Below are 230,686 nucleotides of genomic sequence, written 5' to 3'. Positions count from 1 at the left end.
GGACATCCCGGTCAGCCTCGAGGAGGCGGCGATGCTGGACGGATGCAGCGTGTGGGACCGCTTCCGCGCCGTCGTGCTGCCGTTGGTGCTGCCGGGTCTGTCGGTGGCGGTGACGCTGAGCTTCATCTTCTCGTGGAACTACTTCCTGTTCGCGCTGGCGCTGGCGAACAACGACACGCTCCCGCTGCCGGTCATCGCGTTCAACTTCATCGGCCAGGGTGCGAGTGACTACGGCGGGTTGATGGCGGCGAGCGCGCTGATCTCGCTGCCGGCTCTGATTCTGACGATCTTCGCCCAGCGCTGGCTGGTGCGGGGCATCACCGGAGGTGCGGTCAAGTGAACACGGCAACCATCACCAACACCGGCGCCCGTTTCCTCGGTGAGGGCCGCGTCGAGTTCCGGACCACCGAGATGGGACCGGTGGCTGCCGGCGAGGTCCGGCTGCGGGTCGACGTGTGCGCGCTGTGCGGGTCGGACAAACGGCTGCTGGCGCAGGGTTCCTCCGTCGTGCCCGGACACGAGATCGCCGGGACGGTGGCCGCCGCGGGCGCGGACGCCGCGGTGGCGCCGGACACCCGTGGGATCGTGTACATCCCGGTCTACTGCGGGGCCTGCCCGGCGTGTCACAGCGGTCTGACCAACCGGTGCACGCGCTACACCGACCTGATCGGGTGGCAACGCGACGGCGGGTTCGCGCACTACGTCGACGTGCCGGCCAGGTGCCTGATCGAGGCACCCGAGGATGTTCCGCTCGACGTCGCCGTGCTCGGCCTCGACACCGTGGGCACGGCCGCGCACGGGCTGCGGCTCGCGCTGCGGACCCAGCAGGAGACACCGCGCCGGTTGCTCGTCGTCGGGTGCGGTCCGCTGGGCCTCGGCGTCGTCGCGGTCGCCCGCGCCATGGGTGTCGAGCAGGTCGACGCGTACGACCCGCATCCCGGGCGGCTCGCGCTGGCGGTGAAGCTCGGCGCGGCCGAAGCGCGTGACCTCGACAGCCAGAACCAGTACGACGTGACGGTCGAGGTGAGCGGTGCCCAGGCGGGGCGGGCGGCGGCCCAGCGGGTGATCGTCCCCGGCGGCGCGGTCGTGGTGCTCGGCGAGTCCGGCGAGCCGTACACCATGCCGGCCGATCCACGGTGGCGGCGGACGGACTGCTTCACCGTCCGCTCGTTCTACTTCCCGCTGACCGAGGTCGCCGAGAACTGGGAGCTGTTGCGCGGGTTCGGTGCCGAGCTGCGCGACGTGCTGGCCGAACGGCTGACCCTGCCCGAACTGGAGGCGGCCTTCGACGCGTTCGTCGCCGGTGATCTCCTCAAGCCCTACATCGTCTCCGGAGCCGACTCGTGAATCCTGCCGATCTGCTGATGCTCGCCGTCGACCAGCGGCCGTGGCTCACCCACGCGCTCTACGGGCACACCCGACGGGCCGCGCCGGACGAGCGAGCGGCCATCTGCCGCGGCAAGCACATGGTGTTGGACGGGCTGCTGGCCGCTGTCGACGGCGGCGTCGACTCCGGTGTCGCGTCCGAGTCCGCGGCGATCCTCGTCGACGACGCGCTCGGACCCGGAGTCGCCGAACGGGCTCGCGACCACGGCGTCACCCTGAGCATGCCGCTGGAGCGCGGCGGGCTCGACGTGTACGAGGACGAACCCGACGACGTCGCCGCCTATCTCGCGCACCACCGGCCCGACCTGGCGAAGGTGCTGGTGCGCTACAACCCGGACGGTGACCCGGAGGTGAACGCCCTGCAACGGCGCAGACTGGCCGCCACCGAGCGCGCGGCGCACGAGGCCGGCTGCCGGTTCCTGTTCGAGCTGCTGGTGCCGCCGACACCCGCGCAGCTGGAATCCGCCGGAGACCGCGCGACGTTCGACGAGCAGCTGCGGCCCGCGCTGATCCTGCGCGGCATGGAGGAACTCGGCCGGGCGATGGCCGTCGACGTCTGGAAGCTCGAGCAGCTGGGTGCGGAGCCTAACTACGCCGACGCCGTCGAGCTCGCCGCCAGCACCGGAGGCGAGTGCATCCTGCTCGGCGCCGGCGCCACGGCGGAACAGGTCGACACATGGTTGACAGCGGCCGGCCGGCAGGGCTTCGGTGGCTTCGCGATTGGTCGCAGCGTGTGGTGGGAGGCCATGCGCGGACTGCTGGCCGGCGAGGTGGATCATGAGACGGCGACGGCACGGGTCGCCGCCGGCTACACCCGGTTCGTCGCGACGTTCCGGAACAGTTCCACGAGTCCGGGCACCGAGCCGGTGCCCGGCGTCGTGTAGGCATCGAGGGGGCCGAGTCGGGTGAGCGACGCGCTGATGGAACCGGGCGAGCGGGTGGGTGAGCGGGTGTACCGGACGCTGCGCCGACGTATCCTCACCGGCGAGTTCCCGCCGGGCACCCGGCTGTCGGTGCCCGCGATCGCCCGCGAGCTGGGAGTGAGTCGCAGCCCGGTCCGCGACGCGGTCCTCCAACTGGGTAACGAGGGCCTCGCCCAGGAGACCTTCAACCGCGGCGCCATCGTCCCGCAGATCGACCACGACCAGCTGGTCAGCCTGTACGAGGCGCGTGAGGCGCTGGAAGGGATGACGGCGCGGCTGGCCACCGTCAACTTCGGACCGGGGGTGCGGCGCCGGCTGCTGGGCATCCTGGACGAACACGACGAGGTCGTCGCGGCGGGCGACTTCACCCGGCACATCGACGTCGACGCGGCGTTCCACCGCGAGATCCGCACCGCGGCGTGCAGCCCGGTGGTCGCGCGGATGCTCGAGGAGATCCAGGGCCAGGTCATGATCGCGATGCGTTCCACCAGCGTCAGCGGCGGCATGGCGCACGCCGTCGAGGACCACCGGAAGATCTTCGAGGCGCTCGCCTCGGGCGACCCGGACGCCGGAGAGGCCGCCGCACGCCAGCACATCTCCCGGCTCACGAGCCTGCTGCGGACCCATGTCTGACGGCGGCTCCGGGACGGTCCGGTCGTTGCGGTTCCGCGGCCCCGGCGTGGTCGAGCCGGTCACGTCGGTGCCCGCCGGCCTTGGCGCCGAGGACGTCCGCATCGCTCCGTCGGCGGTGGGCGTGTGCGGGACCGACGCCCACATCGTCGCGGGGAGTTTCCCCGCCGAGGTCGGCGTCGTCCTCGGCCACGAGGTGTGCGGTCGGGTGATCGAGCGCGGCTCCACCGTCGGCGACCTCCCCGGTGCCCCCGAGGTGGGCGATCTGGTCACCGTGGAGCCGCATCGGTACTGCACCGCGTGCCGGTACTGCCGCGCCGGGCAGGAGCACCTGTGCGCCGGCAAGCGCGGCTACGGTGTCCGGCTCGACGGCGGGATGACCGACCAGATGGTGGTGCCGGCGCGGATCGCCTACCGGCTGCCGGAGCGGACTGTGCCCTGGGTCGGCGCGATGTGCGAGCCGGTGTCGTGTGCCATCCACGGCATGGACCGCCTCCGGGTCGTGTCCGGGGAGGCGTTGCTGATCTACGGCTGCGGCCCGGCCGGAGCAATCCTGGTAGCACTGGCGAGGCTGCTCGGCGCGAACCCGGTCGTGGTGATGGAGCCGAACCCGGCACGCCGCGACCTCGCGCACAGCATGGGCGCCGATCTCACCTTCGACGCTGCGGACCCGGACGCGGACGCCGAGGCCCGCGCGGTCACCGGCGGTGACGGTTTCGCGGCCGTGATCGACGCGGTCGGTTCGGCGTCGGTGCTGGAACGGGCGGTGTCGATGGCCGCGCGCGGCGGGCGGGTGCTGGAGTTCGGGGTGGCCGCGCCCGACGACACCGCGGCGGTGCGTCCACACGAGCTGTTCAGTCGCGAACTCACACTGCTGGGCTCGGTGATCAACCCGTACACGCACCAGCGGGCCGTGAGCGTGCTGCCCCGCCTCGGGCTCGAGCGACTGACTCCGGCCTTCTTCGAGCTCTCCGAGTTCGAGAACGCGCTGCGCGGGCAGCGCGAGGGCGTCGCGGACAAGGTCTTCGTCGCACCGCGAGGCGTCGACGTCGCCCGCGGCGTCACGCGGTAGTGAAAGGTGGGCAGTCAGGTGTAGGCGGACGTGTCGGCGTCCGCGACGGGCCGATCCGCGTCCTCGTCGGTTCGGGGTCGCGGGACCGGCGCCGGCTGTTCCGGTTCCGCGCCGGTGACCGGCTGCTCGTCGCCGCTGGCCAGCGCTTCGTTACCGGCGGCCCGTGCCTCGTTGCCGCTGGCGCGCTCGAGGAAGCGCAGCAGTTCGACCGGGAACGGCAGGACGACCGTCGAGTTCTTCTCGGCCGCCACTTCGACGATCGTCTCCATCAGCCGCAGTTGTAGCGCGGACGGGGTCTCGGCCATGGTGGACGCGGCTGAAGCCAGCTTCTTCGACGCCCGGAACTCGCCGTCGGCGGTGATGATGCGCGAGCGCCGTTCCCGTTCGGCCTCGGCCTGACGTGACATCGAGCGTTTCATCGCCTCCGGCAGCGCGACGTCCTTGATCTCGACCCGGTCGATCTCGATGCCCCAGCCGACGGCCGGGCTGTCGATCATCAGCGCCAGGCCCCTGTTCAGCTCCTCACGGTTGGACAACAGGTCGTCGAGCTCGCTCTTGCCGATGATCGAGCGCAGGGACGTCTGGGCGACCTGCGAGACGGCGAAGTCGTAGTCCTGCACCTCGACGGTGGCGTCGATCGGGTCGTGGACACGGAAATAGACGACGGCGTCGACGCGGACGGTGACGTTGTCGCGGGTGATGCCGTCCTGCCCCGGGACGGGCATCGTGACGATCTGCGTGCTGACCTTGTGCATCTGGTCCACGAACGGGATGATCCAGTTGAATCCCGGAGTCCGCGGCGGTCCGGCGACCCGGCCGAGCCGGAACACGACACCGCGTTCGAACTGCCGGACGATCCTGGCGCTCGCGCCGAGAACGACGAGGGCGATGAGCAAGACCGCGAGGACGATTCCCAGCGCCTCCATGCTGACCTCCCTGCCAGCAGTGCCCTTGCCTCGATCGTAGGACGCCGATGTGACGTGGGCCACAGTTCTGGGCCGGACAAAAAACATGTTGTGAGTGAGTTCTCACTCATTTAAGCTCGCTTCCGTGATGTCCCCAAGTGCACGACGGACGAGAGCGGCGCCGATGTCGCCCGAGCAGCGCCGGGACGCGATCGTCGCGGCGACGATCCCGCTGGTGCGCGAGCACGGATTCGACGTGAGTACCCGGCAGATCGCGGAGGCGGCCGGCGTCGCGGAAGGCACCCTGTTCCGGGTCTTCGACGACAAGGACTCGCTGTTGCGGTGCGCCGTGCGCGCCGCGCTCGATCCTTCGGAGGCCGAGTCGCAGCTGACCAGCATCGACATGACTGCGCCGCTGGCCGCACGGGTCGAGCAGGCGGCGGTGGTGCTGCAGCAGCGCATGTTCGACGTACTGCAGCTGGCCGCGGCCGTCGGTCTGGCCAACGTTCCGCAGCCCGAGTCCGGGCGCGAGCACATTCAGTTCGAGCGCATGAACGAGCTGCTGACGGCGATCTTCGAGCCCGACCGGGACACGCTGAGCCGCGATCCGGCCGACGCCGCCCGGTTGCTACGGATCATCGCCTTCGGCGGCTCGCACGCGCGGCTGACCGAAGGACCTGTCATGACGCCGGCGGAGGTTACCGACCTGCTCCTGCACGGCATCGTCCGCGACACCACCGACTGAGTCCCCGTGAGCGCAACCGCGGGGACGCACCTCCCGCCACGCCACCACTGAGCCACCTCGACACCCGGAGCTCGTCCATGCTCATCCGCTTGCTGCGGACCCACCTGCGCCCGTACCACGGCAGGCTGCTGGCCGTCGTGGTCCTGCAACTGCTCGGCACCCTGGCCGCGCTGTACCTGCCCACCCTGAACGCGGACATCATCGACCACGGCATCGCCCGGGGGGACACCGGTTACATCCTCACCACCGGGGTGTGGATGCTCGCGGTCACGCTGATGCAGGTCGTGACGATGATCGCCGCCGTCTACCACGGCGCCTACGTGGCGATGGCCGTCGGCCGTGACCTCCGTGCCGCGATCTTCCACCAGGTCGGCACCTTCTCCGCACGCGAGATCGGGCACTTCGGTGCCCCCTCGCTGATCACCCGGAACACCAACGACGTCCAGCAGGTCCAGATGCTGGTCGTGATGACGGCCACGATGGTCGTGATGGCGCCGATCATGGCGGTGGGCGGCGTCACCATGGCGCTGCGTCAGGACGTCGGCCTGTCCTGGCTGATGGCGGTGTCCGTCCCGGTGCTCGCCGCCGGCGTGCTGACCATCGCCCGGCGGATGGTGCCGCAGTTCCGCGCCATGCAGGAACGCATCGACGCGGTCAACCGGGTGCTGCGTGAGCAGATCACCGGCATCCGGGTGGTGCGTGCCTTCGTGCGCGAGCCGTACGAATGGCGGCGATTCGCGGAGGCGAACGAGAACCTCACCGACACCGCGCTGCGCGTGGGCCGGCTGATGGCGCTGATGTTCCCGTTCGTGATGCTCGTGCTCAACGCGTCCAACGTGGCGGTGCTGTGGTTCGGCGGGATGCGCGTGGACGACGGCGCCATGCAGATAGGGGCGCTGACCGCGTTCCTGACCTATCTCATGCAGATCCTGATGTCGGTCATGATGGCGATGTTCATGGTCATGATGGTGCCTCGCGCCGCCGTCGCGGCCGAGCGGATCACCGAGGTGCTCGACACGACGTCCTCGGTGGTCACGCCCGCGGCTCCGGTGACCGAGTTCGCCCGGCCCGCGACCGTCGAGCTGCGCGGCGCGGGGTTCACCTACCCGGGTGCGGAGAAGCCGGTGCTGCGTGACGTGTCGGTGCGCACCGAGCCGGGCGAGACCACGGCCGTCATCGGCAGCACGGGCGCCGGCAAGAGCACGCTGCTCAGCCTGGTGCCGCGGCTCATGGACGCGACCGACGGCGCGGTCCTGGTCGGCGGCGTCGACGTGCGCGATGCCGACCCGGACGAGCTGCGACGGCGCATCGGCTTCGTCCCGCAGCGGCCGTACCTGTTCTCCGGCACCGTCGCGAGCAACCTGCGCTACGGCAGACCGGAGGCCACCGACGACGAGCTGTGGCAGGCGCTCGAGATCGCGCAGGCGAGGGACTTCGTCGAGGAGATGCCCGAGCGGCTGGAGGCGCCGATCGCCCAGGGCGGCACCGACGTCTCCGGCGGGCAGCGCCAGCGTCTCGCGATCGCGCGTGCGCTGGTCCGGCGCCCGGACGTGTACCTGTTCGACGACTCCTTCTCCGCGCTGGACCTCACGACCGACGCGCGGCTGCGCTCCGCGCTACGCCCGCACACCGTCGACGCCGCCGTCGTGATCGTCGCCCAGCGGGTGTCCAGCGTCCGCGACGCCGACCGCATCGTCGTCCTCGAGGACGGCGACGTCGTCGGCGTCGGCCGGCACGACGAGCTGATCACGACCTGCCCGACGTACGCGGAGATCGTCGAGTCCCAGCTCAGCGCGGAGGAGGCGGCATGAGCCAGCAGATGGCACCACCGCAGAAGCCGATGAGCTTCGGGCCGTCGGTCCGGCGGTTGCTGGCCCGGCTGCGCCCGGAACGCCGCGGCGTCGTCCTGGTCGTCGTCCTCGGTGTGGTGGGCGTGGGGCTCAACGTGCTCGGCCCGCGGCTGCTGGGGCACGGCACGGACCTGATCTTCCGCGGCGTCATCGGGCGGCAGCTGCCGGAGGGCGCCAGCAAGGAGCAGGCGGTCGAGCGGCTGCGCGACAGCGGCGAGAACACCTTCGCCGACATGGTCGCGGGCATGGACGTGACGCCGGGACAGGGTGTCGACTTCACCGCGCTGGGCTGGGTGCTGCTGGGCGTGCTCGCGCTGTATCTCGGCGCGGCGCTGTTCACGTGGCTGCAGGCGTACCTGCTCAACGAGGTCGTGCAGCGGACCATGCTGCGGCTGCGCTCGGACGTCGAGAACAAGGTCCACCGGCTGCCGCTGCGCTACTTCGACACGCACGCCCGAGGCGACGTGCTCAGCCGGGTCACCAACGACATCGACAACATCTCGCAGAGCGTCTCGCAGACGATGAGCCAGCTGCTGACGTCGGTGCTCACGGTGCTCGGCGTGCTGACCATGATGGTGGTGATCTCGCCGCTGCTGGCGCTGATCGCGCTGGTCACCATCCCGTTGTCGATCCTGCTGACCGCACGGATCGCGAAGCGCTCGCAGCGCGAGTTCGTCGCCCAGTGGCAGCACACCGGCGCGCTGAACGCCCACGTCGAGGAGACGCACACCGGGCACGCGCTGGTGACGGTGTTCGGCCGGCAGGACGAGGCCGAGCGCGAGTTCGCGGAGAAGAACGAGCAGCTGTTCAGGGCGAGCTTCACCGCGCAGTTCGTCTCCGGCATCATCCGCCCGGCGATGATGTTCGTCGGCAGCCTGAACTACGTGGCCATCGCCGTCGTCGGCGGGCTGCGGGTGGCGTCCGGGACGATGAGCCTCGGCGAGGTGCAGGCGTTCATCCAGTACTCGCAGCAGTTCACCCAGCCGCTGTCGCAGCTGGCGTCGATGGTGAACCTGCTGCAGTCGGGTGTGGCGTCCGCCGAGCGGGTGTTCGAGTTCCTGGACGAGCCGGAGGAGTCGGCCGAGCTGCCGGTGACGGCCGTGACCGGGCGTCACCCGGATGTCGACGGCCGGGTGGTCTTCGAGCAGGTGTCGTTCAGCTACGACCCCGAGGAGCCGCTGATCGAGAACCTGTCCCTGGTCGCCGAGCCGGGCACGACGGTGGCGATCGTCGGCCCCACCGGCGCCGGAAAGACGACGCTGGTGAACCTGATCATGCGGTTCTACGAGCTGGACGGCGGCCGCATCACCGTCGACGGACGCGACGTCGCCGAGATGCGCCGCGACGAGCTGCGCTCGAAGTTCGGCATGGTGCTGCAGGACGCGTGGCTGTTCGGCGGGACCATCCGGGACAACATCGCCTACGGCGACCCGGAGGCGACCGACGAGCAGATCCACGCCGCGGCGGAGGCCACCTACGCCGACCGGTTCGTGCACTCGCTGCCCGACGGCTACGACACCGTCATCGACGAGGAGGGCGACAACGTCAGCGCGGGGGAGAAGCAGCTGCTGACGATCGCGCGGGCGTTCCTGGCCAACCCGGACATCCTGATCCTCGACGAGGCCACCAGCTCGGTCGACACCCGCACCGAGCTGCTGGTGCAGCAGGCGATGGCGGCGCTGCGCAGCGACCGGACGAGCTTCGTCATCGCGCACCGGCTGTCGACCATCCGCGACGCCGACCTGATCCTGGTCATGCGCGACGGCGGGATCGTCGAGCAGGGCACCCACACCGAGCTGCTGGAACGGCGTGGCGCCTACTACGAGCTGTACAACAGCCAGTTCACCGCGCCCGAGGTCGAGGAGGTGTAGGGGGCGTCCGACGTGTCTCTCGAGCGGCGGGTATCCGGCCCGGTAGCTCGGCGCGGCTTCACCGTCCGGACCGGGGACGTTCATCCTGGCGGTGTCCGGCACTCGTCCGCGGGCCGTACGGTCCTGGGCACGTGCCCACGGATGCCGAAAGGGTTCAGCGATGACGACACCGTCCATCCAGCGCGGGTCGCTGCGGTTCGCCGTCGTGACGGACACACACGCCAATCCGGACAAGCCGGTCCGGCTCGAGCTGCTGCCGCGGATCTTCGCCTCGATCGAGCGGCACGACCCGGCGTTCGTGCTCAACTGCGGCGACATCACCGACTACGGTGACCGCTCCGAGTACGACGCCTACCTGTCGACGGTTCCGCAGTCACTGCGCGAACGGGTCTGGCACGTGCCCGGCAACCACGAGGTGCGCTGGGACGTCAACGCTGCCCAGTTGTACCGGGAGCTGTTCGGCCCGGCCCCGTACCGGATGGACCGGGCCGGGTTGCAGGTGGTCGGTCTCGACCCGACGCAGCTGTTGCAGGAGCCGGGGCACTTCGGCGCCGAGCAGCTGCGCTGGCTGGCCGGCAACCTGCGTGCCGCCACGCCCGGCGTGCTGTTCCTGCACTTCCCGCTCGGCGCCGACCACTACCACCTGAACGACCAGGACGCGTTCTTCGAGACGGTCGCCGGGCTGCCGGTACGCGCGGTGTTCGCCGGGCACGTCCATCGCGAGACCGTGTACCGCTTCAACGGGTTCACCCAGGTCACCGCGGCGGCAGCGAAGAACGACGCGGTCTACTACTGGGTCGAGCGGCATGTCGACGGCGGACATCCCGTGCTCGCAGTGACGACGGTGCGGGTGGCCGCCGACGGGTCGGAGTCGCGGCAGGAACTGACCACCATCCCGCTGAGCGGGAACGGGTCCGGGCGGCTGCTCGAGCCGGGCAGGGTGATCATCGACGGTGCGCGTGACGGGACGGCGCGGGTCCGCGTCGAGGCCGGCCGCGACGGCGCCGCTGCCGGGGTGCGGGCACAGGTCTACCCGCAGCACGTGTTCGGCGCCCGGGCGGCGGGCAGCTGGGTGGAGCTGGAGGCGACCGGGCGGAGCCGGTGGTTCTCCGGGGACGTGGACGTCGCCGACCTGCCGCCGGGACGCCACCGGATGCAGCTGCGGGTTTCCAGCGACGGCGCGACGCACGAGTCCACCCGGGCGTTCGAGGTCCCGGCCGGCCCGGGCGCGCTGCGAGAGCGGTGGACGGCGACGCTCGCCGGGAGCGTGCAGGGCGCACTGGCCGAACGCGACGGTGTCGTCGTCGCCGGGTCGACCGGGGGAGAGGTTGCCGCGTTCGACGCCGCCGACGGACGGGAACGGTGGCGGCGCGAACTCGGGCCGGTGTACCGGGGTGCCGCGTACACCGCCGACGGCGCGGTGCTGGTCGTGCCGTCGGCCGATCACCGGCTGACGGCGCTGGACGCGGTGACCGGCGAGCCGGTGTGGGACCGCGACCTCGGGGCGCCGGTGCTGTCCACGCCCCTGGTCACCACGCTCGGCTCGACCGCCGCCGTCGTCGTCTCCGCCGGCCGGACGTTGTCCGCGCTGGCCGCCGCCGACGGCGGGGAGCTGTGGTCGGCGGACCTCGGCGGGTTCTTCGCCGGGCGGGCCGCGTGCGACGGTGAGCGCGTCTACGCCGGCAGCGGCGACGGCTACGCGTACGCGTTCGACGCGGGCACCGGCGAGCGGGCGTGGGCGTTCAACACGACCGCGCGGGCGTTCCCGTACGGCCGGCTGCTGTACGGCCCGTGGGACGACACCGTCGAGCTGCTGCCCGGCGGGCTCGTGCTGTTCGCGACGGTCGCCCGAAGTTACGCCGTCGACCGTGCGAGCGGCGCCGTGCGCTGGGACATCGCCGCCGGATGCATGTATCCGCCCACGAGAGCCACCGACGACGGGCTGCTCCTGCTCGACGAGTGGGGTCGGCTACAGCTGGTCGACCCGGCGAGCGGCACCACGACATGGCGTACCGAGCTCGGCGTGCGCACGCTCAACGCCGGACCGGTGGTCGCCGGCGGCACCGCCTGGGTGATCGCGACGACCGGCCTGCTGGCCGGCGTCGACCCGGGGTCGGGCGAGGTGGGGCACCGTCGGCAGATCGGGCCCGCGAACACGTTCAGCACCCCGGCGGTGACCGGCTCGACGCTCGTCGTCGCTGACCAGGACGGCACCGTGCGCGGCCTCACGCTGCCGCAATAGCTGGTGGTGGGGGCGGGGCGGTTGGGAGTCCGCGTCCTCGCCCGCGGCTCGCTCGTTCCTCGCTCGCCGATGCCCGTCGGCACCATGGACGCGGATCTCCCAACCGCCCTGCGCTGCTCGTCCACGTCTGCCGCGTCGGCGGTCCCCGGTCGCGACCCGGCGCATCCTCGTGCGTCACAGCGCTAGGGCCGTTCACACGCACGTGGATCACCCGATACGCGACCCCTCGACGTCGTCAGGCGGCGTCGAACCGTCTCGGCGGGTCACACCGTCGTGTCTGCCGGCGGGCCGGACTCGGCGAAGGGCCCCTGCTCGGGCCGCAGCGAATAGAGCACCTCGTACACCTCTGGGCGGACCTCGACCGCGTCGTAGGCGGTAGGGATGGTGCGGGCCAACTCGGTCTCCCGGAACGCGTCGAGCGCCCGCCGGCTCTCGAAGAAGTAGATGCCGCACACGTCGCCGTTGGAGCTGTCGCGGCCGTAGACCTTCTGCAGGAGACCGGGCACGTCACGGAAGCGGGGCCGCCGTTCCAGGAGACGCCGCTCGAACTCCTGTGCGTCGAGTCCGGACGTGATCCGGACGAAGAGGATGGCGGACATGGAGTCACCTCGATCCTCGGAAACCCCTGAGCAGAGTCTAGTGGTCACCTCTGAAGATCACGACCGGCAGCCGGAGCACGGTCCCCGGGCACGTCAGTCGCTGGCGTCGGCGGCCTCGGCCAGCTGCGGGACGTAGTCGTCGAGCATCCACGGGATCGACAGCACGGTCGGCGCGGAGCTGGCCATCACGTACGACTCGCCGACGATCGGCGCGAACGCTCCGCGGGCGATCGCGGGGTTCTGCGAGAACAGCGGGTCGGAGGCGAAGTCGTCGGCGGTGGCCTCGTCGTCGAACCAGGCGACCATGATGTCGCTCTCGATGTCGGCGGCGAGCTCACCGCTGACGTAGTAGTAGAACGAGTCGCCGGTCGCGTTCTCGTCGACGTACGGCGCCACCTCCAGCCCGAGGTCGGTCAGCAGGGACACCCGGACGTCGTCGGAGGTGTAGACCCCGAGCTGGCCGTCGTCCTCAGTGGCGTAGACGAACGTCTTGCCGTCCAGCTGGGGGTACTGCGCCGCCTTCTCGTCGAGGTACGCCTCGGTGTCGGCGACGAGCTTCTCCGCCTGCGCGGTCCGGCCCAGCGCCTCGCCCGCCAGCCGGGCCTGATCCTGCCACGAGGTTGACCAGGTCTTCTCCGGGTAGGCCACCGTCGGGGCGATCTGGCTGAGCGTCTCGTACTCCGTGGAGTCGAGCCCGGAGTTCAGTGCGAGGATCAGGTCCGGATCGGCCTCGGCGATGGCCTCGTACGGGATCTCCTGGCCGTTGGACGGCAGGATGGTCGGCGTCTCGTTGTCGCCCAGCGCCTCGCGGGTCCAGGGCAGCACTCCCTCGTCGTCGCCGCCGTACTCGAAGGCGGGCATCGCGACCGGGACGACGCCGAGGGCGAGCGCGGCGTCCTGGCTGGACCACCCCCAGGTGACGACGCGCTGCGGCTCGGAGTCGATGGTGGTCTCGCCGAGCGCGTGCTCGACCGTGACCGGGAAGGCGTCGCCGGCGGCCGGAGCGGATGCGGGGTCCGACGCCGGGCCGTCCGCCGATGCGGTGGTGTCGTCGGCCGGGCCACAGGCGCCGGTCACGAGCACCCCCAGCGTCAGCGCGGCGAGCAGACGGACACGACGGCGTCGGGTGAGGGCGTGCACGGCGGCCTTCCTGAAGCGTGGACGAACCGGATGACGCCCAAGTTAGCTTAGGTATACCTAATGTCGCATCTCCGCCGATGTGGTCCGCGTCACCGCGGCTCGACCGTGCCGGTGAGTCCGCAGGCCGCGACCCAGCGCGGATCGTCGTGGTGGACGGCCGTGTGCCCGCGGTCGACGAAGGCGCGCGCGTCCTCGATGGCGCCGGCCAGCACGTCGTGCAGAACCTGGTCCGGGTCGGGGATGCACGCCTGCGCGATGCCCTCGACGGACGTGCGCACGGCGGTCGGGGCGGCGTAACGCTGGAAGCCCTTCACCGTGGTCGGCTCTTCGGCGGCGAACCCGCGAGCCCACCTGGCGGCATCCGGCGCCTTGGCCATCGCGACGATGCTGCGGTCGGTCATGCGCTGGTCCGTGCGGTGGTCGAGCTGCTTGAGCACCCGCTCGGCCGCCAGCACTGCGACCGCCAGCACGCGCTGGCGCTCGGCGGAGGCCACCGGCAGTGCGGTCGTCGCCGCGCGCAGTGCCACCCGTGCGTCCAGCCGTGGGTCGTCGGAGTTCAGGCCGATGACGCTGGGAATCATCGGCGCGAGCCGTGGCCGGTAGTCGTCCGAGACGGTGTCGTTGACCAGCCGGGCGACGGCGGCGAGCAGCGGGTGGGTGCACGACGGGTGGTCGCTCCATCGCTCGCCGGCCAGGTAGGACGCGAACTCCATGAAGCATGCGCCCTTGCGGGCCGAGCGGTGCTTGCCCCGCGACAGCACGGGTAGTGCGACAGGGGCGTCGGTGCGGAAGCCAGACATGGTGGGCACCCCGGAAGTATCGGCGAGACCTGTCGGTCCCAGTCTGCTCCGAACGTGGGCCGGATTCCACCGAATTTCGGCCCTGTTCGGCCCGTGGGTCAGAAGCCCCGCACGCGATCGATGCGCACTCGCAGCGGCACCGAGTAGGTGCGGCCGAACGCTTCCTGGCTGCCGCTGATGTGTGTCATCGCGTCGCCGTACTTGGCGACGTACTCGGGTAGCTCGTGCGCACTCGGAGTCTGCTCGTCGATTTCCGCGCGTCCGGTGAGGACGATGACGTTGCCGCCGGAGTCGTCGCTGTTGAGGTGCAGAGACACCGGTGGGTGTTGTCGGAGGGCGGGCACGCGACGTGCGGAGTGGTAGTTGTAGATCACCACGGCGTCGCCGGTCCAGAGGAACCAGACGGGGTTCGGTCGCGGCGTCCCGCTGCTGCCGACGGTCGTCAGCCAGATCACTTGCTCGTCGCGCAGACGTTCACGGACTCGGCGGCCGAATGCGGTCTCGGCGTCGGGAAACACGTCACTCATGGGGACACCGTAGACCCGGATGGCGTCAACTGGGATTGACATCTACCGCGTGTCACCTTACGTTGACAGTATGTCCGAGACAGAGGCACGAGAGGCGGTCGATGCCGCGTCCGCCGCGATGAACGGCGACCCGCAGGTCGGCCTGCGCGCGGTCGCCGCGCTCCGGCGGCTGGTCGAGCGGCTCGAGGCGCTGCAGGTACGGGCCGCGCGGCAGCAGGGCTGGGCGTGGGAAGAGATCGGCGCGGCGCTCGGGGTCAGCAGGCAGGCCGTGCACAAGAAGTACGCCAGGAGGTAGGGCGATGTTCAACCGGTTCACCGACCAAGCCAAGAACGCGGTGATCGAGGCACAGCGTGAGGCACGCGAGCTGCGAAACCCCTGGATCGGCACCGAGCACCTGCTGCTCGCGCTGCTCAGGGAACCCGAGGCGCCGGGTGCGGCGACGCTGAGCAGGCTCGGCGTCACGGCCGACTCCTGCCGCGAGACGATCGCGACGTTGCCGGGCACGGGCGGCGAGGTGCTGGACGAGCAGGACGGCGAGGCCCTGCGTGCGTTCGGGATCGACCTCGACGAGGTGCGCCGACGCACCGAGGAGACCTTCGGTCCGGGCGCGCTCGACGCGGCGCCCGCGGACCCGGATGATCACGAGACACGGCGGCTGGGGCGCCGGCGGCGGCGTTCGGGGGAGCGCCCACGAGGACACATCCCGTTCACGCGGGCGGCGAAGAAGGCACTGGAGCTCTCGTTGCGCGAGGCGGTCGCGTTGAAGGACCGGGACGTGGGCAGCGAGCACATCCTCCTCGGAGTCCTCCGCAGCGACGACGACACGACCGCCGCGCTGCTCCAGAAGCTCGACCTGGCGCGCGACGACGTGCGGTCGGCGGTCATGGCCGACCGGCGCGACGCCGCGTAGGGAGGTGCCGTCGTGGCCGCGTCGCGAGCCGCGAGCCGTGAGCCGTCGCCGAGTTCGACGTCGCCTCCTCACCGGTGCACCGCGAGCCCGGCGACGACGAGGAGCACTCCGGCGACCTCGGGGGCACTGGGGACCTGGCGGAGCACCAGCAGCCCGATGAGCACGGCGGTCACGGGCAGCAGCGAGAGCATCAGGGCGAACGTCGCCCGGGGCAGCCGGGCCATGGCGAGCTGGTCGCAGATGTACGGGACGACCGACGAACAGATGCCTACACCGGCGGCAGCGGCGAGCACGACCGGCTCCGTGGCCGCGGCTGCCGCGTCCGCGACGCCCACGGGGGCCACGACGACCGTCGCCACCAGCATCGCCGCGCCGAGCCGGTCGATGCCCGCCGCGCCCCCGTCGCGGGCGATGCGGTGCCCGAGCACCACGTACAGCAGGAACAGGGCACTGTTGCCGAACGCGAAGGCCAGCCCCCACGGCTCGGCCACCAGGTGTACGTCCGTCAGCAGGCCGACACCGGCGACCACCAGCACGAGAGCGGCCGCGTTACGGCGCGAGCGCACCGCGACGGTCGCGAGCAGCACGGGGCCGAGAAACTCGACGGCTCCGACGGTGCCCAGCGGCAGGCGCTGCAGAGCCAGGTAGAACAGGCTGTTCATCACGCCCAGCACCACGCCCATGGCCAGGAGCAACCGCCGCTGCCGGGCTCCTGCGGACCGCACGGCACGCCACGGCCGGCGCCAGGCGGCGAACACGGCCGCCGCCGTCGCGACACGCAGCCACGCGACGCCGAGCGGCTCGACCCGCGCGAACAGCAGCACGGCGAACGCGGGGCCCAGGTAGTGGAAGACCGCGCTGGTGACGAAGTACGCCGCAGGCGGGACCCGCTCCGCGGCGCCCCGGACGCTCGTCGCCGTTCCGGGCATCCTCATGAGCTTGATGATCACAAAGACGAACCGGCGCCAACATGACGAAACAGGAGGCGAGTACCGTGAATGTTTTCAGCTTCAACGTGTTGGGCCGGGCTATCATGACGATGCAGAAAATGGATCCACAGGACCGCGCGATCGTCGCCGAACTGGCCGGTGACCCGCGAATGGCGACGGCCGAACTGGCCCGCCGGGTCGGCCTGTCGGTGCCCACGGTCCGCGACCGGGTGCGGCGACTCGGTGACTCCGGGGTGATCCGCGGATACCGGCTGGACGTCGACCCCGCCGCGCTCGGATACCCGGTGGCCGCGTTCGTGCGGGTGCGCCCGGGCCCTGGTCAACTACCGCGGATCGTCGAACTGGCCGAGCAACTTCCGCAGGTCTCCGAATGCCACCGCATCACCGGTGAGGACTGTTTCCTGATCAAGGTCCACGCCACCGGCGTCGACGCGTTCGAGGAGGTCCTCGACAGGTTCCTGCTGCACGGGCAGACCACGACGTCGATCATCCAGTCGACGCCGGTGCCGCCGCGCATCCCGGGCCTGGACGGCGACGACGGCCCCGCCGGCGGCGCGGCGACGACGGTGTGAGGCAGGTGTCGCCATGACGACACCATCGACGCACCGAGCTGGCGGTCACAGGGGATAGGGTGGCAGACGTACCGATCGGCCGGGGTGCCCGTACCGTGGGGCTGAGATCACACCCGCCGAACCTGATCCGGGTCGTGCCGGCGCAGGGAGCCGAAGGCGGTCGCGACGGTGGGCCGAGCGTCCATCACGTCCGGGACCGGTGACTGCTCCCTCCCGGTTGGAGAGGAGCTTGTGACACCCATGCCGACACCAGCGGTCATCTCGGTGGCCGGGTCGGACCCGTCCGGTGGAGCCGGGATCCAGGCCGACCTCAAGACGTTCTCCGCGCTCGGCGTGTACGGCGGCGCCGTGATCACCGCGCTGACAGCGCAGAACACGCGCGGCGTCACGGGGGTGCACCCCGTGCCGGCGTCGTTCGTGACCGAACAGCTCGACGCGCTGTTCGACGACCTCGACGTCCGGGCGGTCAAGACCGGCATGCTCGGAGGTCCGGACGTGGTCCGCGCCGTGGCCGAGGCGGTCGTGCGCCACGACGTGACCAACCTCGTCGTCGACCCGGTCATGGTGGCGACGTCGGGGGATCAGCTGATCTCCGACGAGACCGCCGAGGTGATCCGGGACGAGCTCGTTCCGCTCGCGACCGTCCTGACGCCGAACCTCGCGGAGGCGGGGGTGCTGCTGGGGCTTCCTAACGTCGACGCCGAGCACGCGCCGGGCGCGGCCGCGGCGCTGCACAAGCACGGACCCGCGGTGGTCGTGAAGGGCGGGCACGACGACGGCCCGGACGCCGTGGACGTGCTCGTCGACGACGACGGCGCCATCGAGCTGCGGATCGCCCGCGTCGACACCCGCAACACGCACGGCACAGGATGCACGTTCTCGTCGGCCATCGCGGCTGGGCTGGCCGAGGGCCGGCCGCTGCGCGAGGCGGTCGACGGCGCGAAGACGTACGTCACCGAAGCCCTGCGCGCCGCCGACCTGCTGGACGTCGGCTCCGGGCACGGTCCGGTGCACCACTTCCACGCGTGGTGGAAGCTGGCCGGCGTCGAGGAGGGTCGATGACCTTCTCCGCCGAGGCGTGGGAACGCGCCGCGCCGTGGTACGACGCCATCCTGGCGCACCCGTTCGTCCGCGAGCTGGGTGCGGGGACGCTCGACCGCGGGATCTTCCTGCGCTACATCGTCGACGACGCGCACTACCTGTCCCGCTACTCGCGGGCGCTGGCCACCACCGCGGCACGCTGGCCGGACCCGGCCGGCTCCGCGGTCATCGCCCGGTTCGCGGCCGGGGCCGTCGAGGCAGAGCGCGAGCTGCACAAGACGCTGCTCGACGACGCGGGCCGGGACGTCGACGACCTGGCCGCCGAGCCGACGCCGACCTGCCTCGCCTACGTGAACACGCTGCAGTCCGACGCCTCGCTGGCGCCGGTGGCGGTGTCGCTGGCCGGGCTGCTGCCGTGCTTCCGGATCTACAACGAGGTCGGACAGCAGCTCGCGGGTGTGCTCGCCGAGCAGCCGGAGCATCCGTACGCGGCCTGGTTGAGCATGTACGGCGACCCGGCCTTCGCCGAGGACACCCGCCGTGCCGAGACGTTGGCCGACGAGCACCTCGACGCCGACCCGGGTGCGCACGCGGCGATGCACGACGCGTACGCACGCGCGGTGCGCTTCGAGTGGATGTTCTGGGACGCGTCCTGGCGAGGGGAATCCTGGCCGGATGCGGCCGGTGCGGCGTGACGGCACCGGGTGCGAGGATGCGGACCGGTTCACATGGGCGTTACACTCAATGCCGACCGCCGGGCCCAGTGTCGCGCTCGCAGGAACGCTCGCACGACACCTGCCGGAGGTTGGATTCCACGTGAGCAAACCCGTCGTACTCATCGCTGAACAGCTGTCGCCCGCCACGGTCGACGCGCTCGGCCCGGACTTCGAGATCCGCTCGGTCGACGGCGCCGACCGGGACGCGCTGCTGCCGGCCATCGCCGACGTCGACGCCATCCTGGTCCGTAGCGCCACCAAGGTCGACGCCGAGGCCATCGAGGCAGCGAAGAACCTCAAGGTCATCGCGCGCGCCGGCGTCGGCCTCGACAACGTCGACGTCAAGGCCGCCACCCAGGCCGGCGTCATGGTCGTCAACGCGCCGACCTCCAACATCACCAGCGCCGCGGAGCTGGCCATCGGCCTGCTGCTGGCGACGGCCCGCAACATCGCCCCGGCCAACCAGGCCCTCAAGGACGGGGAGTGGAAGCGCAGCAAGTACGCCGGCGAGGAGCTGTTCGAGAAGACGGTCGGCGTCGTGGGCCTCGGCCGCATCGGCGTGCTGGTCGCGCAGCGGCTCGCGGCGTTCGGCATGGACGTCATCGCCTACGACCCGTTCGTGCCGGCCGCGCGCGCCGCGCAGCTCGGTGTGCGCAGCGTGTCCCTGGACGAGCTGCTGGCCGAGAGCGACTTCATCACCGTCCACCTGCCCAAGACGCCGGAGACCGTCGGCCTCATCGGTGACCAGGCGCTGCGCAAGGTCAAGCCGTCGGTGCGGGTCATCAACGCCGCCCGCGGCGGCATCGTCGACGAGCACGCGCTCGCGGTGGCCCTGAAGGAGGGCCGCGTCGCCGGCGCCGGCATCGACGTGTTCGCTTCCGAGCCGTGCACCGAGTCGCCGCTGTTCGACTTCGAGTCCGTCGTGGTCACGCCGCACCTCGGTGCGTCGACGGCCGAGGCGCAGGAGAAGGCGGGCATCTCGGTGGCCAAGTCGGTCCGGCTGGCGCTCGCCGGCGAGCTGGTGCCGGACGCGGTGAACGTCAAGGGCGGCGCCATCGCCGAGGAGGTCCGCCCGGGCATCCCGCTGGCGGAGAAGCTGGGCCGGATCTTCACCGCCCTGGCCGGTGGCGTCGCCACGCAGCTGGACGTCGAGGTACGCGGCGAGATCACCGCGCACGACGTGAAGATCCTCGAGCTGGCCGCGCTGAAGGGCGTGTTCGCCGAGGTCGTCGAGGACCCGGTGTCCTACGTCAACGCCCCGGTGATCGCCGGTGACCGCGGCGTCGAGGTGCGGCTGGTGACCCACGAGGACTCGCCGGACTACCGCAACCTGGTGACCGTGCGCGGTGTGCTGGCCGACGGCCGTTCGGTGTCGGTGTCGGGCACCCTGTCGGGCGTCAAGCAGGTGGAGAAGATCGTCGAGGTGCTCGGCTACGACCTCGAGGCGTTCCCGTCCGAGCACATGGCGTTCTTCCGGTACAACGACCGTCCGGGCGCGGTCGGCGCCGTCGGCCGGGTGCTCGGCGAGGCGGACGTGAACATCGCCGGCATGCAGGTCAGCCGGGACACCAAGGGCGGACACGCGCTGGTGGCCATGACCGTCGACCAGGCGCTGCCGGGCCAGGTGCTCGACGACGTCGTCGCGGCCATCGGCGCCGAGTGGGGCCGCACGGTCGACCTCGAGGACTGATCGGTCCCGCGAACCACCGAACGTCCGTGGGCCCGGCGCATTCGGCGCCGGGCCCACGGACGTTTCACGGTTGCGACGCGGTGTCGACCGGTCTGGGTGAGGCGGGAGTCGTGGCGCTGCTGATCGCTTCTTGATTGGTGAGACAAAGAGCCAAAAGGCGAGACACTGCTGACGTGGTTGCGCTAGCGTGGCCCGCATCATGTCGTGGACGGTACGAATTCTTCGCTGCCGCGACGGGGCCCGCTAAGGTCGGCACCTCGTCGCGGAGTCCGGCATGTCCGCCGACCGCACCGTTGCACTTTCGCACGAGTGGCAACCCGACGGTCCGCGACCCGGTCGCCGTCGGCCGCGATCGCACACCTCGTCCACGAGACCGGACGTGCCGGCCGCGGCAGGGCAGGGTTCGACCACGCGGTGATCCCGCGCACGGCCGAGCATGCCGCTGCTCGTCGAGATCCGACAGCGTAGCGATACGCAGAGCACGAGTTGATCATGAAGGACGAAAAGAAGCACCACGGCGAGCAGCCCACGCAGAACGCGGTGCAGGAGGCGATGGATCGCCGCGACAACGGCGGCGAGACCTCCCGCTGACGCGCGGCTTCCGGTGATCATCAGGGGTCCGCTGTCGCCCTGGCCGTAGCGGATCCCTGACGATCACGCCGGGTGGCGCCGTCGTGTCCGTATCGCGGGACGCAGCAGCCGTATGGTGGACGTCGGTCGTACCGTGTGCGCATGTCGCGCAGCATCAACCTGGCAGTGATTCCCGGTGACGGCATCGGCCCCGAGGTCGTCACCGAAGGCCTGAAAGTGCTGGACGCCGCACTGGACGGCACCGACGTCAAGGTCGACACGACCACGTACGACCTCGGCGCCCGGCGCTGGCACGACACCGGCGAGACGCTCCCGGACTCCACGCTGGTCGAGCTCCGCGAGCACGACGCGATCGTACTGGGTGCGGTCGGCGATCCGGGCGTACCCAGCGGTGTGCTGGAGCGCGGTCTGCTGCTGCGGCTGCGATTCGAGCTGGACCATTACGTCAACCTGCGGCCGTCGCGGCTGTTCCCCGGCGTCTCGTCGCCACTGAGCGAACCGGGCGAGGTGGACTTCGTCGTCGTCCGCGAGGGGACCGAGGGCCCGTACGTCGGCAACGGGGGAGCGCTGCGGGTCGACACCCCGCACGAGGTCGCGAACGAGGTCAGCGTGAACACGGCGTTCGGCGTCGAGCGCGTGGTCCGCGACGCGTTCGCCCGCGCCCAGGCGCGCCCGCGCCGCAAGCTCACCTACGTGCACAAGCACAACGTGCTGGTGCACGCGGGGCACCTGTGGCGGCGCACCGTCGAGCGGGTGGCACAGGAGTACCCGGACGTCGCCGTCGACTACCTGCACGTGGACGCGGCGACGATCTTCCTCGTCACCGACCCGGCCCGGTTCGACGTCATCGTGACCGACAACCTGTTCGGCGACATCATCACCGACCTCGCGGCGGCGATCACCGGCGGCATCGGTCTCGCGGCCAGCGGGAACGTCAACCCGGACCGGTCCGCGCCGTCGATGTTCGAGCCGGTGCACGGCTCGGCGCCGGACATCGCCGGGCAGGGCGTGGCCGACCCCACCGCCACCGCGGTGTCGGTGGCCCTGCTGCTGGACCACCTGGGCCTGCCGGAGCGTTCCGAGCGGGTGCTCGAGGCCGTCGGTGCCGACCTGGGCGCGCGCGGTTCGGCGCCGCGGTCGACGAGCGAGGTCGGCGACGCACTGGCCGCCCGCGTCACTCCATGATCATCGGCACTTTCCGGCTCTCCTGGCGGCAAAGTGCCGATGATCATCGGAGATGGCGCGCAGTTGCTGCGGCGATGAACCCTGCGTGAAGCCTGCCGAGTGAGCCGCTCGGGCCGTCGATCTCGGCCGCTCGCCCTGGCACCGTGGTGCTCGTGCGCGCGGCTCGCTACGGCACCGGACCCGACCTGCTGGCGATCGCCCATCGCGGCGGCGCCGGCCTCGCACCCGAGAACACCCTCGCGGCGTTCGAGCGCTCGTACGCGCTCGGCCTGCGCTACCTGGAGACCGACGTCCGTGTCACCGCCGACGGCGTCTGCCTGGCCTTCCATGACGCGACGCTGGGCCGGGTGACCGATGGGCGCGGGCAGGTGCGCCGCCGTTCCTGGGACGAGGTCGGCGCGCTGACCGTCGGCGGAACGGCGCACCGGGTCGCGCGCCTGGACGAGGTGCTGACGACCTGGCCGGACGCCTGCTTCGTCATCGACGTCAAGGACGAGGCTGCCATCGGCCCGCTCACCGAGGTTCTGCGCCGCACCCGGGCCGTCGACCGGGTCTGTGTGGCCGGAGCCTGGGACGGCTGGCTGGCACGGCTGCGGGACGAGCTCGGCCCGCAGCTGTCGTGGGCGCTGGGCTGGCGGTCGCTGACCTCGTGGCTGATGCGGTCGCACGCACGGATCGGCCCGCCGCGGGCGCTGCCGCCGGGGGCGTTCGTGCACGTCCCGATGCGGTGGGGTAGGCTTCCGGTATTCATCGACCGTCTGGTCGAAGGCGCCCATGACCTGGGACTTCGCCTCATCGTATGGACGGTCGACGACCCGGATTCGATGCACCGGCTGATCAGCGCAGGCGTCGACGGGATCATCACCGACCGGCCGGACGTGCTGCGCGAGGTGCTGATCGCCGAGGGTCGTTGGCCACGCACCGTTTACGCCGACTGCGACGATCGGTAGCGTTCGGTAGGACGTCCAACTATCAACCCGGCTACCACGACTTTCCGACAAGGGGACCGCACGCCATGACTGCGACCACACCGGCACTGGAATTCTCGACGACGTACTCGTCGACGCCGGTACCGGCGCAGCGACGTGCGCAGATCCTCGCCGACCCGGGCTTCGGGTCGACGTTCACCGACCACATGATCACCGCGACGTGGACGCCCGAAGGCTGGCACGACGCCGGCCTGCGCCCGTACGCGCCGCTGTCGCTCGACCCCGCCACCGCGGTGCTGCACTACGCACAGTCCGTGTTCGAAGGGCTCAAGGCCTACCGGCACGACGACGGCTCGGTCTGGGCGTTCCGTCCCGAGGCGAACGGCTCCCGCATGCTGAAGAGCACGGCACGCATGGCGCTGCCGTCGCTGCCGGCCGAGTCCTTCGTCGAGGCGGTCGACCTGCTGGTGCGTACCGACGCCGAGTGGGTGCCGTCCGGCGGCGAGGCCAGCCTGTACGTGCGGCCGTTCATGTTCGCCTCCGAGGTCTTCCTCGGGGTGCGCCCGGCCCAGCACGTCACCTTCTGCGTCGTCGCGTCGCCCGCCGGGCCGTACTTCTCCTCCGGCGTCAAGCCGGTCGACATCTGGCTGTCGTCGGAGTACACGCGGGCGGCGCCCGGCGGGACCGGCGCGGCGAAGTGCGCCGGCAACTACGCGGCGAGCCTGGTCGCGCAGCAGGAGGCCATCGAGCACGGCTGCGGGCAGGTGTGCTTCCTGGACGCGGTGGAGGGCCGCTGGGTCGAGGAGCTCGGCGGCATGAACCTGTACTTCGTGCGCGCCGACGGCTCGATCGTCACGCCGGAGCTCACCGGGACGATCCTCGAGGGCGTCACCCGCGACTCGATCATCACGCTGGCCGGCGACCGCGGCTACAAGGTCGAGGAGCGGCGCATCTCGATCGACGAGTGGCGCGACGGCGTCGAGTCCGGCGACATCACCGAGGTCTTCGCCTGCGGCACGGCCGCGGTCGTCACCCCGCTGGGCCGGCTGGTCTGGGACGGCGGCGAGGTGTCCACCGGCGACGAGCCGGGCCCGGTCACCCAGGAGATCCGCCAGGCGCTGCTCGACGTCCAGTACGGCCGCGCCGCCGACGCACACGGCTGGATGCACCGCGTCGTCTGACGCCCGGCCGCGGCTCAGCCCGATGTTGCGGTCACCTGATCGTTCTCTCGAGTGTGATCAGGTGACGGATCGGCGACGGAGACGGCGCTGGTGTCACCTGATCGTTTTCGCGTCTGTGGGACCGAAGATGATCAGGTGACACTTGGCCGTTCGGACGCCGCGGCGTGTCACCTGATCATCGTGTGTCCGCATGGTGGAGATGATCAGGTGACACAGGAGCCGGCGTCCGGGAGGCGGTCGCTGTCGGTCGTTCCCGGACACGATTGGGCGTCCGTACCCACAAGGGCCCGGTTCGTGTGGCATACTGCGTAGCAATGACTCTGTTCGCCATCATTATGTGAGCGCGCCGGCACCAGCACCACGCCAGGCGCGCAGACCCTTCGCATCGTGCGAAGGGTTTTTTGTTTGTTGCCCCCGGACCCCCACCACGACAGTGAGGATCGATCGTGACCAGCGCAGGTGACCCAGCAAGTACCGTGAACCCGGAGCGGTTCCACGTCTACGACACGACGCTGCGCGACGGCGCCCAGCAGGAGGGGCTGTCGCTGTCCGTGCACGACAAGCTCGCGATCGCGGGCCACTTGGACGAGCTCGGCGTGGGGTTCATCGAAGGGGGCTGGCCCGGTGCCGTGCCGAAGGACACCGAGTTCTTCCGGCGTGCCCGCACCGAGCTCGATCTCAGCAGCGCGACGCTGGCGGCGTTCGGCTCCACCCGCCGGGCCGGGGTCAGGGCCGTCGACGACGAGCAGGTGCGCGCCCTGCTCGACGCCGAGACGCCCGTCGTCACGCTGGTGGCCAAGAGCCACGCGGGTCACGTGGAGCGTGCGCTGCGGACCACGCTCGACGAGAACCTGGCGATGATCGGCGACACCGTGTCGTTCCTGGTCGGCGAGGGGCGCCGGGTGTTCGTCGACGCCGAGCACTTCTTCGACGGGCACCGGTTGAACCCGGAGTACGCCGTCGGGGCCGTCCGTGCCGCGGCGCAGGCCGGAGCCGAGGTCGTCGTGCTGTGCGACACCAACGGCGGGATGCTGCCGGACGACGTCCGCTCCGTGGTCGAGGCCGTGGCCGCCGCCGACGGCGTCCGGCTGGGCATGCACGCCCACAACGACACCGGATGCGCGGTGGCGAACTCGCTGGCCGCCGTCGACGCCGGAGCGACCCACGTGCAGGGTACCGTCAACGGCACCGGCGAGCGCACCGGCAACGCCGACCTCATCACCGTGATCGCGAACCTGCAGCTCAAGCGCGGCCGCCGGGTGGTGCCGGACGAGGCGTTGCCCGAGTCCACCCGGATCGCGCACGCCGTCTCCGAGGTCACGAACATCGTGCCGTACTCCCGCCAGCCCTACGTCGGCGCCAGTGCGTTCGCGCACAAGGCGGGACTGCACGCCAGCGCCATCAAGGTCGACCCGGACCTCTACCAGCACACGGACCCGGCACTGGTCGGCAACGACATGCGGCTGCTGGTCTCGGACATGGCCGGGCGCGCCAGCGTGGAGCTCAAGAGCCGTGAGCTGGGCTACGACGTCTCGGGCGACCGGGAGCTGGTGACGCGGCTGACCCAGCGGGTCAAGGAGCGTGAGGCGGCGGGCTACACGTTCGAGGCCGCCGACGCCTCGTTCGAGCTGCTGCTCCGCGCCGAGCTGGACGGCAGTCCGGTCACGTTCTTCGACGTGGAGTCGTGGCGGGTCATCACCGAGTCGCGGCCCGGCGGTGACGCGGTCAGCGAGGCCACCGTCAAACTACGAGCCGGCGGTGAGCGCGCCGTCGTCACGGGCGAGGGCAACGGGCCGGTGAACGCGCTCGACCACGCGCTGCGTACGGCCATCGGGGCGCTCTACCCGGAGATCTCCAAGCTGGAGCTGATCGACTTCCGGGTGCGCATCCTGGACGCCGCACACGGGACCGACGCCACGACGCGGGTGCTGGTCGAGATGACCGACGGCGTCACGTCGTGGGAGACGGTGGGCGTCGGCGCGAACGTCATCGAGGCGTCGTGGGAGGCGCTGGTCGACGCGGTCAGTTACGGACTGCTGCGTCAGGGTGCCAACGGTGTGGAGCCGGTCGCGAGCTGACCGGCTCGACCCGTCCACGTGGGCCCGGTCGGGAAGCCCGGCCCTCCGGCGCCGGGCAATGATCGGGCGTGTTCACGTTGGCTCCCGGTGAGGCGGCTCCACTTCGATGTCGACCTGGAACAGGCCCGCGAGAACCTCGCAACCCGCGCCGTACGCCCATGACGTGTCATCCGCGGTGACGATCTCGATTTCGGGCGGCGGCCGATTGTCGTTTCCGTAGGCTCGGGAGTAAGCGCCGTCGACATGCTCGACCAGGTGCCGGGAGCGAAGGTTGGAGGCGAACGCGATCAGCACTTGGTGCGGCCCGAACATCTTCGCCGCGTTCGCCACCGCGCGTCCCAGAACCGAGCCGGCGTGGGCCAGTGCGGCGCGCAGGTCTGGATCGTCGCCGTCGGCGGCGAGCGACTCGGGCCCGACGACGGAGCCACGCCGCGCCAGTTCGCTCTCGATTCCCCACTGGCTGGCCACGGTCTCGACGCAACCGCTGTTGCCGCAGTGGCATGCTCGACCGTCCTCGCCGGTCAGGTCGACCCGCGTGTGCGCGAGACCACCGGCGGTACCGTCGGCGCCCCGGTAGATCCTCCCACCGACCACGAGCGACATCCCGACGCTCGCGCCAACGTTGACGAGGAGTACGTCGCGCAAGCTGGCTCGCTGGTTGAAGAGGAGAAGGCCGAGAGCGTAGGCGTTCACGTAGTTGTCGATCTCCACCGGGACGCCGAGCCGTTCCGTGAGAATCTCTCGGAGCGGTACGTTCTCCCAGTTGAGAGATCCACTATGGGTGACGAATCCGGTCGAGTGGTTGACGATGCCGGAGACGGCGACCCCGACGCCGATGAACTGCTCGCCGCCGGAGACCCTCGAACGCAGGTCATCGATCGCGTTCTCGATCGCCGCGGCCGCGTCGTCCGGGGATCGACCCTGCCACGGTTGCGTGTGCGTCATGACCACCTCGCCGTTGAGGTTGAGCGCCACCACGTCGACCACGTTCACCGAGAGCCGGACGCCGATGGCTCGCACGCCGCCTTTGCTCAGCATGAGCATCTGTGACGGGCGCCCAGCCGACGTCCGCAACGCGCCCGACTCCTCCAGGTAGCCGGCGAGCATGAGCTTGCCGGTGATGCCCGTCACGGTCGCCGGGCTCAGCCCGGTCGCTTGGGAGATGTTCGCGCGTGACACCGTCCCGTGTCGCCGGACCGTGTCCATGACGAGGGCTTCGTTGATCTCACGAATCAATTGCTTACTGCCCGGCCTTGGCGGCATCGTCGCCTCGCTTCCCTCTTGCGGACGTGCCCCTACGTCACGCGTCCTCGGCTGCATGAGCACGATACTCGTCCGCATCGCGTCGCCCCGTCGTAGCGATCGATCGCGGCGGGGCCCTCCAATGATACTTACTTCGGTCATTGACAAAAATCTCGCGTTCTGACTACCGTCGCCCTCACCTGGCGCGGAGCGCTGGGATGCATCTCGCCGAGACACAGATCGAATCTGGAGCGGCCGTGCAACGAAGCGACGAGATCTCGCCCAGCCAGGGCTGGTCGGCCGTCCTGTGCGTCGCGGAACCCGAACGCGGCGCATTCTTCCCAGCCAGCACGTTGCAGCGCCTCGAGGCACGATGCGATGTGCGCATCGTGGACCGGCAGGTGCTGGACAGCGCTCACGGGTTCGCGCAGTCGTTCGATGGTGTGCAGATCGCGATCACGAGCTGGGGGTTCCCATCGCTGTCCGCGGAACGCCTCGTGCTCGCACCGCAGCTACGCCTGGTCACGCACACTGGCTCGTCGGTAAAGTTCCTGGTCACGGACGAGTTCTGGACGTCCGGCGTGCGGATCTCGCAAGCCGGAGCTGCCATGGCGGCCTCGGTAGCGGAGCTCTCGCTGGCGTTCACGTTGGCGTTGCTCCGACGAATCCCGGAACAGGATCACGCGCTTCACGACGGATCCGAGTGGCAGGTTGCCAGGACGGCGAGACGTGGCGTGGAGATCGCAGGCGCCCGGGTCGGCGTCGTTGGCGCGTCGCGCACCGGACGCAGCTACGTCGAAAGGTGCCAGGCGCTCGGTGCCGACGTGCTCGTCCACGATCCCTACCTGCGCCACGACGACCCGCTGAGCGATCGGTCCGCGACGCTCGAGTCACTGCTGGCCTCGTGCGACGTGGTCGCGATCCATGCCCCGCTGACCGAGGAGTCGAAAGGCATGCTCGGCCGGGGTCAACTGGCATCGATCCGCGACGGCGGCGTCGTCGTCAACACGGCGCGGTCGCCATTGGTCGACATGGACGCTCTCTACGACGAGGCCGCGTCCGGCCGACTCGACGTTGCCCTGGACGTCTTCGACGTCGAACCCCTCCCGCCCGACGATCGCTGGCGGGCCTTGCCGAACGTGCTTCTCACCCCACACCTCGGCGGAGCATCGGTGCAGTCGAGACTCCGCGCCGGACAGATCGTCGTCTCCGAGATCGAGCGCTTCATCTCCGGACGGGCTCTGGAACACGAGGTTCATCGTCCCGCGCTGGAGAGGATCGGATGAGTCGGCCACACGTCACAGGACCGTTCAACGTCCTTCTGATCAACTGTCACGACCTGGGAAGGTTCATCGGACCGTACGGGATATCCACGGTTCACACGCCGAACCTCGACCGGCTCGCCGGGCAGAGTGTCGTGTTCGAGCGGGCCTTCGCGGCTGCCCCGCAATGCAGTCCGTCCAGGGCGGCGCTGTTCACTGGCCGGTACCCGCAGCAGAACGGCGTCCTCGGGCTCACGCACGCGCCTTTCAGCTGGGACCTCCGCGATCCGATGGATCACGTGGCCCATCACCTCGGGAGCGCCGGTTACCACACGGCGTTGGTCGGCGTGCAGCACGAATCACGAGTGCTGGCAGACGACACGGTGGCCCGGCGGCTCGGCTTCGACAGCGTGCGGACCGGCGGCATGGGCGACGTCGTGGCCGACCGCGCTATCGCCGCGCTGTCCGAGTGCGCCGAGTCCGGACAGCCGTTCTACCTGCAGGTCGGCTTCTACGAACCACATCGCATTCCCTCCCGGCGCGACGAGCCGGGCGTGATGGGATTCCTCGGGGACCACATCGACCCGGACGCGTCCCTCGGCGTGACCGTGCCGGACTACCTGTACGACGACGAGACGGCACGCGGGGAAATGGCCGAGCTGCAGGGTGCGGTCCGTTTCATGGACCACCAGGTCGGACGGGTCCTCGACGCCCTCGACACCGCAGGGCTGCGGGAGTCGACGGTGGTCGTCTTCACCACCGACCACGGCCTGGCGTTGCCCCGGGCCAAGTGTGCGCTGTACGACCCAGGGCTCGAGGTTGCTCTCCTGGTACGTGCTCCGTTCCGAGCCGCATGGTCCGGCGTTCGCGTCGATGGCCTGGTGAGTCACGTCGACGTCCGGCCCACCATCCTGGAGCTGCTGGAGTTCCCGCCCGAGACCGGGACGCACGGCAACAGCCTGGTGCCGCTGGTCGAGCAGGGCGCGACCGCCTCCGAACACAGTTACGGCCAGATGACCTACCACAACTACTACGACCCGAAACGATCAGTGCGTTCCGAGACGCACAAGCTCATCGTCAACTTCTCCAACGCGCCGCAGCCGATGGATCCGACACAGTCATGGGCGCGGCGAACGACACCGCGCGAGGTCCGGCGCGACGGCGTCCGCACCTGCCCGCCCGTCGAGCTCTACGACCTCACCTCCGATCCGGGTGAGACGGTCAACCTGGCCGAGAAACATGGACATGCCCATGTCACCGCAGCGCTCGGCGACGCGCTCATGACGTGGATGCGAGAGATGGAAGATCCGCTGATCCACGGGGCTGTGACGTCACCTCAGCACGCTCAGGTACTCGCGACCCTGAAGGAAGTGGTCAAGCCGACGAACGCGCGAACCACGGGACCTCGTGCGGTGCCGCCCGCGACATCCGACGAGCCGGTCCATTGAGCCCCCGTTTCGAGAACGGGCCGAGACCTGTGAGGAGAGAGAGTCAATGAGGATTCGAACGTTTTCGACCGGTCTGCTCGTCGCGACCGTTATGGTCATCCCCGCAGCGTGCGGCTCGTCGGACCCGGAGGCGGGCTCTGGATCAGGCGGTGAGGTGACGCTGTGGATGTATCCCGTCATCAGTGATGATGCGGCAAGCCAGAAGTACTGGAAAGGCGTCGAAAGCGACTTCGAGGCCGAACATCCGGAAATCGACCTGAGCATCGAGTTGCAAACCTTCGAACAACGCGACGCGCAGATCTCGGCGGCGCTGGCCGCCGGCTCCGGACCGGACCTGGTGATGATCACTCCCGACCAGCTGGCCACCTACCGCAGCATCGATGGGTTGGCGCCGGTCACCGAAGCGATCGCGGACGAACGTGACGTATTCACCCAGGCGGCGTTGGACGTCGCGACATACGAGAGCGAGCTGTACGGCGTTCCGATGTTCCAGAACATCTCGACGACCGCGTACAACGTCGAGATCTTCGAACAGGCCGGCATCGACGAGCTTCCGACCACGTGGGAACAGGTCCGGGAGTATGCGCCCATCCTGGCCGACCAGGGGTTCGCGATCATGGACTACGCCGGCAACCCCGAAGTCACCCTGAACGTGTCGTTCTATCCCATTCTGTGGCAGGGAGGTGGCCGGATCTTCAGTGAGGACGGGACCGACGTCGCCTTCGATTCGCCGAAGGCCGTCGCCGCGCTGGAGTTCCTCGTCGAACTCCAGCAGGCCGGCGGCCTGGTGCCGGAGGCGGCGACGAAGAGCAATGCCGTCGAAGGGTCGCCGCTGGCCGAAGGCGAGGTCGCGATGCGGTACATGACGTCGATGGCGCAGCTCGATCAGATGAAAGCGGCGCTGGGCGAGGAGAACGTCGAACTCGGCCCTCCGCTCACGGGTGAGAAGCAGGTGACGTTCGGCAACCCGGGCATGCTCTCCCTCACGTCGATCAGTGACGAGTCGAACCGGCAGGCCGCCTACGAGGTCATCTCGTACCTGACGTCGGCCGAGGTCCAGACCTCGCTGTGTGAGGCCGCCGACAAGTTCCCCACCCGATCCGACGTCCCCGCGCCTGGTGACGGCACCGACTACGAGGTCATGACCAAGGCGTTGGAGTACGCGACCCCGGGTGAGCCGCACCCGCAGGCCCGCCCGGTGATGGCCATCCTGGCGCCATACGTGCAGTCCGCTCTTCAGGGCGACATGACCGCGGAGGAAGCCCTCACCGCCGCGGCCGAGGAGGCTCGCGAGTTGCTCGCGCGCTCGTGACCACGGCGAGGCAGAGCGGTACGTACCGCCGTGACCCGTTCGATCCGGATCCATCCGAGGAGTCCACGTGACCGTCCTGGCGACCAAGCCCTCGCGGCCGCACGCCACTCAGGACCGGCCGCGAAGGCGGCGGACCCCACTGGAGCGGCGAGAGGCGTTCGCCGGTGTCGTCTTCGTCCTGCCGGTGCTGATCATTTTCCTCATGTTCCGGTTCCTGCCCATCGCCGGCGCCGGTGGCATGAGCCTGACCGAGTACGCCATCAACGGCGAGGCGACGTTCCTCGGCGCCGAGAATTACCAGCGGCTACTGAACGACGACGTGTTCTGGCACAGCCTCGGCGTCACGGTGCTGTACGTCGCGGTATTCGTGCCGATGATCCTCGTGGTCGCGATGGTGGCCGCTCTGCTGCTCGAGTCGATCGTGAAACTGAACGGCCTCTTCCGGTCATTGCTGTTCCTGCCCTACGTGACGTCGTTCGTCATGGCCGGAATCATCTGGACGTGGATCTACTCGAGCGACGGCCCGATCAACTCGGTGCTCAGCGCGATCGACCTGCCGGCGATCGGTTTCATCACCGGCGACCAGATCCTGGTGCTCGCGTCGCTGGCCCTGGTTTCGGTGTGGAAGGGCTTCGGATACGCGATGCTCATCCTGCTCGCCGGCTTGAAGGCCCAGTCGGGGGACATCCGTGAGGCAGCCAGGATCGACGGTGCCAATGGATGGCAGACCTTCTGGCTCGTCACGTTGCCGATGCTGAAGCCGGTGGTGTTCTTCGTCCTCGTGATCGAAACGATCTTCTCCTTCAAGGTGTTCGACACCATGTACGTCATGACCGGGGGCGGACCGTCTCGGGCCAGCTACACGCTCATCTACATGCTCTACGACCAGGGCTTCAGGTTCTTCGACTTCGGCTACGCCGCGGCGATCGGGATGGCACTGTTCGTCGTCGTGCTCGCCCTGTCACTCGTGCAGCGCCGAATCTTCGAGCGGAAGGAGGCGTGATGAGCGTCGACACCGTCGAGCCTGGCCCGACCGCCAGGTACGCGCCATCCCGCCGGCGCGGTCAAGGCCGGCTGATGGTCGGCATCCTGCTCCTGTGCTTCTTCACTGTCACGCCGTTCCTCGCGGTGGTCGTCCTGGCGCTCACGCCCGAAGGCGTCCTCACGATTCCGCACGCCTGGCCCAGCGACCTCACGCTGGACAACATCACCCAGATCCTGCAGGTGGGCGACTTCCCGAGGTGGTTCGCGAACTCCTTCATCTATGCGGCCGTGTCCGTCGTCATCATCCTGCTGACCGCGGCGATGGCCGGGTACGCGCTGGCTCGCAAGCGGTTCCCGGGCCGCAACGTCATCTTGTGGTCGATCATCGCCACCCTGATGGTGCCGCTCGAGGCGACCCTGATCCCGCTGTTCATCCTGGTCAAGGAGTTGGGCGGCATCGACACGCTGTGGGGTCTGATCCTGCCGACGCTGGCGAACGCGCAAGCGGTGTTCCTCATGCGGCAGTTCATCATGGGCTTGCCGGACGAGCTCTTCGACGCAGCGCGCATCGACGGCGCCGGAGAGTGGCGCATGTTCACCCGGATCGTGCTGCCGCTGATCCGTCCGATCGTGGCGACGCTCGGGATCTTCATCTTCCTGTGGCATTGGAACGATCTGTTGTGGCCGCTCATCGTGGGCCAGTCGGATGAGGCGAGGACGTTGACGGTCGGGCTGGCCACCCTGAACACCGAAGACGTGTCCACCACGAACATCATGGCGGCCGCACTGGTCAGTGTCGTTCCGTGCCTCGTCGTGTATGCCGTGCTGCAGCGGTACATCGTCGACAGCATCGTGGCCACCGGGATCAAGGGATGACCCGTGCCGGGAACGGCCGACCGGTGCGGTTCGGTCTGGTCGGGCTCGACTCCCCGCACGCCCCGGCGTTCACCAGGCTGCTCAACGGCGACGGCGAGGCGCCCGGTGTGGTGCCGGGCGGGCGGGTGGTGTCCGCGTGGCCGGGAACCGCCTCGGAGGACTTCCCGCTCAGCCGGGACCGGCTGGAGGGGTTCACCGAGTCGGTGCGCTCGCTCGAGGTGCCCGTCGAGCCGGCATTGGACGATGTCGCCGACCGCAGTGACGCGCTGCTCATCCTGGCCGTCGACGCCCGGACGCACCCGGACTACTTTCTCCGATGCGCGCGCTTCGGCAAGCCCGTCTACGTCGACACGCGCTTCGCGCTTTCCGTCGCCGAAGCGCGGGCGATGCTCGACGAGGCGCAGCGGTACGGCGCCATCCCGCTGGCGGGATCTCCCAAGCGGTTCAGCGACGCCTTCCTGCACGCGGTCGACGGGGACCGGGCGGACGGCATCGACGTCTCCGGTCCGTTGCCGATGCAGCCCACCCATCCGGGGCTGTTCTGGTATGGGGTGCACATGGTCGACGTCGTCGTCGCGGCGATGGGGACCGGCTGTGCCGAGGTGCGCACCTTCGCCGCCGGCCCGGACGAACTCTACGTCGCCACCTGGGCCGATGGCCGCACGGCGACGATCCGCGGGCGCAAGGCGTGGCTGCCGCATACTCGGGGGGTCGTGCACCGTGGCACCGAATCAACGACGTTCTCGATCCAGGCGAACGACCTCATGTTCACCGGCCTGCTCAGGGCGATCATCGAGGCGTGCCGGTCAGGGACGCCGACCGTCGCCCCTGAGGAGATCGAGCACACCGTCGCGGTCACCGCAGCGGCGAATCGCAGCCGAGCACTGTGCGAACCGGTGCCGCTCGACGGTGCCCACTGAGCTCCCGTCAGTGCGTGAGGGCGGGGATCGCCGAGCGGACCGGTGTCTCGCCGGCCGAAGGTGCACCGGTGGAAGCGTCAGGTGCCGTTGCGGTTCGAGCGGGTGATTCGCGGTGCCCAGTCACGAATCCGCACGAGATCTCGCCCGGAGAGCGTGAAGATGCCGTGGTCGTCGCCGAAGGCCGCGCGAGGCCGGCCGTACCATTCGGCACCGAGGTCGTCGATGAGTAGTTCGAGACTGTGGTCGTGAGGGTTGATGCGCACGACCGAACGTGCCGACACCGTGTAGATGATGCCCCTGTCGATCAGGAGCTGAGGCTGTTCGGCGGTACGTGAACCAGTGAATGCGCTGAGGTTCGTCTGGTAGAGGAGTTCGGGTCCACGACGGTTCCGCAGGTCGACAACGAAGAAGTGCCGCTCAGTGGTCCCGAACAGCTTCCAGCCGAAGACCACGAGACTGGTGACCTTGGGAATCTTGCCGGCGGAGGTCTCGCGCCACGGCAGCGTCATGCGCCACGATTCGCGTCCTGCCACCGGATCCCATGCCGCGACTTCTCCACGGCTGCCGCCGATGTAGGTGATCCCGTCCCCGGTCGCGACCGTCCTGAGCGGCTGCCTGTCGCCCAGTGGGTTGACGTGAGCCGTCACCGACTGCGTGTCCGGATCGTAGAAGCAGATCGATCCGCCGCCAGGATCGGACTTCACTCCCACGACGACCAACTCGTTGACGTCGTCCCAACGGATGGCCTGGGGGCGATTCTGGCCTTCGGGGAGCTGGGCCACCTGCCGCGGGCCCTGCCCCGGGCGGTACTCCCAGATGCCCTGGTTGTTGTAGACCCCCATGTACAACGTGTCACCGACGACGACCATGTCCTTGGGCTCACCGGGCACGTGGTACTTGGTGACAGCCCCCGTGGAGCGGTCGTGGCGCGCCACCCAGCCGGTGGCCGCGACATAGATCTTCTCGTGCTCCGGTCGGCTCGTGTCCACGGCTATGGACATCCCGAGCATGGGACCGCCCTCGGCGCCGACCTCTGCCAGGTCGTACACCTCGCCGTCGCCAGTCTTGAGATCGTACGTCCAGACGTTGCTCCCCATCTCGCCGAGAAGGAGGTCGCCCAGTAGCCCGAAGCCCCACGCCTTGCCGACTTGGTCGTTGCTGGTATCCAGTTGCCGAACCGCCAGCGTGTCCAGGTCGATCACGTCCAGTCGCCCGTACTCGCTGGAGACTATGACCTCGTTGTCGCGGCGGGCAAAGGCACGCAGGACGAGCCCTTCGTAGTCCGGTACGACCCGCCATTCCCCGTCAGGTAGGTCGAGGATCGCGACGTGGCCGGGGAGACCTTCAGCTTCCCTGGCGTGCGTCCCCAGCACCAGAATGTCGTCGAACAGCTCCAGGCCACTGGTCGCCACCTGAAGGTCGTCGGCGATTTCCGGCGGGGTGATGTCGGTCGTTTCACCGGTGCCACGGTCGATGGCGAACACACGTGTCGGCGTGCCGGCGGTGAGCATGCTCCCGCAGCCGAAGTACACCGTGGTGTCCGTTGCGGCGACGGCGCTTCCCTGGTCGGCGTCGGGGGCGGGGATCCCCAGCTTCGTCAGTTCGCCGGTTGCGGGATCGTAGCTGTACAGGGGTGGCCCGTCGGCGTGCGGCCTCGGTCGTCCGACGATGTACACGACGCCGTCCGGCGCCACCGAGAGATCGCGGATGTAGAGTCCCGGAACTGACGCGATCCCGGTCACTTCTCCGGTGGTCAGCTCTATCCGGTAGAGATTGACGGTGTCCGCGGCATGCGTCACCCCGGCATAGAGCACGTCGGTGCCGTGCGCCGCCAGCGCCTGCACGAAGTTCCCGTTGCCGAGCATGTACGTGGTGGTGACCGTGCGGGTGGGGACGTGAAAGGCGGCGACCCGCGTCGGCGACAGGTTCCGGCTACCGATGTAGAACGTCTCTCCGACAAGGGTCCCGCTCATGACGTGGAAGTCGAGGACCGCGGGGCCGAGATTCTCGATCGTGATGTCGTCCGTGCGCCTGTCGAGCGCCGACGGCGGTGTAGAGCCGTCCGGCGCGGCGGAAGCGCCACTGCCCTCGTCCGGTTCCGCCGCCCGGGCGGCGGAACTCAAGCCCGCCATGGCCGCGGTACTGGCCAAGCCAGTCAGCGCAGTTCGTCTGCTGATCTCTGGTGGCTTACTTTTCATGTTGACGAAAGTTATCCCCCTGCTTAGTCTCTTGTCCACCCCCTGCCTCGTAGGGAAAGAAGATCGGAGCTGCATATGTCCGTACGGCCGGGTAGCAAACGGCTGATCCGGGAGATCAACGAATCGTTGGTCCTGGACGCACTCCGAGTTCACGGGTCGCTTCCTCGCGTGGAGATCGCCCGGTTGACCGGACTGAGCCTGCCGACCATCACCGGAATCACCACTCGGCTCGCCGACGCCAGCCTGATCACGGAGGTCAGTCAGGGACCGTCGACCGGCGGTCGGCCACCCAGAATCCTTGCCCTCAATCCTGCAGGTGGTCACGTTCTGGGCGTCTGGCTCTCGACCGGTCGACTCGTTGCGGTCACGGTGAATCTGGTCGGCGAGGTCGTCGACCACTACGCCTCGACCTGGCGGGGTCGGTCTCCTGCGGCCGCGGAACGCGCCGTGGCGGCTGCCGCGAAGGAGTTGGGGTCGCGGACCACGAGCCCGGTCTTGGGCATGGGTGTCACCCTGTCCGGTGTTGTCGACCACGATGCCGGCGTCGTCAGGCACAGCGGTCTGTTCGGCTGGGAGGACGTCCCGCTCGGGGCGACCTTGTCCGAGCGCGTGGGCGTTCCGGTCACGGTCGACAAACTGGTCAACGCCCTGGCGTCATCGCTCGTGCTCTACGGCGAAGGCCGCGGCGTACGGGACATGTTGGTCGTCAGCGCCGGACACAGCATCGGTCTCGGGATCGTCCTCGGTGCTCAGGTTCGCCACGGACTCGGCGGACCAACCGGGTCGTTGGGGCACACGAGCGTCTCGGTGCTCGGCGGCGACGACAGTCGACCGTGTCACTGTGGCGCCCGTGGCTGCCTGGAGACGGTCGCCAGCGAGTGGGCGCTGCGTGCGGAGATCGAACGAGTCTGCGGTCTGGGAATCGACGAGGCCGCGGAGCGTGCGGCCGACAACGAACAGGTGCAGCGAGTGTTCGCCGTCGCCGGGCGTGCGCTCGGCGGCGCCGTGGCGAACATCGCCAAGGTCATCAACCCGGAACGGATCGTGCTCGGCGGCGAAGAGACCCGACTCGGGCCCGCGATTCTCGAACCATTCGCCAAACAGCTCCATCACGCGCTGTCCGGAGCCACCGACCACGACATCGATGTCCAAGTCGTGAGCACCGACGAGCAGACCTGGGCGTATGGTGCCGCTTGTCAATCGCTCACGAAGCTCTTCCAGGTGTCCGGTGCGCGTGAGCCGGATGGAGAAGGTGCCTGATCAACGAGCCGAGTAGGAAGATCTTGATCGACAGGTCTCGACCACAGCTCAGCTGACGAGGCGGAATGCGCTGGACATGACGGCCGACGCGTCCGCCCACGAGGGCAGCGAGTCGATCTCGATGATGGTGTGTCGGAGAGGTTCGGTGTCGTACAGTTCGACCCGCCAGCCGTTGCTGTCGTGGTCGAGGATCCCCCGGATCACGGTTTTCCTTTCGTACTGTGGGACTCGGGCCACCGTGAATTGTGTCACTCGACGATCCAGTTGTCGCGTCGAAACGCCGTCATGCGGGAAACGCCGCTTCGCACCTGACGTCGCCGCAGCTCAGCACCGCATTGTCGGGGCCACACCACCGAGGATCACGGTCCGGAAACAAGACTCGTCCGGGCCGGACGTGATCGGTTACCTTCGAATCTCCGAGAGGACGTCGGAGATGGAGGCCGTGCCATGGACCGAGCAGCATCTCTCCAGCACATCGTGACCTTCTGTGGCCGCCGCGAGCGCGGGTGCCCGGAACTGTTCCTCGACCACAACGCCCCGCCCGAGCGGCACGTCGTCATTGCCGACGACTACGGGCAGCACATCCAGATGAGCGTGGCGCAGTTGCGCGACATCGTCGCCGCGGCGAAGGACGGCTCCCTCGACGCGCTGCAGGAGCCGGCGCGGGGCTGACGGGCCGCCCGACGCTCGTGGCCGCCCGGGCCGGTCAGAGCTGGCCGACGGCGGTGACCTCGATGGCGGGCTGCCCAGCCGCGTTCGACGCCGCGAGGTCGATGCGCGCGCTGAATCCCCAGTCGCGGTGACCGGCCGGGTCGTCGAAGATCTGGCGGATCTGCCAGCTGTCGGCGTGCTCGGTGACGATCAGCATCGCCGAGCTGCGCGCGTCCGTGTCGATGCCGATGTCGGCGTGCTCGTCGAAGTACGGCTCCAGCGCGTCCGCCCAGGCGTCGGCGTCCCAACCGGACTCCGCGTCGAGCTCGCCGAGCTCGTCCCACCGGCGGCGCGCGGCCAGCTCGACTCGCCGGAACAGCGCGTTGCGCACCGCCACCGTGAACGCCCGACGGTTCTCGGTGATCGGCCGCGGCGAGTCGTCCGCCGACGGCGGGCGCACGGCGCCGTCGGCGGTGTCGGACACGGCTGACGGGTCGCGCAGCGCCTCCCACTCGTCCAGCAGGCTGGAGTCGACCTGGCGGACCAGTTCACCGAGCCACTCGATGACGTCGGTCAGCTCCTCGGTGCGGACCTCCTCCGGAACGGTCTGCCGCAGCGACCGGTAAGCGTCGGCCAGGTAGCGAAGCACCAGACCCTCGGAACGGGCAAGCCCGTAGAAGGCGACGTACTCGCCGAAGCTCATGGCCCGTTCGTAGAGGTCGCGCGCGACCGACTTCGGCGACAGCTCGTGGTCGGCCACCCACGGGTGGCTCTGCCGGTACAGCTCGAACGCTGCGTCCAGCAGCTCGTCGAGTGGCCTCGGGTACGTGACGTCCTCGAGCAGCTCCATGCGCTCCTCGTACTCGATCCCCTCGGCCTTCATCGCGGCGACGGCCTCGCCACGGGCCTTCTTCTGCTGCGCGTTCAGCACCTGGCGCGGGTCGTCCAGGATCGCCTCGACCACCGAGATCACGTCGAGCGTGTGCGTGGGCGACTCCGGGTCGAGGAGATCGAAGGCGGCCAGCGCGAACGGCGACAGCGGCTGGTTCAGCGCGAAGTCCGGCCGCAGATCGACCGTGAGCCGGATGGTGCGGCCCTGCTCGTCCGGGGTCTCGAGCCGTTCGACCACGTCGGCGGCGAGCAGCGCCCGGTAGATCGCCACCGCGTCGCGGACGTGCCGGCGGGTGCGCCCGGGCGGTTCGTGGTTGTCGGTCAGCAGCGCGCGCATCGCCGCGAAGGCGTCGCCGGGACGGCCGATGACGCCGAGGACCATCGCGTGGCTGACGGCGAAGCTGGACGCCAGCGGCTCCGGCTCGGCGGCGACGAGGCGGTCCATGGACTTCTCTCCCCAGGACACGAACCCGTCGGGCGGCTTCTTCCGGGTCACCTTGCGGCGCTTCTTCGGGTCGTCGCCGGCCTTCGCCAGTGCGCGCTCGTTCTCGATCTCGTGCTCGGGAGCCTGGACGATCACCTCGCCGAGGGTGTCGAACCCGGCGCGGCCGGCCCGGCCGGCGATCTGGTGGAACTCGCGCGCGCTGAGCTGGCGGGTGCGCACACCGTCGTACTTGGTCAGGCCCGAGAACACCACCGTGCGGATCGGCACGTTGATGCCGACGCCCAGCGTGTCGGTGCCGCACACGACCTTGAGCAGCCCGGCCTGGGTGAGCCGCTCGACCAGGCGGCGGTACTTCGGCAGCATGCCCGCGTGGTGGACGCCGATGCCGTGCCGCACCAGCCGGTTGAGCACCTTGCCGAACCCGGAACTGAACCGGAACCCGCCGATCTCGGCCGCGATCCGGTCACGCTGCTCCCGGCTGGCGACGTTCACGCTGGTGAGCGCCTGGGCCCGTTCGACCGCGGCGACCTGGGTGAAGTGCACGACGTACACCGGCGCCCGGTGCGTGGCCAGCAGCTCGTCGAGCAGCTCGTGCATCGGCTGGCGCGAGTACGAGAACGTCAGCGGGACCGGGCGTTCGGCGGAGGAGACGACGGCGACGTCGCGGCCGGTGCGCCGGGTGAGGTCCTTCTCGAAGAACGACACGTCGCCGAGGGTGGCGGACATCAGCAGGAACTGCGCGTTCGTCAGCTCGAGCAGCGGGACCTGCCACGCGGTGCCGCGCTGGGGGTCGGCGTAGAAGTGGAACTCGTCCATGACGACCTGGCCGACGTCGGCGTCGGCGCCGTCACGCAGCGCGATGTTGGTCAGGATCTCCGCGGTGCAGCAGATGATCGGCGCGGAGGCGTTCACGCTTGAGTCGCCGGTCATCATGCCGACGTTGGCGGCGCCGAACACGTCGATGAGCGCGAAGAACTTCTCCGACACCAGGGCCTTCAGCGGCGCGGTGTAGAAGGTGCGGCGTCCGTCGGCGAGCGCCGCGTAGTGCGCGGCCACGGCGACCAGGCTCTTGCCGGAACCGGTGGGTGTGCTGAGGATGACGTGCGAGCCGGAGAGGAGCTCGATGAGCGCCTCCTGCTGGGCCGGATAGAGCTCGAAGCCCTGCTCGCCCGCCCAGGCGGTGAACCCCTCGTAGAGCGTGTCCGCGTCGGCGCCGTCGTCGGTCAGGTGGGTCGTCAGCGTCGCGGGCACGACCGTTGAGCCTACGCGAACCTGCCGCGTCCGCGGTAGCCCATGATCATCGGCACTCACCGGCCGTGTGAGCGGGAAAGTGCCGATGATCATGGGAATCCACAGCCGGACCGCGCGGTTGCAGGGAGCATGCATGGTGAGTACAAGGTCCCGGGCGGAAAGCTCGTCGCCGTCGACCTCGAGACCGACGGTGACGTGCTCCGCACCGTCCGGTTGAGCGGCGACTTCTTCCTCGAGCCCGACGACGCGCTGGAACGCATCGACGCCGCTCTGACCGGTGCGCCCGTCGACTCGACCGCGGCGCAGCTGACCGCACGGGTCGACGCGGTTCTCGGCGACGGCGTCGTCATGCTCGGCTTCTCCTCCGAGGCGGTGGCCATCGCGGTACGGCGGGCGCTGGCCGGCGCGACCGGCTGGACCGACCACGAGTGGCACTTCCTGCACGAGGGCCCGCAGGAGCCCGCACTGCAGATGGCCGTCGACGAAGTGCTGGCCGAGCAGGTCGGCGCGGGGGAGCGCGGCCCCACGCTGCGGGTGTGGGAGTGGGCGTCGAACGCCGTCATCATCGGCAGCTTCCAGTCGCTGGGCAACGAGGTCGATCTCGACGGCGCCGCGAAGCACGACGTCACCGTCGTCCGCCGGATCAGCGGCGGCGGGGCGATGTTCGTCGAGCCGGGCAACACCATCACGTACTCGCTGTACGTGCCCGAGTCGCTGGTGTCCGGGCTGTCGTTCGTCGACTCGTACGCGTTCCTGGACGAATGGGTGGTGGGAGCGCTGCGCGAGCTGGGCGTCGAGGCGACCTACCAGCCGATCAACGACATCACGTCGCCGGCCGGCAAGATCGCCGGCGCGGCGCAGAAGCGGCTGGGCGGCGGGGTCGTGCTGCACCACGTCACGATGGCCTACGACATCGACGCGGCGAAGATGCTCGAAGTACTGCGCATCGGCCGCGAGAAGGTGTCGGACAAGGGCACCACCAGCGCGAACAAGCGTGTCGACCCGCTGCGTTCACAGACCGGGCTCTCGCGTGCCGAGGTCATCGACCGGATGGTCGCCACGTTCCGTTCGCGCTACGGGCTGGTCGACGACGCGCTGGACGAGGAGACCCTGAGGATCGCGAAGGAGCGGGTCGAGGCCAAGTTCGGCACCAGGGAGTGGCTGACACGCGTGCCGTGACCGGCACAGGTGACCTACGTGCCAGCCTCAGACGCGGTACTGGGCGGTCAGCGGACACTGGAACGGGTCGCGGGCACGCAAGCCGACGTTGTTCAGGTAGTCGACGACGATTCGGTACGAGCCGACCAGACTCGTCTCGGTGTACGGGATCTGCTGCTGCTCGCAGAACTGCCGCACGATCGGCCGCGCGTGGCGCAGGTTCGGCCGCGGCATGTTCGGGAACAGGTGGTGCTCGATCTGGAGGTTCAGCCCGCCCATGGCCAGGTCGGTGCCCCGGCCGCCGGTGATGTTGCGGGACATGAGCACCTGCCGCTGCAGGAAGTCGATCTTCATGTTCGCCGGGACGATCGGCATGCCCTTGTGGTTCGGCGCGAACACGCCGCCCAGCAGCAGCCCGAACAGGCCCATCTGGACGCCGAAGAACGCCGCCGCCTTGCCCGGAGGCAGCACGATCAGCAGCGCCGCGATGTAGCCGCCGAGCCGTGTCGCCACGAACAGCGCCTCGACCCAGCGGTGCTTCAGCTTCTCGCGACGGACGATCGTCTGGATGCTCGCGACGTGCAGCGCCAGCCCTTCCAGCAGCAGCAGCGGGAAGAACAGGTAACCCTGCTTACGGGCGAACTTGGCGGACAGGCCGCTGCGCTGTTCGACCGCTTCGGGTGTGAAGGCCAGCACCCCCGGAGCGACGTCCGGGTCTGCGCCGGACTTGTTCGGGTTGGCGTGGTGCCGGTTGTGCTTGCGCATCCACCAGCCGTAGCTCAGGCCGGTGAACAGTCCGGAGATCACCCGGCCGGCCCATTCGTTCCACCGGTGCGACGCGAAGATCTGCCGGTGTGCGCCCTCGTGCCCCAGGAAGCCGAACTGGGCGAGCACGACGGCCAGGCCGGCGGCGAGCAACAGCTGGTACCAGGAGTTGCCGAGCATCGCGAAACCGACCCAGATACCCGCGAACGCGGCGACACTGGCGCCGATGATCGCCCAGTAGTAGCCGTACCGGCGGCGGAGCAGCCCGGCGGACTGGACCAGGCGGGTGAGTTCGGCGTAGGCGCTGACGTGGCGTTCTCGCGGGCTCGTCGCACCGTTCGCGTCGGCAGCGGACGCTCCGGCCGCCGTGCCGGCGGTCTGCGTGGTGGCAGGGTTCATCGAGATCGTCCTGGCCTGTCTCCGGCCCTGAGGTCGGGGTCGTCGTGCACCAGAACCATTCGGAGACCCTGGTCGTCTCGTCCGGGACGAAACACTTTGCCCCCCCAACTCTACAGCCGTCCGCCGAGTTCCCAATGTGAAGCGCGGCGCCGGCTACGTGCCGCTTCCGGGCCGGGCCGGGAACGTGAGCGTGACCGTCGCGCCCTCTCCGAGCCGCCCGTCCACGGTCAGGACGCCGTCATGGGCCCGTACGACCTCGTCGACCAGCGCCAGCCCGAGACCGAGACGGTGCCGTTCGGTGGACCCGTTCGAGCCGCGACGGAAGCGTCGCGTCAGCTCACTCGCCAGTTCGGAGTCGAGGCCTTCGCCGTCGTCGACCACGCTGACCCGGACCCGCCCGTCAGCGGCGGTGAGACGCAAGCTCACCGTGCATCCGGCGGTGACGTGGTCCATGGCATTGTCGACGAGCGCGGCGACGGCACGGCGCAGCGCGCTGGGCACGCCGGCGACCTCGTAGCTGCTCGCCGGGTCCGCATCGACGACGAGATCGACTCCCGCGTCGTCCGCATTGGCGGCGAACGACCGGGTGACCTCGGTGGCCACGCGGGCCAGATCCACCGGCTGGTGGTGGTCGCGGCGGTGCTGCATCTCGGCGGAGAGCAGCATGTCGTTGACGACGTCGGCGAGCACCCGCGCGTCGTCGACCAGCTGGTCGATCTCGTGGCGTTGTCCGGGGCCCGTGCTCTCCTGCCGCTGCAGCAGCTGGGCACGGGTGTGCAGTATGGCCACCGGAGTACGCAGCTCGTGGCTGGCGTCGGCGACGAACCGGCGCTGCGAGGCCAGGGCGTCGCCGAGCGGGCGGACCGCGCGCCGGGACACGACCCAGCCCAGACCGGCGGCAGCGATCACGCCGACCAGGCCGACCAGCACCGACAGCCGCGCCAGCCGCGTCGTTTCCTCCTTCTGGCCGGCGATGTTGATGGCGGCGACGGCCCGGCGCCCGTCCGAGTCGACGGCGTAGGCGAGGAACGGCGCGCCGCACAGCTCGACGTCGGAGACCCCCTGCGGCAGCTCCGCGGGCGCCAGCTCCGCGCTCGCAGCGTCGTCGGTGCAACCGTCGGGCCGGCCGTCGATGATCACGCCCGGCCGGGTGTCGCTCCCGGTCGCGCTCAGCTCGGTGGCCACCTTGTCGCGGAGCTTGTGCTCGGTCGCCTCGCGCCGTTCCTGGAGGCTGAGGGTGTAGACCAAGGCGATGACGGCGGCGACCACCACGGCAGCCGCGACACCGGTCTGGATCGCCACGACCGCCGACGCGCGACGCAGCAGCGCTCGGTCGGCGACGGACGGATCCGCCGGTCGTTCCCCGGGCCGAGCCGTCACGTCGATCCCATCCGGTAACCGAGCCCGCGGATCGTCCGGATGACGTTACGGCCGAGCTTGCGTCGCAGGTAGTAGACGTACGTGTCCACCGCGCCGAGGCTGTCGGCTTCCAGGAACACCCGGCGGCGCAGCTCGTCGCGGGAGTAGACGTACGTGGGGTGGGCGGCGAACAGCTGCAGGAGCTCGCATTCGCGCCCGGACAGGTCGACGGGCGGGCCGGCACCGCCCACGACCCGGCGAGTGCCGAGGTCGAGCTGGCGATGGCCGAGATCGAGCCGGGTGGAGGTGTCGGGGTGCCGGCGCAGCAGCGCACGCAGCCGGGCCAGCAGTTCGTCGATCTCGAACGGTTTGACGACGTAGTCCTCGGCTCCGGCGTCGAGCCCTTCGACGCGATCCTCGGTGGTGCCGTGCGCGGTCAGCACGAGCACGGGTGTCGACACCCCACGTGAGCGTAGCCGCCGCACCAGGTCGACCCCTTCGATCGCCGGCAGGCCGCGGTCGATGACCATGACCGCATACCGCGTGGTCAGGCCGCGGTGCAGGCCGGTGTGACCGTCACCGGCGAGGTCGACGTCGTATCCCTCGTCGGTGAACAGCCGCGTGAGCAGCCCGGACAGCTTGGTGTCGTCCTCCACCAGCAACAACTGGGCGCGCTCCGTGCTCATCGTGCTCGATCGTCGCACGTGCGCTCTGAGGTTGTTCTGAGATTCGCAGCGAACCATGGGTGCCGGGGACGGCGCCGAACGGCCTCCGGACCAGGAGTGCGGCCGGTGCTCGGTCCGGCGTTGCCAACCGAACGGCGCCGAGCTCCGTCGACCCATCAGGACCGACATCTGGAGGGGTGGACGATGGGCACCGCATTCGTGGCCGACGTGGTGACCGCACGGGACGAGCACCTCGACCACACCGGTGCGCTGCACGCCGCCGAGCTCCCGCACGGGCTGTTCCCGCTCCTCGGTGTGCGATTCGTGCGGCGCTGGCACCGTGCTCATCTGCGCTCACCGCACGGCGTCGTGCTGGTGGCGATGCACGACGGCGTGCCGGTGGGGTTCCTCGTGGGCACGGCCGACCGGCACGCCAACGTCTCGTGGATCATCGAGCACCACCGGCGGGAGCTGATCGCCGCCGGCGTCCGCGCCCTGGCACGCAGACCCGCGCTGGCGCTGTGGTTCGTGCGGAGTCGGGGTCCCCGGTACGCGCGGAGGCTGCTCGGCCGGCGCGCCTCCGCCCGGGTGGCCGCCCCGGGGCGACTGCCCGAGGCGCCGTTCGCGCCGGTCGCGGTCCTGGAAGCGGTCGTGGTCGCGCCAGGGGCGCGCGGGCACGGCGTGGCGTCGGCGCTGGTGCGCGCCTACCTCGAGATCGTGGCCGATGCCGGTGTGCGACGGGCGGAGCTGGTCACCAAGGCGGGCTCGGCGGGAGCGGCCGGGTTCTACGAGCGCACCGGCTGGCATCGTGTCGGTAGCCATGTCGACCGGGACGGTGACGACGTGCTGACCTACCGGATCGATCCGTTCGCGGCGGCGTCGCAGTGAGTACCGCGCCGCGTTTCGGGCGGCGTGAGCTGCTCGTCGCGGGGGCGGGGCTGCTGAGCGGCGCGTGCGTGGCCGAGGGGCAGCGCCGCGGTTCGACGCCGTCCACCCCGGTCACCGGCGACACGCCCACGTCCGCGCGAAGTGCGCGAGCCCTGCCGTCGACCGCACCCACGTCCGGGCGTCCGACGCCGCCGGCGCTGCCGGAAGTCCGGCCGTGGACACCGGCGGCGGGGGAGGTCGAGCCGGGCGCCAAGACGGCGGCGGCCCGGGTGGTCGAGGCGCTCGGCTCCGTCTCCGGCGACAGCACGCCGGCGGCCCGGCTGCGTGCGGCGGGTGCCGACCCGGCCCTCGCCGCAGCCGCGGGTGAGCTCGTCCCGCCGGCGGCGCCCGCGGTGACCCGGATTGTCTACCCGCAGTACGGCGGCCTGGCCGGTGATGCCGCGAGCGTGATCGTGGTGGCCGAGCAGCACTGGCGTGTCGGCGACGGGCTGGCCGGACGGAGCGTGACCGCCGACGTGCGGCTGCGCCGGCGCGCCGGCGGTTGGGCGGTCACCGAGGTGCGCCCGGCCACGGGCAGCGATGCCGCGCCCGCCGGACGTGCGGCCCGGCTCGTTGCGCACCCGCGGGTCGAGCTGCCGGACGCCGCCGTCGCCGACCTGGCCGCGGGCCGGGTCGACCCGGCCGTCGTGGACGTCCTGCTCGAGCTGTCGGCGGACCGGCGGCTGTCGGTGAGCGTCCTCCGTTCCGGACACCCGGCGAACGTCTTCGGCACCACCCGGACCAGCAACCACACGCGTGGCCGTGCCGTGGACGTCTGGGCCGTCGACGGGGTCCCGATCGTGGGGATGCCGGCCGACGACCCGGCGCTGCTGGGTTTCCTGGCGGCCGCACGGGACGCCGGCTGCGACGAGATCGGCGGCCCGGTCGACCCGGACGGCGCCGGCGGCGTCCACTTCACCGACCAGGTGCATCGTGACCACGTCCACCTGGGGCTGGAGTCGTGATCAAGGTCTCCGCAGTGTCCGGCGGTCCGGAGTGTCCGGCGGGTCCGCCAATCCACCGATCTCCTGCAGCAACCGGGACCGCAGCCCGGCGGCACGGTCGGCGAACGCGCGTTGCGCCGCGACGTACTCGGCCTTGCCCTCCCGCGTCTCGATGCGCACCGGGGTGTAGCCCAGCTCGGAGAGGTCGTACGGCGACGCGCGCATGTCCAGTTCGCGGATGTCGCGCGCCAGCTCGAACGCGTCTGCGAGCAGCTCGCTCGGGACCAGGGGCACGAGCTTGTACGCCCACTTGTACAGGTCCATGTTCGTGTGCAGGCAGCCGGGCTGTTCGAACCGTCGCTGCCGTTCGCGGGTGGGCGTGAGGCTGTTCCGCGGCCGGGCCGCGGGGGTGAAGAACCGGTACGCGTCGTAGTGCGAGCAGCGGATCTGTTGCGACTCCACGACCGCGTCGGTGCCGTCGTGCCCGAGCCGCAGCGGCCACGAGTCGTGCCGCACCTCCTGCTGGCTGGTGCGATACACCATCGCCCACTCGTGCAGGCCGAAGCAGCCGGTGAACGCCGGGCGCGACGCGGTGGCGGCGAGCAGGTCGCGGACCCACGCGACGGTTTCGGCGCGGCGCCTCACCTCGTCCGGACCGACGGCGACGCCGTCGGTGGTCGTCGTGTAGCCGCGCCACCCGGCGTGCGGCGGGTCGCCGGCCAGTACGACGCCGGCGCCGGGATGCCAGCGCCGCAGGTGGGCCGGGCGGAACGAGTAGTAGGTGAACAGGAAGTCCTGCACCGGATGCGATCGACCGGCGCGGCGTCGCTCCAGGTGCGGACCGACCAGCGCGTCCACCCGCGCCTCGTGCGCCGCGGTGCGCGCTCGCCACTCGTGTTCGGTCAGGTGCACGCATCCCAGGGTAGGCATCGTCGAACGCGGCCTGGGTGGTCACGCATGCGGACCCCTACGCCGAGAGCCCGCTCGAGACACTCGGGCGGCTGACGTTCCTCGAGTACGAATTGCCGGTGCCGTTGTCGAACGTCTGGGTGGAGGCAGGCGGGTCCCGCTATCGCGTCGATCATCTCCTGCCGGACCACTGGCTGGTGTTCGAAGGAGACGGGGCTCTGAAGTACGACAATCGACCCGACGCCGGACGCGTCGTCGCCGAGCAGCGAGAGCGGGAGTGGCGACTGCGCGAGGCCGGACTGGGCGTCGTCCGCTACGACTGGCGGCTGGCCTGTCACGATCGGGCGCAGCTGGCGGCGAGGTTCGCCAGCGCGATCGCGAGCTATCCGATACGTCCGGATCCGTTCCGTTGGTGGCGAAATGCCACGCCGCGTGACCGGCTCGGCTTCGGATCATCCGGAGGCACGGCCGTGCGAGTGCTCCGTGGCGCGGTCGAACTCGGTGATCGCCGTGGCCAGGCGTTGTGCCTGACGCGCCAGCAACTGCCGCCCGGCGGCGGCCGACGCGGCCCGCGCGTCGTCGGTGACACCCCCGACCCGGCTCCATTCGCCGTGGCGTTCGACCACCAGGCCCGGAGCGGGTGGCTGGTCGAACAACGGGGGAGCGGCCGGGGTGTCCTCCCACGCGGGTGGGTGGACCAGTTCCGGGTGCGCCGCCAGCATCAGTGAGGTCTCGAACCAGCCGGCGTGCCCCGGGATCCGCTCGGACTCGTCGGCCGGAGCGCTCTGCGCGGCCGACGAGTCCGCGCCGGCCGGGACGTCGTCCCCACCATCTCCGCTCAGGCTCCAGTAGTTGCACGCCGCGGCGGCGATGTCGGCGCGCAGTGCGGCCTGTTTGACGGCGAGCCGCACGATCTCGTCGTTGCCGCCGTGACCGTTGACGATCAGCATGCGCCGGAACCCGGTGGCGACCAGACTGTCGATGATCTCGCCGAGCACGGCGACCAGGGTCTGCGCCGACAGGGTGACGGCCGCGGCGAACGCGTGGTGCGGGCTGAACCCGTAGGCCACGGTCGGCAGCCGCACCAGATCCACGGCGGCCCCGTCGAGGCGCCGCACCGCCTCGTCGACCACGGCGTCGGCGAGCATCCGGTCGGTGCCCAGCGGAAGGTGCGAGCCGTGCTGCTCCTGCGACCCGACGGGCACGACGGCGACCGCGCCGTGCGCGGCCTCGCGTACTTCGTGCCAGGTCATATCCGTGAGCCGGCGTACAGTCATGCGAGTTCTCCGATCCGGACGCAGCTTCGAGGGGAGCGCGACAGTGTGCCCCGCCACCTATGTGACCGGTATTCTCGCGCTGTCGGTCCCCACGCCCTGAGCGGCGTCCGTTACGCTCACCGTCGTGCGTATCGCGAGATTCACGACGGGGGACGAGCCGCGCTTCGGCGCGGTCGGGCAGGACGAGAACGGCGAGACGGTCATCGCGGTGCTGCAGGGCGATCCGCTCTACCGTGCCGTCCAGCTGACCGGCGAGAAGGTCGCGCTCGAGGACGCCCGGCTGCTCGCGCCGGTCATTCCGCGCAGCAAGGTCGTCGGCGTCGGGCGCAACTACGCCGACCACGCCAGCGAGCTGGACCATCCGATGCCGGACGAGCCGCTGCTGTTCCTCAAGCCGAACACGTCCGTCGTCGGGCCGGACGAGCCGATCGTGCTGCCCGAGCAGTCGCACGAGGTTCACCACGAGGCCGAGCTGGCCGTCGTCATCGGCCGGATCGCCAAGTCGGTGCCGAAGGAACAGGTTCCCGAGGTGATCTTCGGCTACACCGCCGCGAACGACGTCACCGCGCGCGACCTGCAGCGCAGTGACGCGCAGTGGACACGGGCCAAGGGCTTCGACTCGTTCTGCCCGCTGGGCCCGTGGATCGAGACCGACCTCGACCCGGCCGACCTGGCCGTGCGCTGCCGCGTGAACGACGACGAGCGGCAGGACGGACGGACGTCGCAGCTGGCCTTCGACGTCGCGACGCTGGTGTCCTACGCCAGCGAGGCGTTCACGCTGCTGCCGGGCGACGTCATCCTGACCGGGACGCCGGCCGGGGTCGGCGAGATCAGGGCCGGCGACCACGTCACCGTGACCGTCGAGAACATCGGTGTCCTGTCGAACCCCGTGGTCCCCGCCGACTGACACGTTCTCGTCATCGACGTGAGTGGGGTCGCCGGCGAGCGGTGACGGTCAGTGCGTCGGTGCGGTGCCGACGGCGACGAGATCGGTCGGCGTCGCCTCCAGGGCGATCGGCTCGCCGGCCGACCGCGCCTGCAGGTCGACGGGGACGATCGTGGATGTGGCCGGGTCGGCGACGTAGGCGGTGTGCCCGGCGACGGCCAGTGACGGCGCCAGCCCGCCGTGTCCTTCCGGCAGCTCGAACGGGTCCAGCACCGGGATCGTCGCGACCGCGGAGCCGCCGGCCGGGTCGATGATCCGTAGCGAGCCGTCGGTGCCCAGGGCGACGATCCGGCCGTGCGGTCCGGCGGCGTACGGGCCGTACGTGGCCCCGGCGTCGACGACCTCGAACGTCCCCGCGTCGACGTCGACGACGGCGAACGAGTCGTCGGCGTAGTCGCCGATCAGCGGATCCGCGCTTCCTGCGGCAAAACCGCCCACCCGCTCGCCGGAGCCGTCGGGGTTGGCGATGGTGCTCGACGTGTCGCCGGTCACCAGCATGAGGCCGTTCTCGCAGCCGAAGACCGCCGTGTCGTCGACGACGGTCTCGCCGTGCAGGCCGGGGCAGTCCTCGAACCGTGCCTGGACGTCGCCGCCGGCGTCGACGAGCGCCATGCCGTTCGGCAGCTCCGCGGGGCCGGGTACCGACACCAGCGCGCCGTCGTCGAGCGGAACGACCACACCGTGGTGTGCTCCGCCGCTGTCGACCGTGGAGGCGTCGAGACTGTCGATGAGCAGGCCATCGTTGCCGAAGACCTGCGCCGTGCCGGAGCCGTCGTGGAACACGGCCGTACGCCCGGCGTTCGACACCACGTGCACGGGGCGCGGTCCGTCGACGGCGGAGGTGCGCAGCGCGGGGTCGGCCACGTAGTGGTGGAAGTGGTCTCCGTGGGCCGACGACCATGCGCCGGCGTCGAGGAAGTCGGTGCGACCGGCGTCGGCCTGCACGAGCGCGACGTGCCGGCCGTCGCCGAGCGTTGTCAGGCGTGGCGCGCTCGTGGTGTCGAACGCCGCGAGCCGGCGGCCGTCGGCCGGGTCGATGACGGCGGCTCCGTTCTGGTGGGCGACGACGAGGCGGGGACGCGGCGCGTCGACCTCGCGGCGGCTGGAGTCCGGCGGGCCGTCCTGCTCGCCGGCGGCGGTCCGCGAACCGGAGCCGGCGTCGGATCCGGAACCGTCGGCGCCGGTGCCGCATGCGGCGACGGTCAGGGCGAGTGCGGCGGTCAACGCGGCAGTGAGGCGGTTTCGGGGACGTGTGGGCAGCTGCGGACGGGTCATGATGGACGTTCTAACAGAACATGAGAATCATGTGCAACTTGCCGACGTGTGTCACGCGGGCCGGTACCGGTACTGTGCGCGGTGCGGGTCCGCCCGCCTGTTCGTTCGAGGACCTTTCGAGACTCAAGGTGATCTGAAGTGACTGACGGCTCCGGCGCGTCGGACGACCTCGTGCTCGGCGACGTCGCCCCCGCGGACGTCCGTGTCCGCTACTCGCCCTCGCCGACCGGGAACCCGCACGTCGGCGTGGTCAGGGCGGCGCTGTACAACTGGGCGTTCGCGCGGCACTTCGGCGGCTCGTTCGTGTTCCGCATCGAGGACACCGACGTCAGCCGCGACACCGAGGAGTCCTACGAGGCGATGCTCGATGCCATGCGCTGGCTGGGGCTGACCTGGGACGAGGGACCCGACGTCGGCGGGCCGCACACGCCGTACCGCCAGTCGCTGCGACACCAGCACTACGCCGACACGGCGCAGCGGCTGCTGGAAGCAGGGCGCGCCTACCATTGCTACTGCACGCCCGAGGAGCTCGACGAGCGGCGCGAGGCCGCGCGGGCGGCGGGCAAGCCGAGCGGCTACGACGGCCGGTGCCGCACGCTGACCGACGAGCAGGTCGAGGCCTACCGGGCGGAGGGTCGGCAGCCGGTGCTGCGGATGCGCATGCCCGACCGTCCGATCACGTTCACCGACCTCGTCCGCGGCGAGATCAGCGTCGACGAGAACAACCTGTTCGACTACGTGCTGGTCCGCGCCAACGGGCACCCGCTCTACCCGCTGGTGAACCCGGTCGACGACGCGCTGATGGGCATCACGCACGTGCTGCGCGGCGAGGACCTGCTGTCGTCGACTCCGCGGCAGCTGGTGTTGCACGAGGCGCTGCGCGACATCGGCGTCGCCTCGGGCCCGTTGCCGCGCTACGGGCATCTGCCGCTGGTGACCGGCGACGGCAACCGCAAGCTGTCCAAGCGTGACCCGCAGTCGTCGTTGCAGCTCTACCGCGACCGCGGGTTCCTGCCCGAGGGCCTGCTGAACTACCTGGCACTTCTGGGCTGGTCCATCGGTGAGGACCGCGAGGTCTTCTCGATGGCCGAGATGGCCGAGGCGTTCGACGTCACCCGGGTCAACTCCAACGCGGCCCGCTTCGACCTGCACAAGGCCGAGGCCATCAACGGCGCGTGGCTGCGGCGGCTGTCCGTCGACGACCTCGCCGAGCGGATGGTCCCGCACCTGCAGAGCGCCGGCGTGCTGGCCGACCCGGCGCCGGACGCGGACCTGGAGTTGCTGAAGGCGGCGACACCGCTGGTGCAGGAGCGGATGACGGTGCTGGACGAGTCCGTCGGGATGCTCGGGTTCCTGTTCGCCGGCGACACGGTGGAGCTGGACGAGGACTCGGTCACCAAGGTGCTCAAGCCGGACGCGCGCCCGGTGCTCGAGGCGGCCCGGTCGGCGCTCGCCGGCGTCGACGCCTGGCAGACCGAGGCCATCGAGGCGGCGTTGCGCGCGGCGCTGGTGGATGGGCTCGGTATCAAGCCGAAGCACGCGTTCGGCCCGGTGCGGGTGGCGGTGACCGGCCGCCGGGTGTCTCCGCCGCTGTTCGAGTCGCTGGAGCTGCTGGGCCGCGAGCGCACGATCGCTCGGATCGAGGCCGCGTTGCCGCACGTGCCTGCTGCCTGACAGCGATCGCGCGAACCGGCGGGCGCGGCCGACGACGTAAGGCGCCACCGGACCGGCGTCCGTCCGGGCCTTCGGCTCACGCCGGCGACCTGCGCGAACGGCCGGCGTGATCGCCAAGGGCCGTGCTGGGTGGACGCCGCAGGCATTCGCGCGCTCTTGACACCCTGATCGCCGACTGTCACGCTTTATTGCGGCGAAACACTTATGCCCGATTTCGGGCGCGATGTCGTGATGGTGTCGCCGAATGCCGGGCCGGATTCACCGGCGACGTTGTTCTCCCGGGGCCGCCTGCCCCGTGTGAGTCCCCGGGCTGTTTTCTCTGCTGCGGTGCCGCCGGCGCCGCGCGCCGGTCACCTGGACCGATCTCTGAACCGATCATCTCAATCGGCGAATCACCGCGAAGGCGTGACGACGTCGAAACGACTACGCCGTTGCCGGTGGTGAATCCGCAAGTCACAGGACGCGTCCCGGAATCCGGGCGCGGCCGACGTGCGCGCCCGCACGGGCCCTGGCGCTCGACAGGCAGGAGGTTCACATGCACAGCACCCTGATCGTGGCGCGGATGCGGGAAGGCTCCGGCGACGAGATCGCCGGACTGTTCGAGGAGTTCGATCGCACCGAGATGCCGCAGCTCATGGGCACGCGGCGCCGGCAGCTCTTCCGTTTTCACGGACTGTACTTCCATCTGCAGGACTTCGACTCGGAGAACGGCGGCGCTGCGATCGAGGACGCGAAGACGCATCCGCTGTTCGTGAAGATCAGCCGCGACCTGGAACCACACGTCGCGGCGTACGACCCGCAGACGTGGCGATCGCCGGCCGATGCCATGGCCACGCCCTTCTACCACTGGTCCAGAGCTTCGTGAGGGACCTCTCTTCCGAAGGAGAATCCACATGGAACGGCGAGTCGTGATCACCGGCATCGGAGTAGTCGCCCCGGGGGGCGTGAACACCAAGGAGTTCTGGGCGCTGCTCAGTGACGGGCGCACGGCGACCAGAACGATCAGCTTCTTCGACCCCGGCCCGTTCCGCTCCCACGTGGCGGCCGAAGTCGATTTCGACCCGGAGATGCACGGGCTGAGCCCGCAGGAATCCCGTCGCATGGACCGAGCCGCACAGTTCGCGGTGGTGACCGCAGGACAAGCGGTGATCGACAGCGGCGTCGACCCGGCGGCCACCGACCCGCACCGGCTCGGTATCACGGTCGGCAGCGCGGTCGGCGCGACCATGGGACTGGACCGGGAGTACCGCGTCGTCAGTGACGGCGGCCGGCTGGACGTGGTCGACCACGCCTACGTGGTCCCGCACCTCTACGACTACTTCGTGCCGAGCTCGTTCGCGAAGGAGGTCGCGCACGCGGTGGGCGCCGAAGGGCCGGCGGCCGTGGTCTCCACCGGCTGCACGTCCGGTCTGGATGCCGTCGGGCACGCGACGGACGTGATCCGCGAAGGCGGCGCCGACCTGATGATCGCCGGCGGTGCCGACGCCCCGATCTCGCCGATCACCGTGGCCTGCTTCGACGCGATCAAGGCGACCACGCCGCGCAACGACGATCCGCAGCACGCGTCCCGCCCGTTCGACGGCACGCGCAACGGGTTCGTGCTGGGGGAGGGGGCGGCGATGTTCGTGCTCGAGGAGTACGAACGGGCCAGGTCGCGCGGCGCGCACCCGTACGCCGAGATCGCCGGGTTCGCCACGCGGTGCAACGCCTACCACATGACCGGGCTGCGCGCGGACGGGCGCGAGATGGCCGCGGCGATCGACGCCGCGCTGGCCGAGGCCAGGCTCGATCCGGAACGGATCGACTACGTCAACGCGCACGGGTCCGGGACGAAGCAGAACGACCGGCACGAGACGGCGGCGTTCAAGCGCAGCCTCGGGCAGTACGCGTACCGGACTCCGGTGAGCTCCATCAAGTCGATGGTGGGGCACTCGCTCGGCGCGATCGGGTCGATCGAGATCGCGGCGTCGGCGCTGGCGATCGAGAACAACGTCGTCCCGCCGACCGCGAACCTGCACGAACCGGACCCGGAATGCGACCTGGACTACGTCCCGCTGGAGTCACGGCAGTGGCCGACCGACGCGGTGCTCTCCGTCGGCAGCGGATTCGGCGGATTCCAGAGCGCGATGGTGCTCGGGAGGGCGGCGTGAACGCGTCAGCCGTCGTCACCGGGATGGGCGTGGTGGCGCCGACCGGCCTCGGCACGGCCGAGTACTGGGCGCGCACCCGTCGCGGGGTCAACGGCATCCGCCACATCGAACGGTTCGACGCCAGCACGTATCCGGCGCGGCTGGCCGGCCAGGTGCCGGGCTTCGTCGCCGAGGAGCACCTGCCCAGCCGGCTGCTGCCGCAGACGGACCACATGACCCGGATGGCGCTCGTGGCCGCGGACTGGGCCCTGGACGACGCCGGGATCACGCCGCAGGACTGGCCGGAGTACGACGTGGGGGTGGTCACCGCCAGCTCCTCCGGCGGCTTCGAGTTCGGCGAGGGTCAGCTGCGGAACCTGTGGAGCAAAGGCGGGAAGTTCGTCAGCGCGTACCAGTCCTTCGCCTGGTTCTACGCGGTGAACACCGGGCAGATCTCGATCCGGCACGGCACCCGCGGGCCCAGCGGCGTGCTCGTGGCCGACCAAGCCGGAGGGCTCGACGCGCTCGGCCAGGCGCGCCGGCTCGTGCGCAAGGGATGTCCGGTCACGGTCGCCGGCGGCGTCGACGCGTCGATCTGCTCCTGGGGCTGGGTGGCGCAGATGGCGGCCGGACGGATGACGACCAGCGACGATCCGGACCGGGCCTACCGGCCGTTCGACGCCGGTGCTCGCGGGCACGTACCCGGCGAAGGCGGTGCGCTGCTCGTCGTCGAGGACGCCGAGGCGGCCCGGGCGCGCTCGGCCACGGTTTACGGAGAGATCGCCGGCTATGCCGCGACCTTCGACCCCGGCCCGGGAAGCGGGCGGGAGCCAGGTTTGCGGCGGGCGATCGAGCAGGCGCTGCACGACGCCGGCATGGCGCCGGGCGACATCGACGTCGTCTTCGCCGACGCTGCGGCCGTCCCCGACCTGGACCGCGTCGAGGCGACGGCGATCTCCGCGGTGTTCGGGCCGGAGGCGGTCCCGGTCACGGCGCCGAAGACGATGACCGGACGGATGCTGTCCGGGGCGGCGTCGGTGGACGTCGCCGCCGCGCTGCTGTCGATCCGTGACCGGCTGATCCCGCCGACGACCAACGTCGAGCCGGCCACGGCGCACCGCCTCGACCTGGTGCTCGAACGGCCCAGGAGCGCCGCCGTGGATGCGGCGCTGGTGCTGGCACGGGGATACGACGGTTTCAACTCCGCGGTGGTGGTGCGCCGGCCGGCGAACCGTGCCGCGCCGAACGTGACGGAGGGATTCGCGATGACGATGCGTGAAGTCACCATCGACAGCCTCAAGGAGGTCCTGCGGGAGGTGGCCGGGGAGTCCGACGGGGTCGACCTCGACGGCGAGATCCTCGACACCGACTTCGGTGAGCTCGGCTACGACTCGCTCGCGCTGCTGGAAGCCGGAGCCCGGCTCGAGCGGGCTACCGGGGTCGAGCTGGACGACGCGACGATCAACGACGTCGACACGCCACGGCAGCTGCTGGCGGCGGTGAACGACAGGCTCGCCGCGTGAGCGCCGGATCCGGCGCCGGCGGGCACCCCCGGACCACACGAGGAGGAGGCATGACAGCCAGTACTCGACCCGTCGCACTCGTCACCGGAGCTACCAGCGGCGTCGGGCTCGCCGTCACGCGGACGCTGGCCGGTCGGGGCCACCGGGTCTTCATCTGCGCCCGCACCGAGTCCGACGTGGACAGCACCGTCAAGCAGCTGGTCGACGAGGGGCACGACGTCGCCGGCACCGCCTGCGACGTGACCGATCTCGACGCCGTCCGGGCGTGGGTCCCTGCGGCCGTCGCCCGGTACGGCCCGGTGGACGTGCTGGTGAACAACGCCGGCCGTAGCGGCGGGGGTGTCACTGCCGACATCGCCGACGACCTGTGGTTCGACGTCGTCGACACCAACCTGAACAGCGTCTTCCGGGTGACCCGCGAGGTGCTCAACGCGGGCGGGATGCGACGCCGTGGCAGCGGCCGGATCATCAACATCGCCTCGACCGCGGGCAAGCAGGGTGTCGTCCTGGGCGCGCCCTACTCGGCCTCCAAACACGGCGTCGTCGGTTTCACCAAGGCGCTGGGCAACGAACTGGCGTCGACGGGGATCACCGTCAACGCCGTGTGCCCGGGTTACGTCGAGACGCCGATGGCGCAGCGGGTCCGGCAGGGCTACGCGCGGGCGTGGGACATCTCCGAGGAAGAGGTGCTGACCCGGTTCCAGGCGAAGATCCCGCTCGGACGGTACTCCACGCCCGACGAGGTCGCCGGTCTCGTCGGTTATCTGACCACGGACACCGCCGCTCCGGTCACGTCACAGGCGATCAACGTCTGCGGCGGTCTGGGCAACTTCTGACGCTACTCCGGAGCCTCGTGGAAGGAGGCGCGACATGTCGCCACACGGCCGCCGAGAGGTGGAACACGATGTCACCGTGGCCGCACCGGCCGGTGAGATCTACCGATTGATCGCCGACGTGGAGAACTGGCCGCGGATCTTCCCGCCGACCGTGCACGTCGACTGCGTCCAGCGTTCGGGAGCCGACGAACGGATCCGGATCTTCGCCACCGCGAACGGGGAAGCCAAGAGCTGGATCTCGCGGCGCGCCCTCGATCCGTCGCGGCGGCGCATCGACTTCCGCCAGGAAGTGTCGGCGCCGCCGGTCGCGTCCATGGGCGGGTCCTGGCTGATCGAGGCGTTGTCCGAACGGGAATCGCGGGTGCGGCTGTTGCACGACTACCGAGCCGTCGACGACGATCCGGACCACCTCGCGTGGATCGACCGGGCGGTCGACGGCAACAGCCAGGCCGAGCTGGCGGCGCTGAAGGCGAACGTCGAGCTGGCCGTGGACGCGGACAACGGGCTGACGCTGTCGTTCGAGGACTCCGTGCACGTCCACGGCGCGGCCGGTGACGTGTACGACTTCGTCAACGAGGCCGACGCCTGGGCCGACCGGCTCCCGCACGTGGCGTGGGTCTCGATGGCGGAGGAGACGCCGGGGGTGCAGAGCTTGTCGATGGACACCCGGACCAAGGACGGCGCCACGCATCGCACCGAGTCCGTCCGCGTGTGTTTCCCGAACGATCGGATCGTCTACAAGCAGACCACGCTGCCGGCGCTGATGTCGCTGCACACGGGCTACTGGCGGTTCGAGGAGGCGGACACCGGCGTGCTCGCGACGTCACAGCACACCGTCGTGCTCAACGAGGCGAACATCCCGGAGGTGCTGGGGGCCGGCCGCGGCGTGGCCGAGGCCAGGGAGTTCGTGCGCAACGCCCTGGGCACGAACAGCCGCACCACGCTCGGGTACGCCAAGGAGTACGCCGAGAGCCGGTGCTGAGATGGACACCGACGTCATCGTCGTCGGTGCCGGTCCGGTCGGGCTGATGCTCGCCGGTGAGCTGCGTCTCGGCGGCGCGCGGGTCACCGTGCTCGAACGCCTGGCCGCGCCGACGACCGAGTCGCGTGCGTCGACCCTGCACGCGCGCACGATGGAACTGTTCGACCAGCGCGGCCTGCTGGAGGTCCTGGGGCCGGTGCCCGGTGAACCCCGTGGCCACTTCGGCGGGCTGGCATTGGACCTCGGCGGGCAGCCGACCCGTCATCCGGGGCAGTGGAAGGTCCCGCAGGCGCGCACCGAGCGTCTCCTCGCGGACTGGGCGAGCGGACTGGGCGCGCGGATCCGGCGCGAGCACGACGTCCGCGACATCGACGAGAGCGGGTCCGGCGTGCTGGTGACGGCCGGCACGCCGGACGGGACGGTCCGGCTGAGCGCCGGCTACGTCGTCGGGTGCGACGGCGACGACAGCGCGGTCCGCGTGCTCGCGCCGTTCGAGTTCCCGGGGTCCCCACCCACCCGTGAGCTGCTGCGCTGCGACGTTTCCGGGGTTGACGTTCCGGACCGCCGGTTCGAACGGCTCGACCGCGGATTGGCGGTCGCGGCGACGCGGGACGGCGTGACCCGGCTGATGGTCCACGAGTTCGGTCGGCGGCCCGTGACGCGTGCGAGCGCCCCCGATTTCGCCGAGCTGGTGGCGGCGTGGAAGCGCGTCACCGGGGAGGACGTCGGAGGTGGCACTCCACTGTGGCTGAGCGCACTCGACGACGAGAGCCGGCTGGTCACGCAGTACCGGAACGGACGGGTGCTGCTGGCCGGCGACGCGGCGCACCGGCAGCTGCCCGTCGGCGGTCAGGCGATCAACCTGGGCATCCAGGATGCGGTCAACCTCGGCTGGAAGCTGGCCGCGCAGGTGACCGGCCGGGCGCCGCCGACGCTGCTGGACAGCTATCACGACGAGCGGCACCCGGAGGGCCGGCGGACGCTGGACAGTATCGAGGCCCAGGCGTCGCTGTTGCTCGGTGACCACGGCGTCGACGCGGTCCGCGACGTCGTCGCGCAGCTGCTCGAGCTGCCCGCGGTCGCCGCTCGGCTCGCGGAACGGATCGGCGGGCTGGACGTCCGGTACGGCACGGCCGAGCACGCGCTCGTCGGCGCCCGCATGCCGCACGTCGACCTGGACTCCGGCGCGGGCCGCTCGAGCACGACCGTGTCGCTGCACGACGGGCACGGCGTGCTGCTCGACCTGTCCGGCGATCCGGCCCGCCACACGGAGCTGGCCGGAGCGCTCGGGGAGGTGCCCGGGCGGGTGGCGCTGGTGTCGGCGCGCGGCGAGGGCACCGCACTGCCGCCGGGCACGCGGACGGTCCTCGTCCGCCCGGACGGACACGTCGCCTGGGCAGCGGGCCGCGACGGCGATCCGGGCCCGGCGCTTCGGCGTTGGTTCGGCTCGGACGCGGCACCGGGACGGCAGGCCGACGGTGAGCATGCCGGTGCGCCGGAGAGACATCGATAAGCAGTCGCTGTTGAAAGGGGTTGTCGGCAATGGACAGCAAGGTCCGAACGGTTGGTGGCTCGGAGGAATCCGGAGCCGTACGCGAATGCGACGTGCTGATCCTGGGATCCGGGTTGGCGGGCTCGGTGAGCGCGCTGTGCCTCGCCAGTCAGGGCGTCAAGGTCGCGCTGGTCGACGGCGGCCAGCATCCACGGTTCGCGGTGGGCGAGTCGATGACACCGCAGCTGATCGAGTGGCTGCAGATCCTGCGGGCACGGTTCGACGTGCCGGAGCTGGAGCACCTGTTCGACGTCAAGGCGACGTCGAAGCACATCGGCCCGCACCACGGCCGCAAGCAGAGCTTCGGGTTCATCCGCGAGGTTCCGGGGCAGGAGCCCGATCCGCGCGAGGCGACGATGTTCGTCATCCCGAAGCTGCTGACGGAGGCCAGCCACCTGTATCGGCAGGAGACCGACCAGTACTACTTCCACGTCGCCGCCAGCTACGGGTGCATCACCCGGCAGAACTGGCGCGCGACCGACCTGGACTTCGACGACGACGGCGTCACCGTGACCGGGCAGAGCGGTGAGATCTTCCGGGCGCGGTACATGATCGACGCCAGCGGGTTCCGGTCACCGCTCGCGGAGAAGTTCGGGCTGCGTGAGCAGCCGGCGCGGTTCAAGCACCACTCGCGGTCGCTGTTCACGCATTACGTGGGCATCAAGCCGTTCGACGACGTGTGCCACCACCCGCGCAGTCTGCGCCCGCCGGCGCCGTGGCACGGCGGGACGCTGCACCACCTGATCGATCGCGGGTGGTTCTGGATCATCCCGTTCGACAACGTCAAGGGGTCCAAGAACCCGGTGTGCAGCGTGGGGTTGACGTTCGACGACCGGATGTACCCGAAGCCCACGGACATGACACCGGAGCAGGAGTTCCATCATTACCTGAACCAGTACCCCGCGGTGAAGCGCCAGTTCGAGGGCGCGCACCCGGTACGGGAGTGGGTCTCGACCGACCGGCTGCAGTACTCGTCGTCGCAGTCGATCGGCTACCGCTGGTGTCTCATGTCGCACGCTGCGGGGTTCATCGACCCGCTGTTCTCCCGCGGACTGTCCAACACGTTCGAGGTCGTCTACGCGCTGATCAGCAGGTTGCTCCCGGCGCTCGAGGAGGACGACTTCTCGGTGGAGCGGTTCGAGTACGTCGAGACGCTCGAACGCGGTCTGCTGCACTACAACGACGAGCTGGTGAACAGCTCGTTCATCGCGTTCAACCACTTCCGACTGTGGAACGCGGTGTTCCGGATGTGGGCCGCGTTCCTGACGCCGGGCGTGATGCGGCTGACGAGGGCACGGCTGAACTACGCGCTCGACGACGACGCACAGCACTTCGAGGACCTCGAGAACACCGCGTATCCCGGCCTGTGGTGGCCGGAGAGCGACGAGGTCAAGCGGATCCTCGAGATTACCGCCGAGACCTGTGAGAAGTACGAGGTCGGTGAGCTCGACGGCGACGCGGCCGCGGACATCATCTTCCAGCTGTTGAACGACAGCGACCTGGTCAACCCGGTGTTCGGCTGGAAGGACCCGGAAGACACCCGGTTCGCCCTGCCGACGGCGCCGATGATGGCGAAGTTCATGTACTGGTCCAGCCGGAAGGCGCCGCCGGAGATGCGTGAGCTCGGCCGGGCGCTGGTGGGCGGCGTCGTCAGGTCCGGGCTCAAGGGCAAGAAGGTGTTGTGACGCGCCCGGCGTCAACCGCGGCGCGGGCCCCGCGCCGCCCCGACATGTCGTCCTCCTCGGAAAGGCAAGGGCAGTGATGAACGAGTCGACAACACAGATGGGCGAGCCCGACACGCAGGCGCTGAGCTCGTGGGCCACGACCCGGCCCGAGCTGAACGCGGGCCGGTTCATGCGGGCGTTCGTCCGAGTCAACGTCTACTTCTACTCGAAACCACCGTCGAAGCTGAGCAAGACGATCAACAAGCTCGGCATCAAGCTGAACGTCTTCGCCTACCGGCGCTCGCAGGGCAGGATCCTCGGCCGGTTCGGGGATCTCGAGGCGTTGCTGATCACGACCGTCGGCCGCAAGACCGGGAAGGAACGGACGGTACCGCTGGGCTATCTGTTCGACCGCGGCCGGTTCATCGTGGTCGCGGTTCCCGGGCACTTCGACATCCCCGGCGGGCCCAAGGCGGTCGACCCCGCCTGGTACCGGAACATCCAGGCGAACCCGCAGGCGTCGATCCACATCGGCAAAGAGGTCATCGACGTCACGGCCGCGACCGCCACCGGCGCGGACCACGACCGGTATTGGGAGCAGTTCACCACGGCGTACCCGTTCATCGGCGAGTTCTTCAAACGGGCCGACCGGCCGCCGCCGATCGTGGTCCTCACGCCCAACGACATCGCCGACGCCGAGAATGCCCGGCGGCCGGAGCGGCCGACCCTGTCCGAGGTCGTGGCCGAGGCCGAGGCGCAGAAGTCGAGGAAGGTGAACCGGACATGAGCACGCTCGTGGGCAAGACCGCACTCGTCACCGGGTCCAGCCGCGGTATCGGCCGCGCCGTCGCCGAACGCCTCGGCCGCGAGGGGGCCCGGGTCGCGGTGCACTACCGGAGGGACGAAGCGGCCGCGAAGGACACCGTCAGCGCCGTCGAGGCGGCCGGCGGCAGCGCGTTCGCGATCCAGGCCGAGCTCGGGGTCCCGAACGACGCGCAGACCCTGTGGGACGCGTTCGACGGGCATGCCGACACGCTGGACATCCTGGTCAACAACGTCGGGCTCGAACCGGGCGAGTTCGGCATCGCGGCCACGACGCCGGACGGGTTCGACGACGTGTTCGCCACGAACGTCAAGGCCCCGTTCTTCGTCACCCAGCACGCGCTCGGGCGGATGCGCGACGGCGGGCGCATCGTCAACATCTCGTCCACGCTGACGTCGCACGCGTCGGCGCAGCCGGAGTACGTGACGTACGCGATGGCCAAGAGCGGCCTGGAGATCCTGACGTCCGCGCTGGCCAAGCAGCTCGGGCAGCGCGGCATCACCGTCAACACGGTCGCGCCGGGCCTGGTCGAGACCGAGCCGACCAAGGCGAAGCTGTTCAACGAGGAGGCACGGCAGTTCGCGGCGTCGCTCGTCGCGCTCGGCCGGCTCGGGCAGCCGGAGGACGTCGCCTCGGCGGTGGCCTTCCTGGTGTCGCCCGACGGCGGCTGGGTGACGGGCCAGTACCTGGACACCTCCGGAGGCATGCTCTTGTGACGCGATCGATGTGACGTGAGTCACGCCTGCGGGCGTCACGCTCCGCCGGGCGGCAGCACTCCCATGGTCGAATCCGCGCCGCCTGCGCGGCGCGGCCGGCGCGCCACGGTTCCCGCCCGCCCGTGGCCGGCGGCACAGCACCGAGCCGGGCCGACGAAAGAGCGTGTGCCCGCCGAGGCTCACGGGACAGGAGGACTTGTGTTGAGCAACTGGCGCGGTAACCCGTGGGCGACCATCGGCGTCCTGTGCCTCGGATACTTCATGGCGCTGCTGGACCTGACGATCGTCAACATCGCGGTTCCGGCGATGACCGCCGACCTCGGCGCCTCGCTGGACCAGATCCTCTGGGTCTTCAACGCGTACGCGCTGTGCCTGGCCGTACTCCTCATCACCGCCGGACGCCTGGGCGATCTGCGCGGCAAGAAGAACGTGTTCGTGGCGGGGGTGGTGGTGTTCACTCTCGCCAGCCTCGCCGCCGGGTTCGCCCAGGACCCCGGTCAGCTCATCGCATTCCGCGCTGTTCAGGGCGTCGGTGCGGCGCTTTTGACCCCGCAGACGTTGTCGATCATCGCCGACGTCTTCCCGGCCTCCAAGCGCGGCGTCGCACTCGGCATCTGGGGTGCGGTGGCCGGCCTGTCGGCGATCGCCGGACCGGTGGTCGGCGGCTTCCTGGTCAGCGCGCTGGACTGGCGGTGGGTGTTCTTCGTCAACATTCCGATCGGGGTGATCACCGTGGCGCTGGCGCTGGTGGTGATCCCGGAGTCACCACGCCAGACCGGCCAGGGGCTCGACCCCACCGGGGTGGCGGTCGCGTCGGCGGCGCTGTTCTGCCTCGCCTTCGCGCTGATCCAGGGTGAGCGGTACCAGTGGAACGCGGTGATCTGGGGCATGCTGGCCGCCAGCGCCGTGCTGCTCGGCATCTTCCTGTGGCACCAGAGCACGATGCGGGACAAGGATCCGCTGGTCCCGTTGTCGCTGTTCAGGGACCGCGGATTCACGGTGGTGAACTTCGTCGCCATCGTCGTGTCGTTCGGTGCGCTCGGCCTCTTCCTGCCGATGACGATCTACCTGCAGTCGGTGCTCGGGTTCAGCGCGATGAAGACCGGAGTCGTCCTGCTGCCGATGGCCCTCGGCGGGCTGATCATGGCCGTGCCGGCGGGCGTGCTGTCCGAACGTTTCGGCGGCAAGTACGTCCTGATCGGCGGGCTGGCCACCTTCGGCGCCGGTCTGGCGTGGATCGCGGCGGCGGTGCGCACCGACTCCGGCTGGACCACGTTCGTCCTCCCGCTGTTCGTGATCGGGCTCGGATCCGGCTGCAGCTTCACCCCGATGGCCTCCGAGTTGATGCGAAACGTCCCGAAACGGTTGAACGGCGCCGCATCCGGTGTCAACAACGCCATGCGCCACGTCGGAACGGTGCTGGCCGGCGCGGTGATCGGTGCGGTCCTGCAGTCCCGGTTGGCGACCGCGCTGACCGAGCAGGCGCGGGAACGGGCGGAGCAGCTGCCGGAGGAGTATCGGGAGGGGTTCGTCGCCGGCTTCGCGGACGCCAGCACCGAGGGCCTGAACGTCGGTGTCAGTGCGGTGAGCAACAGTCCGGTGCCCGAGGGCATGCCCGACGAAGCGGCGCAGAATCTGCAGGCACTGGCCGGCGCGGTGTTCCGCGAGGGCTACGTCGATGCGCTGACGCCGACGCTGCTGGTGTGCGTCGCCGCCCTGCTGGTCGGTGTGCTCGCGTGCTTCGCGCTCAAGGTGCACACCGGCCCGGCGGTCAACCCGTACGGCCTTCCGGAGACCGACGACGAGCCCGGGCAGACCGAGGAACCCCTGCACCACTGACCCGGTGGAGGCACCGAGATGACTGACAACGACACCGGGCCCGCGCCGGCTCGCGGACGGCGGTCGGCGGTCGTGCTCGCCCGCGTGGCGATCGCGGTCGCCGGCGTGGCCAGTACGGCCCGAAGGGCCAAGGACTCGTCCGACCTGCTGGATCACGCCGACCTGATCGCGCAGCTGACCGCGCTGACGGTGGTCGGCGCGCGATGGCTGAAACCGCCACGGACGAGTCTTCCGGACCCGGGCTGACCGAACGGATCACGACACGAACCAGACGAGAGGAAGCACGCCATGCGAATCGACGAAATGGACGCATCGACGCCGCTCATGAGCCAGCTCCAGCAGGAGACCGGCTCCATCACGCTGGTCAACACGATCACGGTTCCGCGCGAGGTCCGCGAGGAGTTCCTGCGGAACTGGCGCGACGACGCGTCGTTCATGAAAGCCCAGCCGGGATTCATCTCGACCCAGCTGTACCAGGGGACCGCGGACAGCCAGATGATGATCAACGTCGCGGTGTGGGAGTCGACCGAGGCGCTGTTCAAGGCGTTCTCCGACCCGGAGTTCCAGCAGAAGAGCGCCAAGTACCCCGACGGCGTGGTCGCGTACCCGCACGTCTACCAGAAGGTCGCCGTCGAAGGCGTGTGCACGGCCTAGCCACGACCGGGCCGGTCGCAGCCGGTGCCCCGGCCGCGCGCCCTCGTGCGCGAGCGGCCGGGGCCACCGGCCACGGGCGTCGCGCGGTGGTCGCCCCCAGTCCGTAGCCCTGCTGGAACTCTCGTGCTCCCGCGGGCTTCACGAGATCTCAGGTGAGACAAGATGACGACGTCCTCGAGTGTCGCAGAGTCCGTCCTGGCCCCCGTCGACCCGGAACTCGCCGAGTTCGACCGCTACGTCGAGACAGCCAGGGAACACATCTACACCCGCGTGCAACCGATGCCGCTGGAGAGCCTCGACAGCTGGTACACCGACCCGGACACCGGCTGGATACGGCACCGCAGCGGAAAGTTCTTCTCCATCGAGGGGCTACGGTTCACCGTCTCCGACGGCCCGGTCCCCGAATGGTGCCAGCCCATCATCAACCAGCCGGAGATCGGCATACTCGGCGTGCTGGTCAAGGAGTTCGACGGGGTCGTGCACTGCCTGCTGCAGCTCAAGGCCGAACCCGGCAACCGGGGCGGGCTGCAACTGTCGCCGACCGTGCAGGCCACCCGGAGCAACTACACCGGCGCCCACGGCGGCGGCGCCGTGCCGTTGTTGGAGTACTTCCGCGATGCCCCCGCGCATCGTGTGCTCGCCGACGTGCGCCAGTCCGAGCAGGGCGCGTCTTTCCTGCGCAAACGCAACCGCAACATGATCGTGGCGACCGCCGACGACGTGCCCGACCGGGACGGCTTCCGCTGGCTGACCGTCCCGCAGGTGCTGCGTCTCCTGCGCCGCGACGACCTGGTGAACATGGACACCCGCACCGTTCTGTCGTTGCTCCCGTTCGCCGCCGCGGCGCTGCGGCGCCGGAACGGCGGACGTGCCGAGGCCTGGACGCGGACGTTGCTGCGATCGTGCGACCGGGCGGCGTCGAGCGTGCATCCGGACCGCGAGCTGCAGGCGTGGGTCACCGACGTGCGCACGCGCACCGACGTGTCCGCCACACCGGTGTCGATGGCGTCGCTGCACGGCTGGCAACGCGCCGACGGCACGATCCGGCACGAGACACGACGGTTCTTCGACGTGATCGGCGTCGGGGTCGAATCGGCCGGGCGCGAGGTGGCGCGTTGGACCCAGCCGATGCTGACGGCAGGCGAGGACGGCGTTCTCGGCTGGCTGGTGCGGCGCATCGACGGCGTGCTGCACGCCCTGGTGCGCATGCGTGTCGAGCCGGGCCTGGTGGACGTCGCCGAGATCGCGCCCACCGTGCAGTGCATCCCGGGTAACTATGCGCACCTGCCGCCGGCGGCGCACCCGCCGTTCCTGGACGAAGTCCTGAACGCACGTCCGGAGCGCGTCCTGTTCGACACGATGCTCTCCGACGAGGGCGGGCGCTTCTACGGCATCAGCAACCGGCACCTGATCGTCGAGACCGACGCGGTGCACAACCACCCGGACTACCGGTGGGTCTCCGTCGGCCAGCTCGTCGACCTGCTGCGGCATTCGCACTACCTCAACGTCCAGGCACGCAGCCTGCTCGTGTGCCTGTACGGCCTGCTCCTCGACCCGGCCGACGGCTGAACAGCCAGAACTGGAGACGTGATCACGATGACCGCCACGAGCGCGACGCCACGTCGGCCGGGAGAGGACGCCCGTCCGCAGATCACCGTCCTGGGCGCGACCGGATTCGTCGGCTCCGCGGTGCTGGCCCGGCTGGCCCGGCGCGACGTGCGGTTGCGCGCCGTGGCGCGGGCCGCCGCCGTCCCGCCGGCCGCGGCGGCAGCCGGGATCGAGGTGGTCACCGCCGATCTGACCGACCGGGAGGCGATGGCCGCCGCCGTGAAGGGCTCCGACGCCGTGGTGCATCTGCTGCTCAGTGAGGGCGGCTGGCGGGCCGCCGACAGCGACGGCGCGGAGCGCGTCAACGTCGGCGTCATGCGCGAGCTCACCGAGGTCCTGCGCGCGGACAGCGGCCACGAGGCACCGCCGGTGCTGGTGTACGCCGGTGCCGCGTCGCAGGTCGGGGTGCCACCGCGAGAACCGCTGGACGGCTCCGAGCACGACCATCCGGCGACCGTCTACGACCGGCAGAAGGTCGCCGCCGAGCAGGCGCTCGTGCAGGCGACCGAGGCCGGCTGGGTCCGCGGCGTCAGCCTGCGGCTGCCCACCGTCTTCGGCACCTCTCCCGGTGGCGCCGACCGTGGGGTCGTCACCGCGATGGTGCGGCGCGCGCTGGCGGGCGAGCCGCTCACGATGTGGCACGACGGGACCGTCCGGCGTGATCTGGTGGACGTCTCCGACATCGCGTGCGCCTTCGAGGCCGCGCTGGACCACGCCGACGGGCTGGCGGGCCGGCACTGGCTGATCGGTGCCGGACGAGGTGACCCGCTGGGGCGGGTGTTCGAACTGATCGCGCAAGTGGTCGCCGACCGGGCCGGGACCGGTGCGGTGCCGGTCGTGTCCGTACCGCCGCCCGAGCACGCACCCGAGACCGACTTCCGCAGCGTCACCATCGACTCGACGCGGTTCCGTGCCGTGACCGGGTGGCGCCCGCGGATTTCGCTGCGCGAGGGAATCGACCGGCTCGTGACCGACCTGACGTGGCACGACGACGAGACCACACGGCGACAGTAGGGAGTAACCGTGCCCACCCATGTCTGGGATTACCTGCCCGAGTACGAGAACGAGCGCGACGACATCCTGGACGCCGTCGACACGGTCTTCCGGTCCGGACGGCTGGTCCTGGCCGGGAGCGTGCGAGGGTTCGAGGAGGAGTTCGCCGCATATCACGGTATGGACCACTGCGTCAGCGTCGACAACGGCACGAACGCGATCAAGCTCGCGTTGCAGGCGCTGAACGTCGGGCCCGGCGACGAGGTCATCACGGTGTCCAACACGGCGGCTCCCACGGTCGTCGCCATCGATGCCGTGGGAGCCACACCGGTCTTCGTCGATGTCCGCGCCGGCGACTTCCTCATCGACGTCGATCAGGTCGAGGCGGCAGTCACCGCACGGACCCGATGCGTACTTCCGGTGCACCTGTACGGGCAGTGCGTCGACCTGGCACCGTTGCGGCGACTGTGCGACCGGCACGGGCTGCAGCTGGTCGAGGACTGCGCCCAGGCGCACGGCGCACGCCAGCACGGCAGGCTGGCGGGGACGGTCGGCGACGCCGCGGCGTTCTCCTTCTATCCCACCAAGGTGCTGGGCGCATACGGCGACGGCGGCGCGGTGGTGGCCCCGCGGGTCGAGGTGGCTGACCGGCTGCGCCGGCTGCGGTTCTACGGCATGGACGGCGCCTACTACACCGTCCAGACGCCCGCACACAACTGCCGGCTGGACGAGGTTCAGGCCGAGATCCTGCGGCGCAAGCTCACCAGGCTCGACCGCTACGTCTCGGGGCGCCGCGAGGTCGCCCGGCGCTACGCCGAGGGCCTGGGCGACACCGACCTCGTGCTGCCGCGGCCGAACCACGGGAACGAGCACGTCTATTACGTCTACGTGGTGCGCCACCCGCGCCGGGACGAGATCATCGAGCGCCTCCGCGACTACGACATCCACCTGAACATCAGCTATCCGTGGCCGGTGCACACCATGACCGGGTTCGAGCGGCTGGGCTACGCGGAGGGGTCGCTCCCGGTCACCGAACGGCTCGCCGGCGAGATCTTCTCGCTGCCGATGTACCCCTCGTTGCCGACCGGCCTGCAGGACAAGGTGATCGCCGCGCTGCGTGACGTACTGGCGACGGTGTGAGACGCCGCGCGTCACGCACCGCCGAGGAGGGAGACGGACATGAAGGTACGCACACTTGCGGTGCAGGGCGCCCTGGAATTCACCCCCGATGTCTTCGCCGACGGACGCGGCCTGTTCGTCTCACCGTTCCAGGGCACCGCGTTCACCGAGGCCACCGGCGTGTCCCTGCCCGTCGTTCAGACGAACCACAGCCAGTCCCGCCGCGGGGTGGTCCGCGGCGTGCACTTCACGGCGACGCCGCCCGGCTGTGCCAAGTACGTGTACTGCGCCCGGGGCCGGGCGCTGGACATCGTGGTGGACATCCGCATCGGCTCGCCCACGTTCGGGCAGTGGGACACCGTCCTGATGGACCAGGTCGACTTCCGCACGATGTATTTCCCCGTCGGTCTCGGGCACGCGTTCGTCGCGCTCGAGGACGACACCGTGATGTCGTACATGATCACCTCGGAGTACGTGCCCTCGAACGAGCTGGCCGTCTCGGTCGTCGATCCCGAGCTGGACCTGCCCATCCCGGCCGACGTCACCCCGATCTTCTCCGAACGCGACCGCGTCGCCATGACGCTGACCGAGGCCGCCGAGCGCGGCGTGCTCCCGGAGTACTCGCAGTGCCTGGCCATCGAGCGGGGGGACGGGCGATGAAGGGCATCGTGCTCGCCGGCGGCAGTGCGACGCGGCTGCGGCCGTTGACGTCGACGCTGTCCAAGCACATCCTGCCGGTCTACGACAAGCCGATGATCTACTACCCGCTGTCCGTGCTGATGCTCGCCGGGGTGCGCGACGTGCTGATCGTGCACCGCGCGCACCACGCGGGCCTGTTCCGAGAGCTGCTGGGGGACGGCTCGCATCTCGGCATCCACATCGAGTACGCCGAGCAGGACGAGCCCAACGGCATCGCGGAGGCGTTGATCATCGGAGCCGACTTCATCGGTGACGATCAGGTCGCGCTCGTGCTCGGTGACAACATCTTCCACGGCCCGCGGTTCACCAAGGTCCTCGGCGACAGCGCGCGTGAGCTCGACGGGTGTGCGCTGTTCGGATACTGGGTCAGCGACCCTCGCAGCTACGCGGTGGGCGAGACCGGCCCGGACGGACGGCTGGTGTCGCTGGAGGAGAAACCGGACCGGCCGCGTTCGAATCTCGCGGTGACCGGGCTGTACATGTACGACAGCGACGTCGTCGGCATCGCCAAGAACATGGTCCCGTCCGCGCGCGGGGAACTGGAGATCACCGACGTCAACCGGGCGTACCTGGAGCAGGGCCGGGCGCGGCTGACCGAGCTCGGGCGCGGCTTCGCCTGGCTGGACATGGGCACGCAAGAGTCGCTGCTGCACGCCGGGCAGTACGTGCAGTTGCTGGAACAGCGCCAGGGCGAACGGATTGCCTGCATCGAGGAGGTGGCGCTGAACTGCGGCTTCATCAGCCCGGCACAGTGCCGCCGGCTCGGTGAGCAGCTGTCGGGCAGCGCCTACGGCTCCTACGTGTGCCACATCGCCGACCGGCACGGACCGGCGACGGCAGCCTGAACGGGCGCCGTCGCCGCCCGCGGCCGGACGTACGCAGCGGGAATCCACCGAGAGAAGGGGAAACATGCGCATTCTTTTCACGACGTCGCCGACGTTCTCGCACACGACTCCGATGGTCCCGCTCGCCCAGGCGGCGCGGCTTGCCGGGCACCAGGTCGTCTTCGCCGGTGGTGAGGTCACCCGCAGGACAGCCGCCGGCGCCGGGCTGTCGGTGCTGGACCCCGCACCGGGACAGGACGTGGGTGAGCCGCACCGCAGCTTCATGGCCGACGAGTCCAACCACAACCTGCCGCCGGAAAAGGCGGTCGGCGCATTCGTGGGCATGCTGTCCACGATCGGGCAGATGATGCTGCCGGGGCTGGTGGACGCCGCCCGGGGTTGGAAGGCCGACGTGGTGGTGACGCCCGCCTGGATGCCGTGGGGGCTGGTGGCGGCTCGCGCCGCCGGTGCCCTGGGGGTCATGCACGGCATCGGGCTTCGCTATCCGGCGGTCCCGTGGATGGCCGACGAGCCTCCGGAGGTCGCCCGGCGCCACGGCGTCACCCAGTTCCCGGAGCACTGTGACGCGGAGGTCAGCCTGATCCCGGAGTCGCTCGACCAGTTCAGCCCGGTCTCGCCGGGCGAGGTGCCGTTCCCCGTGCTGTCGATGCAGCCGTGTACCTACAACGGCTCCGGAGAGGTCCAGCCGTGGGTGCTGCGCAAACAGCGCCGGCACCGAGTCGCCGTGACGATGGGAACGACGTCGGCCGACCACGGCTGGCCCGAGGTGCTCGACGCGGTCGTGCGCGGCGCGGCGGACGAGGACACCGAGGTGATCATCGCCACCGGTGGCGTCGACGTCTCGGCGATCCTCGGCGACGTGCCCGAATCGGTCCGGGTGGTGGATTTCGTGCCCCTGGACACCCTGCTGGCCAGCTGCGACGCGATCGTGCACCACTCGGGCATGAGCTCGATGTTCTCCGCGTTCTGCGCCGGCGTCCCGCAGGTCGCGCTGCCCCGAAGCGTCGGCGACTCGCCGATGAACGCGCATGTCATGACCAGCGGCGGCGCCGGCGTCGCCGTGACCCGTTCGGAGGCCACGCCGGAACTGGTCCGCGAGGCACTGCACGACGTCATCCACGAGCCCTCGTACCGCGACGCCTGCGCCGGGATCGTGTCGACGATGGAGGCCATGCCCTCCCCGCACGACGTGGTCGCGCAACTGGCCGGCCTGGCCGCATCCGGAGCGCAGCCGTCCGCCGCCTGACACCGGCCGGCCGGACGGCCGGGCCGCCGACGACGAAGGAGGACAGCCGTGCCCACGACACGTCTGGCCACGCCCGCGGACGCGCCGCGGCTGACCGAGCTCATGGTGATCATGCACGACTCCATCGACGGGCCGCACCCGCCGGGGCCTTGGGTCCAGGCCTGCGAGGACGCCACACTCGACCGGCTCACCAACGACCCGGCCTTCGTGGCCCACGTCGCCGAGGCCGACGGCGCCGGCGTCGTGGCGTTCGCGACCGGCGAGGTCCGGCGGCGGTTTCCCGGGCCGAAGGCACCCGCGTCGATCTACGGATACGGCATCACCGGCGGAACCGACCCGGACCACCGCCATCAGGGTCTGTTCATGGCCTGCTGGACGGCCGTCATCGACGAGCTCGTCAGGCGCGGGTGCGAGCGCATCAGCATCTTCTCGTCGAAGCAGGCGGAGCCGCTGCACCGCGGTCTCGGCTTCGAACGTCACGACGACTGGCCGGTCCCGATGAATCTGCACGTCGCGGCCGGCTCCGGCGGTCAGGGAACGTCACGAGTGACGACGGCCGTGCGCAAGAGATCACCGAGGGGTGTGTGACCGATGGACAGGTCGGGACTGCACGACACCGGCGGGTCCGCTGACGGCGACATGGCGCTGCATCAGGAGCAGACGGTGGATTCGTCGATCCTTCGCGAGGTGTGCGGCATGTTCGTCACCGGCGTGACCGTGATCACCAGCGGCCGGGAGGACACCGCCGACGGCACGACGGTGAACTCGTTCACCTCGGTGTCGCTGGACCCGCCCATGGTGCTGTTCTGCCTGCACCGCGACTCCCGGCTGCGCCCGGTCATCCACGACACCGGGGCGTACGTGGTGAACTTCCTCGCCGGCCCACAGGAGCGGCTCGCCCGCGCCTTCGCCGGCAGGGCCTCCGCCGCCGTGCAGGCCGAAGCGACCCGCCCGTCGCTGACCGGCGTGCCGGTGCTCAGCCAGGCGCTGGCGTTCCTCAGCTGTCAGTTGGTCGACGAGCTGGAGGGGGGCGACCACGTCATCTTCCTGGCAAGGGTCGTGGAGCTCGGTGTGCTGCGGCGTAACCAGGACCCGCTGATCTTCTTCCGTGGTTCGCTGGGCGCGCTGGCCGACGAGCCGCTGGTCAGCACGCCGATCTGGGACGGGTAGGGGTCTAGTCGGCGTCCGCGGCGATGTGGCGCAACTTGTCGGGGTTGGTGATGCTGTAGATCTCGCGCACCTGGTCGCCCTCGGCGGTGAGGTCGAGGATGAGCACCGCCCACAGCGTGTCCCCGGTGAACAGCAACACCGACAGGTCGTCGTTCACCCGTCGGAAGCGCATGTCGAGGCCCGCGGGCCGGCTGGCGAACCCGGCCATCATCCGCGCCACCTTGTCGCGACCGTGCAGTGGCTTCGCGGCCGCGAGAGCCTTGCCGCCGCCGTCGGCCCACAGCGTCACGTCGGGCGCCAGGATGTCCATCAGCTTGACGAGGTCGCCACCGAGCGCCGCGGCGATGAACCGTTCGGTCACCTTCTCCTGCGTGGCCGGCTCGGTCTGGTAACGGGGACGGCGGGCGTGCACGTGCTCGCGGGCGCGATGTGCGATCTGGCGTACGGAGTCGGGGGTGCGGTCGAGGATGTCGGCGATCTCGGTGTGCGCGTAGCCGAACGCCTCGTGCAGGACGAAGACCGCCCGTTCCACCGGGGACAGCGTCTCGAGGACGACGAGCAGCGCCATGGAGACCGACTCGGCGCGCAGGACCTCGTCGGCGACGTCGGTGTCCGCGGCCGACTCGGACACCAGTGGCTCGGGCAGCCACGGGCCGACGTAGGTCTCGCGCCGGCGGCTGATGACCGCCTTCTGCGCCAGTGCCTGGTTCACCGCGACCCGCACCAGGTAGGCCCGCGGGTTCTCGATCTCGCGGTTGCTCAGGCGGTCGTTGTGCCGGCTCCAGGCCAGCCAGGCTTCCTGGAGCACCTCCTCGGCGTCGCTGACGCTGCCGAGCATGTTGTACACGACGGAGAACAGCAGCCGCCGGTGCTCGACGAACGTCCGGGTGGCGGCGTCGGCGGTGCGGGGCACGTCTTCGGTCCGCGGCGCGTGGTCGGCTGGGGCGGCCTGTCGAGTCGGGTGGTCTGCCGGGCTGTCGGACATGGTGACCTCCTCGCGCTCTCAACTATGTGTGTGCTGACAGCACCCGCAGCGTGACAGTCAGAAAATGTGATCTACATCTCATTCGGTGCGGGGCCGGTGCGAGCCGTTCCGCTGCGCGGCGCGGCATGGAAGCGTGCCGTCTGCGTCGACGGTTCCGTGAACCTGCCGACACCCTGCCGGGCCCGCACGCGAATGCGGTGGCAGTGTCGTCGCCGGACCGAGGAACAAGAGGAGTCGAGTATGTCGCTTCGCAGACGACTGGCCCGGTTCAACCGCGTGTTCGCCAACCGCATCGTCGGCGGCGTCATCTGGCGGCTGCCCGGCTTCGGTCAGCTGTGCCATCGTGGCCGGGTGTCGGGACAGGAGTACCGCACCCCGGTCAAAGTGTTCCGGCGGGACGAGCAGTACGTGCTGTCGTTGCCGTACGGCACCGACTCCGACTGGGTCAAGAACGTCGTCGCCGCCGGCGGCTGTGAGCTGCGCACCAGCCGGCGACGAGTCCGGCTGACCGCACCGGAGCTCTACGCCACCGCCGAGGAGCCCGCCGTGCCCGCCGCTGTCCGCGCGATCCTGAACCGGCTCAACGCGGTCGACTACCTCGCACTGAAGGTCGCCGAGGACACCCCCCGGGCCTGACCCGCGGCGGACGCATCGTGTGCCGCTGCCGCGACGACGGCCCGGTGCCGCCGCGGCCCGGCGCCGCAGTCACCGCGTAGCGCGCCTGTCGCGCCTGCGCACCCCTTCGCCAGGAGGCACCCACCGGCGAGTGCGCGCCGGTACGCACCCCCTGTGCAGACATCCCGTTTCGACGGGACCCCCTCATCCGTGTGCCTCGCCTCGTCCTGCCGGGCGAGCGCGGCACCGGATCGACCGCCGAGCCGCGACCGAAGGAGGACCATGACCGACGCCGCGCCCGAGGCACAGCTCACCGGATGGTCGCCCGCACCGTTCACCGACGCGGGTGTCACCCACGACGTCTACGAGAAGGGAACCGGACCGGGAGTCGTACTCCTGCCCGAGATTCCCGGCATCACGCCACAGGTCGTCGCGCTCGGCGAGCACCTGGTGAGCCAGGGATTCACGGTCGCGATGCCGTCCCTGTTCGGCGAGCCTGGCGAGCCGGCGTCGCCGGGGCGGGCGGCCAAGGTCGTGGCGCGGCTGTGTGTCGCGACCGAGTTCCACGCGTTCGCGACGAACACGCGGCGGCCGATCGCGAACTACCTGCGGGCGCTGGCCCGTGACCTGGACGCGCGCACGCCCGGACCGGGCGTCGGCATCATCGGGATGTGTTTCACCGGCGGGTTCGCCCTGGCCGCCGCCGTGGACTCGGCGGTGATCGCGCCGGTGATCAGCCAGCCGGCCGTGCCGTTCCCCATCGGCAAGGAACGCCGCCGCGACCCCGGTGTGGCCGCGGCGGAGCTGGAGACCGTGGCACGGCGTGCCGCGCGGTCGAGGTTGTGCGTGCTCGGGCTGCGGTTCAGCGAGGACCGTGGCTGCCACCGGGACCGGTTCGCGGCACTGCGCGACCGCCTCGGTGACGCGTTCGAGGTGATCGAGCTCGACTCGGCGCCGGGGAACGACGACGGCTTCTCCCGGAACGCTCACTCGGTGCTCACCGGCGAGCTGCGGGAACGACCCGGCCACAGTGCGATGGCCGCCCGCGACCGCGTCGTCGGATTCCTCCGCGAGCGGCTCACCGCCGGCGGAGACCGTACGGAGCACGAAGCACGCGACTGACGTCAACGATCAGATCCGATCCACGTCGACGAAAGGCGGAGACGAACATGATCGAGCTCAAGAGTCTGGACCCGTCCGTTCCGTTCGAGAACCAGCTGCAGCACGAGACCGGCCCGGTCGTTCTGGTGAACATGTTCAGCGTCCCCGACGAGGGCATGGAGCAGGCGATGGAGAAGTGGCGCGAGGACGCGGAGTTCATGAAGCGCCAGCCGGGCTACATCTCGTCGCAGCTGCACCGGGCCACCGGCAGCGGCACCCTCATGGCCAACATCGCTGTCTGGGAGTCCACGGAGGCCCTGCTCAAGGCGTTCTCCGACCCCGAGTTCCAGGCGAAACACGACGGCTGGCCCGACGGCACCGTGATCTACCCGCACGTCTTCGAGAAGGTCGCCGTGAGCGGGATCTGCGTCGACTGAGTGGTCGGCTTCGACACGTCCGATCAGGCCCGACGGTCCCGGCGCCGGGACGAGCAAGCCCGGCGCCGGGACCGCCGTCCGACCAGGAAGGGCTGGCGCTGATGCACCACACCACGACAGCAGCGAACACGCCGGACTGGGTACTCTGCGAGAACTGCCGGGCCGCCGTCTACGGGCCCCGGTGGACCAGGAACCACCACGTCTGCCCGGAGTGTGAGCATCACAGCAGGGTCGACGGTTGGACCCGGTTGGAACAGCTGGCCGACCCCGGCAGTGTCGAGCCGCTCGACCGCCCGGCGCCGGACGACGTCGCCACCGACGTCCTCGGATTCGTCGACACGATGCCGTACGGGCAGCGGCTGGCGCGTGCGCGCAGCGACACCGGGCTCGACGGCGCGGTGCTGAGCGCCGCGGCGTCGATCGACGGCATGCCGGTCGTGCTCGCCGTCATGGACTTCCGGTTCCTGGGCGGGAGCCTGGGCGTCGTCGCGGGGGACAGGCTGGTCCACGCGGCCGAGGCCGCCCTGACGCGGCGCGTCCCGCTGGTGGTGGTCACCGCCTCCGGCGGCGCGCGCATGCAGGAGGGCGCGGTCTCGTTGATGCAGATGGCCAGGACGAGTGCGGCGTGGGCCCGGCTGGACGAGGCGGGGCTGTTGACGGTCTCGGTGGTCACGGACCCGACGTACGGCGGCGTCGCCGCGTCGTTCGCCACGCTGTCCGACGTGATCGTCGGCGAGCGGGGGGCGCGGCTGGGCTTCGCCGGACGACGGGTGATCGAGCAGACCATCGGCCGCGAGCTGCCCAGCGGGTTCCAGACCGTGGAGTTCCTGCTCGAACGCGGGCACGTCGACATGGTCGTCTCGCGGACACAGCTGCGCCCGCGGCTGGCGACGCTGCTGCGGCTCGGTTCGGCCCGAGTGCCGCTCGAACCGGTCGACCGGGATGCTCACGTGGAGCCGGACCGCACGGTCGACGACGCGGAGATGCTGCCGGTCGAGGAGCCGTCGCGACAGGTGCGGGAGGCGCGCAACCTCGACCGCCCGACGATGCTGGACTACACCGGGTTGGTCCTCGACGACTTCCAGCAGTTGCACGGCGACCGCGTCTCCGGTGACTGTCCGGCGATGATCACGGGCCTGGCCAGCATCGCCGGGTGTCGTGTCGTGATCGTCGGGCAGCAGAAGGGGCACACGCTGGCCGAGCTTTCAGAGCACAACTTCGGGATGTCGTATCCGGCGGGGCATCGCAAGAGCGTCCGGGTCATGCGGCTGGCGGCCAAGCTGGGCCTGCCGATCGTCACCCTGGTCGACACGCCGGGCGCCTACCCGGGCGAGCAGGCCGAGGAGCAGGGGCAGGCGGGCACGATCGCGGAGAGCCTGCGGGTGATGATGTCGCTGCCCGTCCCGATCGTGACCGTGGTGACCGGCGAGGGCGGCAGCGGCGGCGCGCTGGGCATCGCCGCGGCCAACCGGGTGATCATCTGGCAGCACGCGTTCTATTCGGTGATCAGCCCGGAAGGGTGCGCCTCGATTCTGTGGAAGGACTCGGCGATGGGTCCGGCGGCTGCCGCGGCGCTGCGGCTGGCCTCACGAGATCTGTTGCGGCTCGGCGTCGTGGACGGTGTCGTACCGGAACCGGCCGGCGGTGTGAGCGGCGACCCCGCCGTGGCCGGCACGCGGCTGCGTTCCGCCCTGGTCGCCAGCCTGTCGTCGCTGGCCACCCGGGACGCGGCCGAGTTGGTCGACGAACGGAGACGACGGTTCGAGCGGTTCAGCCGTCTCGACGCGCTCGAGCCGTCCACCACTGCACTACGCACACCACGGAAGGTCGGGTCGGGCGATGAAATGGCGTCGTGAACGGCACGTCTCCGCGGCCGCAGGGCGAGCCGGCGGCGACGTCGCCGAGATCGTGGAGAAGGTCCGGCGGGCGATGGTGTCGCTGCTCGAGGAGGTGCCGGCCCGGCCGGACCGGATGCGCGTCCGTACGGACGAAGTGACGATCGAACTGGACTGGGACGGGGTCCACGGTGCACGGGCGCACACGCCCGCCGCGCCGGCCCGGCGCTCCGGCGACCCACGCGTACGCACCGACGACGTGTCGGCTCCGGAGAACCTGGACGCCCAGACGGCCGCGGATGCCGGGCCCGGCGCGACGACCGGCGACGGTGCCGGGACGCAACCGCGGCCGCACTACATCCGTTCGCCCAGCATCGGGACCTTCTATCGCGCGCCGGAGCCCGGGGCGGAGCCGTTCGCCACGCCGGGAGCCACGGTATCGGCGGGTCAGCAGGTCGGCATCGTCGAGGTCATGAAGCTGATGATCCCGGTCGAGGCGGACCGGCCCGGCCGGATCGCCGACGTCCTGGCCGAGAACTGCCACGCCGTCGAGCACGGGCAGCCGCTGTTCGCCCTGGAGCACGTGAGCGACGGACCGACCGACGAATGAGGGAGCCATCGTGTTCAGGAAGGTCATGGTCGCCAACCGTGGCGAGATCGCGCTGCGCGTCGTCCGTGCCTGCCGTGACGCGGGCATCGCCTCGGTCGTGGCGCACTCCGGTCGTGACCGCGACACGGAAGCCGTCCGGCTCGCGGACGAGTCCGTGCAGATCGGCCCTTCCACGCCGGCGAAGAGCTATCTGAACGCCGCGGCGATCATCCAGGCCGCCCTGCAGACCGGTGCCGAAGCAGTCCACCCGGGGTACGGCTTCCTGTCCGAGAACCCCGACTTCGCCGACGCGTGCGAGCGCGCGGGCGTCGTCTTCGTCGGTCCCTCGGCCGCCACGATCGAGCGACTGGGCAGCAAGGTCGAGGCGCGTGCCCTGATGAGCGAGGCAGAAGTGCCGTTGTTGCCGGGCAGCCCCGGTACCGTGGGACCTTCCGCGGCGCTCGAGGTCGCCGAGCGGATCGGGTTCCCGGTCATCGTGAAGGCCTCGGCCGGCGGGGGCGGGCTGGGCATGCGGGTGATCGACGGACCGGGCGGCTTCGAGGACGCGTTCCGGGCGACGAGGGCGACGGCCGGGACGCTGTTCGGCGACCCGCGCGTCTACGTCGAGAAGTACCTCGAGACGGCTCGGCATGTGGAGATCCAGGTGCTGTGTGACGGTCACGGCGGCGCCGTGCACCTGGGGACGCGGGACTGCAGCCTGCAGCGTCGGCACCAGAAGCTGGTCGAGGAGGCGCCCGCGCCGGGGTTGCCGACAGCGGTGCTCGACGAGATGGGCGAGGCGGCGCGGCGTGGCGCGGTGCTCGCCGGGTACCGGGGCGCGTGCACCTTCGAATTCGTGGTGCACCCGGACGGCAGCTACTACTTCCTGGAGGTCAACTGCCGCATCCAGGTGGAGCATCCGGTGACCGAGCTGATCACCGGGATCGACATCGTCCAGGAACAGCTACGCGTCGCCGCCGGGGAGCCGCTGTCCGTGACGCAGGAGGACGTGGACCCGCGTGGGGTCGCGATCGAGTGCCGCATCAACGCCGAGGACCCGGACCGGGACTTCGCGCCGGCGCCCGGCCGGATCGAGGAGTTCGTTCCGGCAGCGGGGCCGTTCGTCCGCGTCGACAGCTACGTCCGGCCGGGATACCAGGTGCCGGCCGAGTACGACTCGCTCCTGGCCAAGCTGGTCGTCTGGGCTCCCGACCGGGACGGCGCCTGCGCACGGATGGAGCGTGCGCTCTCCGAGTTCCGGCTGTCCGGGCCGAACGTCCGCACCACCCGCGAGTTCCTCGCCGCCGTCATCGACCATCCGGACTTCCGGGACGCGACGCACTCCACGTCGTTGGTCGAGTCGTGGTGGTGTGAACCCACCCCGGACGAGCCGGAAGTGCCGGCGCCTGAGTGACACCCCGGGCGCCGGCACCACCGGCCGCGGCTCACGCCTCTCCGTCGTGAGCCGACGGCTCGGTCCGGGCCGGCGCCGGCCCGGACCGGCCGGCGAGTGCGAGAACCTCGCGCAGGTCGTACCGGGCCTCGGCAGCACTGCCGTGACGGGTGAGCTTCCCGCGGCTGGCCCACTTGCGGATGGTCGCTCGCGGGACGCCGGCCAGCATGGCCGCGAGCTCCGTCGTGAGCAGCCGGTCGTGCTCGCCTCCGCCCGACGTTCGGAGCAGGCCGACGAGGGCAGGACATCGGGGCGCGCGGACGTCCTTGGGGGCGACGTGTGTGATCCGCGACAGCGGCAACTGATCGCGACTGAACGTACAGCGGATCGCATACTCGGGCGCGCCCGGGCCGTGTGTCACCCGGGCCGTCCCATCGCAGCCGGACTGCCCGCAACGGTCGATGGTGAACCGAGCCGTCGAATGCGGATCCACTTCGGCGGCGGCGGCCTCGGCGACGTCGTGGATCTCGGTCGCCGCGTCCCTGGCCGCCGGATGTTCCGACAGCCAGGGGAGCTGGGACTCGAGGAACGCCGCCATGTCGGTCACGGTGCGGTCGGGCCTGGTGGCCAGTTTCCGTTCGTCGACGACCAGACCGGACCACGACGCGAGGATCGAGACGATGTTCTGCCGCGCCATCAGGGCGGAATGGTCGAGTCCGCGGGTGGGCTCGGGCGTCCCCCGGCGGAGTCGTTCCTGCGAGACGGCCGGGTTCTGGCGGGTCAGCACACCCTCGCACTGGTCGTACAACGTCGGAATCGACCGGAGGTCTTTCCGGAACTGATCGAAACACGTCGCACATAGTGCCGATGTGCTGTTTCCGCAGGACGACTCGCAATTCATGACCCCTCCATCGCACTAACTCCGTAGCGGATCCGTTCCTGGTGCTCGCCTCCGGTCATTTCCTTTCGTGCCCGGTCGCCCACGGCCCGCCACAGTGTGCCCTGGAGATTGCCGCGCCGAAACGCGGTGTGCGAGCCGGCCCTTTCGCGGGCTGCGGGGCTGTTGCCCTCTTTGTGGCGAGGGCATTAGAGCCGGCTCGTGTCGTTCCGATCTGTTTACGGACGGTAGCAGGGGGCCGTTACGGAATGATTGACAGACTGTTGACGCCGCTCCGTCGCCCCGGTCGCGCGGCGCCGGTGCCCGGCAAGTCTTGCCGTGTCCTGCATGTTCCGGGAGTCGAGCGGCCGTCGGCGGGCAATGCGGCGGTGGCCGTCGCCGGTGCCGGCCGTAGCGTCCGTGACGTGCCCGGACGCCATGGTGACGGGGCCGCTGCATGTGCAGCAGATCGCGCGGCGGAGCGGAACTCGCGTCGCTGCGGGTCGCAGACGGTGCGCCGGAGGGCGCGGTCCGTCTCACCGCAATGGAACGGTCGAAAACGATCTGAAACAGAGAAACATATGAGAGGAAGAACGGATTGTCAACGGCGTGCGGCTGAAGAGGCTAAGGCGCTGTCATGCCTGAAATGTCTGATAATCTCTCGGCGGCCAGCGAGCGACGAGAGATGCGAAGTTCGATCGCGAGGGGAGTGGTCCTGTGACCATGCATTTTCGCATCCTCGGGCCGGTCGAGATCGGTGTGCGAGATCTCACCGTGACGCTGCCCCGGCGTCGCGAGCGTTGCCTGCTGGCCGTGCTCTTGCTCGAGCTGAACCGCGTGGTCCCGGGGGACCGCCTGATCGAGCTGTTGTGGGACGGCGTACCGCCGGTGGGTGCCCGGCAGAATCTGCGCAGCCACGTCTCACGAGTGCGATCGTCGCTCGCGCCCGGCTGCGGCGAGAGCGACGTCAAGCTCGTCCACGCGAACGGCGGCTACCGCATCGAGGCGGACCGGGAGGCCGTCGACGTGCATCGGTTCCGGATGTCGGTGGAGCACGCGATGACGCTGGATCAGCCGTGCGAGCGGGTCGGGCTGTTGCGCGGTGCTCTGGAACTGTGGCGGGGCCGTGCGGCGGAGAACGCGGCGGACGACTGGTTGCGGAAGCGGCTCTTCGGCGAGTTGGAGGAGCAACGGCTCAGCGCCATCGAGCAGCTCGCCGCCGACGAGATGGACATCGGCTGTGTGAACGTCGTGCCTGGGCTGGCGCAGGCGGTACGTGACTACCCCGGTCACGAGCGTCTGGCCGAGCTGCTGATGCGCGCGTTGCACCAGGCAGGACGCAAGGCCGACGCTCTCGACGCCTACGACCGGACCAGCGCGTACCTGCGGGAGGAGCTCGGGCTCGATCCGAGTCCCGCCCTCCGCGAGCTGCAGCGGGCGATCCTGAGCGACGAGCTCACGAACACGTCGAGCAGCGTGCGGAGCCCGCAGCTGCCGGTGCCGCAGCAGCTGCCGGCCGCGGTGACCGGCTTCACCGGACGCACGGACTATCTGAAAGAGCTCGACGCGATGCTGCCGGCCGAAGGGCCGCCGGGCGAGTCGGTGGTCTCGGTGATCACCGGGACGGTCGGCGTGGGCAAGACGGCGCTGGCCGTGGCATGGGGGCGCCGGGTGGCCGGCAGGTTTCCCGACGGCCAGTTGTACGTGAACCTCCGCGGTTTCGACCCGGACGGGGCGCCGGCGACACCGTCCGAGGTGCTGCGGTGGCTCCTGCAGGCGCTCGGTGTTCCGGCCGAGCGCATCCCGGACACGCTGCCGGCCCGCATCGGGCTGTACCGCAGCTGTGTCGCGGGCCGCCGCGTGCTGGTCGTCCTCGACGACGCCAGGGATGCCGATCAGGTGCGCCCGCTCCTGCCCGGCGCGCCCGGCTGCGTGGCGGTGGTGACCAGCCGCAACCAGTTGTCAGGGCTCGTCGTCCGGGACGGTGCCGTGCCGGTGAGCCTCGAGCTGCCCAGCGCGCAGGAGGCGTACGAGATGCTGTCCCAACGTCTCGGGGCGTCCAACGTGGCCGTCGAGGCGGCCGCCGCGGAACGGATCGTCGACCGGTATCGCCGGCTGCCCCTCGCGCTGGCGATCACGGCGGCGCGGGCGGCCGCCAGGCCGTGTTTTCCGTTGCGAGCCCTGGCCGACGAACCGGGTGAGCCGAGCGCGCTGCTGGACGCGTGCAGCGACGCGTCCGCCTCGGTCGACGTCCGTACCGCGTTCGCCACCTCGTACCGGGCGCTCAGCCCGGACGCCGCCACCGCGTTCCGCCTGCTCAGTCTGCATGTCGGACCGGACATCCCGCAGAACGCCGCGGTCAGCATGCTCGGCACCGACACGGACGTGCACAGGTCGTTGTCCGATCTGGTCCGTGCGCACCTGGTCCGTGAGGACGATCCTGGTCGATACGCGGTCCACGGCCTGCTCAGGGCGTATTCGACCGAGCTGTCCGACGCGGTCGACGGCGAGCCCGAGCGGCGCAGGGCCAGGGCGCGCCTGGCCGACCACTACCTGCACAGTGCGCACGCCGCCGCGGCGGCGCTGCATCCGCACCGGTACCCGATCCGGCTGGGCCCGCCGCGGCGAGGTGTCACGCCGGAGGAGTTCGGTGGCCGCGATGCGCTGGCGTGGTTCGCGCGTGAGTTCGAGGTGCTGGTCGCGTTGATCGAGCTGGCGGCGTCGGCCGACACCGGCGTTCCGGCATGGCAACTCGCGTGGACCGCCCTGGACTTCGTCGATCGCCGGGAGCGCTGGCACGACTGGGAATGCGCACAGGCCGGGGCTTTGAGCGCCGCCTGCCGTGACGCGGATCTGCTCGGCCAGGCCGTCGCCCGCAGCGGGATGGCTCGGGTCCGCGTGGCTCAGGGCCGTCTCGACGCTGCTCACTCGCATCTGTCGAGTGCTCTCGACATCTTCGGCAGGCTGGCGGACGCGTCCCGGGAGGCGCGGGCGCACACCGACATCGCCGCGGTGCTGTGCCGTCAACGGCGATTCACCGAGTCGCTGCAGCACCTCGCCCGGGCGCTGCGCAGTAGCCGGGACGCGGGAGACGTGGGGGGCAAGGCGCGTGCTCTGTGCACGGCAGGGACGGTGTGCGCGGAGCTGGGCCACGGCGAGGCCGCGTTGGAGCACGCCCGGTCTGCGCTGGCCATCCAGAAGGAGATCGGAGACCGCGTCGGCGAGGCCGCGAGTGTGCGGGTGGTCGGCCGGGCACTCGGATACCGCGGCGAGCACCTGCACGCGGCGAGTTGCTTCATCCGTGGTCTGGAGCTCGTCCGCGAGCAGGGCGACCGGCGACGCGAGGTCGACCTGCTCGTCGAGCTCGGGGAGACCCACGTCGCGAACGGCGACGGCGCCGAGTCCGTCCGCGCCTGGCAGGCGGCGCTGGAGATCTCGCGGGAGATCGACGGGGCGGCTGCCGACGACATCAGTGCCAGGCTGCAGGGGGTACGGGCCTGACGGTCTCGGGGCACGGCCGGGGCGCGGAGCGCTCGCGAGGTGCCGGCGACGTCGGCGCTCCATGATCCGGAACCAGCCGTTGACGTTTCCAGGGCAGCGCGTCTACGCTCAGCAATCGATTTCTCACGTCCGCACTTTCCTGGAGGACGCGGTGAACCACGATCGACTGCCCCACGCCGACGGAAACGGCCTGCCCGTGCTGGACGACGCGTGCTGCGGCGGAACCAGTTGTTGCTCGACCGGCCCGGGGGAACCGGGCGGGATGACGCGGCGGGGCTTCCTCGCCCTCGGAACCTCGGCGGCGGCCGCCGCGACGGCGGCCGCGACCGGGCTGTGGCCCGGTGATGCGATCGCGGTGCCGGCGGAGAAGAACCTGTCCCGGCGCTGGCTGGACGGCCTGGCGATGCGTGGTGAGCCGATGGAGTACACCGGCGCCGCGTTGAACCGCATCGGAATGCCGGTCGGCGGGGCGTGCACCGGGCAGGTGTACCTGGCCGGGGACGGCCGTCTGTGGCTGTGGGACGTGTTCAACGCCGACAGCTTCCGCTACGGCGGCGCCGACTGGCGCGGCGTCCACTACGCCGATCCGCTGGACGTGGTCTCGCCGTTCGACACCGGGTTCGCGCTGCGGTGGACGGCGGACGGTTCGCGGGGCACCCGCCGCCTCGACGCGGACGGCTTCGGCGACGTCCGGTTCCGCGGGCGGTACCCGATCGGACACGTCGACCTGGCCGACGAGGACTGCCCGCTCGAGGTCGGGCTCGACGCCTACTCGCCGTTCGTGCCCACCCGGGTCGAGGACTCGTCACTGCCGGTGACGATCCTGGAGTACACCCTGCGCAACCGGTCGGCGTCGAGTGTCGAGGGCGAGATCCTCGGCATGACCGAGAACCCGGTGTGCCTGGACAGCCGGCGCACCCAGCCGATCCTGCTGACCGCAGGCACGGCCGACGTCGACGGCGCCGGCGCGGTGCGGCACTCGGCCGCGATCGCCGAGGGACCCGAGCCGGAGCGCCCGGACATCGTGCTCGAGGACTGGGAGCGCGAGACCTACGACGGGTGGACGGCCGAGGGCAGCGCGTTCGGGTCCGGCCCGGTGGCGGTCGAGCAGCTTCCGGGCTACATGCTGCGCGGCGGCACGATCGGCGTCAGCGGCCGGCGGTTCGTCACCTCGCACCACTTCCGCGACGCCGCCGACATCCCCGAGGCGGACGCCCACCAGGGCACGCTGACCAGTGCGCCGTTCACCATCGAGCGCAGCAGCATCACCGTGCGGGTCGGCGGCGGCGCTCGTCCGGAGCAGACCTGCGTGCAGGTCGTCGTCGACGGCGCGGTGGTCGCGAGCGCGACCGGGGCGGGCGACGAGGTGCTGCGAACCCACTGGCTGGACGTCTCCGCGCACGAGGGCGCCACGGCAGTGCTGCGCATCGTGGACGCGGCGACCGGCGACTGGGGACACGTCAACGTCGACCGGATCGTGAGCACCGACCGGGCCGCCCCGCGTCCGGACATCGTCCTGGAGGACTGGGAGTCCGCCGGGTACGACGGCTGGACGGTCGAGGGCACCGCATTCGGCTCCGGGCCGGTGACCGAGCAGGAGGCGCCGGCGTACTTCCGGCGCGAGGGCGACCTGAACGTCAGCGGACGGCTGTTCGTCACCTCGCACAACTGGCGCGACGGCGGACCTGCGGCCGACGACCACACCGGCCGGATGACCAGCGAGCCCTTCACCCTCGATCGCCGCTACCTCGTCGCGGACGTGGGTGGGGGCAACCGCCCGGACGCCGGCCTGCACCTGGTGGTGGACGGCGAGGTCGTCGCCCGGCTCACCGGCCGCAACTCCGAGATCATGGTGTCGCGCTCGGTCGACGTCAGCGCGTACGCCGGACGGACCGCGACCATCGAGCTCGTCGACGAGGGCACCGGCGGCTGGGCGCACGTGAACTGCGACCGGATCCGGCTGTCCGACGTTCCCGCGAACGAGCGGCCGCTGGAGGAGCTGCCGGACGCGGGCACGTTCGGCCTCGCGGCGTTCGACACCGGCGCGCGGGCCCGTCCGTCCATCGCCGACTGGTCGACGCCGGAGGCGTGGTTCGACTCCGGGGACGGCCCGGCCGAGGTGGACGGCGGCAGCGACCGCATGGCCGGCACCGTGACGGTGCCGTTCCGGCTGGCTCCGGGGGAGACCCGGACCGTGCGGTATGCGCTGAGCTGGCATTTCCCGAAGATCGACGGCAGCGTGTTCAGCTTCATCGACGGTGCCGCCGCGCTGCGCCGGCACTACAGCGAGGTGTACGACGACGCCGTCGCCGTGCTGACGGACCTGGCTCGCCGCGGCGACGAGCTCGCCGACGCCACCGCGCTGTTCGCGCGCACCTGGTACGACGACTCGACGCTGCCGCACTGGTTCCTGGAACGGACGCTGGTGCCCGCGTCGACCGTGGCCACCGGGACCTGCTACCGGTTCCAGGACGGCCGGTTCTACGGCTGGGAAGGCATCTACTGCTGCGCCGGCACCTGCACGCACGTGTGGACCTACGCGCAGTCGCTGAGCCGGTTGTTCCCCGAGCTCGAGCGGGACGCGCGTGAGCGGATGGACTTCGGCATCGCCTTCCACGAGGACACCGGTGCCGTCGATTACCGCGGCGAGGCCGCCCGGCACGTCGCGCACGACGGGCAGTGCGGCAACGTCCTGCGGGCCTACCGCGAACACCAGATGTCGCCCGACGGCGCCTTCCTCGGCCGGATCTGGCCGCAGGTCAAGAAGGCGACACAGTTCCTGATCGGGCACGACGGCGAGCCGGACGGCATGCTCGAGGAGGAGCAGTACAACACCCTGGACGCCACGTGGTACGGCGAGATCCCGTGGATCAGCGGGCTGTACGTCGCCGCGCTGCGGGCGGCGGCCGAGATGGCCGCCGACGCGGGCGACGACGCCTTCGCCCGGACGTGCCGGCGGCTGGCCGACAACGGGACGGCGCAGCTGGACGGCAAGCTGTGGAACGCCGAGTACGGCTACTACGAGCAGCACGTCGACCCCGAGCACCCCGACGCCACCAACTCCAACCGCGGCTGCCACATCGACCAGATGTACGGCCAGACGTACGCCCACCAGCTCGGCCTGCCGCGGGTGTTCGGCGAGCAGCACGCGCGGACGGCGCTGGGCAGCATCTTCCGGAACAATTTCCTGCCGGACGCGCAGGCGTACAAGGACGAGTCCGGTATCGACGGCGGACGGGTGTACAGCACCGAGGGCGAGGCCGGGACGGTGATGTGCACCTGGCCGTTCGGCGGGTCGGACACCGCGCCGGGAGAGGGCAACGCCGGCTTCGTGGCCTACTTCAACGAGGTCTGGACCGGCCAGGAGTACCAGCTCGCCGCGCACCTGATGGCCGAGGGCCTCGTGGACGAGGCGCTGGCGGTGGTCCGCGCGATCCACGACCGGCACTCGGCGCAGAAGCGCAACCCGTACAACGAGATCGAGTGCTCCGACCACTACACCCGGGCGATGATGAGCCACGCGGTACACCTGGCGGCGGCCGGCTACGAGTACCACGGGCCGCGCGGACACCTCGGCTTCGCGCCGCGGATGTCGCCCGACGACTTCGCCGCCGCGTTCACCGTCGCCGAGGGCTGGGGGTCGTATCGCCAGCAGCGCACCGGAACGCGCCAGGTCGGCGAGGTCGAGCTGCGCTACGGCCGGCTGCGGGTGAGCTCGTTCGCGACCGAGGTCGAGCCGCGCCCGGGCGAGCGGCCGGTGATCGTCGAGAAGGTGGTCGACCGGCGCCGCGACCGGGTGGACGTCGCCGACGTGTCGGTGGACGGTGATCGCGTCGTGGTGAGCCTGGCGCAGCCGGTGGAGCTGACCGCGGGCGAGACGCTCGTGGTGAGCGTGCTGTGACCTCGCGCGCGCCCGGCACCCGCCCGCGGCTCGTGCTCGTGAGCGGTTTCCTCGGTGCGGGTAAGACGACGACGCTGGCCGCGCTGGCTCGGCTGTACGAGCGGCGCGGCCACCGGGTCGCGGTGGTCACGAACGATCAGGGGCGGGACCTCGTCGACACCAGGGTCGCGGCCGCGGCCGGCGTGTCGGTCGGTGAGGTCAGCGGCGGGTGCTTCTGCTGCCGGTTCGAGGACCTGACCGGTGTCGTCGCCCGGGCGGTGGACGAACACGGCGCCGACACGGTGCTGGCCGAGGCGGTCGGCAGCTGCACGGACCTGTCGGCGACCGTCGTGCGCCCGCTGCGGCGTGCGTACGCCGACCGGCTGGACGTCGCCCCGGTCGTGGCCGTGCTCGATCCGGTGCGCTACGCCGCGCTCGGGCGGGCGCTGCCGCTGGGCGACCCGGCCGACGACGTCGCCTACCTGTTCGACCGTCAGCTGGCCGACGCCGACATCGTCGCGGTGAACAAGATCGACGCGCTGCCGCGGGGACAGGGCGACGGGCTCCGGCACGAGCTGCGGGCGCGTTGCCCCGACTCGCGGGTCGTGGCGTACTCGGCCCGGTCCGGTGACGGTCTCGCCGCGTTGGCGGACGCGCTGGCCGGCCCGGCGCCTCCGGAACGGGAGCTGGCGATCGACTACGACCGTTACGCCGCCGCCGAGGCCGGGCTCGCCTGGTTGAACCACACCGTCACGCTGACGCCGGCAGCGGCGGACGCGGTGCCGTCTGCGTCGTGGGGCGCGGCCGTGCTGTCGGACCTGTCGGCGACGGCCGCGCGGAACGGCTGGGACGTGGGCCACGCCAAGGTGTTGGTGCAGCCGGCGGGCCGGCACACCGTGTTCACCAAACTGAGCGTCGTGGCGGCCGGCGACGAGCCGTCGCTGGACGTCGACGGCGGAGCGATGGCGCGGGCGACCGGGTGGCTCAACGTCCGGATGGCCTGCGCGCCGGAGGAGCTGGACGCGGCGGTGGCCGACGCGGTGCTGGCGGCGGACACGGCGACGGGGGCGGCGTCGGCGGCCGTTTCCGGGCCCGCGTCGTTCGCGCCCGCCTACCCGCGGCCGAGGCACCGGATCCCGGCACCCGGCTGACCACGGCGCGGGGGAGACGGGCGGTCGCCGGCGAGCCGGACAACGGTCCGATATCACCGCGTTCATGTGCTTGACACCACAGAACCGGCACCCCTAGCCTCGTCGAGAAATCGATTGCTGAGAACACCTACCTCCGGGAAGGCTGCGATGACCTCGCCTGACGCTGTTGAAACCGGCGCCGGCGATGCGCCTCCGCTGCTGCGGATGAGCGGCATCGTCAAGCACTTCGGTGGTGTCCGCGCGCTCCGGGGTGCGGACCTTACCGTGGGCGCCGGCGAGGTGCACGCGCTGCTCGGTGAGAACGGCGCCGGCAAGTCGACGCTGATGAACGTGCTCTCCGGCGTGGTGCGGCCGGACAACGGGATCATCGAGATCGACGGCGTGTCGGTGGACCTGTCGTCGCCGGCTGCCGCCCAGCACGCGGGCGTGGGCATGATCCACCAGGAGCTCGACCTGGTCCCGCAGGCGAGCGTCATGGAGAACCTCTTCCTCGGGCGCGAGCCGCGGACCCGTCTGGGCGTCCTCGACCGCGCGGCGATGCGCGAGCACGCCACGTCGCTGCTGCGCGAGATCGGCGTGGATCTGGCGCCCACACGCAGCCTGAGCTCACTGCGCGTCGGCGAGCAGCAGATGGTGGCCATCGCCAAGGCGCTCAGCCTCGACGCGCGCATCCTGGTCATGGACGAGCCGACGTCGGCGCTGTCGGACACCGAGGTGGAGCGGCTGTTCGCCATGCTGCCGCGGCTACGGGCGCGCGGCGTCGGCGTCATCTTCATCTCGCACCGTATGGACGAGATCGCCGTCATCGCCGACCGGGCCACGGTGATGCGCGACGGCTGCGACGTCGGGTCGTTCGAGGTGGCGCGGACACCACCGGGTGAGGTCATCCGGCTCATGGTCGGCCAGCCGATCGAGCAGTTGTTCCCCGACCGGGAGCCGCCGGGGTCCACGACGCGGTTACGGGTGCACGACCTCACCGTCACGCCGAGTACCGAGGGCGGGCGCTCGGAGCCGCAGGGCGTCGAGCTGACGGTGTGCGCCGGGGAGGTCCTGGGCCTGGCCGGGCTGCTCGGCGCCGGGCGGACCGAGCTGCTGGACGCGTTGTTCGGGGTCGCCGGGCAGCGGATGACCGGAACGGTCGAGCTGGACGGCGAACCGGTGCGGCTGAGCGACCCGCGCGCCGCCATCGCCGCCGGCATCGGTTACGTCCCCGAGGACCGGCGGGCCAGCGGCCTGGTGATGAAGGAGTCCGTCGGCGCGAACATCGTGCTGAGCGCGTTGCCGGCGCTGTCGCGGCTGGGCTGGCGCAGCCGCGGGAACGAGCGCGAGGCGGTGACGTCGTCGGTGCGCGACCTGCAGATCAAGACCGCCACGCCGGACGTCGCCGTCGGCACGCTGTCCGGCGGCAACCAGCAGAAGGTCGTCTTCGCGCGGCACCTGCTGCGGCAGCCCCGGCTGCTGTTGCTCGACGAGCCGACCCGAGGCGTCGACATCGGCGCCAAGTCCGAGATCTACCGGCTGCTCGCGCGGCTGGCCGCCGACGGGGTGGCGGTGATCGTGGCCTCGTCGGAGATGCCGGAGCTGCTCGGCGTCTGCGACCGGATCGCGGTGCTGCGCGGTGGACGCATCGTCAGCGAGTTCGAGGCCGCGCAGACGAGTCAGGAGGACCTCCTCGCCGCGGCCAGCCTCGAGCAGGACACGACAAGTGCAGTGGAGGCGGGATGAACGCCGAAGGGACCACGACCAGCGAGAAGGCTTCCGAGGCCGCGGAGCCGGAAGGGACGGAGGGCTCGCGGCGCCGGCGCCTGATCATTCCGGAGCGCTTCTTCACGTTCCAGAGCTACGTCGCGCTGGTTCTGGTGTTCCTCGCCGCCGTGATCTTCTCGCCGCGCCGTGACGGCGGGATCGTCTTCCTGGACTCGGACAACCTGCTGAACATCGTGCGGGCGGTGTCCGAGATCGGCATCCTGGCGGTCGGCGTGACGTTCGTGATCCTGGTCGCGGGCATCGACCTGTCCGTGGGCGCCGTCCTGGGGCTGGCGGCCACCGGCACCGCGAGCCTGATGATGGTCAACGACATGGGCATGGCGCTCACGGTGCTGACCATCCTGGCCATCGGGCTCACGTTCGGCGCCGCGCAGGGCTATCTGTCGGCCCGGCTGGGCATCCAGGCGTTCATCGTCACGCTGGCCGGGATGCAGATCGCGCGGGGACTGGCCCGGATCTGGTCGGGCGGGCAGGGCATCCCGCTGGCCTACGGCGAGGGCCCCGGCCTGGCCCCGGAGACGTTCGCGCTGCTGAACTCGCGGACGTTCAACGGGACGGTGCCGATCCCGGCGCTGATCTTCGCCGCCGTCGGGGCGATCGCGATCGTCGTCGTCCGCAAGACGGTGTTCGCCCGGCACATCTACGCCATCGGCGGCAACGAGCGCGCGGCCCGGTTGTCGGGCATTCCGGTGCTGCGGGTCAAGATCGCCGTCTTCGCGATCTCGGGGCTGCTGGCGGCGCTGGCCGGAATCATCCACGCCGGACAGCTCAACCAGGGCAGCCCGAACGACGGAATGACCTACGAGCTGGACGCCATCGCCGCCGTCGTGATCGGGGGCACCAGCCTGATGGGCGGGGTCGGCACCGTGTCGGGGACGCTGGCCGGCGCGCTGCTCCTCGGCATCCTCAACAACATCCTCGCCCTCAACAACATCGACACCAACGTGCAGATGCTGATCAAGGGCGGGATCATCATCGCGGCCGCCGGCGTGCAGACGTTCCGGTCGCGGAAGTGATCGTCGTCCGTCAACGGAGAGGAAACCGATCGAGATGACCATGTCCAGGCGACTTCCGTGGCGACGTGCTCGCGCAGGCGCCGTGCTGACCGTGGCGGCGCTGCTGGGTACGGCCGCCTGTGGTACCGAGTCCGACGTTCCCGCGTCGGCGGGAGGTGACGCCACCAGGGAGAAGACCGAGTGCCAGGGGCCCGACGGGGACTATCTCATCGGGATGAGCCAGGCCAACGTCGCCGAGCCGTACCGCGAACAGATGGACGACGACATCCGCGCGGCCGCGGAGGACGTCGAGCAGTTCGAGGTCGTGTTCGCCGACGCGGCGCAGGACAACTCCAAGCAGGTCACCGACGTCGAGAACTTCCTCACCCAGGGCATCGACCTGCTGATCATCAGCCCGAACGAGGCGGCGCCGCTGACCGGGGTCGTCGAGCGGGCCTACAACCAGGGCGTCCCGGTGATCGTGCTGGACCGCAAGATCGAGGGCGACTCGTACACGCAGTTCATCGGGGCCGACAACACCGAGATCGGCCGCGCCGCCGGTGAGTACGTCGCGACCGAGCTGCTGCCGGACGGCGGCAACGTCGTGGAGATCAAGGGCCTGCCCGGGTCGACGCCCGCTCAGGAGCGCTCGACCGGCTTCCACGAGGGGATCGCCTCGAACGAGAACATCGAGGTCGTGGCCGAGGGCGTCGGCGACTGGCTGCGTGCGAAGGGACAGAGCCAGTTCGAGGCGATCCTGCAGGCCGAGCAGAACATCGACGTCGTGTACTCGCACAACGACCCGATGGCTGAGGGCGCGTACCTGGCGGCCGAGTCGGCGGGCCGCGCCGGAGAGATCGACTTCGTCGGTATCGACGCGCTGCCGATCCCGTCCGGCGGGATCAAGGCGGTGCAGGCGGGACGGCTGTCCGCAACGTTCGTCTACCCGACCGGCGGCGCCGAAGCGGTCGAGACGGCCAAGAAGATCCTGCTCGAGTGCGAGGACGTCGAGAAGGAACAGCTCCTCGAGACCCAGCTGGTGACCAAGGAGAACGCGGCCGAGGTCTACAAGCGCAACTCCACCGGCTGACCGGTTTCGCCCACCCGACCCCGCTGATCATCGGCACTTTCCCGCCTATATGGCGGACAAGTGCCGATGATCAAGAGGAAATCGATTGCTCAGGAGGTTTCGTGACCATTCGACGAGCAGTATCGTCCCGGCCGCGGGTGCGGCCACGGCTACGGCGCTCGGCTGCCGTCTCGGCGGTCGTCGCGTTGGTGGCGACGGCAGGAGCCGCGACGGCTGGTGCCGTGTCCACGAACGACGTGTCCAGGAACAGTGTGACGGCCGGCGACGCGGCAGTGGACGCCGCGCCTGCCGACCGGCCGGGCCCGTCCGGCTGGGACGTGTACCGGCAGCTGGACCGGCTGCCGGAGCTGGCCGACGGCGTCGCCACCGAGCAGTTCTCCAGCTTCGACCGGACCGGCAACAACGACGACGGCTTCGTCGGCACCTACTCGTGTCTGCGCCAGGGTGAACACGGCTGCGTGCTCGCGGAGGACACCGGCGCCGGTGAGATCGGCTCCATCTGGTTCACCCGCGACGGCGGCAATGTCTCGAGGACCGGGAACATCGTCATCGAGCTCGACGGCGAGACCGTGCTGGACGCTCCGCTGCAGGACGTCGTCGACGGTGAGGTCGGCAAGCCCTTCGTGTTCCCGCTGGTCGCGAACGCCGACCGCAGCTCCGGTGGGGTGACGATCAAGGTGCCGATGGCCTACCGCGAGTCGATGCGGGTCAGCGTCACGAACAACCCGCTCTTCTACCACGTCTCGTATCGCACGTTCGCCGACGCCGAGGGGGTGGAGACTTTCGACCCGGCCGAGGTGCCCGGGGAGGTGCTGTCGACGATGGCCGCCTACGGCACCCAGGACCCGAAGCCGCAGCGCGACGGCGAGATCACCGAGTCCAGCGAGTTCTCGCTCGCCCCGGGGGAGAGCACCAGCCTCGGCCGGCTGAGCGGCCCCGGCACCATCAGCGAGCTGCGCCTGCGGCTGCCGCAGGTGGTCGGCCCGGAGGAAGGGCCGGAGGTCAGCGACGACGGCCGGGCGCACGTCGGCTCGAGCACGTTCACGGTGGCCATCGACCGGGACAACGAGGGGGTGCGGCTGACCCGCCGGCTGGACACGCTGTCGGCGAACCAGCGCGCGACGATCATCGTCGACGGCACCGAGGTCGGCGAGTGGGAGCCGCTGCCCGGCACCGGCGGCCAGTGGGCCGACCAGTCGGTGCTGATCCCGGCGTCGGTCACCGCCGGCAAGTCCGAGATCACCGTGCGCAACGAGTTCGTCTCGGCCGGCATCGACTTCAACGAGTTCCGCTACTGGGTCGACTCCGTCGTCGGCGGCGAGGACGTGCGCACCGACGAGCTGGACGTCGGCCCCGGTGACGAGGCGCTGGCCAGTGAGGCGGCGCACGACTACGAGATCGTCGAGCAGCAGTGGCAGGGCTCGCACACCTACACCTACCCGCCGCCCGACGGCCAGGAGGACGAGGTCGCCGCGTCCGACGCGTTGCTGCGGGATCTGCGGCTGCGGATCAGCTTCGACGGTGAGCGCACCGTGGACGCGCCCGTCGGCGAGTTCTTCGGTTCCGGCCTCGGTGAGACCGAGGTGCGTTCGCTGATGTACGCGATGGACGACGCCGAGGACGGCTCCTACTGGTCATGGTGGCCGATGCCCTTCGCCCGTTCCGCCGAGGTGTCGCTGGTCAACAACTCCGACGTCGAGCTGACCGCCGGCGACGCGTCGCTGAGCTGGGCACGTGACGCCGGCAACGCCCGCGCGCTGACGGGCCCGGACCCGTCGCTGGGATACTTCCGTGCGCAGAGCAACCGCGGCGAGACGTCTCCCGGGGACGACTGGGTGTTCCTCGACACCGTCGGCCGCGGCAAGTTCGTCGGTGTCAACCACACCATGGAGGGGCGGATCACCAGCGGCAACATCCGTAACTACCTCGAGGGTGACGAGCGGGTCTACGTCGACGGCTCGCACACTCCGCAGATCAACGGCACCGGCTCGGAGGACTTCTACGAGGGCGGCTGGTACTTCAACCGCAACGAGTTCTCCAACCCGACGAACGGGGCGCCGGAGATGGAGACGCGCAGCTTCGGCTGCGAGTACCAGTGTGACGCGGCGTACCGGTTGATGATCGCCGACGCGGTCGACTTCAACAGCGGACTGCGGTTCGGCATGGAGCACGGGCCCACCGCGAACGAGCCGGCGATCTACGGCTCGACGGCGTTCTGGTACGGCCACCCGGGCCAGGTCGACCTGCGCGTCACCGACAGCGTCGACGTCGGCGACACGGACAGCGAGACCGCGCACGACTACAGCGGCGGTGGCGAGGCGAGTGAGCTGACGTCCACGTTCGAGGGCGACTTCGACACCGTGCCGATGACCGACGACGTCCGTGCCTCCGACGGTGCCGTGTCGTTCACGGTGGACGTGGACCGGCGCAACGAGGGCGTGCGCCTGCGCCGGCTGTCGGACCAGAGCGTCGCCGGCCAGGCGGTCACGGTGCAGGTGAACGGCGAGTCCGCGGGCGTCTGGCGTCAGCCCCTCGGCAACGAGACGCACCGGTGGTTGCACGACGACTTCGAGATCCCGGCGGAACTGACCGCGGGCTCGGAGTCGGTCACGGTGACGCTGACGCCGGTGGACGGCGCGCCCGCGTGGTCGGCTGCCGGATACGACGCCATGTCCTACGTGCCCGCGGGCACCGACCGGCAGCCGCCGGGTGAGGTGAGCGACCTGGCGGCAGCCGGGCGGGACACCAACGCCGTCGACGTGTCCTGGTCGTCGGCCGGCGACGACGTCGCGGTGGACCACTACGAGGTGCACGCGTCGACCGAGGCCGGGTTCACGCCGTCGGACGACACGCTGGTCGGTACATCGTCGCTGCCCGGATTCGCGCACCTGAACCTGGGCCTGGAAGAGACGTGGCACTACCGGGTGCGCGCGGTGGACTCGTCCGGGCACACCGGCCCGTGGTCGGACGAGGTGTCGGCGACGTCCGGACGCACCCTGAACGTCGAGGGCGAGGGCCTGACGCCGGTGGACTCGTCGACCGACCCGGTGCAGGCGCAGGGCAACTGCTGCGGCGTGTCGTGGTCCGGCGGTGCCCAGCTGTGGTTCCGCGCGGACGCGGCGGGCGACACCGCGACGGCGACGTTCTCGGTGCCGACGTCCGGGACGTACGACCTGTCGGCCGTACTGACCCAGGCGGTGGACTACGGCATCGTGCAGCTGGCCGTCGACGGAAGCACCGTCGGCGAGGCGTTCGACGGGTACAACGACGGCGTGCGCGTCGCCGACCCGGCGGCGCTGGGCAGCGTGCAGCTCGACGCGGGAGAGCACCAGCTGACGCTGACCATGACCGGCAGGAACGAGTCCGCGACGGGATTCCTGGCCGGCCTGGACCGGATGTCGCTGACGCTCGCGTGACGCGCTGACCGTCCCGCTGATCATCGGCACTTTGCCGCCTGTGTGGCCGGTAAGTGCCGATGATCAGCGGCGGGCGCGGCGGCGGCACGGGCGGATCGCCGGCGGGGCTGCCGGTTTGGAGTGCGGGGGCCTCGCCCGGTACTCTTACCGGGCGATCGAGCGGCGAGCCCGCCCGTATCGGTGGGGTATGGTGTAATCGGCAGCACGGCTGATTCTGGTTCAGTTAGTCTAGGTTCGAGTCCTGGTACCCCAGCGCCTGATGTGATCGACGTCCGGCTCACTCGGTTTTGAGTCGGCGGCGGCCTCGGGTAGTGTTTCACCTCGCGACCACGGTCGCAGCGGCCCCGTTGTGTAGCGGCCTAGCACGCCGCCCTCTCAAGGCGGTAGCGCGGGTTCGAATCCCGTCGGGGCTACAAGTGAGGCGCCCCTCACCTGCGGAAACACAGGTGAGGGGCGCTTTTTTGTGTCCGGCCATCCCCAGCAGAAACCCTCCACTTTGGCGTCATCACGCCTGTTCAGTACCGCCGTTGGGCGCGGCGCGGGCCAGACCGGTCTGGTAGGCGACGACGACGAGTTGCGCGCGGTCGCGTGCCTGCAGTTTGTTCATGGCGCGCTGGACGTGGGCGCGGACGGTGAAGGGGCTGAGGTACATCCGGTCCGCGATCTCCAGGTTGGACATGCCGGTCGCGACGAGGGTGACCATCTCGCGCTCGCGCGGAGTCAACGCGGCAAGCTGCTCGGATCGGGGCGGTTGGGTCTGGGCTGGTGTGGCGAGGAAACGGGCGACCAGGGAGCGGGTCGCGGTGGGGGACAGCAGGGTATCGCCGTCGGCGATCGTGCGGACGGCCTTCAGCAGGTCCTGGGTGTTGATTCCCTTGCCGATGAAACCGCTGGCCCCTGCGCGTAGAGCTTGGGCGATGTACTCGTCGGTTTCGTATGTGGTGAGTATCAGTACGCGGCAGGCACGGAGGTCCGGATCGGCGCAGATCTCCGCGGTGGCGGCGATGCCGTCCATGCCGGGCATCTGGATGTCCATGACGATCACGTCCGGGCGCAGTTCACGGGTCAGCGCTACCGCTTGTGCGCCGTCGCCCGCCTCCCCGACCACGGTGATGTCGTCTGAGCTGTCAAGAAGAGTGCGGAAGGCGCCGCGTAACAGCGCCTGATCATCAACGAGCAGTACTCGGAGCGTCATACCCTGTCCTTGGCCTCAGTCCTGGTCTGCCAGCCGTCGTCGATGGTGCCGTGGGCCGTCGTCATCCCCGCCGTTGGTTGCTTCGTCAGTCTCCTTGGCTGCACTCGTGGGGCGCGAAGGGGGTTGCGCCGCGACGAGGAAGCCGCCTTCGGAGCGCGCACCGGCCGTCAGGGTTCCACCCACGGCCGTGGCCCGCTCACGCATTCCGATCAGACCGTAACCCGGAGAGCGATCAGGTGGCGTTCGGGGATCGCCGCCGTCAGCTCTGACCTGGATGGTCAAGTATTCGCGGCTCCAGTTCAGGCGCATCCGCGCGTGGCTGGTCGCGGCGTGCTTGGTCACGTTGGTCAGCGCTCGTACGGGACGGCCGCCCTGCACGCGGGTTCGTACATGCGTGTAGTGCGTCCGCACCAGAAACCGTGCTGACTGGTCCGACGGCACTGGGGCGAAGACGGTGTCGGCAGACGATGTGCAGCGCAGCGCGGGAAGACAGGCTGGTGAATGAATCGTGCGGCACCGGGCCGGACGACAAAGCGGCAGGAAGAGACGTTGAATAGCTCCGGAAAGACCACAGATGCCGTGCGGCTGACGGACGTCCGCAAGGTTTACGGCAAGCGCGACAACCAGGTGGTGGCGTTGGACGGCGTCACGACCCAGTTCGACCGAGGAACGTTCACGGCAGTCATGGGGCCCTCAGGCTCCGGCAAGAGCACCTTGCTGCAAGCCGCGGCCGGACTCGATCAGCCGACGTCGGGTTCGGTCCTGCTCGAGGACCACGAGCTCAGCGAGATGAACGAGACCGAGCTGACGAAGCTGCGACGGGACCGGATCGGCTTCGTCTTCCAGGCTTTCAACTTGCTGCCGGTCCTGACCGTGCGGCAGAACGTGACCTTGCCGCTGCGGCTCGCCGGCGACAAACCAGCCAGAGGACACGTATCCAAGATTCTGGACCAGGTTGGTCTCGGCGAGCGCAAACACCACCGCCCCTCGGAGCTGTCCGGCGGGCAGCAGCAGCGGGTCGCCATCGCCAGGGCGTTGATCAGCGATCCGGCCGTCGTCTTCGCCGACGAGCCGACCGGTGCGCTGGACACCAGGACCGCGCGGGACATCCTCGGACTACTGCGGCACGCCTCGGAGACGGCCGGGCAGACGATCGTGATGGTGACCCACGATCCTGTCGCAGCGTCGTATGCCGATCGCGTGCTCTTCCTCGCGGACGGACGTCTGGCCGGCGCACTGAGTTCGCCGACGCCGGAGTCTGTGGCCGAGCGGATGACCCACCTGGGCGCCTTCGTCGACGACGGTCCCCTCCCGCGGCTGGAGCCGACTCGAAGGGAGCAGCGCTGATGTTGCAGCTTGCGTTGCGCACCCTGCGGTTCCGCCCGGGCATCTTCGTGGCGGCCTTCATCGCCATGTTCTCCGCGACGGCCATCATGATGGCCACTGGCGGTCTGATCGAGACCGGCATCCGCACGGCCGTTCCGCCGCAACAGACGGCCTCGGCCGACATCGTCATCGCGGGTGACCAGGAGTACCACGATTCCGGCGGGGACCCGGATGAGCCCCCGATCCTGCCCGAGCGGGTCCGCGTCGACGCCGGACTGGCGGACACGATCGCGGCGCTGCCCGGTGTGCAAGAGATCGAGACCTTCGTCTTCGAGGGCGACCCGCCTGCAGGTACGGTCGACGCGATCGGCGCGAAGGCCGAGCCGGGAGTCGACGTCGGTGAGCTCCGCGAGCGAATCGACGCCGAACTGGACAGCAGAACCATCACTCTGGTCGGTGACGAACGAGGCCGGGCCGAACTGCGCGAGGCCATGGAGAGCGGTGTCACCGTGATGGCCCTGGCAGGCGTCTTCACCGCCTTCGCGATCCTCGTGTCGATCTTCGGGGTCGCGTCCATGCTCGCGCTCTCGATCATTCAGCGTCAGCGGGACCTGGCGTTGCTGCGGGCCGTCGGAGCCACGCCACGTCAGCTTCGTCGGCTGATCCTCCGTGAGACGCTCTTGCTGTCCTTGCTCGCCACCGGTTTGGCGTACATCCCAGGCCAGTTCCTGGGCGGGTTCGTGTTCGATCGGCTGGTCGAACAAGGAATCGCCGCGGACGGTGTGGTCTTCCACCAGGGCTGGATCCCGAGCGTGGCCGCGATGGTCGTGGCGATCCTCGCGGCCGTGGCCGGCGCCAAGGGCGCCGGACGGAGAGCATCGCGTATCAAGCCGACCCAGGCGCTCGCGGAAGTCTCCGTCGAGGGCAAGATGATCGGTGCAGGACGGCTGCTCCTCGCGGTGATCGTCCTCGCGGGCGGAACCGCGTTGACCCTGATGACCATCGTCGTGATGAGCGGACCGCTCACGCCCGCCACCGGAGCACCTGCGGTGATCCTGCTCGCCATCGGGTTCGCCCTGCTGGCGCCGGTGCTGACGAAGGTCACGACCTTCATCGTGCAGTGGCCCGTGCGCGCCGTGGGTGGTGCGACCGGCGAGCTCGCCGTGCTCAACGCACGCGGCCGCAGCGGCCGGATGGCAGCCGCGATGGGTCCCGTCATCCTCCTCACCGCGGTCTCGACCGGGATGCTGTATCTGCAGACCACGAACGACGAGGCCGACCGGCAGAGCTTCGCCGAGAACCTTGTCGCCGACGCGGTGGTGACCACTCAGGACGACTTCGACCCAAACCTGGTCGAGCAGCTCAACAACATGCCCGGCATCGCCGGTGCCTCGGAGTACGTCTCCAGTGTCGGCTTCATCGAGCAGCCTGCGGACAGCTCGCCGATGAACGAAGGCTGGACCCTCCAAGGTGTGACCGCCGAAGGCGCGGAGGCCACCACACCCGTCGACATCACCGCGGGTGGTTTTTCCGACCTCCGCGCGGACACGATCGCCATCGAGGACGAGCACGGCGACGAACTCGGTGTCGATGTCGGCGACACGATCACGCTGCGGATGGGGGACAACACCGCGCGCGAGTTGCAGGTGGCCGCACTGTTCTCCGCCCCGGAGGACTACTCCACCTTGTTGCTCCCCGCCGACACCCTGGCCGCCCACACCACGGCGGGAACGGCCACGCGCATCATGGTCAGGTTCGAAGGGAACGCCGACCCCGAGCAGTTGGTGGCAGACCTCGAGGAGATCACCGCTGCCGAGGACGGAATGGCAGTGGCCGGCCGCGACGTCCTGCTCGAGGAGTACGACGACGAGAAGCAGACCGCGACCCTCGCGATCTACATCATGGTACTCATGATCGCCGGGTACGCGGCGATCACGGTGATCAATACCCTCGCGTCGACCATCATGGCGCGCAGACGGGAGTTCGGGCTGCAACGCCTCGCAGGCTCGACCCGTGGCCAGGTGATGCGGATGGCGGGTCTGGAGGGTGCGATCGTCTCCGTCAGCGGCGTGATCCTGGGCACCGCTGCCGCGGCCGTCATTGTCGTGCCAGTCAGCATCAAGCGTCTCGACACCGTGCTACCGGCCGGATCGCCGTGGATCTACGCCTCGATGGCCACTCTGACGATCCTGCTCACGCTCGGCGCGATGCTCTTGCCCGCATGGCGTGTGACGCGCGGCCGACCGGCTGAGGCGGCACTCGCCGTCGAGTAGCCACGACCACACGTAGTGGGTGGTCACATGTGCGCCTCGGTAGATCTTCACGATGCTCCGTTCGTGAGCCAGCGGGCTCGGAGATCGGGCCGAAGCCAGGCTGCGGGTGACGCGATGGACAGCCCACCGTCGACGGGCAGCGTCACGCCGGTGATGAACTCAGCCCGGTCCGAAGCCAGGAACGCCACGGCTTCGGCGACGTCGGCCGGCGTGCCGACGCGGCGCAGCGGATAGCCCTCGGCGACGTTCTCGATGTCTGCGTTGCCGATCATGGCCGGTGCGACGGCGTTGACGCGCACGCCGGCCGGCCCGTACTCCAACGCGAGTTGCCGCACGAGCCCTTCGACGCCGGACTTGGCGGCGGCGTAGACAGGCAGCCCTGGTGCGGCAAGGTTCGCGTTGATTGAGGTCACAGCGGTGATCGACGAGCCTCGGGGGAGCAGCGGCAAGGCCGCACGGCTGACGTTGAAGGCGCTGCCCAGGGTGGCGTCGATGCCGGCGCGCCACTGCTCGTCGGTCGTCTCCGCGGCGGCCGCGACGGGCATGACCGCGGCCGCGAGCACGACGAGGTCGAGACGGCCCAGCACATGGTGTGTGCGGGAGACGGTTTCGGAAGCGACGTCGGGCACCGCGCAGTCCGCCGCGAGATGCTCGGTGAACGACGGGTCGGAGGTGTCCTCCAGGGAAACCCCCACCACCTGGTAGCCACCACGGTCGAGGACGCGGGCGATGGCGCGGCCGATGTCCGACGAAGCACCGATCAACAACGCACCTGGCGGGTTCATCGGCTACACCCCCAACTCATCCAGGATCGCGTGCAATCTCGCACGGGTAGCCGTGTCGAGCGAGCGTGCCGGGGAACGGACCGTCGCATCGGCGATCAGCCCACGCCACAGCATGACCTCTTTGTGCACGGCCCATGCGATGCCGGACTGCAGGCCGAACAGGATGAGCGGCAGCAACCGGGCGAATCCGGTGTTGGCAGTGCGCACGTCCGCGCGCAGATGAGCGTCGAGCACCGGCTTCAGCAAGTCCGGAAACTCACATGCGGGCATCGTCCCGACCGCACCCCTTGAGTGCTCGTCCAGGCAGAACTGCGCGTTCTGGCCGCCGAGCACGGCGAAGTCGTTGTCGCCGAGTGCGTCGACGACAGCGCTCACCTTCGGTGCCGTGGGTGGCGCTTCGACCTTGACCGAGGTGACGCCGCCGAGCTTGCTGAGTTCGACGATCAGCGCCGGCGACATGCTCACGCCGGTCGCGCCGGGAGCATCTTGCACCATGACCTCGAGGCCGGTCGCGCCGGCGACGTCGCGATAGAAGTCGATGAGCTGGTCCGGGCCAGGAGTGACCATGAAAGGCGGCAGCACCATCAGCGTGTCCGCTCCACCCGATGCGGCCTCCTGCGCTTGCTCGACTGCGGTGACCGTCGATGTGCCGTTGACTCCGGCGACGACGGGAACGGTCCCGGCCACCACGTCGGTCACGGTGTCGAGAACCGTCGCCCGCTCGCGTGCCGTCAGTGCGAAGCCCTCACTGGCCATGCCGAACACCGCGACGCCGTTCACGCCGCTCTCCAGCTGGAACTCGGTGAGGCGACGCAGGCTCGCGACGTCCAGCGACCCGTCGGCGTGAAAGGGGGTTGCCAGGATGGGAACCAGCCCGTGAACGGTGGGCGGCACGTCACGACTCCTTCGCTAGCTGGACGACTGCCTCTTCGTCGACGTCGGCGCCAAGACCGGGACCGGACGGGAGCCCGAAACCGTCTGGCCGACACGACAACGGTTCGCGCACGATGCGCGAACCCACCTCTGTCGACTTGGGCTGGTATTCGAAGGCTGCCAGGTGCTCGGCGGCGGCCGCCACGTGCAGCCCGGCGGCAAGCGCGACGCCCATGCCGGTCGAGTGGTGCGGCGCGACGGGAACACCCCGTGCCGCGGCGAGTTCGGCGATGATCAGCCCTTCGGTCATACCGGTTCGTCCGATGTCCGGCTGGGCGATGTGAAGCGCGCCGGCGTCGAGCCACTGGTTGAATTCGTACCGATTCCGCAGTGCCTCGCCGTGAGCGATCGGAATCCGACTACGCGCCGCGAGCTCCGCGTGCCCGGCGACGTCTTCCGGCGCCATCGGCGCCTCGAGGAACCATCCGTCACGCTCGGCCAGACCTTCCGACAGCCGGAGGGCGTCGTGCAAGGGGTAGACCCAATGCGCGTCGACGGCGATTCGCAGGGACGGTGCTGCGGCCCGAACCGCGTCGACCGTCGCCAGGTCAGCATCGATTCCACGCCCGAGGTGCAGCTTGACGGTGGTGGCCCCCTTCTCTGCCCAGTCTCGGGCCAGCTTCGCCTTCTCGTCGTCGGTCTGCTTGGGAAGACCGGAAACATAGGCGGGAACGTCGGTACGGAAGGCTCCGCCGAGCAGGTCCGCGACGCTGCATCCCGCCAACTTGCCGGCGAGATCCCACAGGGCGATGTCGACGGCGGCCAGGGCGTCGGCCTGATGGCCGACGAGGTGGCCGCGTTCACGCATCAGATCCCGCAGCTTGGACCATGCCGGGCGTGGGCGGGTGGCATCCATGCCCTGCAGCGCCGGTGCAAGGAGGAGATTCACGATGGCGGCGGGGACCTCGGGTGCCACCGGCGCGAGGCCCTCACCCCACCCCGCCGTGCCGTCCTCGGCAGTCACGCGAACCAACAGCGTCTCGAACCGACCGGAGTAGATGCTCCGCCACGGTTCGCGCAGGAAGTACCCGTCCTGCAGGTCTTCCGACCCCAGGTAGGCGTCGTCTGCCTTGATCTTCACGACGAACGTCCGAATGTCTCGAATCAGCATCTCGCATCCTCATGATGATTGACAGCACGCGCTTTGTGCGAGAGTCTCCCACATACTGCAAACGAGATCCAGAGTTCAAGGAGATCGCCCGTGTCGGTGGAACAGGGCACCAACCAGAGCGTCGAACGGGCCGCCGCCGTGCTGGGAGCATTCCTCGACGGCAAGCCGCAGCGAGTGTCGGACGTGGCCAACAGCGTCGGCTTGGGGCAGTCGACCACTTCACGGCTGCTGGCGACGTTGGAGTCGATCGAATACGTCGAGCGCGATCCTGTGAGCAACCTTTACCGGCTGGGACCGGCGCTGATCACGTTGGCGGGGGTTGCCGTCAACCAGAATCCCGTCCATCGCGCGGCCCGCCAGGTTGCTCAGAACCTGGCAGCATCACTCGGGCTCGGTGTCAACGTGGCGGTGCGAAGTGACGACGCGTTGTTCTACTTGTGCAACTTCGAAGGTGCGAAGGCGCCGAAGTCGTACGTCCTGATGGGTCGACGAAACCCGTTGCATGCCACTGGCCTGGGCAAGTGCTTGCTGAGCGCGCTCGATGGCGAAGAACGTCGAGCGTTGCTGCCAGAACCGAAGCCGTTCACGTCACACACGTTCTGCGACCACGGCGAGCTCGACGAGATCGTCGCCGAGGTGCGTCGCCGGGGATATGCCACCGAAGTGGAGGAGTTGGCACTCGGCCGAGCGTGTGTGGCTGCACCGATCTTCGACCATACGGGGGCCGTAGTGGCAGCACTGTCGGTGTCGGGCCCACTTTCGGCCGTGGACCTGCCCAACAGGGAAACCGAACTCGGTCGACGAGCCATCGAAGCTGCCGACGAGGTCAGCATCGCTCTCGGATACGACGTCAGTCTCGCCCATCACGTAGTTGGCGTCGGCGGTGAAGGGCAGGCATGACAATGAAGCTCAAGGAGCGCTCCGCGGGCTCCGCGTCAGCGAACAGCCGTCGATCGCCACCGGACGCAGTCGGCCGTCGCGGTCTGTCGCAGACGCAGGTTGCGCTCGCCCTCGTAGCGCCTGCGCTCCTGCTGTATGCGGTGGTGCTGCTTTATCCACTGGTCGCGTCTTTGTGGGTGGGCCTGTTCGACCGCTCCCTGGTGCGCCCCGGGTCGGAGTTCGTGGGCCTGCAGAATGTGCAGGACGTGCTGTCGGAGGACTTCGTCGGCCTTCTTTCGAGAACACTGGTGTTCGCTTCCGGTGCGACAGTCCTGCCCTTCCTTGTGGCGTTCGGTCTGGCGTTACTGCTCAACCAGGGCATTAGAGGGCAGGGCGCCCTACGCGGAATCTTGCTCTTCCCTTGGATCCTTCCTGGCGTCGTCGTATCTTTTCTCTGGCTTTGGATCTTCAACCCGAACAACGGTGTCCTGAATGGGGCGTTGCGCGAGCTGGGGTTGATCGAGGAGAACCTCAACGTCTTCACTTCGCCCTGGCAGTCGATGCTGCTGGTCATTGTCGCCAAGTCGTGGCAGACCTTTCCATGGGTGATGGTGATGATGCTGGCCGGGCTTCAGGCGGTTCCGCGAGATCTGCTCGAAGCGGTGTCTGCTGACGGCGGCGGCACTCTGCGGCGGTTCTGGCATGTCACATTGCCGTCGTTGCGCGGTATCATCTTCACGGTCTTGCTTCTCGAGCTGCTCTGGAACTTCCAGCACTTCGAGATGATCTGGGTTCTCACACGCGGAGGGCCGGCCGGCGCGACCACGACGTTTTCCGTGGAACTCTACGAAACCGCGTTCCAAAGCTTCGACCTCGGCCGGGCCGGTGCGGTCGGCATTCTCTGGATGGCCGTTCTGTCGATTCCTGTCTGGCTCTTTACCAAGTACGGCGATCGGAGGGTCGGATGAGCACGAGCGTTGACGTGCACCCGGAGACAACGGCCCCCTCCGCCCCGAGACGGCCGCGCCGCAGGCCAATGCGACGGGTCGCTCTTTGGGCGACGCTGGCAGTAGTAGTGTTCATTGCGCTGTTCCCCGTGTACTGGATGCTCGCGACATCGATCACGCCGCGTGAGCAGGTGTTCGAGTTTCCGCCGAGTTTTATTCCGACGTCAATCACGTTCGAGCACTACGGCACATTTTTTGAGACGCCCGCTCTGCTCAAATACATGGTGAACAGCATCCTGGTTTCCGGGGTGACGGCAGTTGGTGCGGTCATCGTGTCGTCATACGCGGCGTACTCGCTGTCGAAGTTCGAGTACCGTGGTCGGAAATCTGTGATGTACATGATCTGGTCGTCGCAGATGTTCCCCACCGCGTTGCTCCTGATCGCGTTGTACCTGATGTTCGACAGGTTCGGCCTGCTTGATACGTACGTAGCGCTCGTGTTGTCATTCATGACGTTCACGCTGCCGTTGTGCACTTTTGTCATGAAGGGGTATTTCGACACCATCCCCACGGAGGTGATCGAGGCGGCGCGGATCGACGGCGCGCCCGAGCGCGTGATTACGACCAAGGTGCTTCTCCCCATAGCCATTCCCGGAATGGTGGCCGCAGGGCTGTTCGCCTTCATCCGAGGGTGGAACGACTTCATCTTCGCCCTCACCCTGGTCGGCGAGGACAGACGTACCTTGCCGCCGGGGCTCGTCGTCGAGTACCTCGGAGAGTTCCAGGCGGACTGGCCAGAGCTCATGGCGTCATCACTCATCACGACCATACCGGTGGTGATCGCATTCATGGCCTTGCAGAAATACTTCGTCGAAGGCCTGACCGTCGGGTCGGTCAAAGGTTGAGTGAACACGAATCTCAAGGAGGAGAGATGAGTCCCTCGAACTTGCGCTCGGGTATGAGCCGACGTGCATTTCTGGCCCGCACTGGAGTGGGCATGGTCGTTCTGTCACCCGCAGGGGCCTTGGTGGCGTGCGGTAACGGAGGCGGCGGGACGAGCGGGTCCGGCAGCGTCGAAGAGGTCACCTTGAACAGCCACGGGTTGGCCGAGGGGGCCGACGCTGCCGTCTACGAGAAATTGATGAAGAGGTATCAGGACGAGACCGGTGTCAAGATCGACGGTAACGGCATCCCGTTCGCCGAAGCGCTCAACCAGTACATTCTGCAGGCGCGGTCCGGCAACCTCTCGGGGGTGGTCTCGCTTCCACAAGGCTGGATCCCGCCGTTGGCCGAGATGGACGCTCTTGTCGACCTGGCACCGGTTATGGACAAGTCACTTTTCACGGACGGTTCAGTTCAAACCGTGACCTACAACGATATGACATTGGCCCTCCCGACGACGGCCGGCGCCATCGGCCTGGTGGGGAACGGCCTCCTGTTGGACAAAGCCGGCGTCGACGGACTGCCGACAGACGTCGACGAATTCGAATCCGCGCTGGAGGCGATCAAGACCCTTGACTCGGACCTCATTCCATATGCGGCCATGACGGGCATCGAGCAGGGAAGCGACATCGCTTTCTGGATGCGTGCTTTCGGCAGTGACGTCATCGACGACAGTGGAATGGTGAGTCTGGGTGACGATGCCAGCGTGGCGGCCTTGGAGTGGTACAAATCCTTGCTCGATCGTGGCCTGATTGCACCGAATATGAACCGTTTCGACGCCCGTGCGTTGTTTGCCCAGGGCAGGACCGCGTTCTATGACGACGCCGACATCGCGCCCAGCATTATCGAGCAAGAGACAAGTGACAGCAAGTTGCTGGACAACATGGTTCCCGTGCCGAGACCAGGCGTGCCTGGTGTCGATGTACCGCCACAATCGATCACGTGGGGCGGCGGCGGCTACGCCGTGTTGAAAGGCGATGACGACGTCGAACAGGCGTCGACTGATTTCGCGTCCTGGCTGTCTACGGACCTGGAGGCCGTGATCACAGTGTTCGAAGGGACCGGACGCGCGCCAGTCCTGAAGGAAGCGCGTCAGGACGAGCGGTTCACGTCAGATGAATGGGCTTCGACGTGGGCCGAGGAAATCGCGGCCCATGCCCGGCCGTTGTTCGCATTCTACGCGGAGTCGGCGCGGATGAAAGAGATCATGGGCGAGATGGTCGAGGCGGTAATGCTCGGGAACAAGGACGCGGCGACGGGCGCGGCCGACGCGGCGGGCGAACTCGAGGCGCTCATCGAGCAGTCCTGAGATTTCGTTGGGTCGCCGGTGGAGATCGGCGGCCTTGGCCGCCGTTGTCACCGGCGGCAGCGTGCGGTGCCGGCCGACCGTGTGTGCGGATGTCGGCGGCACGCACGTGTCATGGACACTGACGCCGGCGCACTGGGCCACAACGCGGTTGTGTGTCCGAGATGTGCGTAACCGGTCCGGTACATGCTCGACGTTTCCAATGTGTGCGTAATTTCCGACACGAAAGAGAACTCCGGGATTCGATTGAATCGGTCCATGTTCCTGGCGATGGAGGCACAATGACGGAGCGGCAGATCTCGCGCAGATCCATCCTCACTCTTGCCGGCGCAGGGGTCGGTGCGGCCGCGGTCCAGCACATGATCGGACCGCTGCACCCGGCCATGGCCGCGTTACGGAACACGCCGGCGAGCGAGGGATTGCCCGCCCCACTGCGGAAGATCGAGAAGCCAGGGCTGACGATCGCGGAGGATCCGGCGGCGGTCGTCACCGGACCGCGGCACCGGGTGTCGTTCCGGCTCGCCACCTGGGACGGAGGGCGGACGTACGTCCGCGACATCGAGGTGCGGGCGGACGGCGGGTGGATCTCCGCCACCAGCCCGGACGCGCGGTTCGACGAGCAGTGGGTGGTGCTGGCCGGCGCGGACGGGTCGAAGGTCAACTACTACGCGTCGATGACGCCGCACTGGCTGGCGCTGGACGAGATCGAGCAGGTGGACGACACGACCGTGCGTCTCACCACGAGCGCGGATCTCGGCTTCGACATCGCCGTCAGGTGGAACGTCGCCGGCGAAAACCCAGAGGTGCAGTGGACGGTCACCGCCGGCGCCGACGGACATCACATCGTCGGATACCAGGCCATGGACATCGCCCGGTTCGCGAACGTCGAGGAGGTGCTGTGCGGGGCGCTCCAACACGCACGCGTCGTCGACGGGGCCGACTCACTGAACGCGAGCGAACTGTTCGCCCCGATGTCATTGGTGCAGCAAACCGTCGGTGAGCAGGTCTGGACGACCGGCGTCTATCTCCCGCCCGAGAGCGAGGACTTCGTTCATCTCGCCAGGATCGGCTTCGACAACCAGCCGTACGGCATGAGTCTGCGCAACGGTGACGTCGACCCCGAGAACGTTCAAGCGGTGGTGTTCGCTCCGCAGATCGGTGAGCAGTCGCCCCTCGAGGCCGGCGGTTCCCGGACGATGAGCTTCGGTGTCTGCGCCGAGCCGGCGGACCTGTACACGGCGTACACCGGGCTGGCCCGGCAGGAGTACGGCCTGCGTGCCTACCGGGAGAACGTGTTCGGGACATCGTTGACCGAGGCCGCGTTCAACCTGATCGACCTGGTGATGCGCGAGCCGGACCAGGTCGATCCGCAGGGCGGATTCGTCCCGTCACCGAGTGGGTGGTGGGAGCGCGCGAAGGGCTTCGTGGACATCGAGAACGACCAGACCGTGGTGATCTCGCATGCCGCGGTGCTGATGAGCGCCTACCGGCTCACCGGTGACGATGCCATCTACGATCGGCGGGCCCGCCCGGTGCTGGAGCACCTCCTGTCGCGGGAGACGTGGGGCAACCGGTTCACGCCGGTCATCGGCGGCCACGACCGTTACCCGTGGGGGATCAGCGGGCCGGCGGGGGACGCCGCCCACCTGATTCCGCTGCTGCGGCAGGGTGCCTCCCTGAACCCGGTCGTACGTGAGCTGGCCGTCCAGACCATGCGGGAACGGCCGCGCCGGCCCGCCGGATCCGCCATCGAGACCGGGCGGACGCCGATGACCGTGCCGTACGTGGCGCAGCAGTTCACCGGAAGCCCGGCGTACCTCGCCGAGGCGCACGCCAATGCGGCCGTCTATGCGGATCAGTTCGTCAACCGCGCCTATACGACCAACGCGGCCCGTGTTCAGTTCGTGTACGACTACGCCAAGGACTGGACCGAGTTGCTTCTGGTGGCCGAGGCGACCGGTGACGAGGCACTGATGGAAGCGGCCTACCGGGAGGCGAAGCGTTTCGTCACGGAGATGCAGGTACGTGAGGTGCCGGACACGCTGATCACGACACCGACCCATCCGGAACTCACCGAGCAGACCGACAAATGGCAGGAGCACGGTCGGCGCTGTGTCTGGGACGGGTACACGCGGACCGAGATCCCGGTCGAGGAGGTCCCGGCCTGGGTGGTGTCCACCTGCGGTCTGCCCACCGAACAGTTGAGCACCCACCGGCTCAACGGCAAATACAACCTTCCGCACTGGTCGGCCTTCCTGCAACGCCTCGCGTGGCGTACCGGGGACGCGTTCATCCACGATGTCGCACACAACGGCGTGGTCGGCCGGTTCACCAACTACCCCGGCTACAACCTGCGCCAGTTCACGTCGTGGCCGATGCATCCGGAATTCCCGCTGGAGGGCCCGCCCGGTGCGGGAGCGGTCTATTACCACCACATCCCCTCGCATCTGGGGATCACGCTGGACTACCTGTTCACCGAGCACCTGATCCGCTCGGACGGTGCGGTCGCCTACCCGGGCGTGTTCGAGGACAACTACGTCTTCTTCAAGTTCCACACGTACGGGCACGCGCCGGGCACGTTCTACGGCGAGGACGGCGTCTGGCCGTGCCTGCGACGCGGGATCGTCGACGTGGACAACCATCAGATCAACTGGATCGCGGGCACCGGCAACGGATCGCTCTACATCAGCCTGACCAACGAGAGTGCGGAGCAGCAGACCGCGCGGATCACGTTCGATCCCGGGCCGAGCGCTGTCGCCTCCCTGAGGTCGTACTCCGTCGAGGTCATCCGCGACAACGGCGAGCGGGAAGAGCGCAGAGTTCAGGGTGCGCAGCTCTCCGTTCCGGTGACCGGCCGGGGCATCACCGCGGTGATCGTCCGCGGCGTGAACCTTTCCAGCCCGCTGCACGTCGAGCCCGAGTACGACGCGCACGGCCCGGGCAGCTTCCACTTCGACGACGAGAGCCCCGTGGGCTTGGTCCGGGGCATGGTCCTGGTGCGGCCCGACCGCGGCAAGGCGGACGCGTACGTCTTCGCCGGCACCGAGGACCAGGCCACCCTGCGCTACACGCTGGACGGCGAGACCTGGACCGAGGTGCCGAACGAGGTGTACCCGAACGAGTGGACGGTCGCTCTGCCGGACCTGGACGCGTCCTTCACCTACGAGGTCGTCGTCGGCGACGCGAGGACCGAGGCCGTGACGCTCTCGCTGCCCGCGTCGGTCACGGGTGTCTGCCCTCCGGGGAAGACCGCGCATGCCGAACTGCTCGCCGACCCGGACGTCGCCGGCGGTGACCCCGTCGTGGTCGAGGTCCGTGCCTACAACGGGACGGACGGCCGGCTGGAAGGTGCACGGGTGGCACTTCGAGTGCCCGACGGCTGGACGGTGACGCCGACCGGTGACCAGCCGACGGCGATCGGCGGCGACCCGGCCCTGTGGACGTTCGAGGTGACCGTTCCGGTCGACGCGGCCGCGGAGATGAACTCGATCGGCGCGACGCTGAGCTGGGACGGCGGCGTGGACGAGGCGGCGGCGGTGGACGTCCGCGTCATGGAGACGGTCGAGATCGTCGCTTTCGACGTGCCGGAACCCGAGGTCCAGCCCGGTGCGTCGATTCCGCTGGCGGTGTACGCCATGAACCGCGGACCGGCGGAACGCGGCGGCCCGGTGACGGTCCTGGTTCCGAGCGGCTGGACGCTCGAACCGGCCGAGCAGGAGTACCGGCTGGAACCGCGCGGCTGGGCGCGGTACGACTACACGCTGACCGCACCGGCCGATGCGGCGCCCTACACCACCCATCAGCTGACCGCCCGGGTCGAGAACACCGAGCGGGAGGTGAGCGTGTCGGTCGTGTCGCCCGGTCTGGTCATCACGAACAACTCGGACGTCGGCTACTTCGAGACCGGGGAGTGGGCGCGCAGCGGGCTTCGCGGAGTCGACGGGGAGACGACGCGGTACAGCCGGACCGGCCAGAAGGGCAGCACCGCGACCTGGCAGCCGTGGATTCCGGAGGCGGGCCTCTACGAGCTTGCTGTGTGGTATCCGTACCATGACCGGACGACGACCGCCGCGGTGTACACCGTCCACCACGCTGGCGGAAAAGACTCGTTCACGGTGAATCAGCAGGAGAACGCCGGCGAGTGGCGGGTCATGGGCACGTTCAGGTTCGACGCCGGCGACGCGGGACTCCTCCGGCTGGAGGTCCAGGACACGTCGAGTGTCCACCGCGCGAGCGGGGCACGGTGGCGCCCGGTCGACGACCTGGTCGTCACGAACAACTCGTCGGTCGGCTACTCCGAGACCGGAGCGTGGGCACGCAGCGGGCTCCTCGGCGTCGACGGAGAGCGGTCGCGGTACAGCCGCATCGGCGAGGAGGGCAGCACAGCGACCTGGCAGCCGTGGATCCCGGAGTCCGGCCGCTACGAGGTTGCCGTGTGGTATCCGTCCGACGACCAGACGACGACCGCTGCGGTGTACACGGTCCACCATGCTGGCGGGGAGGACACGTTCACGGTGAACCAGCAGGAGAACGGCGGCGAGTGGCGGGTCCTGGGGACGTTCGGTTTCGACCCCGGTGACGAGGGATTCGTCCGGCTCGAGGTCCACGACGCGTCGAGAGTCCACCGGGCGAGCGGGGCACGGTGGCGGCCGGTCCGGTCCACATGACGACGCGTCACCGAAACCCGAACCGTCCAAGGGTGGCGAATGATCCGCGACCTGGGAGCTGACTCTTGATCACCAACAGCACCAAGAAGAACGTTGTCCTTGTCGTCGTCGACGAGTGGCGAGCTCAATCATTCGGATTCGCCGGCGACGAGAACGCACACACCCCGGCCATCGATCAGCTGGCGGCCGAGTCCCTGCGTTATCGGCAGGCGATCTCCGGAACCCCCGTCTGCTGCCCGGCGCGCGCCAGCTTCCTCACCGGTCAGTACCCGCTCGATCACGGCGTCTACATCAACGACGTCGAACTGCGGCCGACGGGCCGGACCATCGCTGAGGTGTTCCGCGACGAAGGATATGCCACGGGATACGTCGGCAAGTGGCACTTGTACGGCAGCCCCGACGGGTGGTTCGGCCGCCGGGACGCATACGTCCCCCCTGAAGCGCGGCACGGGTTCCAGTTCTGGCGGGCGGGGGAATGCACGCACGACTACTGGAACTCCGTCTACTACGCCGACGACGATCCCACGCCCCGGGTGTGGCCGGGTTACGACAGCTATGCACAGACCGAGCAGGCGGCCGAGTTCATCGAGGATCGAACCGCGGCCGACGAACCGTTCTTCCTCATGCTGTCCTACGGGCCGCCGCACTTCCCGCTCGATACCGCCCCCGAGGAATTCCGCGAGCACTACAACGGACGGGCGATCAGGGTTCCCGGCAACGTGCCCAGCGAGCACGCCGACAGCGCCGCCGACGACCTCCGCGGCTACTACGCACACATGGCCGCCATCGACGAGTGCATGAGCCGTCTTCTGCGGGTCATCGACGCCACGGGTCGTCGAGACGACACCGTCGTCGTCTTCACTTCCGACCACGGCGACATGATGTGGTCGCACGGGCTCCAGTACAAGCTCGTCCCCTGGGAGGAATCCATCAGGGTTCCGCTGCTCGTACGCGGCCCCGGAATCGCGCCGGGCGACTCGGACGCACTGTTCAACTCGCCGGACCTGATGCCCACGGTGCTCGGCTTCGCCGGCATCGCCGCGCCCGACGGCATTCAGGGAACCGACTTCTCCGATCCCTCGACGACCGTCGACAGTGCGTATCTCAGTGTGCCCGCCGCATACTCCACGCTCCGCTGGTACGGCATCGCCGAATACCGCGGAGTACGCACGCAACGCCACACCTACGTCTGCGCCATCGACGGCCCGTGGCTGCTGTTCGACAACGACGCCGACCCCGGTCAGAGCCGCAACCTCGTCGACGACCCTGACCACGCTCACGTGCGTGACCAGCTCCAGGAACACCTCGACGAGTGGAGATCTCGCCTCCGGGACGAGTTCCTGCCCGGCGAGTACTACATCCGTCGCGACCAGCTCGAGCACTACTACGAAGTCAACGAACCAGTCGGATACTCGGGCCGGTCGTCGGCCGGATGGGCATCCACCATCGAAGCGGGGCGACGCTGGTCGATCGACACGCCACTCGACATGATCTGCGACAACGCCGACGCAGCCGCGATCGTCGCCCGCCTCGTGCCCGAACTGATGCCCGGTCACGCGCCGACCGTCAACGGCCGCGATTCCGTTCGGCTGGCGTCCCTACGCCACGCCGGGATGATCGACGAGGACCGGTTGTCCGCGGTCGACGAGGAACTGGCCGCTCTCGGAGGCCGAGTCAACAGCTGTCCCGACACGGTGGCCATCGACCGCGTGGTCTGAACGCGAGCCGCCGACGGCGTGGCAACAGGGCCGAGAACCGCGGAACGGGCGCGTGCGCGAACGGTGCTCGAGGACGGGAGGCTGACCGGCGGCTCGCCTGCGTGGTCACCTGGCCCTCCGACCAGCTCGTCCTGAACTACCCTGCGGTGGGAGAGGTGGTCGCGGTGAGCAACGTCGAAGCCGAGCCGGTCGAGATCAGGTGCGCCGAGCAGGGGGACGAGCGCAGCGCGCCCGACGCGCCGCAGGTGGACGTGCTCTCCCCGCGAGAGGTGCCGCTGGGTGGTCCGAGAGCGATGTCGGTGCGGCGCACGCTGCCGCAGCGTGCCCGGACGTTGATCGGCGCCTGGTGCTTCGTCGATCACTACGGCCCCGACGACGTCGCGCGCACCGGCGGCATGCACGTCCCGCCGCATCCGCACACCGGGCTGCAGACGGTGAGCTGGTTGTTCAGCGGCGAGATCGAACACCGCGACAGTCTCGGCAGTCACGCCTTCGTCCGGCCCGGTGAGCTGAACCTGATGACCGGCGGGTACGGCATCAGCCACTCGGAGGTCTCCACGGCGCGCACCACGGTCCTGCACGGCGCCCAGCTGTGGGTGGCGCTGCCCGAGGGGCATCGCGACGCCGCACGGGACTTCGAGCGCTACGTTCCCGAACCCGTGCGGATCGACGGGGCACAGGTCCGGGTCTTCCTGGGCTCGCTCGCCGGCGACGTCTCACCGGTGCGCACGTTCACGCCGCTGCTCGGCGCCGAGATCACCGTCGAGCCGCGGGCGGTGATCCCGCTCACCGTCGATGCCGCTTTCGAGCACGGCCTGCTGGTGGACGCGGGAGTCGTGCGGGTGGCCGACACGCTGCTGCACGCGGCGGAACTGGCCTACGTCCACCCCGGTGCCGACGCGCTGACGCTGGTGAACGAGTCCGACGTTCCGGCGCGGACGATCCTGCTCGGCGGTGTTCCGTTCGACGAGGAGATCGTCATGTGGTGGAACTTCATCGGCCGCAGCCACGAGGACATCGTCCGGGCACGCGACGAGTGGGAGGCCGCGTCCGACCGCTTCGGCGTCGTGGCGGGATACGCCGGTGACCGCCTGGCCGCGCCCGCCATGCCCAAGGTCACCATCACGCCGCGGCGGAACCCTCCGCGCCGTCCGCCCCGCATCTGACGAGCCGGCCCGCCAGGGAAGGACCACCCGGGCGGCCACACGACCGGTGCCGGCCGCAGCGCCGGCCCGGCCGATGCGGCCCGTTCTCGAGCGCCCCGGTCCGGAGGGGTTTCGTGGGCTGCTGGCGTAAGTCGTCAAGCCTCTCGTTGAACCCTTGACAGCTCTATGTGCTTACCTGTTGAATCTAGATCACTTCTGGGTAACTTATGCCCGCTGATGTTGGTTCAATGTTGAATATGGCGGAGGCTCCAACATTTTCGGACTGGTTGACGCTATCGATCTCGCTGCGGCGCATGGATGCCCGGAGGACCAGCCGGGTGACCCTCACGGGGACCGCAGCTACCCGCGCTGAAGCTCAGTGTTCCCAACGACAAGGAGGGCAAGACGATGCGACGGAGACGAACGTCTGCGCTCGTCACCGCTGCTCTGGCCGCTCTGGTCGCCCCGCTGACGGCCGTCGCGGCCGGACCGGCGTCAGCCGGACCCGCACCCGACACGGCCGCGCCGGACACGGCCGCGGCCGACGAGACGCCGCGGCACGGGCTGAAGGGCGAGTACTACACGTCCAGTGCGGAGGGCGTGTTCGACTTCGACGAGTTGCACGCGACCATCCTCGACCGCAACATCGAGTTCGGTGATCTCAACCCGATCTTCGACTCGCTGACCGGGCAGGCCGACGGCACGGCAGCGCGGTGGACCGGGCGGCTGCAGCCCAGCGAGACCGAGACGTACACGTTCTCGATGATCGGCGACAACGGCTTCCGGCTCTGGATCGACGGCGAGCTGATGATCGACAACTGGGTCGACAACTGGGACGTCGAGAAGTTCGCCGAGCCGATCACCCTCGAAGCCGGCCGGATGTACGACATCAAGGTCGAGATGTTCGAGAACTGGGGCGGCTCGCACCTGCGCCTGTTCTGGCAGAGCCCCAGCCAGGACAAGCAGGTCGTGCCCGCCGACAACTTCTACGTGCCGGAGGGCTGGGACCCGCCGGGCCCGCGGAGCGCGGAGCTCGTGCCGGACGGAACGACGCTCTCGATGGACTTCGACGAGGCGCTGGCTCCGCTGCCGGACGGCTCCACGGAGCACTTCAGCGTCGAGGTCGGCGGTACGCCGTGGCCGGCCACGGCGGCGACCCGCGACGAGGCGGACCCGTCGATCGTCGATCTCGAGCTCGAGGAGCCGATCCCCGGCGTCGGTGACCCCGTCATCCGCGCCACGTACGACGGCGAGGGCGGGGTGACCGCGGCCGACGGTGCCGACCTCGAGGCCTTCAACGTCCCCGTCGAGAACAACTCGACATACACGATCAAGACCCGGTGGGCGGACGACGTCGACCCGGACAACCCGTTGCCGGAGTACCCGCGCCCGCAGATGACCCGCGACGAGTGGCAGAACCTCAACGGCACCTGGCAGTTCGCCGCCGCCGAGGAGGGCGAGGCTCCGCCGTTCGGACAGACCCTCGACGAGGAGATCGTCGTGCCGTACCCGGTCGAGTCCGAGCTCTCCGAGCTGCAGCGGCACGAGGAGCGGATGTGGTACCGCCGCACCTTCACCGTGCCCGAGAAGTGGTCGGGCCAGCGGCTCAAGCTGAACTTCGGCGCGGTGGACTACAAGGCCACGGTCTACGTCAACGGTGAGCAGGTCGCGACACACTCCGGCGGCTACGACGCGTTCACCGCCGACATCACCGATGCGCTGCGCCCTGGCGGCGAGCAGGAGCTGATCGTCCGGGTCGAGGACCCCACCGACGAGGGCAACCAGCCCGTGGGCAAGCAGCGGCTCAACCCCGGCGGCATCTTCTACACCTCCGTGTCCGGCATCTGGCAGACGGTGTGGATGGAGCCGGTGCCCGACGCCAGCGTCACCCGCCTCGACATGACTCCGGACGTGGCCGCGGAGAGCCTGGACCTGACGGTGCGGGCCGAGGGCACGACCGACCAGGTCGTCGTCGCGACCGCGTACAAGGGGAAGAAGCCGATCGGCAGCGTCTCCGGAGCGCCGGGCGAGAAGCTCTCGGTGCCGGTCCCGAAGCCGAAGCTGTGGTCGCCGCGCAAGCCGTTCCTGTACGACCTGAAGGTGCAGCTGCGTGACGCGGACACCGGAGAGGTGGTCGACTCGGTCGGCAGCTACTTCGGGATGCGGACCGTCAGCAAGGGCATGGTCGACGGCACGATGCGGATGCTGCTCAACGGTAAGCCGGTCTACCAGCACGGACCGCTGGACCAGGGCTTCTGGCCGGACGGCATCTACACCGCTCCGACCGACGAGGCGCTGAAGTACGACATCGAACAGACCAAGCGGATGGGCTTCAACACCATCCGCAAGCACGTCAAGGTCGAGCCCGCGCGCTGGTACTACTGGGCCGACAAGCTCGGCGTGATCGTGTGGCAGGACATGCCGTCGATGGCGCGCACGCCGGATGAGGCGGGCAGGCAGCAGTTCGAGCACGAGCTGCAGGAGATGGTGACCGAGAACCGGTCGCACCCGTCGATCACCATGTGGGTCCCGTTCAACGAGGCGTGGGGCATCTACGACGCCGGGCGCATCGCCGACGAGGTGAAGGCGTGGGATCCGTCCCGGCTGGTCTCGGCCAACTCCGGGTCCAACAACTTCCCGCCCGACCCGGGTAACGGCGACCTCGTGGACGACCACATCTACGTCGGGCCGGGCACGCCCAGGCCGCCGTCGAACACCAGGGCCTCGGTGCTCAGCGAGTACGGCGGACTGGCCCTCTCGGTCTTCGGGCACCAGTGGACCGGCACCGGCTGGGGTTACAACACCGAACCGGACAAGGAGGCGCTGACCAACCGCTACCTCCAGCTCAACGAACGGCTGAAGGAGCTCGCGGCCTGCAACGGTCTGAGCGGGTCGATCTACACCCAGACGACGGACGTGGAGACCGAGCTCAACGGCCTGATGACGTACGACCGCGAGGTCGACAAGATGAACGTCGGCGCGATCAGGGCGTCCAACCTCGAACTGATCAACTCCGGCAGTCATCCGGAATGCACTGAGTGATCCGGTGCGGGGCCCGGCCGCGAACGTCGCGGCCGGGCCCCGCACCCACCGTCCGAGCGACACCGAGGAGAGCACATGAGCCGGGTCGATCCGTTCCAGTCATCGCCGGTGACACGGCGCTCGGTGCTCGGCGGTGCGGTTGCCGCCGGCGCGCTCACCGCCCAGCAGGCGTCGGCGGCGCCGGACTCGTCCGGCGGCAACCGCGGGCGGCCCACGTCGACGACCGTCGCGAGCGACGTCATGACGGAGATCTACGAGGAGGTCAAGACCCCGTACCGGTACGGCCCCGTCCTCGAGACCCCGCCGGACGCCGAACTCGTGGACTCGCCCAGCGTCTTCCGCCACCAGGGCCGCTGGTACATGGTGCACCTGGTGTTCCGCGAGGAGGGGTACGAGACCCGGCTGGCGTCGAGTCCGAACCTGCTCGACTGGACGCCGGAAGGCACGATCCTGCCGTTCCGGTCGGGCGCCTGGGACCAGAAGCAGGCGGCCGGCTACATCGCGCTGCAGGACACCGAATGGGCCGGGTCGGCCGAGTTGGGCACCCACGACGGCCGCTACTGGATGAGCTATCTCGGTGGACCGGACCCGGGCTACGAGGGCGGCCCGCTGTCGGTCGGCGTGGCCAGCACGACGACGCCCGGCGAGCCGGTCCCGTGGGTGCGCCGGGACGCTCCCGTGCTGGGCCCCGACGACCCGGACACGCGGTACTGGGAACGTTCGAAGCTGTTCAAGAGCCACGTCGTCCGCGACCCCGAGGCCCGCCTCGGCGCCCGGTTCGTCATGTACTACAACGCCACCGGCGCGGGCGGCTACGGTAACGAGACCATCGGGATGGCAGTGTCCGACGACATGGTCAGCTGGCGCCGCTACGGCGAGGCGCCGGTGGTCGTGCCCGACGAGTGGCACGGGATCGCGCTGTGCGGCGATCCGCAGGTCGTGCGGATCGGCGACGTGTGGGTGATGTTCTTCTGGAACACGATCGACTACGAGCCCAACGGGCGGTTCGACTCGTTCGCCTGCTCCTACGACCTGGTGAACTGGACGCGCTGGTCCGGGCCGAAGCTGACGAGCTCCACCAAGCCGTGGGAGGCCGCCCAGGCGACCAAGCCATGGGTGATCAAGCACGACGGCGTCGTCTATCACTTCTACAACGCCCAGTGGCGCAGCGGCGTGCAGTCCATCGGGCTGGCCACCTCGGCCGACCTGCGCGGCGAGTCGACGGGGCCGATCCGGGTGTCGGCGTCGCACACGTACGAGTCCGACTCGCCGCAGGCCCTGGTGGACGGGGTCGTCGCGGACGAGCCGCGATGGACCGCGTTCAACTCCCCGAACACCGTCGACTGGGTCCAGCTGGACCTCGAGCGGCCGCGGCGGATCTCCGGGCTCACCCTCCACCTCTACGACGACGGCGGTGGGGTGCGGCCGCCACGGCAGATGTTCGTCGAGCACCTGCGCGGGCGGTACTTCGAGCAGGTCACCGGCGCTTGGTGGGACCCGGCCGGCCCGCGGCCCGGCGCCAACACCGTCACCTTCGACGCGGTTCACACCAAGGCGCTGCGTGTCCACTTCATCCACCAGGAGGGCGGCAACCAGAACACCGGGATCGGGATCTACTCGGGCGCCACCGAGATCGAGCTCGGCTGACGAACCCGGTGCGCCGGGAGGCGCTGGCGCCTCGGTCCGGGCCTATCCTGGCGCCGATGTGAGATCGGACCGGGAGGTGTCTGTGCCATGAGTGTGTCCCGTCTGCGAGACATCCCCGGCATCGGGGTGGACACGATCGGCGCCGCCGCCGACGCGGCCGGCGATCCGGACCTGCTGCGGCTGGAGAACCTCGACACCGATCTGCGCCCGCCGCAGCTCGCGCTCGACATCACCCGTGCACAGGTGGACGCGGACGACGCCAACAGCTATCTGCCGTTCGCCGGGCAGGCCGGCCTCCGCCGGGCCGCGGCCGAGCACGTCGGCCGGATGGCCGGACGGTCCTACGACCCGGCCACCGAGTGCGTCAGCGTGGCCGGCGGGCTCAACGGCATCGTCAACGTGCTGCTCGCCACCGTCGAACCCGGTCGCGAGGTCGTGCTCACCGAGCCCATCTACGCCGGGCTGATCAACCGGGTCCGGCTGGCAGGCGGTGTGCCGCGCTTCGTGCGGTCCACGCCGACGTCCGAGGGCTGGCAGGTCGACCCGGACGAGCTCGCCGCGGCGGTCGGGCCGGCGACCGCGGCGGTGCTGGTGATGTCGCCGGCGATGCCGTCCGGCGTCGTCCTGGACGAGCGGCACTGGCAGGCGCTGGACGAGCCGGTCGTCCGGCATGGCGCGTGGATCGTGTACGACGCGGCGATGGAGCGGATCCGCTTCGACGACCGGGCGCCGAGCCATCCGGCCTCGCACCCGGAGCTCGCCGCGCGCACCATCACCGTCGGGTCGGCGTCGAAGGAACTGCGCCTGATCGGATGGCGCGTCGGCTGGGTGGTGGCGCCGGAACCGATCATGGCCGACATCCACCTCGTCGGGCTGTCCAACGTGGTCTGTCAGGTCGGCATCGCCCAGCAGGCCGTCGCGTCCGCCCTCGACGCGTCCGGCAACGGGTCGGACGGCGTGGCCGAGGCGACGCGCACGTGGCGGCAACGCTGCGACCGCATTCTCGACCAGCTCCACGACTATCCGTGCGTGCGCCCGCACGGTGGCTGGTCGCTGCTCATCGACACCGCGGAGCTCGGCCTCACCGCGGCGGAGGCATCGGATCGCCTCTTCCGGCGAGGCCGGGTGGCGGCGACACCGATGGACGGTTGGGGACCCACCGGCGGCCGTTACCTGCGTCTCGTCTACGCGAACGAGCCGGTGGAGCGCCTCGCCGACATCGGGGAGCGGTTCCGCGCCGCGCTGTAGGTCCCGTCCCAGGTCTTCGCGACACCGAGCGGCCGCTCGGCGTGACCGCGAAGGTCGGCGCCGGCCGAGTGGCATCCGGCCGGCGCCGACCTTCAGGTCAGAGTTCGCCGGCGTCCCAGGGGCCGGTGACGGCGTAGGTGATACCGGGGCTCTGCACGTTGAAGAACAGCACCCGCCCGTCGGGGCTGAAGGTGGCGCCCGCGAGCTCGCTCGTGTTCGAGCTGTTCAGAGCGGCGAAGTCGAAGATCTGCCCGCGGTTCGTGACACCGCGCAGCAGGTCCTGGCCGCCGCCGTCCTCGCACAGGACCAGGCCGCCGGTGTTCGGCGACACGCAGATGTTGTCGGGGCTCTCCAACAGGTCCGGGTCGGTCGACTCGTAGACCAGCACCAGCTGGCCGCCGGACTCGCCGCGCGGGCGGTACTCCCACACCTGGCCGATTCCGGCGTCGCCGCCGCTGGTGGAGTTGATGTAGATCGAGCCGTCGCCGTACCAGGCACCCTCGAGCCTGGCGAAGACGGCGCCGCCCTGCTCCCGGCCCTGGTAGAACACGGCCAGCGAGTCGCTGCTGTCGGGGTCCGGGTCGGCGATGTCGACCCACTCGACCGGCAGCGGCCGCATGACCCGCTGTCCGATCCGGGTGTCGTAGCCGGGCCGGTCCTTGATCGCCAGCATCTGCAGCCGGCCGCCGGCGCCGAGGTCGTCGCGGTCGTTCGGCACGAACCGGTAGAAGCCGGAGCTGCCGCGGTCCTCCGTCTGGTAGACGATCCCGGTGTCGGGGTCGATCGCGATGGCCTCGTGCACGAACCGCCCCATCGCCTTGTACGGCACCGGGTCCACCGGGCCGTCCGCGTCGGCGGGCACCTCGAACACGTAGCCGTGCGGAGTGGGCTGATCGAGACCGGTGAACGTCTCCTCGCACGACAGCCACGAACCGTTCGGCGTGGGGCCGCCGGCGCAGTTGCGGATGGTGCCGGCCAGGCTCGGGTAGGTGCTGATCAGCGCCATGGCGGCCGGGTCGAAGACCATCGTCGTGGTGCCGCCGGCGGCCTCGCTGTCGTACGCGGGGTCGGCGAACGCCGCTCCGCCGCTCTGCTCGTGGTTGCGCACCAGCCGGATCAGGCCGTCGTCGCCGCTGAACGCCGCCATCCCGTCGTGCCGGCCAGGCGTCGGCGCCCCGTCGCTCATCGGCGTTCCGGTGTGACCGAACGCCACGTAGGTGAAGCCTGCGGGCAGCAACAGCTCGCCGCCGGGCGCTTCCTGCAACGGGCCGTAGCCCCCGTTGTCGGGTGCGCTCTCCGGCCAGGTACGTCCTCTGGGTGCGGCCTGGGCGTTGGCGCCCATCAGCCCCACCAGCGCGGACGTGGCTCCGACGGCGGCTCCGCTCTTGAGGAATCCTCGCCGTGTGACCTCGGAGGTTGTCGCTGGACGCTCGGATGTCGTCACGTGCTGCTCCTTCGGGTAGGTCTGCTGTCACGGGTCAGCCCACACCTCCGAGATGACACCGACCACAGCGCGTGATGAATTCGCGCTGAACCGGCGCAAATGGCCGGAATCCGCGGCCACGTTCAGTGCGCGGCGCGTAGCAGTTCGATGAAACGGCGCGCGTGCCGGTCCGGGGCCGGGCGGGTCACCGCCACCAGGGTCACGGACAGTTCGTGGACACGGACGAACGCGACCGGATAGCTGCCCGAGTCGCGGGCCACGGCGGGCGCGAAGCAGATGCCGCGGGCAGCCGCCACGAGGCTGAGCTGGGCCTTGAAGCCGGTGGCCTCGCTGCGGATGCGGGGCAGGAAGCCCGCTCGCTGGCAGGCCGTGACGAACCCCTGCCGCAGGGCCAGGTCGGACGAGTCGACGGCCATCAGCCAGTCCTCGCCGGCGAGGTCGGCCAAGCGCAGTTCGGTGCTGGACGCGTACGGATGCTCTGCCGGCAGCGCCACCATCAGCGGCTCGTTGCGGATAGGCGTCATCTCGAGATCGGGCGGTGCCGGCGCCCCGGGTAGCGTCCACTGGATGCCGATGTCGGCCCGGCCGTCGGTGAGCGCTGTGCGCTGCGCGGTCGAGCTGGCCGGCAGCAGCCGCAGCGGCACGCCGAGCGGATCGCCGCCGAACCGGGCGGCCGCCTCCGGGATCATCCGTTCCCCAGGCGCGCTGACGTAGGCGACGCTGAGGGTCCGGCCGGCATCCGGATGCGAGAACGCGCCCGCGATGGTCGCCACCGGAACGGCGATCTCGCCGTGGATGCGCCGGCCCTGCGTGGTGAACAGCACGCTGCGGCTGGTGCGCTCGAACAGTGGCGCGCCGAAGGCTTCCTCCAGCAGCCGGACGTGCCGGCTCACCGCCGACGTGCTCAGGTGCAGCCGGTCGGCCGCACGACCGAAATGGAGTTCCTCGGCGACGGCGACGAACGACCTCAGCCAGCTCAACCTGGGGTCCATCGACGGCGACACTAGTCCGCTGCGCTCGACCGTCAACGGGTCCGGGACGATCGAGCCGGAACCCGACACGATCGTTCAGACGCTGGTCGCCGCCGCGACAGATCGTTCATGCCGGTGCTACCTACGTTCGTCGGCGTGACTCCCACTGCGCACGACCGAAACCACGGCGCGGGCCTGCGTCTGACCGTCCTGGGCTGCCGTGCCGGCATGCCCGAACCGGGCTGGCCGAGCTCCGGTTACCTGGTGCACCTCCGCGACGGTGAGGTGCTGCTCGACTGCGGGCCCGGCGTGGCGGCCAAGGCTGCCGCGCGAGCCGCCGAGCTGTCGGCCGTCTTCATCAGCCACATGCACACCGACCACTGCCTCGACCTCCTTGTCCTGGGCAAGACGCTGACCCAGCGCCCGCTGCCCGCGACCAGGCTGCCGGTCTACGTGCCGGCCGGGGCGGCCGCGACGCTGCGCCGGCTGAACGAGCTGTTTCCGCTGGGCGGCGACGGGCCCGGTGAGCACCCGGCCGACCACGTCTTCCGGGACGTGTTCGACGTCGTCGAGTACGCGCCCGGCGAAGCGATCCGGGTCGGGGAGGCGACCATCGAGCCGGTCGCCATGCGGCACCGGCTGCCCTGCTGCGGCTTCCGCGTCGAGGCGGGCGGGCAGTCGCTGGCCTACAGCGCCGACACCACGACGACGCCGGCCTTCGAGAAGCTCGCGGGTGGCGTCGACCTGCTCCTCGCCGAGGCGACGCTGGAGGAGCCGGACCGCACCGGGCACGGCCACCTCAGCGCCGGCGAGGCCGGCCGGCTCGCCACCGACCACGGGGTCCGTGACCTGCTGCTGACCCACTGGGCCCACACCGACGGCGGCTGGCTGGATGCGCAGGTCGCGCGCGCCCGTGCGCAGTTCGACGGGCGGATCGACGTGGCCGTCCCCGACCACACCTTCCACGTATCCGAGACACAGGAGCCCTGACATGCGTTCGTATCGCACCACCGTGCCCGGCACGGTGCTCGTCGTCGGTCTGGTCGTCGCGGCCTGCGGCAGCGACGCCGGCAACGACGGATCGTCGGCCGCGGGAGAGCAGATCACCATTGCCTTCGAGTCGTACAACTACGGGACCGACGGAGTGGGCGGCGAGGGAACCCAGCAGCTCATCGACGCGTTCGAGGCCGAGCACCCGAACATCCGGATCGACCCGACGGGCACACCGGCCGGCGAGATCCACAGCAGCGTCCACGCCCAGGCCGCGGCGGGCGACCCGCCCGACGTCGCCCAGATCGGATGGAGCAAGTTCGGCTTCGTCCAGGAGAACCTGCCCTACGTGCCGTTCGAGCAGGTCGCGCCCGCCGGCGAGCTGCAGGCTCACCTGGACGGCATGTACCCCGCGGCCGCGGAGCTCGGCCGCCACGACGGCGAGCTGGCCGGGATGGCGTACAGCGTGTCGACGCCGACGATGTTCGTCAACGCCGACCTGTTCGCCCAGGCCGGGCTCGACGCCCAGTCGCCTCCGACCACCTGGGCCGAGGTCCGCGACGCCGCACGGGCGATCGTCGACACCGGCGCGCAGGGCGTCTACGTGGACGCCGCGGGGGAGGCGAAGTCCGACTTCCTCACCCAGTCGCTGATCAACTCGAACGGCGGTCGGCTGCTCGGCGACGACGGGTCGCTGCAGCTCGACCAGTCGCCGGCCGTCGGGGCGCTGAGCATGCTCGGCGACCTCAGCGTGGACGGGCTGCAGCCACCGGTCGGCGAGGCCGAGGCGATCGCCATGTTCGAGGCCGGGCGGCTGGGCATGCTCGTCAGCAGCACGGCGCTGCTCGGCGGGCTGGCCGCGTCGACGGACGGCGTCTTCGATCTGGAGACGGCCGGGCTGCCCGCCTTCGACGGGCACGACGTGGCGCCGACGGTGTCCGGCGCCGGACTGTTCGTCTTCTCCGACGATGAGGCCGAACAGCAGGCGGCGTGGGAGTTCGTGCAGTTCCTGACCAGCGCGCGGGGCTTCACGATCCTCGCCTCGGAGATCGGCTACCTGCCTCTGCGCCCCGCGCTCATCGATGATCCGGAATACCTGGGTGACTTCTTCGCCGAGGACGATCGGCTGCTGCCCACCGTCGAGCAGCTCGACTCGCTGCGGCCCTACCAGGTCCTTCCCGGAGAGAGCGGCCAGCAGGCGCTGGAGCTCATGCAGGACCAGGCGGTGGCTCCGATCATGCTGTCCGGCGCCGACCCCGAGCCGACCCTGGCCACTGTCGCCGAGCAGATGCGGGAGCTGCTCGAGCCATGACGGCGCTCACCCGGGCTCGGCCGGTGGCGTATCTGGTGCCGGCCCTGCTCGCCGTCGGACTGACGGTCTACGGCCCGCTACTGGCGGTCGCAGTGCTGAGCCTGTTCGACTTCAACCTGACCACCCGTCCTCCGGAGTGGACGGGGCTGGGCAACTACCGCGAGATCTTCGCCACGCCCGGTGCCGGCCAGGCGTTCTGGAACACGGTCGGCTACATGGTCGCGATCACGCCGCTGTCGGTGCTGGCGCCGCTGACCGCGGCCGTCGTGGTGTGGCGGCTGGGTGGACGGCTGGTGGCCTTCTACCGGACCGTCTTCTTCCTGCCGGTGCTCGTCCCGCCGGCGGTCGGAGCGGTGATGTGGGAGTGGATCCTCAACCCGGTGCTCGGCATCACCGACGAGCCGCTCGGGCTGCTCGGTATCGGCCCGGTCGACTGGCTGACCGACCGCGTCCCCGCGTTCGCCGCCGTGACCGTGGTGAGCGGATGGAAGGTCTTCGGGCTGAGCTTCATCCTGTTCACCGCCGGGCTCACCACCATCGACGCGGACGTGATGGACGCCGCCCGGCTGGACCGCGCCGGCGAGTGGCGGCTGCTGCGCCACATCGTGCTGCCGCTGCTGCGCCCGATGACCACCGTGGTGGTGTTCGCGACGGTGGTGTTCGCCGGTCCGTGGACGTTCGGCGTCATCGACGTGCTCACCCAGGGCGGACCGGCCGGTGGCACCTCGAACGTGTACTACCTGCTCTACCAGCAGGCGTTCAGCTTCTTCAGCGGCGGGCCCGCGGCCGCGTTGTCGGTGCTGATCACTGTCGGCTTCGGGGCCGTGGTGGCCCTGCAGTTGCGGGCGACCCGATGAGGCGCGTCACTCGCGCGGCGGCGCACCTGATGCTGATGCTGGTCGCCGCGGCGGTCGCGTTCCCGGTGCTCTGGGCCGTGGTCACGTCCGTCAAACCGACGGCGGTGCTGTACGACGCGAACCCGTTCGCCGCCGCGCCCACCCTGGACCACTACCGCGGCGCGCTGGAGGCGCTGCCGGTTGTGCGCGTCGTGCTCAACACGGCGATCATGTCGGCGGCGGTGGCGGTCGGGCAGGTGGCGATCGCGACGCTGGCCGCGTACGGCCTCACCCGGTACCGGCTTCGCGGCCGGCGGGTGGCGTTCGCGGTGCTGATCGGCACCGCACTGGTGCCACAGCAGGCCCTCGTCGTTCCGCACTATCTGATGGTGTCCCGGCTGGGTCTGCTGGACTCGTTCGCCGGGCTCGTGCTGCCGCAGCTCGCCTCTTCGGCGCTGGCGGTGTTCATCCTGCGCCAGCAGATGGCCGCGTTCCCGGACGAACTGATCGAGGCCGCCACGCTGGCCGGAGCCTCGGACCGGCTGATCCTGTTCCGCATCGTCGTGCCCAACCTGCGTCCGATCCTGACCGCCGTCGCGATCATCGTGTTCATCCAGACCTGGAACGAATATCTGTGGCCGCTGTTGGCGACCGACGGTGTGTCCCGGGCGACCGTGCAGGTCGGGCTGCGCATCTTCGAGACCGAGCAGGGCACCGCGTGGGGTCCGCTGATGGCCGCGGCGGTGCTGGTTGCCGCGCCGCTCGTCGTCGCCTACGCGTTCGTGCAGCGGCGGGTCACGGACGCCTTCATCCGCTCCGGCCTCGGCTGACCGCGTGGGACGGACGAGCGGGCTGCATGTCGGAGACTTGGGTACGGCCTTGTTGCCAGTGAGTGCCGGACGCACGGCGCCGTCGGGGCTCCGTCTGGCACTCACAGGCAACAGCCCTGGGCGCGGTGGTCATGGAGAAGCGCAGGGCGAGCACGGGGCGTCACCGCTGGCTGCCCGGCTCAGTGAGCTCTGGTGCCGAGACCGATCAGCGTCGTCGCATCGATCTCGTCGACGCCGTCCCGGCGAAGTGACTCGAGGTACGCGTCGCGGACGGCCTCGACCTGGTCGGGACCGAGGTCGTCGAGCGCGGCGACGTAACCGGAGCCGGTGACGATCAGCCAGGCCACGTCCGGCGTCGTGGGGATGCGCAGGTCGTGTTCGGTGACGGTGACGTCGGCGAGTCCTCGTTCGGTCAGCCACGCTTCGTACGTGTCGGGCTGGTTGATCCGGTCGATCGGGCGTCGTGCCGGCCGGTCGGCCGGTTCGGTTCCGGTGACCCGGGCGACGGCCGCACGCAGGTGGTCGCCGGCGGCGTCCATGGCGCCGCGGCGCCAGATGGTCAGCCCCACGCGTCCGCCGGGGCGGGCGCGGCCGATGAGCTGCTCGGTGCCGGCGTCCATGTCCGGGAAGAAGAAGATGCCCAGAGCGGACTGGACGACGTCGTAGTCGCCGCGGGGCCAGCTGGTGACGTCGCCCTGTCGGGCGCGCAGCTGGGAGATGCCGTCGGCGCGTCGGTTCAGCAGATCGATCATCGGCGCGGACACGTCGACGGCGTCGACCAGGCCGTCGGCGCCGACCCGGCGTGCGGCGGGGACGGCGGATGCGCCGTGGCCGCAACAGGCGTCCAGCACGCGTTCTCCCGCTCGAGGGCTGGTGACGTCGACGGTGGCGGCCCCGATCGGGTCCCACAGGTGGTGCCCGAGACGCTCGAAGTCCGTGGCGGCGGCGTCGAAGGCTCGGATTCGTGCTTCTCGGTCCTCTGGCATAAAGAGGATGATAATGGTTCCCGATAGTGCGGTTCAAGATTTCCGCCGAGTCGATCTGCCGGAGCCTCCAGATTTCTTGAGTATAGACTCAGAAAACTGTTATATTGAGTACTCGCTCAAGAAAGGGGTTCGCTCATGCACTCGAGACGGACCTGCGCGCTGGAGCGCATCACATGACCGGGTGGACGGCGCGCGACGTTCCTGACCAGCGCGGGCGCGTGGTGATCGTCACGGGTGCGAACAGCGGACTCGGCGCCGAGGCCACTCGGGTGCTCGCCGGCGCACGAGCGAAGGTGATCATGGCGTGCCGCGACCCGGGCAAGGCCCGGGCGATGGCCGACACGGTCGACGGGGACACCGAGGTGCGCCGGCTCGACCTGGCCGACCTGTCGTCGGTGCGGAGGTTCGCCGACGACCTGGACACCGAGGTCGACGTGCTGATCAACAACGCCGGCGTCATCGCGGCGCCGAAGGGCAGCACGGCTGACGGCTTCGAGCAGAACATCGGCATCAACCACCTCGGCCCGTTCGCGTTGACCGGCCTTCTGGTGAACCGGGTGCGCAACCGCGTCGTCACCGTCTACAGCGGGCTGCACATGCTCGGCAGGATCCGCGACGACCTGAACTGGGAACGCAGACGCCACCAGCGGTGGCTGGCCTATGCGCAGTCCAAGCTGGCCAACGTGTTGTTCGCGCACGAGCTCCAGCGACGGCTCGCCGCGGCGGGCCGCGGAACCGTGTCGGTGGCGGCTCACCCCGGCCTGGCCGCGACCGAGGGACAGCGCCGCGACGCGTCGTTGCAGGGCAAGCTCCTGGCCGGTGGGCCGGCGCAGAGCCCCGAGATGGGCGCGCTGCCGGTCCTGTATGCGGCGTCCGCGCCGGGCATCGTCGGCGGCACGTGCGTGGGGCCGGATGGATTCATGCAGCGCAGCGGCTATCCGACAGTGGTCCGTCCGAGCCGGGCGTCGAGAGACGCCGCACTCGCGGCCGGGTTGTGGGAGCGCTCGGAACTGCTCACCGGTGTCCGCTATGCCATGGAACCGACGCGATAGCCGGCGTGATTGCGATGCTGAAACGATGACCACGGCCGACGCTCCACGACGCGGGCGCCCGCCGTCCGGAGGCCGCGAACGCATCCGCGCCGCGACGTTCGATCTGCTCCGCGAGAAGGGGATCGCCCGGCTGGCGACGAAAGAGATCGCCGCGCGTGCCGGCGTCTCGGAAGGCAGCATCTTCTACCACTACAAGAACCGCGAAGGCCTGCTGTCGGCGATCTTCGAGAATGCACTGGCGCCGCTGATCGAGATCCGCGAGGAAGGCATCGGTGCGCAGAGCCTGCGCGAAACCCTCGACCACTTCACCACCGCGGTCGAACATTTCCTTGAGCACGCGATCGTCGTGATGTTCGCGGCGCAGGCCGACGTCGACCTGCGGTCGAGTGTCACCGAGTACCTCAGCGAGAATCCCGACCGGAATCCGCAGACCGGCGTCCGGCTGATCGGCGAGTACCTCGACGAACTCCAGCGTTCCGGCATCATCCGTGCGGGCATCGACACCCACACGGCGGCCTTCATGCTGGTGAGTAGCTGCACCTGGCGGGCGGGTCAGCCATGGCTGGTCGGGACGACGGACGGGGTGCCGGAACGTGCGGACGTCGTCGACACCCTGATCGCGATGCTCACCTGACTGGGCGAGGAGCCGGGAACTGTGACCGCCGCTCAGCGTCCGTACTTCTCCTCGAGCCAGGAGACGGCGAACGAGGTGATGCCGGCGGCGTCGACGAGCACGCTGTCGGCGGCGCCGACGGTGCCGCGGCGCCCGTCTCCCGTCGCGAGAAAGTTGGTGACGATGAACCCGAAGTAGTCGTCCGGCGGGCCGTCGACGACGGGTGCGCTCGTGTCGTACTCCTCGACGATGCGCCATTCGGTGCCGGCCGGCGTCGCGAGCGGGTACTCGACATGGATGCGGCGCTTGCCGGGAAGGTCCGCCAGGTGCTCGGCATGGTGCAGGATCGTCATCGTGTCCAGCGGCGCGCCGACCATCAGCACCCGTCCGCCGGACGCGACCAGACGGGCGAACGGCGAGTCCTCGCCGTAGCCGAAGTCCAGCGGATGAGCGGCGGTGAACTCGTCGGCGCGAGCACCGACGGCCGCGACGGACGCGCCGGGGTTACCGCTGCGGCGCACGCCCGGCCGGGTGCCGACGGTCGCCGCGACGACGCCGTGGTCGCGCGCCGGGCGCGCTGTCGCCGGGTCGAACGGCGGCACGTGCTCGCGAAGGGCGTCGATCACCCGGCCGTCGTCGTCCCAGACGTCGGTGCTCAGCTCCCAGTCCTGGTAGCTCAGCAACGTCCCCTCGGCGCCGACCACGTCCAGCACGGCGTCGACGAGCGTGTCGGGCCCACCGAGGACAGTGCCCACCTGCCGGAACGCCGCGTGGATCATGACGGCGTCGCCGTCGGCGAGCCCGAGCCCGCGAAGGTCGTCGGCGAGGCTCGAACGGGTCAGCACGTCGGACTTCGACTGTCGGTGCACGGATCTATTCTCACCGATCATCGCCGACAGGCGCCGAGCCGGCGGCGCTGTTCGCCCGACGGATCCACCGAGGCGGATGCGGCGGACTGACTCCGTGCGGTGCCGCACGGGAGTCAGTGGGACCTCGCGGACAGCCAGCTGGTGCTCGCCGGATCCCAGAATCCAAGGCTGACGCCGGCGAGTATGGGCGTGAACAGCTCCGTAGCCACCCTGACTGCTTCGTCGTACGCCGGGATCGCGACCGGTGCATCGGACGCGACCTTCGGATAGCCGGTTTTCCACACGGGTGGGTCCGGCACGACGAAGCTGTCGGGGGGTTCCAGGCCGCGATCGGCTATGTTCTGGACGATGGCGGTCCGTAGTGCGGATCCGTCGATTCGTTGGGTTGTGGCGATGAGGGCGATGTCGACGAGGTCCTTGATCCGGGTGCTCACCCTGGCGCGGCCGCTGGCCTGGTAGGCGGCGACGATGGCGCAGAGCTTGTCGGCCAGATGGTCCGTGACCGGGAACGTACGGTACTGCGGCCGGATGAGGCCGTCCATAACGAGCGGGGTGAGTGGGTTCACGAGATCGGGTTGACCGGTCATGGTCGTCCTGACGACCACGTCGATGTGAAACGTGGCGAACGGCTTGGGTCCTAGCCGGGCTTGCACGTGAACACGGGAGCCTTTGGCTTCTTCCTGTAGTGGTGTCACGCGAGTGATCTCGAATCCGAAGAAATCACCGAGGTCGCGAGCGAGCAGATTCCGCAGCGAGGCGACGGCTGCGGTGGCTTCGGCCCATTGTTCGGTGAAGTAGACGTCGATGTCTTTGCTGTGGCGAGCGTGCACCAGCCGCGCCAGGAGTGCACCGGCGCCTTTGAGAACCCAACGGTCCGCGTCCTGGGAGCTGAAGATCCTCGCGAGTGCACGATCGTAGGCGAACTGGCGGTGGAGTTCGTCGGTGGTGTAGTTCGACTGTGTCGTTGCGATGGCGGCGAGTCTGTCCTTGAGTGCAGTCCGGAAGGCGGTGGCGTTGGCGTAGGGAAGACCGGCCGTTGTCATGCCGGGCTGTTCTCGGCGGCGAGTGCGGCAACGAGTTCCGACGTGGTCGAGTACCCGTATGTCCGGGCGTGCCCGCGTGCCGCTTTGGTGACCGCGCTGCTGTCGATCAGTCCGTCACGTAGCGCGTCAGTCACGACTCGGGCGACGGCGGATTCGTCCTCGTGATCGTGGAGGAGGTCACGGACGATCGTGCCCACGGTGCAGACCGGTAGACCACCGGATATCTCCCACATGTCGGCGGGTAGCCGCGTTCGTACCCGCAGAAGCAGATCGGAGCGGCGCGGCCGTCGTCGGTGGGTCACGTAGAAGTCGTGCCCCTGTGGGATGAGGTCGCCCAGCCCGCGAACGTGGGCAGCGGATCGGTGACTCACGACAGCGTCGGGTGCGGCCATACGTTCCTCCCAGGGTTGTGACGCTCCGAGCTGCAGCCATGCGGCACGGAGCCCGTCGAGCTCAGGGTCCTCGGGTGCGCCGGCGAGGCGGTAGACGCGGGCAGCACCTGCCACGTGCTCCAGTGTTCCGTCGTCGATCAGCCGATTCAGATCAACCCTTGACACTCCGACGCGGCGTGCTTGTGCGGCAGTCACCATGCCCCACTGTTCCGAACTCCATGAGCTCATTCGGCTCATCGCTGTACGTCGAGACATGGAGCAATCGTATCACTATTGATACGAATGTGGTTCATTAGGTCATCTCCGCGGGCGTTGATCAATGGGCCATCGACGTCAGTCGTACACCTTCGGTCCGACAGGGTTGGGTGGCTTGGCGCCGGCCTCGGCACGCTGTCATCTCGGGAACCTGGAGTCCGGCGGCACGGCGGTGGAACGGCGGCGCCAGTGGAATCCCGCGCCACGTTTCGGGAGCGTTCAGTGCCGGATGCGCGGAATCGTCTCCGTGGCCGAGATCGAGTGGATGGACCACGCGGAACCCGGCAGCGTGCGTCACCGGACGACTACTCCTATGTCCTCGAGCCTCTGATCGTGGACACCATGGAGGAGCTCGCCATGTCCGACGTCGTCCGGGCCAGTCCTCGGCGAGCTGCGCTCACGGCCATGCTGCGTCGCTTGAAGTCCGGCGACATAGCGCCGCGGGAACTGACGGACTGGGCGTACGTGTACATCGGTCATGACGGCGAGCCCGACTGCTTGCCGTTCGTGTATCTCGATGACGTCTACGTCGCAGCCGAAGACACGGGGCACGACATCGAAGAAGTGGACGGGTGGACACAGGAGGAAGCCGACGCGTTCCTCGACGGAAGGCCTTCCCCGGGCCTCGGATCCGGCTGGGGGATCTGTCCGCCTGGGCCGCTGTGATCGTCAGGGACTACCGATAGGCGACGCCTGACGATCACCCGGCGAGAGCGGTGGCGAGCGCGTCCAGGTGCTGCGACACCGGACCAACGGTGAGCATCCCGCTGCCGGCGCCTGCGACCTCGGATGCGGCCGGCGTCAGTCGTGCATGGGCGCGTTCCATCAGCGCCCGGTCGCCGACGGCGACGGCGGCATGGGCGCTGAGGCACCACAGCGCCTCGAGCAGCAGGTCCGGTGGTGGCTCCGGCATGTGCCGCACCGCCGCGGCCGCCTCGTCCGCACGGCCGCGGGCGTGCAGGACCAGCGGGCGCGCCCACGGCTCGTACGGGCCCCAGTCGGTGTCGTCGGGGAAGTCCGCCGGCAGCCCGTGCCACACCCGCAGGCACAACAGCGCCAGCGGCAGGATGCCGTGCTCGACGCCGGGCATTCCCGCGCCGGCCAGGCCGGTGGCGGCGTCGCGGTAGGCCGCCTCGGCGTCGTCGGCGGTCGCTCCGGTCATGGCCAGCCGCAACGCCCGGTACCACCCGGTGAACACGGCGACGAGCGGGAGTTCGTGCCGCGTGCCGAGCCGGTCGGCGGCAGCGGCGTGCTCGTCCGCGCCGGTGACGTCGCCGAGCGCGCCACGGGCCTGGACGTGGATGAGGTGTCCGAGCACCTCGAAAGAGACCAGGTCGTGCCGTGTGGCGAGCGTGACGATCTCGGTGCCGATGTCGTCGCGGTCGGCGGCCAGCCCGGTGCGGTGGAACGTCTGCATGAACTGCCCGTTCAACGCGAACGCCAGCAGCGCCGGATCGTCGAGGGTACGGGCCCGCCGAACCGCATCCCGGGCGGCTTCCGGTCCGCGGGCGCCGCGGGTGCCGCGGGACTCCATCGCGACGGTCGCCAGCAGCCGGGCCCTGGTGGACTCGGACGCGTCGGCAGGCAGCGTCGCCAGCGTCCGCTCCGCCGCGGCGACGATCTGCGCCGCCTGCGCCGGGTCGTCGGAGCGGGTCCAGATGGCGGGGACGTCGTAGCCGCCGATGACGCGGGCGGTGAGGTCGGCGTCGTCGAGACGCTCGGCAGCGGTGACGGCGTTGAGCCGCTGGGCGCGAGCGGCTTCGAGACCGGTGCCGCCGGTGACCGCGAGACCGCGGAGCAGGCCGACCGTCGACTCCAGCCGGGCGCGGGCGCCGGTCGCCACCGTCCGGTCGTAGGCCGCCGCGGCGTCCGCCCACGCGCGGTCGGCGCCGGCCGCACTGCTCGGATCGTCGCGTTGACGCAGGATGTCGGTCTCGAGCGTGCGCAGCCGCGGACCGGGCTCGACGCCCAGCTGGTCCAGCAGCGCGGTACGAGCTCGACGGAGTACCGCCAGCGCGTCACCCTGCCGGTCGCTCCGGTACAGCGCGAGTGCCAAGAGGCGCCAGGCGTCTTCACGCCACGGATGCTCGGCGGCATGGACGTCGAGGTCCGGGACCGCGTCGGCGGCGTGCCCGAGCGCCAGCCTGGCCTCGGCCAGCCGTTCGACCGCGACCAGCCGGAGCTCCTCGAGCCGGGCACGTTCGGTGCGTGCCCACACCTCGTGCTCGAAATCGGCGTACGCGGGCCCGCGCCACCAGCCGAGCGCGTCCTGCAGCAGGCTCAGTGAGCGTGCGGGCGCAGCCGTCGACGCCGAGGTCACGGCATCCTCGAACCGCCACGCGTCGACCGCGTCCGGCTCGGCGCGCAGTGCGTAACCCGGGCCGTCGGTGATCAGCAACCGTGCCGGACCGCGCGGTGCTCGCCCGGGCTCCAGGGAGCGCCGCAGGGCCGCGACGAAGGTGCGAACGGCGCCGACAGCTCCGGACGGCGGAACGTCCCACAGGTCGTCGACGAGGTGTGCGACGGGGACGACGCGCCCGCGCGCGACGATCAGCCGGGCCAGCACCGCCCGGTGCCGCGGGCCGGGCAACGCGACGGCCGCACCGGAGCCGTCCCGGGCCACGACGGGTCCGAGAACGCCGAACTCCACCCGCATCGACCCGTCCCACCTCCGTATGCAACGCCGCCGCCCAGCGTACAGCGCTGATCGGACGCTCATCGGCCACAACGAGGCTGGGACGTGTCAGGCACCGACGAGCAAGGAGACACACCATGGCACCGACGATCCCCGGGTTCGACCACCGTCGCGTCCCGGTCGACGGCGACGTTTCGCTGAACGTCGCCGTCGGCGGCACCGGCAGCCCGGTCGTGCTGCTGCACGGTTTCCCGCAGACCCACCTCATGTGGCGCCACGTCGCGGCCGACCTGGCCGCCGAGCACACGGTGATCTGCCCGGACCTGCGCGGCTACGGAGCCAGCGACAAGCCGCCCGAGCGTGACGGCGCCACCTACGCCAAGACGACGATGGCCGCGGACATCGTGGCCGTGGCCCGCGAGCTCGGCCACGAGCGGTTCGCGCTGGCCGGGCACGACCGCGGTGCGCTGGTCGCGGTGCGCGCGGGACTGGATCACCCGGACACCGTCAGCCACCTCGCCGCACTCGACGTGCTGCCCACGCCGGACATGTGGGACGTCCTGCACGGCGCCGACGCTGCCGTCGCCTTCCACCTCTACCTGATGGCCCAGCCGCCCGGCCTGCCCGAGCGGATGATCGAGAACAGCGCGGACGCGTTCTTCGGCCACTTCCTCGACGCCTGGGCGCAGCGGCCCGAGGCGATCCCCGACGACGTGCGCGCGGAGTACCTCCGGGCATCCCGCGAGGCCGTGCCGTCGATCGTCGCCGACTACCGCGCCTCGGCGGGTATCGACGTCGAGCACGACCGAGCCGACCGGGCGGCAGGTGCCCAGCTGACGATGCCGGTGACCGTCATCCAGCAGGACTGGGGCGCGGCGCTGGGGTTCCAGGCGGGCGAGCTGTGGCGCGCCTGGGCGCCGGACCTGCACCACCGCACGCTCGCCGCGGGCCACTTCATGGCCGAGGAGGCTCCGACGGTGATCGCCGCGGAACTGCGCGCCCTGCTCGCTCGTCCGTGACTGATGTCGCGGCCGCTCGAGGCGCCTGAGCGGCTGGGCGATCACCCGAGCGGCTGGGCGATCAGGTGACGCCCACACCGTCATGGGTCGGTATGTGTCACCTGATCGTTTCGTGTCCGGATGGTGGAGATGATCAGGTGCGAGTGTGGTGGCGGGGCCTGCTGGTTCCGCTGCTTCGTGTCACCTGATCGTCGCTGGCCGGACGATCAGGTGACACAACGACGATCAGGTGACACACCGACTATCAGGTGACAGCGGGCGGGTGCGGAGGTGCCTGGGGATCGGCCGGGCGGTCGTCGTTCTCGGGCGTCGAGCGGTAGATGTCGCTGGGTTTGAGCCACGTTCCGTTGGCGCCGAGCCGGTTGTCGACGAACTCGACGTAGACGTGGTCGGTGTCCCACCTGACGGCGGTCGCGTCGATGTACTCCTCGCCGTCGCGCTCCCACACGACGCGGGCGGTGACCGGGATGCCCGGCCGGTGCTTGCGGAAGTCGCGGGGACGCCGGGGCCAGTGCTTGTTGAGCACCCGCCGTTGCGCGCGGACGTGCGGTGGTTGTCCGCGCCCTGTCATGCCAGCCACACGCACAGTATCGAACACACATCCGGAAGATCGCCAGTCGAGTCGGCGCCGACGGCGCCCCGTTACTCGTGGCCCCCGTCGGGTAAGGCACCGGCGAGACGTGATCGACGACCGCGGGAGGCGCCGCCGTGGGACGCAGGACGTGGATCGACCACTGGCCGGTGGTTCGACAGCTCACCGGTTCCGACCCGCTGGGCCGGGGCGCGGCGAGCAAGTCGCGGCACAGCGACGAGCTCACCGCGCGGACGGGAACCGCCGACCGCGTCGTCAAGTCGATATGCCCGTACTGTGCCGTCGGCTGCGGGCAGGACGTCTACGTCCGCGACGACGCCGTGACCCAGATCGAGGGCGATCCGGACAGCCCGATCTCGCGTGGGCGGCTGTGCCCCAAGGGCGCGGCCAGCGAGCAGCTGGTCAACTCGCCGTCCCGGGAGACGACGGTGCGGTACCGCCGGCCGTACGGCACGGACTGGGAGGATCTCGACCTCGACACCGCGCTCGACATGATCGCCGACCGCGTCATCGACACCCGGGCGCGCACCTGGCAGGAAACCGACAGCGAGGGCAGGTTCCTGCGTCGGACCATGGGGATCTCGCACCTGGGTGGGGCGACGCTGGACAACGAGGAGAACTACCTCATCAAGAAGCTCTACACCGCCCTCGGCGCGATCCAGGTGGAGAACCAGGCGCGCATTTGACACTCCTCCACGGTTCCCGGTCTGGGGACCTCGTTCGGGCGTGGCGGCGCCACGACCTTCCAGCAGGACTTGCAGAACGCCGACTGCATCGTCATCGAGGGGTCGAACATGGCCGAGTGCCACCCGGTCGGCTTCCAGTGGGTGATGGAGGCCAAACGCCGCGGCGCGGCGGTGATCCACGTCGACCCCCGGTTCACCCGCACGTCCGCGCTGGCCGACCTGCACGTGCCGTTGCGCGCCGGCACCGACATCGCGTTCCTCGGCGGCCTGGTCAACCACGTGCTGCAGAACGAGCTCGACTTCCGCGACTACCTGCTCACGTACACGAACGCGCCGGCGATCGTCGACGAGCGGTTCCAGGACACCGAGGACCTGGACGGGCTGTTCTCCGGCTACGACCCGCAGACCGGGACGTATCACCCGCAGAGCTGGGGGTACGAGGACGCGCAGGCCGCCGCGGCCGCCGGTCATCGGGAGATGCCGAAGAGCGGGGCCGGCCGGACGACGCCCGGTGACACGCACGGTGCCGCGGGTGCCACGCTCGCGGCAAAGCCACACATGGACCGGACGTTGCAGCACCCACGCTGCGTCTACCAGATCCTCAAGCGGCACTTCGCGCGCTACACCCCGGAGCACGTCGAGCAGGTCTGCGGCATCGGCCAGGACACCTTCCGCCGCGTGGCCGACGCGATCACGAGCAACTCCGGGCGTGACCGGACGACCGCGTTCGCCTACTCGGTCGGGTGGACCCAGCACACCGTCGGCGTGCAGTACATCCGCACGGCGGCGATCCTGCAGCTGCTGCTCGGCAACATCGGCCGCCCGGGCGGGGGCATCCTCGCGCTGCGCGGGCACGCGTCGATCCAGGGCTCCACGGACATCCCGACACTGTTCAACATCCTGCCGGGCTACATCCCGATGCCGCACGCGCACCCGAACCAGGACCTCGAGGCTTTCGTCGAGGCGGACGCGGGCAGCACCGGCTTCTGGGGGAACATGCGGTCATACGTCGTGAGCCTGCTCAAGGCGTGGTATGGCCCGGCGGCGACGGCCGAGAACGACTTCTGCTTCGACTACCTGCCCCGGCTGACCGGCGACCACGGTTCGTATCGCACCGTCCTCGACCAGATCGAGGGCACCGTCAAGGGGTACTTCGTCATCGGCGAGAACCCGGCGGTCGGGTCGGCGAACGCCAAGCTCCAGCGTCTGGGCCTGGCCAACCTCGAATGGCTCGTCGTCCGCGACTTCCAGATGATCGAGACGGCGACCTTCTGGAAGGACGGTCCCGAGATCGACACCGGCGAGCTCGAGACGGAGCGCATCGGCACCGAGGTGTTCTTCCTGCCGGCGGCAGCGCACACCGAGAAGGACGGCACCTTCACCAACACCCAGCGGCTGTTGCAGTGGCATCATCGCGCCGTCGAGCCGCGCGGCGACCAGCGCAGCGACCTGTGGTTCTACTACCACCTGGGGCATCGGATCAGGCAGAAGCTGGCCGGCTCCACCGACGGGCGCGACCGGCCGGTGCTCGACCTGACCTGGAACTACCCGGTGGAAGGTGCGATGGACGAGCCGGTCGCCGACGCCGTGCTACGCGAGATCAACGGGTTCGGTGCGGACGGTTCCCCGTTGTCCTCCTACACCGAGCTGACCGACGACGGGTCCACGTCGTGCGGGTGCTGGATCTACTGCGGGTGCTACGCCGACGGCGTCAACCAGACGGCGCGGCGCAAGCCCGGACACGAGCAGTCGTGGGTCGCCTCGGAGTGGGCGTGGGCGTGGCCGTCCAACCGCCGGATCATCTACAACCGGGCCTCGGCCGACGCGGACGGCCGGCCGTGGAGCGAGCGGAAGGCCTACGTGTGGTGGGATCCCGGCGAGCGGCGCTGGACCGGGCACGACGTTCCCGACTTCCAGGCGAGCAAGCCGCCGGACTTCGAGCCCGAGCCCGACGCGAAAGCCGAGGACGCGCTGGCGGGCACGGACGCGTTCATCATGCAGTCCGACGGAAAGGCCTGGCTGTACGTGCCGACCGGGCTGGTCGACGGCCCGCTGCCCACCCATTACGAGCCGCACGAGTCACCGTTCACCAACGTGCTCTACACCCAGCAGGCGAACCCCACGCGGCAGATGTACGGGCACCGGGCCAACCGCTACCACCCGCCACCGTCCGACCCGGGGTCCGCGGTGTTCCCGTACGTGTTCACCACCTACCGGCTCACCGAGCACCACACCGCCGGTGGTATGAGCAGGTTCCTGCCGTACCTGTCGGAGCTGCAGCCGGAGTTCTTCTGCGAGGTGTCGCCGCAGCTGGCGGCCGAACGTGGGCTCACCCATCTCGGCTGGGCGACGGTCGTGACGGCACGCAACGCGGTGGAGGCCCGCGTGCTGGTCACCGAACGGTTGCGGCCGTTGAAGCTGCAGGGACGCACGGTGCATCAGGTCGGCGTCCCGTACCACTGGGGCCCCAACGGCCTGTCCACCGGGGACGCCGGAAACGAGCTGCTGTCGGTGGTGCTCGACCCGAACGTGCACATCCAGGAGGCCAAGGTGGCGACGTGTGACATCCGGCCCGGCCGCCGGCCACGCGGGCGGGAACTGCTGCGGCTGGTCGAGAGGTACCAGGAACGCGCGGGCATCGCGACGGAGGAGAGCCCATGAACCACCAGTTGTCCGGCCCGGTCGACGACGTGGCGGCGCAGGCCGGATACGACGACCATCCGCAGCGCGTCGGCTTCTTCACCGACACCAGCGTGTGCATCGGCTGCAAGGCGTGTGAGGTGGCCTGCAAGGAGTGGAACCTCGTGCCGGAGGGTGGCGAGCCGGACCTGCTGGGCCTCTCGTACGACAACACCGGCGACCTCGGGGCGAACACGTGGCGCCACGTCGCCTTCGTCGAGCAGGCGGCTCCGCGCCGCGAGCCGGTCGACCTGGGCATGCCCGCGGTCGGCGCGCCCGGCGGGCAGGAGACCGCGGAGGACGACCGGGACGTGCGCTGGCTGATGATGTCCGACGTGTGCAAGCACTGCACGCACGCCGCCTGCCTCGACGTCTGCCCGACGGGGTCGCTGTTCCGTACCGAGTACGGCACCGTCGTCGTGCAAGAGGACATCTGCAACGGCTGCGGCTACTGCGTGCCCGCGTGCCCGTACGGCGTCCTGGACGTACGCCCGGACGACGGCCGCGCCTGGAAGTGCACGTTGTGCTACGACCGGCTGGGTGACGGGCTCGAGCCCGCGTGCGCGAAAGCCTGCCCCACCGACTCCATCCAGTTCGGCACCCTCGACGAGCTGCGGGAACGTGCGGAGCAACGGGTCGAGCAGCTGCGCGCCGACGGCGTCACGCAGGCTCGGCTCTACGGCGAGAGCCCCGACGACGGTGTCGGCGGCGACGGGTGCTTCTTCCTGCTGCTCGACGAGCCGGAGGTGTACGGGCTCCCGCCCGACCCCGTCGTGACCACGAAGGATCTGCCGTCCATGTGGCGCGACGCCGGTGCCGCGGCGGCGGTCGCAGCCGGCACGGTGCTGGCCGCGTTCCTGGGGAGCCGGCGTTGAGCCCGCGTGCGGAGAAGGCGATGGTGCCGGATGCCGAGTTCCGCTCGTACTACGGCCAGCCGGTCATCAAGGCTCCCACCTGGAAGACGCCGGACGTGCCCGTGTACTTCTTTCTCGGCGGTCTGGCCGGTGCGTCGTCGGCCATGGCTGTGCTGGGTGAGGCGACCGGCAGGGCACGACTCGCACGGACGTCGGGGGTGACGTCCGCGGCCGCGGCGGCGGGTGGCACCGTCGCGTTGGTCCACGATCTCGGCCGCCCGGAGCGCTTCCTCAACATGCTGCGCGTGTTCAAGCCGACGTCGCCGCTGAACATCGGTTCGTGGGTGCTGGCGGTGTTCGGCACGATGTCGGGAGCGGCCGCCGCGTCCACCGTGACCGGGCTGCTTCCCGGACCCGCGCGCGTCGCCCGGGCGGGCGCAGGGCTGCTGAGCCCGGTGATGATGACCTACACCGCCGTCCTCGTCGCCGACACGGCGGTGCCCGCCTGGCACGAGGGCCGCCGCGAGCTCCCGTTCATGTTCGCCGGCGGCTCACTGATCGCTGGGGCGGGAGCGGCGCTGACGGCCGTGCCACCCGCCCAGGCCGGTCCGGCCCGGGCGATGGCGACCGTCGGCACCGGCCTCGAACTGGCCGCCGAGCGGCGGATGACGTCGCGGCTGGGCATGCTGGCCGAGCCCTACGAGCAGGGCCGTCCGGCCCGGTGGATGCGCGCTGGCCAGGCGCTGGCCGTGGCCGGTGCCGCCGGCGCCGTTCTCGGCCGCCGCAGTAGGCTGGCCGGCGCGCTCTCGGGGGCCGCCTTGCTCGCAGGGTCGTTGTGCACCCGCTTCGGCGTCTTCGAAGCCGGCATGATCTCGGCCAAGGACCCGAAGTACACAGTGGTCCCGCAGCGCGAACGGCTCAACGAGCGCGCTTCGCAGCCGGTGACCGCGGCATTCGTCGCGGCCGAGCGGTGATCAGCGGATGCCTGCCGGCTCCCCGACGAGACGTGCGGTCTCGTCCCAGAGCCGGTCACAACGCGCGGGGTCGGTGGTGTGCCGGGCGGTGGAGACTGCCCGCCGCTTCACGAAGAACCGCCCGCTGACGCCATCGACATCCGGGGAGGTCACCAGCCATGTCGGCGTGTCGGCGCCGACGTCGGGGCCGCCAGGCGAGAACAACAGCTGGGAGGTCAGGGCGAAGACCCGGTTCACGCCGCGGAGTTGCTCCGCGCCGAGACGGGTTCCCCTGATGATGCCGGGATGCGCGCCGTTGACCGTGATTCCCGTCCCCTCGAGCCGCTTGGCCAGGGCGTACACGAACATCGCGTTCATGTTCTTGGTGCGCGCGTAGCCCCGCACCGGCTGGAGGCTGCGCACCTTGCCGAGGCCTTGACGGACGTTCGCTTCGACATCGTCGACGTCGACGGGCGACCCCCGCAGCCCGCCGGGCGAGCCGCCGACTATGACGAACCGCGCGGGGCGGTCTCCGATGGGCTTGATCAGCGAGCGCAGGAGGATGTATGGAGCAAGATGGTTCGTCGCCAGGGTCGGGTTGTGCCCGTCCACGGTGCGATCGGCGACAGCGGCCATGACCGCGGCGTTGCTGACCACGGCGTCCGGCGGTGGGTCGGCCAACCGCTCGGCGAGGCTGCGGACGTCGCTGAGCAGCGACAGGTCCGCACGCTCGAGCCGTAGGTCGGCATCGGGCACCTCGGTCCGGATGCGGTGTGCGGTACGGGCGAGCCGGTCGTCGTTGCGGGCGACGAGGGTGACCCGCATCCCAGCGGCTGCGAGGTTGCGGGCGATCGCCTCCCCGATGCCGGCGGTGGCTCCGGTGACCACCGCGTTCGTCGTCGACGGCATGTGCAGCTCCTCGCTGACGGATGTCGAGGCCCGATGGGCTAAGGTTGACGATGTCAACCGTAACGGCCGCGGTTGACATCGTCAACCTGGTGGGTGGAAATGGTCAGTACACGTGAGGCACTGGTGGACGAGGCCGCCCGACTCCTGGACGCCGGTGGGGTCGAGTCGGTGACGCTGCGCGAGGTCGGCAGCGCGGCGGGGGTGTCGCACAACGCTCCGTACAAGCATTTCGCGGGCAAGCAGGCCCTGCTTGCGGCGGTCGCGGCCAGGGAGTTGCTCGGGCTGGACGCGGCCCTGACAGAGGCGATGCAGCGACAGCGCTCGGCGCGGATGGCGTTGCGCAGCGCGTTGCACGACTACGTGGACTGGGCGCTGCAGTACCCGGCACGGTTCAAGCTCGTGTTCGGGCGGTGGACGATCGACTCCGACGAGCTGGCCGACGCCGCGAGGTCGGCGCAGACCACCTTTGTCGATCTCGTCGCGTCTGCCCAGAAGGCCGGTGCGCTTCCGCCAGGTGACACGGTCCGGCTGGCGTCGTTACTCCGCGCGCTTGCTCACGGGGCCGCCGACCTCGCGTCCGCCGGGCACCTGACCGACGCGGACAAGGGCAACGCCGGCCCGGACGAACTGGTCGACGACCTGCTCGACTACCTGCAGAACGCTGCCGGGTGATCGACAGGGATATGCTACGGCCAGCGCGGTAGTTGATCCCTGTCGGTCACGGGACTTGGCGGCGGTCGTCGGGCAGACGACGGGTCAGCCCGGCCTGGTCGAGGTGTTCGAGCAACGGGACGGCCACGCGCCGGGTCGTGGCGAGTGCTGTGCGCGCCCGGGCCACGGTGAACGGCTGGGGGAGCAAGGCCAACTCGGCGGCCGCTTCGGCGATGTTCTCCGGCAGCAGCACCACGCCGGGGGCGACCCGCACGAGGGCGCCGGCCCGCTCGGCGGCCGCGAGTTCCGCGGGGCCGAGGCCGAGTGCGGTCAGTCGGGCGTGGTCCGGCGCGACGAACGGGTGTTCGCGTAAGTCAGCCCGGAGTTGCTCGAGCGCATCAGTCATGTGCGGCGGCAGGTCGGCGGCGTCGGACGCCCGCACGACGCGGCCGTCGTTCATCGTCAGTGGCGGCTCGACGAGTGCGTGCACCAGCGCGCGGTCCGGCAGCCCCAGCGCCTGCCGTACGACGTCGACCGGCGGTCCGGGCTCGAGCGGGTGCCCGGCCCGCCACTCGTCGACCACTGCCGGGAGCCGGGCACGAACCTCTGCCCAGAGCGTGTCGTCGACCAGCCAGTCGCCGGTCAGTGGTGCCGAGGTCACCGGCACGCCCATCCGCTCCAGGTCGGCCCGGCGGATCAGGCCGCGGCGGCGCAGCTCGGACCGCTCGTCCGGGCGGCCGTCCAGCCCGGCCAGCACGTCCGCGCGGGCCGCGGCGGCGCCCCGGCGCGTCATCGGTGGCGGCGACACGTCGAGGACGGTCACGCCGCCGCTGACGTGGTGCGCGCCCGGGTCGCGCAGCAGACCGCGGTCGCCGACGCGCAGCGGGAGGCTGTGGTCGAGCCGTAGCCGCGCGGTGTCCGTGCCGAGGGGGCGCACCCGCACGGGTACCCCCGCCGAGCCGACGTGCAGCATGATCGTGCCGGGCAGTGTCCCGGCGGGGTCACCGTGCACCCGGACGTCCACCAGCTCACTCGGGCGGAACCGGCCGGGTGTGCGGACCGCGTCGCCGCGGCGCAGTTCGCCCGCCTCGACGCCACGCAGGTTCACCGCCACGCGTGCGACGGCGTCCGCCTCGGTGACGGGGTGGCCCAGTGACTGCACAGCCCGGACCCCGGTGCTGCGACGGCGCCCCGGGAGCTCGAGCTCGTCGCCCACCCGGATCCGGCCGGCGGCGAGCGTGCCCGTCACGACGGTCCCGCTACCGGTCACCGTGAACGACCGGTCGACCCACAGCCGCACCGGCGCGTCGGGGTCGGCGGCCGGCAGCCGGGCCAGCATCCGGTCGAGCGCGCCGGTCAGCCGGTCGAGGCCGTGTTCTGCGGGCGCGGCGACCGCGACGGTCTCGACGTCGCCGCCGAGGGACGTGCCGGCCAGTTCGGCTTGGGCCGCGCGGCCTGCGGGCTCCGGGTCGGCGAGGTCACAGCGGGTCACTGCCAGCACCGCGTGGCGCACGTCGAGGGCGTGCAGCGCGGCGAGGTGCTCGGCCGACTGCGGCATCCATCCCTCGTCGGCAGCGACGACGAACAGCGCCGCGGGCACCGGGCCGACGCCGGCGAGCATGTTCGGCACGAAGCGCTCGTGTCCGGGCACGTCGACGAACGCGACCGTGGGACCCGTCGGCAGCGTCGTCCAGGCGAACCCCAGGTCGATCGTGAGCCCGCGGCGGCGTTCCTCGGCCCAGCGGTCCGGCTGCATCCCGGTGAGCGCCTGCACGAGCGTCGACTTGCCGTGGTCCACGTGCCCGGCGGTGGCGACGACGTGCACGTCAGCCCTCCCGCCGTGCGGCCGCCGCGACGACCGCGTTCCGCACGGCGTCGTCCTGCTCCGGCGGCACGCAACGCAGGTCGAGCACCAGGCGCGCTCGCTCGACGTGCCCGACGACCGGCGGCCGGCCCGTACGCAGCATTGGCGCCAGCGCGGCGTCGACGGCGACACCCCTGGACGGCAGCTCCACGCCGGGGGCACCGCCGCCGCCGACCCTGCCGACCGTCTCGATCGTCTCCGCCGGCACGCCCTCCGAGCGCAGCGACTCGGCGAGCGCCCACGCGCGGGTGTGCAGACCGGCGGTGTCCTGCTGCAGCGCCCGCGACACCGGAGGTGCCGGGCCCCGCAGCGTCGCCTCGAGCGCCGCCAGCGTGAGCTTGTCCACCCGCAGTGCCCGCGCGAGCGGATGCCGGCGCAGCCGGTCGACCAGTGCGGCCCGGCCGAGGACGAGCCCGGCCTGCGGCCCGCCGAGCAGCTTGTCCCCGCTCGCGGTGACCAGCGCCGCGCCGGCGCGCAGCGTGGTGGCGGCGTCGGGCTCGTCCGGCAACTCCGGGTCCGGGCGGAGCAGGCCGGATCCGATGTCCGCGACCACGGGGAAGCCCAGCCCGGCGAGCTCACGCACCGGCACCGAGGAGGTGAAACCCCGCACCACGAAGTTGGACGGGTGGACCTTGAGGACGAAGCCCGTGCGCGGGCCGACGGCGGCGGCGTAGTCGTCGATCGACGTCCGGTTCGTGGTGCCCACCTCGCGCAGTGCCGCCCCGGTCGAGGACAGCAGGTCCGGCAGCCGGAACCCGTCGCCGATCTCGACCATCTCGCCGCGGCTGACCACGATCTCCAGCCCCTGCGCCAGGGCGGTCGCGGCCAGGCTCAGCGCGGCGGCTCCGTTGTTGACGACGTGCACGCTCTCGGCCGCCGGCACCGCCCCGGCGAGCGCGGCCAGGGTGCCCGCGCCGCGCCCGGCCCGCTGCCCCGAGGCCAGGTCGTACTCGACGTCGGTGTGCCCGGCGGCGACCCGCACCGCGTCGACGGCCGCGTCCGACAGGGGAGCGCGGCCGATGTTGGTGTGCACGACCACACCGGTGGCGTTGACCACCCGCCGCAGCGACGTCGCGTGCGCGGGCAGCGCGGCGACCGCGTCCTCGGTGACGGCGTCGACGTCGATCGTGCCCTGCCGGGCCCGGTCCTGCGCGCGCACGACGCAGCGTTTGACAGTGTCGCGGCCGAGTGCCGACATCGCCGCATCGAGACGCGGATCTGCCAGGACGTCGTCCGTGCGAGGTATCCTACGTCGATGATCCGACGACTGATTCGGCGGCTGATCCGCCGACTGGTCCGGCGGCTTTCCGCCGGTCGGCTGTAGGTCGCGCACGTCACCTCCCGCATGCTGGCGGAGGCGGACGGGAATCGAACCCGCCTGACCCGGGTACCGGGTCACACCGGTTTTGAAGACCGGGAGGGGCACCAGCCGCCTGAACGCCTCCGTTCTCGAACTTATCCGCACGCCCGACGTGTAAACGGGGCGTCATCGGAGAAGTTCCGGGCATGACGATCTCCACTGCCACCCGGCTGACCCAGTACGCACACGGCGGAGGCTGCGCCTGCAAGATCCCGCCCGGAGAGCTCGAGTCGGTGGTGGCCGGCCTGGCCGGCGCCGATCCGGCCGGTGCCACCGGCGAGCTGCTCGTCGGTCTCGACCCGGGCGACGACGCGGCCGTGGTCCGGATCGCCGGCGGCCAGGCCCTGGTGGCGACCACGGACTTCTTCACCCCGGTCGTCGACGACGCCTACGACTGGGGCCGCATCGCCGCGGCGAACGCGCTGTCGGACGTCTACGCGATGGGCGCCGCACCCGTGGTCGCGCTGAACCTGCTCGGCTGGCCCCGCGACGTGCTGCCGTACGAGCTGGTCGAGGAGGTGCTGCGCGGCGGGCGCGACGTCGCGCATCTGGCCGGCTGCCACGTCGCGGGCGGGCACAGTGTCGACGACCCCGAGCCGAAGTACGGCATGGCGGTGACCGGCGTCGCCGACCCGGACCGGCTCATGCGCGCCGACGCCGGGCGCGCCGGCGACGCGCTGACGCTCACCAAGCCCGTCGGTGTCGGGACCCTGAACAACCGGCACAAGGCGACGGGGGAGACGTACGCCGAGGCGGTGGCCACCATGGCGACGCTGAACGCGCAGGCGTCCCGCGTCGCGCTGGACGCGGGCGTGCGATGCGCGACCGACGTCACCGGGTTCGGCCTGCTCGGCCATCTGCACCAGCTCGCCAGGGCCAGCGGCGTCACGGCGGTGATCGACGCCGCACGGGTGCCCGTCCTCGACGCTGCCGCCCGGTCCGTGGCCGACGGCTACGTCAGCGGGGGCACCCGCCGCAACCTCGAGTGGGTGCGCCCGTCCCTCGCGCACTCCGGGGTGAGCGACGACGACCTGGTACTGCTGGCCGACGCGCAGACGTCCGGCGGCCTGCTGGTGGCGGGCGAGCTGCCGGGGTTCCCGGTCGTGGGTGAGCTGGTGCCGGCACGGCCGGACGGCGTGACGGTCGTGGTCCGCTGACGGCGCCGGTCGGCGCAGGGCACGTCCGTAGCCGGCGGGTGCCGCGCGGGCGTTGACCGCACCGCGTGCACTGCCGCGCGTTTACCGCCCCCGCCGAGGCGGGTAGCGGCCGAAGAGAACGTTGCACGGAGCGGGCGGCCGGACCCGTGCACCTGCTCCGGGCTGTCCGTTGCGAATCGAGGAGGCCGAGATGACGGTCGCACGAGATGTCATGACAGTGGGCGCGGAATGCGTCCAGACCGACCAGACGGCCGGCGAAGCGGCACGCATGATGGCCACGCAGGGCGTCGGCGCGTTACCGATCTGCGGCAAGGACAGGCGGATCAAGGGCGTGGTGACCGACCGCGACATCGTCATCAAGGTGGTCGCCCAGGGGCGCGACGCGTGGAACTTCCCGGCCGGTGACCTCAACCAGGACGAGGCGGTCACGGCCGGCGCCGACGACTCGGTCGACGAGGTCGTCACGACGATGACCGAGCACGGCGTCAAGCGGCTCCCGGTGATCGACGATGACCGCCTGGTGGGCATCATCGCGCTGTCGGACCTGGCCCACACGCTGCACTCCGACCAGCTGACCGGACTCGTCACGGCGTTGTCCAGCGACGGCGCTCAGCGCAGCGGCTCGCGCAGCTGAGCGCACCGTCGCCGGTGACCCGGCGCCGCGCACGATCCGCCGCCGGCCGAAAGAAGGCAGCCATGGAAGCCATGAAGTCGACAGCGACAGCGATGATCGACAGCTTTCCCACCGATGTCACCGCCGACCGCACGTTGCTGGCCGAGTGCATCACGGCGGCCGCGGAGTGCGCCCAGGCGTGTACCGCGTGCGCGGACGCGTGCCTGGCCGAGCCCCAGGTGACGCAGCTGGCTTCCTGCATCCGGACCAACCTCGACTGCGCCGACGCCTGCGCGGCGACGTCGCGGGCGGTGTCGCGGCACACCGGGCACGACACGAGTACCGTCCGGGCTCTGGTGCGGGCCTGCGCGCAGGCCTGTCACTCGTGCGCGGAGGAGTGTGACCGGCATGCGCAGGCGTACGAGCACTGCCGCCTGAGCGCCGAGGCCTGCAGGCGCTGTCACGACGCGTGCCGGGCCCTTCTGTCGGCGCTCGGGTGACGGGCGTGGCCGACGGACGCGCCGCGTCGCGCCGTGACGGTGCACGGCGCGACGCGGCCCATCCGCTCCGGAGGCCCCGCGGCCTGACGACGGCGGCCGCGGGGCCTCGGGCACGTGCCCGGTCGTGCGTTCCCGGTCAGTTCTCGCCGGCGTTCGCCCCGGCCACCGGGTCGATCGGCTCGATCCAGACGTTGCGGTAGCGGACCGCGTTCCCGTGATCCTGTAGCCGGATCGCGCCGGTGGACGCCGTCTCCGCGGCCCCACCGCCGGTCGGGCCGTCGAGTGCGACGTCGTCGTGGACGGTGACGCCGTTCCAGTCCACGCTCACCCGCGCGTCCTGGGTCTTGGTGCCGTCGTCGTCGAAACGGGCCGCGTGGAACGTGATCTCGTAGGTCTGCCACGTCTCCGGCGCCCGGGCGGCATTGGCGTCGGCGGCCTTCTGTTCGTAGATCGCCGCCGCCTCATTGTTGGCCAGCGAGTCGTCACCGTAGGAGTCCAGGATCTGGATCTCGTAGCGGTCCTGCAGATACACGCCGCTGTTGGCGCGCGCCTGCCCGGTGACGTCCGGCGGCAGGTCGGGCAGTCGGAACTCGACGTGCAGCTTGAAGTCGCGGAAGTTCTGCTTGGTCCGGATGTCACCACCACCGGCGACCTCGATCGCGCCGTCGTCGGCCCGTGCCCACTGGACACTGCGCCCGTCCGGGTGCTGCCACTTCGACAGGGTGCCGCCGTCGAACAGGTCGATGCGCTCGTCGTCGGGTTGCACGTGGATCATGTCGAGGTTGACGTGCCCGTCGTCAGCGGGGCCGTGCTCGTAGGCGATCGTGTTGATGCCGGCGCGCAGGTTCAGTGACTCGGTGTGCGTGGCCCACGTTTCCCAGTCGCCGGTGCTGGGCAGCTCCGTCTGCTTGATCTTGCTGCCGTTGACGTACACGCTCACCGTCTTCGTCCCGCTGAACGGGTGCGGGCCGTTGGAGTAGCGCAAGCCGATGTCGTACCGGCCGCCGCGCTCGGCGTCCACGCGGAACGTGGTGGTGGCGCCCTCCGTGCCGTAGTTGTCGACGAAGCCACCGCCGGAGTAGCCGGTGTGGTTCGTGTTGATGCGCGCGCCGCCGGTGAGCTTGGCCTGCTCGGCCTCGTACGCGGTCGCCGGCTGCTGCGCGCCGGCCAGCGAGTTCAGCGTGTACCACGCCTCGGTGCTCCACAGCGGGTCACCGGAAGCGGAGTTGAACGGCCGCGGCGAGCGGACGTGCACGACGCGCCCGGGCCGGAGCCCGTCGATCTGCAGCGTCACGGTCGTGCGGTCGTCGGACAGCGTGGCGGAGCGGATCGGCAGCGCCTCCTCGTCCACCTTGGGACCGCCGTACGCCGGCGTCGGCACGTAGCGCCACTGCCGGGCGCGATAGCGCGAGGCGAGCTCGTCGGCGGTCTCCGGTGAGATCGGCTGCGTGTACTCGAGCTCGAACCCGCCGGGCACGGCGCGCATCTCGCGGATGTCGAACGCGTTCTCGCCGTTCGGCGTCAGCTTCTGCAACCCGAACCGCAGCTTGCCGGCCTGTCCCCAGTTGCCCCCGGCGCCCAGGCCGCCGGCGTAGATCGCGCCGTCCGGGCCGACGCTGATCCGGCTGATGCCGGCCTCGAGGCCCTGGGTGTGGCGGAACACCGCGCCCTGGTACTGGCCCTTGACCTTCTCGAGGTAGGCGCGCTGGAGACCGCCGTAGGTCACGTCACCGAAGACCATCTGCCCGGCGAACGGTCCCTCGGTCAGGCGCAGGGGGGTGCTCGGCGAGTTCGCGATCTCGTTCTGCGGCAGCCACAGCACCGGCTCGGTCACCGGGTTCGCGTCGAACGGGCCGGCCGGGTTCGTGTAATGCCCGAAGAACCGGTCCTGCTTGATCCGCACGAGCTTCGACGCGGGTAGCCAGCCGCCCTGGTTGTCGGTGACGAAGATGTCGTCGCCGGGTCCCCACCCGATGCCGTTGGGCGTGCGCAGCCCGCCTGCGACGTACGAGACCTCACCGGTCTTGCGGTTCACCTTGATGGTGGTGCCCCGGTTCGGTGCGGGTTGTGGGTTCGTCGTCGCGCCGCCGTAGTCGATGGCGACCGACAGGTTCGCGTAGAAGAACCCGTTGCGGTACAGCAGCCCGAACGCGAACTCGTGGAAGTTCCCGCTGTAGGGCCAGGTCGCGACGGTGTTGTACTCGTCGGCGACGTCGTCGCCGTCGACGTCGGCGAGCTCGGTGAGCTCGTGCTTCTGCGTCACGTAGATCGTGCCGTCGACGACCTTGACGCCCATCGGCTCCTTCAGGCCGTCGGCGACCTGTTCGACCGCGACCTCGTCCGGGCCGGTGTCGCCGGTGACGTTGTCGAGCAGGTAGACCGCGCCGGCGTCGTTGTGGGTGCCACCCCAGGTCGTCACCGCCAGGCGTCCGTCCGGCATCCAGTCCATCCCGGTGACCTGTGGTTCGAATCCCTCCGGCCGCAGGTCGGTCAGGTCGTAGTTCGGGTGCACGTCGTTCAGCGGCAGCCCGTCGCCGGGTGCGTCGGTGATGCCCTCGCACTCCTTGCGGCCAGGCGCGGTCACCCGCACCACGTCGGCCTCGGTACTCAGCGCCGAGTTCGGCACGATCTCGAACTCGGTGGCCCCGGGCGGCCGCCACGCCAGGCTGAGGACCTCACCGCCGCCGTTCTCGAAATGCTCGATGCGCAACGAATGGTAGCCGGCGGTCAGCTCGACGGAGCCGTCCTTCGGCTCGGCGCCGTGCAACCCGTCGTGGTCGATGACCAGCTCGTCGTCGATCACCAGCCGGGAACCGTCGTCACTGGTCAACCGGAACTCGTAGGTGCCGTCCTGCGGAGCGTCGATGTTGGCGATCACGTGCGAGACGAACCGCTCGCTGAGTCCGAAATCCTCGGCCGAGTCCCAGTCGACGGTGGGCATGAGCTTGTCGACGTTCGGTGTCTGGCCCTCCTTGATGGTGCAGATCTCGCTCAACGGCGCCTGCACGTCGAACGCGCGAAGGGTGACACCGGGCTCCTGCGGCGGAAGGTCGTCCTCGGCCGCGGCAGGTTCCTGAGCTTCGGCCGGTGCGACGGCGACACCAGCTGCCAGAAGTGGCACGAGGAGAAGGCCCGCGAGCCGGCGCGGGCGTGGGCGGAACGGACGTGGACGCATGCGACCTCCAGGCGACAGGACAGCCGCGGCGGCACGTACGGATGCGCCGCCGCGTTCGGAATGGATCCGACCTCGGCCCGGAGTCGAATACCGGCACACGACGTTGTGTGTCGGGGACGTTAACAGCGCTTCTGTCCGACCGTCTACACCTTTTGCTGGATAGTCAGCAGAACTAGCGATTAGTCCGTTTCGCCTCGAGTGGTGCGTGGATCAGGTGTCCTCGGCCGAGCGCAGTACGCCCGTCAGGTGGTCGGCGGCGGCCAGGACGGCGGGGGCGTGCACGCGCCCGGGCTGGCGGGTCAGCCGCTCGATGGGTCCGGACACCGAGACGGCGGCGACGACGCGCCCGCTGGACGAGCGGATCGGCGCCGAGACGGACGCGACGCCGGGCTCGCGTTCGCCGACGCTCTGCGCCCAGCCGCGGCGGCGGACGGCGGCGAGCATGGTTGCGGTGAACCGCGCGCCCTGCAGGCCGCGGTGCATCCGCTCCGGCTCCTCCCAGGCGAGCAGGATCTGTGCGGCGGAGCCGGCGAGCATGGTGACGGTGGCGCCGACGGGGATCGTGTCCCGCAGTCCGGACGGGCGTTCCGCGGCGGCGACGCAGATGCGCTGATCGCCCTGCCGGCGGAACAGCTGCGTGCTCTCGCCCGTCGCCTCGCGCAGCCGGGCCAGCACCGGGCCCGCCGCGGCGAGCAGGCGGTCCTCACCGGCCGCGGTGGCGAGCTCCCCGAGCCGGGGACCGAGGACGAAGCGACCGTGCAGGTCACGAGAGACCAGCCGGTGATGCTCCAGCGCGACGGCCAGACGGTGGGCGGTGGGGCGAGCCAGGCCGGTGGACGCGACCAGGTTCGCGAGTGTGGCCGGCCCTGCTTCGAGTGCAGACAAGACGAGTGCCGCCTTGTCTAGAACGCCGACTCCGCTAGAGTTGTCCATGAGTCGATACTGCCATCTCAATATGCGAGACGCAAGTACCGACTCTCCGACTTCCACGACGACGAAGAGCAGAGGAGCCGGCGATGGGCAGGACCCTGGCCGAGAAGGTGTGGGATGCACATATCGTGCGCCAAGCCGAGGGTGAGCCGGACCTCATTTATATTGATCTTCATCTTGTCCACGAGGTGACGAGTCCGCAAGCGTTCGAAGGGCTCCGGCTGGCCGGGCGGCAGGTGCGCCGTCCCGACCTGACCATCGCGACCGAGGACCACAACACGCCCACGGTCGACATCGACAAACCCATCGCGGACCTCACCAGCCGCACTCAGATCGACACGTTGCGGAAGAACTGTGAGGAGTTCGGTGTCCGGCTGCACCCGCTCGGCGACGTCGACCAGGGCATCGTGCACGTCGTCGGACCGCAGCTGGGCCTGACCCAGCCGGGGCTCACCGTGGTGTGCGGCGACTCGCACACCTCGACGCACGGCGCCTTCGGTGCGCTGGCGTTCGGCATCGGCACCTCCGAGGTCGAGCACGTGCTGGCGACGCAGTCGCTGTCGGCGCGACCGTTCAAGACGATGGCCGTCAACGTCGAGGGCACACTGAAGCCGGGGACGACGGCCAAGGACATCATCCTGGCCGTGATCGCCCAGATCGGCACCGGCGGCGGGCAGGGCTACGTGCTCGAGTACCGCGGCGAGGCCATCCGCGAGCTGTCCATGGAGGCGCGGATGACCATCTGCAACATGTCCATCGAAGCCGGTGCCCGGGCGGGCATGATCGCCCCGGACGAGACCACGTTCGACTACATCCACGGCCGCCCGCACGCCCCCGCGGGCAAGGAGTGGGACGCGGCCGTCGAGTACTGGCGCACGCTGCGCAGTGACGACGACGCCGTGTTCGACGCCGAGGTCACCATCGACGCCGAGTCCCTCGAGCCGTTCGTCACCTGGGGCACCAACCCGGGGCAGGGGCTGCCGCTGTCCGGAGCGGTGCCCGACCCGGAGGCCATCTCCGACGAGACGTCGCGGGCCGCGGCCGAGCGCGCGCTGGAGTACATGGACCTCGCGCCGGGCACGCGGCTGCGCGACATCGCCGTCGACACGGTGTTCATCGGCTCGTGCACGAACGGCCGCATCGAGGACCTGCGCGCCGCCGCCGAGGTCGTCCGCGGACGGCGCAAGGCCGACGGCGTCCGCGTGCTGGTGGTGCCCGGTTCGTTCAAGGTGCGCATGCAGGCGGAGTCGGAAGGGCTCGACGCCGTCTTCACCGAGTTCGGCGCCGAGTGGCGGCACGCGGGCTGTTCGATGTGCCTCGGCATGAATCCCGACCAGCTCGCGCCCGGCGAACGCAGCGCATCCACGTCCAACCGGAACTTCGAGGGTCGCCAGGGCAAGGGCGGGCGTACGCACCTGGTCAGTCCGCTGGTCGCGGCCGCCACGGGCGTCCGCGGCACATTGTCGTCGCCCGCCGACCTGGAACCGAGCGAACCCGTCGCGTGATCGTCAACGGTTCGCCACATCATGGTGTGGCACATCGTTGATGATCATCGCAGGCGCGGACGAAACAGAGGAGCCATGGAGAAGTTCAGCCGTCACACCGGGGTCGGCGTCCCGCTGCGGTACAGCAACGTCGACACCGACCAGATCATCCCGGCCGTGTACCTCAAGCGCGTCACCCGCACCGGGTTCGAGGACGCACTGTTCGCCGCCTGGCGCGGCGACGACTCGTTCGTGCTCAACCAGCCGGCCTTCAGCAGCGGCAGCGTGCTCGTCGCCGGGCCCGACTTCGGCACCGGCTCGTCGCGCGAGCACGCCGTCTGGGCGCTGAAGGACTACGGCTTCAAGGTCGTGCTGTCGTCGCGGTTCGCGGACATCTTCCGCGGCAACTCCGGCAAGCAGGGGCTGCTCACCGGCGAGCTCGCGCAGGACGACATCGAGCTGATCTGGAAGGTGCTGGAGAACGCGCCCGGCACCGAGGTGACCGTCGACCTCGAGCACCGGCAGGTCCGCTGCGCCGAGGTCGTCGCGCCGATGCAGGTCGACGACTACACCCGGTGGCGGCTGATGGAGGGGCTCGACGACATCGGGCTCACCATGCGTCACGTCGACATGATCAGCGACTTCGAGGCCGCCCGGCCGTCGCACAAGCCGCGCACCCTCTCCTGACCTCTCCGTCGCCGAACGCGCCGGCGGACGTGGTCGAGCCGCCCGAGCGCCGTTGGCGTCTCATGATCGTACGGGGCGCAGGCGCTGCGTACTTCGTCCGACGTCCGGTGCCTTTCCACCAGTCGTTGCTAGCGTAGCGAGCAGCGCGGGACGAGTCGCGCCGACGGAGGGAGCGACGGTGGGGAAGAAGAAGCTGATCGACCGGATCGCCGAGCGTTTCGACGGCAACCGGGAAGTGGCGCAGCACGCGCTGGACTCCGTCGTCGAGGGCATCACGAGATCGCTCGCGGCGGGCGAGAAGGTCGCTATCAAGGGCTTCGGCGTCTTCGACCGGGACGACGACACGAAGGCGAAGAAGAAGTCGAAGCGCACGGCGGTGCCGACGTTCAGCCCGAACCAGGAGCTCAAGGACGTGGTGGCCGGGGTCAAGAACGCCCGGTCCCGCGTCGCGGAGTCGTTGTCGCTGGTGCCCGCGCAGGCGGCTTCGGCGGCCGAGACCGCCAGCCGCGCGGCGTCGTCGGCTGCACGCGCGGCGGCCGAGGTCGTCCGCGGCGAGGCCGACAGCGGATCCGCCGCCGGATCCGCCGGTGAGCCTGCTGCGCCGAGTCCCACTCATGGCACCGAGACGACGCAGACGGCGAAGTCGGCTCCGGCGAAGGAGACGGCGGCGAAGTCGGCTCCGGCGAAGGAGACGGCGGCGAAGTCGGCTCCGGCGAAGAAGGCGGCGGCGAAGTCGGCTCCGGCGAAGAAGGCGGCGGCGAAGTCGGCTCCGGCGAAGAAGGCGGCGGCGAAGTCGGCTCCGGCGAAGAAGGCGGCGGCGAAGTCGGCTCCGGCGAAGAAGGCGGCGGCGAAGTCGGCTCCGGCGAAGAAGGCGGCGGCGAAGTCGGCTCCGGCGAAGAAGGCGGCGGCGAAGTCGGCTCCGGCGAAGAAGGCGGGGACGAAGTCGACTTCGGCCAAAAAGGCGGCGCCGCCGAGCGACACGTCGGGTGGCGGCTCCGGAGAACCGTCGAGCTGACTCCGCACCGGCGTGCGAGGGGCGCGTCGTCGTTGATCATGTTCGACGGCGCTCGGATTGCAGACGGTCGCGCCGGCCCGGGCGCGGGCTACGAGGCGGCGTCCAGCCGGCCCATGACGGCCGTCGTCCGTGGCCCCAGCCCCAGGCGCTCGGCGTCCCACAGGTCGATGGCGGTATCGATGTCGCGGCGCACGCTAGGGACGTCGTCGAGGTCGAGTTCGACGGCGCCGTCCGCGCGGTGGGCCGCCCTGGAGCGTCCGCCGAACCGTGGCATGAAGGTGGCCCCCGGAGCGCTGGCGTACAGCGTCGTCCCGATTCCGGAAGCGTCGGCGACGAACGACACGGCGTGCGCGGTGGCCGCGACGAGAACCCGTCGCAGCTCGTCGGGGCGCAGCGACGGAAGGTCCGCCGACAGCGTCGCCACGGCCGCGCTGCCGTGGCGCGCCCGGACGGTCTCGGCGCCGTGCCGCAGCGCCGCGTTCAGCCCCGCATCCGGGGTGTCCGCCACGACCTCGGCGCCGAGCCGCTCGGTCTCGTCGGCGGCCGCTGCGTCGTCGGTGACCACGACGACGCGCTCGACCAGCGGGCACTCGACGGCGGCGGCGACCGTGTCGGCGGCGAACGCGCGTGCGACCTCGGGACGCATGGCGCCCACGGCGTCGGCGAGGCGGGTCTTGGCGAACTCCGGCCGCTTCACCGGGATCACCACCGACCACATCTGAGTCGTCACCATCGGCGGTCAGTCTCTCGCACCGGCCGTGCCGTGAGACCGGCGGCCCGCGTGCACGACGCGCTGTGCTCCGGCCACGCAGCCCGGTTCGACCGCGGGACCGGACTCGGGTCACACTGTCCCGGCTCGAAACTCGTACCGTATTCGCACCGCAGCGTCGCGGCGACCACACCGACGAAGGAGGAGTACGTGACGGAACGACGGCGCCGAGGGCACCCTGGGGCGGGGGTCGCCTTCAGATTCATCGCGCTGGTGCTCCGTCCGATTCTGATGTCCGTCACCCGACGCAACTGGCGCGGGGGCGAGTACATTCCTCCGCCCGGCACCGGCGTCGTGGTCGCCGCCAACCACGTCTCGCACTTCGACCCGCTGACGTTCGCACACTTCCTGTGGGACAACGGCCGCGCCACCCGCTATCTGGCGAAAGACAGCGTGTTCCGGATCCCGGTGGTGGGCAGGGTCGTGTCCGCCGCCCGGCAGATCCCGGTCTACCGCGAGTCCAGGGACGCCTCACAGGCCTACCGTGCGGCGGTGTCGGCGGTGAACGACGGAGAGCTGGTGGCGATCTATCCCGAGGGAACCATCACCCGCGACCCGGACCTGTGGCCGATGGTGGGCAAGACCGGCGCTGCGCGGGTGGCACTCGAGACCGGCCGCGACGTCGTCCCCATCGCCCAGTGGGGTCCGCAGCACGTGCTGGCGCCGTACACCAAACGGCTGCGGCTGTTCCCGCGGAAGACCGTGTACGTCAATGCGGGCCCGCCGGTCGACCTGAGCGACCTGCGCGATCAGCCGATGACGACGGCGGTGATGCGGGACGCGACCGACCGGATCGTCGCGGCGATCACCGCCGAGCTCGCGCAGATCCGCGGCGAGATCCCGCCCGCGGAACGCTTCGACGCGCGCGCGGCCGGGCTTCCGCTGATCGGTGACCCGAGCGACGGGCCGGTCACGGACGACAGGCCGGTCGCGGACGACGGGCCGGTCGATGACGGCGGGCCGGCGGCGGACGGTGAGTCACACAACGAGGACGGCGGCCCGCCCACGGACGGCACGACGCCCGGCCGGGAGGTGCCGTGATGCGCGCCGCCGTCTTCGGAGCGGGGTCGTGGGGCACCGCGTTCGCGCTGGTGCTGGCCGATGCCGGCGCCGACGTCGTGATGTGGGGCCGGCGCCCTGAGCTGTGCACGGCCATCAACGAACGTCACGTCAACGTGGACTATCTGCCGGACACGGAGCTGCCGGCGGCGGTGCGCGCGACCCCCGACCCGGCGGAGGCGGCGGACGGCGCCGACGTCGTCGTGCTGGCCGTGCCGGCCCAGTCGCTGCGCGCCAACCTGCTCGAATGGGCGCCGGTGCTGCCGTCGTCGGCCGTCCTGGTCAGCCTGATGAAAGGTGTCGAGCTGGGCACCGGCAGCCGGATGAGCGAGGTCGTCGACGACGTCACCGGTGTCGGCGCCGACCGGATCGCGGTCGTCACCGGGCCGAACCTGGCACGCGAGATCGCCGAGCGCCAGCCGGCCGCGAGCGTCGTCGCCGCCGCCGACGAGTCGCTGGCCCAGCGGATCCAGAGCGCGTGCCATTCGCCCACGTTCCGTCCGTACACCAACACCGACGTCGTGGGGGCCGAGCTCGCCGGTGCGGTGAAGAACGTCATCGCGCTCGCGGTGGGGATGGCCGCGGGGCTCGGGTTCGGCGACAACGCCCGCGCCAGCGTCATCACTCGCGGCCTGGCCGAGACGGCGCGCCTCGGTGCGTCGCTGGGCGCCGACCCGTACACGTTCTCCGGCCTGGCCGGTCTGGGTGACCTGGTGGCGACGTGCTCGTCGCCGTTGTCGCGCAACCGCACGTTCGGTGAACAGCTCGGGCGCGGCCTCGGCGTGGACGAGATCACGTCGAGCTCGCGGCAGGTGGCCGAAGGCGTGAAATCGTGCGAGGCGATACTGGAGCTGGCCGGGCGGGCCGCGGTCGAGATGCCGATCGTCGAGCACGTGGTCCGGGTGGTGCGGGGCGAGCTGACGCCGACCGACATGCTCGGTTCGCTACTGTCTCGGAGTGCCAAGCCCGAACGGCACGGGCACTGAGGGGTACCGAGGAGTATGGTCACGCCGATGGACTCTTCGCCAGCCGACCGCCGTATCCGCGTCGCCCTCGTCTTCGGAGGCCGAAGTTCCGAGCACGAGATCTCCTGCATCACCGCGGGAGGCGTGCTCGCGGCGCTCGACCCGGAACGCTACGAGGTCGTGCCGGTCGGCATCACGACGACCGGCCGGTGGGTGCTGGCCAGCGGCGACGCCGAACAGCTCGCGATCACCGACGGGACGTTGCCGCACGTGCCCGACGAAGGTGGCACGGTGGTCCTGCCCGCGAAGGGTGCGCTGAGCCTGCATTCGCCCGGCGAGGTGCCGCGCGAGCTCGGCGAGGTCGACGTCGTCTTCCCGCTGCTGCACGGGCCGTTCGGCGAGGACGGCACCATCCAGGGACTGCTGGAGCTGTCCGACGTCCGCTACGTGGGTTCCGGTGTGCTGGCCTCGGCGGTCGGCATGGACAAGCACATGATGAAGGTGCTGCTGGCCGGGGCCGGCCTGCCGGTGACGCGGCACGTGCTGGTGCGCTCGTCGGCCTGGGACACTCAACGTGACCGCGTCTTCACCGAGACGGCGGAGCTGGGGTTGCCGGTGTTCGTCAAGCCGGCCCGGGCCGGATCCAGCATGGGCGTGGCCAAGGTCGAGCGGCTGGACGACCTCGAGGAGGCGGTGCTGGCGGCGCGTGAGCACGACCCGCGGGTGCTGGTCGAAGAGGCGATCGCCGGGCGCGAGGTCGAGTGCGGCGTGCTCGAGGGCGAAGGGGGCGCGGCGCCCGAGGCCAGCGTCGTCGGCGAGGTGCGCATCGACACCTCACACGACTTCTACGACTTCCGGGCGAAGTACCTGCCGGGCGACGACGTCGGCCTGGACATCCCGGCCGACCTGCCGTCCGGGACCGCCGAGCGGATCCGCGAGATGGCGGTGACGGCGTTCGACGCGCTGTCGTGCGAGAGCCTGGCGCGCGTCGACTTCTTCCTGCGCGACGACGGCTCGCTGCTGGTCAACGAGGTCAACACGATGCCGGGGTTCACGCCGACGTCGATGTTCCCGATGCTGTGGGGCAAGTCCGGGATCGACTACCCGTCGCTGGTGGATCGTCTCATCAGCACCGCCCTGCAGCGCCGCACCGGCCTGCGGTGACCGGTCACGCTGCGTCTGCGGTGCGATCGCGGGCGTAGACGACGACGTCGAGGTCTTCCTGCCGGTCGTGCTTCAGCAGCGTGAATCCGAGCCGGCGCATCACGGCGACCGAGCGCTCGTTCGCCGGCACCGTGATGGAGATCAACCGCGGCAGTTCCAGCAGGCCGAACGCACGGCGGATCCAGGCGCGGGCGGCCTCGGTGGCGTAGCCGCGCCCCCACGCGTGCCGGACGAGGCGCCACCCGATCTCGACGTCGTCCGGGTACCAGCGGTGCCGGTTCAGCCCGGTGAACCCGAGGAGGGTGTCGTCGTCGTGGCGCTGCACCGCGCTGAGCCCGAAACCGGCGGCGGCGTAGCGTTCCCGATGCCGCTCGAGCATCGCGTCCGACGCCGCGCGGTCCAGCGGGCCGGTCGTGAAGTGCTCCATGACCGCCGGGTCGGCGTTCATCGCGGCGAAGGCGTCCGCGTCGTCGGGGACGAGCGGACGCAGCAACAGCCGGTCGGTGGCCAGCAGCTCCGGTCGCCAGCGGAACCACTCGACCACGACGAGCGCGTCGTCGTCGAGCTGGTCGCCGCCGACGCGGGTCCGGGCGGCGGCGACGTCTCCCGCCGAGTGCCAGAACTCCTCGTGCGATCGCCGCCACGCGGCGACGTCCGGATATCCCTCGCCTTCGGCGTGCGCGACCGTGTCGTCGACGTCACCGAGCCGGCGGATCTCGACGTCGGTGACCTCGACCACGCCGATGGTCTCGTCGTGCCGGTCGAGCAGGCGGTACAGGCCAGGCGTCGGCAGCGGTTCGTCGTCGACGTCGTAGGAGACACGCAGGCTCGTCGTGGCGGTCTTGTCGCCGCGCACGACCGCGGCCACGAGCCGATCGCGGAGCTCGCCCGAGGCCAGATCGAAGGAGCGCACGCGCGCCAGGGTACCCGCCCGATCGCGAGGGGAGGGTCAGCGGAGTGCGCGTTCGGGGATGGTCTCGCGGATGGCCGGGGCGAGATCGACCAGGACGTCGGCCTCCGGGGCGTAGTCGTCCGGGATGGCCACTTCGACGAGGACCTCGCGATCGGCCGAGGTGAAGAAGGTGCCGCCGTCGCCGGATTCCGGCAGCCAGCCCACGTCGTCGACGTCGTGCAGCACCGCGTCCGGGCTGTAGGCCGCCGGCATCGGGACTCCGCAGCGCAGCACGATCGGCGGCTCGCCCCACGCGGCGGCGGTGGCCGACGGCGGATCGACCTCACGCCGGACGGCGTCGTCGACGGTCTCGGGGAGCGCGTCCAGCAGCGCGGCGCACACGTCCGCGGTGCCCGGTTCGGGTTCGTGCGGTTCCACTTCCACGGCGCCGAACCCGCAGCCGGCCAGGGCCAGCACGCCGAGGAAGGAGCCCGTCAGATGTGGACGACCGGGCACGTCAGCGTTCGAGTGATGCCGTCGACGGCCTGGACCCGGGCGACCACCAGCTGCCCGAGGTCGTCGACGTTGCCGGCTTCGGCGCGGACGATGACGTCGTACGGTCCGGTGACGTCCTCGGCGAGCGTGACACCATCGATGTCCGAGATCTGGCGGGCGACCTCGGCGGCCTTGCCGACCTCGGTCTGGATCAGGATGTATGCCTGTACCACCACGGGTTGCCCTCCCACGTCGTGCGTAGAGATGTGCGAACGGCCAACCTACCGGTTCAGTGACGAGGCGAGGGAGCAGGGATGTCGGACAGCGTCGCCGGGCTGGGCGAATTCGGGCTGATCGAGGCGATGACGCGGCGGTCGTCACCGGGGGAGGGCGTGCTGCTGGGCCCCGGCGACGACGCGGCGGTGACGGCCGCGCCGGACGGGCGTGTCGTGGTGACCACGGACCTGCTGCTGGAGCAGCAGCACTTCCGCCGTGACTGGTCCGCGGCCGGCGACGTGGGCCACAAGGCCGCCGCGCAGAACCTGGCCGACATCGCGGCGATGGGGGCGCGTCCGACGGCGGTCACCGTCGGGCTGGGCGTGCCACCGGATCTGCCCGCCGCCTGGGCGGTCGAGTTCATGGACGGGGTGCGCGCGGAGTGTGAGCCGGTGGGCTGCTCCGTCGTCGGGGGTGACGTCGTCCGCGCCGACACCGTGGTCGTCGCGGTGACCGCGCTCGGTGATCTGGACGGGGGCGCACCGGTGACCCGCGGCGGCGCCCGGGCCGGTGACGTCGTCGCGTTGTGCGGGCGGCTCGGCTGGGCCGAGGCGGGCTACCGGGTGCTCAGCCGCGGCTTCCGGACGCCCCGGGCCGTGGTGGAGGCGCACCGGCGTCCGCAGGTGCCGTACGACGCCGGTCCCGAGGCCGCGCGGTTACGGGCGTCGGCGATGTGTGACGTCAGTGATGGCCTGCTCGCCGATCTGGGTCACATCGCCGACGCGTCGGACGTGCTGATCGACGTCGACCCGGCCGCGGTCGAGGTTCCGGATCAGTTGCGCGAGGTCGCCGGCGCGCTCGGAGCCGACCCGCTGCACTGGGTGCTGACCGGTGGGGACGACAACGCGCTGGTGGCGACGTTCCCGCCGGAGACGCCGTTGCCGCAGCGCTGGCACGTGATCGGCGTGGTGCTGGATGCGGGCGAGCAGCCGGCGGGCGACGACGCCGGGGCAGCGGGGCGCGTGCTGGTCGGCGGCGCAGCGTACACCGAGGGCGCCGGACACGACCACTTCCGCTGAGAGCGCACCGAACCCGGCCACGAGCGAGGCGCGTTCGCTCGCCGTGGCCGGGGTGGGCAGTGGGTCAGCGAGCGACCTTGCCGGCCTTCAGGCAGGACGTGCACACGTTCAGCCGCTTGGGGGTGCCCCCGACGACCGTCCGCACGGACTGGATGTTCGGGTTCCAGCGGCGCGGGGTCCGGCGATGCGAGTGCGAGATCGAGTTGCCGAAGCCCGGGCCCTTGCCGCAGACATCGCAGGTGGCAGCCACGGGAGAACTCCTAGGGTGAAAGTGGACGTACGTATCGACACAGTGCTGCGTGTCGGCGCCACTGGCGCAGACAACCGCGCCAGCATACCGGGTGGAGCGCGTGCGGCCCAAACCGTGTCGTACGGGCGCACCGATGTCGGCCGGGGGCGGTACGCTCCACGCGACACCCGGGTCGAGCGGACGGGAGGGGGTGCGAGCCGCGGTGGAGCCGGTGCCCGACGCCGAGGTCGTCCGCCGGTGGTGCCGTGCCGCCCTTGAGGCGATGGCCCTGGCGCGTGAGGAGGTCGACGCTCTGAACGTCTATCCGGTGCCGGACGGCGACACCGGAACGAACCTGTACCTCACCCTCGAGGCGGTGGCCGAGGCCGTGCAGGACTGCGAGCCCGACGCCGCGCTGCCGCAGGTCGCCGAGGCGATCTCCCGCTCGGCGCTGCGCGGGGCGCGGGGCAACTCCGGCATCATCCTGGCGCAGATGCTGCGCGGCGTGGCGGCGGTCCTCTCGACACCCGGCGTCACCCTGGCCGACGGCCGTGCGCTGGCCGACGGGCTCGTGCGCGCCGCCGACGAGGCCGAGCGCGCCGTCGCGGAGCCGGTCGAGGGGACCATGCTGACCGTGGCGCGGGCTGCCGGAACCGCCGCACGCCGGCAGGCGGAGAGCCCGGGCGCCGCGCTGGCGGACGTCGCCGCGGCCGCGGCGAGCTCGGCCCGCGACGCGCTGGAGCACACCCCCGACCAGCTCGACGTGCTGCGCGCCGCCGGTGTGGTGGACGCCGGCGGACGGGGGCTCACCGTTCTGCTCGACGCGTTCGACACGGTGGTGACGGGCCGTCGCGCGCTGCCGGCGCCACGCCGCGTCGGCACGCACCAGGTGCCGGCTCCGGCCGCCGCCGGCGCGTGCCCGGCGTCGTCCGGCGCGTCGGTTGCCGGGCCCGCCTTCGAGGTGATGTACCTGCTCGATGCTCCGGACGACCGGATCCCCGTGCTGCGGGCGAGCCTGGCCGAGGCGGGCGACTCGCTGGTGATGGTCGGCGGTGACGGCGAGTGGCACGTCCACGTGCACGTCGACGACGCCGGCGCCGCGGTCGAGGCGGGGGTGCGGGCCGGGACGCCGTCGCGCATCAGCGTGACGTCGCTGCATCCCGCCGGACCGGGGCAGTCGGGCGAACCCGCCGGTCGGGTCCTCGTGGCCTCCGCCGCCGGCTCCGGGCTGGCGGAGCTGTTCGCCACGGCGGGCGCCACGGTCGTGTCCACCGCGGCCGGGCACCGCCCGACGACGGCGGAGGTGCTCACCGCCGTCGACCGGGGAGGCGCCGGCGACGTGGTGATCCTGCCCAACGAGCGCGATGCGCTGCCCGCGGCGCAGGCCGCCGCCGCGGACGTCCGCGCGGGAGGCCGCCGCGTCGCCGTGATCCCCACCGTGGCGCAGGTCCAGGGGCTGGCGGCACTGGCCGTGCACGAGCCGGCGCGCCCGTTCGACGCCGACGTCGTCGAGATGACCACCGCGGCCGGGCACACGCGCCACGGCGCGGTCACCGTCGCCACCCGTGAGGCCGTGACGATGGCCGGGGTCTGCCGCCCGGGCGACGTCCTCGGCGTCGTCGACGGCGACTTCGCCGTCGTCGGAGACGGGCTGCTCGAGGTCGCCGCCGAGGTGCTGCGGCGGATGCTCGCGGCCGGAGGCGAGTTGGTGACGGTCGTCACCGGCGCGGACGCCGCCGACGATCTCGCCGCCGGCGTCGAGACGGCCGTCCGGAAGGCACACCCCGAGGTCGACACCGTGGTGTACGACGGCGGGCAGCCCCGATATCCCCTGTTGCTCGGAGTCGAGTGATGACCGGTTTCGACACGGGCCTGCGCGCGGTGCTCGGCGACAAGACCGCCAAGGCACTGGCGAAGGCGCTGGACCTGCGCACCGTTGGCGACCTGCTGCGGCACTACCCGCGACGCTACGTGCAGCGCGGTGAGCTCACCGACCTGAGCGCGCTGCGCGAGGACGAGCACGTCACCGTCGTCGTCCGGGTTCAAGAGGTGTCCAGGCGGTCGATGCGCAACCGGCGCGGCTCCATCGTCGAGGCCATCGTCACCGACGGCACCGGCGAGCTGACGCTCACCTTCTTCAATCAGGCGTGGCGCGAGCGCGAGCTCGTTCCCGGGCGCATGGGGCTGTTCGCCGGCAAGGTCGGCACCTACCGCGGCCGGCGCCAGCTCGCGCACCCCGACTACCAGCTGTTCGGGGACCACGTGCAGGACGTCCGCGAGGCCGCCGAAGAGTACGCGGACGAGATCATCCCGGTGTACCCGGCCAGCGAGAAGCTGCCGTCGTGGCGCATCGCGAAATGCGTGCAGCTGGTGCTCGACCAGCTCGGTGACCCGCCGGACCCGGTGCCGGCCCAGATCCTGCGCCAGCGTGAGCTGCCCGGGCTGGCCGAGGCGCTGCACGCGGTGCACCGACCGCGCCGCATCGAGCTCGCCTGGCAGGCGCAGCACCGGCTGCGCTACGAGGAGGCGTTCGTCCTGCAGACCGAGCTCGCCCGGCGCCGGCTGTCCACGGCGGCGCTGCCGGCGATGCGCCGCGCCGCGGTGCCCGGCGGCCTGCTCGAGACTCTCGACGCGACGCTGCCGTTCACGCTGACCGAGGGGCAGCGGCGGCTGGGCGACGAGATCGCCTCGGAGCTCGACACCCCGCACCCGATGCACCGTCTGCTCCAGGGCGAGGTCGGCGCCGGAAAGACGGTCGTCGCGCTGCGCGCCATGGCCGCCGTCGTCGACTCCGGTGGGCAGGCCGCGTTGCTGGCGCCCACCGAGGTCCTGGCGCAGCAGCACTACCGGTCGCTCACCGCGATGCTGGGGCCGCTGGCCCAGCGCGGCATGCTCGGCGGCTCCGAGGTCGGCACCCGGGTGGCGCTGGTCACCGGGTCCATGCCCGCCGCCGCCCGCCGCGAGGCGTTGCTCGACATCGGCGTGGGCGACGCGGGCATCGTCGTCGGCACCCACGCACTGCTGGAGGAACAGGTCCAGTTCTTCGATCTCGGGCTGGTGGTCGTGGACGAGCAGCACCGTTTCGGCGTCGAGCAGCGTTCGGCGCTGGCGGCGAAGAGCCGCGACGGCACCCGCCCGCACGTGCTCGTCATGACCGCGACACCGATCCCGCGCACGGTCGCCATGACAGTCTTCGGCGACCTCGAGATCTCCACGTTGTCCGACGTCCCGGGCGGCCGTGCCGAGGTGTCGACGCACGTCGTGCCGGTCGACGAGAAGCCGCACTTCCTCGACCGCGCGTGGCAGCGGGTCCGGGAGGAGGCCGAAGCCGGGCATCGTGTTTACGTGGTCTGCCCGCGCATCGGCGACGAAGCTGACCACACTGCCGCCGAGCCTGCCGACCCGGACGGCTCCGGCGAGCGGCGCCCGACCGCGGTGCTCGAGCTGGCCGAGACACTGCGCGCCGGCCCGCTGCAGGGTATCGGCGTCGAGGTGCTGCACGGCCGGCTCACGCCCGAGGCCAAGGACGCCGCGATGGCCGGCTTCGTCCAGGGCACGGCGCCGGTCCTGGTCGCCACCACCGTCGTCGAGGTCGGTATCGACGTGCCCACGGCGTCGATGATGGTCATCACCGACGCCGACCGGTTCGGGGTGTCGCAGCTGCACCAGCTGCGCGGGCGCATCGGTCGCGGTGACGTTCCCGGTGTGTGCCTGCTGGTCACCGACGCGCCGCCCGGTTCGCCGGCGCGCGAGCGCCTAAACGCCGTCGCCGCCACGCGCAACGGTTTCGAACTGTCCCGCGTCGACCTCGAGCAGCGCCGCGAGGGCGACGTCCTCGGCGCCGCGCAGTCCGGCCGGAGGTCCAGCCTGAAGATGCTCAAGGTGATCCGCGACGAGGAGGTCATCAGGCACGCCCGCGACGACGCCACCGTCGTCGTCGCCGGCGACCGCGACCTCACCGAGCACCCGGCGCTGCGCAAGGCCGTCGACGCCGTGGTCGAGGAGCAGCAGGCCGAGTACATCGACAAGGCGTGAGCCGTGAGGTGCGGACGGCTCGGAGCGCGACGGACAGGATCGTGGCCGCATTTCGAGTGGGTGACACAGCGGGCAACAGTTGCCAGCTGTGTCGCCACTCAAAACGAAGACCGTCTGCTGTGGAAGCGCCACACCGGACCAGCCCGCCGCGCCCGAAACTCGGTTGGCATCGTCACGCTCGGGTGCTTGCGTTGGCAGGACACATCTCTACGTGCCGAAGGAGTCTCGTGCCGACGTCCTACACACCTTCCGGGGTCGCCTACGACCGAGCCGGACCACCCGGCGACCTGCCGGTCGTGCTGATCCACGCCGGTGTCGCCGACCGCCGGATGTGGGATTCCGTCTGGCCCTCCCTCACCGCCGAACACGACACCGTCCGGCTGGACCTGCGTGGTTTCGGCGCGTCGACGCGACGACCGCAGGCAGCGTTGTCGCCGGTCGGGGACGTGATCGACACACTCGCCGTGCTCGGTGTCGAGCGCTGTCACCTGATCGGAGCCTCCGTCGGCGCCGGAGTCGCCGTCGAGACGGCGCTGGTCCGGCCGGAGCTGGTGGAGTCCCTGCTGCTCAGTGCGCCGGGCGGCACGCTCATCGCCGACGTCACGCCGGACCTGCGTGAGTTCGCCGAAGCGGAGGACGCCGCGCTGGCCCGCGGCGACCTGGAGGGCGCCGTCGAGGCGAACGTGGCCACCTGGGCCGTCGGCCCCGGCCGGAACGCGGACGACGTTCATCCGACGTTGTGCGAGCAGGTCCGCCGGATGCAGCGGCTGGCGTTCGAAAACACGGCCGAGTGGGACGACGTGCAGGAGGACGAGATCGAACCGCCCGCGCTCGAGCGGCTCACACACGTCACCGTGCCGACCCTGGTCCTCGTGGGGGAACTCGACCTCGTGGCGATCCACGACGCCGCGGGCCGTGTGGTCGACGCCGTCCCCGGCGCGCGGCGCGTCGATTGGCCCGACACCGCTCACCTGCCGTCGATGGAGCGGCCCGCAGACTTCGTCGCGCTGCTCCGTGAGTGGCTGCCGTCCGCGATGTCGAGGGCCGACGGCGGGGGAGCAGCATGACGCGGATCGTCGCCGGCGCGGCGCGGGGCCGGCGGCTGGCGGTGCCGCCCGGACACCGCACCCGGCCGACCTCGGACCGGGTGCGCGAGGCGCTGTTCTCCGCGCTGTCGTCGGCCTCCGGTGGTCTCGACGGGTCGCGGGTCCTCGACCTGTACGCCGGCAGCGGGGCGCTCGGGCTGGAGGCGTTGTCGCGCGGGGCGGCGCACGTGCGCCTGGTCGAGTCGGACGCCAGGGCGGCGCGGGTCATCTCCGCGAACGTCGAGCGGCTCGGGCTGCCCGGCGCGGAGGTGGTGCACGCGAAGACGGAGCGTGCGCTGGCCACGCCGCCCGGGCGACCCTACGACGTCGTGCTCGCCGACCCGCCGTACACGCTCGGTGAGCCCGAGTTGCGCACGATGCTGACCGCGCTGGTGAACGGCTGGCTGGCCCCGGGTGCGATAGTGGTGGTCGAGCGGGACCGGCGGAGCCCGCGACCGCAGTGGCCCGACGGCCTGATCGGGGACCGGGAACGCCGATACGGCGAGACCACACTCTGGTACGGTCACCGCTCCGAGACGAGCTTTCCCGCCGATGGCGGGAGTTGAGTGGCCGGTAGGGATCGGTCGTAAGGAGAACCACGTGCGGCGCTGTGTCTGTCCCGGTTCCTTCGACCCGGTCCACAACGGCCACGTCGACGTCATCGAGCGCGCGGCCCAGATGTTCGACGAGGTCGTGGTCGCGGTCCTGGTGAACGTGTCCAAGAAGGGGCTGTTCGACCTGGACGAGCGGATGACGATGCTGCGGGAGGCCTGCGCCGACGTCCCGAACATCCGGATCGAGAGCTTCGGCGGCCTGTTGGTCGACTTCGCGCGGGAACGGGACATCCCCGCCGTAGTGAAAGGGCTGCGCGTGGTGACCGACTTCGACTATGAACTACAGATGGCACAGATGAATCACCGTCTCACCAGTTTGGAGACACTGTTCGTCGCCACCATCCCCGACTACTCGTTCCTGTCGTCCAGCCTGATCAAAGAGGTGGCGTCCTACGGGGGAGACATCGCCGGGCTCGTGCCCGAGGCCGCGTTGCACCGGCTACGCGACCGGCTCGGGCCGCAGTGATCGGGTGACACCACTCCAGGGGGAGGATCATGGAGGTTCACGAAAAGATCACCGAAATCGTCGCGATGGTCGACTCGGCGCGGACCATGCCGATGTCCTCGACCGCGATGGTCAACAAGCAGCAGCTGCTGGTGCTGCTCGACGAGGTCCGCGAGTGCCTGCCCGAGAACCTGCGCGCCGCCGAGGCCGTCCTCGGGCAGCGTGAAGCACTGCTCGTCGAGGCGCGCGGCAACGCCGAGAAGGTCGTGGGCGAGGCCCGCGACGAGCATGCCCGGCTGGTCGACGACCACAGCGTGACGCAGGCGGCGCGGATCGAGGCCGACGAGATCCTGCGGGTGGCCCACGACCAGGCGCAGGCGATCCGGGACGACGCCGACGACTACGTCGACGCCAAGCTCGCCCGGCTCGAGGTGGCCGCGCAGCGCATTGTCGAGACGGTCCGCGACGGTCGCGAGCAGCTGCAGCACCCCACGCCGTTCGACGAGCTCGCGCACCGGCGGAACGGGCACGAGCTCGACGAACGCGCCGATGCCGGCGGTGCCGATGTCGTCGTCGGCGACGGCGCCCTGGCCGACGACGGCGACGCTGCCGGCGCCTCGGAAGAGGTCACCGTGGCGGAGACGAAGCACGCCCCGTAGACGAGCCGCTCGGCGCCGCCGGCGCCGGTTTGGGGTCGACCTGAGCGATCTAGTACTCTTGGGCGTCGGCCTCACGTCGAGGCCCGATCGGCACGCCCGCAGCACGACGAGAGTTGGTCATCCTGAGCACGCTCGACCCGCGCGCACCGTTCGTGCTCGACACGCACGAGCTCGGACGCCGGCCCGGTTCGGCTCAGCGCAAGACGCTCTCGCTGCCTGCGCCGTCCGATCTGGGGCTCGGCGGCGTGGTCTGGGTGCCCGAAGGGACCGATCTCGAGTTCGAACTCCGGCTCGAAGCGGTCATGGAGGGTGTGCTCGTATCGGGTACGGTTCGTGCGCCGTTCGACGCGGAGTGCGTGCGGTGCCTGGACTCCGTCGACGGCGAGGTCGTCGCGGACGTCCAGGAGCTGTTCGTGTATCCGGAGCGGGCCGACGACCCCGACGTCGAGGCCGAAGACAAGGAGTTGCGTGTCGAGGGCGAGCTGATCGACCTCGAACAGCCGGTCCGAGACGCGGTGGTGCTCGCGCTGCCGCAATCACCGGTCTGTCGTCCGGACTGTCCCGGTCTGTGCTCCCAGTGCGGAGTACGGCTGGCCGACCATCCGGACCACGTACACGAGACGACCGACCCACGGTGGGCGGCCCTGGCAGGGCTGTTCACCGATGACACGACCGAGTCCGGCTCCACGAGGGCCGGCCCGACGGAAGAGAGCTAGCCGTGGCCGTCCCCAAGCGGAAGATGTCCCGCAGCAACACCCGCCACCGCCGTTCGCAGTGGAAGGCCAAGCTGCCGCAGGTCCAGAAGCGGACCCAGAACGGCCGTACCACCTGGGTGGTCGCCCACCGGGCGCACGTCGTCGAGGACTCCCAGGGGACGGCACTGTTCCGGGAGTACAACGGCCGACAGGTCGGCGACGCCTGAGCGGATGCTCGTGTAGGACGTAGACGTTGACGGCCGAATCCCCAGCCCTGTCCGTACTGGAGGGGCGCCTCGGCCTGTCCGTCGACGCCGAGCTGCTGCAACTTGCGCTGACCCACCGCTCGTACGCCTACGAGCACGGTGGGCTGCCCACCAACGAGCGGCTGGAGTTCCTCGGTGACGCCGTGCTGGGGCTCGTCGTCACCGATGCGCTCTATCGCATGCATCCGGACCTGTCCGAGGGTCAGCTCGCCAAGCTCCGTGCCGCGGTCGTGAACATGCGCGCGCTGGCATCGGTGGCCCGCGAGCTCGAGCTCGGACAGTTCGTGCTGCTCGGCCGCGGTGAGGAGGCCACCGGCGGACGCGACAAGTCGTCGATCCTCGCCGACACGGTCGAGGCGCTCATCGGCGCCGTCTACGTCGACCGCGGCCTGGGCGAGACGTCCGCACTGGTGCACCGCCTGGTCGACGGCCTGATCGAGGCGTCCGCGCTGCTCGGCGCCGGGCTCGACTGGAAGACGTCGCTGCAGGAGCTCACCTCGCAGCAGTCGCTCGGGGTGCCGGAGTACCACATCACCGAGGACGGCCCGGACCACGCGAAGACGTTCACCGCCGAGGTGATCGTCGGCGGTGAGGTGCGCGGGCGTGGCGCCGGCCGCAGCAAGAAGGAGGCCGAGGCGCAGGCCGCGGAGCTGGCCTGGAAGGCCCTCAGCGACGGTGTGCGCGAGCCGGACGAGCCCGGCGAGTCCGACCGCTCGGGTCACCAGCGGTAGCCACCCCGTGCCCGAACTGCCCGAGGTCGAAGTCGTCCGGCGCGGAGTCGCCGAGCACGTGTCCGGCCGGGTGATCGCCCGGGTGGAGGTGGCGCATCCGCGGGCGGTGCGCCGGCACGCTGCCGGAGCGCGAGACTTCGCCGACCTGCTGGCAAAGAAGGCCGTGCTCGGGGTGCACCGTCGTGGAAAGTACCTCTGGCTGCCCCTGGACGACCACCGGCACGCCGTTGTCGGCCACCTCGGCATGAGCGGGCAGCTGCTGGTCCAGCCGGCGGCGGCTCCGGACGAGCGGCACCTGCGGGTGCGGTTCGCCTTCACCGACGGCGATCCGGAGCTGCGTTTCGTCGACCAGCGCACGTTCGGCGGGTTCGCGGTGGCGCCGGCCGGACCGGACGGCGTGCCGGAGCCCATCGCACACATCGCGCCCGACCCGATGGACGAGGCGTTCGACGACGACGGCTTCGCCGCGCGGCTGGCGCGGCGCCGTACCGGCGTCAAACGCGCGCTGCTCGACCAGAGCATGGTGTCGGGCGTGGGCAACATCTACGCCGACGAGGCGTTGTGGCTGGCACGGCTGCACTACGCGCGTCCCACCGAGACGCTGCGCCGTGCCGACGTCGACCGGTTGCTGCAGTCGCTGCGCGAGGTCATGGCCGCCGCGCTGGCTCAGGGTGGCACGTCTTTCGACAGCCTGTACGTCGACGTCAACGGCGAAAGCGGCTACTTCGACCGGGCGCTGCACGTCTACGGCCGCGCGGGCGAGCCGTGTCGGCGGTGCGCGGCGCCGGTGCGCCGGGACCCGTTCATGAACCGTTCGTCGTACACGTGCCCGCATTGTCAGCCGCGTCCGCGTCGCGCCCGTTGGTGACGGTTTCGCGCAGGTTTCGACGAGGGATGGCGAAACTCCCGAACAAGTTGACCGGAAGCTACCCCGGGTGGGATGCTTGACGTATTGCTGCGGCCTGTGCGTCTGTTCTGTTCCAGACCGGCCCGCCGCGGCGATCACTGATTGCGACATGTTGATTCCAAGGCCTGTGTGGAGGGCTTCTACCATGGCGAAGGCGCTACTGGGGTACGTCGGTGCTGCTGACCCGCGGCTCGCAACGGAGGTACAGCGCCTCCGTAGGCGAGTGACCGACCTCGAAGCGCAGGTGCTGCGGCTGCAGGCGGAGAACGACCATCTCGCCGAGGCCGCTGTCGAGCACAGCCGCCTGCTGGACGACACGACCGTCCCCGAGCCCGCGCTGACCTGACGTCGAGCCCGGGTCACACCGTTCGGATATCCCCGGCGTCGTGCGGTCCGAGGGGTAAGCTGGCCGGCAACCTCGCCGCCGTACGGCGCGTGAGGTCCGTGCAGCCGTGTGGGGACGCGGCGAGGAGAGTCGGTCAGTGCACCTGAAGAGCTTGACGTTACGGGGATTCAAGTCCTTCGCGTCGTCGACGACGATGCGTCTCGAGCCCGGCATCACGTGCGTCGTCGGGCCCAACGGTTCCGGCAAGTCCAACGTCGTCGACGCCCTCGCCTGGGTGATGGGCGAGCAGGGCGCGAAGAGCCTGCGCGGCGGCAAGATGGAGGACGTCATCTTCGCCGGCACCACCGGCCGCGCCGCGCTCGGCCGCGCCGAGGTCGAGCTGACCATCGACAACGCCGACGGCGCGCTGCCGATCGAGTACGCCGAGGTCACCATCTCGCGGACGATGTTCCGCAGCGGCGGCTCCGAGTACGCCATCAACGGCCAGAACTGCCGGCTGCTGGACGTGCAGGAGTTGCTGTCCGACTCCGGCATCGGCCGCGAGATGCACGTGATCGTCGGGCAGGGCCAGCTGGACCAGGTGCTGGCCGCGACGCCGGAGGAACGCCGCGGATTCATCGAGGAGGCCGCGGGCGTCCTCAAACATCGCAAGCGCAAAGAGAAGGCGCTGCGCAAGCTCGAGGCGATGCAGGCGAACCTCACCCGGGTCGAGGACCTCACCGCCGAGCTGCGACGCCAGCTGGGTCCGCTGGGCAAGCAGGCCGAGCTGGCGCGCAGGGCCGCGGTCATCCAGTCCGACCTGCGCGACTCCCGGCTGCGTCTGCTGGCCGACGACCTCGTGCAGGCTCAGGCCGCGCTCGAGCAGGAGGTCGCCGACGAGAAGGCCCTCAAGGCACGGCAGGCCGAGCTGACCCGCAGTGTCGAGCGCGCGCGCGCCGCGGAGTCGCGGCTGGAGGCCGAGGTCAAAGAGGCCACGCCGCGGCTGTCGCGGGCCCAGGACGCCTGGTACGGGCTGTCCGGCCTGCGTGAACGCATCCGCGGGACGGCGTCGCTGGCGACCGAGCGCGGCCGGCACCTGTCGGCGCCGGTGGAGTCCGGCTCGTCCGGCCGCGACCCGGACGAGCTCGAGCAGGAAGCCGCGGCGATCCGAGAGCAGGAGGCCGAGCTCGAGGAGCAGACCGAAGAGGCTCGTTCGGTCCTCGACGACGCGATGCAGCGCCGGTCCGAGGCCGAGGAGGCGGCCGAGGCCGAGGAGCGCCGCCTGGCCGCACTCACGCGTGCGTCGGCCGACCGGCGCGCCGGGCTGGCCCGGCTGTCCGGCCAGCTCGAAGGGTTGCGCCGCCGCGTGCGCGACGCCGAGGCCGAGCTGTCGCGGTTGACCGAGCAGCGCACGGCGGCGGCCGAACGGGCGACCGCGGCAGAGCACGAGTTCACCGCGCTCGAGACCACCATCGCCGGGTTGTCCGTGGGCGAGGAGGGCCTGGACGCCGAGCACGAGCGGGCCGCGGCCGAGCTGACCGCGGCAGAGGAGGAGCTCGGCCGGCTCAAGGACACCGAGCGCGCCGCCGAGCGCGAGCGCGCGGCGCTGGCCGCGCGGCACGAGGCGCTCGAGATGGGACTGGCCCGGCGCGACGGCGCGGAGTCGCTGCTGGCCGCGTCCGACCGCCTGTCCGGGGTGCACGGCTCCGTGGCGGCGCTGCTGACCGTACAGGCCGGCTGGGAGGCCGCCGTCGCCACGGCGCTGGGCCCGGCCTCGGACGCGGTCGTGGTGTCGTCGGTCGACGACGCCGTCGCGGCGCTGCGGCTCCTGCACGACGACGATCTCGGCCGTGCCGGGCTGATGGTCGGCGGGCCGGCCAGTCATCAGCCCGACGACCGTGCGTCGTGGCCCGCGCTGCCGTCGGGCCTGCGCTACGTCATCGACCTGGTCGATGCGCCGGCCGACGTCCGTCCGGCACTGACCCGGCTGCTGCGCGGCGTGGCCGCCGTCGACGACCTTCCTGCCGCGCGTGCGCTGGTCGCCGAGATCCCCGAGCTCGAGGCGGTCACCCGCGACGGCGACCTGATCGGGCGCTACCGCGGCTACGGCGGCTCGGCCAACGCGCCGAGCCTGCTCGAGGCGCAGGCCGCCGTGGACGAGGCCGCCGACCAGCTGGCAGCCGCGACGCGACAGTCCGAGGAGCTCGGCCGGCAGCTCGCGGCAGCCGAACAGCGGCGTGAGGAAGCCGCCGCGGTCGAGGCCGCCGCGCTGAGCAAGCTGCACGAGTCCGACGCCGAGATGTCGGCCGTCGCCGAGCAGCTCGCCCGGCTGGGCAGCACGGCACGCACCGCCGGCGAGGAGGCCGAACGGCTGGCCACGGCGGTGACCGAGGCCGAGCAGGCGCGCGACCGCGACCAGGCGGCGCTGGCGGAGATGGAGGAGCGGGTCGCCGCCGCCGAGGAGTCCGGCGACGAGGAGGAGGAACCGTCCACCGACGAGCGCGACCGGTTGCTCGAGGCGGCCCGGCAGGCCAGGCAGGCCGAGACGGAGGCGCGGCTGTCGTTGCGCACCGGCGAGGAACGCGCCCGCGCGCTGACCGGCCGGGCGGAGAGCCTCGAGCGGGCCGCACGCGAAGAACGCGCGGCGCGCGAGCAGGCGGCCGTCGCCGCCCGGAGGCGGGCCGAACAGGCCGCGGTGGCCACGGCGGTCGAGCGCGGGGCGCAGTCGCTGCTCGAGCATGTCGAGCGCTCGCTGCAGCTCGCCGACGCCGAGCGGGCGGAGGCCGAGCAGGTCCGTGCCGAACGTGAGGCGGCGTTGAGTGCGGAACGCGAACGGGTCCGGGCACTGAGCGCGGAACTGGACGAGGTCAACTCCACCGTGCACCGCGACGAGCTCGCCCGGGCCGAACACCGGCTGCGGGTGGAGTCGCTGGAGACCAAGGCGGTCGAGGAGCACGGTGTCGAAGCGTCGACACTCGTCGACGAGTACGGGCCGCACCTGCCGGTCCCGGTCCCGCCCGGCGACGACGGCGAGGAACGCGAGCCGGTGCCGTACGTCCGCGAGCAGCAGCAGAAACGGATGAAGGCCGCCGAACGCGACCTGGCGAAGCTGGGCAAGGTCAACCCGCTGGCGCTGGAGGAGTACGCGGCGCTCGAAGAGCGGCACTCCTTCCTCAGCGAGCAGCTCGAGGATCTCCGGAACACCCGCCGTGACCTGCTGGACATCGTGAAAGAGGTCGACGACCGGGTTCAGCAGGTGTTCTCCGAGGCGTTCGAGGACACCGCGCGTGAGTTCGCCGCGGTCTTCGGCCGGCTGTTCCCCGGCGGAGAGGGCCGTCTCGTGCTCACCGATCCGGACGACATGCTGGCGTCCGGCATCGACGTCGAGGCCCGGCCGCCGGGGAAGAAGGTCAAGCGGCTGTCACTGCTGTCCGGCGGCGAGCGATCTCTCGTCGCCGTCGCTTTTCTTGTCGCGCTGTTCAAGGCGCGGCCCAGTCCGTTCTACATTCTCGACGAGGTCGAGGCGGCACTGGACGACACCAACCTGGGCCGGTTGCTCGACATCTACGAGGAGCTGCGCGAGCAGAGCCAGCTCGTCGTCATCACCCACCAGAAGCGCACCATGGAGATCGCCGACGCGCTGTACGGCACGTCGATGCGCGGCGACGGCGTGACGGCCGTCATCAGCCAGCGCATCCGCGAGTCCGAACCAGCCTGAGCGGTGTCCACTCCAGCTGACGGCGACGGCCGGCGTGTGCCCGTCGCGGCCGGACGGGGTGCGTTCACCCTGCTGCTGATCGCCACCCTCGGCACGTTCGCCAGCTACTCCGTGCTGCTGCCGGTCGTGCCGTTGTGGGCGGAGTCCGGCGGTGCCGGAACCACCGGCGCCGGATCCACGACCGGCGTGTTCATGCTGACCACCGTCCTGACACAGCTGGCGGTGCCGGCGCTGCTCGCACGGTTGGGCCCGCGCGCCCTGCTGGTGGCCGGCGGTGTGTTCATGGCGGTGTCGAGCGCCGCGTTCGCGCTCTCGGCGCGGCTGTGGCCGGTGGTCGCCGTGTCGGGGCTGCGTGGTGTGGGGTTCGGGCTGCTCACCGTGGTGGGCAGCGCCCTGATCGCGATGCTGCTGCCGGTGGGCGAACGCGGCCGCGGGTCGGCGCTGTACGGCCTGGCGGTCGGCGTGCCGAACGTGGCCGGGCTGCCCGCGGGCGTGTGGCTGGCCGAGCACGTCGGGCATCGCACGGTGTTCGTGGTGGCCGCGGTGGTGGCCGCGGCCGGCACGGCTGCTGCGGCGGTGATGCCGCACATCGACCCCGTCCGGCACGGTCACCGGCGCCGGTCCGCGGACGAGCCGCGGTGGGAGGGCGACGGCCGTGCCGAGGACGAAGGCGGGGCCGGCGGCCCGGGCGTGCCGGTGGCGGCGCTCCTGCTGCCGGCGGTGGCGCTGGTCACGACCGCCCTGGCGGCCGGCGGCGTGGTGACGTTCCTGGCCGTGGCCGTTCCGCACGCCACAGCGGTGTCCGGTGCGCTGTTCTCGTACGGGCTGGCATCCATCGTGGGCCGCTCCGCGGCGGGGGTGCTCTCCGACCGGATGCGCCGCCCGGTCACGGTGATCCCCGGGGTCGTGGCGGGAACGGCCGGCATGGCCCTGCTGGCCGCCGCTGCGGCGGGGACGGCGGTGACGCCGTCGGTGCTGGCCGGCGCCGGCCTGCTCGGCCTGGGGTTCGGCGCGGTGCAGAGCGACACGCTGATCACGATGTTCCACCGCACCGGACCACGCGGCTACGGCAAGGCGAGCACGGTGTGGAACGTCGCTTACGACGGCGGTTTCGGCATCGGCTCGGTGGGCGTCGGCGTCGTGGCTGCGCTCTCGGACTTCACCGCCGCGTTCGTGGTGACCGCGGCCGTGGTGCTGGCCTCGCTGCCGGTGGCCGTCCGCGCCGCCCGCGCCCGCACGACTGCGCATTGAGATCACGGGTATGGGAGGACACGGCATCGTCGGAGCACGCGTGTCACGAGGCTAGGGTGGTGGCCGTGGGACGAACGGACTCCGCTTCCAGGACGATCGCCGCACCGTCCGGCCGCGCGTACGCGGCGCTCGTCGATCCGGACGCGTTGACGGCATGGCTTCCGCCGGCGGGGATGACCGGGCGCTTCGAGCGCTTCGACCTGCGCCCCGGAGGCGGCTACCGGCTCGTCCTCACCTACGCCGACGCCGCCTCCGCTCCCGGCAAGGCCACCGCGGACTCCGACATCGTCGAGGCGCGTGTCGTCGACCTGGTTCCGGGTGTACGGGTCGTGCAGGCGGTCGACTTCGTCTCCGACGACCCGGCCTTCACGGGAACGATGACCATGACCTGGGAGGTCACCCCGGTCGCGGGCGGCAGCCTCGTCGACATCCGCGCCGAGGACGTTCCTGCCGGTGTCTCCGCGGAGGACCACGCCGCCGGGCTCGCATCCTCGCTCGCGAACCTCGCGGCCTACCTGGAGCGGTAGGGGAACGTCCGGTGAGTGCCGGGGGTGACGGCCCTTTGTGCTCAGATGTGAAGGCAACACCCGGCTGATCAGGAACATTGTGTTCGACTCTTGACGTCAGGAAGTGGACTCAGCATGCTTGGTCCATGCCAGCCGGGGGCGTGGGGTCGCAGGGCGCGCTGCGGGCGGCCAATCGCCGCCTGGTGCTCGACGCGCTGCTGGAGTCGGGGGCGCTGATCCAGGCCGATCTGGCCCGGCGTACCGGGCTGTCCGCGGCCACCGTGTCGACCATCGTGCACGACCTGACCGCCGAGGGTCTGCTGCGCATACAGGATACGGTCTCCAGTGGCCGGCGGGCCCGCGCGGTGAGCCTGCGTCCCGACGCCGGTGTCGCGGTGGGCATCGACATCGGGCGGCGCCACGTCCGGGTGGTGCTGGCCGACCTCTCGCACACGGTGCTGGCCGAGGAGGAGTCCCAGGCGCACCTCGGCGCCCCCGCGAGCGAGCACATCGCGCTGGTGCGCAAGCTGTTCGACGCGCTGCTGAGCTCCACCGGGGTCGAACGGTCGGCCGTCGTCGGCGTCGGCGCCGGGCTGCCGGGCCCGATCGACGTCCGCGACGGGCAGGTGGGCTCGGCGTCGATACTGCCGGAGTGGATCGGGGTGAACGCGGCCGAGGCGCTGGGTGACGCGCTGGGCATGCCGGTGTCCGTCGACAACGACGCCAATCTCGGCGTGCTGGCCGAGGCGACGTGGGGCGCGGCCCGCGGGCACCGCGACGCGGTCTACCTCAAGATCGGCACGGGCGTGGGCGCCGGGCTGATCATCGGCGGCGAGCCGCACCGCGGCGCGATCGGGCTCGCGGGCGAGATCGGCCACCTGACCATGGACGAGAACGGGCAGGTCTGCCGCTGCGGCAACCGCGGCTGCCTCGAGACGACCGCGTCGTCGTCGATCGTGCTCGACCTGCTGGCGCGCAGCCACGGCGACGACCTGACCGTCGCCGACGCGGTGGCGGCCGCTCACGGCGGTGACGTCGCCTGCCGGCGGGTCATCGGCGACGTCGGCCGGCACGCGGGGGTGGCGGTGGCGAACCTGTGTAATCTGATCAATCCCGGCATCATCGTCGTGGGCGGACAGCTCGCGGCGGCGGGCGAGGTGCTGATGGATCCGTTGCGTGAGGCGTTCGCGCGCTACGCCATCCCGTCGGTCGGTGCGTCGACGCAGGTCACGACCGGTTCACTGGGCCGGGGAGCGCAGTCGATGGGTGCCGTGGCGCTCGCGTTGCAGTCGGCGGAGCGGCACCTGCTGGCGGGAGGTTCGAGGTAACAAACATTACAGTCTGGACTCGCTGTTGTATTCAAGGGTTGACGCCAACGGTGCGAGGGCGTTCACTGACAACGCTGAGCAGCAGCGAACTTCGTGTACGGAGGCGGCATCATGCGGCGAACACAGGCCATCGCGGCGTTGGCAGTGGTCGGACTGACCCTGTCTGCGTGCGGTAGTGACGACGGCGAGAGCACCAGCGGCGGAGGCGGCGGCGAAAGCGGCGGCGAGGTCGAGGTCTTCACCTGGTGGGCCCAGGGCAGCGAGAAAGCCGGGCTGGACGCCCTGGTCAAGGTGTTCGAGGAACAGAACCCCGACTTCACCTTCGTCAACGGCGCCGTGGCCGGCGGCGCGGGCAGCAACGCCAAGAACGTGCTGCAATCGCGGCTGCAGACCAACGACCCGCCGGAGACGTTCCAGGCGCACGCCGGCGCGGAGCTCACCGACTACATCGAGGCGAACCAGGTCCAGGACATCTCCGCGATGTACGAGGAGAACGGCTGGAACGAGGTCTTCCCGCAGGACCTGCTCGACCTGCTGACCGTCGACGACGCCATCTACTCGGTGCCGTCGAACATCCACCGCGCCAACGTCGTCTGGGCGAACCCGTCCGTCCTGCAGAAGGCGGGTATCGACCCCAGCACCCCGCCGGCCTCGATGGACGACTGGATCGCCCAGCTCGAGAAGCTCAAGGCCAGCGGCGTGACACCGCTGTCGATCGGTATGGACTGGACCCAGGTGCACCTGCTCGAGACGGTCCTGCTGGCCGAGCTCGGCGCCGACGCGTACACCGGCCTGTGGGACGGCTCCACCGACTGGGCGTCGTCGGAGGTCGGGGCGGCCGTCGACACCTACGCGCAGCTGTTGTCGTTCACCAACACCGACCGGCAGAACCTCGACTGGCCGGACGCGACCCAGCAGATCATCGACGGCAAGGCCGCCTACAACGTCATGGGCGACTGGGCCGAGGCGGCGTTCCAGGAGCAGAACCAGAAGTTCGGCACCGACTACGTGACGTTCCCGGTGCCCGGGACCGACGGGACGTTCGACTTCCTGGCCGACTCGTTCACACTGCCGGTGGGCGACATCAACACGGCCGGCACCGAGGCGTGGCTGCAGACCATCGCCAGCCCGGAGGGGCAGAAGGCGTTCAACCTCGCGAAGGGCTCCATCCCCGCGCGCACCGACGTCGACGCCAGCGAGTACCCCCCGTACCAGCAGACCGCGATCGAGTCGTTCGCCAACGACACGATCGTGCCCTCGCTGGCGCACGGCGCCGCCACGCCGGTCGCGTGGCTCGGCGAGATCACCGCGGCCGTCAGCAAGTTCAGCGCCGACGGTGACGTCGAGGGCCTGAAGTCCGGGCTCGTCGACGCCGCGGAGAAGAACCTCGAGAGTTGACCCGGACCGTCGACGTCACCGACCCTCACCGGCGCGCCCGCTCGGCGCGTCGGTGAGTTCGAGGAGTGAGTGGTGCGTAACAAGCTCCATCGCTGGGGCCCGCCGATCCTGCTGATCGCGCCGTCGGCCGTGCTGATCGGCGTGTTCGTGTACGGGCTGATCGGCGTCAACTTCAACACGTCGCTCACCGACAACATCCGCGGGCAGACGACCGGATACGTCGGCCTCGAGAACTACACCACGTTGTTCTCCGACGACACGTTCATGTACTCGCTGCGCAACCTGGCCATCTACACGTTGGCCTTCCTCGCGGGGACGTTGTTCTTCGGGTTCCTCTGGGCGTGGTTGCTCGAGCGTGGTGTCCGGGGCGAGGGGATCTTCCGGACCGTCTACCTGTTCCCGATGGCGGTGTCGTTCGTCGCCTCCGGCGTGGTGTGGCGGTGGCTGCTGAACAGCAACACCGGCGACAGCGCCAGCGGGCTCAACCGCGGGCTCGACATGATCGGGCTGGGGTTCCTGCAGAACTCGTGGTGGACCGACGAGACGTGGGGCATCTTCGCCATCGCGGTTCCGGCGATCTGGCAGCTGTCCGGCTACATCATGGCGCTGTTCCTGGCGGGCTTCCGCGGCATCCCGGAGGAGCTGCGTGAGGCGGCGCGCATGGACGGCGCCAGCGAGTGGAAGCTGTACCGGCACGTGATCTTCCCGCAGCTGTCGCCGGTGGCGCTGTCGGCGATCATCATCATCGGGCACATGTCGCTGAAGGTCTTCGACCTGATCATGGCCATCGCGGGACAGACGAACTACACGACACAGGTACCGGCGACGCAGATGTGGATCGCGTTCACCCGCGGCGAGTACTCCGTGGCCGCGGCGATCGGCACCATCATGCTGCTGGTGGTCGCGGTGATGATCGTGCCCTACCTGGTCCACAACTACCGGGCGGAGCGGAACCGATGACCACACAGCTCGTCGACGACGCCACGCCCGCGCCGCCCAGGTCGGCCCGACCGGACACGTCCCGGCGCCGGAGGCGCACCGCCCGTACGGCCAAGTACCTGCTGCTGCTGGTGTTCCTGATGGGCGTGATGATCCCGGCCTACGTGCTGTTCGTCACCAGCTTCAAGAGCCTTGGCGAGGCGACGCCGACGCGTGCGTGGGCGCTGCCCACCGAGTGGTACACCGGCGGCTGGGAGCGCGCGTGGGACGCCCTGTCGCCCGCGCTGGGGCGGACGTTCGCGCTGGTGATCCCGTCGTCCATCGTGTCGGCGGTGCTGGGCTCGATGAACGGGTTCGTGCTGGCGAGATGGCGGTTCCCGTACGCCGACCTGGTGTTCACGCTGATGCTGTTCGGCATGTTCATCCCGTACCAGGCGGTGATGATCCCGCTGGTCGAGCTGATGCAGGGACTCAATGTTCCCAGCGGCATCCCGAGCCTGTTCGTGCTGCACGTGGTGTTCGGGCTGCCGATCTGCACGCTGATCTTCCGCAACTACTACGCCTCGGTTCCCGAGGACATGATCGAGGCCTCGCGCGTCGACGGCGCCGGGATGCTGCGGACGTACGCCTCGATCGTGCTGCCGCTGTCGGCTCCCGGGTTCGTCGTGGTGCTGATCTGGCAGTTCACCTCGGCGTGGAACGACTTCCTGTTCGCGATCTTCTTCTCGAACGCGCAGAACGGGCCGGTGACCATCAGCCTGAACTTCCTGGCCAGCGGGCAGCTGCAGGACTACTCCGCCAGCATGGCCGGCGCGCTGATCGCGTCGTTCCCGACACTGATCGTCTACATCGTCCTCGGCCGCTGGTTCATCGGCGGCCTGATGTCGGGGTCCGTCAAGAGCTGACACCCTCCGCGACACCACGCTGATCATCAACCCTGTTCCGGGCATATCGTCCGAAACGGGGTTGATGATCAGCTTTTTCGTGCGACACGCGTGTCCGATGATCCTGCTTGGGTACGAGAAGTGGTATAGCGTGCGAGTTGCTGTTGTGAATGCTGTGACCAATGTGACTCATGGGGGTGTCGCACATGACAGCTGTCGTGGTGGCCATGCTGGGCATCGTGGTACTGGCGACCGGCGTGCTCGCCGCAGTGGGCGGCTATCACCACTTCGCGCACTCGCCATGGTTCAGACGCCGGGTCCGCCGGTGGCGCTACGTCGCGACGCTGCGGGTGGACGAGGCCCGCGAGAGCGGCGCCCAGCTGTTGCGCGTGACACGGCGGACCGTGGCCGAGCGGTTGAGTCGCCCGGTCGGCGGGACCAGCCGCGTGCGCGCGCCGCTGCCGCGCTGAGCACGTCGAATACCTGACCGTGGGGCCGGCGTGTCAGGATGGCGGCCGTGTGGGTGTACATCGTCATCGCTGCCGTCATCGTCGTTCTCGCCGTCGCGCTCGCGGCCTACTACGTACCGCGGCGACGCGGCCGGGAGGTCGAGCCTCCGAGCCCGCGTCCCGGGGTCGACTACCAGCCCGGCGTCGGCGACGACGCCACGGCGCCGACGCAGCAGCCGCGGCGAAGTGTCCAGGACGTCGGGCTGCCCGAGCCCGGCGACGCGACCGCCACCGCGCCGCCGGCCGGGCAGACCGCACCGGAGGCACCCGCTCCCGAGACCGCCGAGCCGGCGCCGTCCATCGAGCGCCCGGAGCCGGCCGCAGGCCGGCTGGTGCGGCTGCGCTCGCGGCTGGCGCGCTCGCAGTCGTCGCTGGGCAAGGGGCTGCTGTCGCTGCTGTCGCGCGAGCGCCTCGACGACGACACGTGGGAAGAGATCGAGGACACCCTGCTCGCCGCCGACCTCGGCGTCACACCGACCGGTGAGCTGGTCGAACGGCTGCGCACGCGGGTCCGGGTCGAGGGCGTCGCCGACGCCGACGCGGCCCGCGCGCTCGTGCGCGAGGAGCTGATCTCTCTGGTCGACCCGTCGCTCGACCGTGAGCTGCGCACCGAGCGCCACGTGGAGGACGCGCGGCCGTCGGTCGTCCTGGTCGTCGGCGTCAACGGCACCGGCAAGACGACGACGGTCGGCAAGCTGGCGCGGGTGCTGGTCGCCGAGGACCGCGACGTGCTGCTCGGCGCGGCGGACACGTTCCGCGCCGCCGCGGTCGACCAGTTGACCACCTGGGGCGACCGGGTCGGCGTCCCGACCGTGCGCGGGCCCGAGGGCGGTGACCCGGCCAGCGTCGCCTTCGACGCGGTCAAGGCCGGCATCGACCAGGAGGTCGACTCCGTCGTCATCGACACGGCCGGGCGGTTGCAGACCAAGGTCGGGCTGATGGACGAGCTGGGCAAGGTCAAGCGGGTGGTCGAGAAGCACGGCCCGGTCGACGAGGTGCTGCTCGTCCTCGACGCCACCACCGGCCAGAACGGCATGGCCCAGGCCCGCGTGTTCAGCGAGGTCGTCGACGTCACCGGCATCGTGCTGACGAAGCTCGACGGCACCGCCAAGGGCGGCATCGTCGTCGCGGTCCAGCGTGAGCTCGGCGTGCCGGTCAAGCTGGTGGGCCTCGGCGAGGGGCCGGACGACCTCGCGCCCTTCGACGTCGAGGCGTTCGTCGACGGCATCCTCGGCTGAGGATCCGACCCGGTTCCGCTGCCCGGTCACCTGATCGTCGATCGGGCACCTGATCGTTTCGAAGTGGATCAGGTGCCCGATCTCCGCTCTGACGCCGCGCTCGGTCACCTGATCATGTCCGAATAGTGGCCAGAGAAAGATCAGGTGACAACCGCACGCGGAATCGCGCCGAAATGTCACCTGATCAACTCCGGGCTGTGGCCTCAGCGGCGATCGACGCCCGCCAGCTCCGGCTCCGGCTCGGCGGGGTCGAGGTACACCTCGGGGCGGCCCTCGACGTGCAGCTGCGGCAGCCGCCGGTCGAGCGCCCGCGGCGCCCACCAGTTCGCGCGGCCGAGCACGTGCATCGTGGCGGGCACCAGCAGCATCCGCACGATGGTCGCGTCGATCAGGATGGCCGCGGCCATGCCCACGCCCATGGCCTTGAGGACGACGTCCGGCGACGGGACCAGGGCCGCGAACACCGCCACCATGATCGCGGCGGCGGCCGTGATGACCCGGCCGGTGCCGGCGAGGCCGTCGACGATGGCACGGCTGTTGTCCCCGGTCCGGACCCACGACTCGCGCATCCGGCTGATCAGGAACACCTCGTAGTCCATCGAGAGCCCGAACAGTATCGCGAACATGGTGACCGGGACGAACGCGGGCATCGGTGCCGCGGCGTCGATGCCGATGAGCCCGCCGGCCCAGCCGCCCTCCAGTACCAGCGCCACCACCCCGTACGACGCGGCCACCGACAGCAGGTTCATCGCCGCTGCGGTCAACGGGATCGCGACACTGCGGAACGCGAGCAACAGCAGCAGCATCGAGACCGCGACCACGCCGCCGATGAGCAGCGGCAACCGGTCGGCCATGTCCGCGTTGCTGTCGATCACCGCGGCCGTGACGCCGCCGACGTGCACCTCGGCGCCGGTCGCGTCGGTGACGGGCGGGATCACGTCGGCACGCAGTTCGCGCGCCAGGTCCTCGGTGTCGCCGTCCTGCGGCCCGCTCTCCGGCACCACGCTGATCAGCGCGGCGTCGCCGGCCGGGTTGAGCTGCGGCGGCGCCACCGAGGCGACGCCGGCGGTGGCCCCCAGGGACGTCGCCAGCTGGTCGAGCGCCTCCTGGCCGGCGGCGTCGTCCTCGGCCGGCGCCAGGTCGGCGACCACCAGCAGCGGGCCGTTGGCGCCGGGGCCGAAGCCGTCGCTGACCATGTCGTAGGTTTGCCGGCTGGAGTTGCCCTCCGGGTCGTTGCCGGCATCCGGGAAGCCGAAGCGGGTACCGAGGAACGGCGTCGCGAGCAGCAGCAGGAGCGCGACACTGCCGACCACGGCGACCTTGCTGTACCGTCCGATCGACCGGCTCCAACGCCGCCAGCCGACCCCGGGCTCGACATGACCGCCGGCCGCGAGCCGCACGGTGCCACGACGCCCCAGCGGTAGCCGCAGCCGGTCGATGTGTCGGCCAAGGAAGCCCAGCAACGCCGGGAAGAGCGTCGTGGCCACCGCGATCACCATCAGCACCGCGACCATGGTCACCACGGCGGCGCCCTGCATGTACGACAGTCCCATGGCGAACAGGCCCAGCATGCTCACCATCACGGTGGCGCCGGCGACCAGCACCGAGCGCCCGGCGGTGTCCAGTGTCGCCACGGTCGAACGCTCGGGATCCAGGCCGGCGGCGCGCCACTCGCGGAACCGGGTGACCATGAGCAGCACGTAGTCGATGCCCAGTGCGATGCCCAGCAGCGACGCCAGGATCGGCGCCCAGTCGGGCACGTCGAAGGCGGCCGCGACGAGCCCGGTCAGCGAGGCGCTCACGGCCAGGCCGGCGAGGGCGACGCTGATCGGGAGGCCGGCGGCCACCACCGAGCCGAAGGTCACCAGCAGGATGATGGCCGCCGCGACCAGGCCCACGATCTCCGAGCCGAACTCGCCCGCCTCGGCCAGCCGGATCGTCTCGCCGCCGAGCGCGATCTCGAGGCCGGGACGTTCGGCGGCGTCCGCCGCGCTGAGGATCGTCTCGGTGTCCGCGACCGGCATGTCCTCCGGGTTGGCGACGTCGAGGTTCAGGCGGGCCAGCAGGGTCTGTCCGTCCGCCGCGATGGCTCCAGGGGTGTCGTACGGATCCGCGGCGGCCGTGACGTGCGGGAGCGTCTCCAGATCGTCCAGCAGGGTGGTGACCTCGTCGCGCACGGCGGGGTCGGTGACGTCGTCCGCGTGCACGACGACGTCCACCGGCTCACCGGCCTGCTCGGGGAACCGCTCGGTCAGCAGGTCCTGCGCCTGCTTCGAGTCCGACCCCGACGTCGCGTAGTCGACGGTGAAGTCGCCGCCGAACGCGGCGGTGAGCCCGGACGCGGCGGCGAGCGCCAGCGCCCAGGCCACCAGTACCCGGCCCCGTCGCCGGTAGGACACGGCGGCGAGCCTGCCGAGCGGGCCCGGGCGCGGCGGCCGTGCGCGCGCGCCCCTGGGCGTCGTGGTGTCGGTCATCAGCCTCTCCCTGGCGTGGTCTGGGACGCAGTACGCCGGCACGGTCGTGCCGGCAGGTCGGTGGTCCGGAGTCGTTCGGTCATGGCTGCGATCGTGTCCCGTCCGGGGCGGGACGGTCTTCAGCCGGCGGGCGCCGGCCGGTACGCACATCCGCTCAGCCGCGTGCCGCCGGAACTGAGCGGATCGGAGTACCCCGGCTACGCCGTCAGGTGGATCCGCGTGGCGCCGGGCGTCGCTACGATCTGCGGATGGGTCTCGCCGAGTACGTCCGGCTGCGGCCGTGGGCGCAGGACGTGCTGCTCGCGGCCTTCGTCACGGTCATGCAGGTCATAGGCACCCGGCAGACCGCTTCGAACGCCGAGCCGGGCCTGGTCGAGCGGACCCTGGCCGACGTCGGTTATCTCGGCTACTCGCTGCTGATCGTCGGCGGACTGTCGCTGGTCGTGCGCCGCCGCCACCCGGTCGCGGTGTTCGTCGTCAACGGCGTCATCAGCCTGGTGTACTTCGCGGCCGGATTCCCCGACGGGCCCGCGTGGATCGCGCTGTTCGTCGCCCTGTACACGGTCACGGCCTACGGTGACGGGCGCCGCTCGCTGCTGCTGAGCGGCGCCGGCATCGCGGTGTTCGCCGCCGGGTGGCTGGTGGAGGCCGCCGACGTCGAGCCGAGGGTCGCCATCGGGTGGGTGTTCTTCCGCATCGGACTGTGCGTCGTGGCGGCGGCGCTCGGCGAGTCGGTGCGGTCCAGACGGGTGATCGTCGCTGACGCACAGGAGCGCGCCGAGCGGGCCGAGCGCACCCGCGAGGAGGAGGTCCGCCGACGGGTGGACGCGGAGCGGCTGCGGATCGCGCGTGAGGTGCACGACACCGTCGCCCATGCCGTGGCCATCATCAACGTGCAGGCGGGCGTCACCGCCCACGTGCTGGACAAGCGTCCGGAGCGGGCCCGCGAGACCCTGGTCACCATCGAGCAGACGAGCGCGCAGGCGCTGCGCGAGATGCGCGCCATCCTCGGCGTGCTGCGCAGCGCCGACGACCACGAGGGCGCGCCGGGCCCGAGCCTGGCCCAGCTCGACGAGATCGTCACCATGGCACGCGACGCGGGGCTGGACGTGGAGCTCGCGGTGGGCTCGCCGGCGCAGGAGCTGCCGAGCGCCGTCGACCGCGCGGCCTACCGCATCCTGCAGGAGTCGATCACCAACACGGTGCGCCACGCCGGCCCCACCCGGGTGCGCGTGTCGCTCCGGTACGGTCCGACGGACCTCGACATCCGGGTGACCGACGACGGCCGGGGCCGCGGCGACGACCGGGACCGCGGCGACGACCGGGGCCGCGGCGACGACCTGGCGGCGGAACGGGCCGGCTCCGGGCGCGGCATCGTCGGCATGCGCGAGCGCTGCGAGCTGCTCGGTGGCGACCTGGCCGCCGGGGCCCGGCCCGACGGCGGCTTCGAGGTACGGGCGCGCCTGCCGTTGCAACCGGTCGGGGTGGTGCCGGCATGACCGCGGACGACGCCACGTCCCGGCAGGACGGACAGCCGGTCAGGGTGCTGCTCGCCGACGACGAGCTGCTCGTGCGCGCCGGTTTCAAGGTGCTGATCGACGTCGAGGACGACATCGTCGTCGTGGGCGAGGCCACCACCGGTTCCGAGGCCGTCGACCACGCCCGCTCCCTGCGTCCCGACGTCGTGCTCATGGACATCCGCATGCCCGGCCTGGACGGCATCGACGCCACCCGGCGCATCGCCGCCACCGCCGGGCTGGAGGAGGTCCGGGTGCTGATCCTGACCACGTACGACACCGAGGCGTACGTGTTCGACGCGCTCGATGCGGGGGCGAGCGGGTTCCTGCTCAAGGATGCCGGCCCGGCCGAGCTGCTGCAGGCCATCCGGGTGGTCGCCGCCGGCGAGGCGCTGCTGGCGCCGAAGATCACCCGGCGGCTGATCGCCCAGTTCACCGCCGGCCGAGCGGTCGAGCACGCTGCCGGTCACCGGCTCGCCGAGCTGACCCAGCGCGAGCGGGAGGTGCTGACGCTGGTGGGTCGCGGGCTCAGCAACGCCGAGATCGGCGCCGAGCTCTTCCTCAGCCCGGCCACCGTGAAGACCCACGTCGGGCACGCCCTGACCAAGCTGGACGCGCGCGACCGGGCGCAGCTCGTGGTCGTCGCCTACCAGACCGGGCTGGTACGGCCGTAGCGCCGCCCGGCGGCCGGCTCGGGCTCACGCAGCCGTCCGGTCATCGAATGGTCGGCTCGGGTTCGCTTTCCGGCCGCGTGCGACGGGTGGTGGCGCCCCTCGGCGTCCGGAACCATACGGGGGCAAATGGTGTCAGGGTCGGCGGTCCGTGCGGGACCGGCGTTCCCTCGATCACGGAAGGAACGTGTGCATGTCCACTTGGCGTAGAACCGCCGGCGTGGCGGTCACGGCGACGGCGCTGCTGGCGACGGTGGCCGCGGGCCTGCCGTCCGCAGCTGCCCCGCCCGACCGCCCGGACCACCCGGACCGATCGGGCGCCGGCCGTGCGTTCGACCTGCAGGCGCACCGCGGCGGCATCGGGCTGCGGCCGGAGAGCACGCTGGCGGCGTTCGGCAACGCACTGCAGCTCGGCGTGTCGACGCTCGAGCTCGACGTCCAGATCACCAAGGACGGGTACGCCGTCGTCACCCACGACCGGCGGATCGACCCGGACAAGTGCACCGACACCGAGCCGGTGACCCCCGGCGACCCGCAGTTCCCGTACGCGCAGGGCAACTACATCAAGGACCTCACCCTGGCGCAGGTGCGTACCCTGGACTGCGGTTCGCAGACGCTGCCGAACTACCCCGACCAGGAGCCCGTCCCGGGTTCGACGATGCCGCTGCTGGGTGAGGTCTTCGACCTGGTGCAGCGCTACGGCGCCGGCGACGTCCGGCTGAACATCGAGACGAAGGTCGAGGCCGGTGCGCCGGAGGAGACCGCGCCGCGCGAGGAGTTCGTGAACGTCACCGCGGCGGCGATCCGCGAGGCCGGTTTCGAGAAGCGGGTGACGATCCAGAGCTTCGACTGGGGCGCGCTCATGCTCATGCGCGAGGTCGCCCCCGAGTTGGAGCTGGTGGCCCTGACGAACCACGACTTCCTGCAGATCGACCAGCCGGGTGCGTCTCCGTGGCTGGGCGGCATCGACATCGACGACTTCGGCGACGACCCGATCGCCGCCGTCGAGTCGTTCGGTGCGGACGTGTTCTCGCCGGTGCACGGGTTCGGCGGCTCCGTCGGCGACCCGGACTACGTGCCGTACGTGACCGCGGAGATGGTCGAGCACGCACACCGCAACGGCATCGACGTCGTCCCGTGGACGGTCAACGACACCGCCACCATGAGCAAGCTGATCGACGACGGCGTGGACGGCATCATCACCGACTACCCGGACCGGCTGCGGGCGTTGATGGACGAGCGCGGCATGCGCCTGCCCGAGGCGTACGCGTCGCCGTTCGACGTCCAGGGCCACCGCGGCGCCCGCGCGATGCGACCGGAGAACACGCTCCCGGCGTTCGAGTACGCGCTGGCCAACGAGGACGTGTCCACGCTGGAGCTGGACACCGGGGTGACCGAGGACGGCGTGCTGGTCGTCAGCCACGACCGGGCGGTCAACGGCTCGCACTGCGTGGACACGTCGCCGGTCACGCCCGGCGACCCCGAGTTCCCGTACGTCGGCGACCTCGTCCACGAGCTGACGCTCGAGCAGATCAAGACCATCGACTGCGGATCGAAGACACTGCCGGCCTTCCCCGACCAGGTGGCCGTGCCCGGTGCGCGGATCCCGACCCTGGACGAGGTGTTCGAGCTGGTGAAGGCGAGCGGCCGCGACGACGTCCGGCTGAACATCGAGACGAAGATCGACCCGACGGTCGACGACACGGCGCCGTACCGCGAGTTCACGGCGAAGCTCGTCACGGCGATCCGGGACGCCGGCATGCGTGAACGCGCCACCATCCAGTCGTTCGACTGGCGCACGATCGTCGAGGCGCGCAAGCTCGACCCGCGCATCGAGACGGTGGCGCTGATCTGGCAGTACGGGCCGGAGGAGTGCCGGACGGTCGCCGACGGATGCTCGCTGCAGGCGGTGTACGGCGACCCGAGCGTGACGAGCCCGTGGACGGCCGGGATCGACTGGTGGCGGCATCAGGACATCGCCCGGATGGCCCGGATCGCCGGCGCGTCGACGGTGTCGGCGAACTGGCAGGTGCACGACCCGGACCAGGGTGAGGTCGAATCCGACGACTGGTACCTGCGGGAGAGCCCGGACTACTACCACGGCCCGGGCATCGACGAGCTGCACCGGATGAACCTCGACGTGGTGCCCTACACGGTGAACGACCAGGCCACGATGCAGCGGCTGATCGACCTCGGTGTCGACGGCATCATCACCGACGACCCGGACACGCTGGCGCGGGTGGCCAAGCGCAACGGCCTGCGCTGAGTTCGCCCTCGTCCCGTGATCATCAACGATCCTCAGTGCCCATGACACGGACGATCGTTGATGATCACGGGAAGGCGAGGACCTCGCGGGCGAACGCGTCCGGCGCGTCCTCCGGGGAGAAGTGCCCGGCCTCGGGGATGAGCCGCAGCGACGCCCCGGGGATCGCCGCGGCCAGCTGGTGCGCCTTGTCCAGGGGGAGCCACGCGTCGGCGGCTCCCCACAGCAGCCGCACCGGCATGGTGAGCTGTCCGAGCCGGGGCACCAGCGGCGCGGCCAGGTCCTCGTCGTACCGGGCGACGGCACGCCAGTAGGCGGCCACGCCGTCGTCGCCACGCCACGGCGCGAGGTAGCCGTCCAGGACGTCGGGCGGCATCGGGTGGTACGTGGTCCGGCGCAGGTGCGCGGCGATCGCGGCCTCCGCGATGTGGGTGGGCAGCAGCCGCATCGTCGCGATGTTCTCGCGCGCGAGCCGCGAGAAGTCGCTGACGAACGGCGGGATCACTGCCGCGTCGGCCAGCACGAGAGCGCCGATCTCCAGCCCTTCGAAGAAGTGCGCGCGCAGCGCGAAGACGGGCGCGAAATCGAAGGCCACGACCGTGGGCGCGTGGAGGCCCCAGTGGGTGAACAGCTCGGGCAGCCGGCGGGCCTGCTCGTCCCAGGAGATGTTCTGGCCGGCGAACCTGTCCGACCAGCCGAAGCCCGGCCAGTCGAACACGTACACCGTGTGCTGCGCGGACAACGTCGGCACGACGTTGCGCCACAGGAACGACCAGTTCGGCGTGCCGTGCAGCAGGACGATCGGGGTTCCGGAGCCGAAGCGGTCCCACCGGATCGCTCCCTGCGGGGAGTCGAACGTGCGTGACAGCTGCCAGTCCGGCATCTCCGACCTCCTCCACCTGATCAGGGCACGATGATGCGCGGGGCGGCGAACGCCGCGTTGTCGATGACGATGTCCACCATCGCCAGCGGCCGGACCTCCTCCAGATAGATGCCCTCCGCCACTCGATAGCGGTCGCGGTGCAGCGCCTCCGCCTCGGACGCGGCCCAGTCCTGGTCGCGCTCGGCGCCCCGCTGCACGGACAGCTCCGCATCCGTGTCCAGCCAGATGCGGAAGTCCCAGTACCCGTCGATCTCCGGACGGAACGCGAACACGCCGTCCACGATCAGCACGGCATCCGAGGCGACCGGCGTGGTGGACGCCGAGTGCTCCTGCTGCGTGAGCGGGTCGATGCTGCACAGCGCGCACGATGGTGCGTCCGGTGAGCGGCAGGGCTCGAGCAGGAGCCGCTTGACGGCGTCGTAGTCGTAGGCGTTGCGGTAGTAGCCCTCGCCCGACTCGCGGTCGTACAGATGCCGTTCGCCCCATGGCCGCTTGAAGTCGTCCAGGGTCGCGCGCAGCACCGGACGCCCCACGGCACTGATCCGCGCGGCCAGTTCGTGCCCGAAGCTGGTCTTGCCCGACGCCGTGAAGCCGTCGACGCCGACCAGCAGCCGGCCGGTGCCGAGGGCCAGGATGCGCCCGGCGACGTCGGCCACCAGCACCTCGCGCTCGGCGGACGCGAACGGCGGGTACGGCTGCTGCCAGGTCGAGGACGAGTGGTGCACGGCTGCCGGCTGCGGTCCCATGGACTCAACCTATTCCCCGGACTCGTCGGACACGCCCTCAGCCGTCGTGGCGGAGGGTGATCTCGAAGCTGCGGCCATAGGCCTGGTGTGTGTCGAACTCCAGCAGAGTGCCGCCCGCGACCCGATCGACGTGGACGTGCCGGCCCGGTGAGATCGCCGTCATCGGCCGGCCGCGCAGCAGCACCGAGACGGTGTCGCGGTCCATGGTCGGGTCGGACACGGCGACGGTGCGCACCCGGTCCGCGCGGGTGCGCACGATGACCGACGCGGGACCGTCGACGCTCACCCCCGCCGCCTCGTGCCGCCCGGCCGCGAACACGTTGGCCGCGACCAGGCCCAGGCCGGTGTGCTTCACCGCCTGGATCTCCGGCCGGTTCGCGACGACCCCGAGCCGGCCGTCGGCGTAGGACTCCAGCAGCCGGGCCGAGGCGCCGGGAACCAGGGCGTAGGCCAGTGCGGACGGCGCGGCGCCGGCCGCGTGGTCGACCGTGATGCCGAAGACGTTCCGGGTGACGTCGGTGTCCGGGTTCGACTCGCGCACGACGCGGCGGCTGCGGGTGACCTCGTCGAGCGTCACCCGCGCGGAGACGTCGTCGAGGAACGTGTAGCCGACGGCGGTGCCCTGCGTGTCGTTGGCGAAGCGCAGCCACCGGAGGTGTCCCTCGCCGGTGCCCGTCCATGCGCCGCCGTCGCGCCGCGCACCCGTGACCGCGAGCTCGTCGGACGGCAGTGCGATGCGCGCGTCCACGGTCGTGGTGACGGCCCGTCCCGCCGGATCGCCGACACCGGCGGCCAGCACGACGATCTCGTCGTCGAGCATGAACCACGACTTCGTCGCCGTCGCGTTGCGGTACACGACGAAGTCGTCCGGCAGGATGCCCTGCTGCTTGTGCGCATAGGCGACGTCGTCGGACTGCACCAGCGCGGCGACGCCGTACGCGTCCAGGGTGGCGCCGCCGGAGAGGCGGTTCGTGCCGCGCGGGAAGTACACGTAGGTGTTCTGCGACTCCGACGCGGGCGTGAACTCCAGCGGGTGGTCCGGGTTGTCGTAGTGCTGGGTTCCGTACAGCTCCGGGATGGTCCGGCGTTGCTCGACCGGAGCGGTGACGCCGGCGAGCCCGTACGGCGAGACCGTCGTGTAGTAGTCGACGCCGAACGCCTCGGTCTGGTCCGCGCCCGAGAGGTACAGGTAGTGCGCGCCGTCGCCCTGGAACCACGGCATCAGGTTCTCGCCCAGCATGTACTCGTACTTGCTGATCCGGTCCGAGCTGCGCGACAGCGCGAACGCGTAGCCGGGGCGGCGGTGCACGTTCTTGTCCATGGCGTTGAAGGCGACGCTGCGCGCGGACGGGTTGAGGTCGGCGGGCTCGACGGTGTCGTCGTCGATGATGTCGGCGTAGCGTGCGATGCTGACCGGCGAGTCGAACCTCGCCGGGTCGAGCGACGCCCGCGACGTCGCGCGGATGAACTTCACGTAGCTCTTCAGCGCCGCGGCGTCGGTACCGCCGGCGTATGACGCCAGGTCGACGACCGCCTCGAGCACGACGGCCACGTCGGCGTAGCCGGTCCGCGTCCTGGAGACCGCGCGGCCCTTGACGATCTCCATCATCCAGCCCTCGAAGATCAGCGGGGCGAACCCGTCCGCGACCCATCCCTGCACGACCGGCACGAGCGCGTCGCCGTCGGCGAAGCCGCTGCCGTCGAGGATCTTCATCGTCTGGACCACGCGGCTGAGCAGCGCCTTGCCGTACGAGCCGGTGTAGGCGACCGAGTGGTGCTGGATGAACGACCCGTCGGCGTAGTAGCCGTCGGTGACGCCGTGCTTCAGGTTGTACGGGTCGATGGTGGCGAAGACGGTGAGCTGGTCCCGGATCGCCTTGTCGATGCGGGCGTCGTCGCCGAGCAGGGCGCCCTGCAGGATCCGGTTGGTGGTGATGTCGGCGAGATTCGCGCCGGTGTGGAAGCGCGAGTCGAGGTCCACGTCGCCGTCGGTGCCGTTGCGCAGGTACGCGTCCATGGAGGTGACGTAGGTCGCCACCAGTTCCGGGCGGTACTGCCGCACCTGCTCGGACAGCAGCACCAGTGTCCGGGTGACCTCGGTGGAGATGCCGATCTCCCAGTGGTACCAGTTGCCGTAGTAGCCCTGGGACTGGTCGCCGTAGTAGTTCTCGTGCAGCCGGACCAGGGCGTCGAGGACGCGGCGCTGGACGTCGACGTTGCCGTCCAGGTCCGACGCGGTGCCGCCGGACGTCCGGGTGGCCAGCGCGATCTGGTACAGGTAGCGGAACGAGGCGGCGAGGTTGGAGCTGCTGGGGCCCAGCGGCTCGCCGGAGAACAGTTCGCCGTCGCCGGCGGCGTCCATCCGCTCGAGCCGGTTCCGCGCGGTGCGGTCGATCGCGGCGAGCCTGCCGGCGACCTCCGGGCGGGCGTTGGACTGCGCGGTCCCGGCGAGCATGGCGACGGTGTTGGTGAGTAGGCGGGACGTGTCGGCGGCGGGGGCGGCGCCGGCCAGCCGGGGAGCGACGACCGGCAGCACACCGGCAGCGGAGAGCAGGGACAGCAGGCGGCGGCGGCTGAGTTCCACGGGTGACTCCCCTCAAAGAGGTCTATACCGGAACACGGGGAGTCAAACAGACGTCCCCGGCGTCGGCAAGCGTTTACCAGCTTGCCTTTCTCGTGATGGGGGCGTGGCTGCTGGGGTGATGGCACCAGTAGCCACGCCCCCATCACGAGGGTTCACAAGGTGTAGGAAAGAGCCATGCGATACGGACTCAAGCTGAGCCAACGGGCCACCATCGACGAGTACCGCGCCGTCTGGCGCATCGCCGACGAGGCGGGCTTCGACCACTGCTGGAACATGGACCACTTCGCGACGCTCGGCGACGACGTCACGGGCGACATCTTCGACGCGTGGACGCTGCTGGCCGCGATGGCCGAGACGACCACGCGCACCCGTATCGGGTGCATGGTCACCGGCAACACCTATCGCCATCCGGGCGTGCTGGCGAAGATCGCGACGACCGTCGACCACCTGTCGGGCGGCCGCCTGGAGTTCGGCATCGGCGGGGCCTGGGCCGAGTACGAGCACACCATGTTCGACCTGGAGTTCGGGACGGCCGGCCAGCGCCTCGACCGGCTCGACGAGGCGTGTCGGATCATCCGCTCGCTGTGGACGTCGCCGCGGACCACCTTCGCCGGGCAGCACTACCGGATCGAGGACGCGGTCGCGGAGCCGAAACCGCTGCAGCAGCCGTACCCGCCGATCTGGATCGGCGGCAACGGCCGCAAGCGAACCCTGCGGATAGCCGCGCAGTACGCCGACGTCTGGAACGCCCTCGGCGGGGGAGGGCCGGAGGAGTTCGCGGAGTTGTCCGGCGTGCTCGACGGTCACTGCGCCGACGTCGGACGCGACCCCGCCGAGATCAGGCGTACCGTGCAGCTTCCCCTCGACGGAGCGGTCGACGACGTCGTCCCGGTCGTCGAGCAGTACGCCCGCGCCGGGGTCGACGACGTGATCCTGATCGTGCGGGCGAAGGCCATCGAGGAACAGGCCGAACAGGCGGCCGCGCTGCTGCCGCGGCTGCGCGAGATCGGGTAGATCACCGGCGGGCGAAGCCGTAGAGGGTCAGCCGGGCCATCTCCTCCGCGTCCTCGGGCCGCGGCAGCGGTGTCGCGGTCAGGATCCGCAGCAGCAGGATCCCGGCCGGCCAGTCGAAGAGCATCTGCCGGTCGACGTCCGGGTCGAGCTCGCCGCGCTCGACTGCGCGGTCGAAGATGACGTTGCTGGTCATGAGCCGGTTGGCCAGCGTGACCCGGTAGAGCTCGGCGATGCGCGAGTCCCGTCCCGCCTCGACGGCCGCGGTGCGGAAGAACGCCGCGCCGTCGGGGCGGGTGGTCAGTTGCAACAGGTCGCGGAAGACCTCGGTGATGTCGCCGAGCAGTGACCCGGTGTCGGGGACGTGCACCTCCTGGTCGAACAGCGCCGCCACGGCGGCGTAGGCGAGGTCGTCCTTGCTGGCCCATCGTCGGTACACGGTCGCCTTGCCCACGCCGGCCCGCTCGGCGACGGCGTCGACCGTCATCGCCTGCGCGCCGCGTTCGAGGAGTACCTGCACGGCGGCGTCGAGGATGCGCTGGCCGGCGTCCGGGTCACGGGGACGGCCGCGGCGCGGCTCATCGTCGTCGGCGGGCGGTTCGGAGGTGCTCACGTCGCACGCACGCTAGCGCATCGGGCCGCCGTTGCGCCCGGCGTCGCCGTCGGCGGCCGCGATCGCGCCGGGCTCGTCGCCGTCGGCCGCGTCGCCGTCGTCGGCGTCGGCGTCGGCGTCCGGCACCTTGCCGCGGTCGGGCATCGCCACCAGCGCGAGCAGCGCTCCGGCCAGCACGACCACCGCGGCGACCACCACGGTCACCGTCATGGCCTCGACGAACGCCGAGTCCGCCGCAGCGACGAGCCGGCCCGCCGGCGCCTCGGGCAGGTCCTGGGCGACGGCGTAGGCGCCCTGGATGCTGTCCTGGGCGGCGTGGGCCGCGGCGCCGGGCAGGTTCACGGCGCTGTCGTCGATCTCGGCGGAGTAGACGGAGTTCAGCACCGAGATCAGTACGGCGATGCCGAGCGCGCCGCCGACCTGGCGGACCGCGTCGTTGACCGCGGAGCCGACGCCGGCCTTGGCGCGCGGGACCGACCCCATGACCGACTCGGTCGCCGGGCCCATCGCGAAGGCCATCCCGAACCCCAGGAGCATGGTCGCGCCGAGCCCGCGCGGTGCGTACGCGCTGTCGACCGTGGTGCCCGCGTAGATCCAGAACGACACGGCGAGCAGCACCAGTCCCAGCACCGTCGGCCAGCGCTCGCCCACGCGCTGCGCCACGGCCATCGCCGTCGGCCCGCCGACGATCAGGCCGACGGCCAGTGGCAGGATCCGCAGGCCCGCCTCGAGCGGCGTGTAGCCGAGGACCGTCTGCAGGTAGACGGACAGGAAGAACGCCGCGGCCATCATCGCGAAGAAGACGAGCGTGATCGACAGCGCGGGAATGCTGAACCGGCGGTTCCGGAAGAGCTCGATCGGCAGCATCGGCGCCGGGTGCCGGCGCTCCCACAGCACGAAGGCGACCAGCACGACGGCGGCGAGCGCCATGCCACCCAGCGGTACCGCGTCGGTCCACCCGCGCTCGGGCGCCTCGATGAGCGACCACACGAGAGTGACCAGGCCCACGACGGACAGCCCGGCGCCCACCAGGTCGAGGCGCGGGCTGCGCCGGTCCCGCGACTCCGGCACCAGCCAGAGTCCGAGGCCCAGCGTCACGCCCACGATCGGGACGTTGATCATGAGCGCCGAGCCCCACCAGAAGTGCTCGAGCAGCCAGCCGCCCAGCGCCGGGCCGCCGGCGATGCCGATGCCGGCCATCGCCGACCAGACGCCGATGGCGCGTTTGCGCTCGGCCGGGTCGCGGAAGACGTCGATGAGGATCGACAGCGTACTCGGCATGATCAACGCGCCGCCGGCGCCCATCACGGCGCGCGCGGCGATGACGGACCCGGCGGTGTCGGCGGTGGCGCCCCACACCGACGCGCCGCCGAAGACGATCAGCCCGAGGACGAGGGCGACCTTGCGGCCGTACTTGTCGCCCCATGCGCCGGCGGTGAGCAGTAGCCCGGCGAAGGCCAGCGTGTACGCGTCGATGATCCACTGCAGTTCGCTGGCCGACGCGGACAGGTCGCGCTGCATGGTCGGGAGGGCCGTGTTCAGGACGGTGGTGTCCATGCCGATGAGCACGAGGCTGAGGGAGAGCACACCGAGCGTGGCCCAGCGGCGCCGGTAGGCACGGTCGGACAGCCCGGTGCCGGGGGCGGTGACGGGTGGTGTGGACATGGGCCGCTCCGGGGTCGAATTACGAGACTCGCTGGTTCCGTTAAACAAATCTAGACGGAGGAGTCTCGTAAATGAACCCCGGAGGCGGGTGGTCTCCGTCACGCCGGAAGCGGCCGGGATCGGCGAGCGTGACAAGGTGGGCACATGCGCGTGAGCATCCTGGGCCCGCTCGTCGTCGCCGACGGTGACGAGGCCGTCGCGGTCGGCGGCGCGCGGCTGCGGATGCTGCTGACGCGGCTGTCTCTCGACGCGGGCCGCGTCGTCCCGGCCGACTCGCTGATCGACGCGCTGTGGCCGGAGGCGCGTCCTGCCGATCCGGACAACGCGCTGCAGTCGCTGATCGCGCGGCTGCGGCAGGTGCTCGCGCCGGCCGCCGGCATCGGGACCGAGCCCGGCGGGTACCGCCTCGACATCGAGCCGGACGACGTCGACGTGCTCCGGTTCGAACGGCTCGCCCGCGAGGGCCACCGGTTGCTGGCCGCTGGCGAGTCCGGTGCCGCCGCCAAACCGCTTCACGAGGCGCTGGGTCTGTGGCGCGGGGCGCCGCTGGCCGACGCCGCCGCGCTGCCGTTCGCCGAACCGGCCGCGGCCCGGCTGGACGAGCTGCGGGTCGCGGCGGTCGAGGACCTCGCCGACGCCGAACTGGCCTCGGGCGGCGACACCGCCGGTGTCCTGGTTCGGCTGGACGAGGTCCTGGCCGCGCATCCGTGGCGGGAGCGCTCGCATGCCAGGCGGGTGCGGGCCCTGGCCGCCGGGGGCCGCCGCGCCGAGGCCCTCGCCGCGTTCGAGGACGTGCGTAGCCGCCTCGCGGACGAGTTCGGCGCGGATCCGGGCCGGGAGCTCAGCGACGCGCACCTGGCCGCGCTGCGCGACGACGCCCCCGTTTCCGCGCCGCAGCGGCGCGGAAACCTGCGTGCCGGCCTGACGACGCTGATCGGGCGCGCGGACGACGAGGCCGCGGTCGGCGAGCGGCTGGCCGACGACCGGCTCGTCACTCTGGTCGGCCCCGGTGGCGCCGGGAAGACGCGACTCGCCACGGCGGTCGGAGCGGCATTGACCGACGCCGTGCCCGGCGGGGTCTGGCTGGTCGAGTTGGCCGCGCTGACCGACCCGGCCGACGTTCCGGCCGCGGTCGTCGACACGCTCGGCCTGCGCGAGGTGAGCGTGCGCACCCGCGCCGAGACGCACGAGGACGCGACGAGCCGCCTGGTCGACTCGCTGTCGCTGCACGACACCGTCATCGTGCTCGACAACTGTGAGCACGTCGTCGACGCGGCGGCCCGGCTGGCCGACACCCTCCTCGGCCGCTGCGCGGGGCTGCGCATCCTCGCGACCAGCCGCGAACGCCTGGGCGTCGCGGGTGAGTCGCTGTTCGACGTGCGGCCGCTCGAACCGCCCGAGCAGGACGCGTCCGTGCGCGAGGCCGCCGCGTCACCGGCGGTACAGCTGTTCGCGGGCCGAGCCGCGGCCGTGCGCCCGGGCTTCACCGTCGACGAGCACACCGTCGAGGCCGTCGTGGACATCTGCCGCCGCCTCGACGGGCTTCCGCTCGCGCTCGAGCTCGCGGCGGCGCGGCTGCGGTCACTGCCGCTCGACGACCTGCGCTGCCGGCTGGGGGAGCGGTTCGACCTGCTCAACCGGGGCAGCCGCACCGCACCCGCACGGCATCGCACGCTGCACGACGTCGTCGCGTGGAGCTGGGATCTGCTCGACGACGCCGAGCGGCGGTTCGCGGCGCGGCTCGCCGTGCTGCCCGCCACCATCTCGCTCGAGGCCGCCGAGCGCGTCGGCGCGACGGAGGGGACCATCGACGTGCTCGCCGGTCTCGTCGACAAGTCGCTGCTGCAGGCGCTCGACGGGCCGCGGCCCCGGTACCGGATGCTGGAGACCATCCGCGAGTACGCGCTGCGCCGCCTGGTCGAGTCCGGCGAGCTCGACGACGCGCGTGCGGCGCACCGCGCCTACGCGCTCGACCTGGCCGAGCGCGCCGAGCCGCAGCTGCGCGGGCCGGGACAGGTGTCGTGGGCGGCCCGGCTGCGCGACGAGCGTGAGACGTTGCACGCCGCACTGCAGTCCGCGGCGGACGCCGGCGACTCGGCGACTGCGGTTCGGCTCGGCGCGGCGCTCGGATTGTTCTGGACCATCCAGTTCGACTACGGCGACGCGGTGTCGCGGCTGCGCCGGGTGCTGGCGGAGGACGACGGCGACGCGCCGGCCGGGGCCCGGCTGACCGCGACCGTCTTCTACCTGTTCAACGCCGTGCACACCGGCGCCGTGGCCGACGTGTCGCAGAGTGTGCATGCCGAAGCGCGTGCGGCCGTGGCCGCGCTGCGGACCGGGCAGGGCACCGGCGACGACGACGGTGACGCCGCACATCCGGCGCACCTGCTGGCGCTACCGCTGATCGAGATCTTCGCCGGCGACACGGCGGCGGCGCTCGCCGAGGTGGACCGGGCCCGAACCGGTGCGGAGCCGTGGGCGGGCGCGATGCTGCTGCTGATCCGGGCGATGGCCGTCGGAGCCGACGGTGACATGGAGGCGATGTGCCGTGATCTCGACGTCGCAGCGGCCGAGTTCCGCGAGTGCGGCGAGCGCTGGGGGCTCACGACCTCGCTCACCATCCTGGCGATGACCATGACGATGTTCGGCGATGCCCGGGCGGGCGAGGCCCTGGAGGAGTCGATCCGGTTGCGCTGTGAGCTCGACCCCGGCGACGCCGCCGTCGAACAGCGCACGTGGCTCGCTCAACTGCACGCGTTCACCGGACAGGTCGAACTGGCGCGCGTCGAACTGAGCGAGCTGGTGTCGCCGTCGGCGGGCATACCGGCGCGCTACATCACGCTGTCCAGGATCGTCCTCGGCGACCTGGCCCGGCACGACGGCGACCTCGCCGAGGCACGGCGGCAGTACCAGGCCGGGTTCGAGGGGACACGGGCTGCCGACGACGCGCTGTTCGACTCGATGCTGCTGTCGGCCGTCGCCCACCTCGACCTCGCCGAGGGCGAGCACGACCGGTCCCGCGACCGGGTGGCGACGGCTCTCGACAGTGCGCTCGAGATCCGCGACATGCCGCTGGTCGCCGTCGTCGGTGTCGCGCTCGCCCGCCTGCTCGTCGAGACCGGCGAGCCGGTCACCGGCGCCGAGGTCCTCGGTGCCGCTCATCTGCTGCGCGGCACCGACGACGTCCTCAATCCCGACGTCGTGGAGGTGAAGCACCGGCTGCGCACGGACCTCGGCGAGCCGGAGCTCCAGACCGCCTACGGACGGGGACGCCGGGCCGATCGCGATGCCGCGCTCGACCTGCTCACGCGTCAGGCGCGCCGGCGGTAGACCTGCACCGACAGCGGCACGAACACCACCACGAACGCCGCCGACCACAACAGCGTCGCCGTCACCGCGTCCGCCACGGCAGTGTCTGCGCCGCCCAGCAGCAGTCCCTTCGTCGCCTCCACCGCGTGCGTCACCGGGTTGACGTCGACCCACGCCTGTAGCCAGCCGGGCAGCGTCTCCGTGGGCGCGACCATGTTCGTGCCGAACGCGAGCGGGAAGATGCCCAGGAACGCGACGGTGGTGACCGCTGTCTCCTCCTTGACCAGCACACCGATCAGCACGTTGATCCAGCTGATGCTGAAGCCGAACAGGATGGCCAGCCCGGCGGCGGCGAGCGCCGACGGCAGGTCGGTCTCGACCCTGAAGCCCAGCAGGTAACCGAACGCGAACAGCGTGCCCACCGCGACGACGTAACGGATCGCGTCACCGAGCACCGAGCCGATCAGCGGCGCGGACCGCCCGATGGGCATGCTCCGGAACCGGTCGAAGACGCCCTTCTTGATGTCGAGGTTGATGGTGAGACCGGTGGAGGTCATGCCGGCGAGGATCGCCGTCATCATCAGCACGCCGGGGAACACGTACTGCAGGTACTCCTGCGTCGAGCCGGCCACCGCGCCGCCGAACAGGTAGACGAACAGCAGCAGGAAGATGACCGGCAGCAGCAGCGCGTCCATGAACAGGCCCGGATTGCGGCGCACCTTCGTCAGGCTCCGCCCGGCCAGTGCCAGGCTGTGCCGGGCCAGCGGGTACGGCCGCCGCCGCGAGGTGGCCTCGGGCCCGGTCCGGCCGGTGGTGAGGGTCTCGGTCATGCTGCTGCCTCCTGCTGGTGGTCGCCGTCGGTGTGCCGGCCGGTGAGCGCGAAGAAGACCTCGTCCAGGCTGGGCAGGCGCAGCGACAGCTCCGTGACGGCGATCTGCTCCTGTTCGAGGCGCCGCACGATCGCGGTGAACGTGGCGTCCCCGTCGACGGGAACGGTCAGCACGTCGCGGGCGGCGGTGTCGGGCGTGCGGCCGGTGGCCGCGCTGAGGATCGTCGCGACCTGGTCGAGGTGCCGGGCGTCCGCCGGCCGGACGGCGACCGTCTGCCCGCCGACCACCTGTTTGAGCTCCGGCGGGGTGCCGTGCGCGATCAGCCGCCCGTGGTCGATGACGGTGATGTCGTCGGCGAGCGCGTCGGCCTCCTCCAGGTACTGGGTGGTGAGCAGGACCGTTCCGCCGTCGTGCGTCATCGAGCGGATCATCTGCCACACCTCCTCGCGCTTGCCCGGGTCGAGGCCGGTGGTCGGCTCGTCGAGGAACACGACACCCGGCCGGGCGATCAGGCTCGCGGCCAGGTCGAGGCGGCGGCGCATGCCGCCGGAGTAGGTGGAGACGCGTCGCCCGGCGGCGTCGCTGAGCTCGAACTGCTCGAGCAGCCGCTTCGCCCGGGCCTTCGCCTCGCTCGCGCGCAGGTCCAGGAGCCTGCCGAACAGGGTCAGGTTCTCCGCGCCGGTCAGGTCCTCGTCGACGGAGGCGTACTGGCCGGTGAGGCCGATCCGCCGCCGCACCTCGTCGGCCTGGTCGACGACGTCGAAGCCGGCGACCGTCGCCGTCCCGTCGTCCGGGCGCAGGAGGGTGGCGAGGACGCGGACGGCGGTCGTCTTGCCCGCGCCGTTGGGCCCGAGCACCGCGAGCACGGTGCCCGGCTCCGCGGCGAGGTCGATCCCGTCGAGAGCCGTCGTCTTGCCGAACCGTTTGACCAGGCCGGTGGCCCGGAACGCGTAGTCGTCCATGGCGCCGAGCGTGCTGCACGGACCTGGCAGACCGCGCACAGCCGGCTGTCAGGGCACGCAGCATAGCTGCGGGGTGCGGCGCGGCGTCGTTTCGCTCCGCCGCGCGCGGGTACCGGTCGAACCGACGGCTCAGCACCGACTGCCCGAGGAGGACGATGACTGCCACGGCCGAGGGCCGCCAACGGGTCGTGATCATCGGCGCGGGCTACGCCGGCATGTACGCCGCGCGCCGCCTGCAGGCGAAGCTCCGGCGCGGTGAGGCGTCGGTGACCGTCGTCGACCCGCGTCCGTACATGACCTACCAGCCGCTGCTGCCGGACGCGGCCGCCGGTTCGGTCGAGCCGCGGCACGTGGTGGCCCCGTTGCGCCAGCTGCTGTCCCGCTGCCGGGTGCTGACCGCGACGGCGACGGCCATCGACGCGACGCGGCGCACGGTCCGGGTGACCGTCGGCGACGGGCACGTCGAGGAGTTGAGCTACGACGTCCTGGTGGTAGCGCCCGGCTCGGTGACCAGGACGTTGCCGGTGCCCGGCCTGCGGGAGCAGGGCGTCGGGTTCACCACCGTGGAGGAGGCCATCTACCTGCGCAACCACGTGCTGGCGCAGCTGGACCTGGCGGCAAGCACGCTCGACCCGGCGCTGCGCCGCCGGGCGCTGACGTTCGTCTTCGTCGGGGCCGGCTACGCCGGCGTGGAGGCGTTGGGCGGGCTGGAGGAGATGGCCCGGTTCGCGGCGCGGCGGTTCTACGGCTCCGTCGACATGTCCGACATGCGGTGGGTGCTGGTCGAGGCGATGGACCGCATCATGCCCGAGGTCGGCGACTCGTTGGCCGCCTACGCGACGCGCGAGCTGCGCGAGCGTGGCATCGAGGTCCGGCTGGGGACGACCGTCTCGTCGATGGAGGACGGCTCGGTCGTCCTCGACGACGGGACGCACTTCGACGCCGCCACGATCGTCTGGACCGCCGGGGTGTCGCCGCATCCGCTGCTCGCGAGCTCGGACCTGCCGCTGGACGAGCGCGGTCGGGCGCAATGCGAGGCGACGCTGCAGGTCGAGGGGTTCCCCCGGGTGTTCGGCGCCGGCGACTGCGCCGCCGTGCCGGACCTGACCGCCGACGAGCCCGGCGCCGTGTGCCCGCCGACGGCCCAGCACGCGGTGCGGCAGGCGAAGGTCCTGGCGGACAACGTGGTGGCGCAGTTGCGGGGGAGGCCGGTGCGGAACTTCCGGCACGTGTACGCCGGGGCGGTCGCCGCTCTCGGACTGCACGACGGCGTGGCCGAGATCTACGGCGTCCGGGTGCGCGGCTTTCCGGCGTGGCTGCTGCACCGCCTGTACCACCTGTCGACCATGCCGACGGTCAACCGGAAGGCGCGGATCCTCGCCGACTGGTCCCTGGCGGTGCCGTTCCCGCGCGAGATCGTCGCGCTGGGCGAGCTGCACGAGCCGCGAGAGGAATTCGTCGACGTCGCACACCGCTGACGCGGCCGTTCGAGCACTGCTCCGCGGATTCCGCGCCCTGAGCTCGCGTCCGCGCCCGTCCCCGAGACCGACGGTAGAACGTCAGTTCGAAGATGCGGTAGGTTCGGGGCATGTCCGTGGCATTTCAGGCGTCCTTGCTCGACCAATCGCCCGAGCCGGCGGGCATCGGTGCGCTCGGCGAAGCCGTCGAGCGCACCGAGCTGGGCGCGGGTGCGTGGGTCGACCTCCGCCGCGGCTGGGTCACCGGGTCGGACGCGCTGTTCGAACGCCTGGCGGCCGGCGTGCCGTGGCGGGCCGAGCGGCGCGAGATGTACGAGCGCATCGTCGACGTGCCGCGGCTGGTCCGCTTCTACGACGCCGGCGAACCGTTGCCGGACCCGCTGCTCGACACAGCCAAACACGCGTTGACCGAGCACTACCGCGCGGAACTGGGCGAGGCGTTCACCACCGCCGGGCTGTGCTTCTATCGCGACGGCCGCGACAGTGTGGCCTGGCACGGCGATCGCATCGGGCGCGGCCGGCACCAGGACACCATGGTGGCGATCCTCTCCGTCGGCGAGCCGCGTACGTTGCTGCTGCGTCCGCGCGGCGGCGGTGAGACGGTCCGGTTCTCCGGAGGGCACGGCGACCTGCTCGTCATGGGCGGGTCGTGCCAGCGCACGTGGGAGCACGCGGTGCCGAAGACGGCCAAGCCGGTCGGCCCGCGCATCAGCGTGCAGTTCCGCCCGACCGGAGTGCGCTGACGGTCGTTCCTCCGGCGGCGCTTCACCTCGCGCAGACCGGGCAGCGTCGTTTGGTCCGCCGGTGGTATCCGAGTGCCGCGACACCCAGGCCGACGCCCCAGGTCAGATACGCGGGAACGGCCACCCAGAAGAACGCCTCCGGCAGCGCCACACCGTCCCCCGGTGGGAACGGGTTCCGCCCCGCGAGCCGCTCCAGCACCATCTGGACCTGTACGAACCCGAAGTACACGGTGATCCCGGCGGCGACCCCGACGCCGGGCCACAGGACCAGCCGCCGCGGAACGGGCCGTCCGCCCAGCGCCGGCACCCACCGTGGCCACACCCGCCCCCACCGGTGGGCCTGCGCCAACGGCAGCACCGTGCCTGCCAGCAGGAACCCGGCCTCGAACACCAGGACTGACGCGCCCGACTCCAGCGGCGACTTGTCCATGCCGACGGCGAGCTGGGCCACGACCCGGGTCAGGCACCCCGCCAAGGACACGTACGCCGCGATCCGTGCCCAGGCCGGCGTGTGGTCGAGCGCGGCGGTGAACCGCCACAGCCGTCCGCAGGCGGAGCACAGCGCGTGCCCCGCCCGCAGGTCCGCCCGCACGGCCAGCAGCAACAGCACCCCACCGCCGACACAGGCGGCGCGGGACAGCGCGCCGACGGGGTAGAACTCCAGCCCCAGCCCCGGTAACGCCGCGCCGACGACGTCGAGCAGCGCCATCGCACCGGCCGTGACCATCGCCAGGCTCGCGAGCACCGCCGCGGGCCGCAGCAGACGGCCCGCGGCGCCGGTGGAGCGGCCCGGCGCCAGCGCGGCCGCCAGCACCGCGGCCGCGGCGCACAGAACGACCGCGCCCCAGCCGGTGATGCCCACCAGGTCGCCGCCGATCGGCGACAGGTTGCCCGGTGCGCCGTTGAGCTGCCACGAGGTCCGCACGAGGGCGTAGCCGGTGATCACCGCGACGGCGGCGACCGCGAACCGGTTGGGCCGGCGGCCCGGCGCCGGCGGGCTGGATCGGGGTGATGTCGTGGCGTAGCGGTGCGCGGTCATGGGGCCGACTCTCTCGCGGCGCTACCCGGGCCGGCGTCCCCGTGGTGGTGGAGCCGGTTCCCCCGGTCGGGGGACCGGGTGGGGCGAGGGGCTCACAGCCAGCCGCGCCGGGCCGCCTGGACGCCGGCCTGGAACCGGTTGGTGGCCTGAAGCTCGTCGTACAGCGCCCGGGTGCGCCGCCGCATGGTGCGCGTGGACAGCCCGAGCTGGCGCGCGATGGCGCTGTCGGTCAGCCCTGTGGCCAGCAGCTGTGCCAGCTGCCGGTCGTCGGTACGGGTCCCGGCCTCGACCCCGATCGGCTGCGCCTGCCGCCAGTACAGCTCGAACAGCTCGAGCAGCGCGGTCAGCAGCGTGGACTCGCGGACCACGGCCGCCTGGGCGTGCTCGACGTCCAGGTCGAGGGGGAGCACGGCGATGCGACGGTCGGCGATCGCGAGCTTGAGCGGCAGGCCGGGCAGCACGCGTCCCTGCTCACCCCGGGCGGCCAGTGCCTGCACCTCGTCGAGCGCGCCGGCCACCTCGAGCGCCTCCGGCGCGTAGATCGCCCGCCACCGCACGCCGTGGCCGAGGCTGACCGGCTCGACCGGGTTCGTCGCGGCGAGGGCGTACGGCGGACGGTCCAGGACCAGCATCTCGTCGCGGACCTGGTGCTGCAGGCGGACGAACCAGCGCCCGAGCTCCTCGGGGCCGTTCAGCATCTCGACGGTGCCGCCGCCACCGGCGCGGCGGCGCACGGCGTGGAACATCGACGACAGCGCCAGGGCCGAACCGCGGACCCGGTCGAGTTCGCTGCTGCGGTCACGGACCATCGCTTCGACCGCCGACTCCGGGTCGACGGCGGTGTAGCGGCGGCGCCGTCCGGCCATCCGGGTGACGAGCCCGTGTTCGCGCAGCCGGCCGAACGCACGATCCACCCGCGCCTCCGGCTGGCCGAGCTGCTCGGCGAGACCGGCGGGTGTCGCGTCCGTGCGGGTGAGCAGCGCGCGGTAGACCTGTTCGTCGAAGGACGAGACGCCGACCGGCGCGAGAGTCAGCGGACCGTCCGTCGCGGCACCGGGTTCGGTCCCGGCCGCGCCGTCGTCGGTGTCGAGGTCACGCTCGTGTCCGGTCACGAGCGGAGTGTGGCCGCACGGTGCCAATGGCCGCAAGCGGCCGGAAGATCCGTTGCGGTGTCATGATCGCGACCAGTACGAATTGGTCTAATCACCACGGAACGCCCTGACCGTGGTCCGACGTACGGGAGCACCATGCATCGAGACACCACGTCCGCCGGAGTCGCGCGCCGCTCACGACGCCTGCGGTTCGGACTGGGCGCGAGCGCCGTGGTCGCGCTGGTGGCGGCGGGCCTGTCACCGGCGGCGTCCGGGACTCCGCCCGCATCACACGCCCAGGACGAACCGGAGCAGCGCCGCGTCATCGTGGTGATGGACGGCGAGCCGGCCCTCGGTGCGGCCGGTGCCGACGCGATGGCCGACGGGCCGGGCGGTCTGACGCACGCCGCGGCGCGCGACCTGGCCGCCGAGGTGTCCGCGCACCGTGCCGAGCTGCGCGCCGCCCACCGTGAGCTGCTCGCCGCCGCCGCGGACGCGGGCGTGCGGGCCCGGACCCGGCACGAGTTCACCGACCTCGTCGACGCCGTCGCGATGACCGTCGCCGAGGCGGACGTGCGGCGGCTGGAGGCGCTGCCCGGCGTGGCCGACGTCGTGCCCGACGGACGGGTCCGCAGCGCCACCGACGTCAGCGTGCCGCTGGTGGGCGCGCCGGAGGTGTGGCAGCGTGCCGACGCCGACGGCACGCCCGCGCGTGGTGCCGGCACGACGGTGGCCGTCCTGGACTCGGGCATCGACTACACGAACCCGTCGCTGGGCGGCGCCTTCGGCCCCGGGAACAAGGTCGTGGCCGGGCACGACTACGTCAACGGCGACGCCGACCCGATGGACGACAACGGGCACGGCACTCACGTCGCGGGCATCATCGCCGGCGACGGTGACGTCACCGGCGTGGCACCGGACGCACGGCTCACCGCGTACAAGGTCCTGGACGCCGGCGGCGGGGGTTACGAGTCGGACGTGATCGCCGGGCTCGAGGATGCCGTGGATCCGGCGAACCCGCACCGCGCCGACGTCGTCAACCTGAGCCTGGGTAGCCCCGGAGACGGCACCGACCCGATCGGTCTCGCCGCCACCGCCGCGACCGAGGCGGGTGTGGTCGTGGTGGCCGCTGCCGGCAACGCCGGCCCCGGCGCGCACACCGTGACCAGCCCCGCGATCGCCGACGGCGTCGTGGCCGTGGGCGCGTCGGCCAGCGGACTCAGCGTGCCGTCGGCGCGGATGGTCGAGCCGCGCGAGGAGCCGATCCAGGCGTTCCGCGCGCCGTACTCCGCCTCCCCTCCGGAGCAGACGCTGACCGGCGAGCTGGTGGACGTCGGCGACGGCACGGCCGAGGACTACGACCGCGTCGGCGACGTGACCGGGAAGGTCGTCGCCTACCGCGCACGTGTACCGAGGGGCATGGCGAACGTCAGCCCGGCGCTGATCGACCAGGCACGGTTGGCCGAGGAGCGCGGAGCCATCGCGCTGCTGGCCTACAGCGGCGGCTCGAGCGGCCCGGTCGTCGCGGGCGCCGGCAGCCGCGAGCCCGTGCTGTCGGACGGCACCGAGCCCGGGACCGTCGACGTGCCGTTGCGTGGCGCCGAGTCCGGCGACAGCTTCCGGATGGACCGGATCGTGGTGATGGGCCTGCGAGCCACCCAGTGGAGCCGGCTCAGCCGAGACCTCGCCGACGGCACCGTGCGCATCGCGGTCTCGGGTGAGGATGTCACCGACCGGATCGCCGGGTTCAGCTCGCGGGGCCCGACGGACGAGTACGAGCTGAAGCCGGACCTGGTCGCTCCCGGAGTCGAGATCCGCTCGACGTGGCCGCTGGCGCAGTGGGAGCCGGGCGTGTACCGGCTGTCCGGTACCAGCATGGCCGGTCCACACGTCGCCGGCGCGGCCGCCTTGGTGCGGCAGTTGCATCCGGAGGCCACCGTCGCCGACGTGGGCTCGCGCCTGGTCGGGTCGGCGAAGGCCGTCGAAGGCGTGGGGCCGGCGACGGCCGGGGCCGGGCGGCTCGACGTGGCCGCGGCGGCGTCCGCGGACGTCGTGGCCGATCCCGCGTCGGTGTCGATGGGGCTGGCTGACCTGTCCGGTCCGCGGGTACGGGGCAGCGGCACCGTCGTGCTGCGCAACCACGGCGACGAGCCCGCCGATGTGGCGCTGGACACCCGGGCGGCCCCGGGCAGTGCCGGCACGGCGACGGTCGAGCCCGCCACTGTCCGCATCCCTGCGGGCGGCCAGGCCGAGGTGCGGGTGTCCGTGTCCGCCGCGACGCCGACGCGCGAAGCCGACCTGTCCGGCTGGGTGGTCGGCCGGGTGGGCGACGACGGCACGCGGCTGCGGGTGCCGTACCTCCTGGCGGCGCGGCCGCTGGTGGTGCGGACCTCACCCGATCCGAGCGACGGCGCGTCGGAGGCGTTCGTGTGGAGCCCGGTGCCGCTGGCCGAGCCGCCGACGTTGACGGTGACGCCGCCGAAGGGCCGTGGCTACGAGGTCACCGCCGAGCACGATCACGGCGACTGGTACCGCGCCGAGCTGACCGGCCGGCACGCCGGCGCCTACACGGTGGACGCCGCCGCGACCACGGCGGACGGGCTGGGCCTGCGCGGCAGCGGCTCGTTCGAGGTCGCCGACCCCCCGGGACCGTCGAACAGCCCGGTACGGTGGCAGCCGATCGGGCCGAACGGCGCATCGGGCCGCATCGCCACCACACCGGCCGATCCCGACGCCGCGGCGGTCACCCAGTACCTGGAGGCCGGACCGTGGACCACCGACGACCGCGGCGCCACCTGGACGCAGCACACCCGGCTGCCGGTCGCAGGCGGAACCGGCGAGATCGTGGTGGACGCCGACGACCCCGGCACCATGTGGTACGCCGTCAACGGCTCCACCGGCGGGTTCTTCGACGTCCTTCTCGACCCCACCTACACCGGCCGGGTGCTGCGCACCCACGACGGCGGCGACACGTGGAAGACGCTCGACCTGCCGGACGTGCACGTCATCGAACTGCTCAGCGACCCGGACACCGAGGTGCTGATCGCGGTGACCGCGGAGTCGCTGCTGGTCAGCCGCGACGGCGGCGACACCTGGTCGTCGTACCCCAACGCCGCGGGCAGCGAGCTCGCCGGCGCGGCCGTCGGTGGTGACGACGTGTTCCTCGCGCATCGCGACGGCGTGCTCGCCGTGCGCGGGCTGGTCTCCGGGGAGCCGACGGCGACGGAGCAGGTGTACGACGCGGGCGACGGCAGCGTCGACGGGCTCGTCGCCGACGCGCGGCTGGTGGCGGTGCTGACCGGCGACGACACCGTCGTGGGTACGCGTGACGGCGGTGCGACGTGGCGGCAGCTCTACGACGTGCCCGGCGGCGGCGCCATGGACATCGTGATGAGCGGCGCCGACGTCGTCGTGACGACCTACCGTGAGCACCAGCACGTCGGCCGGGACCACGCCCGCTCGTGGAGCACCGTCCCGGAGCCCGTGACCGGAGCGGTCGAGAACGACGTCACCGCGTGGGGCGACGGCCTGCTGTGGTCGTCGCCGGGCGCGGGGCTGTTCCGGACCGGCACCGACGGTTCCGACCCACGGCGGATCGGCGTGCAGGGCACCACGCCGTACGACCTCGAGGTCGTCGAGCGCGACGGCACGCCGACGCTGCTGGCCGGGACCGACTCGGACGTGTACGACACCGAACTGCCGTCGCGGCCCAAACTGGAGCCGGACGTCGCCGAATGGGGCCTGTCCGGGGCCGAGTCGCACACCGGGACGAGGGTCGGGCAGCTCGCGGTGTCCCAGCACGATCCCTCCACGGTGTGGAAGGTGCGCAAGGACGCGCTGTCCCACTTCTGGGTCTACCGCAGCACCGACGGCGGACAGACGTGGGACGTGCGCGGACGCACGACAGAGGTGCCGCACGACATCGCGGTCGCGCCGGCGGACCCGGACCGGGTGGTGGTGCCGTTCTGGAGCCTCCTCGGCGCCGGGCTGTACGTGACCCGCGACGGCGGCGCGACGTGGCGCAAGCTCTACCACCCGCAGGGCTTCACCGCCGTCGCCGCAGAGCCGACCGAGCCCGGCCGGCTCTGGCTGGGCAGCGAGTCCGGGCTCTACCGCAGCGACGACTTCGGGCACACGGTGCACAAGGTCGCCGACGGCCAGGTCACGGCGGTGGAGGTGTCCGGTTCGCGCGTCGTCGCCGCCGGAGCGCGGATCCGGGTGAGCACGGACGGCGGTGAGACGTTCGAGACGGCCGACAGCGGTTCGCTGCCGATGCGGGTCACCGATCTCGAGGTGTCGCCCCGCGACCGCGACGTCTGGTACGCGGCGACCGGATCGTACGCCGCGAACGGCCTGGTCAAGGGCGGCCGCGGTGTCCTGCGAAGCACGGACGGCGGGCGTAGCTGGGTGAACGTCTCCGGTGGTCTGCAGAACCTGGACGTCGTCTCGCTGCAGGCCGGCCCGGACGGGCGGTGGCTGTTCGCCGGGACCGTGAACGGAGGTGTGCACCGGGTGCGGATCCGGTGAAAGGTGTCCACCGGGGCGTCGACTCGATGCCGACTCCGCGTCACGTCCGTGGGTGAGTCTGTGCACTCGCACCCGTGAATCGGAGGTTCGTCATGAGACTCGCCCGTACCGTGCGCACGGCCGCCCTGCTGATGACCGCCCCTGCCGCCGCCGTCGCGGCGTCCGTCGTGCCCGCCGAAGCACCCTCGCAGCCCCGGCCGGGCGTTGCGGCACCGGCGGCACCGGCCGACGCGGGACCCGACGGCGTCGACGTCATCGCACACCGGGGCTCGTCCGGTGTCGCTCCGGAGAACAGCGCCGCCGCCGTCACCGCCGCGGTGCGCCAGCGTGCCGACTTCGTCGAGATCGACGTGCAGCGGACGCGGGACGGGCGACTGGTGAACTTCCACGACTGCACCATGGAGCGCACGACCGACGTGGAAGAGCGCTTCCCCGGCCGCTCCTCGTACCGGATCTCGGAGTTCACCCTGGCGGAGTTGCGCACCCTCGACTCCGGGTCGTGGTTCGACGAGCGCTTCGCCGGCGAGCCGATCATCACCGTCCGGGAGGTGATCCGCCGGCTCGGCAGGCACACCGGCCTGCTGGCCGAGATCAGCCCGTGCGGGCACTATCAGAACACCGGCCTGCCGACACAGCTGGCCACCGAGCTGAGGTCGATCCCGGACTACGTCGACGGTGCCCTCGAACGCGAGCAGTTGGCCGTCCAGTCGTTCGCGCCCGGCGACGCGCGCGAGTTCCACGACGCGCTCCCGGACGTCCCGGTGGGCGTGCTGGACGCCGAGCGTCCGACCGAAGCCGAGCTCACCGAGCTGAGCACCTGGGCCGACCAGGTCAACCCGCAGTGGACGGTGACCGACACCGACCTGGTCGAGCGGGTGCACGAGCTGGGGATGGAGATCAACGTCTGGACCGTCGACGAGCCCGGCCGGCTGCGGACGGTCCGCGATCTGGGCGTCGACGGGATCATCACCGACTACCCGCAGTCGCTGACCCTGCGCTGACCGGGTCCGGGGTGGCCCCGAGATGACCCTGAGCCGCCCCTGAACCCACCCTGAAAGCCGTATCGTTCCAGGTCAACGCGTCGTAGCGTGGTCATCGAACGCACCGGGAGGCCCGGTCGCGGACATCGACCAGAGACGCGAGGAACGTCCATGATCACGGCAGAACGACTCACCAAACGTTACGGGGACAAGACCGCCGTCGACGCGATCGACTTCACCGTCGAGCCGGGCACGGTCACTGGGTTCCTCGGGCCGAACGGCGCCGGGAAGTCCACGACGATGCGGATGGTGATGGGCCTGGACCGCCCGTCGGCCGGGTCCGTCACCGTGAACGGCCGTGCCTACCGCGACCTGCCCGCGCCGCTGCACGAGGTCGGCGCCCTGCTCGAGGCGAAGGCGATCCACGGCGGCCGTACCGCCTACAACCACCTGCTCTGGATGGCCAAGAGCAACGGGATCGCGCGCCGCCGCGTCGACGAGGTGATCGACCTGGTCGGGCTGACCGACGTGGCCAGCAAACGCTCCGGAGGGTTCTCCCTCGGCATGGGCCAGCGGCTCGGCATCGCAGCCGCGCTGCTCGGAGACCCGGGGGTGCTGCTGTTCGACGAGCCGGTCAACGGGCTCGACCCCGAGGGCATCCGGTGGATCCGCACGCTGATCCGCAGCCTGGCGGCCGAGGGCCGCACGGTGTTCGTCTCCAGCCACCTGATGTCGGAGATGGCGCTGACCGCCGATCACCTGCTCGTCGTCGGCAAGGGCCGGATCCTCGCCGACACCGACATGAACGACTTCATCGCGCGCAACTCGGCCGGCTACGTCCGGGTCCGCTCGCCGCAGGCGGGTGAGCTCGCCGAGCGGATGACCGGCCAGGGCTGGCGGGTCGAACGGGCCGACGACGGCGCGATGGCCGTGTACGGCGCCACCGCGGAAGCCATCGGTGACATCGCCGGAGCGCACGGCCTGTACCTGCACGAACTGGGCGGTGTGCAGGCGTCGCTGGAAGACGCCTTCATGCGCCTGACCGAGGACAGCGTCGAGTACCACGCCGGCGTGCCCGGCGCGGCCCACGCACCCGACAGCGCTGCCGACCAGACCCACCTGACCCCCGCCGGAGTGTGACCACCATGACCATCACCGCCACCGAGGAGCAGCGGGTACCGGCGCGGAGCGCGCCGGACCGACAGAGAACTCCGCGGGCCTCGTTCGGCCGGATCCTGGACGCCGAGTGGACGAAGATCCGTACCGTACGTTCCACGACCTGGACGTTGTCCCTGCTGTTCGTCGTCAGTGTCGGCCTCACCGGGCTGATCTGCTGGGGTGTCGCCGGTGACCTGGCGGCAGGCGGCACCGACGAGTCTCCCGGTGCGTTCGCCACCTGGGGGCTGATGTTCGGCCAGATCGCTGCGCTGGTGCTCGGCGTGATCGTCGCGTCCGCGGAGTACTCCAGCGGGATGATCCGCACGACGCTCGCTGCGTCACCACGGCGCTGGTCGGTTCTGCTGGCAAAGGCGTTCGCACTGGGCGGGTTGCTGCTGGTGCTCGGCACGGCTACCTCGGTCGCGAGCTTCCTGACCGGGAACTTCTTCCTCGGACAGGAAGGTGTCGGGCTGGCGCTCGACGACCCCGGTGTGCTCCGGACGCTGTTCGGCGGTGGCCTGTTCCTCGCCGTGCTGGGGTTGTTCGGACTCGGTCTGGGCATGCTGATGCGGCACACGGCCGGAGCCGTCACCGTAGGCATCGCGTTGATCTTCGTCCTCGGCAACCTGGTCGGCCTGGTGCCGGGAGCGCTGGGGGAGTGGCTGACGAAGCTGATGCCGGGCAACGCGGGCGGCTCGATCGCGGTGGTCGAGTCGTTCAACCCGGACCTGCTCGATCCGTGGGTCGGGTTCGCGGTCTTCAGCGGCGAGACGGCGCTGCTCCTGCTGGTGGCCGGGGTCCTGTTCTCCCGGCGGGACGCCTGACCGCAGTCAGGACGCAGGTGCGCAGGCGGTCGACGGTGCGTCGGCCGCCTGCGTCCCCGTGATCCGGACGGCGGCGACGGCGGCGTTGTCGTCCTCCCTGGTCTCGCGCAGCAGCCCGTTCGGGTCGGCGGTCAACGTGAGGCAGTAGACGCCGTCGGGCAGGTCGTCGGCCAGCGGCAGCGACTGGCCGTCGGTCTCGACGTCGTACACGTCCGCGTAGCCGACCGAGATCCCCTGGGTGCTGTCGCGGTCGCAGTCACCGTACGTCTCGGTTGCGCCGGCCCAGCGCTCGCCAGCGAGCCGGCGGCTGTCCCGCAGGCAGAAGCTCACCTTGTCGGTCGCGGCGATCGGCTCGGCGTCACCCGGTCGCGTGAGGACGTAACTGGCCGAGGCGTCGAAATGCCAGTGGTCGTGCGTCGGATGGTCCAGCATGCAGCCGGCCTCGACGCGTTTGCCGCCCGGGTCTGTTCCCCGGTCGTACGTTCCGTTGCGGTTCGCGTCGACGGCGATGACCTGGCTGGTGCGGCGTTGCCCGGTCGGGCAGCCGGGTCCGTCGCCGGGCACGGCGATCAGCGGGCCGGTGCCGACGTTGGCCAAAGCGGCGGCGAAACGCAGCTCACGCCCGCCTTCGTCGGCCGGCCGGATCTGGACGTCCTCGGCCGGCAGGCTCCGCAGGTTCGGCAGCATCGGCGGCGGCGCGCGACGCGCCCGCCTGGACGCCGCCGGGTCCGTCGCGCCGGTGCCGGAGGTCGTGGCGCCCGGCTCGTGTGTCCCGGCCGTGCCCGACGCGTTCTCCGGTGTGTCCTCAGGCGTCGCCGAGGTGCAGGCGACGAGCCCGGTGACCATTACGGCGACGAGGCCGGTGACGAGGACGAATGAGCCGGGCAGTGGTGGCCGACACGCAGTCATGCCGGACACGTACCCGCATGCGCCGGTTCGTTACGGTTCCGGCGGCGATCGGGTCAGCTGTCCGCGGTCTCGGCGACCGACTCCAGCGCGGCCGACCACGCGAGCGAGTCGGGCATGCCGGCCTCTCACGGTCACCCGACGGCGGTGGCCGCGACGGTCTGCCCGGACGACGTCGACCGCGGATCCGGGCAGCCGCACGATCCGCGCGCCAGCAGCGTCAGCGGAAAGACCTCGTGGACACCGACCGTGTCACGCCGGTCGCGCAGCAGCAGTTCGACCGCGCGCGCGGCGATGTCGGTCACCGGCTGCTTGACGGTCGCCAGCCGCGGCACGCTGTAGTCCGCCTCGGCGATGCCGTCGAAGCCGATGACGGCGACGTCGTCGGGTACGCGCAGCCCCAGATCGGCCGCGGCGCGCAGGACGCCGAAGGCCTGGTGGTCGGTGGCGGCGAACACCGCGCTGGGCGGGTTCGCACCGGACAGGAGGTCGACGGCGGACAGGTGCCCGGCGCTGCGGGTGAACGTCGTCCACCGCACGAGGTCCGCGGCCGCGTCGAGGCCGGCGTCGCCGAGAGCCTGCTTCCAGCCGGCATGGCGCTCGATGGCCGGCGCACTGTCGCGCGGCCCGAGAAGACAGGCGATGCGGCGATGCCCGTGCCGCACGAGGTGCTCGGTGGCGTTGCGGGCACCGCCGGAGTTGTCCGCCTTCACGGTGGACACCGACGGGAGCCCGGCGACGGAGTGGTCGGAGACCACGACGAGGGGGACGGCGGCGTCGTAGTTGCGGGCGAGCTCGGCGGAGGGGCGGTTGGACACGACGATCAGGCCGTCGACGCGTCGGTCCTGGAAGGTCTCGAGGTAGTTCTGCTCGCGTGCGCGGTCGCCGGAGGCGTTGCCGAGCAGCAGGGAGTAGCCGCGGCTGAAGGCGTCGTCCTCGATGGCGTGCGCGAGCTGGGCGAAGAACGGGTTGGAGTTGTCCGGCACGACGAGGCCGATGGACCAGGTCCGGCGTGACCTGAGGGCGCTGGCCACCCGGTTGGGGCGGTAGTCGAGTTCCTCGATGGCGCGCAGGACCTTCTGCCGGCTGGTGTCCGAGACAGGGCGCGGCCCGTCGTTCAGCACGTAGCTCACGACAGCCACCGACACGCCGGCGCGGTGCGCCACGTCATTGCGGTTCACCACCGAGGGCCCGCCTCCTTCTACACGAGTAAGTCACGACGTCTGGTCCAGATTCTACGGTCTCCGTTCCCTCGAGCGAGGTTTCAGCTGCGGAGTCCGTCCGCACGGTGACGGAGTGGGTTGCGTCGACCGCTCAACACGTGTAGACAATGCGATGGCCGACAGACGGAGGAAGACACATGCGGGTGGTCATCGACACCGATCCGGCGATGGGTGTGCTGGGCGGAGACCCCGAGGACGCGTTCGCGATCCTGATGGCGCTGAACGCGCCGGCGGTCGACGTCGCCGGTATCAGTGTCGTCAACGGCAACGTCCCACTGGAGCTGGCGTACGCCAACGCCAGGCATCTGCTGGATCTGCACGGCAGTTCCGGCGTGCCGCTCGCGGCGGGACCGGCGCGCGCGCTGATGCCGTACCGGAGCGAGCAGGCCGACTGGCAGGCTCGCAAGCTCGAGCTGCCGCGGCTGGCGCCTCCCGTCGACCCGCCGGCTCCGGCGAGCGCGCCGGAACTGATCGTGCGTAGCGTGCTCGACGCACCGGAACCGGTGACGCTGGTCGCCATCGGGCCGCTGACGAACGTGGCCCTGGCCCTGCTGCTGGAACCCCGTATCGCCGGCGCGGTCGAGCGGCTGGTGATCATGGGCGGCACCGGCCGTGAGCCCGGCAACGTCACGCCCGCGGCCGAGTTCAACTTCTGGTGCGATCCCGAGGCCGCGGCGGCGGTGTTCGCCGCGGACTGGCCGATCAGGCTGGTGACACTGGAGGTCTGTCACCGCGTCCGGTTCACCCGCGACGTGCTGACGCGTACGGGGGACGGCCCGCTGGCCGATTACGTGCGCGCGTCGTGCGCGCCCTGGCTGGACGCCCTGGAACGTGGCGGCGAGGCCGGCATTCCGATGTTCGACACGCTGACCATGGCCACGGTGCTCGCGCCGGAGGTCGTGACCACCAGGCCGGCGCGGGTGGAGATCGACGCCGGCCGCGGGCCGTCCCAGGGCGCCAGCGCCATCTGGTGGGACCGCGACGTCCTGGGTTGTCCGCTGGAACACACGAATGCCGACGTGGCGGTCGACGTCGACGTGCCCGGGTTCGTGAAGCTGTTCGACCAGTACGTCCTGGACCACCTGTGATGTCCGCCCGACCGCCCCGGCCGCACGCTCGGATACGGGCGCGGCGGAGTCTTGCCAACCACTGTCAACTCGTGTAGAACAGCGCGCAACTCGAGTAGCGCGACATCGGCGATCGCGCCGCCGCAGGGAGGCGGCGGCTGAGGAGGATGGCATGAGCAATCCGAGATCGACCCGCCGGATCGGGCGCAGGCTCGGTGCGATCGCGGTGACCGCGGGGATGTGCACCCTCGCGGCATGCGGTGGCGCCGGCACGGACGCCGAAGGAGGCTCCGGAGAGACCGTCACGCTGCAGTTCGTCCATCCGGAGGTGGCCGGCTCGTTCGACCCGCTGGTGAAGGCGTACGAGGCCGAGCACCCGAACGTGCGGATCGAGACCACCAACGTCCCGTTCGACCAGCTGCAGAGCACCCTGCAGTCGAGGTTGGGCCAGGGCGACACGTCCATCGACGTGTACACCGCGGACCCGTCCCGGATCCCCGGCATCGTCGCCCGTGGCCAGCTGCTCGAGATCAGCGATCTCCGCGACGAGGCCGAGGCCGCGACCATCCCGTCCGCGATGGAACCGAACATCGTCGACGGCAGTCTGTGGTCGCTGCCCATCTGGACGTCGTCGCAGTACCTCTACTACAACCCGGACCTGCTGGCCCAGGCCGGTGTCGAGCCGCCGACGAAGGACCCCGCGAAGCGCTGGACCTGGAAACAGGTCACCGACGCCGCACGGAAGGCACAGGCGGCCGGCGCCGAGCACGGACTGCTGATCGAGCAGGTCAACCGGTACTACCAGCTGCAGCCGCTGGCCGAGTCGCTCGGCGGCGGCCCCGGGCTCGAAGGCGACGACCTGCTCACGCCGAACCTGACCAACGACCCGTGGATCACCGCCATGAACTGGTACCAGGACATCCACGAGCAGGGGATCGCGCCGCGGGGCATCGCGCCGGACCAGATGGGCCCGCTGTTCTCGGCGGGCAAGGCCGCGTTCTACGTGGGCGGGCCGTGGGTGATCCCCGGCTGGAAGGAGGAGGGCGCGACCTTCGGCCTCGCGCCGCATCCGTACTTCGCCGAGGGCGAGCCCACCACGCCCACGGACTCCTGGTCCTGGGGCATCAACCCGAACTCCGAGAACGTCGAGCAGGCGAAGGAGTTCCTCCGCTGGGCGGCGCTCACCACCGAGGGCAGCCTGGCGACCATCGAGAAGATCCTGATCCCGCCGACGAACGCGAACGCTTTCGACAAGTACGTCACCCGTCTCGACGAGTCCGTCCCGGGCGTGACCGACGGTGCCGGCGACCTCATGCTGCACGAGCTGGAGAACACCGCCGTGCACCGTCCGCCGAGCCCGGGATACATCCAGTTCGAGGAGATGATGGTGAACGTCTTCGAGGACATCCGGAACGGATCCGACGTCGAGGACCGGCTGGCGAAGGCTGAGGACGAGCTGGCCACCGCCTTCTCCAGGCTGCGATGAACGCGCCGCGAACCGTGCTCGCGCGACGGTCCGAGCCGGTCGCCGGCCCCGTGGCCGGGAGCACGCACCGAGGCGCCCGCCGCAGGGCCAACCGGTCGGGCCAGCTGCTCACCGCGCTGGCCTTCCTCGCGCCGGCGCTGCTGGCGATCGTGTTCCTGCGGCTGGTGCCGGCGGCCAGCGCGGTCGTCGCGAGCTTCCAGGAGTCCGGTCTCGGCGGCGGGTCCGGATGGGCCGGATTGGAGAACTACCGCTTCCTGTTCTCCGACCCGAGCTTCGTCAACACGATCGTCGTCACCGTCGTGTTCAACCTCGTCCTCAACCCCCTCACGGTGATCCTCGCTCTCGGGGTGGCGCTGCTGCTCAGCGAGCGACTACCGGCGGCGGGCCTGTGGCGGGCACTGGTGTTCGCGCCGGTGGCGGTGCCGGTGTCCGTGTCGGGCGTGATCTGGAGCGTCGTCTACCAGCCCGACGGCCTGGCCAACGGCCTGCTCGGCATGGTCGGCCTGGGCGAGCAGCCGTTCCTGACGTCCACGACGCAGGCGCCGCCGGCCGTGATGGTCACCGTGCTCTGGGTCGCCGTCGGGTACTGGATGATCTTCCTCATCGCGGGACTCAAGGACATCCCGCGGGTGTACTACGAAGCCGCGCAGATCGACGGCGCGTCGCCCTTGCAGCAGTTCCGGCACGTGACGATCCCGCTGCTGCGCCGGCCGATGGCGTTCGTCCTGGTGGCCAACACAGTGGGGAACTTCCTGATCTTCGCGCCGATCCAGATCCTCACCAACGGCGGCCCGGAGGGGTCGACGAACCTGATCATGTTCGACATCTACCAGCTGGCCTACCGGCTCGGTGACCTGAGTCTGGCGCAGACGGAGGTCGTCCTGCTGATGCTCGTGATGCTCGCCGTCGTGGCCGTGCAGTTCAAGCTGCTGGCACCCAAGGAGTGAGAGTGCGCACCCGCATGCCAAGCACGCCCGGTGTCGTCGTCCGCACCGCGGGCGCGGTCATGGTGTCCCTCCTGTTCCTGATCCCGCTGCTGTGGGTCGTGGCCAGCTCGTTCCGGCCCGGGAACTCCGCGTTCGGATACACCTCGCCGTTCACGTTCGAGGCGTTCGTCCCGCTCGGCGGCGACGTCAGCAACTACGTCGCGCTGTTCGACGGCTACTTCGTCCGTGCCGTCGGCAACTCGCTGCTCGTCGCCGCGGCCACCGTGGTCTTCGGGCTGGTGCTGTCCGTGTTCGCCGCGTTCGCGCTGAGCGCGCTGCAGTTCCCCGGCCGCGAGGCGTTCTTCGTCGTGGTCGTGCTGAGCTTCCTCATCCCGTTCGACGCGATCGCGATCCCCATGTCGGCGCAGTTCCGTGACTGGGGGCTGGCGAACACCTACGTCGGGCTGATCCTCCCGGGGCTGGCCAACGGCTTCGCGATCTTCGTGCTGCGCCAGTTCTTCCTCGGCATACCGCGGGAACTGCTCGAGGCCGCCCGGGTCGACGGGCTGGCGTGGTGGCGCATCCTCTGGCAGGTCTACCTGCCGTTGTGCCGGCCGGCACTGGTCGGAGCGGGGCTGATGCTCTTCCTGTCGCAATGGCAGTCGTACGTGTGGCCGCTGCTGATCGGCAGCGACACCGAACACCACCTCGCCCCGATCGCGCTGGCCAACCTGCGCGGGCAGCTCGAGGTGAACTTCGGCCAGATCTTCGCCGGGTCGGTCGTGCTCACGCTGATCCCCGGACTGTTGCTGCTGACGTTCCAGCGGCACTTCACCGACTCGGTCGCCGCGACCGGGATCAAGGACTGATCGCCGATGAGTTCCGGTGGAACCGGCCTGGTCGTCGTGGGCTCGGCCAATCGCGACCACATCACGTCGGTCCCGGCCGTTCCGGTGGCCGGGCAGACCGTGCTGGGCAGCGACCCGATCGTCCGGCTCGGCGGCAAGGGGATGAACCAGGCCGTCGCGGCGTCGCTGCTCGGTGCCCGGGTGGACTTCGTCGGCGCGGTGGGCGCGGACGACGCCGGCTCGCGGATCACGGAGGGGTTGCGTGAGCACGGCATCGGCATCGATGGCCTGCGGGTGGCCGACGGTGTGCCGTCCGGCGCGGCCTACGTCACCGTCGGGCCGGACGGCGACAACAGCATCGTGGTGGCGCCCGGAGCCAACCTCACCGTCGACGCGGACCGGGCGCGCAGTGCCCTGGCGGACTCGCCGGCCGCCGTCGTCGTGTGCCAGCTCGAGATCCCGGTGAACACGGTCGAGGCGGTCGCCGCGTCGTGCGCGGAGTCGGGACGGCGGTTCGTGCTCAACCTGGCGCCGTTCACCGTCGTGCCCGGCGACGTGCTGGCGGTAGCCGATCCACTCGTGGTGAACGTGCACGAGGCGCGAGCGCTCGCGCGCGAGGTCACCGCCGACGACGCCACGGACGACGGGGCCACCGGCGACGCGGCCGGTGCCGGAGCGCTGGCGGCGGGCCTGTGCCGGTGGTGCCGCAGCGTCGTCGTCACGTCCGGTCCGGGCGGCGCCGTCGTGGCCGCGGGCACCGCCGTCACCCGGCATCCGGCCACTGCTGCGGACGCCGTCGACACCACCGGTGCCGGGGACGCGTTCGTCGGTGCCCTCGCCGCCGCCCTCACGTCCGGAGCCGACCTGCCCGCGGCGGCCGACCTGGCGGTGGCGATGTCGTCGGCCACCGTCACCCGCCGTGGCGCCCAGTCGTCCTACCCCGATGCGGCGCGCAGCGCCCGCACCGGCTGAAGGGAGAGCATCGTGAGCGTCCCCGTCGTCACGGTCACCGACCTGTACCACCCGCCCGAGGACCCGGGCGACAACGTCGACCTGATCATGGGATACGGCCTCGACGAGGTCGACCTGCGCGCGGTGATCCTCGACGCGCTCGACGAGAAGCGGCACCTCGTCGACGGCGGGGTCCCCGGGTATCCGGGCCCGCGTGATCCCGGCATCGTCCCGGTCACGCAGCTCAACGCGGTGTACGGGCACAATGTGCCGTTCGCGACGTCGCCGTTCACCCGGATGCGCACGCCGTACGACACGATGACCGAGGTCCCGGCCTTCCAGCAGGCGGGCATCGACCTGCTGCTCGACACCCTGCAGCGCAGCGACGAGAAGGTGCACGTGCTCTCGTTCGGCTCGGCACGCCCGATAGCGGTGGCGTACAACCGCGAGCCGGAGCTGGTCGCCGCGAAGGTGGCACGGGTGCACCTGTGCGGCGGGACCAGCACGCCGACCTACCTCGAGTGGAACGTCCTGCAGGACCCGCAGGCGATGATCCGGCTGGTGAGCACCGACCTGCCGATCGCGCTGTACCCGTGCGCGACCGAGGAGAGCTGCTACGCCCACGACCGGCACAACACCTTCTACCGGCTGCACGACATGCGCTGGATCGAGGGCATGCACCCGGCGCTGCGCCGCTATCTCGGCTACGCGCTGGGCCGGCTCACCCGGCCGGACTACCTCCGCGTCCTCGACGAGGACCTGCCGGACGAGGTCATGGAGCCCGTCTACGCGCGCAGCCACGACGTCTGGGAGACGGCCGTCTGGGTGAGCGTCACCGGCCGGCGGATCGTGCGCCGCCCCGACGGAACGCACCGGATCGTCCGGGGTGACGACGTCGGCCCCGGCGACGTGGAGATCCGCAACGAGCAGCTGCCGTGCCGGGCGTGGCCGCACGAGTCCGGCCTGTACTCCTTCGAACCGACCGACGAGCCGACGCCCACCAGCGTGTTCGTCCGCGACGACCCGGCGGAGTACGAGCGGGCCATGAACGAGGCGACTCCGGCGCTGTTCCAGTCCTTCCGGCCACCCGAACCGTGGCACGGCGACGTCCGCACCGACGACAGGGAGATGACGAGATGACACGCGACTTCCCGCGGCGCACGGTCCGCACGGCCGTCGCCGCCTGTGCGGCGGCGCTGCTCGCCGGCACCATGGCCGCACCCGCGTCGGCCGAGGTGGTCTGGGACCCGGACACCCTCGGCGTGCGCTACGACCCGCCCGAGGGCTTCTACAGCTACGCGCCGTCGGTGGTCCGCGACGGCGACACCACCTGGATCTGGAGCTGCCACAACGACGAGCACCGGGTGATCAAGGACCACATCTACGCCACGAAGATCGTCGACGGCGAGGTCGTGTCGTCCGAGTCGGTGCTGCAGGCGAGCCCGGCGCCGGCGTGGGACAGCTTCCACGTCTGCGACCCGAGCGTGGTCCGCGGACGCTTCCGGCACGACGGCGAGACCTACCCGTACGCGATGTTCTATCTGGGCAACGATCTGGATGCCAGCGCGCACAACCAGATCGGCGTCGCGTTCGCGCGCCGTCCCGAAGGGCCGTGGGTGAAGCGCCCTGAGCCGGTCGTGACGTTCGACCGTACCGATCAGTGGGGCGTCGGCCAGCCCAGCGCGGTGACCCTCACGCCTGGCAGCGGCCGGGTGGTGCTGTTCTACACGCGCGGCGACACGTCGACGCGGGCCTATCAGCGGGTGCTGAACCTCGGCCGCACCGGAGGGATACGGGTGTCCGAGCCGGTCCGGCTCAGCACCGACGGCCTCACCGGGCACGACGGCTCGCCGGACTGGCTCAACGGCTACGACGTCGCCTTCCACCCGCGTGAGCGGCGCTTCTACGTCGTGCGCGAACAGCATCCCTACCCGGCCGAGGGGGACAATCCGTGGTGGATCGGCCCCAGCGTCCAGGTGGCGAGCATCGACGCGCACAGCGTCTTCCACGGCGGTGGCCGGTGGCGTGAGGAGGCGGTGATCGACCACGCGCTGACCGGGCTCGACCGCAACCACAACGCGGGGATCACCAGGTCGTGGTCCGGCCGGTTGCCGGACCCGCCGAGGCTCGAGACCGTGTTCACCGACAGTTGTTCCGGCGACACGTGCGACTCGTTGTTCGAGTACGACCTGTGGTCGGTCAGCGGGACCATCCGGTGATCACATCGGCTGGGCCGGTCGCAGGGGTGTCGCGTTACCCTTGCCTGAGACATCCGAGTTCTGCCGACACCCTGAGGACCCAGCGACGTGTTCGCCACGCTCTCCGATCGCCTCACGGCGACCTTCAAGAACCTCCGCGGCAAGGGGCGCTTGTCCGAGGCCGACATCGACGCCACGGCGCGCGAGATCCGCGTCGCGCTGCTCGAGGCCGACGTCGCCCTTCCCGTGGTCAAGGACTTCATCGCGGCCGTCAAGGAGCGTGCTCGCGGTGCCGAGGTCTCCGAGGCCCTGAACCCGGCCCAGCAGGTCATCAAGATCGTCAACGACGAGCTGGTGCAGATCCTCGGTGGCGAGACGCGCCGGCTGCGGTTCGCGAAGCAGCCGCCGACGGTCATCATGCTCGCCGGGCTGCAGGGCGCCGGTAAGACGACGCTCGCGGGCAAACTCGCCCTCTGGCTGAAGGACCAGGGCAAGCAGCCGCTGCTGGTCGCCTCCGACCTGCAGCGCCCCAACGCCGTCACCCAGCTGCAGGTCGTCGGCGAACGCGCCGGCGTGCCGGTGTGGGCGCCGGAGCCGGGCAACGGCGTCGGCGACCCGGTGGGGGTCGCGCGCAGCGGTGTCGAGCAGGCGAAGAAGCAGCTGCACGACGTCGTCATCGTCGACACCGCCGGCCGGCTGGGCGTCGACGAGGAGATGATGCGCCAGGCCGCCGACATCCGCGACGCGGTGTCGCCGGACGAGACGCTGTTCGTCGTCGACGCGATGATCGGCCAGGACGCCGTCAGCACCGCCAACGCGTTCGTCGAGGGCGTGGGCTTCGACGGCGTCGTGCTGACCAAGCTCGACGGCGACGCGCGGGGCGGCGCCGCGCTGTCGGTCGCGTCGGTCACCGGGCGGCCGGTGATGTTCGCCTCCGCGGGCGAGAAGCTCAGCGACTTCGACGTGTTCCACCCGGAACGCATGGCTTCGCGCATCCTCGACCTTGGCGACATGCTCACCCTGATCGAGCAGGCCGAGAAGGCGTTCGACGCCTCGCAGGCCGAAGAGATGGCCCGCAAGCTCCAGGGCAAGGGCGGCAAGGACTTCACCTTTGACGACTTCCTGCAGCAGATGCAGGCGGTGAAGAAGATGGGCTCGCTCAAGAGCCTGCTCGGCATGCTCCCGGGTGCGGGCCAGATGCGCGAGGCGCTGGACTCGTTCGACGAGCGTGAGCTCGACCGCGTCCAGGCCATCATCCACTCGATGACGCCGGCGGAGCGCGAGAACCCGAAGATCATCAACGGGTCTCGGCGGGCGCGCATCGCCAAGGGGTCGGGCACCCAGGTCAGCGACATCAACCAGCTGGTCGAGCGGTTCTTCATGGCACGCGACATGATGAGCCAGGCCGCGAAGGGCGGCGGCATGCCGGGAATGCCGGGCGGCGGCGGCATGCCCGGCGCTCCCGGCGCCGGCGGCCTGCCCGCTCCGGGCGGCAAGAAGAGCAAGGGCAAGCAGCCGAAGCAGAGCAAGAAGGGCAAGCGCGGCGCCCGGTCGGGCAACCCCGCCAAGCGCGCGGCGCAGCTCGCGGCCGCCGAGGACAAGCGCAACCAGGAGCCACAGCAGGGGCAGCTACCGTCCGCCTTCGGCGGCGACCAGTCCGGCGGTGGCGACTTCGAGCTACCCGACGACGTCGCCGAGTTCCTGAAGAAGCGCTGATCGCCAGTGCCGGTGCGTCACCTGATCGCCGGTTTGTCACCTGATCGTCTTTCGCGGATGGATCAGGTGACGAAACTGCGCCCATGGAGCGCCGTTTGTCACCTGATCGCGTCTCACGACGTGGCTACCGAACGATCAGGTGACCAAGAGCCGGGATTGGGCGACGGTTCGTCACCTGATCCTTTCGGCGCCACCTGCGGGGCCACGTTCGGCGCCACCAGCGGCCGACGTCACCGGGCCAGAGGTCGCCGGTGAACGAGCCGATCCACGTCCGCGGGGTCGTCCTGCCGGATGAAGAACACCGTGACCTGTGGATCCGCGACGGCCACGTCACGTACGAGCCGGTGCCCGGCGCGACCACCGTCGGCACCGGCTGGGTCCTGCCCGGGCTGGTCGACCTGCACTGTCACGTCGGCCTGGACGCCAACGGCGCGGTGCCCGACGACGAGGCCGAGCAGCAGGCGCTGGCCGACCGCGCCGCGGGCGTCCTGCTGTTGCGTGACGCCGGTTCGGCGGCCGACACCCGCTGGGTCGACGACCGCGACGACCTGCCGCGTATCGTCCGCGCCGGCCGGCACATCGCCAGGACCCGCCGCTACATCCGCAACTACGGCTGGGAGATCGAGCCGGACGAGCTCGTCGCCTACGTCGAGCAGGAGGCCAAGCGCGGCGACGGCTGGGTCAAGCTGGTCGGCGACTGGATCGATCGCGAACGTGGCGACCTGGGGCCGTGCTGGCCGCGCGAGGCCCTGGACGCGGCCATCACACGCGCCCACGAGCTCGGTGCCCGGGTGACCGCGCACGTGTTCGGCGAGGAGGCCCTGCCGGACCTGCTGGGTGCCGGCATCGACGGCATCGAGCACGGCACCGGACTGTCCGACGACCTGATCGCCGGGATGGCCGAACGCGGCGTCTCCATGGTTCCCACGCTGGTGAACATCGCGAACTTCCCGATGTACGCCGACCAGGGCATGGCCAAGTTTCCCGCGTACGCGCAGCACATGCGGGCGTTGCACGAGCGCCGGTACGACAACGTGCGCAACGCGTTCGACGCGGGTGTGCCGGTGTTCGCCGGCACGGACGCCGGAGGCGTGCTGGCGCACGGCATGCTGGGCCGAGAGGTGCTGGAGTTCGTGGCCGCAGGCATCCCGGCCGCCGAGGCCGTCGCCGCCGCGTCGTGGCGGGCGCGTGCCTACCTGCTGGGCGGCACCGGGACCCTGACCGAGGGCGCCGCGGCCGACCTGTGCGTCTACGCCGCCGACCCGCGCGTGGACCCCCGGACGCTGCTGGAGCCGACCCGGATCGTCCTCCGCGGCCGCGTCATGCGCTGACCCGCCGCGGGCCCCGGAATGATCACGTTCCGCATGGAATTCCATGCGGAACGTGATCTCTCTGGGAGGGTTGTGTGTGCCGGGTGCTGCTCGACGGGGTGGCCCTGGGTGATCACCGGGTGACTCGAACGTGATCTGCCTGC

General features: G+C 70.7%; 192 protein-coding genes, 3 tRNA genes, 3 pseudogenes and 1 riboswitch (1 of these 199 cut by a window edge). Of the genes and pseudogenes, 143 read left to right on the top strand and 55 right to left on the bottom strand.

Annotation, left to right across the window (positions count from 1 at the left end; all coding sequences use genetic code 11):
• The 5 genes in view from CLV30_RS05865 to CLV30_RS05845 are tightly spaced (at most 21 nt apart) and all read left to right on the top strand, a layout consistent with a single transcriptional unit that may run on beyond the window.
• Positions 1-340, top strand: partial view of a carbohydrate ABC transporter permease gene (locus CLV30_RS05865; RefSeq protein ID WP_129710926.1) — the end only. Its footprint begins 500 nt before the window's first position; only the last 340 of its 840 coding nucleotides appear in the window; its start codon lies off the left edge, out of view; the stop codon is at positions 338-340.
• Positions 337-1,347, top strand: a complete 1,011-nt coding sequence (locus CLV30_RS05860) for an alcohol dehydrogenase catalytic domain-containing protein (RefSeq protein ID WP_106536261.1) — start codon at positions 337-339, stop codon at positions 1,345-1,347. The genes CLV30_RS05865 and CLV30_RS05860 overlap by 4 nt, the downstream gene beginning before the upstream one ends.
• Positions 1,344-2,270 (top strand): 2-deoxy-5-keto-D-gluconate 6-phosphate aldolase domain-containing protein, encoded by a 927-nt coding sequence (locus tag CLV30_RS05855; protein WP_106536260.1) that lies wholly within the window; start codon positions 1,344-1,346, stop codon positions 2,268-2,270. Before CLV30_RS05860 ends, CLV30_RS05855 begins: the two co-directional genes overlap by 4 nt.
• A 21-nt stretch (positions 2,271-2,291) precedes the next feature.
• Positions 2,292-2,942, top strand: a complete 651-nt coding sequence (locus tag CLV30_RS05850; protein ID WP_106536259.1) for a GntR family transcriptional regulator — start codon at positions 2,292-2,294, stop codon at positions 2,940-2,942.
• A complete protein-coding gene (locus CLV30_RS05845) occupies positions 2,935-4,011 on the top strand; it encodes a zinc-binding dehydrogenase (protein WP_106536258.1) in 1,077 nt (358 codons plus the stop codon). The genes CLV30_RS05850 and CLV30_RS05845 overlap by 8 nt, the downstream gene beginning before the upstream one ends.
• A gap of 14 nt (positions 4,012-4,025) precedes the next feature.
• Here the strand turns inward: CLV30_RS05845 and CLV30_RS05840 are convergent, their stop codons facing one another.
• Complete coding sequence (locus CLV30_RS05840; protein WP_106536257.1) at positions 4,026-4,937, bottom strand: slipin family protein; 912 nt, start codon at positions 4,935-4,937, stop codon at positions 4,026-4,028.
• 163 nt (positions 4,938-5,100) lie between these two features.
• Between CLV30_RS05840 and CLV30_RS05835 the strand changes: the two genes are divergently transcribed.
• The 4 genes from CLV30_RS05835 to CLV30_RS05820 all read left to right on the top strand — a co-directional run bounded on the left by CLV30_RS05835 (position 5,101) and on the right by CLV30_RS05820 (position 11,624).
• Positions 5,101-5,661, top strand: coding sequence for a TetR/AcrR family transcriptional regulator (locus CLV30_RS05835; RefSeq protein WP_165358519.1), 561 nt, complete (start codon positions 5,101-5,103; stop codon positions 5,659-5,661).
• Between the two features lie 77 nt (positions 5,662-5,738).
• On the top strand, positions 5,739-7,472 hold the full coding sequence (locus CLV30_RS05830; RefSeq protein WP_106536255.1) for an ABC transporter ATP-binding protein: 1,734 nt from the start codon (positions 5,739-5,741) through the stop codon (positions 7,470-7,472).
• Entirely contained in the window at positions 7,469-9,382 is a 1,914-nt protein-coding gene (locus CLV30_RS05825; protein WP_106536254.1) for an ABC transporter ATP-binding protein, read from the top strand. The genes CLV30_RS05830 and CLV30_RS05825 overlap by 4 nt, the downstream gene beginning before the upstream one ends.
• Before the next feature lie 160 nt (positions 9,383-9,542).
• Positions 9,543-11,624: an outer membrane protein assembly factor BamB family protein gene (locus tag CLV30_RS05820; protein WP_106536253.1), complete on the top strand. Its 2,082-nt coding sequence runs from the start codon at positions 9,543-9,545 to the stop codon at positions 11,622-11,624.
• Positions 11,625-11,887: 263 nt separating this feature from the next.
• Here the strand turns inward: CLV30_RS05820 and CLV30_RS05815 are convergent, their stop codons facing one another.
• The 4 genes from CLV30_RS05815 to CLV30_RS05800 all read right to left on the bottom strand — a co-directional run bounded on the left by CLV30_RS05815 (position 11,888) and on the right by CLV30_RS05800 (position 14,690).
• Positions 11,888-12,223, bottom strand: a complete 336-nt coding sequence (locus tag CLV30_RS05815) for a YdhR family protein (RefSeq protein WP_106536252.1) — start codon at positions 12,221-12,223, stop codon at positions 11,888-11,890.
• A gap of 93 nt (positions 12,224-12,316) precedes the next feature.
• Positions 12,317-13,363 carry an iron-siderophore ABC transporter substrate-binding protein gene (locus tag CLV30_RS05810; protein ID WP_106536251.1) on the bottom strand — a complete coding sequence of 349 codons (1,047 nt, stop codon included), beginning with the start codon at positions 13,361-13,363 and terminating at the stop codon, positions 12,317-12,319.
• Between the two features lie 89 nt (positions 13,364-13,452).
• The gene (locus CLV30_RS05805) at positions 13,453-14,163 is read right to left on the bottom strand and encodes a hypothetical protein (protein WP_420841978.1); all 711 of its coding nucleotides are present in this window, start codon (positions 14,161-14,163) and stop codon (positions 13,453-13,455) included.
• Between the two features lie 98 nt (positions 14,164-14,261).
• Entirely contained in the window at positions 14,262-14,690 is a 429-nt protein-coding gene (locus CLV30_RS05800; RefSeq protein ID WP_106536250.1) for a TIGR03667 family PPOX class F420-dependent oxidoreductase, read from the bottom strand.
• A 70-nt stretch (positions 14,691-14,760) separates the two neighbouring features.
• On the opposite strand from CLV30_RS05800, the gene CLV30_RS05795 reads away from it, so the two are divergent.
• Both CLV30_RS05795 and CLV30_RS27505 read left to right on the top strand, forming a co-directional pair.
• Complete coding sequence (locus CLV30_RS05795; protein ID WP_106536249.1) at positions 14,761-14,985, top strand: hypothetical protein; 225 nt, start codon at positions 14,761-14,763, stop codon at positions 14,983-14,985.
• A 4-nt stretch (positions 14,986-14,989) separates the two neighbouring features.
• Entirely contained in the window at positions 14,990-15,601 is a 612-nt protein-coding gene (locus CLV30_RS27505) for a Clp protease N-terminal domain-containing protein (RefSeq protein ID WP_106536248.1), read from the top strand.
• 68 nt (positions 15,602-15,669) lie between these two features.
• Here the strand turns inward: CLV30_RS27505 and CLV30_RS05785 are convergent, their stop codons facing one another.
• Complete coding sequence (locus CLV30_RS05785; RefSeq protein WP_106536395.1) at positions 15,670-16,536, bottom strand: EamA family transporter; 867 nt, start codon at positions 16,534-16,536, stop codon at positions 15,670-15,672.
• Between the two features lie 113 nt (positions 16,537-16,649).
• Here CLV30_RS05785 and CLV30_RS05780 point away from each other — a divergent pair, with 113 nt between their 5' ends.
• The 8 genes from CLV30_RS05780 to cimA all read left to right on the top strand — a co-directional run bounded on the left by CLV30_RS05780 (position 16,650) and on the right by cimA (position 26,534).
• Complete coding sequence (locus CLV30_RS05780) at positions 16,650-17,123, top strand: Lrp/AsnC family transcriptional regulator (protein ID WP_106536247.1); 474 nt, start codon at positions 16,650-16,652, stop codon at positions 17,121-17,123.
• Positions 17,124-17,193: 70 nt separating this feature from the next.
• Positions 17,194-17,289: riboswitch (TPP riboswitch) on the top strand.
• 74 nt (positions 17,290-17,363) lie between these two features.
• The gene (thiD, locus tag CLV30_RS05775) at positions 17,364-18,185 is read left to right on the top strand and encodes a bifunctional hydroxymethylpyrimidine kinase/phosphomethylpyrimidine kinase (RefSeq protein ID WP_106536246.1); all 822 of its coding nucleotides are present in this window, start codon (positions 17,364-17,366) and stop codon (positions 18,183-18,185) included.
• The gene (locus tag CLV30_RS05770) at positions 18,182-18,859 is read left to right on the top strand and encodes a TenA family protein (protein ID WP_106536245.1); all 678 of its coding nucleotides are present in this window, start codon (positions 18,182-18,184) and stop codon (positions 18,857-18,859) included. Before thiD ends, CLV30_RS05770 begins: the two co-directional genes overlap by 4 nt.
• 121 nt (positions 18,860-18,980) lie before the next feature.
• Positions 18,981-20,570: a phosphoglycerate dehydrogenase gene (gene serA / locus CLV30_RS05765; protein ID WP_106536394.1), complete on the top strand. Its 1,590-nt coding sequence runs from the start codon at positions 18,981-18,983 to the stop codon at positions 20,568-20,570.
• 732 nt (positions 20,571-21,302) lie between these two features.
• On the top strand, positions 21,303-22,346 hold the full coding sequence (locus CLV30_RS05760; RefSeq protein ID WP_106536244.1) for a 3-isopropylmalate dehydrogenase: 1,044 nt from the start codon (positions 21,303-21,305) through the stop codon (positions 22,344-22,346).
• 152 nt (positions 22,347-22,498) lie between these two features.
• A complete protein-coding gene (locus CLV30_RS05755) occupies positions 22,499-23,296 on the top strand; it encodes a glycerophosphodiester phosphodiesterase family protein (protein ID WP_165358521.1) in 798 nt (265 codons plus the stop codon).
• A 65-nt stretch (positions 23,297-23,361) separates the two neighbouring features.
• The gene (locus CLV30_RS05750; RefSeq protein ID WP_106536242.1) at positions 23,362-24,456 is read left to right on the top strand and encodes a branched-chain amino acid aminotransferase; all 1,095 of its coding nucleotides are present in this window, start codon (positions 23,362-23,364) and stop codon (positions 24,454-24,456) included.
• A gap of 446 nt (positions 24,457-24,902) precedes the next feature.
• The gene (gene cimA, locus CLV30_RS05745) at positions 24,903-26,534 is read left to right on the top strand and encodes a citramalate synthase (RefSeq protein ID WP_240723226.1); all 1,632 of its coding nucleotides are present in this window, start codon (positions 24,903-24,905) and stop codon (positions 26,532-26,534) included.
• A gap of 72 nt (positions 26,535-26,606) precedes the next feature.
• Here the strand turns inward: cimA and CLV30_RS05740 are convergent, their stop codons facing one another.
• The gene (locus CLV30_RS05740) at positions 26,607-27,740 is read right to left on the bottom strand and encodes an ROK family protein (protein WP_211300014.1); all 1,134 of its coding nucleotides are present in this window, start codon (positions 27,738-27,740) and stop codon (positions 26,607-26,609) included.
• A 293-nt stretch (positions 27,741-28,033) separates the two neighbouring features.
• Between CLV30_RS05740 and CLV30_RS05735 the strand changes: the two genes are divergently transcribed.
• The 6 genes from CLV30_RS05735 to CLV30_RS05710 all read left to right on the top strand — a co-directional run bounded on the left by CLV30_RS05735 (position 28,034) and on the right by CLV30_RS05710 (position 34,578).
• A complete protein-coding gene (locus CLV30_RS05735; protein ID WP_205740637.1) occupies positions 28,034-29,062 on the top strand; it encodes a hydroxyacid dehydrogenase in 1,029 nt (342 codons plus the stop codon).
• Positions 29,059-30,486, top strand: a complete 1,428-nt coding sequence (locus CLV30_RS05730) for a sulfatase family protein (RefSeq protein WP_106536239.1) — start codon at positions 29,059-29,061, stop codon at positions 30,484-30,486. Before CLV30_RS05735 ends, CLV30_RS05730 begins: the two co-directional genes overlap by 4 nt.
• Before the next feature lie 46 nt (positions 30,487-30,532).
• Positions 30,533-31,798 carry an ABC transporter substrate-binding protein gene (locus CLV30_RS05725; RefSeq protein WP_106536238.1) on the top strand — a complete coding sequence of 422 codons (1,266 nt, stop codon included), beginning with the start codon at positions 30,533-30,535 and terminating at the stop codon, positions 31,796-31,798.
• A 67-nt stretch (positions 31,799-31,865) separates the two neighbouring features.
• The gene (locus tag CLV30_RS05720; RefSeq protein ID WP_205740638.1) at positions 31,866-32,801 is read left to right on the top strand and encodes a carbohydrate ABC transporter permease; all 936 of its coding nucleotides are present in this window, start codon (positions 31,866-31,868) and stop codon (positions 32,799-32,801) included.
• Positions 32,801-33,658: a carbohydrate ABC transporter permease gene (locus CLV30_RS05715; RefSeq protein ID WP_205740639.1), complete on the top strand. Its 858-nt coding sequence runs from the start codon at positions 32,801-32,803 to the stop codon at positions 33,656-33,658. The genes CLV30_RS05720 and CLV30_RS05715 overlap by 1 nt, the downstream gene beginning before the upstream one ends.
• Positions 33,655-34,578 (top strand): Gfo/Idh/MocA family protein, encoded by a 924-nt coding sequence (locus CLV30_RS05710; protein WP_106536237.1) that lies wholly within the window; start codon positions 33,655-33,657, stop codon positions 34,576-34,578. The genes CLV30_RS05715 and CLV30_RS05710 overlap by 4 nt, the downstream gene beginning before the upstream one ends.
• Before the next feature lie 77 nt (positions 34,579-34,655).
• Here CLV30_RS05710 and CLV30_RS05705 read toward each other — a convergent pair whose 3' ends face one another.
• Positions 34,656-37,175, bottom strand: coding sequence for an NHL repeat-containing protein (locus tag CLV30_RS05705; RefSeq protein WP_170119631.1), 2,520 nt, complete (start codon positions 37,173-37,175; stop codon positions 34,656-34,658).
• Positions 37,176-37,244: 69 nt separating this feature from the next.
• Between CLV30_RS05705 and CLV30_RS05700 the strand changes: the two genes are divergently transcribed.
• Positions 37,245-38,036 (top strand): ROK family protein, encoded by a 792-nt coding sequence (locus CLV30_RS05700; protein WP_244908025.1) that lies wholly within the window; start codon positions 37,245-37,247, stop codon positions 38,034-38,036.
• A 48-nt stretch (positions 38,037-38,084) separates the two neighbouring features.
• On the opposite strand, the gene CLV30_RS26280 is transcribed toward CLV30_RS05700, so the two are convergent.
• Positions 38,085-38,240 (bottom strand): hypothetical protein, encoded by a 156-nt coding sequence (locus CLV30_RS26280; protein WP_165358524.1) that lies wholly within the window; start codon positions 38,238-38,240, stop codon positions 38,085-38,087.
• Positions 38,241-38,483: 243 nt separating this feature from the next.
• Here CLV30_RS26280 and CLV30_RS05695 point away from each other — a divergent pair, with 243 nt between their 5' ends.
• Entirely contained in the window at positions 38,484-38,708 is a 225-nt protein-coding gene (locus tag CLV30_RS05695) for a hypothetical protein (RefSeq protein ID WP_106536234.1), read from the top strand.
• Positions 38,709-38,742: 34 nt separating this feature from the next.
• On the opposite strand, the gene CLV30_RS05690 is transcribed toward CLV30_RS05695, so the two are convergent.
• Positions 38,743-41,367 (bottom strand): DEAD/DEAH box helicase, encoded by a 2,625-nt coding sequence (locus CLV30_RS05690; RefSeq protein WP_106536233.1) that lies wholly within the window; start codon positions 41,365-41,367, stop codon positions 38,743-38,745.
• Positions 41,368-41,403: 36 nt separating this feature from the next.
• Between CLV30_RS05690 and lplAB the strand changes: the two genes are divergently transcribed.
• Positions 41,404-42,453, top strand: coding sequence for a lipoate-protein ligase LplAB (gene lplAB / locus CLV30_RS05685; RefSeq protein ID WP_106536232.1), 1,050 nt, complete (start codon positions 41,404-41,406; stop codon positions 42,451-42,453).
• A gap of 27 nt (positions 42,454-42,480) precedes the next feature.
• On the opposite strand, the gene CLV30_RS05680 is transcribed toward lplAB, so the two are convergent.
• From CLV30_RS05680 to CLV30_RS05670, 3 genes are all read right to left on the bottom strand, one after another.
• The gene (locus CLV30_RS05680; protein ID WP_106536231.1) at positions 42,481-43,596 is read right to left on the bottom strand and encodes a fatty acid desaturase family protein; all 1,116 of its coding nucleotides are present in this window, start codon (positions 43,594-43,596) and stop codon (positions 42,481-42,483) included.
• 153 nt (positions 43,597-43,749) lie between these two features.
• Positions 43,750-44,976, bottom strand: a complete 1,227-nt coding sequence (locus tag CLV30_RS05675; protein WP_106536230.1) for a sensor histidine kinase — start codon at positions 44,974-44,976, stop codon at positions 43,750-43,752.
• On the bottom strand, positions 44,973-45,641 hold the full coding sequence (locus CLV30_RS05670) for a response regulator transcription factor (RefSeq protein ID WP_106536229.1): 669 nt from the start codon (positions 45,639-45,641) through the stop codon (positions 44,973-44,975). Before CLV30_RS05670 ends, CLV30_RS05675 begins: the two co-directional genes overlap by 4 nt.
• A 183-nt stretch (positions 45,642-45,824) precedes the next feature.
• On the opposite strand from CLV30_RS05670, the gene CLV30_RS05665 reads away from it, so the two are divergent.
• Together CLV30_RS05665 and CLV30_RS05660 are read left to right on the top strand one after the other, a co-directional pair.
• On the top strand, positions 45,825-46,508 hold the full coding sequence (locus CLV30_RS05665) for a GNAT family N-acetyltransferase (RefSeq protein ID WP_106536228.1): 684 nt from the start codon (positions 45,825-45,827) through the stop codon (positions 46,506-46,508).
• Positions 46,505-47,512 (top strand): hypothetical protein, encoded by a 1,008-nt coding sequence (locus tag CLV30_RS05660; RefSeq protein WP_106536227.1) that lies wholly within the window; start codon positions 46,505-46,507, stop codon positions 47,510-47,512. The genes CLV30_RS05665 and CLV30_RS05660 overlap by 4 nt, the downstream gene beginning before the upstream one ends.
• On the opposite strand, the gene CLV30_RS05655 is transcribed toward CLV30_RS05660, so the two are convergent.
• Entirely contained in the window at positions 47,513-48,421 is a 909-nt protein-coding gene (locus CLV30_RS05655; protein ID WP_106536226.1) for a 3-methyladenine DNA glycosylase, read from the bottom strand. It lies immediately after the preceding gene.
• Positions 48,422-48,852: 431 nt separating this feature from the next.
• Positions 48,853-49,677 carry a creatininase family protein gene (locus CLV30_RS05650; protein WP_106536225.1) on the bottom strand — a complete coding sequence of 275 codons (825 nt, stop codon included), beginning with the start codon at positions 49,675-49,677 and terminating at the stop codon, positions 48,853-48,855.
• Between the two features lie 124 nt (positions 49,678-49,801).
• Here CLV30_RS05650 and CLV30_RS05645 point away from each other — a divergent pair, with 124 nt between their 5' ends.
• Positions 49,802-50,584, top strand: coding sequence for a fumarylacetoacetate hydrolase family protein (locus CLV30_RS05645; RefSeq protein ID WP_106536224.1), 783 nt, complete (start codon positions 49,802-49,804; stop codon positions 50,582-50,584).
• Positions 50,585-50,632: 48 nt separating this feature from the next.
• Here the strand turns inward: CLV30_RS05645 and CLV30_RS05640 are convergent, their stop codons facing one another.
• Complete coding sequence (locus CLV30_RS05640) at positions 50,633-51,898, bottom strand: hypothetical protein (RefSeq protein WP_106536223.1); 1,266 nt, start codon at positions 51,896-51,898, stop codon at positions 50,633-50,635.
• 138 nt (positions 51,899-52,036) lie between these two features.
• Between CLV30_RS05640 and gltX the strand changes: the two genes are divergently transcribed.
• From gltX to CLV30_RS05535, 22 genes and pseudogenes are all read left to right on the top strand, one after another.
• A complete protein-coding gene (gene gltX / locus CLV30_RS05635) occupies positions 52,037-53,572 on the top strand; it encodes a glutamate--tRNA ligase (RefSeq protein WP_106536222.1) in 1,536 nt (511 codons plus the stop codon).
• 535 nt (positions 53,573-54,107) lie between these two features.
• Positions 54,108-54,437 (top strand): TcmI family type II polyketide cyclase, encoded by a 330-nt coding sequence (locus CLV30_RS05630; RefSeq protein ID WP_106536221.1) that lies wholly within the window; start codon positions 54,108-54,110, stop codon positions 54,435-54,437.
• A gap of 28 nt (positions 54,438-54,465) precedes the next feature.
• A complete protein-coding gene (locus CLV30_RS05625; RefSeq protein ID WP_106536220.1) occupies positions 54,466-55,722 on the top strand; it encodes a beta-ketoacyl-[acyl-carrier-protein] synthase family protein in 1,257 nt (418 codons plus the stop codon).
• Positions 55,719-56,924 (top strand): annotated as a pseudogene (locus CLV30_RS05620) (ketosynthase chain-length factor); the annotation flags it as partial. The gene CLV30_RS05625 and the pseudogene CLV30_RS05620, both read left to right, overlap by 4 nt.
• A 42-nt stretch (positions 56,925-56,966) precedes the next feature.
• The gene (locus CLV30_RS27760) at positions 56,967-57,224 is read left to right on the top strand and encodes an acyl carrier protein (protein ID WP_170119634.1); all 258 of its coding nucleotides are present in this window, start codon (positions 56,967-56,969) and stop codon (positions 57,222-57,224) included.
• Between the two features lie 50 nt (positions 57,225-57,274).
• Complete coding sequence (locus CLV30_RS05615) at positions 57,275-58,060, top strand: SDR family NAD(P)-dependent oxidoreductase (RefSeq protein WP_106536218.1); 786 nt, start codon at positions 57,275-57,277, stop codon at positions 58,058-58,060.
• A 34-nt stretch (positions 58,061-58,094) separates the two neighbouring features.
• On the top strand, positions 58,095-59,042 hold the full coding sequence (locus tag CLV30_RS05610; protein ID WP_106536217.1) for an aromatase/cyclase: 948 nt from the start codon (positions 58,095-58,097) through the stop codon (positions 59,040-59,042).
• Position 59,043: 1 nt separating this feature from the next.
• Positions 59,044-60,555, top strand: coding sequence for an FAD-dependent monooxygenase (locus CLV30_RS05605; RefSeq protein ID WP_106536216.1), 1,512 nt, complete (start codon positions 59,044-59,046; stop codon positions 60,553-60,555).
• A gap of 29 nt (positions 60,556-60,584) precedes the next feature.
• A complete protein-coding gene (locus tag CLV30_RS05600) occupies positions 60,585-62,279 on the top strand; it encodes an NAD(P)/FAD-dependent oxidoreductase (RefSeq protein ID WP_106536215.1) in 1,695 nt (564 codons plus the stop codon).
• Positions 62,280-62,355: 76 nt separating this feature from the next.
• The gene (locus CLV30_RS05595; protein ID WP_205740643.1) at positions 62,356-63,045 is read left to right on the top strand and encodes a nitroreductase family deazaflavin-dependent oxidoreductase; all 690 of its coding nucleotides are present in this window, start codon (positions 62,356-62,358) and stop codon (positions 63,043-63,045) included.
• On the top strand, positions 63,042-63,797 hold the full coding sequence (locus tag CLV30_RS05590) for an SDR family NAD(P)-dependent oxidoreductase (protein ID WP_106536213.1): 756 nt from the start codon (positions 63,042-63,044) through the stop codon (positions 63,795-63,797). Before CLV30_RS05595 ends, CLV30_RS05590 begins: the two co-directional genes overlap by 4 nt.
• A 198-nt stretch (positions 63,798-63,995) precedes the next feature.
• On the top strand, positions 63,996-65,636 hold the full coding sequence (locus CLV30_RS05585) for an MFS transporter (RefSeq protein ID WP_106536212.1): 1,641 nt from the start codon (positions 63,996-63,998) through the stop codon (positions 65,634-65,636).
• Between the two features lie 18 nt (positions 65,637-65,654).
• Positions 65,655-65,882, top strand: a complete 228-nt coding sequence (locus CLV30_RS05580) for a hypothetical protein (RefSeq protein ID WP_106536211.1) — start codon at positions 65,655-65,657, stop codon at positions 65,880-65,882.
• Positions 65,883-65,924: 42 nt separating this feature from the next.
• On the top strand, positions 65,925-66,290 hold the full coding sequence (locus tag CLV30_RS05575) for an antibiotic biosynthesis monooxygenase family protein (protein ID WP_106536210.1): 366 nt from the start codon (positions 65,925-65,927) through the stop codon (positions 66,288-66,290).
• 162 nt (positions 66,291-66,452) lie between these two features.
• On the top strand, positions 66,453-67,859 hold the full coding sequence (locus tag CLV30_RS05570) for an NDP-hexose 2,3-dehydratase family protein (protein WP_106536209.1): 1,407 nt from the start codon (positions 66,453-66,455) through the stop codon (positions 67,857-67,859).
• A 27-nt stretch (positions 67,860-67,886) separates the two neighbouring features.
• Positions 67,887-68,912 (top strand): NAD-dependent epimerase/dehydratase family protein, encoded by a 1,026-nt coding sequence (locus CLV30_RS05565; RefSeq protein WP_106536390.1) that lies wholly within the window; start codon positions 67,887-67,889, stop codon positions 68,910-68,912.
• Between the two features lie 9 nt (positions 68,913-68,921).
• The gene (locus tag CLV30_RS05560; protein ID WP_106536208.1) at positions 68,922-70,031 is read left to right on the top strand and encodes a DegT/DnrJ/EryC1/StrS family aminotransferase; all 1,110 of its coding nucleotides are present in this window, start codon (positions 68,922-68,924) and stop codon (positions 70,029-70,031) included.
• Between the two features lie 39 nt (positions 70,032-70,070).
• Positions 70,071-70,670 carry a dTDP-4-dehydrorhamnose 3,5-epimerase family protein gene (locus CLV30_RS05555; RefSeq protein WP_106536207.1) on the top strand — a complete coding sequence of 200 codons (600 nt, stop codon included), beginning with the start codon at positions 70,071-70,073 and terminating at the stop codon, positions 70,668-70,670.
• Positions 70,667-71,554, top strand: a complete 888-nt coding sequence (gene rfbA, locus CLV30_RS05550; RefSeq protein WP_106536206.1) for a glucose-1-phosphate thymidylyltransferase RfbA — start codon at positions 70,667-70,669, stop codon at positions 71,552-71,554. Before CLV30_RS05555 ends, rfbA begins: the two co-directional genes overlap by 4 nt.
• Before the next feature lie 64 nt (positions 71,555-71,618).
• Positions 71,619-72,800 (top strand): glycosyltransferase, encoded by a 1,182-nt coding sequence (locus CLV30_RS05545; protein WP_106536205.1) that lies wholly within the window; start codon positions 71,619-71,621, stop codon positions 72,798-72,800.
• A gap of 48 nt (positions 72,801-72,848) precedes the next feature.
• Positions 72,849-73,388, top strand: a complete 540-nt coding sequence (locus CLV30_RS05540) for a GNAT family N-acetyltransferase (protein ID WP_106536204.1) — start codon at positions 72,849-72,851, stop codon at positions 73,386-73,388.
• 3 nt (positions 73,389-73,391) lie between these two features.
• Positions 73,392-73,970 (top strand): flavin reductase family protein, encoded by a 579-nt coding sequence (locus CLV30_RS05535; RefSeq protein ID WP_205740645.1) that lies wholly within the window; start codon positions 73,392-73,394, stop codon positions 73,968-73,970.
• Between the two features lie 4 nt (positions 73,971-73,974).
• On the opposite strand, the gene sigJ is transcribed toward CLV30_RS05535, so the two are convergent.
• Positions 73,975-74,955: an RNA polymerase sigma factor SigJ gene (gene sigJ, locus CLV30_RS05530; protein WP_106536203.1), complete on the bottom strand. Its 981-nt coding sequence runs from the start codon at positions 74,953-74,955 to the stop codon at positions 73,975-73,977.
• Between the two features lie 240 nt (positions 74,956-75,195).
• Between sigJ and CLV30_RS05525 the strand changes: the two genes are divergently transcribed.
• The 6 genes from CLV30_RS05525 (at position 75,196) to CLV30_RS05500 (ending at position 80,946) form a co-directional block, all read left to right on the top strand.
• Entirely contained in the window at positions 75,196-75,591 is a 396-nt protein-coding gene (locus tag CLV30_RS05525) for a nitroreductase family deazaflavin-dependent oxidoreductase (protein ID WP_106536202.1), read from the top strand.
• Positions 75,592-75,852: 261 nt separating this feature from the next.
• Complete coding sequence (locus tag CLV30_RS05520) at positions 75,853-76,692, top strand: dienelactone hydrolase family protein (RefSeq protein WP_106536201.1); 840 nt, start codon at positions 75,853-75,855, stop codon at positions 76,690-76,692.
• 47 nt (positions 76,693-76,739) lie between these two features.
• A complete protein-coding gene (locus CLV30_RS05515) occupies positions 76,740-77,108 on the top strand; it encodes an antibiotic biosynthesis monooxygenase family protein (protein ID WP_106536200.1) in 369 nt (122 codons plus the stop codon).
• Positions 77,109-77,209: 101 nt separating this feature from the next.
• On the top strand, positions 77,210-78,964 hold the full coding sequence (gene accA / locus CLV30_RS05510; protein ID WP_106536199.1) for an acetyl-CoA carboxylase carboxyltransferase subunit alpha/beta: 1,755 nt from the start codon (positions 77,210-77,212) through the stop codon (positions 78,962-78,964).
• A complete protein-coding gene (locus tag CLV30_RS05505) occupies positions 78,948-79,553 on the top strand; it encodes an acetyl-CoA carboxylase biotin carboxyl carrier protein (RefSeq protein ID WP_205740646.1) in 606 nt (201 codons plus the stop codon). The genes accA and CLV30_RS05505 overlap by 17 nt, the downstream gene beginning before the upstream one ends.
• Positions 79,554-79,563: 10 nt before the next feature.
• Positions 79,564-80,946 carry an acetyl-CoA carboxylase biotin carboxylase subunit gene (locus CLV30_RS05500; RefSeq protein WP_106536198.1) on the top strand — a complete coding sequence of 461 codons (1,383 nt, stop codon included), beginning with the start codon at positions 79,564-79,566 and terminating at the stop codon, positions 80,944-80,946.
• Positions 80,947-80,977: 31 nt separating this feature from the next.
• Here the strand turns inward: CLV30_RS05500 and CLV30_RS26900 are convergent, their stop codons facing one another.
• Entirely contained in the window at positions 80,978-81,733 is a 756-nt protein-coding gene (locus CLV30_RS26900; protein WP_205740647.1) for a helix-turn-helix domain-containing protein, read from the bottom strand.
• 792 nt (positions 81,734-82,525) lie between these two features.
• On the opposite strand from CLV30_RS26900, the gene CLV30_RS05490 reads away from it, so the two are divergent.
• The 9 genes from CLV30_RS05490 (at position 82,526) to CLV30_RS05445 (ending at position 98,015) form a co-directional block, all read left to right on the top strand.
• Positions 82,526-85,303 carry an AfsR/SARP family transcriptional regulator gene (locus CLV30_RS05490; RefSeq protein WP_240723234.1) on the top strand — a complete coding sequence of 926 codons (2,778 nt, stop codon included), beginning with the start codon at positions 82,526-82,528 and terminating at the stop codon, positions 85,301-85,303.
• 151 nt (positions 85,304-85,454) lie between these two features.
• Positions 85,455-89,204: a GH116 family glycosyl hydrolase gene (locus tag CLV30_RS05485; RefSeq protein ID WP_165358525.1), complete on the top strand. Its 3,750-nt coding sequence runs from the start codon at positions 85,455-85,457 to the stop codon at positions 89,202-89,204.
• Positions 89,201-90,334, top strand: coding sequence for a GTP-binding protein (locus CLV30_RS05480; protein ID WP_106536195.1), 1,134 nt, complete (start codon positions 89,201-89,203; stop codon positions 90,332-90,334). The genes CLV30_RS05485 and CLV30_RS05480 overlap by 4 nt, the downstream gene beginning before the upstream one ends.
• 147 nt (positions 90,335-90,481) lie before the next feature.
• A complete protein-coding gene (locus CLV30_RS05475; RefSeq protein WP_106536194.1) occupies positions 90,482-92,059 on the top strand; it encodes a sugar ABC transporter ATP-binding protein in 1,578 nt (525 codons plus the stop codon).
• Entirely contained in the window at positions 92,056-93,117 is a 1,062-nt protein-coding gene (locus tag CLV30_RS05470; RefSeq protein WP_106536193.1) for an ABC transporter permease, read from the top strand. The genes CLV30_RS05475 and CLV30_RS05470 overlap by 4 nt, the downstream gene beginning before the upstream one ends.
• 40 nt (positions 93,118-93,157) lie before the next feature.
• Positions 93,158-94,186: a substrate-binding domain-containing protein gene (locus CLV30_RS05465; RefSeq protein ID WP_106536386.1), complete on the top strand. Its 1,029-nt coding sequence runs from the start codon at positions 93,158-93,160 to the stop codon at positions 94,184-94,186.
• 101 nt (positions 94,187-94,287) lie between these two features.
• Positions 94,288-97,602, top strand: a complete 3,315-nt coding sequence (locus tag CLV30_RS05460; protein WP_205740648.1) for a glycoside hydrolase family 172 protein — start codon at positions 94,288-94,290, stop codon at positions 97,600-97,602.
• Between the two features lie 181 nt (positions 97,603-97,783).
• Positions 97,784-97,855: transfer RNA gene (locus CLV30_RS05450), tRNA-Gln, on the top strand.
• Between the two features lie 87 nt (positions 97,856-97,942).
• A tRNA-Glu gene (locus CLV30_RS05445) sits at positions 97,943-98,015 on the top strand.
• A 92-nt stretch (positions 98,016-98,107) separates the two neighbouring features.
• On the opposite strand, the gene CLV30_RS05440 is transcribed toward CLV30_RS05445, so the two are convergent.
• Positions 98,108-98,797 (bottom strand): response regulator transcription factor, encoded by a 690-nt coding sequence (locus CLV30_RS05440; protein ID WP_106536192.1) that lies wholly within the window; start codon positions 98,795-98,797, stop codon positions 98,108-98,110.
• 15 nt (positions 98,798-98,812) lie between these two features.
• The gene (locus tag CLV30_RS25885; RefSeq protein ID WP_129710930.1) at positions 98,813-99,139 is read right to left on the bottom strand and encodes an ATP-binding protein; all 327 of its coding nucleotides are present in this window, start codon (positions 99,137-99,139) and stop codon (positions 98,813-98,815) included.
• 159 nt (positions 99,140-99,298) lie between these two features.
• On the opposite strand from CLV30_RS25885, the gene CLV30_RS05435 reads away from it, so the two are divergent.
• A complete protein-coding gene (locus CLV30_RS05435; RefSeq protein ID WP_106536191.1) occupies positions 99,299-100,144 on the top strand; it encodes an ABC transporter ATP-binding protein in 846 nt (281 codons plus the stop codon).
• Positions 100,144-102,396 (top strand): ABC transporter permease, encoded by a 2,253-nt coding sequence (locus tag CLV30_RS05430; protein WP_106536190.1) that lies wholly within the window; start codon positions 100,144-100,146, stop codon positions 102,394-102,396. The genes CLV30_RS05435 and CLV30_RS05430 overlap by 1 nt, the downstream gene beginning before the upstream one ends.
• Before the next feature lie 47 nt (positions 102,397-102,443).
• Here the strand turns inward: CLV30_RS05430 and CLV30_RS05425 are convergent, their stop codons facing one another.
• The 3 genes from CLV30_RS05425 to CLV30_RS05415 are packed head-to-tail and all read right to left on the bottom strand — an operon-like array spanning position 102,444 to position 105,078.
• On the bottom strand, positions 102,444-103,181 hold the full coding sequence (locus tag CLV30_RS05425; RefSeq protein ID WP_106536189.1) for an SDR family NAD(P)-dependent oxidoreductase: 738 nt from the start codon (positions 103,179-103,181) through the stop codon (positions 102,444-102,446).
• 3 nt (positions 103,182-103,184) lie between these two features.
• On the bottom strand, positions 103,185-104,075 hold the full coding sequence (locus CLV30_RS05420) for a dihydrodipicolinate synthase family protein (protein ID WP_106536188.1): 891 nt from the start codon (positions 104,073-104,075) through the stop codon (positions 103,185-103,187).
• 1 nt (position 104,076) lies between these two features.
• Positions 104,077-105,078, bottom strand: coding sequence for a mandelate racemase/muconate lactonizing enzyme family protein (locus CLV30_RS05415; protein ID WP_205740649.1), 1,002 nt, complete (start codon positions 105,076-105,078; stop codon positions 104,077-104,079).
• 237 nt (positions 105,079-105,315) lie between these two features.
• Here CLV30_RS05415 and CLV30_RS05410 point away from each other — a divergent pair, with 237 nt between their 5' ends.
• The 10 genes from CLV30_RS05410 to CLV30_RS05365 all read left to right on the top strand — a co-directional run bounded on the left by CLV30_RS05410 (position 105,316) and on the right by CLV30_RS05365 (position 122,766).
• The gene (locus CLV30_RS05410) at positions 105,316-106,125 is read left to right on the top strand and encodes an IclR family transcriptional regulator (protein ID WP_106536186.1); all 810 of its coding nucleotides are present in this window, start codon (positions 105,316-105,318) and stop codon (positions 106,123-106,125) included.
• The gene (locus CLV30_RS05405) at positions 106,122-107,072 is read left to right on the top strand and encodes a carbohydrate ABC transporter permease (RefSeq protein ID WP_211300013.1); all 951 of its coding nucleotides are present in this window, start codon (positions 106,122-106,124) and stop codon (positions 107,070-107,072) included. Before CLV30_RS05410 ends, CLV30_RS05405 begins: the two co-directional genes overlap by 4 nt.
• The gene (locus CLV30_RS05400; RefSeq protein ID WP_106536184.1) at positions 107,069-107,956 is read left to right on the top strand and encodes a carbohydrate ABC transporter permease; all 888 of its coding nucleotides are present in this window, start codon (positions 107,069-107,071) and stop codon (positions 107,954-107,956) included. The genes CLV30_RS05405 and CLV30_RS05400 overlap by 4 nt, the downstream gene beginning before the upstream one ends.
• A gap of 26 nt (positions 107,957-107,982) precedes the next feature.
• Positions 107,983-109,302 carry an ABC transporter substrate-binding protein gene (locus CLV30_RS05395; RefSeq protein WP_106536183.1) on the top strand — a complete coding sequence of 440 codons (1,320 nt, stop codon included), beginning with the start codon at positions 107,983-107,985 and terminating at the stop codon, positions 109,300-109,302.
• A 278-nt stretch (positions 109,303-109,580) separates the two neighbouring features.
• Entirely contained in the window at positions 109,581-113,966 is a 4,386-nt protein-coding gene (locus CLV30_RS05390; protein ID WP_106536182.1) for a golvesin C-terminal-like domain-containing protein, read from the top strand.
• Positions 113,967-114,031: 65 nt separating this feature from the next.
• On the top strand, positions 114,032-115,684 hold the full coding sequence (locus CLV30_RS05385) for a sulfatase family protein (protein ID WP_106536181.1): 1,653 nt from the start codon (positions 114,032-114,034) through the stop codon (positions 115,682-115,684).
• A 164-nt stretch (positions 115,685-115,848) separates the two neighbouring features.
• Positions 115,849-116,850 carry a pirin family protein gene (locus CLV30_RS05380; RefSeq protein ID WP_165358526.1) on the top strand — a complete coding sequence of 334 codons (1,002 nt, stop codon included), beginning with the start codon at positions 115,849-115,851 and terminating at the stop codon, positions 116,848-116,850.
• 387 nt (positions 116,851-117,237) lie between these two features.
• Entirely contained in the window at positions 117,238-119,871 is a 2,634-nt protein-coding gene (locus CLV30_RS05375) for a PA14 domain-containing protein (protein ID WP_106536179.1), read from the top strand.
• Positions 119,872-119,946: 75 nt separating this feature from the next.
• Positions 119,947-121,518 carry a discoidin domain-containing protein gene (locus CLV30_RS05370; protein ID WP_106536178.1) on the top strand — a complete coding sequence of 524 codons (1,572 nt, stop codon included), beginning with the start codon at positions 119,947-119,949 and terminating at the stop codon, positions 121,516-121,518.
• Between the two features lie 87 nt (positions 121,519-121,605).
• Entirely contained in the window at positions 121,606-122,766 is a 1,161-nt protein-coding gene (locus CLV30_RS05365; protein WP_106536177.1) for a pyridoxal phosphate-dependent aminotransferase, read from the top strand.
• 97 nt (positions 122,767-122,863) lie between these two features.
• Here the strand turns inward: CLV30_RS05365 and CLV30_RS05360 are convergent, their stop codons facing one another.
• Together CLV30_RS05360 and CLV30_RS05355 are read right to left on the bottom strand one after the other, a co-directional pair.
• Positions 122,864-124,210 (bottom strand): PhoX family protein, encoded by a 1,347-nt coding sequence (locus CLV30_RS05360; RefSeq protein WP_106536176.1) that lies wholly within the window; start codon positions 124,208-124,210, stop codon positions 122,864-122,866.
• Between the two features lie 122 nt (positions 124,211-124,332).
• Entirely contained in the window at positions 124,333-125,271 is a 939-nt protein-coding gene (locus tag CLV30_RS05355; protein ID WP_106536175.1) for a LysR family transcriptional regulator, read from the bottom strand.
• A 66-nt stretch (positions 125,272-125,337) separates the two neighbouring features.
• Between CLV30_RS05355 and CLV30_RS05350 the strand changes: the two genes are divergently transcribed.
• From CLV30_RS05350 to CLV30_RS05335, 4 genes are read left to right on the top strand one after another with little or no spacing between them, the layout of a single operon-like run.
• A complete protein-coding gene (locus CLV30_RS05350) occupies positions 125,338-126,171 on the top strand; it encodes an MBL fold metallo-hydrolase (RefSeq protein WP_205740650.1) in 834 nt (277 codons plus the stop codon).
• Position 126,172: 1 nt separating this feature from the next.
• A complete protein-coding gene (locus CLV30_RS05345) occupies positions 126,173-127,483 on the top strand; it encodes an ABC transporter substrate-binding protein (RefSeq protein WP_165358527.1) in 1,311 nt (436 codons plus the stop codon).
• Positions 127,480-128,340 (top strand): carbohydrate ABC transporter permease, encoded by an 861-nt coding sequence (locus CLV30_RS05340; protein ID WP_106536173.1) that lies wholly within the window; start codon positions 127,480-127,482, stop codon positions 128,338-128,340. Before CLV30_RS05345 ends, CLV30_RS05340 begins: the two co-directional genes overlap by 4 nt.
• The gene (locus tag CLV30_RS05335) at positions 128,337-129,149 is read left to right on the top strand and encodes a carbohydrate ABC transporter permease (RefSeq protein WP_106536172.1); all 813 of its coding nucleotides are present in this window, start codon (positions 128,337-128,339) and stop codon (positions 129,147-129,149) included. The genes CLV30_RS05340 and CLV30_RS05335 overlap by 4 nt, the downstream gene beginning before the upstream one ends.
• A 179-nt stretch (positions 129,150-129,328) precedes the next feature.
• Here the strand turns inward: CLV30_RS05335 and CLV30_RS05330 are convergent, their stop codons facing one another.
• A complete protein-coding gene (locus tag CLV30_RS05330; RefSeq protein WP_106536171.1) occupies positions 129,329-130,135 on the bottom strand; it encodes a class I SAM-dependent methyltransferase in 807 nt (268 codons plus the stop codon).
• A 173-nt stretch (positions 130,136-130,308) separates the two neighbouring features.
• On the opposite strand from CLV30_RS05330, the gene CLV30_RS05325 reads away from it, so the two are divergent.
• Complete coding sequence (locus CLV30_RS05325; RefSeq protein WP_106536170.1) at positions 130,309-131,187, top strand: oxidoreductase; 879 nt, start codon at positions 130,309-130,311, stop codon at positions 131,185-131,187.
• Positions 131,188-131,212: 25 nt separating this feature from the next.
• A complete protein-coding gene (locus CLV30_RS05320) occupies positions 131,213-131,821 on the top strand; it encodes a TetR/AcrR family transcriptional regulator (protein ID WP_165358528.1) in 609 nt (202 codons plus the stop codon).
• A 32-nt stretch (positions 131,822-131,853) separates the two neighbouring features.
• Here CLV30_RS05320 and aac(3) read toward each other — a convergent pair whose 3' ends face one another.
• From aac(3) to CLV30_RS05305, 3 genes are all read right to left on the bottom strand, one after another.
• Positions 131,854-132,669, bottom strand: a complete 816-nt coding sequence (gene aac(3), locus CLV30_RS05315) for an aminoglycoside 3-N-acetyltransferase (protein WP_205740651.1) — start codon at positions 132,667-132,669, stop codon at positions 131,854-131,856.
• A 113-nt stretch (positions 132,670-132,782) separates the two neighbouring features.
• Complete coding sequence (locus CLV30_RS05310; protein WP_106536167.1) at positions 132,783-133,712, bottom strand: nucleotidyl transferase AbiEii/AbiGii toxin family protein; 930 nt, start codon at positions 133,710-133,712, stop codon at positions 132,783-132,785.
• Positions 133,709-134,218 (bottom strand): hypothetical protein, encoded by a 510-nt coding sequence (locus CLV30_RS05305; protein ID WP_106536166.1) that lies wholly within the window; start codon positions 134,216-134,218, stop codon positions 133,709-133,711. The genes CLV30_RS05310 and CLV30_RS05305 overlap by 4 nt, the downstream gene beginning before the upstream one ends.
• A 474-nt stretch (positions 134,219-134,692) precedes the next feature.
• Here CLV30_RS05305 and CLV30_RS05300 point away from each other — a divergent pair, with 474 nt between their 5' ends.
• Complete coding sequence (locus tag CLV30_RS05300) at positions 134,693-135,025, top strand: hypothetical protein (RefSeq protein WP_106536165.1); 333 nt, start codon at positions 134,693-134,695, stop codon at positions 135,023-135,025.
• A 34-nt stretch (positions 135,026-135,059) separates the two neighbouring features.
• Here CLV30_RS05300 and CLV30_RS05295 read toward each other — a convergent pair whose 3' ends face one another.
• Positions 135,060-137,015 carry an AfsR/SARP family transcriptional regulator gene (locus tag CLV30_RS05295; protein ID WP_106536164.1) on the bottom strand — a complete coding sequence of 652 codons (1,956 nt, stop codon included), beginning with the start codon at positions 137,013-137,015 and terminating at the stop codon, positions 135,060-135,062.
• A 116-nt stretch (positions 137,016-137,131) separates the two neighbouring features.
• On the opposite strand from CLV30_RS05295, the gene CLV30_RS05290 reads away from it, so the two are divergent.
• Complete coding sequence (locus CLV30_RS05290; RefSeq protein WP_106536163.1) at positions 137,132-138,013, top strand: alpha/beta fold hydrolase; 882 nt, start codon at positions 137,132-137,134, stop codon at positions 138,011-138,013.
• A gap of 244 nt (positions 138,014-138,257) precedes the next feature.
• On the opposite strand, the gene CLV30_RS05285 is transcribed toward CLV30_RS05290, so the two are convergent.
• On the bottom strand, positions 138,258-138,593 hold the full coding sequence (locus CLV30_RS05285; RefSeq protein WP_129710931.1) for a hypothetical protein: 336 nt from the start codon (positions 138,591-138,593) through the stop codon (positions 138,258-138,260).
• Positions 138,594-138,721: 128 nt separating this feature from the next.
• Here CLV30_RS05285 and fdh point away from each other — a divergent pair, with 128 nt between their 5' ends.
• From fdh to nrfD, 3 genes are read left to right on the top strand one after another with little or no spacing between them, the layout of a single operon-like run.
• The gene (gene fdh / locus CLV30_RS05275) at positions 138,722-141,952 is read left to right on the top strand and encodes a formate dehydrogenase (RefSeq protein ID WP_170119629.1); all 3,231 of its coding nucleotides are present in this window, start codon (positions 138,722-138,724) and stop codon (positions 141,950-141,952) included.
• A complete protein-coding gene (locus tag CLV30_RS05270) occupies positions 141,949-142,845 on the top strand; it encodes a 4Fe-4S dicluster domain-containing protein (RefSeq protein WP_106536159.1) in 897 nt (298 codons plus the stop codon). Before fdh ends, CLV30_RS05270 begins: the two co-directional genes overlap by 4 nt.
• Complete coding sequence (gene nrfD, locus CLV30_RS05265; RefSeq protein ID WP_205740653.1) at positions 142,842-143,798, top strand: NrfD/PsrC family molybdoenzyme membrane anchor subunit; 957 nt, start codon at positions 142,842-142,844, stop codon at positions 143,796-143,798. The genes CLV30_RS05270 and nrfD overlap by 4 nt, the downstream gene beginning before the upstream one ends.
• Here the strand turns inward: nrfD and CLV30_RS05260 are convergent, their stop codons facing one another.
• The gene (locus CLV30_RS05260; protein ID WP_106536157.1) at positions 143,799-144,686 is read right to left on the bottom strand and encodes an SDR family NAD(P)-dependent oxidoreductase; all 888 of its coding nucleotides are present in this window, start codon (positions 144,684-144,686) and stop codon (positions 143,799-143,801) included.
• 99 nt (positions 144,687-144,785) lie between these two features.
• On the opposite strand from CLV30_RS05260, the gene CLV30_RS05255 reads away from it, so the two are divergent.
• Positions 144,786-145,358 (top strand): TetR/AcrR family transcriptional regulator, encoded by a 573-nt coding sequence (locus tag CLV30_RS05255; RefSeq protein ID WP_106536156.1) that lies wholly within the window; start codon positions 144,786-144,788, stop codon positions 145,356-145,358.
• Between the two features lie 46 nt (positions 145,359-145,404).
• Here CLV30_RS05255 and selB read toward each other — a convergent pair whose 3' ends face one another.
• The 3 genes from selB to CLV30_RS05240 all read right to left on the bottom strand — a co-directional run bounded on the left by selB (position 145,405) and on the right by CLV30_RS05240 (position 148,646).
• Positions 145,405-147,162, bottom strand: a complete 1,758-nt coding sequence (gene selB, locus CLV30_RS05250) for a selenocysteine-specific translation elongation factor (RefSeq protein ID WP_106536155.1) — start codon at positions 147,160-147,162, stop codon at positions 145,405-145,407.
• Position 147,163: 1 nt separating this feature from the next.
• Positions 147,164-148,399, bottom strand: a complete 1,236-nt coding sequence (gene selA, locus CLV30_RS05245; protein ID WP_240723229.1) for an L-seryl-tRNA(Sec) selenium transferase — start codon at positions 148,397-148,399, stop codon at positions 147,164-147,166.
• 151 nt (positions 148,400-148,550) lie between these two features.
• Positions 148,551-148,646: transfer RNA gene (locus tag CLV30_RS05240), tRNA-Sec, on the bottom strand.
• Positions 148,647-148,707: 61 nt separating this feature from the next.
• On the opposite strand from CLV30_RS05240, the gene selD reads away from it, so the two are divergent.
• The 3 genes from selD (at position 148,708) to CLV30_RS05225 (ending at position 150,831) form a co-directional block, all read left to right on the top strand.
• The gene (gene selD, locus CLV30_RS05235) at positions 148,708-149,718 is read left to right on the top strand and encodes a selenide, water dikinase SelD (protein ID WP_106536153.1); all 1,011 of its coding nucleotides are present in this window, start codon (positions 148,708-148,710) and stop codon (positions 149,716-149,718) included.
• A 190-nt stretch (positions 149,719-149,908) separates the two neighbouring features.
• Entirely contained in the window at positions 149,909-150,352 is a 444-nt protein-coding gene (locus CLV30_RS05230; protein ID WP_106536152.1) for a CBS domain-containing protein, read from the top strand.
• A 71-nt stretch (positions 150,353-150,423) separates the two neighbouring features.
• Positions 150,424-150,831: a four-helix bundle copper-binding protein gene (locus CLV30_RS05225; protein WP_106536384.1), complete on the top strand. Its 408-nt coding sequence runs from the start codon at positions 150,424-150,426 to the stop codon at positions 150,829-150,831.
• A gap of 136 nt (positions 150,832-150,967) precedes the next feature.
• Here CLV30_RS05225 and CLV30_RS05220 read toward each other — a convergent pair whose 3' ends face one another.
• Together CLV30_RS05220 and CLV30_RS05215 are read right to left on the bottom strand one after the other, a co-directional pair.
• A complete protein-coding gene (locus tag CLV30_RS05220; RefSeq protein WP_106536151.1) occupies positions 150,968-154,006 on the bottom strand; it encodes a 3-keto-alpha-glucoside-1,2-lyase-like domain-containing protein in 3,039 nt (1,012 codons plus the stop codon).
• A gap of 210 nt (positions 154,007-154,216) precedes the next feature.
• Positions 154,217-154,939 carry an IclR family transcriptional regulator gene (locus CLV30_RS05215; protein ID WP_106536150.1) on the bottom strand — a complete coding sequence of 241 codons (723 nt, stop codon included), beginning with the start codon at positions 154,937-154,939 and terminating at the stop codon, positions 154,217-154,219.
• A gap of 83 nt (positions 154,940-155,022) precedes the next feature.
• Here CLV30_RS05215 and leuC point away from each other — a divergent pair, with 83 nt between their 5' ends.
• The 3 genes and pseudogenes from leuC to CLV30_RS27755 form a co-directional block, all read left to right on the top strand.
• Entirely contained in the window at positions 155,023-156,441 is a 1,419-nt protein-coding gene (gene leuC, locus CLV30_RS05210) for a 3-isopropylmalate dehydratase large subunit (RefSeq protein WP_106536149.1), read from the top strand.
• A gap of 75 nt (positions 156,442-156,516) precedes the next feature.
• On the top strand, positions 156,517-157,107 hold the full coding sequence (gene leuD / locus CLV30_RS05205; RefSeq protein WP_106536148.1) for a 3-isopropylmalate dehydratase small subunit: 591 nt from the start codon (positions 156,517-156,519) through the stop codon (positions 157,105-157,107).
• A gap of 178 nt (positions 157,108-157,285) precedes the next feature.
• Positions 157,286-157,510 (top strand): annotated as a pseudogene (locus CLV30_RS27755) (HU family DNA-binding protein); the annotation flags it as partial.
• A gap of 209 nt (positions 157,511-157,719) precedes the next feature.
• Here CLV30_RS27755 and CLV30_RS27750 read toward each other — a convergent pair.
• Both CLV30_RS27750 and cofC read right to left on the bottom strand, forming a co-directional pair.
• Positions 157,720-158,088, bottom strand: a complete 369-nt coding sequence (locus CLV30_RS27750; RefSeq protein ID WP_425323594.1) for a pentapeptide repeat-containing protein — start codon at positions 158,086-158,088, stop codon at positions 157,720-157,722.
• A 122-nt stretch (positions 158,089-158,210) separates the two neighbouring features.
• A complete protein-coding gene (gene cofC, locus CLV30_RS05195; RefSeq protein WP_106536146.1) occupies positions 158,211-158,855 on the bottom strand; it encodes a 2-phospho-L-lactate guanylyltransferase in 645 nt (214 codons plus the stop codon).
• A 267-nt stretch (positions 158,856-159,122) separates the two neighbouring features.
• Here cofC and CLV30_RS05190 point away from each other — a divergent pair, with 267 nt between their 5' ends.
• Genes CLV30_RS05190 through CLV30_RS05180 form a run of 3 tightly spaced genes read left to right on the top strand, consistent with a single transcriptional unit; the run spans position 159,123 to position 162,079 of the window.
• Complete coding sequence (locus CLV30_RS05190) at positions 159,123-159,932, top strand: lysophospholipid acyltransferase family protein (protein WP_106536383.1); 810 nt, start codon at positions 159,123-159,125, stop codon at positions 159,930-159,932.
• A complete protein-coding gene (locus CLV30_RS05185; protein ID WP_106536145.1) occupies positions 159,932-160,936 on the top strand; it encodes an NAD(P)H-dependent glycerol-3-phosphate dehydrogenase in 1,005 nt (334 codons plus the stop codon). The genes CLV30_RS05190 and CLV30_RS05185 overlap by 1 nt, the downstream gene beginning before the upstream one ends.
• A gap of 27 nt (positions 160,937-160,963) precedes the next feature.
• Positions 160,964-162,079 (top strand): D-alanine--D-alanine ligase family protein, encoded by a 1,116-nt coding sequence (locus CLV30_RS05180; protein ID WP_106536382.1) that lies wholly within the window; start codon positions 160,964-160,966, stop codon positions 162,077-162,079.
• A gap of 4 nt (positions 162,080-162,083) precedes the next feature.
• Here the strand turns inward: CLV30_RS05180 and CLV30_RS26890 are convergent, their stop codons facing one another.
• Genes CLV30_RS26890 through CLV30_RS05165 form a run of 3 tightly spaced genes read right to left on the bottom strand, consistent with a single transcriptional unit; the run spans position 162,084 to position 163,699 of the window.
• Entirely contained in the window at positions 162,084-162,992 is a 909-nt protein-coding gene (locus CLV30_RS26890; protein WP_106536144.1) for a GNAT family N-acetyltransferase, read from the bottom strand.
• A 36-nt stretch (positions 162,993-163,028) separates the two neighbouring features.
• On the bottom strand, positions 163,029-163,487 hold the full coding sequence (locus tag CLV30_RS05170) for a DUF3515 domain-containing protein (protein ID WP_205740655.1): 459 nt from the start codon (positions 163,485-163,487) through the stop codon (positions 163,029-163,031).
• On the bottom strand, positions 163,466-163,699 hold the full coding sequence (locus CLV30_RS05165) for an Lrp/AsnC ligand binding domain-containing protein (RefSeq protein WP_106536381.1): 234 nt from the start codon (positions 163,697-163,699) through the stop codon (positions 163,466-163,468). Before CLV30_RS05165 ends, CLV30_RS05170 begins: the two co-directional genes overlap by 22 nt.
• 81 nt (positions 163,700-163,780) lie before the next feature.
• Here CLV30_RS05165 and CLV30_RS05160 point away from each other — a divergent pair, with 81 nt between their 5' ends.
• A complete protein-coding gene (locus CLV30_RS05160; RefSeq protein ID WP_106536142.1) occupies positions 163,781-164,761 on the top strand; it encodes a thiamine-phosphate kinase in 981 nt (326 codons plus the stop codon).
• A 64-nt stretch (positions 164,762-164,825) separates the two neighbouring features.
• Here CLV30_RS05160 and rpmB read toward each other — a convergent pair whose 3' ends face one another.
• On the bottom strand, positions 164,826-165,011 hold the full coding sequence (rpmB, locus tag CLV30_RS05155; protein WP_106536141.1) for a 50S ribosomal protein L28: 186 nt from the start codon (positions 165,009-165,011) through the stop codon (positions 164,826-164,828).
• A 211-nt stretch (positions 165,012-165,222) separates the two neighbouring features.
• Between rpmB and CLV30_RS05150 the strand changes: the two genes are divergently transcribed.
• The 20 genes from CLV30_RS05150 to ftsY all read left to right on the top strand — a co-directional run bounded on the left by CLV30_RS05150 (position 165,223) and on the right by ftsY (position 186,523).
• On the top strand, positions 165,223-166,842 hold the full coding sequence (locus tag CLV30_RS05150; RefSeq protein ID WP_205740656.1) for a DAK2 domain-containing protein: 1,620 nt from the start codon (positions 165,223-165,225) through the stop codon (positions 166,840-166,842).
• A complete protein-coding gene (gene recG / locus CLV30_RS05145) occupies positions 166,842-169,025 on the top strand; it encodes an ATP-dependent DNA helicase RecG (RefSeq protein ID WP_106536139.1) in 2,184 nt (727 codons plus the stop codon). Before CLV30_RS05150 ends, recG begins: the two co-directional genes overlap by 1 nt.
• Positions 169,026-169,252: 227 nt before the next feature.
• Positions 169,253-170,092, top strand: coding sequence for an alpha/beta fold hydrolase (locus tag CLV30_RS26260; RefSeq protein WP_106536138.1), 840 nt, complete (start codon positions 169,253-169,255; stop codon positions 170,090-170,092).
• Complete coding sequence (gene rsmD / locus CLV30_RS05135) at positions 170,089-170,676, top strand: 16S rRNA (guanine(966)-N(2))-methyltransferase RsmD (RefSeq protein WP_106536137.1); 588 nt, start codon at positions 170,089-170,091, stop codon at positions 170,674-170,676. Before CLV30_RS26260 ends, rsmD begins: the two co-directional genes overlap by 4 nt.
• 34 nt (positions 170,677-170,710) lie before the next feature.
• Entirely contained in the window at positions 170,711-171,190 is a 480-nt protein-coding gene (coaD, locus tag CLV30_RS05130) for a pantetheine-phosphate adenylyltransferase (RefSeq protein ID WP_240723232.1), read from the top strand.
• 29 nt (positions 171,191-171,219) lie between these two features.
• A complete protein-coding gene (locus CLV30_RS05125) occupies positions 171,220-171,828 on the top strand; it encodes a F0F1 ATP synthase subunit B family protein (protein ID WP_106536135.1) in 609 nt (202 codons plus the stop codon).
• Between the two features lie 113 nt (positions 171,829-171,941).
• Complete coding sequence (locus tag CLV30_RS05120) at positions 171,942-172,544, top strand: YceD family protein (protein ID WP_106536134.1); 603 nt, start codon at positions 171,942-171,944, stop codon at positions 172,542-172,544.
• A 2-nt stretch (positions 172,545-172,546) separates the two neighbouring features.
• Positions 172,547-172,750 (top strand): 50S ribosomal protein L32, encoded by a 204-nt coding sequence (gene rpmF / locus CLV30_RS05115; protein WP_106536133.1) that lies wholly within the window; start codon positions 172,547-172,549, stop codon positions 172,748-172,750.
• Positions 172,751-172,776: 26 nt separating this feature from the next.
• A complete protein-coding gene (gene rnc, locus CLV30_RS05110; protein ID WP_106536132.1) occupies positions 172,777-173,520 on the top strand; it encodes a ribonuclease III in 744 nt (247 codons plus the stop codon).
• 7 nt (positions 173,521-173,527) lie between these two features.
• Positions 173,528-174,388 (top strand): bifunctional DNA-formamidopyrimidine glycosylase/DNA-(apurinic or apyrimidinic site) lyase, encoded by an 861-nt coding sequence (gene mutM / locus CLV30_RS05105; protein ID WP_106536131.1) that lies wholly within the window; start codon positions 173,528-173,530, stop codon positions 174,386-174,388.
• A 184-nt stretch (positions 174,389-174,572) separates the two neighbouring features.
• On the top strand, positions 174,573-174,773 hold the full coding sequence (locus CLV30_RS27745; RefSeq protein WP_106536130.1) for a hypothetical protein: 201 nt from the start codon (positions 174,573-174,575) through the stop codon (positions 174,771-174,773).
• A 136-nt stretch (positions 174,774-174,909) separates the two neighbouring features.
• Complete coding sequence (smc, locus tag CLV30_RS05095) at positions 174,910-178,470, top strand: chromosome segregation protein SMC (RefSeq protein ID WP_106536129.1); 3,561 nt, start codon at positions 174,910-174,912, stop codon at positions 178,468-178,470.
• Between the two features lie 3 nt (positions 178,471-178,473).
• Entirely contained in the window at positions 178,474-179,721 is a 1,248-nt protein-coding gene (locus CLV30_RS05090; protein ID WP_205740657.1) for an MFS transporter, read from the top strand.
• A 65-nt stretch (positions 179,722-179,786) separates the two neighbouring features.
• Positions 179,787-180,248, top strand: coding sequence for an SRPBCC family protein (locus CLV30_RS05085; RefSeq protein WP_106536380.1), 462 nt, complete (start codon positions 179,787-179,789; stop codon positions 180,246-180,248).
• Positions 180,249-180,373: 125 nt separating this feature from the next.
• Positions 180,374-181,555, top strand: coding sequence for an ROK family transcriptional regulator (locus tag CLV30_RS05080; protein WP_106536127.1), 1,182 nt, complete (start codon positions 180,374-180,376; stop codon positions 181,553-181,555).
• A 111-nt stretch (positions 181,556-181,666) separates the two neighbouring features.
• On the top strand, positions 181,667-182,953 hold the full coding sequence (locus tag CLV30_RS05075) for an ABC transporter substrate-binding protein (RefSeq protein ID WP_106536379.1): 1,287 nt from the start codon (positions 181,667-181,669) through the stop codon (positions 182,951-182,953).
• A 72-nt stretch (positions 182,954-183,025) separates the two neighbouring features.
• The gene (locus CLV30_RS05070; protein ID WP_106536378.1) at positions 183,026-183,913 is read left to right on the top strand and encodes a carbohydrate ABC transporter permease; all 888 of its coding nucleotides are present in this window, start codon (positions 183,026-183,028) and stop codon (positions 183,911-183,913) included.
• Positions 183,910-184,797, top strand: a complete 888-nt coding sequence (locus CLV30_RS05065) for a carbohydrate ABC transporter permease (RefSeq protein ID WP_106536126.1) — start codon at positions 183,910-183,912, stop codon at positions 184,795-184,797. The genes CLV30_RS05070 and CLV30_RS05065 overlap by 4 nt, the downstream gene beginning before the upstream one ends.
• A gap of 185 nt (positions 184,798-184,982) precedes the next feature.
• Complete coding sequence (locus CLV30_RS05060; RefSeq protein ID WP_129710933.1) at positions 184,983-185,246, top strand: hypothetical protein; 264 nt, start codon at positions 184,983-184,985, stop codon at positions 185,244-185,246.
• 38 nt (positions 185,247-185,284) lie between these two features.
• Positions 185,285-186,523 carry a signal recognition particle-docking protein FtsY gene (gene ftsY, locus CLV30_RS05055; RefSeq protein WP_106536124.1) on the top strand — a complete coding sequence of 413 codons (1,239 nt, stop codon included), beginning with the start codon at positions 185,285-185,287 and terminating at the stop codon, positions 186,521-186,523.
• Between the two features lie 203 nt (positions 186,524-186,726).
• On the opposite strand, the gene CLV30_RS05050 is transcribed toward ftsY, so the two are convergent.
• A complete protein-coding gene (locus CLV30_RS05050) occupies positions 186,727-188,997 on the bottom strand; it encodes an MMPL family transporter (protein WP_165358529.1) in 2,271 nt (756 codons plus the stop codon).
• A 248-nt stretch (positions 188,998-189,245) separates the two neighbouring features.
• Here CLV30_RS05050 and CLV30_RS05045 point away from each other — a divergent pair, with 248 nt between their 5' ends.
• The 4 genes and pseudogenes from CLV30_RS05045 to CLV30_RS27735 all read left to right on the top strand — a co-directional run bounded on the left by CLV30_RS05045 (position 189,246) and on the right by CLV30_RS27735 (position 193,451).
• Positions 189,246-190,496: a sensor histidine kinase gene (locus CLV30_RS05045; RefSeq protein WP_106536122.1), complete on the top strand. Its 1,251-nt coding sequence runs from the start codon at positions 189,246-189,248 to the stop codon at positions 190,494-190,496.
• Positions 190,493-191,188 (top strand): response regulator, encoded by a 696-nt coding sequence (locus CLV30_RS05040; RefSeq protein WP_106536121.1) that lies wholly within the window; start codon positions 190,493-190,495, stop codon positions 191,186-191,188. The genes CLV30_RS05045 and CLV30_RS05040 overlap by 4 nt, the downstream gene beginning before the upstream one ends.
• A 190-nt stretch (positions 191,189-191,378) precedes the next feature.
• Positions 191,379-192,461, top strand: a pseudogene (locus CLV30_RS27740) (glycerophosphodiester phosphodiesterase); the annotation flags it as partial.
• Positions 192,438-193,451 (top strand): glycerophosphodiester phosphodiesterase family protein, encoded by a 1,014-nt coding sequence (locus tag CLV30_RS27735; protein ID WP_425323593.1) that lies wholly within the window; start codon positions 192,438-192,440, stop codon positions 193,449-193,451. The pseudogene CLV30_RS27740 and the gene CLV30_RS27735, both read left to right, overlap by 24 nt.
• 64 nt (positions 193,452-193,515) lie before the next feature.
• Here CLV30_RS27735 and CLV30_RS05030 read toward each other — a convergent pair whose 3' ends face one another.
• Genes CLV30_RS05030 through CLV30_RS05020 form a run of 3 tightly spaced genes read right to left on the bottom strand, consistent with a single transcriptional unit; the run spans position 193,516 to position 197,661 of the window.
• Positions 193,516-194,331 (bottom strand): alpha/beta fold hydrolase, encoded by an 816-nt coding sequence (locus CLV30_RS05030; RefSeq protein ID WP_106536119.1) that lies wholly within the window; start codon positions 194,329-194,331, stop codon positions 193,516-193,518.
• A gap of 20 nt (positions 194,332-194,351) precedes the next feature.
• Positions 194,352-195,077: a nucleoside/nucleotide kinase family protein gene (locus CLV30_RS05025; RefSeq protein WP_106536118.1), complete on the bottom strand. Its 726-nt coding sequence runs from the start codon at positions 195,075-195,077 to the stop codon at positions 194,352-194,354.
• A gap of 37 nt (positions 195,078-195,114) precedes the next feature.
• The gene (locus tag CLV30_RS05020) at positions 195,115-197,661 is read right to left on the bottom strand and encodes a polysaccharide lyase family 8 super-sandwich domain-containing protein (RefSeq protein ID WP_106536117.1); all 2,547 of its coding nucleotides are present in this window, start codon (positions 197,659-197,661) and stop codon (positions 195,115-195,117) included.
• Positions 197,662-197,835: 174 nt separating this feature from the next.
• Between CLV30_RS05020 and CLV30_RS05015 the strand changes: the two genes are divergently transcribed.
• Positions 197,836-198,675 carry an LLM class F420-dependent oxidoreductase gene (locus CLV30_RS05015; RefSeq protein ID WP_106536116.1) on the top strand — a complete coding sequence of 280 codons (840 nt, stop codon included), beginning with the start codon at positions 197,836-197,838 and terminating at the stop codon, positions 198,673-198,675.
• 1 nt (position 198,676) lies between these two features.
• Here the strand turns inward: CLV30_RS05015 and CLV30_RS05010 are convergent, their stop codons facing one another.
• Together CLV30_RS05010 and CLV30_RS05005 are read right to left on the bottom strand one after the other, a co-directional pair.
• On the bottom strand, positions 198,677-199,285 hold the full coding sequence (locus CLV30_RS05010) for a TetR/AcrR family transcriptional regulator (RefSeq protein ID WP_106536115.1): 609 nt from the start codon (positions 199,283-199,285) through the stop codon (positions 198,677-198,679).
• Positions 199,286-199,297: 12 nt separating this feature from the next.
• Entirely contained in the window at positions 199,298-200,950 is a 1,653-nt protein-coding gene (locus CLV30_RS05005; protein WP_106536114.1) for a DHA2 family efflux MFS transporter permease subunit, read from the bottom strand.
• A gap of 144 nt (positions 200,951-201,094) precedes the next feature.
• On the opposite strand from CLV30_RS05005, the gene CLV30_RS05000 reads away from it, so the two are divergent.
• Complete coding sequence (locus tag CLV30_RS05000) at positions 201,095-204,280, top strand: AfsR/SARP family transcriptional regulator (protein WP_106536113.1); 3,186 nt, start codon at positions 201,095-201,097, stop codon at positions 204,278-204,280.
• Here CLV30_RS05000 and CLV30_RS04995 read toward each other — a convergent pair.
• Complete coding sequence (locus CLV30_RS04995; RefSeq protein WP_106536112.1) at positions 204,262-205,089, bottom strand: ABC transporter permease; 828 nt, start codon at positions 205,087-205,089, stop codon at positions 204,262-204,264. The two genes, CLV30_RS05000 and CLV30_RS04995, sit on opposite strands and share 19 nt — an antisense overlap.
• Positions 205,086-206,051 carry an ATP-binding cassette domain-containing protein gene (locus CLV30_RS04990; protein WP_106536111.1) on the bottom strand — a complete coding sequence of 322 codons (966 nt, stop codon included), beginning with the start codon at positions 206,049-206,051 and terminating at the stop codon, positions 205,086-205,088. The genes CLV30_RS04995 and CLV30_RS04990 overlap by 4 nt, the downstream gene beginning before the upstream one ends.
• A 155-nt stretch (positions 206,052-206,206) precedes the next feature.
• Here CLV30_RS04990 and CLV30_RS04985 point away from each other — a divergent pair, with 155 nt between their 5' ends.
• Positions 206,207-207,529 carry an NAD(P)/FAD-dependent oxidoreductase gene (locus tag CLV30_RS04985; protein ID WP_106536110.1) on the top strand — a complete coding sequence of 441 codons (1,323 nt, stop codon included), beginning with the start codon at positions 206,207-206,209 and terminating at the stop codon, positions 207,527-207,529.
• A 110-nt stretch (positions 207,530-207,639) separates the two neighbouring features.
• Positions 207,640-208,272, top strand: a complete 633-nt coding sequence (locus tag CLV30_RS04980; protein WP_106536109.1) for an alpha-ketoglutarate-dependent dioxygenase AlkB — start codon at positions 207,640-207,642, stop codon at positions 208,270-208,272.
• A 22-nt stretch (positions 208,273-208,294) separates the two neighbouring features.
• Here the strand turns inward: CLV30_RS04980 and CLV30_RS04975 are convergent, their stop codons facing one another.
• Both CLV30_RS04975 and CLV30_RS04970 read right to left on the bottom strand, forming a co-directional pair.
• The gene (locus CLV30_RS04975; protein WP_106536108.1) at positions 208,295-209,311 is read right to left on the bottom strand and encodes a hypothetical protein; all 1,017 of its coding nucleotides are present in this window, start codon (positions 209,309-209,311) and stop codon (positions 208,295-208,297) included.
• A gap of 92 nt (positions 209,312-209,403) precedes the next feature.
• The gene (locus CLV30_RS04970; protein ID WP_205740658.1) at positions 209,404-210,423 is read right to left on the bottom strand and encodes a helix-turn-helix domain-containing protein; all 1,020 of its coding nucleotides are present in this window, start codon (positions 210,421-210,423) and stop codon (positions 209,404-209,406) included.
• A 135-nt stretch (positions 210,424-210,558) separates the two neighbouring features.
• Here CLV30_RS04970 and CLV30_RS27495 point away from each other — a divergent pair, with 135 nt between their 5' ends.
• The 4 genes from CLV30_RS27495 (at position 210,559) to CLV30_RS04950 (ending at position 217,891) form a co-directional block, all read left to right on the top strand.
• A complete protein-coding gene (locus CLV30_RS27495; RefSeq protein ID WP_106536107.1) occupies positions 210,559-214,929 on the top strand; it encodes a S8 family serine peptidase in 4,371 nt (1,456 codons plus the stop codon).
• 92 nt (positions 214,930-215,021) lie between these two features.
• On the top strand, positions 215,022-215,930 hold the full coding sequence (locus CLV30_RS04960) for a glycerophosphodiester phosphodiesterase (RefSeq protein ID WP_205740659.1): 909 nt from the start codon (positions 215,022-215,024) through the stop codon (positions 215,928-215,930).
• Positions 215,931-216,080: 150 nt separating this feature from the next.
• Positions 216,081-217,049 (top strand): ABC transporter ATP-binding protein, encoded by a 969-nt coding sequence (locus tag CLV30_RS04955; RefSeq protein ID WP_106536106.1) that lies wholly within the window; start codon positions 216,081-216,083, stop codon positions 217,047-217,049.
• Between the two features lie 5 nt (positions 217,050-217,054).
• Positions 217,055-217,891, top strand: coding sequence for an ABC-2 transporter permease (locus CLV30_RS04950; protein ID WP_106536375.1), 837 nt, complete (start codon positions 217,055-217,057; stop codon positions 217,889-217,891).
• A 6-nt stretch (positions 217,892-217,897) separates the two neighbouring features.
• Here CLV30_RS04950 and CLV30_RS04945 read toward each other — a convergent pair whose 3' ends face one another.
• A complete protein-coding gene (locus tag CLV30_RS04945) occupies positions 217,898-218,800 on the bottom strand; it encodes a lysyl oxidase family protein (RefSeq protein ID WP_129710934.1) in 903 nt (300 codons plus the stop codon).
• A gap of 131 nt (positions 218,801-218,931) precedes the next feature.
• Complete coding sequence (locus tag CLV30_RS04940; RefSeq protein ID WP_106536104.1) at positions 218,932-219,981, bottom strand: LacI family DNA-binding transcriptional regulator; 1,050 nt, start codon at positions 219,979-219,981, stop codon at positions 218,932-218,934.
• A 176-nt stretch (positions 219,982-220,157) separates the two neighbouring features.
• Here CLV30_RS04940 and CLV30_RS04935 point away from each other — a divergent pair, with 176 nt between their 5' ends.
• The 9 genes from CLV30_RS04935 to CLV30_RS04895 all read left to right on the top strand — a co-directional run bounded on the left by CLV30_RS04935 (position 220,158) and on the right by CLV30_RS04895 (position 230,543).
• Entirely contained in the window at positions 220,158-221,108 is a 951-nt protein-coding gene (locus CLV30_RS04935; protein ID WP_165358530.1) for a nucleoside hydrolase, read from the top strand.
• A 151-nt stretch (positions 221,109-221,259) separates the two neighbouring features.
• Positions 221,260-222,573, top strand: a complete 1,314-nt coding sequence (locus tag CLV30_RS04930) for an ABC transporter substrate-binding protein (RefSeq protein WP_106536102.1) — start codon at positions 221,260-221,262, stop codon at positions 222,571-222,573.
• Positions 222,570-223,520, top strand: a complete 951-nt coding sequence (locus CLV30_RS04925; protein ID WP_106536101.1) for a carbohydrate ABC transporter permease — start codon at positions 222,570-222,572, stop codon at positions 223,518-223,520. Before CLV30_RS04930 ends, CLV30_RS04925 begins: the two co-directional genes overlap by 4 nt.
• A gap of 14 nt (positions 223,521-223,534) precedes the next feature.
• On the top strand, positions 223,535-224,368 hold the full coding sequence (locus CLV30_RS04920) for a carbohydrate ABC transporter permease (RefSeq protein ID WP_129710935.1): 834 nt from the start codon (positions 223,535-223,537) through the stop codon (positions 224,366-224,368).
• 6 nt (positions 224,369-224,374) lie between these two features.
• Positions 224,375-225,319: a ribokinase gene (locus CLV30_RS04915; protein ID WP_106536099.1), complete on the top strand. Its 945-nt coding sequence runs from the start codon at positions 224,375-224,377 to the stop codon at positions 225,317-225,319.
• Between the two features lie 12 nt (positions 225,320-225,331).
• Positions 225,332-226,438 (top strand): nucleoside hydrolase, encoded by a 1,107-nt coding sequence (locus CLV30_RS04910; protein WP_106536098.1) that lies wholly within the window; start codon positions 225,332-225,334, stop codon positions 226,436-226,438.
• Complete coding sequence (locus CLV30_RS04905) at positions 226,435-227,517, top strand: glycoside hydrolase family protein (protein WP_106536097.1); 1,083 nt, start codon at positions 226,435-226,437, stop codon at positions 227,515-227,517. Before CLV30_RS04910 ends, CLV30_RS04905 begins: the two co-directional genes overlap by 4 nt.
• 87 nt (positions 227,518-227,604) lie before the next feature.
• Complete coding sequence (ffh, locus tag CLV30_RS04900) at positions 227,605-229,212, top strand: signal recognition particle protein (RefSeq protein WP_106536096.1); 1,608 nt, start codon at positions 227,605-227,607, stop codon at positions 229,210-229,212.
• 251 nt (positions 229,213-229,463) lie between these two features.
• Positions 229,464-230,543: an amidohydrolase family protein gene (locus CLV30_RS04895; RefSeq protein ID WP_106536095.1), complete on the top strand. Its 1,080-nt coding sequence runs from the start codon at positions 229,464-229,466 to the stop codon at positions 230,541-230,543.
• Positions 230,544-230,686 lie beyond the last annotated feature (143 nt).

Origin of the sequence: Haloactinopolyspora alba (genome assembly GCF_003014555.1) — a bacterium.
Taxonomy (GTDB): domain Bacteria; phylum Actinomycetota; class Actinomycetes; order Jiangellales; family Jiangellaceae; genus Haloactinopolyspora; species Haloactinopolyspora alba.
Note: the sequence above shows the minus strand (reverse complement) of the source record. Positions and strands in the feature narration are given on the sequence as shown.

What these genes read in the sequence shown, in the direction of transcription:
- CLV30_RS05435 (WP_106536191.1), top strand. Translation starts at nt 99,299, where the DNA reads ATGAATCGTGCGGCACCGGGCCGGACGACAAAGCGGCAGGAAGAGACG.
- CLV30_RS05750 (WP_106536242.1), top strand. Translation starts at nt 23,362, where the DNA reads ATGACTGCGACCACACCGGCACTGGAATTCTCGACGACGTACTCGTCG.
- CLV30_RS05470 (WP_106536193.1), top strand. Translation starts at nt 92,056, where the DNA reads ATGAACGCCGAAGGGACCACGACCAGCGAGAAGGCTTCCGAGGCCGCG.
- selA (WP_240723229.1), bottom strand. Translation starts at nt 148,399, where the DNA reads ATGTCGGCACTCGGCCGCGACACTGTCAAACGCTGCGTCGTGCGCGCG.
- CLV30_RS27760 (WP_170119634.1), top strand. Translation starts at nt 56,967, where the DNA reads ATGACGATGCGTGAAGTCACCATCGACAGCCTCAAGGAGGTCCTGCGG.
- CLV30_RS05045 (WP_106536122.1), top strand. Translation starts at nt 189,246, where the DNA reads ATGGGTCTCGCCGAGTACGTCCGGCTGCGGCCGTGGGCGCAGGACGTG.
- CLV30_RS05565 (WP_106536390.1), top strand. Translation starts at nt 67,887, where the DNA reads ATGACCGCCACGAGCGCGACGCCACGTCGGCCGGGAGAGGACGCCCGT.
- CLV30_RS05340 (WP_106536173.1), top strand. Translation starts at nt 127,480, where the DNA reads ATGACGGCGCTCACCCGGGCTCGGCCGGTGGCGTATCTGGTGCCGGCC.
- CLV30_RS05770 (WP_106536245.1), top strand. Translation starts at nt 18,182, where the DNA reads ATGACCTTCTCCGCCGAGGCGTGGGAACGCGCCGCGCCGTGGTACGAC.
- CLV30_RS04915 (WP_106536099.1), top strand. Translation starts at nt 224,375, where the DNA reads ATGAGTTCCGGTGGAACCGGCCTGGTCGTCGTGGGCTCGGCCAATCGC.
- CLV30_RS05375 (WP_106536179.1), top strand. Translation starts at nt 117,238, where the DNA reads ATGCGACGGAGACGAACGTCTGCGCTCGTCACCGCTGCTCTGGCCGCT.
- CLV30_RS04925 (WP_106536101.1), top strand. Translation starts at nt 222,570, where the DNA reads ATGAACGCGCCGCGAACCGTGCTCGCGCGACGGTCCGAGCCGGTCGCC.
- CLV30_RS05515 (WP_106536200.1), top strand. Translation starts at nt 76,740, where the DNA reads ATGATCGAGCTCAAGAGTCTGGACCCGTCCGTTCCGTTCGAGAACCAG.
- CLV30_RS27505 (WP_106536248.1), top strand. Translation starts at nt 14,990, where the DNA reads ATGTTCAACCGGTTCACCGACCAAGCCAAGAACGCGGTGATCGAGGCA.
- CLV30_RS05805 (WP_420841978.1), bottom strand. Translation starts at nt 14,163, where the DNA reads ATGTCTGGCTTCCGCACCGACGCCCCTGTCGCACTACCCGTGCTGTCG.
- CLV30_RS05335 (WP_106536172.1), top strand. Translation starts at nt 128,337, where the DNA reads ATGAGGCGCGTCACTCGCGCGGCGGCGCACCTGATGCTGATGCTGGTC.
- CLV30_RS05630 (WP_106536221.1), top strand. Translation starts at nt 54,108, where the DNA reads ATGCACAGCACCCTGATCGTGGCGCGGATGCGGGAAGGCTCCGGCGAC.
- CLV30_RS05650 (WP_106536225.1), bottom strand. Translation starts at nt 49,677, where the DNA reads ATGACTGTACGCCGGCTCACGGATATGACCTGGCACGAAGTACGCGAG.
- CLV30_RS05640 (WP_106536223.1), bottom strand. Translation starts at nt 51,898, where the DNA reads ATGACCCGTCCGCAGCTGCCCACACGTCCCCGAAACCGCCTCACTGCC.
- CLV30_RS05820 (WP_106536253.1), top strand. Translation starts at nt 9,543, where the DNA reads ATGACGACACCGTCCATCCAGCGCGGGTCGCTGCGGTTCGCCGTCGTG.
- CLV30_RS05160 (WP_106536142.1), top strand. Translation starts at nt 163,781, where the DNA reads ATGTCGGACAGCGTCGCCGGGCTGGGCGAATTCGGGCTGATCGAGGCG.
- ftsY (WP_106536124.1), top strand. Translation starts at nt 185,285, where the DNA reads ATGGCGGCCGTGTGGGTGTACATCGTCATCGCTGCCGTCATCGTCGTT.
- CLV30_RS05555 (WP_106536207.1), top strand. Translation starts at nt 70,071, where the DNA reads ATGAAGGTACGCACACTTGCGGTGCAGGGCGCCCTGGAATTCACCCCC.
- CLV30_RS05730 (WP_106536239.1), top strand. Translation starts at nt 29,059, where the DNA reads ATGAGTCGGCCACACGTCACAGGACCGTTCAACGTCCTTCTGATCAAC.
- CLV30_RS05015 (WP_106536116.1), top strand. Translation starts at nt 197,836, where the DNA reads ATGCGATACGGACTCAAGCTGAGCCAACGGGCCACCATCGACGAGTAC.
- selD (WP_106536153.1), top strand. Translation starts at nt 148,708, where the DNA reads ATGACGATCTCCACTGCCACCCGGCTGACCCAGTACGCACACGGCGGA.
- CLV30_RS05475 (WP_106536194.1), top strand. Translation starts at nt 90,482, where the DNA reads ATGACCTCGCCTGACGCTGTTGAAACCGGCGCCGGCGATGCGCCTCCG.
- CLV30_RS05430 (WP_106536190.1), top strand. Translation starts at nt 100,144, where the DNA reads ATGTTGCAGCTTGCGTTGCGCACCCTGCGGTTCCGCCCGGGCATCTTC.
- CLV30_RS05575 (WP_106536210.1), top strand. Translation starts at nt 65,925, where the DNA reads ATGCGAATCGACGAAATGGACGCATCGACGCCGCTCATGAGCCAGCTC.
- leuC (WP_106536149.1), top strand. Translation starts at nt 155,023, where the DNA reads ATGGGCAGGACCCTGGCCGAGAAGGTGTGGGATGCACATATCGTGCGC.
- CLV30_RS05535 (WP_205740645.1), top strand. Translation starts at nt 73,392, where the DNA reads ATGGACAGGTCGGGACTGCACGACACCGGCGGGTCCGCTGACGGCGAC.
- CLV30_RS05465 (WP_106536386.1), top strand. Translation starts at nt 93,158, where the DNA reads ATGTCCAGGCGACTTCCGTGGCGACGTGCTCGCGCAGGCGCCGTGCTG.
- CLV30_RS04930 (WP_106536102.1), top strand. Translation starts at nt 221,260, where the DNA reads ATGAGCAATCCGAGATCGACCCGCCGGATCGGGCGCAGGCTCGGTGCG.
- CLV30_RS05230 (WP_106536152.1), top strand. Translation starts at nt 149,909, where the DNA reads ATGACGGTCGCACGAGATGTCATGACAGTGGGCGCGGAATGCGTCCAG.
- CLV30_RS05310 (WP_106536167.1), bottom strand. Translation starts at nt 133,712, where the DNA reads ATGACAACGGCCGGTCTTCCCTACGCCAACGCCACCGCCTTCCGGACT.
- CLV30_RS05665 (WP_106536228.1), top strand. Translation starts at nt 45,825, where the DNA reads ATGGGCACCGCATTCGTGGCCGACGTGGTGACCGCACGGGACGAGCAC.
- CLV30_RS04950 (WP_106536375.1), top strand. Translation starts at nt 217,055, where the DNA reads ATGACCATCACCGCCACCGAGGAGCAGCGGGTACCGGCGCGGAGCGCG.
- CLV30_RS05490 (WP_240723234.1), top strand. Translation starts at nt 82,526, where the DNA reads ATGCATTTTCGCATCCTCGGGCCGGTCGAGATCGGTGTGCGAGATCTC.
- leuD (WP_106536148.1), top strand. Translation starts at nt 156,517, where the DNA reads ATGGAGAAGTTCAGCCGTCACACCGGGGTCGGCGTCCCGCTGCGGTAC.
- CLV30_RS05655 (WP_106536226.1), bottom strand. Translation starts at nt 48,421, where the DNA reads ATGCCTACCCTGGGATGCGTGCACCTGACCGAACACGAGTGGCGAGCG.
- CLV30_RS05030 (WP_106536119.1), bottom strand. Translation starts at nt 194,331, where the DNA reads ATGCCGGACTGGCAGCTGTCACGCACGTTCGACTCCCCGCAGGGAGCG.
- CLV30_RS05290 (WP_106536163.1), top strand. Translation starts at nt 137,132, where the DNA reads ATGGCACCGACGATCCCCGGGTTCGACCACCGTCGCGTCCCGGTCGAC.
- CLV30_RS05695 (WP_106536234.1), top strand. Translation starts at nt 38,484, where the DNA reads ATGGACCGAGCAGCATCTCTCCAGCACATCGTGACCTTCTGTGGCCGC.
- CLV30_RS04935 (WP_165358530.1), top strand. Translation starts at nt 220,158, where the DNA reads ATGCGGGTGGTCATCGACACCGATCCGGCGATGGGTGTGCTGGGCGGA.
- CLV30_RS05060 (WP_129710933.1), top strand. Translation starts at nt 184,983, where the DNA reads ATGACAGCTGTCGTGGTGGCCATGCTGGGCATCGTGGTACTGGCGACC.
- CLV30_RS04920 (WP_129710935.1), top strand. Translation starts at nt 223,535, where the DNA reads ATGCCAAGCACGCCCGGTGTCGTCGTCCGCACCGCGGGCGCGGTCATG.
- CLV30_RS04990 (WP_106536111.1), bottom strand. Translation starts at nt 206,051, where the DNA reads ATGGACGACTACGCGTTCCGGGCCACCGGCCTGGTCAAACGGTTCGGC.
- recG (WP_106536139.1), top strand. Translation starts at nt 166,842, where the DNA reads ATGACCGGTTTCGACACGGGCCTGCGCGCGGTGCTCGGCGACAAGACC.
- CLV30_RS05260 (WP_106536157.1), bottom strand. Translation starts at nt 144,686, where the DNA reads ATGCCGTCGACGACGAACGCGGTGGTCACCGGAGCCACCGCCGGCATC.
- CLV30_RS05325 (WP_106536170.1), top strand. Translation starts at nt 130,309, where the DNA reads ATGACCGGGTGGACGGCGCGCGACGTTCCTGACCAGCGCGGGCGCGTG.
- CLV30_RS05680 (WP_106536231.1), bottom strand. Translation starts at nt 43,596, where the DNA reads ATGAACCCTGCCACCACGCAGACCGCCGGCACGGCGGCCGGAGCGTCC.
- rfbA (WP_106536206.1), top strand. Translation starts at nt 70,667, where the DNA reads ATGAAGGGCATCGTGCTCGCCGGCGGCAGTGCGACGCGGCTGCGGCCG.
- CLV30_RS05625 (WP_106536220.1), top strand. Translation starts at nt 54,466, where the DNA reads ATGGAACGGCGAGTCGTGATCACCGGCATCGGAGTAGTCGCCCCGGGG.
- CLV30_RS05795 (WP_106536249.1), top strand. Translation starts at nt 14,761, where the DNA reads ATGTCCGAGACAGAGGCACGAGAGGCGGTCGATGCCGCGTCCGCCGCG.
- CLV30_RS04980 (WP_106536109.1), top strand. Translation starts at nt 207,640, where the DNA reads ATGTCCGTGGCATTTCAGGCGTCCTTGCTCGACCAATCGCCCGAGCCG.
- CLV30_RS05425 (WP_106536189.1), bottom strand. Translation starts at nt 103,181, where the DNA reads ATGAACCCGCCAGGTGCGTTGTTGATCGGTGCTTCGTCGGACATCGGC.
- CLV30_RS05830 (WP_106536255.1), top strand. Translation starts at nt 5,739, where the DNA reads ATGCTCATCCGCTTGCTGCGGACCCACCTGCGCCCGTACCACGGCAGG.
- CLV30_RS05690 (WP_106536233.1), bottom strand. Translation starts at nt 41,367, where the DNA reads ATGATCATCGGCACTTTCCCGCTCACACGGCCGGTGAGTGCCGATGAT.
- CLV30_RS05080 (WP_106536127.1), top strand. Translation starts at nt 180,374, where the DNA reads ATGCCAGCCGGGGGCGTGGGGTCGCAGGGCGCGCTGCGGGCGGCCAAT.
- CLV30_RS05075 (WP_106536379.1), top strand. Translation starts at nt 181,667, where the DNA reads ATGCGGCGAACACAGGCCATCGCGGCGTTGGCAGTGGTCGGACTGACC.
- CLV30_RS04995 (WP_106536112.1), bottom strand. Translation starts at nt 205,089, where the DNA reads ATGACCGAGACCCTCACCACCGGCCGGACCGGGCCCGAGGCCACCTCG.
- CLV30_RS05365 (WP_106536177.1), top strand. Translation starts at nt 121,606, where the DNA reads ATGAGTGTGTCCCGTCTGCGAGACATCCCCGGCATCGGGGTGGACACG.
- CLV30_RS05520 (WP_106536201.1), top strand. Translation starts at nt 75,853, where the DNA reads ATGACCGACGCCGCGCCCGAGGCACAGCTCACCGGATGGTCGCCCGCA.
- CLV30_RS05025 (WP_106536118.1), bottom strand. Translation starts at nt 195,077, where the DNA reads ATGGGACCGCAGCCGGCAGCCGTGCACCACTCGTCCTCGACCTGGCAG.
- CLV30_RS05370 (WP_106536178.1), top strand. Translation starts at nt 119,947, where the DNA reads ATGAGCCGGGTCGATCCGTTCCAGTCATCGCCGGTGACACGGCGCTCG.
- CLV30_RS05320 (WP_165358528.1), top strand. Translation starts at nt 131,213, where the DNA reads ATGACCACGGCCGACGCTCCACGACGCGGGCGCCCGCCGTCCGGAGGC.
- CLV30_RS05840 (WP_106536257.1), bottom strand. Translation starts at nt 4,937, where the DNA reads ATGGAGGCGCTGGGAATCGTCCTCGCGGTCTTGCTCATCGCCCTCGTC.
- CLV30_RS05400 (WP_106536184.1), top strand. Translation starts at nt 107,069, where the DNA reads ATGAGCACGAGCGTTGACGTGCACCCGGAGACAACGGCCCCCTCCGCC.
- CLV30_RS05395 (WP_106536183.1), top strand. Translation starts at nt 107,983, where the DNA reads ATGAGTCCCTCGAACTTGCGCTCGGGTATGAGCCGACGTGCATTTCTG.
- CLV30_RS05185 (WP_106536145.1), top strand. Translation starts at nt 159,932, where the DNA reads ATGCGCGCCGCCGTCTTCGGAGCGGGGTCGTGGGGCACCGCGTTCGCG.
- CLV30_RS05605 (WP_106536216.1), top strand. Translation starts at nt 59,044, where the DNA reads ATGGACACCGACGTCATCGTCGTCGGTGCCGGTCCGGTCGGGCTGATG.
- CLV30_RS05390 (WP_106536182.1), top strand. Translation starts at nt 109,581, where the DNA reads ATGACGGAGCGGCAGATCTCGCGCAGATCCATCCTCACTCTTGCCGGC.
- CLV30_RS05815 (WP_106536252.1), bottom strand. Translation starts at nt 12,223, where the DNA reads ATGTCCGCCATCCTCTTCGTCCGGATCACGTCCGGACTCGACGCACAG.
- CLV30_RS04960 (WP_205740659.1), top strand. Translation starts at nt 215,022, where the DNA reads ATGAGACTCGCCCGTACCGTGCGCACGGCCGCCCTGCTGATGACCGCC.
- CLV30_RS05600 (WP_106536215.1), top strand. Translation starts at nt 60,585, where the DNA reads ATGGACAGCAAGGTCCGAACGGTTGGTGGCTCGGAGGAATCCGGAGCC.
- CLV30_RS05760 (WP_106536244.1), top strand. Translation starts at nt 21,303, where the DNA reads ATGTCGCGCAGCATCAACCTGGCAGTGATTCCCGGTGACGGCATCGGC.
- CLV30_RS05255 (WP_106536156.1), top strand. Translation starts at nt 144,786, where the DNA reads ATGGTCAGTACACGTGAGGCACTGGTGGACGAGGCCGCCCGACTCCTG.
- CLV30_RS04955 (WP_106536106.1), top strand. Translation starts at nt 216,081, where the DNA reads ATGATCACGGCAGAACGACTCACCAAACGTTACGGGGACAAGACCGCC.
- cofC (WP_106536146.1), bottom strand. Translation starts at nt 158,855, where the DNA reads ATGGTGACGACTCAGATGTGGTCGGTGGTGATCCCGGTGAAGCGGCCG.
- CLV30_RS04945 (WP_129710934.1), bottom strand. Translation starts at nt 218,800, where the DNA reads ATGACTGCGTGTCGGCCACCACTGCCCGGCTCATTCGTCCTCGTCACC.
- CLV30_RS05580 (WP_106536211.1), top strand. Translation starts at nt 65,655, where the DNA reads ATGACTGACAACGACACCGGGCCCGCGCCGGCTCGCGGACGGCGGTCG.
- CLV30_RS05595 (WP_205740643.1), top strand. Translation starts at nt 62,356, where the DNA reads ATGAACGAGTCGACAACACAGATGGGCGAGCCCGACACGCAGGCGCTG.
- thiD (WP_106536246.1), top strand. Translation starts at nt 17,364, where the DNA reads ATGCCGACACCAGCGGTCATCTCGGTGGCCGGGTCGGACCCGTCCGGT.
- CLV30_RS05670 (WP_106536229.1), bottom strand. Translation starts at nt 45,641, where the DNA reads ATGAGCACGGAGCGCGCCCAGTTGTTGCTGGTGGAGGACGACACCAAG.
- CLV30_RS05545 (WP_106536205.1), top strand. Translation starts at nt 71,619, where the DNA reads ATGCGCATTCTTTTCACGACGTCGCCGACGTTCTCGCACACGACTCCG.
- CLV30_RS05215 (WP_106536150.1), bottom strand. Translation starts at nt 154,939, where the DNA reads ATGGACAACTCTAGCGGAGTCGGCGTTCTAGACAAGGCGGCACTCGTC.
- CLV30_RS05740 (WP_211300014.1), bottom strand. Translation starts at nt 27,740, where the DNA reads ATGGACACGGTCCGGCGACACGGGACGGTGTCACGCGCGAACATCTCC.
- sigJ (WP_106536203.1), bottom strand. Translation starts at nt 74,955, where the DNA reads ATGTCCGACAGCCCGGCAGACCACCCGACTCGACAGGCCGCCCCAGCC.
- CLV30_RS05505 (WP_205740646.1), top strand. Translation starts at nt 78,948, where the DNA reads ATGAAATGGCGTCGTGAACGGCACGTCTCCGCGGCCGCAGGGCGAGCC.
- CLV30_RS05125 (WP_106536135.1), top strand. Translation starts at nt 171,220, where the DNA reads ATGGAGGTTCACGAAAAGATCACCGAAATCGTCGCGATGGTCGACTCG.
- CLV30_RS05220 (WP_106536151.1), bottom strand. Translation starts at nt 154,006, where the DNA reads ATGCGTCCACGTCCGTTCCGCCCACGCCCGCGCCGGCTCGCGGGCCTT.
- CLV30_RS05715 (WP_205740639.1), top strand. Translation starts at nt 32,801, where the DNA reads ATGAGCGTCGACACCGTCGAGCCTGGCCCGACCGCCAGGTACGCGCCA.
- CLV30_RS05835 (WP_165358519.1), top strand. Translation starts at nt 5,101, where the DNA reads ATGTCGCCCGAGCAGCGCCGGGACGCGATCGTCGCGGCGACGATCCCG.
- rsmD (WP_106536137.1), top strand. Translation starts at nt 170,089, where the DNA reads ATGACGCGGATCGTCGCCGGCGCGGCGCGGGGCCGGCGGCTGGCGGTG.
- CLV30_RS04905 (WP_106536097.1), top strand. Translation starts at nt 226,435, where the DNA reads ATGACACGCGACTTCCCGCGGCGCACGGTCCGCACGGCCGTCGCCGCC.
- CLV30_RS27495 (WP_106536107.1), top strand. Translation starts at nt 210,559, where the DNA reads ATGCATCGAGACACCACGTCCGCCGGAGTCGCGCGCCGCTCACGACGC.
- CLV30_RS05005 (WP_106536114.1), bottom strand. Translation starts at nt 200,950, where the DNA reads ATGTCCACACCACCCGTCACCGCCCCCGGCACCGGGCTGTCCGACCGT.
- lplAB (WP_106536232.1), top strand. Translation starts at nt 41,404, where the DNA reads ATGCATGGTGAGTACAAGGTCCCGGGCGGAAAGCTCGTCGCCGTCGAC.
- CLV30_RS04985 (WP_106536110.1), top strand. Translation starts at nt 206,207, where the DNA reads ATGACTGCCACGGCCGAGGGCCGCCAACGGGTCGTGATCATCGGCGCG.
- CLV30_RS05440 (WP_106536192.1), bottom strand. Translation starts at nt 98,797, where the DNA reads ATGACGCTCCGAGTACTGCTCGTTGATGATCAGGCGCTGTTACGCGGC.
- CLV30_RS05710 (WP_106536237.1), top strand. Translation starts at nt 33,655, where the DNA reads ATGACCCGTGCCGGGAACGGCCGACCGGTGCGGTTCGGTCTGGTCGGG.
- CLV30_RS05050 (WP_165358529.1), bottom strand. Translation starts at nt 188,997, where the DNA reads ATGACCGACACCACGACGCCCAGGGGCGCGCGCGCACGGCCGCCGCGC.
- CLV30_RS27745 (WP_106536130.1), top strand. Translation starts at nt 174,573, where the DNA reads ATGGCGAAGGCGCTACTGGGGTACGTCGGTGCTGCTGACCCGCGGCTC.
- CLV30_RS05725 (WP_106536238.1), top strand. Translation starts at nt 30,533, where the DNA reads ATGAGGATTCGAACGTTTTCGACCGGTCTGCTCGTCGCGACCGTTATG.
- CLV30_RS04975 (WP_106536108.1), bottom strand. Translation starts at nt 209,311, where the DNA reads ATGACCGCGCACCGCTACGCCACGACATCACCCCGATCCAGCCCGCCG.
- accA (WP_106536199.1), top strand. Translation starts at nt 77,210, where the DNA reads ATGCACCACACCACGACAGCAGCGAACACGCCGGACTGGGTACTCTGC.
- CLV30_RS05040 (WP_106536121.1), top strand. Translation starts at nt 190,493, where the DNA reads ATGACCGCGGACGACGCCACGTCCCGGCAGGACGGACAGCCGGTCAGG.
- CLV30_RS05525 (WP_106536202.1), top strand. Translation starts at nt 75,196, where the DNA reads ATGTCGCTTCGCAGACGACTGGCCCGGTTCAACCGCGTGTTCGCCAAC.
- CLV30_RS05190 (WP_106536383.1), top strand. Translation starts at nt 159,123, where the DNA reads ATGTCCGTCACCCGACGCAACTGGCGCGGGGGCGAGTACATTCCTCCG.
- CLV30_RS05330 (WP_106536171.1), bottom strand. Translation starts at nt 130,135, where the DNA reads ATGCCAGAGGACCGAGAAGCACGAATCCGAGCCTTCGACGCCGCCGCC.
- CLV30_RS05825 (WP_106536254.1), top strand. Translation starts at nt 7,469, where the DNA reads ATGAGCCAGCAGATGGCACCACCGCAGAAGCCGATGAGCTTCGGGCCG.
- CLV30_RS05000 (WP_106536113.1), top strand. Translation starts at nt 201,095, where the DNA reads ATGCGCGTGAGCATCCTGGGCCCGCTCGTCGTCGCCGACGGTGACGAG.
- CLV30_RS05785 (WP_106536395.1), bottom strand. Translation starts at nt 16,536, where the DNA reads ATGAGGATGCCCGGAACGGCGACGAGCGTCCGGGGCGCCGCGGAGCGG.
- CLV30_RS05845 (WP_106536258.1), top strand. Translation starts at nt 2,935, where the DNA reads ATGTCTGACGGCGGCTCCGGGACGGTCCGGTCGTTGCGGTTCCGCGGC.
- CLV30_RS05590 (WP_106536213.1), top strand. Translation starts at nt 63,042, where the DNA reads ATGAGCACGCTCGTGGGCAAGACCGCACTCGTCACCGGGTCCAGCCGC.
- CLV30_RS05180 (WP_106536382.1), top strand. Translation starts at nt 160,964, where the DNA reads ATGGACTCTTCGCCAGCCGACCGCCGTATCCGCGTCGCCCTCGTCTTC.
- CLV30_RS05295 (WP_106536164.1), bottom strand. Translation starts at nt 137,015, where the DNA reads ATGCGGGTGGAGTTCGGCGTTCTCGGACCCGTCGTGGCCCGGGACGGC.
- CLV30_RS05345 (WP_165358527.1), top strand. Translation starts at nt 126,173, where the DNA reads ATGCGTTCGTATCGCACCACCGTGCCCGGCACGGTGCTCGTCGTCGGT.
- CLV30_RS05615 (WP_106536218.1), top strand. Translation starts at nt 57,275, where the DNA reads ATGACAGCCAGTACTCGACCCGTCGCACTCGTCACCGGAGCTACCAGC.
- CLV30_RS05270 (WP_106536159.1), top strand. Translation starts at nt 141,949, where the DNA reads ATGAACCACCAGTTGTCCGGCCCGGTCGACGACGTGGCGGCGCAGGCC.
- CLV30_RS05225 (WP_106536384.1), top strand. Translation starts at nt 150,424, where the DNA reads ATGAAGTCGACAGCGACAGCGATGATCGACAGCTTTCCCACCGATGTC.
- CLV30_RS05405 (WP_211300013.1), top strand. Translation starts at nt 106,122, where the DNA reads ATGACAATGAAGCTCAAGGAGCGCTCCGCGGGCTCCGCGTCAGCGAAC.
- CLV30_RS05065 (WP_106536126.1), top strand. Translation starts at nt 183,910, where the DNA reads ATGACCACACAGCTCGTCGACGACGCCACGCCCGCGCCGCCCAGGTCG.
- CLV30_RS05610 (WP_106536217.1), top strand. Translation starts at nt 58,095, where the DNA reads ATGTCGCCACACGGCCGCCGAGAGGTGGAACACGATGTCACCGTGGCC.
- CLV30_RS05780 (WP_106536247.1), top strand. Translation starts at nt 16,650, where the DNA reads ATGGATCCACAGGACCGCGCGATCGTCGCCGAACTGGCCGGTGACCCG.
- CLV30_RS05570 (WP_106536209.1), top strand. Translation starts at nt 66,453, where the DNA reads ATGACGACGTCCTCGAGTGTCGCAGAGTCCGTCCTGGCCCCCGTCGAC.
- CLV30_RS05800 (WP_106536250.1), bottom strand. Translation starts at nt 14,690, where the DNA reads ATGAGTGACGTGTTTCCCGACGCCGAGACCGCATTCGGCCGCCGAGTC.